Below are 230686 nucleotides of genomic sequence, written 5' to 3'. Positions count from 1 at the left end.
GTGTGAAAGTTGGGATAATTGTGGTTGGCAGGTTGAACCTGGAATTTTACAAGAACCTGCTAGGGTTTTGGTATGTTTAACGCCAACTTTGGCGGTGATGCAAGAAGCGATCGCCACTAATGCTAATCTGATTTTTGCCCATCATCCCCTAATTTTTAGCCCGCCTAAGTCTTTTCGTATTGGAGAAGCGATCGCGGATATGGTGCGATTAGCTTTTCTACATAATATTGGCATTTACAGCGCCCATACGAATTTTGATCAAGTACAAGATGGGACTGCTGATGTTTTGGCTCAAATTCTCGAACTCCAAGATTCAACCCCTGTAGTACCTACGCAAAATGGTTTAGGGTACGGTCGGGTGGGAAATCTTCAGCCTGTCGTGACCTTAGAAAAATTACTGACGGTAATCCACCACCAACTTGCTCCCAAAAGCTTGATTGTTTCCCCAACTGCTGATTTACACCAAGAAATTTCCCGTGTGGCTGTTCTGGGTGGTTCGGGTGCTAGCTATATTTCGGCTGTGGTGAAAACTCATGCCCAAGCTTATCTCACTTCCGATTGTAAATTTCATCAATTTCAAGAAAGTCGCGATCGCGGCCTCATTTTAATTGATGCGGGACATTACGCGACTGAACGCCCAGCTTGCGATCGCTTGACCCAGAAATTACGGTCTTTGAATCTCGATTGGGTAGAGTTAAGCCAACAAGATGAGGATTTCCGCGAATTTTTCCCTGAATAATATGTATATTATTATTCCTTAATATAATTAAGCTTGTTAGCTGTCATGTGGCAAATACTGAAAAATCATGTATATTTAACTATCATAAGTTTTTGTCCGGTTGCTAGTTGAGTAAAACAGAAGTATGTATTCTAATCCGTACTTTTATTCATAAAATCGACTGTTCCAGAATCGGACAAGATGCAGATTCTCGATGACGGAGATCACATATTTATGTAATTATAATCACAATACCTGCTGTCAGACATCAATTATTAAAATCAGCAAATATTCCATACTGGAGGTAACAAATTGCATAATATGACCTAATTATTATGATTCGCACACTTGTTGAATCTGCTTTCCAAACTGGATACCTTAGTGTTGAATCTGAAGGTCTACTCCATCAAGTGCTAGCGACAAAGTCTTATCAGTCAGATGATTTGGTAGCCCTTGCCGCTTTATATGATGCAGTTCGTGGGGGTAGAGTTAAACGAGAAGCATCCTCAAAATTACTCATAGAAATTCCCTTAGGGAATGAATCTTGCTGATACTCTTGCAACAGTTGACTTTGGCGTTGCATAGTTGCTCCAAAGCGGGACACGTCACCTCAGTCAAAAAGCCCTAAACTCAAAAACTCTTGGGCTGTTGTTGTCTAAAACCGTTCAGGTCAGCAAGAGAATGAGTTAAGATCAAATACATAGGGGTAAAAGTACAGCCGAGTTCCCGGACTTCCCAGCAATGCCAATGACTACAAGTAGGCAACTCAAACAACCGCAATCGATGTTTGTTTCGGAGTATCTATTATTACATAATGGTAGAAAGAACTCATCAGCAAGGATTAACCTAGTGAGGATAAATCCCGAATTGTATGACTTCTATGAAGAATACATTTGCTAAATCCCCCTGATAGAGTTTTAGTTTCACCAGCGCAGTCACTACTAGTTGATTACCCAAAATTTCCTTTGCTTGGGGTTAACACAGGTAGAAAAGCGAAACCGTCAAACTAGCTCTTTCGGGTATTATGCACTGGGGGCACACCCAGATTTTGAAAGGTTTAACTACGTTGTTTAAAAAGGCAGAAGCAGTACATGCTACACCGCAAGATTTATCAGTTGTGTTGCGATGGGCGGGAGGTATGTGTATTCTTGCGGGATCAGCAACGCTGGATCGAGCGTGCCCGCATCATTGATATAGAGGGTGATTTAGTGACCCTACGCTATGAAACAGATGAAGAGGATGAAGTTTGTTCTTGGGAAGAGATGGTTCGACTCGAAAGTATTGGTGCTGTCACCCAAAAGTTAGCCTCAGTACCACGCGGCAATGTAGAACCTTTGCTAACCGAAGACTGTCCTGAAGCTGAACGTATTCGTAACCACTACCCAGATTCAAATGCTGAATAAATCAAAATAGTCGAGAGTTAAAAGTCCAGAGCCAATGTTTCCGCTCTGGACTTTTGGCTTATTTGGGCATTGGGTAATGGGTAATGGGTAATGGGTAATGGGTAATGGGTAATGGGTAATGGGTAATGGGTAATGGGTAATGGGTAATGGGTAATTGTTCTTCTTCCCTTATCTCCCTTATCTCCCTCATCCCCAATCCCCAATCCCCAATCCCCAATCCCCAATCCCTATTCATCCTCATTCAACGCTTCATAGGCGGGACAGTAACCTTCTAGGGTTACCTTGAAGTTATACAAGGGGGAATTGGGATTCCAGCAGCGTTGTCCCCTTTGATACCGACAGGTTCCGCAGCATTCTATGTCTGTCCAGGTAAAGCGATCGCTATTTTGATTGAGTAGTTCTCTTTGAGGTAAACCTCTCAATACGATTTCTTCCCCTTGCCAACGGGCTTCAATTAAGCCTGTGTCGGCAAATTGTCGCCAACGGGGGTCTGTGGTAATCGTTTCTGGTAGGGTGATGGTGATACCAGTCCCTAATTCTGTCAGTTCACCTTCATAATTAGTTTCTGGGGCGGCTGGTTGTAAAAAGGTGTCGCCTATGGGCAGTTCTACTAAAACACCTGCTGCTGGAGAATGTAGGTGGTAGCGGTTCTGTAACTCTTCTAAGCCTGTTAAATCTGCTAGGTATGCGGGGGAACCGTGAACAAAAATTACATGTTGCGGTCTTAAATTATGAATTAGCTGGGTAGTACCTGGCCCATCACTATGCTGGGCGAGGAGATAGCTTTCAATAGTGGTAGGCGCAGGATATTGTTTTTTAGTTTTGATATCTATTTTTTCTGGCAGCAAAATTAACCAGGGGCCTGTGTCGGCTTGGCAATATTGGCTGAAATCTGCTGTGGAATCTGTGAGGACAATACAGGGAGATTTGCCAATATTAGGGCGATGTTCTGCTTGCAAACGCCGCACGCGGGGGCGTACTCTTTCATCCCAAAATAGGGGTTGATGGCGGGCGAAGTTTTGGACTGAGGCGGGGAGGTGGGGTAAAAGTTCGAGATAAGCATCGCAGCCTGTGGCGACAGCACCGTCAACCCAAATATCTAAATCTCTACCTGTAAAGTGGTGATGGCTGCGTAATAACATTAATAGTTCTTGTCCCAAACCTAATGCGGGTGTGGGAAGCAGCACAGAACAACGTTCTGCGATCGCGCGATGAATGCGTTCTGCTAGCTGATTTTCTTGGTTGCGGCGGTGGGGATGGCGGGAGGTGCCATAGGTAGCTTCAATAATCAGAGCATCTAAGTCTAATCCTCGCAATTCTTCTAACCGCAATCCTTCCACCAACCGCGAGTTAGACAAGAAAAAGTCGCCTGTATAAAGCAGTCTGTAGGTGCGTCGTTGGCTGGTATAGGTAAGTAGAATTGCTACCGCCCCAGGTAAATGTCCGGCGGGAAATAATTCTGCGACGAGGCCCTCTTTAAATTCCACAGGCGATCGCAATGGTAACGCCTGACAAAACTGGGGAATTGACTTCAAATCTTGGTTTAACCAGTTTAATGATAGTAACTTGCTGGTTACTTCGCTGGCGTATATAGGTAAATTTGGAAAAGCCTGATGCAGTTGCAGTAAGCCTCTAGCATGATCGGGGTGAGCATGACTGATTAAAACTAAGTCTGCTGGTAGGGGTAAATGCCGTTGGCGCGCTGAATTTTTCAACCCCTTCACCAGCAATGAAATATCTCCCAACCCACAATCCAGCAAGATGCGGTACGGCCCCATTCGTACCACTAAACACACGCCCTCATCATTATGCTGGACGCTATAAGGCAAACATTCTAATTCGGTAGTTTCCTCCCCAGCATCAATCCGAGAGGACGAAAGATTATCCCTCATAATTCTCCTCCCCTCTAGCCTCATTGTTATGGACATATCCCAAAAGCCAAAAATTACGGGGTTTGCTTGTTTTTTGACTTCGGGGTAAGTCTCATTTTGCACCCCTTCACCCTGAAATTGCGGATTTTTGATGGGGGAGGACACCTCCGCCGAACCCGCACTGGTTCGGAAAAGTTGGGTACTGAGAAGCCCTCAAATTATGGGCTAGGGGAGTTTTCCTCTTGTCTATGTTCCTTTCCGATGCTCTAAAGCTCTTTCAATGTGCAGAGCCATTGCCATGATAATTGTCGGAATCATAAAAGCCATTTTTTGTGCCGAAAAACAAGCACAAAACTGTAAATATGACTGTTAATCCCACCAAAATCAGCTTTACGTCCATTGGTTTGCTACTCTTTACTAAAGACTTCCATCATATTAATAGGGTGCTTCTGCATCAATGCGGAAACACTAGAAAATCTTTACTATGCTTAGGTTGATTAGCTAATAGGTAAATCTACCGCAATAAGTCAGATTGTAGACTCTTTCGTCTCACCTGTCTATCTATCTGTATACCATTCTTAGCATTACTGTGTACATCAACCTGGGTTAATAAAAGTTTGCTATTTAACCATTTGAGTACATCTTAAAAGTAGGTCTTCGTAAATATTTATCATCAAGATAAGGCGGGAGGCAGGAAAAAAGAGAGTTTTAGCTTAATTAACTTTTCTTAATATATTTTTGTCTTTTTACTAACTTAGTAATGTATTACTAATGTTTTATTTGCAATATCTATTTGTATTCATTCTTTTATTTAATTTACCTATATAGGCACTCTGATAAAAAAACAGGGAAGAAGACATCAAGTCTACGGACTTTCTTCAACCATCAAATAAAAGTCCTATAGCTGTTGAACCAAATATCTCGCTCATTCAGCGTGAAGCATAATGCTTCTTTCTGGCAATTTGTTGTACTTAAAAATATTTATACATTTTACTCTATATCTTACTTAATATATTTTGTATTTAAAATATAAGTAACCTTATATTTAGTATATCGACTTTATTTATATAAAACATACAAACACTTAAATGTTTAAACATTTAAATTGCATCTAAACATCTAGATGCAAAATGTCCAGATGTTTGAATATGCAGTAGAATTCTGAGAACTATTTGCTGATTAAACCAAAATGATTATTACGGTAGCGGCGTTTAAGGGAGGTGTAGGCAAATCAACCACAGCACTACACCTAGCTACATATCTTCAGAACCTAGCTGATACACTGCTTGTAGATGGCGACCTCAACCGCAGTGCTTTGGATTGGTCTAACCGAGGTTGTTTACCATTCAAAGTTGCTGATGAACAGCGGGGGATACACTTGGCTAAACTCTATGAACATATTGTGATTGATACTCCAGCCAGACCAGACCCAGATGAGTTGAAAACTATTGCTCAGGGATGCGATTTGCTAGTTATTCCTACTACTCCTGATGCGATCGCTTTAGCTGCAACAATGCAAATGGTGGAGTCTATCAAGCAATACAAAACTAATTATCGCATTTTGTTGACGCTGATTCCTCCAAATCCCAATAAGGCGGGAGAAGAAGCACGAACAGCGTTGTTAAACGCTGGGTTACCTGTATTCAAATCTGGTATTCGTCGCCTAGCTGTATTCCAACGTGCAGCTTTAGAAGGAGTACCAGTGAATGCCGTGAAAGATTCCTATGCTCAAATTGCTTGGCGGTGTTACGCTGAGGCTGGAAAAGAAATATTGGAAAATTTAATAACAGTCAAGGGTCAAGGGTCAAAATAATTTGTAGTTATACTATTTTTTCACAATCATCTAATTCTCACTCTGCTGTCAAGATTTTCCTTCATAGCTTTAAAGAAAGTTGGATTCATCAGATTAAAACTTTTGACTTTTGAGTACAGACGCGATTAATCATGTCTCTGTGGCTTTTAACTTTTTGACTATTAACTAAATAAGGAGAAATTAATTTTGAATAAGAAGAAAAATAGCCGTTTTGATGAACTAATTGATGCTGCGCGCAGCCGTCAACAACGAGACAACCCACAGCTAATAGAAGATAAGCCAACTTCTTTAAGCAAAAGTACCGACCCTGAATATATTCGCACAACTATCTATCTGCCTAAGCAGCTGCATCGAAAATTGAAAGCAGCAGCCGCTTTTCAGGAACGACAGATGAGCGACATTATGACAGAGTTGGTTGAGCAATGGCTTTTATCTAATGGGGGATTGGGGACTGGGGATTAGGGATTGGGTAATGGGTAATTGGTAATTGGTAATTGGTAATTCGTACAAACACCAAACACCAAAACTAAAGCACAATTTCCTCGCCTCGTTCGGTGAAGCGTACTTCTTTAATCTTCCATTGAGGATTGCTGGTGAGGGTTTTACGAAGGCTACCAAACATGGCAAACTGTTCACAACTAGAAAGAGAGGCTATTTGCCGTTTAGAGTTGGGCGCTACTCGCAAATCAACGGTAGCAACGCCATTTTTGAGGTTAACGCGGTAACTAGATAAGTTAAAGTCTCCTGTATCTCTTTGCTCTAAAATCTTACTCACCGCACCTTCTACAGGCTCATCTGCTGGTACTGCTACTTTTTGGGGAATTAGTTGTTGGCATTGCGTGTCACTTGTGTATAGGGTGACATTGGTAGTTTTACCTGTAGCAGCTTGCTCTGTAGGAGAGGCTTTTGCGGATGGTGTCTCAGTCGTAGTTGTAGCAGGTGTGCTTTCGGTGGTTGCTTTGGGCGAAGGTACGCCAATATTGTCAGATTTAGCCCTCAGTTGAGCCATGCTGGGTGTTTGACTGGGGGAGGGTACTGATTCAATGTTTGATGTTACAGTGGGCGCTGGCGACTCGCTAGCGGTATCCTGAGTAGAGCTAGGATTAGAACTACAACTGCTGATGCTGGTTGCGATCGCCACAGCAAATAATGGTAAAACATATCTTTTAGTTATGCTCATCATGTTATACACCCTTTAAAGTTGTTGCTTTGAAGTTGTGAGGTTGTTGTTATTAACTTCAGTGTTATTGTTTTCAGTTCCGTATAAATTAGCGAGATTTGAATTAGATTTATCCAAGCTTAATTTTGCTAGTAAAATTGCTGATATTTAAAACCATTCCCCCAATTCTGCCTTAAATTGTCAGTACTTTCCTCGATGCCAGAAAAGCTTATGTCTAACAATGAAGCCAGTACATACGATATCCGTAATGCTGAGTACGATGGGATTGCAATTGATACTTGGGAACCAGCCAAGTGGAAGCAATGGAAAGCCAAACATTCACCATCTGACGAAAATGTGAAGATGGAGCGTGAATATCTCAGGATAAAACACGCGGTTGGGCAAGCTAACTTGGCATTAAGTTTGGATAAGGTGAAGGTTAAACTTAAGCTTACTAGTGCTAAAACTATCGGTTTACAAGGGACTTTTCCCTGTAGGCCTGGGGATGTAGGAAAAAATGGTAGTCCAAGTAAGCAGTATACCATTTCGTTTGGTTTTGCTGCTAATGATATTGGTGTAAAAACGGCAGTAGTTAAAGCCCGAGAATTAGATTTATCACTAATTACCAAACAATTCCAGTGGACACCAGAATTACTTGGGAAGCAAGCACAAAAAATTGCGTTACCAGCACCAGAAGATTCTGCCAAACTCATCAGTGAATTGATTCAAGAGTATGAGCGGGAGTTTTGGAAAACCCATGAGAAAAATCGCCAAGGAATCCGCACTTGGGAAACTCATTATATTAGACATCTAAAAAAGCTACCCCCAGATGAGCCAATGTCTTCATCAGCTTTAGAAAAAGCATTGGAAAAAACCAAACCTAATACATCTGGGCGGTTTTTCTTAGCATGGCAATTGAAGAAATTTTGCGAATTTTGCGGTATTAATGGCTTAAAAACAATTGATGCTTATGCTACACCTAAGCCTTATCCTAGTATTCGCAAAGTACCTACAGATGAGGAAATTATTCAAGGATTTAATAAAATTGGGATGCCATTATCGGCATTCGCTACTAAGGAGAATATTACAAAACCGGAACAATGGCAATGGGCTTACGGAATGTTAGCAACTTACGGTTTAAGACCCCATGAATTATATGCCATTGATATAGAAGCGTTTACTCATCCTCACAATACTTTTCATTTAGTAACATTAAATCCGCGATTGACAGAAGGTACTAAAACTGGTGAGCGTAGTTGTGGAATTCCGCCTTTATATCCCCATTGGATAGAATTATTTGATTTAAAAAATGTCAAGTTTCCTTACAATGAAGGTAAGCTCAGTAATAAAACAGCAAAGCTTTACATCAGATTTAGAGCGACAAATATTGGGTTTAGACCATACGAATTACGTCACGCTTATGCTATCCGTGGACATCGGTTGCAAGTCCCCATTAAAACGATGTCTGATTACATGGGGCATACAGTACAAGAGCATACTAAAACATATCAAAGATGGATGAATGAGGATGCTAATTTAGAGATTTATCGTGAAGTTGTCATTCATCGCCAAGGTACAAGTAAGGAAGCTTTAAAGGCTAGAATTGCAGAATTGGAAGCAGAAAATCAGGCGATTAAGGCTGAGAATGCGACGCTGAAAGCGTTGCTTATTCAACATCAGTTGGGTGAGGTAATGGGTAATTAGTCATTAGTCATTAGTCATTAGTCATTAGTCATTAGTCATTAGTCATTAGTCATTAGTCATTAGTCATTAGTCATTAGTCATTAGTCATTAGTCATTAGTCATTAGTCATTAGTCATTAGTCATTAGTCATTAGTCATTAGTCATTAGTCATTAGTCATTAGTCATTAGTCATTAGTCATTAGTCATTAGTCATTAGTCATTGGGTGTTTGTTATTTCTCCCTCATCTCCCATTATCTATGCCCAATGCCCTATGCCCAATGCCCTATGCCCATTTCCCAGTCATAATGTTGTTTACTGCGTGGAATTGGGAAGACTAAGTACTAATGTTAACTTCATCTTCCTAGCTAGCAAGTGACAAATCTATGACTTGCAATCTGATTACTGTAGATAAAAATACTTATGAATCTCTACAACAGGAACTGACAGAACTGCGTCAGAGAGTGGGGTCTAATCACTGCTTCAGTTCGCTAAAATCTCGCCAGCAGATGCAGTTATTTATAGAATACACTCCAGCTGCGATCGCTGTTTTTGACCTTGAGATGCGCTACTTGTTAGTTAGTCGGCGTTGGCGAGAGGATTATAGCTTAGGCGATGAAGAGATTATTGGGCGTTCTCATTATGAAGTTTTTCCAGAAATTTCCCAGAATTGGCGAGAAATTCACCAACGCTGTTTAGCAGGTGCTATTGAGAAATCTGAAGAAGATATCTTCATTCGTGCCAATGGTACTACTGAATGGGTGAAGTGGGAGATACATCCTTGGCATGAAGAATCTGGTGCAGTGGGTGGCATTATTATGTTTACCGAAGTGATTACCACTCGCAAACAGACAGAAGCAGAACTGAAACGACTTAATGAAGAATTAGAAGCCAGAGTTGAGGAACGCACAGCAGAGTTGCGTCATAGTGAAGCTAGGTTGCAACGACTGGCAGATAATGTACCAGGGATGCTTTATGAATTTTGCCTTCAACCCGATGGTACAGGGTATTTTCCCTACGCATCTTCACGATGTCGAGATATTCTCGAACTAGAACCAGAAGAAATTAAAGAAGACGCATCCTTCGCATTTAGCCTAATTTATCCTGATGATGTTGTAAAAGTACAACAAGCAATTGCTGAATCTGCCCAAACTCTGCAAGACTTTGACTGCGAGTGGCGGATGATGACCCTTACTGGTAAAAAGAAATGGATTAAGGCTTTCTCTCATCCAGAACTTCAAAGAGATGGTGAGGTGATTTGGTATGGTTGCTTATTTGATATTAGCGATAACCAAAAAACCCAGCAAAAACTGCAATCACAGGCACAATTTTTGCAAAGCATCTGGGAAGGTGTAGATTATGGCATCTTTGTCTTAGATGTTTTAGATGATGGTGCAGAGTTTCGTTATGTAAAATTCAATCCTGCTATCCTCCAACTCAGCCCCATGCCGTTAGAATCTTTTGTAGGGCGAACAATGGCAGCTGCATTACCTGCTGATATGGCATATTACTATCGCCAGCGTTATCAAGAGTGCATTAAGTTACGCAAGAGTATATTTTTTGAGGAATCTTTCTGGCATAATAACCAAGAAAATTGGTGGTTATTAAATATCACGCCCCTGTTTGATAACAACTCACAAATTACTCAACTAGTTGTCACGACAACAGAGATCACAGAACACAAACAAGCTGAACAAGAACGGCAAATTTTTGTTTCGTTGATTGAAAATAGTAGCGACTTTATTGGTTTTGCATCTTTGGAAGGTAAAGCATTATTTTTGAATGAAGCCGGACGAAATATTGTAGGCATTGAAAGTTTGGAGTTTGTCAAAAATTCTAACATTATTGACTATATATTTCCCGATGATAGACAATACTTACTCCAGGAGGTTTTACCGATAGTTATAAAACAAGGAATGTGGCAAGGTGAATTGCATTTTCGACATTTCCAAACAGAAAAAGCTATTTCTGTTGATTACAATATGTTTGTGATTAAAAATCCTGAAACTGCAGAGCCTATGTGCTTTGCTACCATTACGCGTGATGCTAGCAAACGCAAAGAGGCAGAAACTAAATTACAAGAGCAAGAGCAGTTTTTACGGAGTATTTATGATGGTGTTCCTCAAGTTATATTTGTAGTTAATGTTTTAGAAAATGGTGAATTTCGTTTTGCTGGTTGTAATTCATCAGCAGAAAAAAGCATAGGAATAAATCATGCCAAAATTATTGGCAAAACTCCCGAAGAATTGCTGGGAACGATTGAAGGCACATTAGTGCGTCAGCGTTATCAAAGCTGTATAGATGCTGGTAAAGAAACTACTTATGAAGAGTGCTTAACTTTCGATGAACAAGAGAAATGGTGGTTTACCACACTCAATCCTCTGATAAATAACGAAGGAAGAATTTATCAAATTGTCGGTACAACTTGGGATATTACTGAGCGTAAACAAGCCGAAGAAGCGCTGCAAGCTAGTCAACACTTCATTCAACGTATAGCAGATTCTTCGCCTAATATTCTCTACATTTTCGATTTAGAAGAACAGCGCAATATTTACGCCAATCAAGAACTTGAAACGCTTCTGGGTTACTCTAATACAGAAATTCAACAACTGGGAGATAATCTGCTTCCGGTGATTATGCATCCAGATGATCGAGAAAGAGTCAGCCTTCACCATCAGCAATTTCTTACCAGCAAAGATGGTGATATTGTGGAGATTGAATTTCGTGTTAGACGTGTAAATGGTGAATGGTGCTGGCTTTACTGTCGAGAAACACCATTTAACCGCAATGAACAGGGAGATATCAAGCAAATTTTGGGTGTATCAACTGATATTACTGAACGCAAACAAACCGAAATTCAATTACAAGCACAAGCACAAAACTTAGAAAACACTCTGCGCGAACTCCAACGCACCCAAGCGCAACTCATTCACAGCGAGAAAATGTCATCTGTGGGGAATATGGTTGCTGGTGTCGCCCATGAGATTAATAATCCGGTAAATTTCATTCATGGTAATCTCATTCCTGCTAGTGAATATGTTGAAGATTTATTACATTTGCTGGAATTATATGAACAATATTACCCTGAGCCAGCCGCAGAAATTCAAGCAGAAATTGATGATATGGAGCTTGATTTCCTCAAGGAAGATTTAATTAAGTTGCTCCAATCTATGCGGATAGGAACCCAACGTATCCGGGAGATTGTACTATCTTTACGGAATTTTTCACGCTTAGATGAAGCAGAATTTAAGCTGGTGAATGTCCATGAAGGTTTGGATAGTACTCTGATGATTCTGCACCATCGCTTGAAAGCGAAAGCAGATAATTCTGAAATTGCAGTAATTAAAGAATATGGCAAATTACCCTTAGTCGATTGCTATCCTGGACAACTCAATCAGGTATTTATGAATATTATGAGTAATGCAATTGACGCTTTAGAAGATTCCCTGTCCAGTAATGGCGAAGAAAAAACAAGTCCCCACATTCGCATTCGGACAGAAGCTGTTAATAGTAATCTTGTAGCTATTCACATTGCAGATAATGGTAAGGGAATTCCCCCAGGAATAGTTTCTAAATTATTTGACCCTTTCTTTACTACTAAAGATGTGGGTAAGGGAACCGGATTAGGATTATCTATTAGTTACCAAATTGTAGTAGATAGACATGGTGGTAAATTATATTGTAATTCCGTACCAGGAAAGGGCGCAGAATTTGTGATTGAAATTCCGATTACGCAACCAGAAATGCCAACGTAATTAAGTATCCTCACAAAGTTACAGGTGCGTTAGCCTCCGGCAGGTTGAAAATGAAATATGATGAAGTTGGTACTAGTTAGGTGAAATCTAGAAACGAGGGTAGTTATGTTACTTCAACTCAACCAGCTAGTTGTACCTGTCGGTCATCAGTTGTTGATTAAAAATATATCTTGGTCAGTATACAAAAATATTTTGGCGGAATTGGGTGAGAACCGCAATTCTCGTATATCATACAGTCAAGGAATGTTAGAAATCATGGCTCCATTACCAGAGCATGAGGTAGCGAAAGTTATTATTGGGGACTTAGTAAAGGCTCTACTAGAAGAACTTGATATAGAATTTTGGAGTTTGGGTTCTACCACTTTTGATCAAGAAAAAATGGATACTGGAGTAGAACCTGATGATTGTTTCTACATTCAAAATGAAGCGGCTGTACGCGGTAAAGATAGAATTGATTTAACAGTTGATCCACTACCAGATTTAGCAATTGAAATTGATATTACTTCTCGCACTCGGTTTAATAATTATGAGGTATTGGGTGTGCCGGAATTATGGCGCTGGAATGGTAATCGCCTAGAAATTAATGTGATGATTAATGGTAAATATGTAGCTTCTACTACTAGTAATGTTTTTCCCAATTTAGCGATTGCTCAAATTATTCCTGAGTACTTAATGCGGAGTAAAGTTGAAGGGAGAAACGCTACTATGAAGGCTTTTCGAGCTTGGGTAAGAGAGCAAAACTCCCTAATGTACGCCCGATAAATTCCCACTTATCAGCTCTGACTTAGGCGAGTACTCACGCTACAGCCACCGCAACCACGCGAAAACCAACATCGGTGAAACTATCCACCCGTACGTTGGTGCTGCGAAAAGCAGACCTACAAAACCTAACTAGTTCGTGCCAAGAACCGCCACGCAGCAACCTATACCTATAATCATTATCGTTACTACTCAGCCATGCACTCCCGTCTTTGGGCGCTTCGTAATAGTTATTATGATATGTATCTATACACCATTCCCATGTATTGCCATGCATATCGTATAAACCGAAAGAGTTTGGCGGAAATCTTCCAACAGTTGTTGTTTCGTTACGATATTCACCTTTGGATGCAGAGGAGTAAGGGTAATTGCCGTTGTAGTTAACTAAATCAGTAGTAATAGTTTCACCAAAATAAAACGGTGTTTTGGTTCCTGCACGACAAGCATATTCCCATTCAGCTTCGCTGGGTAATCGATAGGTGCGTCCTGTATTTTGGCTCAACTTTTGGCAAAATTCCACAGCATCATTCCAACTAACTTGTTCTACTGGTCGTGTTTCGCCTTGGAAATAAGAAGGATTTTTCCCGGTAATTGTTTGATATTGCGCCTGTGTAACTTCATATTTACCCATGAAGAAGCCAGGAATTGTTACCTGATGCTGTGGACCTTCATCATCTCTTCTTTCTGCTTCCTCTACTGGCGAACCCATTGTAAAGGTTCCCCCTGGTATCTTTACCATTTCCAAGGTGACACCATTACCCAAATTTTCGACAAAGTATTTCGCTTCACCCTTGCTGGTTTGAGCGGGTTTTCCCTTTGCATCTACTGTCACCACATCAAATTTAAAAGTTTGTAAGCGATTTTGTGAGACGGGAGACTGGGTAACAGAACTAGTTGGTGTTGTTGGAGATTTCGTTGTTTTACCTGTACTCTGTGTTGGTAGAGAATTGTCTTTTGAACCAGATAACAACCGTTCTTTGATAATCGCCAAACCAAACCCAGCACCCATCAATCCGACAGTTTGAATTACTCTCCGCCGTGATGGGGTTGAGGGAGGTGGTGGTGTGAGTGCTTGTAATACTTCTGCGGCTGTGGGATAGCGATCGCGAAAATGATAACTCACCATTTTGTTTAAAATATCAGCTAGGCGATCACTAACTTTTGTCTGATTTCGCCAAATCACTTCGCCATCAGTGGGATTTTTTGAGATTTGGTGTGGCTGTATCCCTGTTAAAGCATAAATTCCCAACATTCCTACAGCATGAACATCGCTGCATAATTTTGGTTGTCCATCTGCTTGTTCACTTGGCATATAGCCAGGTGTCCCAATAGCAACTGTAGCACTGGTTTGTCCTTGGGCATTTACTGTCATACTTTCTTTAACTGCACCAAAGTCAATCAGTACAATCTTGCCATCTTGACGACGACGCATGATATTTTGCGGTTTGATGTCGCGGTGAATGATATTCTGCTGATGAACTACCGCCAAAATTTCTAAAATTTCTTATAATAGCTTAGTTACCTCACCCTCACTAAGCTGCTTACCTGGCGCAATTTCTTTACTCAAGTCTTCACCATCAACAAATTCTTGCACTAGATAAAATTCGCCATTTTCTTCAAAGTGAGCAAAGAGTTTGGGGATTTGGTTGTGTAGGTTGCCTAATCTGTATAATGCTTCTGCTTCACTATTAAATAACCGTTTAGCTATTGGCAAATCGGCTGGATTCAGGTTTTTTGGTTTTAGGTGTTTGACAACGCAAAAAGGACGGTTGGGTAAATCCAAATCTTGTGCTAGATATGTGTCTCCAAATCCACCACTTCCTATTAGTCGGAGGATTTTGTAGCGCTTGCGGAGAACTGCACCGATTAACATCAGGTTTACCCGATAGGATTTGAATTAGGTAAATTTTCCCAGATATATAGTGAATATAGCAAGCTGATACTCTAAAAAGTGCAATTTCTAGGCGTGACAGCTTAAACTATTTATCCCGCTAGGCATATTTTAACGGTTGTAGTCAATCATACTGGTGAATGCGATCGCCCAATTTTTTGCCATCTCACTTTGATTCTGGGCGTTTGAATGTCAGTTTGATTGCGCCTTTACCGCTAGCTTTTGCACCGCTACCAATTAACTTGACTTCTCCCTCACCGCTAATTTCTACCGAAAGTTCAATTTCTTCTAGCCGCATCCCAGAGTTACCTTGAGCTTGTTGTTCTGCACGGCTGAATAAGCGTCCTACCACCTGCAGAAAGTGAGACATTTCTTGCTCTAATTTCTGTGCGCTAACTTTAACTGCATCTCCAGGTGCTTTGGTACCTGTGGTTTCTCTGGTTTCGTCTCCCCAGTCACCACCTCTAAAAGTCACGCCTTTAGTACCATCAGGAATCGATATTTGCGGGGTGTCGTCGGTGACAATCCAAATGCTGTCTGAAGGTGTTTCTGGCATAGCTTTTCAGTGTTTATCTAAGATTTTATCAAAATACTATACAACGATATTAATGGTGATTTCAGAAATATGTCACTCGTTTTGTTGCTGGAGTAAATTTTTCTCACGCAGAGGCGCAGAGGCGCAAAGAAAAATTTTTGAGGTTTAGTTTGTTTGATTGAGATTTTAAAATGCTCTATTTGCTTCTGCATTTAGAAATATAATTAGCTTTCACCTAAATTTTCATTTATCGACATCTTCAGAGAAAATGATTAAAGTCAGATTTTCTGAAATTTTATATTGCTGCTTTTACCTACCATGCTTGAGTTCGTTTACAACCTGTATGTGTTGATTTCCTCTGTCGGTGAGATGAAATGCGATTTCTCATCGCTATATCATATTTTATATTTTAAGTCAATTGCTTTTGGGGTAAAATGGGTCAAAAATGGGTAGTAAAAAGTAAGAAAAAAGTAAGAAATGGATTTTTGTAGAAACGCTAGAAACTAGATATAGAGAGGAAAAGAGATGGTGCGACCGCGCAAGGTCTTTGCTCAACATTGGCTCAAAAGTGAGAAGGCTCTGGACGCAATCGTGCAGGCGGCGGAGTGTCAGGAGGGCGATCGCGTTCTGGAGATTGGCCCTGGTACAGGTATCCTGACGCGGCGTTTGTTACCTTTGGTGCAATCTTTGGTGGCTGTAGAAATCGATAGAGATTTGTGCGATTTATTAGCAAAGCAACTGGGTAAAAGAGAAAATTTTCTGCTGCTGCAAGGTGATTTTTTGACTTTGGATGTACAAGGAAATTTAGCAGCATTTCCTAAGTTTCAAAATCAAAATAAAGTAGTTGCGAATATACCTTATAACATCACAGGCCCAATAATCGAAAAACTGCTAGGAACGATTGCGAATCCTAACCCTAAACCCTTTGATTCAATAGTATTATTAGTGCAGAAAGAAGTAGCAGAAAGGTTATATGCAAAAGCAGGTTCAAAAAGCTTTGGAGCATTAAGTGTCAGGGTACAATATTTGGCAGAATGTGAGTTAATTTGTACAGTTCCAGCTAGTGCATTTCATCCACCACCAAAAGTAGATTCCGCAGTCGTAAGGTTACGTCCAAGACCAATAGAAACCCCAGCCATTGACCCGCGTAAATTCGAGAATTTGATTAAACTGGGGTTTGGCGCGAAGCGAAAAATGTTACGAAATAATTTACAACCAGTAGTAGAACGCGATCGCTTGACCCACTTACTGGAACAATTAGAGATAAATCCCCAGGTACGCGCTGAAGACCTCAGTGTATCCCAGTGGGTAACTCTAGCTAATCAGTTACTTTTAACCAATGATTGAGAAGGTTTTGGCGAACAATCCAAAATCTCAAATCCCAAATCTAAAATTGTTATGCGTTCCTACACCCTCATTGCCCCTGCTAAAATCAACTTGTATTTGGAAATCATCGGCGATCGCCCGGATGGATTTCATGAGTTAGCGATGATCCTGCAAAGTATCGACTTAGCTGACCAAATTAGCGTGCGTTCTCTCAGCACCGATACGATTCGCGTTCACAGTCACCACCCACAAGTACCCACAGATAAAACTAATCTGGCCTATCGGGCGGCGGAATTAATGGTAAAAGAATTTCCCGATAGCTTTGCGAGATTTGGCGGCGTGGAAATTACTATTGATAAACATATTCCTGTAGCGGCTGGGTTAGCTGGTGGTTCCACAAACGCCGCTGCTGTGTTGGTGGGAATAGATTTACTTTGGAATTTGGGACTAACTCAATCAGAATTAGAAGAACTAGGCGCGGTTCTGGGTTCAGATGTCCCCTTCTGTATCGCGGGGGGGACAGTGATTGCGACAGGAAGAGGCGAACAACTTTCCCCGTTACCAAACTTAGACAACATATATATAGTATTAGGCAAATATCGCAGCCTAGAAGTTTCTACAGCTTGGGCGTACAAAACCTATCGCCAGCAGTTTGGTAGCACCTATATTAAAGATACCGCCAGCTTAATTGCCCGTGCCAGTGCAGTACATTCCGGGCCGATAGTCAGAGCGATCGCCAATAAAGATACAGCAGACATCGCCAAAAAAATGCATAATGACTTAGAGCGTGTCGTGTTACCTGAGTATCCCCAAGTTTTGCAACTGCGAGAATTATTTGCATCTCAACCAGGGGTTTTAGGAACAATGATGTCTGGTTCTGGCCCGTCAGTTTTTGCTTTGGTCGAATCGCAACAACAAGCCGAAGTCATCAAGCAGCAAATTCGCGCCACAATTCCCAATGAAGATTTAGAATTGTTCGTGACGCGGATGACTACACATGGAATCAAAATCGCCTCTTCAGTTTAAGGATTATTAATCCCAAATCCCAAATCCCAAATCCAAAATTGTATGACTGACCCCAACTCCCTTCCCCAACCAGAAACTTCCACCCCAGAAACAATGAATCCGTTACGCTGTGTAACCGGAGCGATCATTTCTGGTGGATTAGGATATGCAATCTATTCGCTGATGATTTCAATCGCCACAAATTTTGCAAGTAAACCTATCCATTCCGATAACCAATTAGTAGTCAGAATTACTTCCGCAGTTCGGACATTGGTAGTCGGTGTATTCGCCTTGGGTGCGGGAGTATTTGGTATAGTTGCTCTGGGTTTATTAGCTTTAGCTGTGCAAATGGTAGTGCAAAAACTGACAAAGGCGAAGGAAGGTTAATGCGTAATTCGTAATTACAAATAAATAGGACTTACGCAACGCCGATAATTTCATTGCGACCGAAACGAAGTGTAGAGAAGCAATCCCAGCATCAGGAGAGATTACTTTCCTATCGCTCGTCATGATAGAGTTACTTGATTTTTGCGTAAGTCAAAAAATACTGATGGTAGAAGCTTGAATAAAAAATGGTATTTGGTTAGCTAGTTCCCAGAAGCTCAACTTTGTGACCTTACCAAGCCACCTGTAGATGAGGGGGAATGAAGAACAAAAATTACGTAGCTTGCTAGTTGCACCCTTGGTGAAGATTACGAATTACGAATTTTGAATTGTGCTCGGTCTAAACAAGCTTGGAATTTTTGCGCGAGTACCTGTACATGAGGTTCCAGAATCAGGGAAGCGTGGGAGCCGGGGACATCATAAAGTTCCACACCACCAGCCGCTAACCGACCCCAGCCTAATTCTCGGTCAACATCTAAGCCAACATTTTGCTGACTGGCGCGGAAGAGAGTTACTTGACCCGAGTAGATTGAGGGAATATAACTCTTACCAGCTTGATTATTGGCTAACGCTACTTCCAACAACCGCAGGTCTGGGAGCGATCGCTTGAGATAACGCAGGTAAAATTTATAAAACATACTCATCTTCCCAATCTGAAAATGCCAAGCTAATCTTTCCCACACATAAGTTAGCTGGTCTTGAATCTTCAAATTCAACAGTTTGCGGAGATGGAAAAAGTTTGCCTCATGGGAATTGGGAATTGGTTTCGCATAACCAGGCGATGAAACATCAAATATAGCAACGAGGGCAATTTCTTCACCTTGCGCTTTCAGTTGTTGGGCGATTTCAAAGCCGATAATCCCACCAAAGGAATAACCACCAAGATAATAGGGGCCATGCGGTTGCATCTGGCGTATTTCTTGGATGTAGTTAGCAGCCATTTGCCTCAAATCAGTGATGGGTGCTTGTTGACCATCAAGTCCCTTGGCTTGCAAAGCATAAATCGGTTGTTCGGGGTGCAAATAACGTGCAAAATCTCGATACAACAGGACATTACCCCAAACAGCATGAATCAAAAATAGGGGTGGCCTGGAACCTTGAGGATGAATTGCTACCAGAGATGAGCTAGATGCTGAAGATTTCGCTTGACTAAGAACAGCAGCAAATTGCTCAATAGTGGGTGCTGGAACCAGGGTAGATAAAGGCAGACTGTAGCCTAATTTCTGCTCAATTTTGTTGAACAGGGTAACCGCCAGCAAAGAGTCGCCACCTAAAGCAAAGAAATTATCGTAAATTCCCACCTGTTGCAGATTGAGAACCTCAGCCCAAATTTGAGCTAATGCTTTTTCTAGTTCAGTTCTGGGTGCAACGAAATTAGTCTTCAATTCTTTTTGCAGCTTTTTGGCTAAACCAATTCGCTGCAGTTTACCTGTGGAACCCTTGGGAATATCTTCCACAAATAATATTTGATTGGGCACCTTAAACCCAGCCAGCTTGCTAGCGACAAATTCACGCAGTTCTTTGTCGGTCACAGTAGCATTCTCATGTACGACAATAGCGGCTGCTAAATCCTCTCCGAGAGTGGGATGAGGAACAGCAAAAGCTACAGCTTGAGCGACTGCTGGATGCTCTAAGAGAATGTCATCAATTTCCCGAGGCGCGATTTTTTCGCCACCGCGATTAATTTGTTCCTTCAGTCTACCTGTTAAAAACAGGTAACCTTCATCATCAAGATAGCCTTGGTCACCGCTTCTAAACCAGCCATTGAGAAAGGAGTTTTGATTAGCTACAGGATTATTTTCATAACCATGCATCACATGGCCGCCCTGAACTACAATCTCTCCAATTTCATGAGGTGGCAATAAATTACCAGTTGCATCCATAATGCCTAGTTTCATCCCAGTGGCAATACCGACAGAACCAGGTTTACGCTGACGCGGTGGTAATGGATTGAGGGTAATAATACAGCCAGTCTCGGTCATACCGTAACCTTCGAGTATGGGAGCTTGGAATAATTCCTCTATCGCTCTCATCACTGGTCTTGGTAAAGCCGCACCACCAGAACGAATAAATCGCAACTTGGGAATGTTCTTGATATTGTTCTGAGTCGCCGCATTTAAAACTGCTTGATGAATAGTAGGAACCGATGAATACCAAGTAACTTGTAAATTTTGCAGCCAGTCAAAAAACTGCAAACTATCAAATCCCGCCGCGCAAGCAACACTCCCACCAGCAGCAATGGAAGAGAGAATTGATATAAATAACCCCTGTACGTGGAACAGGGGCATAACATTCAAACAACAATCATTGGGTTCTAACTCCAGCGCCTTTTTAATAATGTCTGCGGCGATATATAAATTAGCCTGGGTTAGGGGCACTATTTTCGGTCTGACTGTGGTTCCTGATGTATGCAATACTAGGGCGGTATCTTCATTTTTACTGTGAGTGGGTTTGATTGGCGGTAAATGAGTTTCACCGCTGAGTTCAAAAATTCCGGCTTCAGCTTCTAGCTTTGGTGTCAGTTCAATAATGGGAATCTGGCGAGCTGCTGCAACTTCTCTGACGATGGAATCTATGCCAGATTGCACAATCAAAGCTTTAGCATTCAAATCATCCAGATAAAATTCAAATTGCTCGGCACTATAAGCAGGATTAAGCGGCGCGCTAGTGGCACAGGCGGCTACAGTTAAGAAAGCAGCAGCCATTTCCGGGCCATTGGGCAGTACAATAGCAACGCGATCGCCTACTCCCAAACCCAAGGTATTTAAGGTTGTCCGAATATCTTGGAGGTGTTCATAAAGACGAGCGTATGTCAAAGGTAGACGGCCAGGAGCTGCTATGGCTCTGGCTCCTGGGTTTTGCCTCACACCATCTATAATTAACTGCTCAATTGTCAAATTTGTGGAAGTACCAAAGATTGACGTGGCTCTGTCTTGTAAGTCTTGTATTGCCATTGGTCTTTCGTGTACTTAGGTATATATAGCTAATTGCAATTTTTTTGCAAAAGCTACTATATAGATATACAGCCAATAAGCGTATAATTTTTTATCTTTATCAACGCTTTAAAACGTAAGTACTGTAATTACGTAATTTATAAAGTTAGTATAAAGAGAATTCACCTTGATGATGTTGCTAACAGAGCGATCGCACAATGGATAATTTTAATTTGATTAACTATACGTTCTAGTTCTGCAAAAACCGGAGTTTGTTCGCGGACAGCTTGTAATGTTGGTGTCACAATGTGGGGATCGATGGTAATTTCTGAGATTCGCGCCATATACAACTGCTCGGTTTGCTCGTGAATAGTTTCCAGATGATTATTAAGTATTGGTAAGGGTTGGGGCGTTTGTCTGTATTGCAGAGCATCGGCTAAATTCTCCAAAATTTGGATGATACTATCAGTAAATTCTGGGATTGCTGCAAATTGATACTGACCGCTAAATTCTCGCTGATGTTCCGCTAAAGTTGTTATTGAGTTATAAAAATTGCGAATATATATCATTAATGTCATCACAGGTTCGATTTCTCCCTGAACATGACGGGGTTCGCTAAACAATCTTTGAGCGGCGGCGTTGGCGTTGGCGTTCTCTAGTGCAGCTTGATGACGTAGGCTGTTGAGAGCAGCCACAGAAGTATTTTGGGAATTGAGATAGTTCGCAATTACCTGTTGAAAGTATGCAAGATTAGCGCGAATTGTTTTTGCGAGTTGGGCGGGAAGTTTTTGTCTTTCCCAACTGGGAAACAGTAAATAGCCACCAATCAGCGCTAACCCACCACCAACGCAACTATCAACAATCCGCAATAATCCTACCTCCCAGCCACCGGCATTAATCATATTTAGGAGTAAGATAATGGCGGGAGTCAACAGCGTGATAAACAGGGTATAACTAAGCGATCGCACTGACATGGCCGTAAACACCAGCAACAATAGAAAAAATGCGATCGCCCATTGATTGTGAATCAACAAAATTGCAGTAATGCCGATGATACTACCAAAAATTGTACTGAGTGCACGTTGCACTGTTGTCTGCGTTGTACCGCCAAAGTTAGGCTTGAGCGCCACAAGTGCTGTTAAAGTAATCCAGTAACCTCTCGGGATTTGCAATAATGAGGAAATTAATTCCGCCAAAGCAACAACCACTGCTAAACGCAACGCATGGCGGAACATCACCGAATCAAAAGTTAAGTTACACCGCAGCGTCTCCATCATCTCAGCAGTTGTCGGCGGTTTGGGTAGGGTAATATCTTGGTTGATGGGGTTACGCTGTTTTCCTTGTTGTAAATCTGTAACTATCTCAGCATCAGTATGAATTTGTTGTACCAACTGACTGAAACTGGTGGTTAACTTCCGCAAATTAACTAAATCCCAATACTCATCTCTGGGTAAATTACTGTTTTGACTGACAACTTGATTGCGTAAAATTTGCCACTCATATTCTAGTGCTTCCACAGAGCGATCTAAATCTCCCAAATGCACAGAATTTCTGCCTTTAGCGATCGCAGTTGCTAACATCTGCATAGCAATTGCCAACTGTGTCATCACCTCAGCAATTTCTCTCTGCAAACGGGAACATAACGGACTCTCAGATGCGATCGCCAACAGTTCCACCTGCGCCACCACCGAAGTAATAATTTGATTAGCATCCTCAATTAACACAAGTAACTGATTTCCCCGCAGACTAGCGCCTTTTTGAGTTGTCCAGACACTAGCCCAAGTATTGCGAGCTGCTGTTAAGTCCTGTGTGACGGTATCCTGTGCTTGGACAAATTGCTCCCCCCAATCCTCAATATCCTGGGGATGGACAACTCTCTTGCCAGCTACTTCAATAAATTTACTGAGTGAGTTGTAACATTTAGCTACAGATGCCGTGACAGGCTTCTCGGGGCGGACTACCAATAACCCTAGAGATAGCAGCGTTGTCCATGTTCCCCCAGCGAGACAAAGTAGAGAATGCAGCAGTAGCGTAGACAAATTTCCCGGTGCAGAGAATCGCGCCAAGGAAACAACAAACATAATCCCAGTGATTAAGCTGACAGAAGCTGGTACACTACCAAAAATACCCGCCAACCCAACAATAAAAATCACCAAAAACGTCATAGGAATTGCTAACCACAGAGTGCTGCTAACTAAATTGGCGATCGCAAACACCAAAGTCACGCTGATAGTAGCAGCAATCAGTGCAATTAGCTTTTGACGATATACCCCATCAACATTTACCATCCCCACAAACCAAGCTGCCATAGTCGCGATCGCACTTTCCGCCCCATGTCCTGTAAATATGCCAACGCCAATCGGCACACCAAGAATCAACAAACTACGCAATCCATTGGTAATAGCAGGCTTACCCGGCTGGAGTTGAAACTGCTGTAACAGCCAAACCACAGGACTTTGATTGGACATGATGGCAAGTATGAAGTGTTCAGTCTGAAGTAGTATGAAGTATGCAGAGAATTCCTGCTTCTACTCTAAGTACAGAATTTCCACAAACCTCTTTCCCCCCGCCCCCTACTAGTGGTTTATCGCATTAATTTTACGGCGCTGCGAGATCCCCGACTTCTTCAAGAAGTCGGGGATCTGACCCCTCACATATTCTCATAACTTTTGCGATCGCCCACTAGTCTGCCAAAGTCTTTTTGAAAGGTGGGGTAAAGTCTTTAAACCCTTCCCCCTTGACCTTTTCCCTTTACCCAATCAACACCTGTCAATATTTGTGTGTTGAACTACGACCTCCTCACTTTAAATACTTCTGCAACAAACCAATAAACACCTCTGGCATTTCCAAATGGGGTAAAATGCCAGTGTTGGCGATCGCCACAAATGCACGAATGAAATCGGGATTTAAATTTGCTAATCTTCTACCGAGTTTAATATTGGTAAATTGTGCCTTTTCGCCCCAGAAAAACACCGTGGGAATTTTGAGTTGCTGAATATATAAACTCAAATCAAAATAAAGGTCGCCTCGCAGAAATGCCAAGCCTGCAAACTTAGCATTTGGCTGTTGTGCAGAAGTTAAATAAGCTTGCACCATCTCCGAGGAGACACGTTCGGGTTTGGCAAACAAAAAACTTTGCAGAAAGTTGCGAACTGCAAATTCATTTTCCGCACCCACAGCATAAATTAAATTATCAATCAACGGCGTATTAATCAGTGGTAGCGGTAGTCTGCGTGCCACACCTTGACCAAAATCATCAAACCCAGCCGGACAAACTAAATATAAATCTTGGAATAACTCAGGCTGGGTAATTGCCAAACGAATAGCCAAAGCCGCAGTTAAAGACGAAGCCACAACTGTTACAGGCTGACGACAAGTTTGGTTAATAAATTGGGCGATCGCATTTAAATAATCTCGAATTTGATAATCCCATATTGGATGCGCCGACTCTCCCCAACCAATTAAATCTGGGGCTAATATATGGTACCTATCAGCAAAAGCTGGATAAACTTTTGACCACTCATAAGCAGAAGCACCGCCACCAAAGTTATGTAAAAATAATAGCGGTGGCAAATTTTCAGCATCAGCAATCGACCAAGGTGCAGTTGTTTGGGTATAGTAAACCATCGCCCCCAATGAGGTATGAATTACTTTGTGCCCAAAGCCAGGAGGTTGGAATTGAAGCATAAAATTAAGTATAAAGGATAAAAATTTAACTATTCAATCTTTATAGAATCGAGGAAAATCAACATTTTCATAAGTGTACCTACTTATGAATAAATAAAATTCAAAATTTGAATTTTGAATTTCTATCTCACATCCTTGGGAGTCACTTGAATAAGTTGACGCAGATTATCACCACTAATGTTATAAGCTGACCCAAAGCCTACTACAAAACGACCTTGGTTAGGAGTTAACTGAAAAATGCGAAAGTCAGCCAAACCGAGAAAAACTTCGATAATTTCACCAAATCGATTTTGAAAGCGCTCAACAATTTTCTGCCACTGCTCAGTATCTCTTTCTATTAAAGTTGCCGTACAATCAAAAGTTAAACGACGACGAGCAAAAATTTGATTTGCCTGATTTTCATCCTCAATAAATAAAACACTCACATGAGGATTGACAAGAATATTTTTAGTATGGGCAACTAATCCACTAACATAAATATAAATATTATAAGAATCATCCATTACAAAAGGAGCATAACTCGCATTAGGCATTCCCTCAGCATTAACAGTGCTAATAATGAGACTTTGAAATTGCTCAGTGAATTTTTCGTACTCAGCTTGAACTTGTTCTAGTTGGCTCATAATCCAATTACCCATTGATGAATGACAATTTGTTGAGTATTCTAACCTTGTTCGCCCCTCAGATGAAATGATGCCAGATGTGGCTTTATTGTACCTAATTTCCACACATCAGGACTTAGGCAAATAAGGGATTTCCAAGAAATAAATTCCATCTTGTGGGGCGGGCATCTTGCCCGCCATGCCACATAAACTGGGCGGACAAGATGTCCACCCCACAATACATACTGGGATATTTTTTTATTTGGAAGTCTCTAACAGATATTAATTGAAAAAATCTGCGTAGGATGCGTTAGCCATTGGCGTAACGCATCACTTAAGCAAATAACACAGATTAATTTTAGAAATACATCTAGGATGTGTTAGCCTTTGACGTAACGCCTCACCTAAATCTTGTGGCTATAAATCTGATGTAGTCAGCATCTTACCCGACCAAATTATACAAGTTCATCTAGAAAATCCGACAACACCCGGATAGATCCGCAATCTCAATCAATACGGTTCAGTTAAGAAGATTTTCTGTTGAAGCAGGTAAAGGAAGCAGAGGGAAAGAAAAAAGGCTTATTTGAACTGTATTGCCATATAAATCAATACAGTTCAGTTAAAAAAATAAATTGATAAACAACAATAATTTTGGAGGGGGTTTGGGGGACGCAACCGTCACCCAATCGGGGGTTTGGGGGAGAATCCCCCAATTGATCTAGCTATTTCCCCAACTGATAAATCAATACAGTTCAGTTAAAAAAATAAATTGATAAACAACAATAATTTTGGAGGGGGTTTGGGGGACGCAACCGTCACCCAATCGGGGGTTTGGGGGAGAATCCCCCAATTGATCTAGCTGTTTCCCCAACTGATAAATCAATACAGTTCAGTTAAAAAAATAAATTGATAACAAAACAATAATTTTGGAGGGGGTTTGGGGGACGCAACCGTCACCCAATCGGGGGTTTGGGGGAGAATCCCCCAATTGATCTAGCTGTTTCCCCAACTGACAAATCAATCACAAATGTATTGCCATCTCAATTCTAAATCCAAAATTGTCTGACTCTGGACTACCTCCACGAAAAAATCTGACAATTCAGACACCACTATCTTTTGTATTTATTTGTAACAAATATATAAGAAGCTAAACTAAAGAAAGTTATGAGGACGCAAATATGACCGACAAAAATCGTTCTCAATGGGATTTATGCAGGTTTATCAAAACCTTAACCTACTTTGAGGTTATTCCTTTGCTGAACTGGGTACAAAAATTGATTCCCGGTAATTCTCAAGAGAATGAAGATAGACCTAATGGAGGAAGAAATTTGGGTGTAATACTAGTAGCAGGTGCAACAGGTGGTGTTGGTAAACTTGTGGTTAAGCAATTACTAGAACGTGGCGAGCGGGTGCGCTGTCTTGTCCGTGATCTTGAAAAAGCCAGGACAATTCTGGGTAATGATGTTGACTTAGTAGTTGCGGATATTACCAAACCAGAAACCTTAACTCCTATAGTCATGGCGAATCTGCAAGCTGTGGTATGTTGTACCGCCGTGCGCGTCCAACCAGTAGAAGGAGATACAGCAGATAGAGCCAAATATTATCAAGGCATCAAATTTTACCAACCAGAAATCGTTGGCGATACACCCGAAAATGTCGAATATCAAGGTGTCAAAAACTTAGTAGCAGCAGCGAAAAAATATTTGCCAACACCCAATACCAAGCTGATATTTGATTTCACCAAACCATCAGCAGAATTAAAAGATATCTGGGGTGCTTTAGATGATGTAGTCATGGGTGGTGTGAGTGCCAGTAATATGCAATTTGTCGATGATACAGCATTATTTGCTGGCTATGTCTCCACCGCCAACTCCGGGGGCTTTGCTTCTGTAAGAACCAAAAATTTTGAACCACCATTTAATTTATCTGGTTATGAAGGTGTAGAATTACGCATCAGAGGCGACGGTCAACGCTATAAATTCTTTCTCCGGCCAGACACAAAATGGGATGGATTAGGATACAGTTATTCCTTCGATACTGTAGCTAATACCTGGATAGATATTCGCATTCCATTTGCCGATTTAACACCTGTATTTCGTGCCAAAACTGTTAAAGATGCACCACCAATTGACGCGAGTACCATTAGCTCATTGCAATTAATGTTAAGTAAATTTGAATATGATGGCGCATTAAATCCCAAATTTACCCCTGGTGGCTTTAGTTTGCAAGTAGAATCAATCAAAGCTTATGGTGGAACAAATTTACCGCAGTTTGTCTTAGTTAGTTCCGCAGGTGTCACCCGTCCCGGAAGACCAGGAATTAATTTAGAAGAAGAACCCCCAGCCGTGAGATTAAATGACCAATTGGGCGGAATTTTAACTTGGAAATTAAAAGGAGAAGATAGTTTAAGAACAAGCGGTATTTCTTACACAATTATTAGGCCATGTGCTTTAACACAAGAAGCAGGAGGTAAGGAATTAATCTTGGAGCAAGGTGATAATATTCGGGGAAAAATCAGCCGTGAGGATGTTGCTGAACTTTGCATCCAAGCGCTGAAACAACAAAACGCTTGTAACCGCACCTTTGAGGTCAAAGCAGGAGAAAACAGCAATAATTCTATCAATTGGCAGAGTCTATTTTCTAACTTACAGCCTGATCAATAAATCTTAGAAAGGCGAGAATAGGAAAGAAAGGGAAAAGGTAGCATAATACTTGCCGGTTAAGGGGAAAAAAAGGGAATGGGAAAAGGGAAAGAAACAACCTTTAACCCTTACCCTTTAACCTTTTCCCCAAAACCAATTTTGAGTTCAAAACGCTATCCCTTGTAGTATTGAAAGATAGCACCTTTTCCATTTTCCCCAAGCACAAAAGTAAATGAAATGTTTAACAAGCTATTATTCGCCGGGTTGTTGATAATTACGCTGTTAATGGGGATATTATCAAAACCAGCTTTATCTCAGCAGATAGAATCACGAATTAATAACTTAGAAGCAGACTTAAACCGCGTTGAATCACAGTTAAGTCAAATACAATCTCAACTCGGTCAAAGTCGCTTGTCTCCATCCCCAAGAACAACGCTTACCCCTCGTCAATCAGGCGGTTCTGGAAGGAATTTATCAACAGCAGAACGAGATAGAATGTTTGATAGGCTTGCAACTTTGGTTGTAGAACTCAAGCAACAAGTCAACAAATTAGAAACACGTGTCTCCAAGCTAGAATCGCGTTAATAAATTGTTCTACCCATTCACGATAATTGGGTACCCGGAAACGATAATTGAGTACCCGAAAATCATAACTAGGTACCCGGAAACGATAACTGGATACCTGGAAACGATAATTGAGTACCCGGAAACTGTAACTAGGTACCCGGAAACGATAACTGGATACCTGGAAACGATAATTGAGTACCCAAAAACGGTAACTGGGTACCCAAAAACGATAACTGGCTACCTGGAAACTGTAACTGGGTACTTGAAAACGGTAACTGGGTACCCGGAAACAATAATTGGGTACTCAAAAACCATAACTATCTTGTCAGTGGTGTCAACTTAACGTGAAACCCGCTCTTGTGCAAGGTTTCGCCCTCACCCCCAGCCCCTCTCCCACGGGGCTACGGTGTACACAGAAGTCTTGAAATCCTACCTGGAAGGGAGTTTTAAACTCAGATAAAAATCGCTCAAAACCTGTCATTGCGAGCGAAGCGTTCGCGTAGCGTCTCGCAGAGAAGCAATCGCTTGGTGCTGGGATTGCTTCGTCGTTCCTCCTCGCAATGACAATTTAAGGGGGTTGAAATCCCTGAAACGTATGTGGAGAGTACTTGTGTGTACACCGTAGCCCACGGGGAGAAGGGAGCCAGAGATTTAGTTCCCCTTCTCCTGCGGGAGAAGGGGTTAGGGGATGAGGGCGGGAGGTATTTGTACAATGCCCACCCTATATCGCTTTTAGCTAAAGTTGACAGCATAAAGTTTTAACTATGAAATAAAATAATATGTCAGTTTTGTAAGTCCTGATATACCAGGAAAAATTCTGTTTTCTTCAATCTTTAATCCTTAGTTGTTGTTCAAAATAAGATAAGTTCTCAGAGTAGAAATTTTTATCTTTCACACTGTAACAACCAAAAGTTGGATTTTAGCATATTTCTATTACTTTGATTTTGTGCCTTTTCGATTCTGCAATACTCCCCAGGGATAGATAACAACTAAACCTCTTGACTGATGCAATTTTCTATCTCATCAGAGAAACTGTAACAGTAATTAAACAAATATACAGCAGATTCGATGTTTATAAGGTACAGCAACTAATTGAAAAAAGTAATGATTAATAAGTAAAATTCCTACTCATTACTCATTACTCATTACTCATTACTCATTATTGCTGTAAATACATTGGAATTGCACCCTTTGATCCATAATTCATCCAAGTAACATGAATGCAGAGATATCCGCAGTTTGGCAGCAAATTCAAGGCATGATTGATGGATTTATTGTGCTGCTTCCTAACCTAGTTTTGGCATTAATTGTCTTTGTCATTTTCTTTCTAATTGCTAGAGCAATTAAGAGAATGGTCAAACGAGTAACACGAAACCGTCGTCAAGCTCGTAATTTAGGATTAGTACTTGGGCGTTTAGCACAGGGGACAACAATTCTAGTAGGACTATTCATCGCTTTATCAATTGTCATCCCCACATTTAGAGCAGGCGATTTAGTACAACTTTTAGGAATCAGTGGGGTAGCAATTGGTTTTGCATTCCGTGATATTTTGCAGAACTTTTTAGCAGGAATTTTAATTTTACTCACTGAACCTTTTCAAATTAATGACCAAATAGTCTTTAAAAATTTTGAAGGAACTGTAGAAAGTATTGAGACACGCGCCACCACAATTAGAACCTATGATGGTCGGCGAATTGTGATTCCTAACTCTGAATTGTTCACCAATTCTGTGACTGTAAATACTGCCTTTGAAAGTCGCCGCTTACAGTATGATGTCGGCATTGGTTATGGTGATGATATCGACCAAGCCAAGCAATTAATTCTCGAAGCAATGCATAGCTTAGATGAAGTGCTGTCAGATCCGGCTCCTGATGTATTGGTGATGGAATTAGCTGAAAGTACCGTAAATATCCGCGCCCGTTGGTGGATCAAACCACCCAGGAGAGCCGACGATCTCGCTTCACGCGATCGCGTCCTGACTGCAATCAAGAAAACCCTCACCGCTAATGGTATAGATCTACCTTTCCCCACCCAACAAATTTTATTCCACGACCAAACCGAAGAAACAGATGGCGATCGCTCCCGTCAGCGTGAAGGTTGGCCTGCTGGTAATCGGGAAGTACCAAAGCCTCGCCGCATCAGCAATTCTCTAAGGTTACTGGCGCAAAAACATTCCTCCCATGACGGGAATGGTAAGATAGATTCTCAATTCAATGAACAATAAAATTCCAATTTTAAATGGCAAATATGAACGTTAATCAGGCTGAGTGTCCGAGTTGATCCCGAAAGGCTGAAAAAATTAAGAAGTTCACGTAGTGGACTGACACAGCTAATTTGGTGCAATAGCAAAAATTCATTTCATCCGCGTTTATCTGCACGGCAGTTGCTTCTCCCAAGGGGAGACGCTACGCGTAGCTTGCTTCCCCGTAGGGGTACAAGTCGGGGAACCGCAAGGGCGCACTGCCTTGTTTATCTGCGGTTAATTTAATCAAATCTAATGCCTCATTTTAGGCGTGTCAGTCCATTAGGATGCGTTAGCGATAGCTTAACGCATCCGTGCAAAAGCTTTTAGTACGTTACGCGTTACAGAAAGGTAGCTGTGATTTATTGTTGGGCTAGCAACTTATAAAAGAAATTACCAATAAAAAATATTTTTAGTAATAACCACCTACCAAGCTATAAATCAAACTAGTAAGAACTAACAATGTAATGATGACAAAGCTCCATATCCGCCGTGAGAGGAAAGCAAAAAGGGAAATTATCACGCGGATGATAGGAGTAGCAATCATGAGTAATATTCCTAGTTGAATAATGGCTCTATCACTACCAGCCAACAGCGCTTTGATTACACCTAATGGCGAGCAAAAATTAGATGGTTCACCTCGAAACAATTGATATCTAGCTGGTTCAGTTCCATGATGAACTAAGTAAATTATTCCCCCAAATAACACTACAGCACTAGCAATTAAAACGCCAAATTTGAGTAAGTTACTCAGTAACTTCTCAAATTTCTGTTCATCTTCACTTTTAATAATATTTTTAGCAGAATTCAGCGTAATATCAGTATTTTTAGTTAGCTGTTTTAAAGCAGCAATATCGCTATCTATTTCTTCTGGCTCTAAAGGTTCTACAACAACTTCGTTTTTAGGTATGAAAGCAAACGAACGCCGAAATAAATCAAAATAGACCATTGATTATACTCCAATCAGACTGTTGTAGACCATCTTCAGCGCCATTGCTATTAATACAAAACTGAAGATAATTCTTAAAACTTGGGTTTTAGCACCTATGAGAATTCTGGCACCCAAAAAAGCACCAGGTAACACACCCAACATCACAGGCATTGATAATCCAGGGTCAATATAACCACGGGCTAAATAAACTCCTGCTGAAGCTGCGGCTGTCACACCAATCATAAAATTACTGGTGGTTGTAGATACTTTAAATGGAATACGCATCACGTTATCCATTGCCAAAACCTTAAATGCACCCGAACCAATACCAAGTAATCCAGAAATAATTCCAGATACAAACATCACAGCAAACCCACCTGGAACCGCATGAACTTGATAAGGAATAAAGCCATCGGGTGTTGGGTAAGCACCATTCAGTTCTAAATAATTTGCAAAGCCATCTTCTGTTTCATTTTCTGGTTCTTGGCGTTTGGGTTGTTGTGAGAGATATGCTGAATAAAGTAAGATAATTGCTAGGAAAATTGTTAAAGCTTTCACAGAAACTTTAGTGGCAATTATAGCGCCTATAATAGCTCCAAAGGTTGTTGCTACTTCTAAAAACATTCCTAATCTTAAATTAGTGTAACCTTGCTTAATGTATGTAGATGCTGCACCTAAAGAAGTAGCAATTACAGATACTAAAGAAGCGCCAACAGCATAGCGAATATCAACACCAAATACTGAAGTTAATAAGGGTACAATCACTACTCCGCCTCCTAAACCGGTTAATGCACCTATCAACCCAGCAGTAAAGGAACCTACCCAAACTAATAAAGAAAATTCCAGAATATTCACATCTGCTAGCCTTTTGTTATCTAAGTAACTTTTTTCTTTGTAGAGACGTGTTTAGCGTCTCTACATTTTTATTGCTTAATTTTAATCAGCTTCTTCCTCGCCGCCTAGAGGTACATCCGGAAGTCTAGAAGCAATATTTTTTTCTCCAACATTAGGAATATACCAGTTGATATCGCCAGCTTGAAAAAGTTTACTGGGAGTAACATTAAACTCTAAGGCGCTGGTTTCTGGATTGCTCTTAGCTATCAATTGTGTACCTTTAAATATTTTGATAGCGGCTGCACCGTCTAATGATTGATTCGGGTCTATGTTTAAACCAGCAACTTTAGCATCATTTGCTAAATAAATCCCCTGACAATCCCATCCTGCTGGGGTTTCTTGCCCAGCACCTAAAAAGTAAAGTGTATTATCGTAGGATGTTTTCGGTTTTTTAGGTTTGGGGCCGTACACAGCAATTGTTTTGTCTGTTTCATTGCGACATTGACCCCAGTTAATCCCTTTTTCGAGAGCATATTTTTGAAACGACAATTCATCAATTTTTTTCTGGATATCTTCCACTGTGAATGTCTCGGATATCGTTTCTCCCGTTTTAGCGGCTGCCAGTTGCGCTTCTAGAATATCTAGGGATTTGGTTACTTCTACGTAATCAGCACTTTTGGTAATTTTTTGTGGGTCTGCTAAGGAAGGTCTAGCAAATATAAAATTTAACCCAATAATTAACACTAGTAACAGAGATTTAAATAACTTCATGGTTCTCCTGATGATAACAAAGATGGATTATGAAGACGCAAAATTTTCGGGATAATTTTACGTCTTCAGCATTATTTAGTCTTCTATTGGTGCATTAGGTGCTTGAGCGCTAACATCAGCTGCCGATAAATTGGGAATTGTCCAGGTAGTGTCACTTGTTTTGAAGATTTTTGCAGGCGGAACATTTAATTCAATAGCGCCTGTTTGGGGATTTGTTTGAGCAATTAGCTGAGTACCAGGGACAAATTTTAATGCTAGGGGTTCTGTTAATTCCTGTGCTTGGGTATCACCAGGAATTAAGCCAGCAATTTTTACTCCTGCTGGTAGGTAAACACCATCACAGTTCCATTCATCGTCTGTAATTTTGCCGTTACCTAAATAATAAATACTCGGCTGTTGATTTTTCTTAGCTTTATGGGCGAAAACTGCTAAATTTTGTCCAGTTTGATTACGACATTGTCCCCATTCTAGAGATGTCTCCAGAATATATTTTTGGAGATTTAATTCGCCTGTTTTCTGTTCAATTTGTTCTGCTGTATATCCTGATTCTGCTGGTGCTGTTTTTGCTTGTGTTAGTTCGTTGATGGCTTGTGTAACTTCAGCATATTCAGGTGTTTGCGTCAGTAGTGGCGGATCAGCCCAAGATGGTTGGACAATTAAAAAATTCACTAATAGTGTGAAGACTAATAAAAAAGTTTTAAAGAGCTTCATGGGGTTCTCCTGATGAGGCTTAAAGGGTAAATTTTTACCCGTTGTTGATATCTATCGCTAGCAATCAAAATTGCAATTTCTCAACTAATCAATCCCAAGACACAAAATTTTGACTGCGATAAGTTGTCTAACTTTCACCAATTTCCTTATTTTTAGCCTATTTTAGTTCTCTTCGACTTCTGCCCTAGGTTTATATTTTTTGACTATCACCATGAGACAGATACAACTAGCTACTAAAGCCAGTGGACTCAATGCGCCACTTTCTAAAATGATATATACTCCTAATCCCACCAAGACAAAGGGAACCAAATTACTACCATAACGATTGAGAATAGTTGCAATATTGTTTTGGTTAATTAGTTTGTAGCTGCCATAGCACCAAACTCCTACAAGCAAAAAGAAGATGATGAGAATTATGCTCAGTCTGATGAGATTGCTGTTAGCAAACAATGGCATATAAATACTGATATTATCACTACCATTGGCAATGGTAATTGCTGCAACACTATAAGTTTGTGGAGAAAGAAAGCTAGCAAATGGAGAAGTTTGTGATTGTTTCAATTCCTCATCTTCTGCATCATCATCATCACTTTCTTGATTGAGCCAACTACTCATACCAATTGCGATAGGAGCTAGTCCCAGTAGACCAATCCAGTGTTTTGGTAATATCATACCGCCCAAAAAGCCCGTCAGACTAGCAATTACTAAAATACTAAATCCGAGGAACTGACCGATAACAATATGCCGCGAACGGAAATTATTATTGATTTGTGAAAACCAGAGCGACAAAATAACTAAATCGTCAAGATTAGTTGCGGTAAAAGCTGTTATGCCTGTAGGGATAGCGGTAATTAATTCTTCCATTACACAGTTTTGGATATTGAATACTGGATTATTGATGATTGCACAAAGGGCAAATAGCTAATATCATGTCCGTTTGCAGACTTATCATATCTGTGAAGGTTGGGAATGGGTAATAGGTAATGGGTAATGGGAAATAAAAAGACAGTTTAACAATTACCAATGACCAACAAGACCAACCATATCGTCAGTAATTAGCCTGACTTGATATAACTTGGCTATTTTTTGCCCCGTTTCGCGTTACCGTAAGCATCGCTGTCAAATCTAATGTGAATTGCGTCGATAGCTTTGACCATTTTGTTAACCATTTTGGGCGAGCGTAATCTCTGGCACATGAACCATCCGCAAGCAATGGCAATATAGATTAAAAAGAGATAAGGAAAGAGATTATAAGGAGCTTCAGGAACTGGAAACATTTGATTTCCGGGAATTCCGATGCTACCTACCAAGGGAATGCACATAAACCCTATGGCTATGAGGGAAAATATGATATCTCTAAGACGCAGACTATTGATTTTGTAGAGGTAAATTGGTGCAGCAATAGAGATTAAGATGTAAACGGTGACAAATCCAAAGCTGGCGATCGCACCTAAATATCCCATACTCTCAAAGAGTTTGATTTGAAATAGAGCCATCACCGCCGGAATTAAGAATGTCAAGAAAGAACACATCGTGACAGCAATGTGAGGCGTTTTATTCGATGTGTGTGTATTGCCAAGCTTGGCATGGAACAATCCATGACGCGCCATTAAGAAGAAGATTCTGGCGGCGGGATTAATACTTCCCAGAACGCAAGCAAAGAAGCTAGCTAAAGCACCTAACCCAACTAATTCACCTAGCCAACCTAAACCTATTTGTTGGGAGAGATAACCTAGAGGTTCCTCGGTGTGGGTAATATCTACTCCTGAGTGGCGAAACGCTAAGACTTCTATATATGTAGTGCAGACATAGAATAAACCAGCGAGGACGACACTACCTAAAACTGAGCGCGGAATGGTTTTTAATGGGCTTTTTGCTTCATCACCCAAGGTAGTTGCACTTTCAAATCCAGAGAAGGCAAACATTACCAGTACCAGTCCGGTTGCGAGACTACCTGGCTGCACACCACTCAAAGTTAGTTGGGGTATATCTAATGCAAAACCGTGGTGTGCCCAAATCATCACACATAAAATGCCAATCAATGCTATGGATAGACCCTCCATCCATAGCATAGCGACGGCTGAGAGTTGAATATCTCTATAACCTGCATACCAGGCGATGCCTGCACCTAAAGCTAGTAAGGTAATACTAGAAGGGTGGATTCCTAAATGACCAATCAATACACTGCTGAAGTTGGCAAACCCACACAACACCGACATGGCAGTAAATAGATAAGCCAAAACCAAACTCCAACCGCAGATGACACCAGCTGTCGGGCCAAGACCTTTGACGATATATGAATAGAGAGAACCAGGCGAAGCAGAACGGCTAGCAAATTGATTGATATTGATACTGACAAATACCAATCCCACTAAACCTAGAACCATACTTAGCCAAGTCCCATTACCTGCAAGAGCAACAATTAAACCCACGTTAGACGCAGGGATAGTTGTTGGTGCAATGACTGCAAAAGATTGTGCTAAAACTTCCCCAAAAGAAAGGCAATGTGATTTTAAGCCATGAAAACTTTGTTGTAAGACTTGTTGTTGGTTTGCATTGATCTTGAATTCACTGGACATCAAAACATACCCCTGGTATATCGAGTATCAGCCATTAACCGAAGTTTTATTTGTAGTTTCTTTTAACCAGCGATCGCTATCAGTACTTATGTTTTAAGTTATCTCCCTTACGTGAGAAAAGCAAACATTTTTTCTTTTTAATTTAATAAATAAAAATAATTGATTTCACAAATACTCTGGAAAGCTAGTTCTGCTAATTATTTCAGCTACATTTAGGCTCAAAAAGCTGATTAATTGTAAAAATTTTATGAGGCTGCACTACATATATCACTTCGATTTTAAAAGTCGTAACAAAACGTACAGTTTATATATTGTGCCTGTGTACTTACTTATAGATTTTTGATTTTGTCATTAATAAACTACTATAAATCTATCAGCTTTATGTTTTATTATCATAATTCTAGATTATCTAAGTAGCGAATTAAACCTATTACTAATACAGCAAATAAATTGTTAGATTGCCAAAGCAAGGTAGCACAAGGCTGACAAGAATTATAAAAATAATAATAGGTGGTTATTCTGGTATATTTTATTAACAATTTCTGGTGTCTTGCTGAAATGATCTAGAGTTGGTAATACCCAATTTAATTCCCGGTAATCCACAAGGAAATTGTATGTATTGACTGCATTTACGCGTGATGAATACATAACAATTAGGAAATGCGATCGCATCTCATCAAAAAGTTGTGCTATACCATTTTTGCGATTATCTGATGATAAAAATTCCAGATTTTTTTATTCTTTAGCCGCCAGGAAATTTATTAAGCAAAAAAATGATTTTTGATCAAGCAGAATTTAATTTAAGATGTGAATGGGGAGTACAAGGAGTTGTTCAACTTGCACCCATTAGTGATGTCATTATTATTGTCGATGTACTCTCGTTCTCGACCGCAACCGAAATTGCCACCAACAATGGTGCAATGATTTATCCATATCAATGGAGAGATGATTCAGCCATTGATTATGCCAAGTCTGTAAAAGCAGAATTATCACAAGGTCGTTGGGCCAAAGCAGGTTATTCACTTTCCCCAGCATCCTTAACTAAAATACCTACGGGAACTAGGTTAGTGATACCTTCTTCCAATGGTTCAACATTGACATTGCTCACTGATAATACTCCCACAATAGCTGGATGCTTGCGAAATTGTGCAGCAGTAGCAAAATTTGCTCAACAATACGGGTCACAAATCTCAGTCATTCCCGCAGGCGAAAAATGGCAAGATGGTACAATGCGCCCAGCTTTTGAAGATTTAATTGGCGCAGGGGCAATTCTGAGTTTTTTGCATGGTAGCCTATCTCCGGAAGCAGAAACTGCTGTTACCACATTTGCTGCATTTCAACATGATTTACTAGGATACTTAAAGAAATGCAGCTCGGGGAAAGAATTAATTGCCAAAGGTTACGAGTTAGATGTGGAATTAGCAGCAGCTTATAATGTGAGTGAGTGCGTCCCTTTATTGATTGACAAGGCTTATAGCAATTGTTCAAAGTAAAGCCACCGATGGATAGTAGGTGGCAGGTTATATCAATTCAAATTATGTTTGCGACAGATAAATTCTTTGTAGGGGCACGGCACTACTCATTGGTGTCAACTTAAGCTAAAAGCGATATAGGGCGGGCGTTGTACAAATACCTCGCGCCCTCATCCCCTAACCCCTTCTCCCGCAGGAGAAGGGGAACTAAATCTCTTGCTCCCCTCTCCGTGTGGGAGAGGGGCTGGGGGTGAGGGCGAAACCTTGCACAAGAGCGGGTTTCACGTTAAGTTGACACCAATGGGCACTACTAAGATATTTGATATACCAAAAGATTGTGGATGCCGTGCCCCTACCCAGCTATAGTTGATTTTGAATTGAGATTACTATCCAGTTTGTAGCTTAGATAAACTGCGATCGCTAGCTTCCTTATCTCATGGGATTGGGGATTAGAATGTTTACTCAGTACTCTGCACTTAGCACTTGTAGTTCGCCATCAGTATGGGTAACTTGCCATTTGGTTTGTTCTCCTTCGCGCCAAAAACGTAATGACACTTTCGCGTCTCCCACACTCAAATTGATCAATTCCAAATCTGGCAAGCATTCTGGTAAACTTGGCTGTACCTTTAACTTGCGGTGTGGTGCATCGGCTTCGAGTCCTAGTATGCTGCGAATCAGTAGGAAAATTGAACCTGCTGCCCAAGCTTGAGGTATATTTGCATCTGGATAAGGGACTGGAAAGTTATCATCTCGGCGTTCAATTCCGCCAAATAATTCTGGCATTCTTCCAGCTTGAAAATAACTAGCAGCCGCAAAAATTCCTTCAGCGATATGGTTAACTTCTTTGTGGTAGCCGTATCGCTTTAACCCATCTGCAATAATTGAGTTGTCATGTGGCCAGACACTACCGCGTTGATAACTAATGGGGTTATACCCTTGATTTTGAGATGAAAGAGTCCTTATACCCCAACCACACCACATATCTGCTTGAAAAAGTCGCGCTGCAACTTGCTTGGCTCTTTCTTGGGGTACAATACCAGACCAGAGCAAGTGACCAGGATTAGAGGCAATAGATTTGATTTGTTGCTTGTGGTGATCTAAACCAAGACAGTAAAAGCCTTCATCTTCCATCCAAAAGCGATCGTTAAAGCGTTGGTAGAGTTCTTGTGCTTTTTGACGTAGCTTTTTAGCTTGTTCCTGTTCTCCCCACAGATCATAAATTAAAGCGGCTTTTAACCAAGCATCATAAACGTAACCTTGCACCTCACACAAAGCAATTGGTGGTTGCACTAATTGGCCATTGGGGTAAACTATTGAGTCACCAGAATCTTTCCAACCTTGATTGCGTAATCCGTGGCTAGAAAACGTGATATATTCAACGAACCCATCATCATCAAAATCGCCGTACGTATCAATCCACTTTAATGCTTTTGCTAATGGCGATCGACACTCATCAAGCATACTGAGGTCAGCATTCCAGCTATAAGTCTCAGCTAAGGTAACAATCCACAGAATCGTAGTATCTATCGTTCCATAATAGGGATTGTATGGAAGTTGATTGAGTTTGGTTAATTCATCACGCCTCAGCTCGTGCAACATCTTGCCAGGTTGAGCGTCGTGCCAATTATCTAACTGTGTTGCTTGTAACTGGGCTAACCGAACAAGGGTACCACGGGCAAATTCATGATAAACTGCCATTGTTTGCAAGCTAGTAATTACAGAGTCACGACCAAAAACAGCCATAAACCAAGGAATCCCAGCCGCAGGCATCCAAAATTGATGCCCATTATCTTCTACCTCAATCCGCAATGCTCCCATATCAACGATCGCCTGCTGATAAAATCCCTTAATATCGGCATTAGACGATCGCAACTTTGTCGCCTTAGTCAAAAATTCATCGGTGACTTTTCCTGCTGCTGTAGTGTGAGACATGGCACAAGTTTGTTGAGGTTTGAGGACATCCCCATTAGCTAAGGCTGTAAAGTTGATACAACTGTGCCATGTTTTACCAGGAGTAATTACTACATTAAACATCAAACGACCGTTGGCATAACTGGCTTGTGAACCAGAACAGACTGGTTCAGTCACGATGCCACGGACAAAAGAACTGTTACTATACTTAGTAGTCAGTACACCGTCTTGCCATACTGTTTCAGTATTACCCCGCATGATGATGTTCTTGGCTTTGACCTCAAAAATATCTGCAAAGTCAGAACGAATCGCCAACATGAGTTGAAACTCAACTGCTTCTGAGTGATAGTTGGTGATGTCGATATCCTCATGCATTCCTCCTACAATGTCGCGTCGAATAGTTAAGAGCAAACTACCAGGGGGTAAGTTGCCTTTAACTGTAGGAATTTGGGGATTGGTAAATTGATAAAGAGCAGTGTGATGATTGAGATTGCTAGAAGCTAGCAGTACAAGTCGGTAGCGATTGAGAGAAATTTCGTAATAAGAAATTAGGCGTGTGTCACGTACAAAAAAACCTTGCGCTTGATTATCGTCGATAGAAGCATCACTAGCAGTTACCAGAAATGAGGAACCATCATTAATCGTAACCACACCAGGATTGATAGTAACTTGTGTAGGCATAAGTATTGGATATAGGGCATTGGGCATTGGGCATTGGGCATGGGGCATAGGGCATCAATTCTGTCTTCCTCATCCCCCTCATCCCCCTCATCTTCCTCATCTTCCTCATCCCCAATCCCCAATCCCTTTTCTAGCCATTCTCGGTAAAACCTGGATATAAAGTCATACCACCATCTACAAACAAAGTTGTACCGTTGACATAATCAGAATCATCAGAAGCTAACCAAACTGCGGCTTTGGCTATATCATCTACATCACCAACTCGTTTGGCTGGAATCAGTTTTAATAACTTTGCTTCGGCTTGAGGGGTATCCCAAGCTGATGTATTAATAGGGGTTTTGATGGCACCAGGCGCAATGCTATTCACACGAATTCTATGAGGAGCTAGTTCTTGGGCAATACTTTGCATCATCATATTAATACCGCCTTTACTAGCAGCATAATTGACGTGTTCCGCCCAAGGAATTACCTGATGCACAGAACTCATGCAGATAATCTTACCTGCGGCAGATGAAATCTGCGGTTGCACTCCTCTACGTAAGAATTCCTTGGCTGCTTCCCTAGCACACAAAAATTGCCCTGTAAGATTGACTCCAATCACTGTATTCCAATGGTCGAGAGTCATATCTACAAAAGGTGAATCTTTTTGCAGACCTGCATTGTTTACTAAGATGTGAATAGTTCCAAATTCTTGGATTATCTGCTGAAACATTGCTTTTACTTGGTCTTCTTTGCTGACATCAGCTTGAATAGCAAAAGCTTCACCATTATTGGCTTGAATATCATCAACAAGTTTTTGGGCTTCTTCGGCTTCAGAATGGTAGTTAATCGCTACTGCTGCACCGGATAAAGCTAAATAACGAGCTATGGCTTCACCGATGCCAGAACTAGCACCTGTTACAAGTGCTTTTTGACCTTTGAGCAGGTAAGGAGAATAGCTCATAGTGTTTCCTGATAATATAAAGCGTTCTTGTTGCTAATGCTGAAAAATGCGCTCATAATTGGTTTTTTTGTTGATAAATATGATGTATATGATTCAAGATTTAACAGCTAGATTTACAATTCACTGTAACTAGTAACTTTCCTAACTAAATGATTGGTGAAATGTAATAAAAATCACATTAACATGTATTAAATTTTTGATTGTTATTGTTAATTCTGGCATCAATTTAAAGGTTTACCGTGGTGATTACCTCCAACTGATGGCAGAATTAATACTTCTATCCTAAGGTCTATAAAAATTTCATTTAATTTTCATTATTTGATGAAATTGTTAAAAAATGAAGTCAACAGAAGTTGTTTTTTAATAATCGAGAAAAATTGAGGTATAGAAAAACAGATTTAATAGTGATATGAATGCAGAAATCGGGTAATTTAATTTTCGGAGATTCTCAATCAGCTAAACCACATCTAGTTTGCATAATCTGAAATTCTATATTTATTGTGGGGTGGGCATCTTGCCCGCCCAATATAGCGTAAGTCCTGCTCAAGAAAAAATGGAATTTATGAAAATTTGATTTATTATTTTTTATGATTAAATATCAATTTTTAAGTACTTTACATAACAAATAGAAACAAATGATTTGTATTTATAATAAATCATCCCGAAGATAGTTTTTTTTAACTATCTGTCAGGCAATAGTTACTAAGAATGGTTTTTGTGAAAGCAATTCTTAGATTAAAAAATATCCAGAAAATTCCAGAATCAATTTGAATTTGAGGCAGATTGCAAATTAACTTATATTACAAAGTCTTAAATAAATAAAATATTATGGGGAGATTTTTAGAATATTTACTAATAGCTGTTTATATTGCAGTGCTACTCGCAATCAGCCATTGGATTGGTCAGTGGTCATATTCTTGGATGCCTCCTGAAGCTACAGCAGAAGCGCAAAAAGTTGATAGTTTGTTTAGCTTTTTAACCTCAATAGGTGCATTCATTATTTTTGGGATTGTAAGCATGATGCTGTACTCAGTAATTTTCTTTCGCGCACCCAAAAATGATTATAGTGAAGGACATCCATCTCGAGGTGACCTCAAACTAGAATTTTTATGGACAGCAGCGCCTACTTTGTTAGTACTGTGGCTGGCTTTCCAAAGTTTCAATATTTATCAGCAATTAGATATTCTTGGTTTGCAGCAAGTCGTACATTTGCACACACCTTTAGAACCAGAACCAGTCTATGCCGCAGCTAGCGCAGACAAACCTAAACCAGCATCTGAAACTATTGAGGTTTTTGTCAAGCAGTGGGATTGGACTTTTCGCTATCCCAATAATATTACTAGCAATGAATTGCATCTACCTGTAAATCTTCGGACTCGCTTAAATCTGCACGCTCAGGACGTACTCCACAGTTTTTATGTGCCTGAGTTTCGCTTACAGCAGTATGTTGTTCCTGGTCGTTCCATAGACATTGTAGTTACACCCACACGCATAGGCCAATACAAGCTCAAAGATGCATTATTCAGTGGGACTTACTTTGCTTTGATGGATGCCAATGTGCAAATTGAATCTCTTGACCAATATAACCAGTGGTTAAGTCACGCCCAACAAGAACCAACAACCAACGAAAATCAGGCTGTTGCTGAGTATACCCAACCGCCAAAAACCTGGTTTAAGAGCAACTGGTACACTGTCGCACCAGCGCCAAGAGCAATTGCAAATGAAAGGAAAGTAATGAATGACACATGATTCTGATGAAAATATCATCTTGAATAGAGATTCTGAAAACGCTGAAAATGAGTCTCTGCATAACTGGCGACGATATTTCAGCTTTAGTACTGACCACAAGGTGATCGGCGTTCAGTACATGGTAACGACGTTCATTTTCTTTCTCATTGGCGGACTGTTGGCGATGCTGATCCGTGCCGAACTAATTACGCCAGCATCAAATGTGCTTGATCGCCCCCTGTACAACGGCTTGTTCACTTTGCATGGGACAATCATGATTTTTTTATGGATTATCCCATTCAATGCTGGTCTCTCTAACTACCTAGTACCGCTAATGATTGGCGCGCGGGATATGGCGTTTCCGCTACTCAATGCCATATCTTTCTGGATTATTCCCCCCAGTGGGATTTTATTAATATCTAGCTTCTTTTTACCTAATGGTACAGCCCAGTCTGGTTGGTGGTCTTATCCCCCAATTAGTCTGCAAGTGCCTCCTGGTCAGCCGATTAACGGTGAATTTATTTGGATTGTAAGTATTGTCTTGATTGGCATCTCTTCCATTATGGGGGCTGTCAACTTTGTGACTACCATCTTTTGGATGCGGGCACCAGGAATGACCTTTTTCCGAATGCCTGTGTTTGTGTGGTCAGTTTTCAGCGCCCAGTTGTTGCAGTTAGTGAATTTGCCTTCTTTAACCGGTGCATTGGTACTACTGTTATTTGACCTCAGTTTTGGGACAAATTTTTTCAAACCCTTAGAAAATGGCGACCCGATCATTTACCAGCATCTCTTCTGGTTCTACTCCCACCCTGCAGTGTATATCATGGCACTACCAGCATTCGGTATTTTTGCAGAGGTGCTGCCAGCCTTTTCCCGTAACCCTTTATTTGGCTATCGCTCATTAGCTGTTGCTTCTTTAGGTATTGCGATCGTCAGCATCTTTGTGTGGGTGCATCATATGTTCACCAGTGCTACCCCTGGCTGGATGCGGATGTTATTTATGGTGACATCGATGTTGGTTGCTGTACCCACTGGAGTGAAAGCATTTGGTTGGACTGCCACAATTTGGAAAAGTAAACTGCATCTAGAAACACCCATGCTGTTCGCGATGGGAGGTGCAGCCATGTTTCTGCTTGGTGGTGTTACTGGTGTGATGCTGGCAGCCGTACCATTTGATATTCATGTGCATAATACCTACTTTATAGTCGGGCATTTCCACTACATTGTCTTTAACACCATCACAATGGCAATCTTTGCTGCCATTTATTATTGGTTTCCCAAGATAACTGGACGGATGTATGCTGAAGGCTGGGGAAAGGTGCATTTTTGGTTAACCTTTATCGGTGCTAACCTCACCTTCTTCCCGATGCTCCCACTAGGTTTACAAGGAATGGTACGCCGCATTTCCTCCTACGACCCGCGTTATCAAGGATGGAATGTCGTTGCTAGTCTAGGGGGATTTTTATTAGGAGTGTCGATACTACCTTTTATTGCCAATATGGTGGGTTCCTGGCTCTACGGACAAAGAGCAAGTAACAATCCCTGGCTGGCCACTGGACTAGAATGGACAACCACTTCACCACCACCACAAAATAACTTTGAAGAAATTCCCGTAGTAAAAAGACCCCCCTACGACTATGGCGATCCCAAATACTCAGTCATCGAACCCCCCGATTATCATCACCAAGAACTCTGAGAATTAGGGAGATGAGGGAGATGAGGGAGATGAGGGAGATGAGGGAGATGAGGGGGACAAAGAGAAATTTTTATTGCCAATTACTAATTACCAATTACCCAATGACAAATCACAAAAATTATGAACCGTGGCGTAATTCATGTAGATGAAAGTCCTGTCCCTTTAGAACGATGGCGACGATACCTACCAAATTGGCTCCAACGTTTTTTGCCAGTTCGGGGTGGACGATCTGAAGACCATCATGGTAAAGGAATGTTTGGTTTTACCGTGTTCCTGTTGTCAGAAAGTATAGTTTTTTTGAGCTTTATTTTTACCTACGTTGGCCTGCGATTAACACACTCAGAAAATTGGCTACCACCTGGTGTTTCGGGGCCAGAATTGTCTACTTTTGTAATTATTAACACGGTGGTGTTACTTTCCAGCAGCTTTGTAATTCAACCAGCAGAAAATGCTCTCAAACGTGGCAGGTTAGTAAGGTTTCGTTGGCTGTGGTTGATGACAATTTGTATGGGAACCTATTTCTTAATCGCTCAAGGGATTGAGTGGAGCAACCTTAATTTTGGGTTAAGTACAGGTTTAGTTGGTGCCACATTTTATGTATTAACAGGTTTTCACGGTCTACATGTTCTCACTGGTGTAATTTTGCAAATAACTATGCTTGTCCGCTCCTTTATTCGAGGTAACTATGATCAGGGTCACTTTGGCGTGAGTGCTAGTACTTTGTTTTGGCACTTTGTTGATATAGTTTGGGTTTTTCTTTTCTCACTTCTCTATCTTTGGCAAGCATAAAAACATCGCATTGGAGATTGGTGTGATGAAACCAGACAATGACGACCAAAATCAACACCAATTACATTATTGATTGAATTTATCAACGCATCTCACCCAAACATTGAAAACCTGCTAATTTCGTGAAAATGCGTTGCTAAATGAGCCTAACTTTTAGGTTTTAGTTTCGGCTTTTCTATGACTGCTGCTGGAGTTGTTTCTACTGGATCAAGTTTTTTGAGAACAACTTTCGGCTTAATAGTTCCCTTTATCTGTTCGTTAGAAGTTCTTTGGCGCTTAAAAGCTAACTTACTCTTCAGGACTTCAGCCTTATCTTTTTTACCTGCCTTCAAATACTTTGGTGGTTCATCCTGTGGCATACCTAAAAGAGAATCAAAACCGAACATATCTTTACCAGGGATAAACCTGGCTTTGATACTGACAAACATTGCTTTACCCTGCTGCTCTTTTTCCAACTTTGGGTTAAACCTAAAAGGCTTGACAGGTGCATCTTTCCACATCAAGGGAATATGAGCAGCTTTCATAAAGTTGACCTTACTGCTTAACTGAGCTTGTTTGATGTACTCTAAGCGTTCATTACTAAAATTCCTCATCACCGTGATGCATGGTGTTTTACAAACTGGGATGAATTGCCATAAACCCGAAAGCTTAAATTCCAGGTCATTTAATTCCTGTGAGATTGAGTTTTCTACATTATCGTTCTCGAATGCAACCAATTGGAATGCTATCTTATGTTGCTGCTCTCTGCTTGGGTAATGTGTAATTTTGGGGTAAACAATCAATTTTTGTTTGCTAATACCTGTAGATTCTATCTGCTTCCGTAGTCCATTAAAAGATGCTAATTTGCTCCATGATGATCCCTGAGGAAATAGGTTGTACTGATATTGTCCTATGGTGATGTTTGCAACATATTTATTTCTCTCCTCATCTTTAATAAAAACCACATCCCCTGTAATTACGCCAATTGCTTGAAACATTCCTGATGGCGTTTGTTCTGTCTCTGTTTGTTCGCTGGTCATTTTGCTAAAATCCTGACTTTTATTCTTTAAAAAGCTATACAATCAACAATACCTTCGCCAAAATAAGAGGGTAAAAAATTTGGGCAAAAATGGCAAAATAACCGATACATAAGCCTTGAGCTTAAAAGCTAGATTATAGGCTAAAACCCTTGATTATACGAAAGCACGCCAAAAAAAGCTTTGCGATAAATCAACAAGGAATTTTTAGGATTTATTGTTTTTGCCCAACCCTAGAGGAAAGGACGTTAATACATGAACTTACCCTCGTAAATTGGCAAAGGTATTGGTCAAATAATACCAATTCTCTCAAATCTGGCAGCAGATAAAGCACTATTTTCGTACTGTTTGCTTACTTGATCTCCCGTATTAAAGCAGATTTTGCTGATACACTGTTGTCAGCCGTGCGCTTTCCGTTTGGCGGCTATCATGAAAAAGCTAATTCCTCAAGAGATTCGTCATGGAAACTCTTCATTCAGACGCACTAGTATTTTTCGGGGCAACAGGTGACCTAGCATACAAGAAAATCTTTCCCAGTCTTCAGGCAATGGTGAGGCGGGGTAATCTCAATGTGCCGGTGATTGGTGTTGCCGGACGACCTTGGACGACCGATCAACTGAGGGAAAGGGCACGTGATAGCCTGGAACATTATGGTGGTGTAAATCAAGCAGCATTTGATCAACTTTCCTCATTGCTGCAGTATGTCTCTGGTGACTACAACAAACCAGAAACTTACGAAAAATTACGTCAAGCTCTGGGTAATGCCACTCGTCCTCTCTACTATCTGGCAATTCCGCCTAGCTTGTTTGCCCAAGTAGTAGAAGGATTGGGCAAATCAGGTTGTGCTCAAAATGCCCGCGTAGTGATCGAAAAACCATTTGGCCGGGATTTGCAATCAGCACGTGAGTTAAACCAAATTCTGGCATCGGTGTTTCCCGAATCTTCTATATATCGCATTGACCATTACCTGGGCAAAGAACCACTGCTGAATTTACTCTATTTTCGGTTTGCCAACTCTTTTCTCGAACCAATCTGGAATCGTAACTATGTTGAAAGCATCCAGATTGTCATGGCAGAAAACTTTGGCATTCAAGGACGGGGGCACTTCTATGAGGAGACTGGTGCAATTCGGGATGTGGTGGAAAACCATATGCTGCAAGTATTAGCTTCAGTTTGCATGGACGCACCCGCCAGTAACGCTCCTGATGCCATCAGGGATGAAAAAGAGCGTATTCTCAAAGCTATACCGTCACTGCAAGCCCATGACGTTATTCGCGGTCAATTTCTCGGTTACCGTGATGAAGAAGGTGTTTCTCCCCAATCCCAAGTAGAAACTTTTGTTGCAGTGCGGCTATTTATTAATACCTGGCGGTGGTCAGGAGTTCCCATCTACATCCGCGCTGGGAAGAAATTGCCTGTGAAGACAACTGAAGTGATGGTCAAGCTCAAGTGTCCACCTTTAGATGTGTTCAAAGAAGGGGGAAAAGAAAACACTCATTATGTTCGTTTTCTACTAGATCCAGAGGTAATAGTCGGACTGGGTGCGCGCACTAAAATCCCAGGCGAAGACATGATCGGCTCTGCGGTTGAACTTTTGGCCTTTTACGGAGGCGGGGACGAGATGGAGCCCTATGAACGTCTATTAGGCGATGCTATGCGGGGCGATCCCACCTTGTTTGTTCGCGAAGATACAGTAGAAGAGGAATGGCGGATTGTCCAGTCAATTCTCGATAGCGTCACACCTGTTTACGAATATGAGCCAAATACATGGGGCCCACCTGAATCAGATAAATTGCTCTTGTCGAGCGATCGCTGGTACAACCCCTTAACTAGGGATTAGCAGGTATTACTCAAAAATGCCTGCAGATGAGCAAAGGGGTGAGTCTCCGGCTTAATTTAACGTAATGCGAAATGTCCAAAGAACAATAAATTGATCAAACCCAAACTCCAGATTATTGCTGCCGTAAAGCTGTAATTGCTACAAGAATTGTTGACAGCGATTAACTAATCGCTGTCTCATAGCACAACACAGGCAGCATCAAAAATAGAGTTATTCCGTTCTGCAATGAAAACTCCACCCCCTTGTGGGTGGAGTTTTTGGGCATGGGGCATGGCAAGAGTTACACCCATTCGCAATTAAGAAATTGAGGCTAGTACAACAAGGCAAAAGTAAAAAGTAAAAAGAAAGAATAGTCATACCACAAGCCTTTTAGCAATTACAGATGGTCTGTTTCTCTTACAAAGTTTGGCGGGACGGAAACCGACACCGCCAACTTTGCGCTATTTACGCCGACTTGTACTAGTCTTCTAAGTGAACGAATCAAGATTTGTTTAATTTAGCAAATTAGTCTAAAAATCTCAGCGTTTTTGTGGTTTAAAAATATTTGGACACAAAGACTTATTATTATAAATATCTTCTCATGTAAAAATATTTAACTTCGATTAATTTGAATTATATAGATTGTGTTGTAATCAAAGTTGATTCCGGATTTATAAACTTTTATTTAATATTTTTGTAGTAAAATCTTTATAATAAAAACTATTTATTAATTGAGACCAGATATATATTTAGCACTATGAAACAAATTAAAATAACTAATAAGGCTGGTAAAATAACTGCAATTTTATGTTTAATAACAATAATATTAACACCTTTTGTGATAATAAATCCCGGAGAACGGGGTGTATTAATGCAATTTGGGAGAGTGGAAAAAACTGTTCTACAAGAAGGTATACATTTAATCATCCCTATTGTTAATACCGTCAAAAAAATTAACGTCAGAATTCAAAAACAAGAAATATGTGCGGAAGCCTCTTCTAAAGACTTACAAGATATTTTCACTGACGTAGCTTTAAACTGGCACATTATCCCAGAAGAAACCTATATAATTTTTCAAGAGATTGGTGATGAAAAAAATGTAGTTGAAACAATTATTAATCCATCTATAGAAGAAGTTTTGAAGGCAGTTGTAGCAAAGTATACGGCAGAAGAAATAGTTACTAAAAGGGGAGACGTAAAATCTGGAGTCGATGATGCATTAACCACAAGATTGAATGGATACCATATTGCAGTTGATGATATCTCGCTCGTGCATGTTAATTTTTCTGATAAATTCAGTGAAGCGGTGGAGGCTAAACAAATTGCAGAACAAGATGCTAAAAGAGCGGAGTTTTTAGCACTAAAAGCAGCTAAAGAGGCAGAAGCTAAAGTAAATCTGGCAAAAGGAGAAGCAGAAATCAATAGATTGTTACATGATACTTTAACTAATGAGATATTAGAGAGGCAAGCAATCCAAAAATGGGATGGTAAATTACCTTTAATTATCACTAAAGATACACCCAATTTTTTAAATCCCAGCGAAATTCTCAAATTAAAGTAATCTATAGTTTAGCTATAATCATGAAAAACCCAGTATTATAACCTGGGTTTTTCTGTTAACTACCAGAGAAGAAATTAGGAGTATCGAGAACTTTAAATTGGATTAGTAGCACAATCAAGAATGTATAAGCCGTTGACGAAACTAAACCTGTCAAGAGTTCCTTTTTTAAATTGCGTTCTTGGTTTTGTTTTTGCAACATATCTAATGCACCGGCTTGCATTAGCAGAATACCAATAATATTTGATAGCCAGTAACCAATAATAACTCCTGGCATCATTAATTTAGGGGAAAAAAGACTACAAACATAGCCAAAAACATAAGCAATTGGTAAATTGAATACCAAATCGTTCCACCAACATAATGGTGATAATAAATATCCAATTACTAATAAAAATCCACCTCTAACCTTTTGCAATAGTGTTTTAGGTACATTTTCTAGATTCTGTGATGACAACTCTTGCTCACTATTTTGGATTTCAGTCATTGTTGTACAGTAATTCCATCAACTAACCGTACTTTAGAAGAAAAAACCCAAAAAGTCCAGAGCCGAATGGTAGAGTTATGAACCTCTGTCAGCCATTGAGCCTAGCTTGAAGTGCTGAGTTCTGAGTAAAATCCCATTGAGACTTTCTGTTTGACGGTGAAATGGTTCATTGAGGCGACTTCCTCTGCTCGCTCAGAAGTCTTCTTGTTCTGTTAGACTAAGTCCTGTATTCTGCTAGGATTAATGTAGTATTATGAAATACTGCTATTGTTGAGAATACTGCGTTGTAAACATTTATTTAAATTAGCTTGTCTGAAAAACTAGCTTTAAATACTCGTATGAAATAATACAAAGTTTTGGTATTACTTCACAAAAATATAGACTTCTACTATATTTTAGCTTTAAAATACGGTAAACACGTCGGCAATTAGCTATTTGTGATTATGTACCAGGTGTTGCTTAAAATCTACAGTTGCCCAAAAAGCTTTGCACAAGAGCGTTACAACCAATCTTTTAGTTTCAGCTAAAGAAAACCGGATTGACAAAACCCCACTCAAGGACAGGAATATGGATTTTTTCTTATTGCCTTTATTCAGCTTTCTAGTTGGTATTGTTGTAGGACTGACAGGAATTGGCGGTGCTTCTCTCATCACGCCGATGTTAATTTTTGTTTTTCAAGTCCCCCCTGCTGTAGCAGTCAGTTCTGATGTTGTAGCGGCGACGTTAATGAAAGTCGTAGGCGGAATCAAACATTGGCAGCAACAAACTCTAGATGTTGAAGTGGTAAAATGGCTAGCTTTGGGAAGTGTTCCTGGTTCTTTGTTTGGGGTGGGGATATTGCACCTGATTAAAATGCGGGCCGAGAATAACCTGAATGAATTCATGCTGCACTTGCTGGGTGCCACAATTTTGTTAGTCACATTTTTGGCGTTAGTGCAAATGCTGCTGTTGACTTTCTTTCCACTCTTAAAATTACCTGAACTGCCAAAATTTGACTTAAGCACTCAATTAGGACGTTTGCAGACTGTCAGCATAGGAGCACTTTTAGGCTGTATTGTCAGTCTCACAAGTGTCGCTTCTGGTTCAATGTTTGCTTTAGTGCTAATTGCATTTTTCCGTTTAGATGCTAGGAAGTTAGTTGGTACAGATATTTCGCAAGCAGCGATTCTCTTGCTATTTACTGCACTTGGCCATCTCTCTTTGGGAACTGTTGATTGGAATTTAGTATTACCTATATGGCTTGGTTCTGTACCAGGAGTATTAATTGGGGCTAAAGTTTGTCAAATTGCGCCGCAAAAACCATTGCGATTTATTATTTACTCTCTATTAATGATGGTGAGCTTAAAGTTAGTCTATTAAAGAAGCTAAATATTAAAGCGATCGCAGCTAAAAAATATATGAAATATTTAGAACAATAGAGTTCAGATAAAATCATTAGTGATTGATTTGTCACTTGGGGAAACAGCTAACTCAATTGGGGGATTCTCCCCCAAACCCCCGATTGGGGGACGGTTGCGTCCCCCAAACTCCCTCCAAAATTATTGTTTTGTTGTCAATTTATTTTTTTAACTGAAATATATTGCAATTTAGACAGAATATTCAATGGTTGCAACCGCAAATTCATAACGTATTTATGCGTTTCACAACAACTTTTTCTAAGCAATTACGCAATTTTTCCGCAACTACTCGTACATGAGGCTCATGCATGACAGAAGTGTGAACACCAGGAAGGTAATGAATTTCCACACCACCAGCAACTACCTTACCCCAGCCCCATTCGGGGTCAGTATCTGACTCTAAACTTTGCTCGGTAGTTCGTAAAAGAGTCAATTTGTCAGGATAGATTGATGGGACATAATTCTTACGAGCCTGATCGTTAGCCAAAGCTACATCTAAAAGTCGCAGTTCTGCGAGTGAGCGTTTAATATAACGCAGGTAAAACCTATTTAACCCGCTCGCTTTTCCTAGTTCTAAATGCCAAGCTACCCTGGCCCACACATAATTTATTTGTTCTTGAATATTCATACTCAACAAATTACGGGCATGGTGCAATAGAGAGTTACTTGATTTGGCAGTTGGTCTAGCATAACCTGGCGCTGACATATCAAATATAGCCAGCAAAGCAATTTTTTCGCCCTGTGCTCGCAGTTGTTGGGCAATTTCAAAAGTTATGAGACCGCCTAAAGAAAAGCCACCGAGATAATAGGGACCTTGTGGTTGAATATGACGAATTTCTCGAATGTAGTTAGCAGCCATTTTCTGTAGGGAAGTTACCGGGGTTTGTTGTGGATTAATTCCCTGTGCTTGTAGACCATAAACTGGTTGTTCTGCATCTAAATAACAGGCTAAATCTCGATAGAAGAGGACATTACCCCAAATTGCATGAGTTAAGAATAGAGGTGGTTTAGAACCACTGGGTTTAATTGCTATGAGGGATGAGTGAGTAGCCGATGATTTTTCCTGTTGGTGATTTTCTTCTGGGCTAATTATTTGAGTTAAACCTTCAATGGTTGCTGATTGGAAAAGACTCGCTAAAGGTAAATGTTTACCCAATGTCTGCTCAATTTGCCAAAACAGTTTGACTGCTAATAGTGAGTGTCCTCCTAGCTCAAAGAAATTATCTCTAACGCCAATAGACTCAGCACCTAAAACTTGTTGCCAAATCTGCACAAGCTGACTTTCTAGTTGATTGCGAGGTGCAATAAAGGTGGCTTCTGGTTCCTGTCTAGATAATTCCGGTGCTTTGAGGGCACGGCGGTCTACTTTACCGTTTGGGGTCAGAGGTAAGGTGTCTAGTAACTCCCAGTTCGCCCATTTTTTTGGAAGTTAGAAGAAAGACTACTCAGGAGTAAAAGATTGACCATCAAGTTGAGTGTAAATACTGATGGAAAAGCCCAGTAAAGCAAGAATACGCTTCTGCAAAGGTGAAAGAGCGGTCAAGTGAGCATAAATTTCGTTTTTCACCTCAATCAACAGCAGTGTAATCTCTTTAAATGCAGCCAGAATTATTTCTGCGCTAGGTCTTGTAGTTTCGCGCTTCGGATTGCCAACATAAAGACCCGCAAGTTTTTCTTTCTCTTTTTTCTAGATTGTGGCGAACCTGGAATTCTAAAAGGTTTAAAACTCGCAAACCAATAGACAGTAGTCTTATTAAACCAGTAATATGGTCTTCACGTTGTAAATATATCGGAGTCAATGAAAGAGGAAAGTTTTTCAGCCTCGCAAATCCTCGTTCCATTAAGTACTCATCTCTATAGGCACGAACTGCTTGTTTTAAACCAAATTCATTTGGATTTTTATTTGTAACGTAAACCCGCCAGCCTAACATTTGAATTTGGTGTTGAACTGCGGAATCGTCAATCTTAAAACTCATGTCAAACCATAGTTCTTCTACTATTCTAGCTTTGCGGTCTCGGTATCTTTTTTTGAACTTTTTTTAACTCTTTTTGTTTGAATGTCAACTTGAAATAATCCACTTGTTTGATATCTGTTGAAAATAGCTTCACATGTTTCTAACCATTCAAAGTGTGAAGTGAGCTTTTTCTTGCCACGTCGAGGCACTTTAAGTTTTTCTAGAGCATCTACTGTTTTCTGTATTCGTTCACGTAGATGTTTTTCTGCTGTTTTTTGAATCGCAAATGAGCGCACAATTAATTGTCTTTCCGACCAAGAGATTTCTTGCCCATCAATCTCTATTTCATGGATAATCTCTATTTCAAAGCCATCCGCTATATTTTTGGTTTTGGCATCTGCATATTCGTAATCTATAATTGTTAGTTCTTGTTGACCATCCCAAACTGGTTGGAGATATTTGCTTAGTTCTTCGTTAGATACTTGCTTGGCTGTTAAAGGACATAAGTAAAAATCTCCGCCCAATACTATATGAGTTCTTGTCTTTATTGATGACATTTTACAGTCACCAATATATAACAATTCTGACTTTTTTATTGTTGAACGTACTTTATCTATTGCTGGAATATATAATGGGTCATCTGCTTTTTCTCCTGACAATATTTCCGTCGCTATTGGCATTCCTAATGGGTCTAATGTCGATAGCATTATTTTCACTTGCGCCAAATCCGGACGATTGTCTTTGCTATGACCCCATTGAAATAAGCCTTCTGGGTTAACTCCACAATGACTTGAAGCCGTTGTACTATCTAAACGTACCTGTTCTGGGATAATATCGTACACCCGTAGCAAACTACTTCCTAGTTCCGACTCAAATGAAAACCAGTTTGCATCTATAGATAGGTAACGTAATACTGCTTGCAAACGGTCATCTGCCAAATCGAGCGAGCGTAAAGATTCTTCCGTAAAGCTTTTTAACGTTTCTAACCGCTTACTCACCCAACCTTGAACGTGGTTCAAACGGTGATCTGCTTGCGATAATATGTGTGTTAACCATATTACCACCACACTACCTAGATTTAATCCTTGCCAGTTTCCGTGACATGGAAAATGTTTATCGATTAGTTGTTCTACTCCCATCTGCTCCAGTTGTGTTAGCAGTAGGGGTATATCATCAACTCGTTCGTTTGTAATTCTGGGTTCAAATTCCATAAACCCGAACTTATACCTACTTAGTTCTTTTTGGAATATATCTAGAGGTATACTTTTTTGGCTAACTCAGAAAAAAATGAGCGAACCGGGAGTGACAAATCAAGACTTTCTAGAATATGTTTACAATTAGAGCATGTCTTGCTACTTGGATACCACTGGTCGATAAAGACAACCAGTTTATTCTTCTTCTTGGCAACCCATTCTAGGATTTGCAGAAACTCACCAAACGCTAAGTCTGATATTTGCCTGCCCCAAAGACGTTGCATTCCTTTGAGATTTAAAGTCTCAAAACAGAGAATATCGAACCTATCTGTTAGCTCATGAGCTAATTTCCAGAACCAATCACGCCGACGGTTGGAAATATCTTCATGCTTGCGTACTAAATTCTTTCTGGCTCGTTCTCTGTTAGATGAGCCTTTTAGCTTTTTGGAATGCCGCGAACTTGCTTTTTTTAATGGCGCTTAGGGATTGCTTGAAAAATTGGGGCGATTCAATTTTAGTGCCGTCTGAGCAAGTGAGGAATGTCTTTAACCCAAAATCAAAGCCAGCGATTTTACCCGTCTTAACTTCAACTTCTGAGCTACCCTCATCAACAACCAAAACCATAAATAACTCACCTAACGGGGTGCGTTTAATAGTTAGGGTTTTGACTGTTCCCTCAATTTCTCTGGACTTCCAAAACTGGTAAACTCGACTACCAATTTTTACCCTATTTCCACCCAAAAACTTATAACCTGCCTGCTTAAGGGTGAACGATTTGTATTTCTTGACCTTCTTAAATCCTGGTGGTCTTACTCCTTTGTTATTGTGTTTGAAAAACAATTGGTAAGCTTTCTCAATGCGTTGACAAATATCTTGTGCTGCTTGAGAACCTACTGATTGCCAAAAAGAATTACGCTTTCTTAATTTGGCGATATGAGCCTGAAGTTTTGCACAGTTTAAATGCTTGCCAAACATCCGGTAATACCTTTTATGTAGAGCAATGCAATGGTTATAAATCACTCCAGCAGCGTTGATTGTGCGCTTGAGGTGTCTATTCCTTTTGTGTTCGTACAATTTAAACTTCAGTGTTTTCATGCTAGTATTATACCATAAAACGACGGCAATATGACGGCATGAAGAAATTAACAGTTCGATGCTCTAATGAAGAGTATGAAACGCTTTTGAAATACTGCGAAGAAACAGATCGCACTCAAAATGACGTACTTAGAGAGATGATCCGGAAGTTGAAGAAAAGCCGTGCTAGAAGCACGGGGCTTTAGACCCAATTTTTTGGTAAGCTCTGCTTGAGGAAGCTCCGCCATTCGCTTGTGGTTGGTGCAGGCTGGGACTTAGTAACGATATATGCGACAAGGCGCTTGTCACCAGGAATATCTTCGCGCACAGTGACTACTGCTTGTTGAACCAGGGAATGTTGAGTTATTGCAGCTTCTATTTCTCCCAATTCAATCCGGAAGCCACGAATTTTTACCTGATGGTCAATCCTTCCTAAAAATTCTATGTTTCCATCTGGTAAGTACCGTGCTAAATCTCCAGTTTTATACAGACGACTGACCGCTTCGCTACTAAATGGATTAGGTATAAATTTCTCTAGAGTTAGTTCTGGACGGTTGAGATAACCTCGCGCTAAACCAATACCACCAATATGTACCTCTCCTGCTACACCAATCGGTACAGGTTGCAGATGAGAATCGAGAATATAAACACAGCTATTGGCAATGGGACGACCAATAGTCAGCTTTTGGCTAGCATCAGTATATTCGGCCATTGTGGCGCAGACAGTGGATTCTGTTGGGCCGTAAGCATTGAAAAAGCGTACTTTCCTAGACCATTGGGCTGCTAACTCAGTTGCACAGGCTTCTCCAGCGACAATTATGGCTTGCAAGCTAGGAAGCGACTGATTTGACATGGCAGCTAATGCGGAAGGAGGTAGAGCTACGTGAGTAATTTGATACTCATTGATGGTTTGCATCAAATCACTACCTGGGAGTAATGCCTCTTTTTTGGCCAGACATAGCTTTGCACCAGAACACAATGCCATCAAGATGTCTGCAATCGAAGCATCAAAGCTAAAGGAAGCAAATTGCAGAATTCTGCTGGTTGGCTGAACATCAAATTTTTTAATTTGTGCCAAAGCTAAACTACATAGTCCCTTATGGGTCACTAGTACACCTTTGGGTTTACCTGTAGAACCAGAGGTATAAATAATATAGGCTAAGTTACTTACCTGCACGTTACTTACAGGCTCGGACTGTGGATATTGAGATATTTCTTTCCAGTCTGTATCCAAACAAATTACAGTTGCTTGATGCTCAGGCAAAAGAGTTAATAGCTGTTCTTGAGTCAGCACAATCTGCAATTGGGCATCGGACATCATGAATGCCAACCGTTCTTGAGGGTAAGCAGGATCTAATGGCACATAAGCACCACCAGCTTTGAGAACAGCCAACATTCCCACAATCATTTCTATAGAACGCTCAACACAGATACCTACAAGGACTTCGGGGACTACACCCAAGCTTTGTAAATGGTGTGCGAGTTGATTTGCCCGTTGATTCAATTGCCGATAGGTCAATTGTTGATGATGGAATACTATTGCTACTGCATCGGGTGTGCGTTCTACCTGTTGCTCAAAAAGTCGATGAATACATTGTTGGGGATAGTCAACTTGAGTATCATTCCATTGCCACAAAAGTTGATGCTGTTCGCTAGCTGTTAGTAGTGGTAATGTAGCGATATTTTGATCTGGGTGAGTCACAATCCCTACCAACAAGGTTTGAAAATGCTCAATCATCCGCGTGATGGTGGCAGCGTCAAACAAATCAGTATTGTATTGGATCTTGCCTTTGATACCTGTGGATGTTTCTAACATCTCCAAGGTGAGATCCAATGCTGCCTTGTTTAATCCTGGTAACTGCAAATCTTGGTAAGAAGTATCTTGCAGGATAAACATCACCTGGAATAAGGGATGATAGCTTAATGAACGCTCTATTTGCAGTTGTTCAACCAGTGTCTTAAAGGGTAAATCTTGATGTGCATCAGCACTAAATACTACCTGTCGCACTCTCTGGAGCAATTCCCGAAAACTAGGATTACCAGACATATCGGTACGCATGACTAGGATATTGACAAAAAAGCCAATTAACCCATCCATTTCTTGATGGTTGCGTTTGGCGATCGCAGAACCAACTAAGATATCTTCTTGTCGGCTATAGCGATACAAAAGAGTCTGGAATGCTGCCAACAAAGTTATAAATAATGTCACACCTTCTTGCTGTGAAAGCGTTTGCAATGCTTGGCTTAAATCCTGAGAGAGGGTAAAAGATTGCTCTGCACCTCTATCTCTCTGCACTGGTGGACGAGGACAGTCTGTTGGTAATTCCAGTACTGGCGGCGCAAGAGCAAGCTGCTGTTGCCAATAGTTGAGTTGCTCTTGCCCAACAGTATAATCATCATCTTGAATAGATAATGGGTGAGGTTTGCCTTCTAGAAAATCTTGATACATCCGTACTAACTCTTGCCAAAAAATATCCATTTGCCAAGAGTGCTGGGGATGGGTAACCAACAATAAGATTTGCTCTGGTGGCGCTAGCTGCAATAAACAAGCTCGCAACATCAAGCCTGATGCTAAATCGAAGGAACGTTGGCTTTCTTGTTGCAGCAGCCGTTGTACTTCTGCTTCAGATTCAGTTGTTGACACTATCAGTTCTACTAACTGTGCATCTTGAGAACTGAAATGCGATCGCAGTTGTTGATGACGAGATGCGATCGCATTCAAAGCCTGTTGCAGAATCTCTATTTTGAGGTTACCTCTGAAGCGGACTGCCCAGTGAATGTTATCGAAAGCATTACTTAGCTCTAGTATTATATTAGTATTGCTTAGAGAATTTAATATCATAATATTAATTTACTACTATCAATTATTGTTTCTATTTACATATAGGGTTTCCTAGTCTGTTGCGGTACATATTTATTTACATCCATCCTCTTCTATCAGAGGTTAATTCTTTTTTGCTGTACCTCACCAGTGTGGGAATAACTATACTTTTATTTCACCAAAGCAAACTAATAAGTTTAGAAATCTCCAAACTTATTCTTTGAAATATTTAACCTTTAAGTTTTGAAATCAGCAGTTATCTTGAGTCTGTAAAAGTTTTAGCTCTTAAAACCATAGCAGACAGAAAATTATCTTATGATATCCCTTGATTTTATGATTCTAACTAAAGGAATATTCTTTTTGGCGTAAGAGACTTCCAGAAAATAAATTATCCCATATACTCCGAGAATATTTTCTTTATCCCCCCTGCACTCCGCACTCTGAAGCCTGCCAAGAAAGCGATGGAATATTTTTTTAGTTGTAAGTCCCTAAGAGGGTGGAATTTTTTCTAATGTTCCCCAATCAGTGAGGTTTGATGCCAAACTATTGAAGCGCTCACAATTCTCAAAAAATAAATCACCAATGTGATTGGGTGTAAAATGAGAATAAAGATGGTATGCAATCACGAAAGCATTGAAAAATCAAGTTCTAAATATAGCAGCCAATCCTCATAAATCCTATGACAAATAGTTACAACCTGACTGAGTTAATAGGAATTTTGATGACAAATTCGGTTCCTTGTTCTTCTACAGAATGACAGTACAGTTTGCCCCTGTGATTGCCCACCACAATTTGATAACTAATGGATAAGCCTAAGCCTGTGCCTTTTCCTACTGGTTTGGTAGTAAAGAAGGGGTCAAATAACTTTGCTTTTACTTTTTCATCCATCCCTGAGCCGTTATCACTAATGTGAATTGAGATAGTTTTATCTGCCAATACTTGTGTAAAAATACAAATTTGAGGATGAGTTTTTTGTTGTAATTTTTGATCAGTGCAAGGTTGTTGATTGAATGTCAACTCTTCTAAAGCATCGATCGCATTGGATAAAATATTCATGAAAACCTGATTTAGTTGACCTGGGTAACATTCAACCAAGGGTAACTGACCGTAATCTTTAATTACTTCAATTTTGCCAGAGTCTGTTTGTACCTTGAGGCGGTTTTGCAGAATCAGCAACGTACTTTCAATGCCCTCATGCACATTTACTGCTTTAAACTCAGCTTCATCCAGACGCGAGAAGTTACGTAGAGATTGCACAATTCCCTGAATGCGTTCTGTTCCTACTTTCATAGAACTGAGTAGTTTGGGAAAGTCTTGTTTAAGAAATTCTAGGTCTATAACTTCCATTGCTGTCTGGATTGTTTCTGTAGAATCAGGATATTGTTGTTGGTAAAGGTCGATTAATTGTAATAAATCCTGAATGTAGCTGTGAACATAGGTGAGATTGCCGTGAATAAAGCAAACTGGATTGTTAATTTCATGAGCCACACCCGCAACCAAATTGCCTAAAGCAGACATTTTTTCACTTTGAATGATTTGCATTTGAGCCTGCTGCAATTCTTGGATGGCTTTCTCCAAATCTTGGGCTTTTTGCCGTAGCTGTGCTTCTGACTCCAGTAAAGCGGCTTGGACTTGCTTTCGCTGCGCCACTTCTTGTTCAAGTTGCTGATAAGCTTCTACTCTTGTAGCCGCTTGTTGAATTGTCTGAGCAAGAAATTGGATTTCGTTATTTGGCAATCCACTGGGCATAACAAAATGGTCAATGCTGTGACTATCAGTAACAGCTTTATTCAAACGTTGGAGTGGATGTAACACAAATCGCTGAATGATGATTGTCATCAGCACGAGAATTGCTGACATGCCAATGAGTAGGATAATGGTAGAGCGAGAGAGAGTTTGCCAAGCTTGCTGTTGTAGTTCTTTGACATCTAGAATAGCGATCGCTAACCCGCGTTGATTTACCTGACCAAATAATGTGCTGCTAAAGGGCAAAATTTCAACTAATGCTGGCTTACCATCTATCGTGATTCTGAAACTTCCTTCTAAACCTGTTTGAGAAGACTGTTTGAGCACATCAGCCAATTCTGGGTGAATTGAAGCATAAGGTGGGTTTTGTAGTTCTGCTCCACTCTTTGCTATGGTTTGTCCATTTGGACTGACGATCGCAACTTCTATCACTGTTGGCAGTGTGGCATAGTTTTGTACCACTCGCTTGATAATGCTCGTATTTCCCAGTTCGATTAATCCTTCTGTGGAAAACCCAACTCCCTGGGTAATCGATTGAGCACGTTGTTGTAGTTCCTGCTCGAGCTTTGATTGAATCAACAAGTAGTTTAATCCCAATGTAGTTAAGCCAACTGTGGCTAAAGAAAGTCCAAAACCCATCAGTAGTTGGTGGGATAAGTGATTTTTAGATAGCTGGCTCATAACTTCCATCCTGTCATGGCTTCATTGACAAGTGCAGCATTAATGTCTACATCTTGCCGAATCACTCGACCATGACGCGGATCTGCTTGCAACAATCGCACAATTTCTACCTTTGCCTGATTGAGCCGACCGTCTGCGGCAAACATCCGTCGATTTAAACTAATATCCCCTTTTTTTAACCCAGCATAATCACTGGCAAAAGACTTACCACTTTGCCCTAGTTTTTCTGCTACAGTTTCAAATACTTTTGTGGGCTGCGTTTCTACGGCGTGCATCACGTCAAACCACGCTAGCATAAATTCCTTGAGTTCTGCTTTTTTCTTTTTCATTCCACTGTTACTGGACATCAAAATATCAATCACCAGACTGTCTACTTGCTTTGTAGTGTGAATCACATTCCCCTTAATGCTCTTGGCAGTTTCTCCTAGCATTGGTTCCCACAGCACAGCCGCATCAATTTCACCTTTTCTGATTTTCTCGGCGGCTACATCATTGGAAAAATCTCGAATCTCAACTTCAGCAGGCTTGATTTGATTGGCTTTCAAGGCTTCCAGCAAAATTAAATGGTTGACAGTTCCTAGCTTTGCGCCGACTTTTTTACCGCGCAAATCTGCGACGGATTTAATTTCTGGATGGGCAACAATTCCGTCTGCTCCTGCAGAGATATTTGTTGTCATTAATACCACAGGCTGATCGTTACCGGGGTCAACTTGCATCACATCCCAGAAAGAAACAAATGCTGCATCTAGTCCACCTCGGAGTACAGCCCGACTGGAATCTTGCTGGTTATCAAATTGCACTAACTCAACTTCTAGCCCTCGCTGTTTGAAGATTCCAGATGGTTGAGCATAGCGTACAATATCAAACCCTGCCCAGCTTGTAATTCCAATCCGCAGCGGTTTAAAAGATTGGTTTTGTCCAAGACTACAGCCACTGCTCACAAAGGTAAGGCAAAAGGTGATTATAAACAAACACAACAAGGTAGGCTTGATACCTAACCTCAGCTTTTGCTTCCACCAGATACCCAATTTGCCAATAATTTGAGCAACTTTCATGACCTACAAATCCTTATCTGGGAAAACTTTACTTAAAAACAATGATTCCCAAAAATTTAGTAGACATAACGTTTGCGTTCATGCGCGGATAGGCTTGGGAACCGACGTGATCGGATAGATGCATCACTAAGTACCTAAACAAAAATATTTACAGTCATTGCGAGCGAAGCGTTCGCGTAGCGTCTCGAAGAGAAGCAATCTCAGCCCTTGCGATTGCTTCATTTCGCTTCCCTTCTCCTGACGGAGACGCTACGCGAACGGGACGCTACGCGAACGCTACATTCGCAATGACATTGTGTAATTAATTTTGTGTAACTACTTACTTCATGCCAATCACCACAAACTTAGAAGCACCGTAAGCCAGCATATTTGGCGGCCCAACAACCCCTGCATAACTTGCCATAGTGAAAAAAATAAAACCCTAATGAAAACATCTTATTTGACATACTCACCGACCTGAAGGTGCGGTGATTCTTGACGGCTCACAGCAACTAGCTACCGAAGTAGTCTGACAGTCGCTCCCCGTCCGTTTTAGGTCGTGCCGATGCCCCATGCCGACCATTTTTATATTTTGGGATGCGTTCTCATCTCTGTCGTGTTCAGTATTGCAGTTCAAGCACAGCACTGAACGAACAGACAAATCAATCTTGCCCCAGCGATACCCACAACAAGAGCAGGTTTGGCTAGTAGGTTCCCATCTGCTAATTACTCTAAAGTCCCGATTAAGCTTTTCGGATTTAGCCTCACAAAATACCCGAAATTCTCGCCAACCTTGCAAGCTAATCACTCTTGCTAACTTGCGGTTTTTAACCATCCCTGACACATTCAAATCTTCCAAAATAATAGCTTGGTTTTCACTAACTACTTTGGTTGATAGTTTGTGCAAGAAGTCTTTACGGGTATCTGCAATTTGGTTGTGTTGCTTTGCAATCTTCAACCTAGTGACTTCACGACGCTTGGAACCTTTTTGCTGCCTTGCCAGCTTGCGTTGTAGTTTACGAATTTTGCGGTCTTTCTTTGAGTAGTCGGGGCTTATTGCTTTCTCCCCATTACTCATAACGGCAAAAGTTTTGATTCCTAAATCAATACCAATGCTTTGGTTTTTGGCATCGGATTGAACAGGTTCTATCTCTACAACAAAGCTGAGAAAATAGCGGTTAGCGCAATCTTTAATAACAGTCACGCTACTTGGTGCAGATGGTAATTGTCTTGACTTTAGAGGTTTGACATTGCCAATTTTGGCTAAATATACTTCTTCTCCTTTGACTGAAAACCCACCAATTCTAAATCGCGCTGATTGCCTCTGAGTCTTCTTTTTGAATTTAGGACTACCTACCTTTTTACCCTTGCGCTTACCTTTAAGGGAATCAAAAAAATTCTTGTAGGCAACTCCTAAATCAGCAACAGATTGTTGTAATGGGATATTAGAAACATCAGACAACCATGAACGCTCATCAGTCTTTTTAGCTTGTGTAATCACTAACTTTTGCAAGTCGTTGTTACTGGGCAGTTTTTCTGACTGCTTGCAAATAGCTAGAGCATCATTCCAGACTACGCGAACACAACCAAACAACTGAGCTAAAAGCTGTTGCTGTTGGTCTGTTGGGTAGAAACGGAATTGATATCTGGCTTTCATGAATGATGTACAATTGGTCTGTGAAAATATTATACATTGGTGAGCAGCGCGTTGGGCGGGTTCCCCGACTTGTAGCGACTGCTCACCCGTTCGCGTTAGCGTCCCGTAGGGAAGGGTCTACAAGAAGTGACAAGCCAGTTTCGCAGAGAAAGACATAGCGTTACAGATTTAAAAATTCATTTGGTCTGCGTTACCAAATACCGCAGGTCTGTATTTATAAAGGACAGCCTTGAATTAATTGATAAAACATTTAGAGAAGTAGCCGAAAAGATGGATTTTCAAGTAATTGAATTCAACGGTGAAGATAACCATGTTCACGCGCTTATTGAATATCCACCTAAATTGTCTATTTCTCAAATAGTTAACGCTTTGAAAGGTGTTTCTAGTCGCAGATATGGACAAGCCGGATATAACAAACCCCACAAAGAAGCCTTGTGGAGTCCCAGTTATTTTGCTGTGTCCGTAGGAGGTGCGCCATTAGAGATCCTAAAGGAGTACATCATAAATCAAGAAAAGCCGTCGTTCTACGACGGGGCTTGTATCCCATTCTTTTGGTCAACAGTTGCTTTAAGAGATATCCATAAAACCTACGCAGACACAGAGATTATCAAAGGCATAGATCTCGACATTGGCGATCGCAACCAGGATCACGCGGTGTGTTATTTCTGCCGCACCTGTCTGGAGAACAAAGTTACAAATTTACTAAGTTGGGAACAATGATATAACGAACAAAAAATCGGAAATAGGTGAATGAAATTAACATTTGTCGGGTTTGCTGTGCTGAGTACAATTTGCTTATCTGCTGTTTGCAACAATAGTGTTTACGCCCAAGTCACATCCGATGGCACTCTCGGCACTGTTGTGAATGGTAACAATAATTACAGCATCACTGAGGGGACTCGAGTCGGCAACAATCTATTTCATAGCTTTAGTCAATTCTCTATCCTTACAGGTAGTTCGGCATCATTTGACAATCCTACTGATATTCAAAATATTTTCAGTCGGGTGAGTGGTGGTAGTATTTCTAACATAGATGGTTTAATTAGTGCCAAGGGTAGTGCTAATTTATTCTTACTCAACCCATCAGGGATTATTTTTGGGCCAAATGCCAGCTTAAATATTGGTGGTTCCTTCATCGCTACAACTGCCAATAGTATTAAATTTGCTGATGGTACAGAATTTAGTGCTGTAGATTCTGCCGCTAAACCATTATTAACAATGACTGTACCCATTGGGTTGCAAATGGGTAATCATCCCGCACCGATACAAGTCCAAGGTACAGGACATAGCCTAGATACAACCGATAGTTTTTCGCCTGTAATTCCCTATCCTAGCGCCACAAAATTACAAGTACAGTCAGGAAAAACTCTAGCATTGGTGGGTGGTAATATCAGTTTGGATGGTGCGACTCTGAGTGCCCAAACGGGTCAGATAGAATTAGGGAGTCTGGGAGGTGCAGGGTTAGTTAGTTTAGCACCGATTACTCAGGGTTATCAATTGCAATATGAGCAGGGACAAAGTTTTGCTGATATTCAACTGGCGCAAAAGTCACTATTAGATGTGAGTGGGTTTAACTCTGGTGCGGTTCAACTCCAGGGAAGAAATATCAAATTTACCGATGGTTCGGTGACTTTATCGCAGAATTACGGCAATCTTAAGAGTGGAGATATTAACGTGCAAGCATCAGATGCGATCGCACTTATTGGTACCACACCCGATGCTAAAATTTACACTTGGATTCGTGCGGATGCCTTGGGAACAGGAGACAATGCCAATATCAGTATTGTTACTCCCCGGTTGATCATGCAAGAAAGTTCAGGAATAAGTAATTTAACTTATGGAACTGCTAACGGTGGTAACATCCAGATTCAAGCCGCAGATATAGAGTTATCCGGTTTTTCACCCCTCAATCCCACTGGAGTCACAGCCATTAACACTGTCACTTTTGGAAAAGGAGCGGCTGGAGATATCTTGGTGAATGGGAATAATTTACTCATGTTTGGCGGAGCATCCTTAGTATCACTGGCATTTGGTAGTGGCTCCACTGGTCAGGTCATGATTCGCAACCAAAATACCACCGTTATGGGTGAAAATCCTTTTGGAGTGTATAGCAATATGAGTATAACTACCTTTGCTGATGGCAATGCCAAAGATTTGAGATTAGATACTGGAAACTTGCAAGTATTAAATGGTGGAGTAATTGGTTCATCTGCATTATTTATAGGTAATGGCGGTAATGTCCAAATCAATGCTAGTGAGGCGATTGCCATTAGTGGTCGTGGTAGTGCTAATAACAGTAATATCAATTCTTCTGCTGTGCGTTTAAGTCCACAATTAAGTCAATTATTGGGTGTGTCAGATATCCTCACAGCGAATGCTGGTAGTCTCAGTATTACGACACCAAAACTCACAATCACAGATGGTGGAACAGTCACAGTTACTGGTCAAGGTACTGGGAATGCGGGAAATCTGAAAATTACTGCTGATCAGATCCAGTTGCAAAATCAAGCTTTAATTGAGGCGCAAACAGAATCAGGTAATGGTGGTGATATTAGTTTGCAAGTAGGCGATGTCATCCTGATGCGTGATCGCAGTAAGATTACTGCCACAGCTGATGGTGCTGGCGATGGTGGTAATATCAACATCAATGCACCTATAATTGTTGGTTTAGAAAACAGCGATATTACTGCTAATGCTGTTCGAGGTAAAGGCGGTAATATTAACATCACTACTCAAGGAATTATTGGTTTAGAATACAGTTCGCAATTGACAGCAGAAAATAATATTACCGCCAGTTCCGAGTTCGGGGTGAATGGTACAGTTGAAGTGAACAACATTGGTGTTGACCCCAATTCGGGTTTAGTAGAATTACCCGCCAATGTTACCGATTCATCTCAACAAATTGCCAGTGGTTGTTCTAGAGACAGTGGTAGTAGTTTTGTCGCCTCTGGTAGGGGTGGTGTACCGCAAAATCCCACGCAGGAATTGAGGAGCGATCGCCCTTGGTCTGATACCCGCGATATCTCTGCGTTCCACACCACAAAACCAGCACAAGCTCAAATACCTACAACACCACAAATTCTTGTGCAAGCAACTGGCTGGCGACGTAACGCCAACGGCAAAATTGAATTAGTTGCCAATCAATCACCCACTCAGGTACAAACAGCTTTAACCTGTGCGGCGACACCTCAAATTTAACTAATCTTAACATAGTGAATGTTATAAACATTACTCAAAGGGGAAGAATATATACGGAATAAAATATAAGATATATAATATATAGTCTGATGAAATTAACTTTTGTGAGGTTTGCCGCTCTGGGTGCAATCTGCATCTGTGCTGTTGACAATCATAGTGTCCACGCCCAAGTTATTCCCGATAACAGTCTCAACACAGTTGTAACCAGTGGTAGTAATAGTTACTCCATCACCAATGGCACTCGTGTAGGCGGCAATTTATTTCATAGCTTTAGTCAGTTCTCTATCCCTACAGGTAGTTCGGCATTATTTGACAATGCCGCAGACATCCAAAATATATTTAGCCGTGTCACGGGCGGTAACATTTCCCATATTGATGGTTTAATTCAAGCTAATGGGAATGCCAACTTATTCTTACTCAACCCATCCGGGATGATTTTTGGGCCCAATGCCAGCTTAAATATTGGCGGTTCCTTTGTTGGCACAACAGCAAATAGTATCAAGTTTGCCGATGGAGTAGAATTTAGTGCCAGCAATCCCAGTGTGAAGCCATTGTTAACCATGAGTGTACCAATTGGGTTACAGATGGGGCAGAATTCCGCACCCATTCGAGTCGAAACTCACCTCACTACCGGACAAGATTTAACACTAGAAGCGGGTAGCCTAGACTTACAAGGAGAACTAATAGCAGGGAGAGATTTAACCCTCAAAGCCCAAGACACCGTAAAAATTAGGGATAATGCCACAACTCCATTTCTCGCCCAAGCCGGGAGAAACTTAACAATTCAGGGGAATCAAAGCATTGATATCTTGGCATTGAGTCATCCGGTAGCCGCACTTCAGAGTGGGGGTAATCTGAGTTTGATCAGCAACGGGAATATTTCTGGGGATGCACATTTCCTCAGTGGTGGTAATCTCTCATTTCAGACTTTAGCAGGGACTCCAGGGAAGTTTGTGAGTCTGTATGACCCGATAATTTATGCTAATGGGGATGTGGTGTTTGGTGATTACACAGGGGTGGCATTGAAGGTGGAAGCAACCGGAAGTATTGAAGGGGGTAATATTGAGATTACAGGCCCTGATGTGAGCGTTCCCAGCACTGACCCGGATTATCTGATACTCACAACTGAGCCGGCGGCGATTTTGCGGGCAGGGGTGGCATCAGTACCGACATCGAATTTGCCACAATTAGGCTTCACGACGGGGACAGTGGCAGGTTTGCCACCAGGAAGTATTAGGGTAAGCAGTATCAAGACATCAAATACAACAGGGGGAAATGGTGGTGCAATTACCCTGAATGCTGCTGGGGATATTGTCACAGGAAACTTAGATTCCTCGGCTTTGTTGTATTTTGGGAATAGTGGCAATGGTGGCGATATCAAGCTGTTCGCTAATGGCAATATCTCGATTAATGGCAATGTGAACTCATCTTCTCTTTCATTCCTTACAAGTGGGAGTGGCGGCGATATTACCCTCACTACCACTAACGGCAATCTTTCTGTCAATGGCGGTCTAGATTCATCAGTATTTGGACTCAATCAAGGAGGGAATGGCGGCGATATTACCCTCACTACCACTAACGGCAATCTTTCTGTCAATGGCGCATCTTCATCCCTGTTGACCTTTTATGGTACAAGTGGCAATGGCGGCAAGATAATTCTTTCCACGACCAATGGCAACCTCTCCAGCCAGCGCAGTTTATTGTCTTTTTCCAGCTCAATATTCGGGAAGAGTGGTAATGGCGGCGATATCGCCCTCACTGCAACCAATGGCAACCTCTCCAGCCAGGGCCGAATGGAATCAACGGCGAGGAATGGTAGCAAAGGCGGCGATATCACTCTAACTGCAATCAATGGCAAACTCTCTAACCAAGCCGAGTTGTCATCCCTGTCCCACTCCTTAACGGGTAATAGTGGTAATGGCGGCGATATCATCCTGACTGCAATCAATGGCAACCTCTCTAACCAGAGCAATTTAAACTCATTCTCCTACTCAGCAGTAGGGAATAGCGGTCAGGGTGGTGATATCGCCCTGACTGCACAAAACGGGGATATTTTGGGCAACGGCAGTAACTTGTATAGTTTTAGCGTTGCGCCCCAAGGAACTGCAAACAATGGTGGTTCTGTAAGATTAGATGCTCTAAACCAGATATCTGGATTGACAGTAGTAACAACATCTTCTGCTGCTGAGGCAGGGATGGTGTCGATTTTGGGACAGGGCGATTTGGCGATCGCTGATCTGGCAATCCAAACAAGTAAACCAATCACCATCAGAACCGCATTAACAGGCACAATCAACATTCCGGCTGATGGCAAAGGGCGATCAGGTGATGTCAACATTAGTAGTGCGGGGAACCTTACTCTAACTAACACCCTAATTGAAAGCGATACCAAAGGTAGGGACTCCGCCGGTAATGTCACCCTTACCAGTCCTGGTTTAACGACATTGAATAATAGTCAAATTTTCACCACTACAAAAAGTACTGGACAAGCTGGAGATGTCAATGTCACCACAAATCGCCTCTCCTTCCTCAATGGTAGTTCTGTTAACTCCTCAACATCTGCCAGTGGCAATGCGGGAGATATTATATTTAATGTGCCTAACACTGTAGAACTTGACAATAGTAAAATCTCAGCTAGTACCAGTGGTAGTGGCAAGGGTGGAGAAATTGCCCTGAATACAGGTACTTTACAACTCAACAATCAAAGTATCATCTCCAGCAACACCACAGGTATTGGTAATGCCGGTGCAATTGATGTCAAAGCTAACGCGATCGCACTTAATCAAAGCAACATTACTAGTCAATCCTTATCTGAAAGTGGCGATGCGGGAAATATCAAGCTTCAGGCAGCTAACACCGTAGAACTTAACAATGGTACAATCTCAGCCAGTACAAGTAGTAGTGGCAAGGGTGGAGAAATTGCACTCAATACAGGCAATTTACGACTAAATAATCAAAGTATTATATCCAGCAACACCACAGGTATTGGTAATGCCGGTGCAATTGATGTCAAAGCTAACGCGATCGCACTTAATCAAAGCAACATTACTAGTCAATCCTTATCTGAAAGTGGCGATGCGGGAAATATCAAGCTTCAGGCAGCTAACACCGTAGAACTTAACAATGGTACAATCTCAGCCAGTACCAGTGGTAGTGGTAAGGGTGGTGAAATTACACTGGATACAGGCACTTTACAACTCAGCAATCAAAGTATCATCTCCAGTAACACCGCAGGTATTGGTAATGCAGGCGCAATTGATGTTAAAGCTTCGGCGATCGCACTTAATCAAAGCACTATTAGTAGTCAATCTTCAGGTGTTGGTGACAGTGGTACAGTGAAATTTAACACTGGGACTTTAGATTTGATTGACAATGCGATTGTTTCCACCGCCTCATCCCAATCAGGAAAAGCGGGTAACTTAAATATTACCGCAGGCGATCGCATTAACTTACAAACTGGTTCACAAATTACCAGTCGCAGCACGGGAACAGGTAATGGTGGAACTGTGGAGATGAGTGGGCGGACGCTGATTCTCAAGCAAGATGCTCAAATTAGCACCTCTACTGTTGCTAGTGATGGCGGTAACTTAGTGTTAAATCTGTCTGATTTTTTGCTGATGCGCGATCGCAGTCTCCTGAATGCCGAAGCTGGCACTACAGGCGATGGTGGTAACATTAGCATCAATACTCCCTTTATCATTGGCTCTGGCAATAGTGATATTATTGCTAACGCTGTACGCGGTCGTGGGGGCAACATTAACATCACCACTAATAGCATCCTCGGTTTAGATTACCGCAACCAACTAACTTCCAACAGCGATATTACTGCCAGTTCCGAATTCGGTGTGAATGGCACTGTGCAGATCACCACACCTAACATCAATCCCAATTCTGGCTTAAGTCAACTACCCGCAAATGTGACTGATCCATCTCAACAAATTGTCAGTGGTTGTGCAGATACCAGTGGTAGTAGTTTTGTCGCCACAGGTAGGGGTGGAATACCGCAAAATCCAATGCAGCAGATTTGGGGCGATCGCCCTTGGTCTGATACCCGCGATATCTCTGCGTTCCACACCACAAAACCAGCACAAGCTCAAATACCTACAACACCACAAATTCTTGTGCAAGCAACTGGCTGGCGACGTAACGCCAACGGCAAAATTGAGTTAGTTGCTAATCAATCACCGACCCAGATACAACCAGCCTTAACCTGTGCTGCTATAACTCAAAATTAATTACCGTTACCAAACTTAGCAGACTGGGAACAATAGATACGTCATAAAAACAAGAACTGGACTATGAAATTTACTTTTGTCGGGTTTGGGATTCTCAGTGCAATCTCTGTTTCTGCTGTTTGCAACAATAGTGTTTACGCCCAAATCACACCCGATGGCACTCTCGGCACTGTTGTAAATGGTAGTAGTAATTACAACATTACTGAGGGGACTCGTGTCGGCAAAAATTTATTTCATAGCTTTAGTCAGTTCTCCATCCCTACAGGTAGTTCGGCATCATTTGACAATCCTACTGATATTCAAAATATTTTCAGTCGGGTGAGTGGTGGTAATATTTCCAACATAGATGGTTTAATTAGTGCCCAGGGTAACGCTAATTTATTCTTACTCAACCCATCAGGGATTATTTTTGGGCCAAATGCCAGCTTAAATATTGGTGGTTCTTTTATTGCTACAACAGCCAATAGTATTAAATTTGCTGATGGGGCAGAATTTAGTGCTGTTCCAAGTGCGGGTAAACCTTTGCTGACAATGAGTGTACCTGTGGGTTTACAAATGGGTCAAAATTCGGGGGGGATTACTGTCGAGGACTTAGGGCATCGGATAACAGGTGGGGTTCTTACAGCTTTAGATCGCACTCAGAATCTTACAGGGTTACAAGTTAATGCAGGCAATACCTTAGCATTAATCGGTAATGAGGTAAATTTCTCAGGTGGGATTGTGGCAACCAACGGAGGTGGACATCTAGAAGTAGGAAGCGTGCAACAGGGTGAAGTCAGGCTTAATCCCAGTATGACAGGATGGAAAGGAGATTATTCCCAAGTCGAGAAATACAATAATATCGATCTAGGGCAACAATCTCTCGTAGATGCCAGTGGTAGCAATAGCTCAATTCAAATCCAAGGAAAAAACATCAACTTGAGCGCAGGCTCGGCTGTCGTGCTGCAAAACCTGGGGGAACAATCACAAGGAATTACTATTCGCGCTACAGGGTCTTTGAATTTAACAGGTAACACCTCAGACCAAAAACTAGGCAGTATGATCCTAATTGATAATTTGGGAACAGGTTTACCAGGAGATATTTTGATTGAGGCGAATCAACTTTCTCTACAAGATGGCGGAGGGATTTGGAATAGGCCATTTAACACAGCCGATAGTGGGAATATTACTGTCAATGTTAAAGGATTGATTGACTTGAATGGCTTTGTCCGTGCCAATCCGTCTATCCCCACATCGATTAGAACAAACACCTCTAGATCCAGTAATGCAGGTGATGTTTTTGTTTCTACCAGTAACCTCAGAATTAGGAATGGGAGTGTTATTTCTTCTTCGACTCTAGGGTCGGGACAGGCTGGAAGCGTAAGGGTTATTGCCACAGAGCAGATCGAAATCCTTGGTAATAACCCTATTTCACAAGTACCCAGTTCAATTGCTTCGTCAACACGTTCGACGGGTAATGCAAATAGCAATCTGGTGAATACATCCAGATTAATTATTCGAGACGGAGGATTTGTGGGATCTAACACTCTCGGTCAGGGTTCAGCAGGAAGTGTGACGATTAATGCTTCAGATTTTATTGAGGTGAGTGGTCGCGCATTAGGATCGATTACATCGAGTCGTATTCTTTCCAGCGCGGAAATTATCGACGCTGCTAATCGAGCCATTTTTGGACAACAAGACATTAGCACTGGTGATGCAGGTGCTTTGACGATTAACACGCCATCATTACGGGTTACTGATGGTGCATTGATCACGGTGAAAAGTGATGGAACTGGCAAAGCGGGAGATTTACAGATTAATGCTCAGGCAATTTTTCTGAACAACCAAGGTAGTATCTCTGCCTCAACAGCCTCTGGTAATGGGGGAAATATTCACTTGAATCTACAAAATTACCTGCTGATGCGTCATGGTAGCTTCGTTTCTGCCACTTCTAAGGGTGCAGGTAATGGTGGTAATGTGTCGATTAACTCACCTGCGATCGCGGGATTAGAAAATAGCGATATCATTGCCAATGCTGTTCAAGGTCGTGGTGGCAATATTAACATCAATACTCAAGCTATTTTCGGATTGCAAGGGAGCAACCAATTGACAAGCGCAAGTGATATTACTGCTAGTTCTCAATTTGGGGTAAATGGTACAGTTAATATTAATAATTTTGGTGTTGACCCCAATTCTGGTTTAGTAGAATTGCCAGTAAATTTTACCGATCCATCTCAACAAATTGCCAGTGGTTGTTCTAATAATACTGGTAGTAGTTTTATTGCTACCGGTCGCGGTGGAACACCACAAAGTCCAAATCAAGATGTGAGGAGCGATCGCACTTGGTCTGATGTGCGCGATATCTCTGCATTCCACACCACAAAACCAGCACAAGCACAAATACCAAAATCACCAGCAACACTTGTCCAAGCTACCTCTTGGCGACGTAATGCCCAAGGCAAAATTGAATTAATTTCCGATAAATCTTCTGTGAATTTGCAACCATCATTAACTTGTGCGGCTGTTCATAAAAGCTGAAAAAACTCACCATAACATTACACAGCCACCCCAATAGCAAACTTCACCTTGGGAAAACTAGACGCAAGGTAAATAATTAAAAGTTTGATTGATGAAAGTAACTTTTGCTAACTTAGGTTTAATTGGTGCAGTCTACATCTTGGTGATTGGCAACAGCCATGTTCAGGCGCAAGTCACGCCTGATGGTACTCTCAGTACTCTTGTGTCTGGAAGTAATAGTTACAACATCACTGGCGGGACTGTTGTTGGCAATAATTTATTTCATAGCTTTCAGCAATTCTCTATCCCTACAGATGGTTCTGCATTCTTCAACAACGCTTCAGATATTCAAAATATTTTTAGTCGAGTTACTGGTGGTAATATCTCAAATATCGATGGTTTAATTAAAGCTAACGGTAGTGCAAACTTATTTTTAATCAACCCCGCCGGGATTATTTTTGGGCAAAATGTCACCTTAAATATTGGCGGTTCATTTGTAGCGACAACAGCTAATAGCATTAAATTTGCTGATGGGGTTGAATTTAGTGCGGTAGATCCTGCCGCTAAACCGTTATTAACAATGAGTGTACCCATTGGCTTACAATTCGGGCAAGGTTCAGCCACCATCACCAACCGTGCTGATCTTTCGACGAATCAGGGTTTAACCTTAGCTGCTAATGCAGTCCTGAGTAGCGGTGCGATCGCGGCTCCCAATGGCGCAGTGCAGATTCAAGCCACCACTGGCGATGCCCAGTTACAAGCGATCGCTGCTCGTAGTGTAGACATCACCGCGAGTGGCAATGTCACCGTTGGTGCGGTGAGTACGAATAGCTCAACTGATAACGGTGGACTGGTTACTATTCAAGCTGGTCGGGGAATAACCGTAAATGGTACTATTAATACAGGTTCTACTGCGGCGATCGGCAACGCTGGTAATGTCTCCCTAGCTTCTGGTGGCGACCTCACCCTTCAATCCATCAATGCTTCTGTGGGAGCGCGTTCTGGTAGCACCAAAACCGACGGCAACGGTGGAACTATCAATTTGCAAAGTGGCAATCATCTTCTCATCCAAGACGGCGCGACAATTGAGACTCGAAATAGCCGGAATCAGGGCGTTGGCAATAGTGGCGCTGTGAACATTGTGACGCGATCGCTGAGTCAATACGGTACGGTCTTCACCGATACCAGGGGCAGAGGTGATGCGGGAAAAATTACGGTGCAAGCTGACGATCTGATTTTTATCCAAGGCAAAGAAGGAGGGACTCGTTCGGGATTTTCGGCGGTGGTAGATCGGGGCGCGCGCGGTAATGCCAACAACATTGCAATCAAGGCTAGAGCCTTGACGATGCGAGATGTCACCCTGTTATCAACTAACACCTTTGGGATGGGTAATGCCGGTCATATTGATATTCAGATAGACGAGTTAATTTCCTTGTATGGACGGGTCAATATCTTCTCCAATGTGGAAAGCGGCGCGATCGGCAATAGTGCTGGAGTTAGTGTGCAAGCAGGCTCTCTTACCGCAGAATTTATTGACTTCACTAAAGTCCCCAATATTTTCTCATCCGTACTGGGCGAAGGCAAAGGTGGCAACATCAACCTTCAGGTACGCGACTCGATTTCTCTGAGTGGTGCTAGAATTCGCGCCCTTGTAGATGGAAATGGCAAAGGAGTAGGCGGCGATATTGATATTCGGGTGGGCGGTGCGCTCTATGCCAACAATAATACTCTGATCAACACCCGCGCCAGCACTTTTGGTAAAGCCGGAAATATCAATATTCAAGCCGACTCGATCACCTTAGACGGGGTACTCCCCGCCGAGGGATTTCCCACAACCATCAACACCTCAACCCGCAGTCCCAATGCTGGCGGTCAGATCACGCTGACGAGTCGAACATTTTCCCTCTTGAATGGTGCGCGTCTGGACACCAACACTTTAAATTCTGGAGATGCTGGTGATGTAACGATTCAAGCTAGCGAATTTGTATTGTTAGATGGCGCGGAGAAGACTGATCCCGCCTTATTTATCTCTGGAAAACGCAATATTTCCGAGGGTCGTCTACCCAGTGTGATTCAGAGCGAAGTTCAGGGGGCTAACACCACTGGCAATGGTGGTGATATCAAAATTCAAACGCCTGTGTTAATTGTTAGCAATGGGGCTTACATTAGTTCTAGTTCCAAAGGTCAAGGCAATGCAGGCAATATTGAGATTATTTCCGATGCAGTGACTTTTGCGGGAGTTGCTCCCTCACCCCTGCTCAACGGCGATCCAAACCCAAATTTTCCCAGTGGTGCGTTTAGCCTAGCGACAGTAAACGGCAACGGCGGCAATATCACCATTAAGTCCACTGAGTCAGTGTCGATTAACAACAATGCTCAATTGTCCGTGAGTAGTAGTGGGAAAGGGAGTGCGGGAAACTTAGATATTCAGACCAACCAGTTGCAACTCAATCAAGGCAGCCTCCAAGCAGAAGCAGTTGCGGGCAGCCAAGGCAATATTTTCATCGCCTCCGACGTGCTGTTGATGCGTCAAGGTAGCCAAATCACAGCCAACGCCAAGGAAAATGCCAACGGAGGCAACATCACAATTGATGCACCTATCATCTTGGGCTTAGAAGACAGTGATATTATCGCCAATGCTGTACAAGGTCGAGGAGGCAATATTGAAATCTCTACCCAGGGAATTATCGGCTTAGAATATCGTTCGCAACTAACACCAGAAAATGATATTACCGCCAGTTCACAGTTTGGGGTGAATGGTACAGTAGAGATTAATAACGTTGGTGTTGACCCCAATTCTGGTTTAGTGACATTGCCAGAGAATTTAACCGATCCATCTCAAAAAATAGCTACAGGCTGTGCAGATATCAATAATAGCAGTTTTATCGCCACAGGTAGGGGTGGAGTATCACAAAATCCTATGCAGGAAGTGAGGAGCGATCGCACTTGGTCTGATGTGCGCGATATCTCTGCATTCCACACCACAAAACCAGCACAAGCTCAAATATCTACAACACCACAAAATCTTGTGCAAGCAACTGGCTGGAGACGTAACGCAATGGGCAAAATTGAGTTAGTTGCTAATCAATCACCTAGTCAGGTACAAACAGCCTTAACCTGTGCGGCGACACCTCAAATTTAACTAATCTTAACATAGAAAATGTGATAAATATTACTCAAACGGGAAGGATATATACGTAATAAAATATAAGATATTAAGATATAGTCTGATGAAATTAACTTTTGTGAGGTTTGCCGTTCTGGGTGCAATCTGCATCTGTGCTGTTGACAATCATAATGTTCACGCCCAAGTAACTCCCGATAACAGTCTCAACACAGATGTAACCAGTAGTAGTAATAGTTACTCCATCACCAACGGCACTCGTGTAGGCAACAATTTATTTCATAGCTTTAGTCAGTTCTCTATCCCTACAGGTAGTTCGGCATTATTTGACAATGCCGCAGACATCCAAAATATATTTAGCCGTGTCACGGGTGGTAACATTTCCCATATTGATGGTTTAATTCAAGCTAATGGTAACGCCAACTTATTTTTACTCAACCCATCCGGAATTATTTTTGGGCAAAATGCCAGCTTAAATATTGGCGGTTCATTTGTAGCGACGACAGCAAATAGTATTAAATTTGCCGATGGAGTAGAATTTAGTGCCACGAATCCCAGTGTTACGCCTTTGTTAACAATGAGTGTGCCGATTGGCTTGCAAATGGGTAGTAATACACAACCAATTCAAGTCAGTGGAAAAGGTAATGATGGGATTGTCCCGATCAATAATTTAGGAATAATCGGCAGTCCGACAAAGACCATTGCCTTAGTTGGTGGAGATATTAACTTGACAAGGGGTGTAATTACTGCACCAGCCGGTCGAATTGAAATCGGTGCTGTCGGAAGTGGGACAGTTAATTTAATCTCCACACCCACAGGATTACAGCTAGATTATGCACAAGTGCAAGATTTCCGCGATATTAACTTTACACAACGTTCCTCCTTGTGGAATCCTCATCCTGTAGGTAATCCATTTGGTGGGATTCAAGTAGTAGGGAGAGATATTCGCCTCGACCAATCACAAATTGCTGGTGCAATTGTTGGTAGTGGGCAGGGTAGTAATATTACCGTGAATGCAGAGCGATCGCTGTTTTTGGGTGGAATTAATGCCAATGCTTTTGCTCCCAGTGCTTGGATTGTGAATCAGGTGGCGCAGACAGCAACGGGAAATGGGGGAGCAGTCAAGATTCAAGCCGGACAGTTGACTTTAAAAGATGGTGCAGCGATTGAAACCTTGAGCCTGGGTAGGGGAGCAGCAGGTAAGGTAGAGGTAAAAGCAGATACAATTGCTATGAGTGGGACTGTTGCTGTCAAATCTCCTTTATTACCAACAGGAACTAGCAGTAGCCGTATTGCTAGTCAAACTTACGCATCAGGAAATGGAGGAGATGTGAATGTAGTAGCGCGTCAATTGCATCTGCAAGAAAGTGGCGTAATTACAACGGTTGTCTTTCCTAGTGCAACTGGGCGTGGGGGTGATATTTCCGTCAAGGTAGCAGAAGAGATGAAGGCGATATCAGCTCATCCGATCAGTTTTACTCCTAGTGGAATTAATGCTTATACATCAGGGACTGGTAATAGTGGCAATATCCACGTCTCTATAGGGAAATTACAGCTTTCAGATGGAGGGGATATTTTTACGTCTGCTATCCGGTTGGCGAGAATACCTGGGACGGGTAGTGGTAATGCGGGTGATGTCACAGTAGTAGCACAGCAATCCATAGACATGGTAGGTGTACACCCACTCTTACCAACAGTGGCTAGTGGTATCGGTAGCTTTACCACAGGTTCTGGGCATGGGGGTAATGTGTCTGTGACTACTCCAAATTTGACAATGCAGGCTGGAACTGTGTTGTCGGCGAGCAGCTTACCAGTGTTTGGCATATTTGGCGATGCTAAACAGTCCAATAATTTAGGAAATAGTGGTAATGTCAGTGTGAATGTGGCAGAACGCCTGATCATCACTGGCATCAATCAGTTTACTCAAGCTCCAACTTTGATCGGCAGTCTGACATTAGGCAATGGGGAAGCAGGTAATGTGACGATTCAAACCAATCAATTAGTTATCCACAATGGTGCATCAATCAACACCAGCACCCAAGCCACAGGCAATGCAGGGGCATTAATTATCCAGGCAAATGATATTTTAATAGAGGGGCAAAATGTCTTCAGTTCTTCCATTGCTGCCAGTGCGCCCATTGTCAATGAGACTGCCAGACAATTTTATGGTTTACCAGATGCTCCTACGGGTAATGCAGGTAGATTGAGCATTACAACCAACAGCCTCAAAGTCCGTGATGGTGCTTACATCAACCTAACCAACTCTGGAACAGGTAATGCGGGACAGTTAAGCATCCAAGCAGAGCAAATTTCTGTGGAAAATAGTCGTATTCGAGCAGCTACTGCCTCTGGGCAAGGTGGCGATATCAATTTAGATGTTGCAGACTTTCTCTTGCTTCGTAATGGCAGTACAATCACGACAGAAGCGGGCGGTAATGGCAACGGTGGCAATATTACCATTAATGCTCCTCTCATCGTCGGATTAGAAAATAGTGATATTGTTGCTAATGCCTTTCAAGGCAATGGCGGCAATATTGACATTACCACTCAGGGAATTATTGGTTTAGAATATCGTTCACAACTGACCAGTGAAAATGATATTACTGCTAGTTCAAAGTTTGGGGTGAATGGCACAGTAGAGATTAATAATGTTGGTGTTGATCCCAATTCGGGTTTAGTTGAACTACCCGCGAATATTACCAATACATCCCAACAAATTGCTACTGGATGCGCTGATACAAGTAGTAGTAGTTTTGTCGCCACCGGCAGGGGGGGAATACCACAAAATCCGACGCAAGATGTGAGGAGCGATCGCACTTGGTCTGATACTCGTGATATCTCTGCATTCCACACCACACAACCAGTACAAGCCCAAATACCTACACCTCCACAGGTGCTTGTGCAAGCGACTTCTTGGCATCGTAACGCCCAAGGTAAAATCGAGCTTGTTGCTGCAAAATCTCCCACATCTATGCAACCATCATTAACCTGTGCAGCTATTCCCAAAAATTAATTAAGGATTGCTGAAAGTTACTAATTTTACCAATAGGGCAAAACTAGATACACACTAAAAATTATTAATGAGTAATGAAAGTAATATTTGCTGGCTTAGGCTTAATTGGTGCAATCTTCGTATCTAATATTTATAACAGTAATGTTTACGCTCAAGTAATTCCTGATAGCACTCTCAATACATCTGTCACCGAGACTAATAACTATAACATCACCAACGGCAGCCGTGTCGGCAATAATTTATTTCATAGTTTTAGCCAATTCTCCGTTCCTAGCAACGGTTCAGCCGTTTTCAATAATGCCACAGATATCCAAAATATTTTTAGTCGCGTAACTGGTGGTAACGTTTCCAACATTAATGGTTCCATCCGCGCCCAAGGTAATGCCAATTTATTTTTAATCAACCCTGCCGGAATTATTTTTGGGCAAAATGCCAGCTTGAATATTGGTGGTTCATTTATAGGAACGACAGCCAATAGTATTAAATTTGCTGATGGAATTGAATTTAGTGCAGTGAATACTTCTGGTACATCCTTGTTGACAATGAGTGTACCAATTGGCTTGCAGATGGGACAAGTACCCGCAAATATTACTGTTCAAGGTACAGGATCTGCCTTAATTATCGGTAACAGTCAGGCTCCTGTAATTCGCGTTCCTAGCCCAACCAAATTACAAGTACAGCCTGGAAAAACTCTAGCACTGGTGGGTGGTAATCTGAGTTTAAATGGAGCTACCCTCAGTGCTGAACAAGGGCAAATAGAATTGGGTAGTTTAGGCGGTACCGGATTAGTTAGTTTAGTCCCCACTACTCTAGGCTATACATTGGAGTATGAGAATGATCAAAGTTTTGCTGACATTCAACTCATGCAGAAATCTCTTTTAGATGTCAGTGGTTTCAATTCCGGTTCTGTTCAAGTTCGGGGTAAAGAGATTCAATTTAGCGATCGCTCACTGATTTTGGCACAAAATTTCGGTAATCTCCCTGGTGGCAACTTGCATCTTCAGTCATCCGCCGGAATTGATCTGACTGGTGCATTCAGCGGGATTCGGAGTGAAAACGTTGGCGTGGGTACTGGCGGGAATATCAGCGTCATTACTCCTCGATTAAGCATCCAGGAGGGAGGGCTATTAAGTAGCAATACTTATGGAGCATCTGCCAGTGGCAATATTCAGATCGATGCCACAAAACTAGACATATCTGGCTTCTCGCCCCTCAATTCAAATGGTAGTGTTATTAATACCAGTACATTAGGTTCTGGTAATGCTGGTAATATCTCCGTCAGTGGCGATAGTTTACTTATATCCGATGGTGGCGGACTCTCTTCAATATCGCGCGGTATTGGTTCCAGTGGTGAGGTGATGATTCGCAACCAGGATACTATTGTGCAGAGTAGCAGTAATTCCATCCTCAACACCAGAATTAGCTCAACCACCTTCAGCACTGGCAATGCTAAAACCTTGACGCTGGATACTGCTAGATTACGATTGATTAATGGGGGAACAATTGGTACAAGTTCATTTTTTGTCGGTCATGGAGGAGATATTCGGATTAATGCCACAGAATCTATTCAAGTTAGTGGTCGCAATCAGATAAATCCGAGCGCCATTGCCTCCTCTAGCACGCGTCTAAACCCAGCATTACAAAAATTATTCGGCATTCCTAATAATAATCTGACTGCTGATGCAGGTACAGTAAGTATCACAACGCCCTACCTATTACTAAAGGATGGCGGAACTGTGAGTGTGACCAATCAAGGTAGTGGCAATGGTGGGAGCATCAATATCACCGCAAATACTATCCAATTAAAAAATCAAGCTGTGTTCGAGGCACAGACAGCATCTGGTAATGGTGGTAACATTGGGTTACAAGTTGGCAAATTGTTACTATTGCGCGAGAGTAGCCAAATCACTGCAACAGCCCAAGGTAATGGGAATGGGGGTAATATTAGTATTGATGCACCCATCCTGGTGGGATTAGAAAACAGTGACATCATTGCCAACGCCGTGCAAGGAAAGGGTGGCAACATTGCCATTACAACTCAAGGAATTATTGGTTTAGAGTTCCGTAATACCCTGACTCCCAGAGTTGACCTGACCAATGACATTACTGCTAGTTCTGAATTTAACGTCAATGGCACAGTAGAAATTAATAACCTTGGTGTTGACCCCAATTCTGGTTTAGTGACATTACCAGCAAATGTCAGCGATTCATCGCAGCAAATCGCTAGTGGTTGTTCTAATAATACTGGTAGTAGTTTTGTCGCTACAGGGCGGGGTGGAATCCCACAAAATCCCACGCAAGATGTGAGGAGCGATCGCACTTGGTCTGATGTACGCGATATCTCTGCATTCTACAAAACTGGTAATGTGACTGCCCAAATACCGACAACACCACAAGTTCTTATACAGGCTACTTCCTGGCATCGCAACGCAATGGGCAAAATTGAATTGGTTGCAGATAACTCTCCCAATCAGATGCAACCAGCATTAACCTGTGCTGTTGTTCCTAAAATTTAATCATGTTATTGTTCATACCTTTATGGGAACTTTAACTCTAACGAGTTCAATTAAGGTATTCGTGATGAGAATTAACTACAAAGAATCAAATCTCTGGTTTCAATTGTTGTTAACAGCCTTGACCACTGGCTTGTTCACTTGGGACATATCATCAGCCTTGGCTCAGGTAACATCGGATGGCACAACTAACACTACTGTCAACGCCAATGGAAATGATTTTTTTATTCTCAATGGTATTGAGAAAGGAAATAATTTATTTCACAGCTTCAGTAATTTCTCAGTACCGACAGGTGGCAGTGCCACCTTTGATTTAACCAATACGCCAAATATTATAACGATATTTAGCCGAGTCACAGGTGGTAATGTTTCTAATATAGACGGGTTAATTCGGACGCTCAGTAGCAATAATAACCCAGTCAGTTTATTTTTGATGAATCCTTCGGGGATTATATTCGGGCCAAATGCCAGCCTAAATATCGGTGGTTCCTTCGTCGGAACAACAGCAAGTAGTATTAAATTTAGCGATGGAACAGAATTTAGTGCAGTCAATTCCACTGAAGCACCGTTGTTAACCATGAGTGTACCCGTGGGGTTGCAAATGGGGCAGAATCCAGGAAAAATTACTGTAGAAGGGAATGGACATCGCCTGACTAGCGGAATTTTTACCCCGGCAGATCGCAGCAATAATCCTATTGAGTTACAAGTAGAGATAGGCAATACACTGATGCTCATCGGTGGTGCAGTTAATTTTTCCGGTGGGATTGTTAGCACTAATGGAGGTGGACATCTAGAAGTAGGGAGTGTGAGCGAGAGTCAAGTCAAACTCAAACCTACTATTACAGGATGGCAGGGAGATTATTCAGCAGTACAAAAATTCAACAATATCCACCTTGCAAACCAATCGCTGCTTGATGCCAGTGGTAGCAATGGCTCGATTCAACTGCAAGGGCGAAATATCAACTTGAGCGATGGTTCTGCGATTTTGCTGCAAAACTTAGACGCACAAACTTCTGGCGGAATTACACTCAAGGCAACTGAGTCCCTGAATCTCACGGGGAATATCACCGATGGCAGTATTGGAAGTATTATCCAAAGTGATAATTTAGGAACGGGTCAAATAGGTGATATAACCATCTCTGCCAAACAGCTATCCATCCAAAATGGTGGACAAATCGCTACCAAGATATTTAATCAAGGCTCTGGTGGCAATATTAAAGCCAATATTGCAGACTTAATCGTTTTAGATGGTTTTGCCCCCAGCAATGGTAACAAGTCTAGTTTGGCAACATACACATTGAGTTCTACCCATGCAGGCAATCTTACAGTCTCATCTGGCAACGTCAAGCTTTTGGATGGAGCTATTTTCTCTGTCACCGCAGGTGCAGGAAAAAGTGGGATAGTGCAAATTAATGCAAAAGATCTAATCGAAATAGCGGGAAACAACCCTATCACACTTTCACCAACTACCATAGGTTCATCAACGGTAAGTTCTGGCAATGCCGATGATACATTAATCAACACATCCAGATTAGTGGTTCGAGATGGGGGATTTCTAGGGTCTACTACCCTGACTACTGGTTCGGCTGGTAGTGTCATAATTAACGCTTCTGAGTACGTGCGTATTCAGGGTACAGCCGCAGGTTCAGTATTACCGAGCCGCATTGTTTCCAATGCCGAGATAGCCGATCCCATCACTCAAGCTGTCTTTGGATTCCCTCCCTTTCCCAAAGGTGACGCAGGTTCTCTCACTATTAACACACCTTCATTGCAGGTCAAAGATGGGGCATATGCATCTGTGCGAAACGAGGGACTCGGTAACGCGGGGGATTTGCGAATTAACGCTAACTCGATTTTTCTAGATAACCAAAGTAGTATCACTGCATCAACCGCCTCTGGAAATGGCGGAAATGTCGGATTAAGTTTGCAAGATTATCTGTTAATGCGGCATGGTAGCTTTATTTCTGCTACTGCTGCGAGTACAGGGAATGGTGGGAACTTGTCAATTAATGCACCTGTGATTATTGGGTTAGAAAACAGCGATATCATCGCCAATGCTGTTCAAGGTCGTGGTGGCAATATTGACATCTCCACACAAGGTGTTATTGGTCTAGAGTTTCGCAATACCCTGACTCCTCGCACAGACCAAACAAATGATATCACTGCTAGTTCCCAGTTTAATGTCAACGGCACAGTAGACATTAATAATATTGGTGTTGACCCTAATTCTGGCTTAGTTGAATTACCTGCAAATGTAACTGATTCATCTAAGCTTATTGCTACAGGTTGTTCTAATAACAATGGGAGTAGTTTTGTCGCCACAGGTCGGGGTGGGATACCAGAAAATCCCACTCAAGAAGTGAGGAGCGATCGCACTTGGTCTGATACCCGTGATATATCTGCGTTCCACAAAACACAATCAGTACCAGAGCAAATACCTACGAAACCACAAGTTCTTGTGCAAGCAACTGGCTGGCGACGTAACGCCAACGGCAAAATTGAGTTAGTTGCTAATCAATCACCTAGTCAGGTACAAGCAGCATTAACCTGTGCTGCAGTTGCTAAATAATATAATTAGGTATTCAATTACAGAGTCTTTAAACTCAAGGATATTGCTATGTCCTCCAGTGAATTTAGTTTAGCGAAAGCCAAACAAGTTTTTGGTTTAACTACATTTATTTAGTATCAACATTAATAAATGGAAGAATTAATGCAACTCAGTCATCAATTAGCAATTGCAGCCGCCAATAATATCGATACGACACCAGAATTATTAACAGAATTAGCAACTCATCAAGATATAAAAATTCGTCAAGCTATAGCCGGAAATCCTAATACACCTATAGATGTATTATTTCAACTAGCAGAAGAATTTCCTATAGAGTTTATTAAAAATCCGATTCTACCTTTATTACAGTTAGAAAATACTAATTTTTATACAACAATTCCCTATAGAGTTGTTCTAAATATTTTAGCTTCTGAAGATGCTCCTGAAGAATGGTTAATCGCCTTTGCCACTACTGGATATTATGATTATTTATTGGTAATTGTGCAAAATCCTCAAACCAGCAAGCAAGTACTGCAATTAGTGGCAGAAAATCAATATTGCAGTGATTATATTCGACGATTAATAGAAATGCATGTAAATATTGCCCAAGAAATGCCGTCAGGTTGGCAAGAATATGCAGATCATAAATTACAAGATATTCTTGATAGTATTGCATCTAGATTTTACAATACTGGAGAACTGGGATGTAATTCTTATAACAATGTTAAAGGAGAATATTATCAATTTACCTTTTGGCTATTGGGAATTGGGCCTAAGTTGCAACTTGCTAAAGCTTCAGAATATGTTCGGGAAGCTATCGCTAAATTTAGCGATACTCCCCCAGAATATTTACGAGAATTATTAAGTTTAAAAATTAAAATTACCACAATTATTGAAGTAGCCAAAAATAAAAACACACCTGTTGAATGTTTAATTGAACTTGTCAATCATAATTCTAGGGTAGTACGGGAAGCGGCGATGAGAAATCCTAGTTTACCAAGGTCAATAGTTAATAATTTTTTCCAAGAACGATGTTTAGTAACAAATCCGCATACAGTAGTAGAAAAATTACGAGAACTATGTACGAGTAGATGGTCATTTATTCGCGCCAGAGTTGCAAAGCATCCAAATTTAGAGTTAAGCGATTTAGAAAAATTAGCGCGATCGCCTGAATGGAGAATCAGGGTAGCTGTTGCTAGTCATCCTCGTGCTGATATGCATATACTCAAACATCTTACTCAAGATAAAAGCATTCTAGTACGTCGAGCAGTGGCGTTAAATAGCCAAACACCTCAAGCCTCTCTGGAAAAATTATCGCGCGATCGCCATGTCTATGTACGTGCTAATGTGGCTAAAAATCCTCATACCCCATCAGAGATTTTACTACTTCTTTACCAAGAGCAAGATAGGCGTATACTGCAAAATCTTGCTTTGAATCCAGCTACTCCACAAGAATTAAGAGCGCAATTACAATTACAGCATATTCAAAGCAAATCTAATTATATTTATCTCTGGCTGAGACTGTTTAGCGCCCCTTACAATTATCCAGGAATTGAAATAAAAGAACTACCTAGTCAAGAACAATATGACATAGCCGCAAGTGCAATTACACCAATCCCTCAATTATTGGAATTGATTAAGATTGTACCCGATGATATTTATTGGGAGGCGGTACATAATATTTGGCAACAAGTAGTTTGCAATCCCGATGTGTCTGCAGAATTATTACTACAAATTTTAGATATTCGTAGTGTAGATATATATGCAGCCGTAGCTTCTCATCCCCATATATCCGATGAAATTTGCTACAAAATAGCCAACACAAAATTCAGAGACTTAAGTGGCTATAGACTGCGGTTACTAATGCTGCAAAATCCCAATATATCATTAGACTTTATAGAAAAGTCATTGTTTGATATAACTTCAGAAGTTCGCCAAACTGCATTAATCAAATACCAGGAAAAATTCGCCCATAACCATCATCAAAGCTTTTTTTTAGCATATAACGCAGCTATCAGCGAGCAGACTCCCATCGAAACATTAATTGAACTAGCCAAACATAAATCTGTACTGATTCGCGAAGCTGTTGCTCAAAACTCTCGCTTAGTAGCAGCATATAGTGATTTTGTCAAAGCTAGAAATTGTCTAAAAAGGCTAGCACAAGATAAAAATCAATCGGTGAGGCTAGCAGTTGCTAACAACATTAATACTCCAATTCCTATACTAGAAATTCTGGCTAAAAATTATCAATATACGCCCGGTATATATACTCGTTATCAACGTCACCATAACCGTAAAGAACATAAAATTTTTGTAGTCGCAGTCAAAAAACTCATACAAATTGCTCCGGAAATCGCCAGTAAATATCTAGTTCAATATATAGAACCAAATTGTCGCACTATCGATTCAATACCATTTCGGTTAGCTATTCTTCAAAATTTCCCAGTACCTAGCGAATATTTTTTACAAAGATTAAAAACATTATATTTATTTACTTGGTATGAACGTTATCTCATCGCCCAAAATCCGCAAACATCAACAGAAATTGTGCAAATTTTGGTGAAAGATAGCAATAGAGTTGTACGCGCCGCAGCAAAAGCAAGATTAAATGAAAAATCATAAAATTATCACTATTAATGTAATATTCATTTGAAAGATGAGTAGCGGGGGCACGGCACCAGTAAGATAAATTAGGAATGAGATTTTGCAGTTCTTTATCCACTGGGGTATCGTCAGAATCGGGAAATTCTGCCGATGATGGCAGACAGTCAAGGGGGTTGTACTGTACCATGACAGTCTGGAATTAGTAATGGTAACCATATTTTAGGGTTAAAATAATCAAGCTCCTGAGAGTATCTACCTTTCAACGGTCACATTACGCCTGTTACAGATAACATTTATATATGAACGCTACACAAGAAAAACTCAAACAACAATTTGCACAGGCCTTGGTGGCTGCGTTTGGCGCTGAGTATGCTGGCGTAGATCCGATTTTGGTGACTGCTAGCAATCCTAAGTTTGGTGATTATCAGGCGAATGTGGCTTTATCCCTGAGTAAAAGGCTAGGAAAACAACCCAGACAAATTGCAACTGCGATCGCAGATAATTTAGATGTGTCAGAAATCTGCGAAGCACCAGAAATTGCTGGCCCGGGATTTATCAATCTCAAGCTGAAAACGTCATACCTGGAAGCACAAATCAACGCTATTCACGCTGATTCGCGATTAGGTGTACCCACCGCCAAAACACCACAGCGCGAAATTGTCGATTTTTCCAGCCCCAATATTGCTAAGGAAATGCACGTTGGGCATTTGCGCTCAACTATTATTGGTGATAGTATTGCCCGGATTTTGGAATTTCAGGGACATGATGTTTTGCGGTTAAACCATGTGGGTGATTGGGGTACTCAATTTGGGATGTTAATCACCTACCTGCGGGAAGTTTACCCAGAAGCCTTGACTACTGCTAATGCTTTAGATATCGGCGATTTAGTCAGTTTTTACCGCAAAGCCAAGCAACGCTTTGATGCAGATGAAACATTCCAAGAGACAGCGAGACAGGAAGTTGTCAGATTACAAGCAGGTGCGGAAGATACAATCCATGCTTGGAAATTGCTGTGCGAACAATCAAGACAGGAATTTCAGGTAATTTATGATTTGCTAGATGTTCAGGTAACAGAACGGGGCGAGTCTTTCTACAACCCCTTACTACCAGGAATTGTGGAAGATTTAGAAAAATCTGGATTACTGGTAGAAAACCAAGGGGCGAAGTGTGTATTCTTGGAAGGGTTTACTAACAGAGAAGGTGAACCTTTGCCTTTGATTGTGCAAAAATCTGATGGTGGTTATAACTATGCAACAACAGATTTAGCCGCCCTGCGCTACCGAATTCAAAAAGATGAAGCGAAGCGCATAATTTATATAACAGATGCTGGACAATCAAATCACTTTGCCCAATTCTTTCAAGTAGCACGCAAAGCCGGATGGATTCCCGATGATGTGGAATTGATTCATGTACCTTTTGGTTTGGTGCTTGGGAAAGATGGTAAGAAGTACAAAACTCGTTCAGGAGATACAGAACGGTTACGGGATTTGTTAGATGAAGCAGTTTCTCGTGCGCGTGCAGATTTAGAAGTGAGATTAAAAGAAGAAGGGCGCGAAGAAACTGAAGAATTCATTAATAAAGTTGCTGAGGTAGTTGGTATTAGTGCAGTTAAATATGCTGACTTAAGCCAAAACCGCACCAGTAACTATATTTTCAGCTATGATAAAATGCTGGATCTTAAAGGCAATACAGCACCTTATATGCTATATGCTTATGCACGGATTCAGGGAATTAGTCGCAAGGGTGATATTAACTTTGAGGAGTTAGGTGAAAATGTCAAAGTTCTGTTGCAACATGAAACAGAATTAGCACTGGCAAAATATTTACTGCAACTCGATGAAGTTATTAATACTGTAGAGCAAGACTTAATGCCCAATCGGTTATGTGAGTATTTGTACGAACTGAGTAAGAAGTTTAATCAGTTTTATGACAAAGATCACGGTGTTCCGATACTAATTGCGGAGGAACCTTTGCGGACATCTCGTTTAGTTCTGTGTGATTTAACGGCTAGAACCCTCAAGTTAGGTTTATCACTGTTAGGAATTGAGGTGTTAGAAAGAATGTAGAGTGTGACACGACTAAAATAGTGCATAAAAAAACTCTTGTGGGATGGGTGTCTCACCCGTCCAGGGCGGACAAGATGTCCACCCCACAAGAAAAATTATTGCAACATTTTAGCTGTGTCAATCCACTACAAACTTTGGCAAGATTTTGATACGTGAGGCCGATCGCATCGCCATATCAATTATCTACGGGATTTTGATGTAGAGGAATTTCGATTGTAAATTCTGTGCCTTCACCAATCGTAGAATGACACTGTAATTTACCACGATGTTTTTCACTAATAATTTTATAACTAATAGATAAACCTAAGCCTGTACCTTTACCTATCGGCTTGGTAGTAAAGAAAGGTTCAAATAATCGCTGGCGGATATGTTCGGGAATTCCCGCACCATTATCGCTAATTTTAATTACAGCCTGTTGACTTGGGGATAATAGAGTTGTGATAGAAATCTGTAAATTTTGCGGTTTTTGATGAGCGATAAATGTTTCTTCTAAAGCATCAATAGCATTAGCCAAAATATTCATAAATACTTGATTAAGCTGCCCAGGATAGCATTCTACTAAAGGCAGATTACCGGATTGTTTAATAATTACTATTTCTGGACGTTTATCATTGGCTTTGAGACGATGTCCCAAAATCATTAAAGTACTGTCAATACCTGCATGAATATCTACTGCTTTCATTTCTGCTTCATCTAAGCGAGAAAAATTCCGCAGGGATAAAACAATTTCTGTGATTCTTGCAGTGCCGATTTTCATAGAACTGAGTAATTGTGGTAAATCGGCAAGCATAAAATCAATATCAATGGCATTAGCAAAGGCTTGAATTTCTGGCGTGGGATTGGGATAATGCTGTTGATAAAGTTGCAGTAATTTATATAAGTCTTGAATATATTCAATAGCAGGAGTCAGATTACCAGAAATAAAATTAACTGGGTTGTTAATTTCATGGGCGACTCCGGCTACTAACTGTCCTAAGCCAGACATCTTCTCACTTTGGATTAATTGGCTGGCTAATTGTTGGGCTTCTGCTTTCAATTCTGCTTCTGAATGTCGCAATATTTCTTCTGCTTGTTTGCGTTTTGTAATATCGTGGAGAATCACAACATATTCTTGAAAATATTGATGGGGACGATCAGAAATCGCAACTTCTAAAATTGTGTTGCTACCGTTGGCGGTAAAAGTTTGTTCACTGCGTTTTGTCCATTGTTGTGGATTTGTAACTAATGTTGGTAGCCATTTATTAAGGTGTTTTCCTAACAAATCTGCTGGATTTACATGAAATAACAATTCTGTGGCGGGGTTGGCTTGGAGAATAATCCCTTTTTCATCGGTGACGAGAATAGCATCTTGGGCGATTGTAAATAGATGTTCGGCTGCTTCTCGTGCTTCTGCGATCGCCACTACTTGCGGTAAACTTGTCCAACAGGCGATCGCTACTCCTACAAATGTGATCGTCATCAGTAAGACAATAAATAAATTCTCACCCCCCATATTTGCGGCTTGATTCAGCTGGAAACCAAATAACCAACCAACTGCAACAGCGCTACATAACAGAAAAATCAGGATGCTTACCTGAAGCATAACTGAATCTTGGGCAATGATTGTCGGGCGAGAGCGATCGCGTTTGATCCACCAAAGGGGATGAAAAGGCGGAACATTAACGCGGCTAATTGTGGCATCAATGCCAATAATCCCAATCGGAAGCAATAAACCCATGAGAAATTCTCGCCATCCCCAAGCTAAACCCCCTACGAACAGAACTACAACTTCTACTAATAAAATACCTAGTGTGATTCGTGGGAATAACACTTCTGGTTTGTGCCGTTGTAGCCAGATTCCTAGCTGTACCGCCATAATCGAGATAAACCAGCCAACATTACCCACAACCACAATTGCAGCGACATTTCCCCAAATTAAGCACCCAAGGCTAAGTACGAGTGTTAATCCCAAAGCCGGGCCAAATACACCCCAACGAGAAACTACGGCAAACACAGGTGAGAGATATTGATCGCGTGCTAGTTGATACAGAATACGGGGACAGTTAGAAACCACAGTTGCACAAGCCAAAAGACAAGCAGCCGTGAGTAAAAAGGTGATCATCAAGCCAGCTATATCTCCCCAGAAGGGTTTGGCAGCAGCTAGCAAGTTTAAAAAAGCGCTATCCTTCAGGTTGGCAGCTGTAGCTAACCGCATTACTACCCAGGATGCACCAAGATAAATTGGTAACATTAACCAAGCTGCAACCTTGAGGCTAAACAGTGTCTTGGTAGGATGTTGACTATCAGCGACAAAGGAAGCAGCGGTTTCGCAAGCATAAGTTGCATAGGTGACATAAAGAAACCACTTGGCCCAATCGCCAAAGCCAATCAATGACAAATGATTTGGAAAAAAGCCAGGACTCTCGGATGAGAAGGCTAACCAGCCAAGTCCTTGAAAAGCAAAGATGAGCAGCAGACCAAAGGCTGGCAGTACGAAAAATAAGTGTAAAATACTCAGGGCACGAGTGCCGCTAAATGCCAAGACAAAAGGCAGCAGTGTCAAGGCAATTTCTAGTGCTAACTTTGGGAAGGTAAGATTTAACGTCGCTAAATTTACTTCTATTAAGTCCGTGAGGACAATGGCGTTAACTGGTAATACTGATACCCAACTAAAATAATATCCCAATGCACTATAGCGAGCTAACCCTGGGTAGCGCTTCAGCAACTTACTAGCATAGTTAGGAGTTCCTCCAGCAACATTCTGGAAATGAAATCCCAAATGCTGCATTTGATAGTTAAGTAGCATTCCACAGAGGACGGCGGGAATCCAGACAAAGATAGCTTGAGAACCTAATGCTGCATGAATGGCGGGAATCACGGCTATCCACAAGATATGACCTGTTAGACCAAAACCCCAAGTTTCTAACGAACTTAAGCTTCTAGTTAAGTTTCCATTGAGAGATGGGTTAACAGGGGCAAAATCAGACATGATGACAGACCTGGGAATGTTCTAGTTCGGACTATTGATATAGAGTTCCCATTGACTAGTTAAAACAGCCATTTTTTGCAGCTAAATTTATTAGAAATTCGCAAAACAGTTAATATCTATCAGTTAAGGAGTAAGAAGGAGATAAACGAGAAAAAAAGAAATCAAAAACCTTGAACCCTTTCCCCAAATACCATTTAAGTTTAAAATCCTTAACCTAGGTACACGAACACGCATGAAAATATCTCTTTCCAGTCAACAGTCATCCGTCAACACTATTTACAAGTCAGTATATTAACAGCATGGTTGGCAAATTAATCGTATTTGAAGGGGTAGAAGGCTGCGGTAAAACTAGCCAAATGCAGCTTTGTCAAGCATGGTTGCAAAGCTTGGGTGTTTCTGTAGTCCTGACAAGGGAACCCGGGGGAACAGAATTAGGTTTGGATTTGCGCCGCTTGTTGCTAGAAAAGGCGGATAATAAACCGATCGCAGAAGTGACAGAATTATTGTTATATGCAGCTGACAGAGCGCAACACGTAGAACAAGAGCTGAAACCCCATTTAGCACAAGGGAAATATATTTTATGCGATCGCTATATTGAATCTACCATTGCCTATCAAGGTTATGGTCGGCGTTTAAATATGAGTTTAATTGAGCAATTGAATTATATTGCTACTGGTGGTTTACTCAGCGACCTGACTATTTGGTTAGATGTTGATGTCGAAATTGGACTGGCCCGAAAAAGGGGAGATGAGCAAGCATTTGACCGCATCGAACAAGAAACCATCGCCTTTCATCAGCGAGTACAGCAAGGCTACGCAGCATTAGCCGCAGCTTATCCCAAAAGAATTATTCGCATCGATGGCACTTTGAGTAAGGAAATTGTACACCAAACAATTCAACAAGTTTTGCGCGTAGACGCGGAGCAGCTTGTCGCCAGACATCGCCTATCGTGGGAGTAGGGATTGGGGACTGGGGAACTCGGGGCCCCCTCTGGGGATAAGGGGTAATGGGGATTGGGGGAGATGAGGGAGATGAGGGAGATGAGGGAGATGAGGGGGATGAGGGAGAAATACCAAACACCAAACACCCAATTACCAATTACCCATTACCAATTACCTATTACCAAATGACAAATGACAAATGACCAATGACAAATGATCCATTTGCACCACTTATAGGTCAACAGCAAGCGATAGAGTTACTGACTCAGGCTGTGAAACAAAATCGTGTTGCACCAGCTTATCTATTTGTGGGGACGGATGGGGTGGGACGGAGTTTAGCCGCAAGGTGCTTTATTGAGTTGCTATTTGCTAGTGATGTAGAGACAAAATTAAGTGGATTTTTACATAATCGCTTGCTGCAAGGTAACCACCCGGATGTATTGTGGGTAGAGCCAACTTACCAATATCAAGGTCAAAGGCTAACAGCAAAGGAAGCAGCAGATAAAGGTGTGAAGCGTAAAGCACCACCTGTTATTAGGTTAGAGCAAATTCGAGAAATTACTGAGTTTCTCGGCCGTCCGCCGTTAGAAGCGTCAAGAAATATAGTGGTGCTGGAACAAGCAGAAACAATGGCGGAAGCAGCAGCCAATGCTTTGCTGAAAACCTTGGAAGAACCAGGAAAGGCGACATTAATTTTAATTGCACCCACACCTGACGCTGTATTACCAACATTAGTGTCACGCTGTCAACGCATTCCGTTTTATCGCTTAGATGGAGCCTCTTTAGCTGAAGTACTCACTCAATCTGGACGTGGAGAAGTTTTGCAAAATCCAGCATTGCTGAGTATAGCAGCAGGTAGCCCAGGAAGTGCGATCGCATCTTACGAGCAATTACAAAATATTCCCCCTGAACTACTCGAAGCGGTGAAAAAAGCACCTGCATCATACCGTCAGGCTTTGGAGTTAGCTAAAGCGATTGATAAAGATTTAGATACAGAAGCGCAACTCTGGTTAGTTGATTATCTTCAGCAATTTTACTGGCATAAATGGTATCGCGTAGGCATTATTCAACAGCTAGAAAAAGCGCGTAAATCTCTACTTTGCTACGCCCAACCGCGTTTGGTTTGGGAATGTACTTTATTAGCATTGTATCAACAATGCCAGTAGTGAAGGGATGGGGAATGGGGAATGGGGAATGGGGAATGGGTAATTGGTAATTTGGTGTTTGGTATTTCTCCCTCATCTCCCTCATCTCCCTCAATACTTGTCGGTTAAGGGCAAAAGGGGAAGGGGAAAAGGGGCAAGAAAAAACCTTTAACCCTTACCCTTTCTCCTGCGGAGACGCTACGCGAACACCTTTTCCCCAAACCAAATTTCAACTTGAAAATCCTTAACCGAGCAGTATTGTCATCTCCCTCATCTCCCCCAATCCCCATTACCCCTTATCCCCAGAGGGGGCCCCGAGTTCCCCAGTCCCCAATCCCCAGTCTGCTGACGACAAGCCACTGCGTGTCTACGCTTCAGCAAATTACCTCATCTTTCGATATCCAACTTTAGTTGGAGATAGTTTGATTGAGATCCATCTTTTGGTAATCCAAACTTTCTGCCGATGCTTCCCTTTGGCAGATTTCCTACTATAAACACATGAAGCGAAACGAAAAGCGCAGCGAAAACAAACCAAAGTAAAACAAATTATAACCTGGTTTCTACAAGCTGCAAAATCTCAAAAATCACACAATTAACAAGGAACAAAAATCATGTCTCACGAAATCAAAAACATCGTTGCTGTTGAACTTTCTGAAGATGAATTAGATAACGTTGCTGGTGGATTTGGAATAATTCTTGGTGACGGACAAAGCCTTACTTTAGGTACTGGTGCCACCTTCCAACAAAAAAATCTAGCAGTTGCTCAACAAACATTTGCAGGCCCTAACGGTGCTGGTACAACAACTTTGATTAACGCTCAAGAAATCTTCAGCGATGCTGGTCAAGTCCTAACTGTTGGTAACTAATTATCCCTCTAAAAACCTGGTTAGCTCACAACTCAATAGTTTATCAACACCAGGTTATCTCTTCTATCTCTCATTTGAAATTACACATTAACTGATTAAATTGCAAGGAACAAAATCATGTCTAACGAAATTAAAAACATTGCTGCTATTGAACTTTCTGAAGATGAATTAGATAACGTTGCTGGTGGATTTGGAATAGTTCTTGGTGATGGACAAAACCTCTCCTTAGGTACTGGTGCCACCTTCCAACAAAAAAATCTGGCAGTAGGTCAACAAACAGTTGCAGGGCCTGGCGGTGCTGGTACTACCACTTTGGTTAATGCTCAAGAAATCTTCAGCAATGCCGGACAAGTACTAACAGTTGGTAACTAATTCTTAAAGTTACAAACCTGGTTTGGTCAAAATTAAATATTTAATCATGCCAGGTTCTCTCTTCTATCTCTCATTTGAAATTACACATCAACTCATTAAATTGCAAGGAGCAAAATCATGTCTAACGAAATCAAAAACATCGCTGCTGTTGAATTATCTGAAGATGAATTAGATAACGTTGCTGGTGGATTTGATGGAATTGTTCTGGGTGGCGGACAAAATCTTGGTCTATTTACCAATAGCAGCTTCCAACAAAAAAATCTGGCAGTAGGTCAACAAACAGTTGCAGGGCCTGGTGGTGCTGGTACAACAACTTTGGTTAACGCTCAAGATATCATCAGCAGTGCTGGTCAAGGGCTGTTCGTAGGTCAATAATTCTCATCATTAACAACCTGGTTAATATCTCATGAATACCAGGTTCTCCCTTCTATCTCTCATTTGAAATTACACATTAACTGATTAAATTGCAAGGAACAAAATCATGTCTAACGAAATTAAAAACATTGCTGCTATTGAACTTTCTGAAGATGAATTAGATAACGTTGCTGGTGGATTTGGAATAGTTCTTGGTGATGGACAAAACCTCTCCTTAGGTACTGGTGCCACCTTCCAACAAAAAAATCTGGCAGTAGGTCAACAAACAGTTGCAGGGCCTGGCGGTGCTGGTACTACCACTTTGGTTAATGCTCAAGAAATCTTCAGCAATGCCGGACAAGTACTAACTGTTGGTAACTAATTCTTAAAGTTACAAACCTGGTTTGGTCAAAATTAAATATTTCATCATACCAGGTTCTCTCTTCTATCTTTCATTTGAAATTACACATCAACTCATTAAATTGCAAGGAGCAAAATCATGTCTAACGAAATCAAAAACATCGCTGCTGTTGAATTATCTGAAGATGAATTAGATAACGTTGCTGGTGGATTTGATGGAATTGTTCTGGGTGGCGGACAAAATCTTGGTCTATTTACCAATAGCAGCTTCCAACAAAAAAATCTGGCAGTAGGTCAACAAACAGTTGCAGGCCCTGGTGGTGCTGGTACTACAACTTTAGTTAATGCTCAAGATATCATCAGCAGTGCTGGTCAAGGTTTGTTTGTTGGTCAATAATTCTCATCATAAATAACCTGGTTAATATCTCATGAATACCAGGTTATCTCTTCTATCTCTCATTTGAAATCACACATTAATTGATTAAATTGCAAGGAGCAAAATCATGTCTAACGAAATTAAAAACATCGCTGCTGTTGAATTATCTGAAGATGAATTAGATAACGTTGCTGGTGGATTTGGAATTGTTTTAGGTGGCGGTCAAAGTCTTGGTTTAGTCACTGGTAGCAGCTTTGAACAAAAAAATCTGGCAGTAGGTCAGCAAACAGTTGCAGGCCCTGGTGGTGCTGGTACTACAACTTTAGTTAATGCTCAAGATATCATCAGCAGTGCTGGTCAAGGTTTGTTTGTTGGTCAATAATTCTCATCATAAATAACCTGGTTAATATCTCATGAATACCAGGTTCTCCCTTCTATCTTTCATTTGAAATTACACATTAACTGATTAAATTGCCAGGAGTAAAATCATGTCTAACGAAATTAAGAACATTGCTGCTGTTGAATTATCTGAAGATGAATTAGATAACGTTGCTGGTGGATTTGGAATTGTTTTAGGTGGCGGTCAAAGTCTTGGTTTAGTCACTGGTAGCAGCTTCCAACAAAAAAATCTGGCAGTAGGTCAACAAACAGTTGCAGGCCCTGGTGGTGCTGGTACAACAACTTTGGTTAACGCTCAAGATATCATCAGCAGTGCTGGTCAAGGGCTGTTCGTAGGTCAATAATTCTCATCATTAACAACCTGGTTAATATCTCATGAATACCAGGTTTTCCCTTCTATCTCTCATTTGAAATTACACATTAATTCATTAAATCGCAAGGAGTAAAATCATGTCTAACGAAATTAAGAACATTGCTGCTGTTGAATTATCTGAAGATGAATTAGATAACGTTGCTGGTGGTTTTGGAATTGTTTTAGGTGGTGGTCAAAGTCTTGGTTTAGTCACTGGTAGCAGCTTTGAACAAAAAAATCTGGCAGTAGGTCAACAAACAGTTGCAGGGCCTGGTGGTGCTGGTACTACCACTTTGGTTAATGCTCAAGATATCATCAGCAGTGCTGGTCAAGGTTTGTTTGTTGGTAACTAATTCTTAGAGTTACAAACCTGATTTGGTAAAATTTAGGTATTTTATCAAATCAGGTTATCTCTTCCAAATCACATTTAAATTCTCAGATAAATTTATACAAAATCAAATAATATTTGTGACACATCAATAATATTCTAGAGGGCAAGGCAGTGCCCATTGTACAAATACCTCGCGCCCTCATCCCCTAACCCCTTCTCCCGCAGGAGAAGGGGAACTAAATCTCTGGCTCCCTTCTCCCCGTGGAAGAGGGGCTGGGGGTGAGGGCGAAACCTTGCACAAGAGCGGGTTTCACATTAAGTTGACACCACTGGGCAGTGCCTTGCCCCTAAAATCTGGCGCATTTTTTTAAATTGGTATTATTAATCTGAATGTGATTTTAATAAGCTTCTGCACAACCCCTTTCAAATAATGAGAGGGGTTTTGATATTTTTGTGTATATGTTGAATGAAAAATTACGAATTATTTGAGGTTTCAGTGTTTTCTAACCAACTGCGGTAGGAATTAGCAACGATCGCAGCTTGGGTGCGATCGCGCAGGTTCATTCTCGTTAAAATATGTGTGATGTGATTTCTCACGGTTCCTTCAGATAAATGCAGGTTTTGGGCAATTTCGCGGTTATTTGCGCCTGCTGCTAGCAATAACAATACTTCTCGTTCTCTGTCTGTTAATTGTGTTAAGCCTGGTGGTAATGGCTTGGATGAGTTTGCCTTTGTCAAAGAGTTTTCTGCAATCACTTTTTCGACAATTCCCGGCCCAAATTGGGTATAGCCTTGGTGAACTGATTGAATTGCTTTGGCAAGTTCATCGGCGGGAGTATCTTTTAACAAATATCCCTTAGCACCAAAACGCAGCGCTTCGGCAACATAATCTGTATCGTTAAATGTAGTCAGAACCAAAACTTTAATATCTGGAAATTGCTGACAAATTATCTTTGTAGCCTGTACACCATTCATCTCAGGCATTCGGATATCCATCAGCACTACATCAGGAAATTGGTTAATTTGCTGTAATGTTTTCAGTTGTGCGATCGCACTTTTGCCATTATTTGCCTCACCCACCACTTGCAAACCCGGCTTTGACTCCAAAAGCGTCTTCAAACCCTGCCGCACAATTTCTTGATCTTCAACAAGTAAGACTTTAATCAAGTTGGGCATGGGGGATGGGGCATGGGGCATTGGGCATTGAGTGTTTGGTGTTAGATGTTTAGTATTAGGCATTTATTATTTCTCCCTCTGCTTCCTTATCTTCCCAATATGGTTGGGTTAGGAATTTTTCGTCATGATTTTGGGGTTGTGGAGACGCGATGAATCGCGTCTCTACAAGATTTAAACGTCAATTGATTTGTTTTAGCAAACCTTATTGCTCCCTCATCCCCCTCATCTCCCTCATCTCCCCAATCCCCATTACCCCTTATCCCCAGAGGGGGCCCCGAGTTCCCCAATCCCCAGTCCCCAATCCCCAGTCCCCAGTCCCTACTCCTCCCCCCTGGGAAAGTGTGCCATAATTCGGCACCCAGCACTGGGTTTACTGAAGATATCTAGCTGTCCGCCCATTGCGGCGGTGCGTTCGCGCATTCCTTGCAGTCCGAAGCCTGTCACGGCTTGATCGGAATCGAAGCCTTGGCCGTTATCTTGCAGTAACAGTAATAATCCATCATTTCTGGTTTGGATTTTGATTTGTACTTTTGTGGCGTTGGCATATTTATAAATATTAGTTAATCCTTCCTGAATAATGCGAAATACTACATGATTCACGGTATTAGATAAGGGTTGTGATAAATCAATTTCGCAGTCTGGTTGGATATCGGTGAGGTGAGAAAATTCCTCGGCAAGGTTGGCGATCGCAGTTTCGAGTAATTGTCCTTGGAGTGGATCGGAACGAATGGCGGAAACTGATTCTCTCACTTCTCTCAGGGCTGCGGAACCAAGTTTTTTGGCTTCGACTAAAAACTGCCATGCCCGTTCAGAATCGCTGTGCCAAAGTGTTAACACTGTTTCCATTTGCACATTTAGCGCTACTAAAGAATGTCCCAAAGAATCATGGATATCGCGGGCGATGCGATTGCGTTCTTCTAGGGCTACCATTTCCTCAATCCGTTGATTTAGCGCCCGTTCTTGTTCAAGCGATCGCCTGAGTTCTGCTTCTTGTTCTTGTAAGCGCTGATTTTGTTCTTGGAGTTGCAATTGTAAGCGGCAAAGTTTTAGCTGTACTTCGATGCGGGCGAGAACTTCTTCAATTTGAAAAGGTTTAGTAATAAAATCTACACCACCCACAGCAAAGGCTTTGACTTTATCGAATACCTCATTTAAAGCACTAATAAAAATTACAGGAATTTCTTGTGTTTGGGGGTCAGATTTAAGATGCTCACACACTTCATACCCACTCATTCCTGGCATACTAATATCGAGCAAAATTAAATCTGGTGGTTGAGCTTTGATGCCAATTAATGCCATCGCACCATTAGTAACACTCCGCACTTCATAACCTTGTTCTGTCAGCATTGCTGATAGTAAACGCAGGTTATCTAGGGTGTCATCAATGATGAGAATATCTCCTTTGCTGGACTGGGTAATTTGCATACTTCTCAACTGGCTCAGAGAATCATTAATTATCGCTCTCAGATATTTTACAATTTAAATTTATTAAAATGTTTTACTTTATTGTTTTTCATTACAAAGGAAATTGCTAATTGGTCATGGGTCAGAATTTTAATAAATTTTATTAATCAAATGAGATTGCTATACTGAAATTAATTTTATTAGCAGGATTCACAAACTTTTCGTGAATACATTCTACAATTTACATTTATTAATATTTTTGACGGTTATGTGTAAGGTTTTTAGCTGGAATCAAAAAAGTTGAGACTGGCTGCATAATTTTTTTGAGACTAGCTGATAAATAAGTTCGCTTTCAGAGGCTGATAAGGAACTGGTAAATAAAAAGCAGAGGAGGCAGAAACAATTATGGTCTTCTATCCGAAAATTGGATAATTTAATTTCTGGAAATCCCCAAGTAAAAAATGTAGCAATCTTAAATGATTTGCGAAATTTTACATGAAGGGTTGTTAGCGGTTAACAGTCAACAGTCAACAGTCAACAACCTGTTTCATTGCAGGAGTTAAAAGATGCGTCCTTTCAAGCATAAATTTGCGAAAGCTGTTAAAAGTTTACACTTGCGTCATGTGCTAGTGGTGCCTTTTATCTTGCAAATTTCTTTGGCTGTTGGGTTGACTGGATGGTTATCAATTTACAATGGGCAACGCGCAGTTAATGACGTAGCAATTCGACTCCGCAGTGAAATTACATCTCGCATTCAGCAGTATCTCCAAACTTATGTAGAAACGCCTCATAAAATTAACCAACTAAATGCGAATGCTATCCGCTTGGGTGAAATAAATTTACAAGATTTAGCAGCATTAGAAAGACACCTTTGGTATCAAATTGAAACATTTAATACAGTGACGGCGGTTTATATTGGTTCTAACTATGGCGAACATGTTGCTGTAGAAAAGGGTGATCATGGAGGCTTTCAAGTAAAAATTTCTGGGGAATCTACTAATCACGAAATCCGCATTTATGCCGCAGATAGGCCGGGAAATCATACAAAACTTTTAAGATTTAGACCTAATTACGATCCGCGAACTCGTCCTTGGTATACCTCAGCAGTTAAGTCCAAAACAGCGAACTGGGGGGGAATTTATCGACTATTTGCAACACCTAAATTTGTCTTAAATGCTAGCTTGCCTATATACGATAATCGTAATAATCTGCTGGGTGTGGCGGCTGTAGATTTTTCTTTGATAGAGATTAGCCAATTTCTCAGAGAGTTAAAAATTGGACGTTCTGGTGTGACTTTTATTGTTGAGCCGCAAACAGGATTACTGGTTGGGAGTTCTACCACTCAACAACCCTACGAAATTGAAAATCCCCAAGCGCCGATTACCAAGCAAAATCCTCGGCGCATCCAGGCGGTGGATAGCAAAGATCCATTGACGCGCAACACTGCTGCATATTTGCAGCAACACTTTGGCAAGTTCACCAAAATTGCTCAACCACAACAATTAGATTTTGACATTAAAGGTCAAAGGCAATTTTTACAACTTCTGCCAATGAAAACTCAGCAGGGTTTGGATTGGCTGATTGTGGTGGTGGTTCCAGAAGCTGATTTCATGGATCAAATCAATGCCAATACTCGGACAACGATTATACTTTGCCTAGCCGCATTTATACTGGCAACGGGATTGGGGATGTTAACGGCGCGTTGGATTACTCAGCCGATTTTAAAACTGGGAAGTGCAGCCAAAGCGATCGCATCTGGTAATTTGAATCAAAGAGTGGCTGTGCAAAGCACCACCGAGTTAAACGATTTGGCAAAGTCTTTTAACCAAATGGCGTTACAATTGCGCGCCTCCTTTGACGCTTTAGCCCAAACCAACGAAGAATTAGAAAGCCGTGTAACTGAAAGAACTACAGAACTAGGCGAGAAAAATGCTCAACTTCAGCAAGAAATTCGCGATCGCCAAAAAGCAGAGGCGGCGTTATCTAAATCCGAAGCGGAACTGCGGTTAATGTTCGCTGCGATGACGGATATGGTTGTGGTGTTTGATAGCGAGGGACGTTACCTCAAATATGTGCAAACCCAATCCTATACATATAAACCAGATGTAGACCGGGCTGGGAAAACAGTTCACGAAGTTTTACCCAAAGATGTTGCCAATCTGATCTATGATGCGATTCAACAAGCACTGCTGTTGCGAGAACAGCCTGATAAACCTGATAAATCGCGCAAGAGTGTTTACTTGGAATATCACTTAGCTGTGAAGAATCGCGAAACTTGGTTTTTAGCCAGTGTTTCCCCATTGTCTGAGAATACAGTATTGTGGGTAGCCCGTGATATTAGCAAGCTGAAAAAGACAGAAATTGCCCTCAAGCAAGCTAAAGAGGCGGCGGATGCGGCTAACTTAGCTAAGAGTCAGTTTCTCTCAAACATGAGCCATGAACTGAGAACTCCCCTCAATATTATTCTGGGCTTTACCCAACTGCTGCTGCGAAATCACTCACTTAATCCTCAGCAGCAAGACTATATAGATACAATTAACCGCAGTGGCGAAGACTTGCTGACATTAATTAATGATGTCTTAGAAATGTCCAAAATTGAAGCCGGTCGCGTCACCCTCAACGAAACCAATTTTGACTTGTGGAACTTGGTAGAACGCTTGCAACAAATGTTTGCACTCAAAGCCCAATCTAAAGGCTTACAGTTAATTGCCCTGCGATCGCCCACAGTTCCCCAATATATCCACGCCGATGAAAGTAAAATTCGTCAGGTGCTAGTGAATCTCATCGGCAACGCGATTAAATTTACACAATCTGGCACAGTAACATTACGCGTAAATGCTGGGGAACAAATCATCATTCCCAACCAAGAAGTTACCCTGCGCTTCAGCGTTGAAGATACAGGCTGCGGCATTGCTTCAAAGGATTTTGAGAAGTTATTTGAGCCATTTGTGCAAACTGAAACAGGTTATAAATCTCAGGAAGGCACAGGCTTAGGATTACCCATCAGTCAGCGATTTGTGCGGCTCATGGGGGGAGATTTAAGGGTGAATAGCGAACTGTGCAAAGGCTCAACTTTTACCTTTGATATCCCCACCCGTGCAGTAATTTTAGATACTTTACCTACTCCCCAAGAAACTCGCCAAGTCATCGGCTTAGAACCAGGGCAATCTAGTTATCGGATTTTGATTGTGGAAGATAAACTAGAAAATCGGCGGTTATTGGTAGAATTATTAACCCCCATCGGCTTTGAAGTTAAAGAAGCAGTCAACGGCGAAGCTGCGATCGCACTTTGGGAAAGTTGGGCACCCCATTTCATCTGGATGGATATTAGAATGCCTGTAATGAACGGCTTTGAAACCACTCAACATATTAAAGCCGCAGGTAATCAGCCCCCAGTCATTGTAGCTTTAACTGGTAGCGCCTTTGAAGAAGACAGGTTAACAGCCTTATCCTTAGGCTTTGATGACTTTGTGCGTAAACCCTTGCGGGCAAATATCATTTTTGACAAGATGGCGGAACACTTAGGTGTGCGCTACGTTTACGCCCAAGAAGCGAACCAACAGCAAAATATAGAAATTGGTTCTACTAATAGTGCATCCACCCCAACCAACTCATTAACAGTTGCAGACTTAGAACTGATGCCGAGAGAATGGATAGAACAACTGCATCAAGCCGCGCTAAGAGTTAATAGCAAAGAAGTATTGAGATTAATTGAGCAAATTCCACAAAAGAGCGATCGCCTTGCCAAAGCCTTAACTGATTTAGTTGATCGCTTTGGTTTTGAAGAGATGATCGAATTAACCAAGCAGCAGCAGCAGGCGGTTAAAAAACCCGTTTAATGTGCAAAAAACTGATCGCTGGGATATCAACATTTTTCTATCACATTTAGTAGTTGGGTAGGGTGTGTTATCGCGCCAGCGTAACGCACCGTCAAATATTTGCTGAGTTTTTCATGGCTGTTTTAGTCCCCGTTAGGGGTAATGATTTGAAAACAGGAGACGTTTTTAGTTTCGTCACGCAGAATCGTGGTGCTTAAGTTTCCATCCCCGTTAGGGGTAATGATTTGAAAACTGGGAAAATATAGGTTAAGTCTGCTTGAATCATTGCCTTGTTTCCATCCCCGTTAGGGGTAATGATTTGAAAACCCTACCTTTCTAGAAGCTTTACCCAGAAAGGGTTACAGATACCCATTTTCGCGGGGGGTCTAATTTGCTTGTCAACAAGCATAAATTATTGACAATTAGACATAGTTGGAGGTAGTTCAAACTTATACCCAGCAAGGCTTTCGCGGGGGTCAACGAAAGAATAAGAGTGTTCCAAAAAATAAACGATCCAAAACCTGTCATTGCGAGCGAAACGGAGTGTAGCGTTCGCGTAGCGTCTCGCAGAGAAGCAATCGCAAAATCTTGCAACTACGAGCGAGTCTATGCGATTGCTACCCTGCGGGAACGCTACGCGAACATTCCGCTTTGCTCCATTCGCAATGACAATTGAGCATTTTTTTACTTGGAGTACTCTAAGGGTTTCAGAGATTAGCCTACCCCCGCGAAAAATTTAAGTGTCAATAGTTAAAATAAACACTATTGTTTTCAACGGGAAACTTGATATTCAGTTTTCAAGGTGCTGTGTGGATTAGGGCATAGTATAACAAATTACTTGTAACTTGAAAAGCCTAGAAATTTAGTTACATAGTAATAATGAGATTTTTGAGGAAATTACGCAAAGGAGAAAGCAAAAGCAGCTTGTGAGAAAGAAATATCTGCTTTTGCTTGCTAAATATACCGAATTGAATAAGTAAACGCAGCTTGTGAGAAAGCAATATCTACTTTTGCTTGCTGAATATACCGAATTGAATAAGTAAACGCAGCTTGTGAGAAAGCAATATCTACTTTTGCTTGCTGAATATACCGAATTGAATAAGCAAAAGCAGCTTGTGAGAAAGTAAAGGCTGCTGGTGAGAAAGCAAAAGCTGCTTTTGAGAAAGCAATCACAGTTTTTTAGATAACTAGCTTACAGGTGTAGATACACAACAATAATTTGCAGTAGGCAAGAAAACTTATATTAAGGGACTTCCAAATAAAAAAATATCCCATTATTTATTGTGGGGTGGACATCTTGTCCGCCCAGTTTATGTGGCAGGCAAGATGCCCGCCCCACAAGATGGAATAATTTATTTCTTGGAAATCCCTAAGTTGCTTATTGACGCTAGGAAAAATCAGAGTAATTTGTTATACTATCCGCAACCAAAAACAGCACCTTGAAAACTTAATCTTACGTTTCCTATTGAATTGCAAAGTACCTATTTTAGCTTGGTGTACGCAAATTTTTCGCGGGGGTAGGCTAATCTCTGAAACCCTGATTCTTTCGTTGACACCCGCGAAAAGCTTACCCAGTAAGGTTTTGAATAGCCTCTACTAGTGGTTTATTCTCAATAATTTCAGCTTATTGACAGGTTAATTAGACCCCCCGCTAAAATGGCTATCTCTAACCCTCTCTGTATCAGGCTTTGAAAATGCTAGGGTTTTAATTCCTTCACCCCTCACGGGGATGGAAACTTTGAAAAACAAAGATTGCTTTCTTTTCGCAATCTTCGGTTTTAATTCCTTCACCCCTCACGGGGATGGAAACCTAAATTTTTTGGGGTGGTACTTTGCTGCGTGAGAGCGATAGTTTTAATTCCTTCACCCCTCACGGGGATAAAAACTTGAAAATTAGCAGTAGGGTTGAATTTCACGTACTTTAGCGAGATTTAGATACCCGACTTTTTCAAAAAGTCGGGTATCTGAGCTGCAACTTTTGCTTAAGTAATGCCAATTTGAAAAAAGAATGCGACAGATTGTAGGGGCGAGGCACTGCCCACAGGTGTCAACTTCAGCTAAAAGCGATATAGGGTGGGCGTTGTACAAATACCTCGCGCCCTCATCCCCTAACCCCTTCTCCTGGGGGAGAAGGGGAACTAAATCAAATCTCTTGCTCCCTTCTCCCTGTGGGAGAGGGGCTGGGGGTGAGGGCGAAACCTTGCACAAGAGCGGGTTTCACGTTCAGTTGACACCAATGAACTTCAGCTAAAAGCGATATAGGGCGGGCGTTGTACAAATACCTCGCGCCCTCATCCCCTAACCCCCTTCTCCCGCAGGAGAAGGGGAACTAAATCTCTTGCTCCCTTCTCCCTGTGGGAGAGGGGCTGGGGGTGAGGGCGAAATCTTGCAACCAAGAGGGTTTCACGTTCAGTTGACACCAATGAACTTCAGCTAAAAGCGATAGAGGGCGCGTGTTGTACAAATACCTCGCGCCCTCATCCCCTAACCCCTTCTCCCGCAGGAGAAGGGGAACTAAATCTCTTGCTCCCTTCTCCCTGTGGGAGAGGGGCTGGGGGTGAGGGCGAAACCTTGCAACCAAGCGACACCTCTGGGCACTGCCTTACCCCCTAGAGTATATTGATGTGTCGCAAACATTATTTGAGTTGGTATAAATACCATTCCACCCTCAATAGGGTTCGGATAAGTATTTTGCATCTCCCTCGTGATTTGAGAAAAGGGTAAGGATGAATTCAATCCCTTTCCCCCTTAACCGAACTGTATTGATTCCACCCTAGGTATATTTCAGCAATCAAAGCAGAATCTATCGCAGTTAAATGTGAAATTTAATACTAGTGGAACTACTATTAATGATTAAGTAATAATTAGGTTAAAATTTTTATTTAGTATTACTTTTAGCCAAAATAAACTCAGTGATTTTCTTAAATTAACTAATAGACTGAGGATTTTGAATTGTCTCATGTATCAAATAAAAATGATTTTAACCGCATAAAATTTTATGTGGTTAAAAACCTTACATTACTATCTCAAATTGTAGTATTAAAGTTTTCTTAACTCAAAATTAATCTTTTGTTAACATATAAATAAGAAGCTATGGGGTGATGTTAAGTTAAAAAGTAATTAAGCAAAATTACTCTAGTAAATAAGTAAAAAATAGTTGAATTTTTCTTGATTTTCCTGAAGGTAAAACAGATGCTGATTGCAAAGCAATTAACGAGATAAGTTGAAGAAAAATAATCTGACTATTCCCTGAATACCTTACCAAGGAAGGATGTTAATCATATATTTGCTTTGTATCTAATATAGATTAATACTAAATTAGCTGCCTTAAAGTAATCTTAATAAAACTCATGTAAATTATTTAATCTAATGGAAGTTTAATCAATTGACTAAGATAAAATGTCCAGTAAAGCAACAGACTAGGTAGCCATTTTATCTTATTAATTTAAATAGAGTATCGGTATTTGTGTTCCATTGAATTTCCTTTAAATAAATGAAAAATGGATATGACCCAAGCCAAACCGATAAACAAAGTGATTAAAATAAGTGATGCACAGTATTACTTTAATCGTGAACTTAGTTGGTTGGAATTCAATCGGCGGGTTTTGCATGAGGCATTGGATCGGCGGACACCATTATTAGAAAAACTGAAGTTTACCTCTATCTTCAGTTCCAATTTAGATGAATATTTCATGGTGCGCGTGGCAATTCTCAAAGAACAAGTCCAAGCGCAGGTAAGTAAACGCACTCCCGATGGACGGACTCCTCAAGAACAATTAGATGCGATCGCACAAGTTCTCCGCCCGATGGTAATCCAGCAACACGAGTACTTTGAGAAGGTGTTGCGAAAAGAAATGGCAGAAGAAGGTATTCATCTGCTCAATTACACAGATATCACCTTAGAACAGCGCACTTACCTACAAGATTTGTTTCAACGGCAAATTTTTCCAGTGCTGACACCCTTAGCCGTAGATCCCAGCCATCCCTTCCCCTTGATTGCAAATCTCAGCCTGAATTTGGCAGTGGTGGTAACAGATCCAGTTTCCAAAAAAGAAAAATTTGCCAGAGTCAAAGTCCCCGATATTCTGCCACGATTTATTGAATTACCTCATGATTTACAAGCGCAGAATGACAAACCAAATCATTGGATAGGTGTGCCCATTGAACAGGTAGTAGCGCACAATTTAGAAGCCTTATTTCCAGACATGATTGTCAACGAATATCATCAGTTTCGCCTGACTCGTAAAGCAGATTTAGCAGTAGCAGAAGAGGAAGCTGATGATTTACTCTTAGCCATTCAGCAAGAATTACGTGGGCGACAGTTTCGCGGTTGTGGAGTCAGGCTAGAAATTCAAAAATCCATGCCTCAGTTTATGCGCCAAATGTTATTCCCAGAATTGGAATTAACAGAAGCTGACATTTATGAAATCGATGGGCTATTGAATTTGAAAGATTTAATGTCCTTCATGGCTTTGCCATTACCCGAACTCAAAGATCCACCTTGGACACCTGTAATTCCTACAAAATTACGTGCCTTCAATCAATCCACTGCTATAGAAAAATCACAGAAAAGTGAAGGTAGAGAAAATATTTTCTCAATCATTCAGCAAAATGATTTATTAGTACATCATCCCTACGAATCCTTTAGCGCCTCCGTAGAGCAGTTTATCGCCCAAGCTGCCCGCGATGCCCATGTACTAGCCATTAAAATGACACTTTATCGTTCTTCTGGCGATTCGCAAATTTTCCACTCCTTAATGGCGGCGGCGGAAAGTGGTAAACAAGTCGTCGTGTTAGTAGAATTAAAAGCCCGTTTTGATGAAGAAAATAATATAACTTGGGCACAGAGATTAGAAAAATCTGGGGTTCATGTTGTCTATGGCTTAGTGGGATTAAAAACTCACACCAAAATTGCCTTAGTAGTGCGCCGGGAAGGTGACAAGATTTCTCGCTATGTGCATATCGGCACTGGTAACTATAACCCCAAAACAGCGAAGTTATACACCGATTTAGGACTATTCAGTTGTCGCAAAGACTTAGGTGCAGATTTAACTGACTTATTTAATTATTTAACAGGCTATGCCCATCAGCATTCTTACCGCAAGCTGCTAGTATCACCAATTAGTATGCGCGATCGCATGATTGAATTGATTCGCCGGGAAATTGAACATTGTCAAAACGGCAACCCAGGGCGAATCATTGCCAAAATGAATGCACTAGTTGATCCGCAAATCATTACTACCCTCTACGCCGCCTCAGCCGCCGGAGTCCAAATTGACTTAATTGTGCGCGGTACTTGCTGCCTACGTCCAGGTTTACCAGAAATTAGCGAGAATATCCGGGTGATTAGCATTATCGGGCGCTTTCTAGAACATTCGCGCATCTTCCATTTCAACAACAATGGACAAGATGAAGTATACATCGGCAGCGCCGATTGGATGCCCCGCAATTTAGATCGCCGTGTAGAAGCCGTCACCCCAATTGAAGATGCCAAAATATCCCAAACCTTACAAGACATTTTAGAAATCATGCTGGCAGATAATCGCCAAGCTTGGGAACTGCAATCAAACGGTTCTTACATCCAACGCCACCCCCGCAAGAATGAACCAGAACGCAGTAGCCAAAATATCCTCATGGAAATACTGCACTCATTCCACGCTAACGTCAAAGTCCCCAGTTTGAAGTCTAGGTATTTCAATTGAAAACCTCTAGCAGGGAGATGAGGGGGATGAGGGAGATGAGGGAGATGAGGGGGATGAGGGGGATGAGGGAGATGAGGGGGGGATGAGGGAGATGAGGGGGATGAGGGGGATGAGGGGGATGAGGGAGAAATTACCAACACCAATTACCAATTACCAATTACCAATTACTCATTACTCATTACTCATTACTCATTACCCCATGCCCCATGCCCAATGCCCCATGCCCCAATTTATGTCAAAATGCTCTGAGATTGGAACCAAGAAGCCTATCTCTGACGGCTAGAATATGTTGCATATTACAGGAAAAACTCAACTTTTAGGGGTAATTGGACATCCGGTGGAACACTCGCTGTCGCCGGTGATGCATAATGCTGCGATCGCGAAATTGGGATTAGATTATGTTTATCTACCCTTTCCTATCGCACCAGAAAATTTAGCAGATGCGATCGCAGGTTTTGCGGCTGTTGGGGTTGTGGGTTTTAGTGTAACAATTCCTCACAAACAGGCAATAATGCCCCTCTTGGCAGAAATTACTCCTATTGCCCAAGCTATTGGCGCAGTTAATACTGTGAGTCGTCAAAATAACCAATGGGTAGGTACCAACACAGATATTGAAGGCTTTATCTCCCCGTTGCAAACCACATATCAGCAAGATTGGAGTCAAAAGACGGCGGTAATTTTAGGTAACGGTGGTGCAGCGCGGGCGGTGGTTGCAGGTTGTCAGCAGCTAGGTTTTGCGGAAATTCATGTTGTAGGGCGCAATCAGCAGCGATTAGCCGAATTTTACGAGAGTTGGGCTGATTCCTCCGTAGCTGCAAATTTGCAAGTGCATACATGGGATAAATTAACAAAACTAATTCCCCAAGCTAATTTGTTAGTTAATACCACACCCATCGGTATGTATCCCAAAGTAGATGAATCGCCTGTAAGTGCGGCAGAAATAGCTGATTTACCAGCAAGTGCGATCGCCTACGATTTGATATATATACCTAAACCCACGCAATTTCTCCAACTCGCCCAACAACAAGGTGCGATCGCCATTGATGGCTTGGAAATGCTTGTACAACAAGGTGCAGCAGCCTTAAAACTCTGGTTGCAGCAAGAAACTGTACCTGTAGATGTGATGCGTCAAGTACTACAAAATTACCTAGGTTTGGAGTGAAATTTGTTGACAGTTGACCGAATTTTAGATTTTAGATTTTAAATTTTGGATTCAATCTCATACTATTTTGAATTTTAGATTGTGGATTGAGAATTAGTCTCTATGTAATACCAATTCAAATGATAAATTCTTTGTAGGGGCACGGCATCCACAATCTTTTGGCATATCAAATATCTTATTGGTGCCCATTGGTGTCAACTTAAGCTAAAAGCGATATAGGGCAGGCGTTGTACAAATACCTCGCGCCCTCATCCCCTAACCCCTTCTCCCCCTGGAGAAGGAGAACTAAATCTCTTGCTCCCTTCTCCCTGTGGGAGAGGGGCACAGGGTGAGGGCGAAACCTTGCAACCAAGAGGGTTTCACGTTAAGTTGACACGTATGATTGGTGCCGTGCCCCTACCTACCCATTTCAAATTGGTATCAAATCAGCAATCTAAAATTGATTGAAAGCGGCGGGAAACTCCATCCCCTTGTGGGTGGAGAGGGACAGCCGCCCCGCCGCTTGGGGCATTGGGGAGGCAGTGCGTTGGACGGGTTTCCCGGCTTAAAGCAACTGCCGTCATTGGGCATTGGTAATTTCTTCGCCATGCCCCATGCCCGATTCCCCATGCCCAAAAACTCCATCCCCTTGTGGGTGGAGTTTTTCATTTCGCTGTATTCATGCATGGGGTAATAGGAATCTGAATGATAAACTCAGTTCCTTCACCTGGAGTAGAGACATACTCTAATTTGCCGCAATGTTTCTCTGCGATGATTTGGTAACTGATAGATAATCCCATGCCAGTACCTTTATTGACTGGTTTAGTAGTAAAAAAAGGGTTAAATAAATTGTGACGTGCTGTTTCTGGTATACCGATACCGTTGTCTGCGATCGCAATTTGTACCCACTGTGAATCGATGAGGGATGTACGAATAGTAATGCGGCTGGGATTGTCTTTTATTTGTTGATTCCTACGCTTGATATTGGCTTCTTCTACAGCATCAATTGCATTTGCCAAAAGATTCATGAATACTTGGTTGAGTTGTCCTGCATAACATTCAATTAAAGGTAAATTACCGTATTCTCGCATTACCTCAATCTCTGGTAAATTGCCTTTAGCTTGCAGACGATGGTGCAAGATTAACAAAGTGCTGTCTATTCCCTCGTGGATATCCACAGCTTTATATTCAGCTTCATCCATCCGGGAAAAATTGCGAAGCGATCGCACAATCTCGGTAATCCGTGAGGTTCCCATATTCATGGAAGTAATAATTTTTGACAAGTCTCGTTGCAAAAATTCCAGTTCAATTTTCTCAGCTTTAGCTTGAATTTCTACAACTGGATTGGGGTAATGCTTTTGGTATAGTTTCACAAAATCGATCAAGTTTTCGGCATATTCTTCTATATGCATCAAATTGCCTTGAATAAAGTTGACTGGGTTATTAATTTCGTGAGCAATACCTGCTACTAATTGTCCTAGACTCGATATTTTTTCTGTTTGAATTAATTGAGCTTGGGTTTTTTGTAAATTTTGTAGAGTCTGCTGAAGTTCTATCTCTGCTTGCTGGCGTTCAGTAATCTCATTGTGCAATTGTTCGTTAGCATCAAGCAACTCAGAGCGAGACTTTTGCAAATCGTTAGCCATTTTGTTGAACGAAGTAGCTAACTCGCCAATTTCATCTTGGGAATGAATCGTGACTCTCGTATCTAGTTTGCCTTCAGCTAGATTTAAAACAGCTTGCTGGAGTTGTTTAATTGGGTTGGAGATGTTTTTAGAGATTAGTAAACCTGCTGCTAATGCCAGTACACCACATATCAAACTGATAATTGATGTCGCCACAATACTATTTTGTGCTGTTGCCATTGCAGCTTGATATAGTGGTGTATATTCCAAAATTACAGCACCAACAGTTTCACCACGACTGTTTTTAAAGGGCACAGTAATTAGATGGATACCTTGTGGATGCTCAGGATTAGTTTCTATATAAGTTCTCGTTATACCATCTTGAATAGTTTGACCGACTTCATTGTGAGGATCTCCTGCCAATTTTGTGCCGATGTCTTCAGTAACTACATCTGCCAAAATAATTTTATTCCGGTCTACAATTTCTAAATCGCGTTGGCGGTGCTTGTGTAGTTCTAGAACATGGTTTTGCAAATGAGATAAAACTTCGGCGCGCGATCGCGCTTGTGCGTCTTCCAACTCATGATTTGTAAAATACCCCAGTAGCATGGCTACTTCTTCAGCTTCTTGTCGCGCAAGATACTTAGCTGTTTGTGATTGCTGATGAACTGCGATCGCACCAATTCCTCCTGTAAGAGATGCAATCCCCAGAAACCCCAAAATTAATTTGTGACTAATTTTCATCTCTTGCTACATACCCAATAGTGCTGAGAAGCCAATCCCGTGTTGGAAGCAGCCTCATATAGTAAAATTCCCGCTTTTCAGCTTCTAACTGGTAAACTTAGCAACATTCAATATAAGCTTTAAAATATTTGTATTTTCTTAATCTTTTTATATAAGTTTTATCTATGCTTCGTAAATATAATTTTCAAATGTATTATTAGTTACAAAATATCCAGTTAATATATAAATAAAATTGCTACTTTAGTCGGTCAGTTTTTCTACATACCCTCTAGGTAAATTGAAAATTTTGCTATTGATTGCCTCCTAAAAACTATTCCTACAAATTTAAACTGTTGCCAGAACTTTTTGGTGACTGGGAATCTGAATGATAAACTCAGTCCCTTCACCTGGAGTCGAGACATACTCTAGTTTGCCACCATGTGATTCTGTAATGATTTGGTAACTGATAGACAATCCCATCCCTGTAGAGATGCAATCCCCACAAAACCCAAAATTAATTTGTGACTAATTTTCATAGTTTCCTACATAAAATGCTGAGTGGTTATTTAGTCTTTGTTGATAGCTTCTCATCTTAAAATTCCCATTTCTCAGCTTAAAATCTCACAAGAAGAGAGTGAGTGAGGAAATCACTTACAGTAGATTCCCATAACCAGAATGTACAGCAATACTGCTCGGTTAAGGATTTTTAAGTTGGAATTTGGTTTGGGGAAAAGGTAAAATGGTAAAGGTTAAAGGTTTTTTCTTCCCCCTTTTCCCCTTCCCCTTTTGCCCTTAACCGACAAGTATTGGAATGTACAGATACAGCATTTTTAAATTACAGGAGTTACAAATTAATTATTTTCGAGGCAGAATGCAGCAGAAAAAAGAATATTTTTGATACCATTTTGAAAAAAGAACGCGACAGATGGGTAGGGGCACGGCACCTGTAAGATATTTGATAAGTAGTTAAACAAAATTAATTACACAATGTCATTGCGAATGGAGCGGAGCGTAATGAAGCAATCGCAAGGGTTGAGATTGCTTTGCTGCGCTCGCAATGACTGTAATTAATTTTGCGTGGTTACTTATGCCGATAGATTTTGGATGTTCCCTAACTATCTGTCGGGTTATTATTTCAAAATGTATAATTTACACCTTTGTAATATGATAAATTGCCCCAAAACTATAGTTTTGAGGCAATTTATCAACCCTTAGACGTTGCTATTTCACATCAGGTATAACTTATTTTCAATTAATACTAGAAGTTGTAACCAACGCCTAAAGTTAAACCAACACTTGTGTCATCAAAAAAGGCTGCATTCACAGAACCTGTGGCTGTAAATCGAGAACCTAAAGGAACATCTATACCACCAGTGACCAGAGGAGCAATATCAGTGTCACCTGAGGTATCGATAGCTACACCAGCACCTATAAAAGGAGCGATGGGGAACCGTTGCTGTCCTGTAACTGGTTCTGCTTGTGGTCTGAAATCTAAGGTTATGGGAACCAACACTAAGGTATTATCCCCAAATATAGCTGATGGTCTAACTGAGATATTACGTGTTAGGCCGAGTTTGCTAATTACTGAGAAATTACCAACGCTCAGAGCATTAGTACCTGTCAAACCAATGTTACCAGCAACACCTATATAGCTAGGGCCACCAAGGGTGCTTCTACCAGGTGTTACACCGCCAGTAGTGCCGCCGCCAGTGGTGCCGCCATTAGTGCCACCTGGCTGCTGACCAGTCAGATTAGGTGGAATGAGAACTTGGTTAATCGCATGGATCACACCATTGCTAGCTTGCACATTTGCCTGAATGACTCTTGCACCATTCACAGCAATTTGATTGTTAGCAGCATCAACTTGAACATTTACAGGGTCATCTTCAATAGTCTTAACTTGACCAGTTGACAGCTGGCTAGAGGTTAATTGACCGGGAAGCACGTGGTATCTTAACAGCTTAATCAATGTTTCTCTATTTTCTGGTTGCTGTAATTGCTGTAAAGTCCCAGGTGGTAAAGCTGCAAATGCTTGATCGGTAGGAGCAAAAACTGTATAGGGGCCTGCTTGTTGTAAAGTCTCAGCTAAACCTGCTGTCTTTAACAAAGAAGTTAGTGTGGTAAAAGAACTGCTAGATGCAGCCAAAGAAACGATATCAGTGCCACCAGGTTGGGGAGTGCTAGTGGTACTACCTGCAACAATATAACTAGCTGCAGGAAGGTTACTAGCTATAGGTTGCGCTTGTCCTTGTCTGACTAAAGCTTGATACAAAATTGCTGCTGCTTCAGCACGAGTGAGAGATTGTTGTGGATTGAGTTGTTTAACTTCTGGATAATTAACTACAATATTGGCTTGTGTTGCAGCTGCCACATTGTTGACGGCATAACTGGGAATTGCTGCGGCATCTGAATAGTAAGTGTTCAATACATTAGATGCATTATCGTTACTAGTTAAACCTAAACCACTTGTGATTGCAACGATCGCCTGTACCCGAGGAATTTGTTGATTGGGTAAAAATACATTCCCTGGATAACCTGACATAAAGCCTGTTTCGTAGGCTACCCGAATTGCATCTGCTGCCCAAAAGTTAGCCGGAACATCGGAAAATCCACCAGCAGGTAATTGCCGTACTGCATTTTGATTGAAGGCTTTTTGAATCATGGCTGCAAATTGAGCCCGAGTCACAGCCTGATTGGGCTTAAAAGTACCATCAGGAAACCCTGCAATTACGTTTCTTTGCGCTAGGGCTTGAATAAATGGACTCGCCCAGTAATCTGAACCCACATCAGACAAGCTTGTTGTTGCTTGTGCTGTAGTAGTTGGTGCTGTAATACCTGATGTCGTAGTACCTGATGTTGTCTTACCTGTTGATGGAGCTGTATTTTGAGCCGAAGCAGGTATAGAAATAACAATAGGAGTTAATGTAGCAGCGATGATTCCCAAAGCTAGGAAACTGCTCTTTACTGATGCACGGAACCAATTAAACATGAAAATATCCTCCAAAAACAAGTAGAGTCGTTTCTCAATTTCCTGATTGAATCTTGGAAAGTGCTGGACGCGAAATGAAGTAGAAACACATCTTGAGATGATGCTGGGGTTTGCCTATGAGCTAAAACTACGAGTGCGAAATGTTAAATAGTAAATTTTCTATAACCACCTACCGTTACATTTCATTAATGTATTTTTAAATGCTTGCCTGATAGAGGCAAATTTAAGTCTGTAATGAGAGTTGAGCTTTTCCAGAACTACAGATCAAACTCAGCAATAGTAAGACTGCTAAGAGTATCTGGCGATGTTTCCCAAATAAAGAGAATTAGTACAAATTCTTAAATTTATTTAGGTTAAGTAACGGAGTCTGGAAACTACAAAGTAGGTATTGAGGTTGTCTGACTAACTTGAAAAAGCTTAATTACATCATTTTTCAGCAGCATGAGTTTAGTATTTATTGACGAAAAAGCGCATTATTTTGATATTTACCATTTTTTAGCGATCGCTTGAATTTAACAACTAGCTAAAGGCTAGACTTATCAGCCATTTTTTCCATCTTTAGGTAGTTGACAAAAAAGCTAAAAGTTTAAGATTAGAGGCGAATGGGTAAGCTTAGGGCTAAATTAGCGATCGCACTTCCACTGTTTATGCATAATGTATGCCTCCTCAGGCTCCGCAAAATTCGCTCATGCACAATTTTGCAGTCACAATAACGATTACTGAGATTTCGAGCTTTGCTTAGATAGTATCTTGATTTCTAGGTTTAGCGTAATTATCAGTTTATATTTCTTTATCAAAGAATTTTTATTAATTGATGCTTGATTGTTAATTATCTTAGAGATTTATTTTACATGAGAACTTAATCTTATTAATTTGCCATGATAACACGCTGATATTTTAGTCCAAATTGCTAGATTTTATGAAATCCAACTCAATTAATATCTAAATATCTAACCAAAGGTAGTGTTTAAATTGATCCAATTATGATTAACCATATCTTATCTCCTAAGAGATGGTGAGGGATAAGTATTATCATTGTTTAATTTAATTTACTGAGAAGTTATTTGAAAACTAATGACAATCCTATATTTATCTACATACGGAAATATTTATTGTTAGATATCTAACTTTAATTTATTTTTAAGCTATGCCACTAATCCTAATTGGTAAAAATATTTTATAAAGCTATTATAAACTTTCTGTGAATTCAGAGATAAATACTTGGACAAACCAAGAAAAAGGTACATACAATACATAACCAAATCATCATCTTGCTTACATATTAAGCTCGCTAAAAATATATGAGTACCATGTTTAAAAAGGTACAAAATAAATTTCTCAGAAATATCTATAATCTGCCATTTTTGCAGCATCAGGCAGAGATTGAGTATCAAAACTTAGTAAAAATGCATATTGCAAATTTACCACTAATCTCTGCGACTGATCAAAATATCGTTGACACTCTCAATACTGAAGGAGTCGTAATTACTTCATTAGCAGATTTGGGAATATCATCGAGTTCTAACATGTTTCAAGCAGCAGAAAACCTGATGCATAAAATCCCACAAAGTATTCCAGTTAATCGGAATGAATTCTCTATTCATGCAACTTCCCAACAAATCATGGCACATCCAGAGATTTTTCTTTGGGGAGTAGAACAACGTTTAATTAATATAGTCGAGAATTATCTGAGCTTACCAGTAGCCTATCATGGAGCATATTTTCGTAGAGATATTGCCAACCAAGTAGAGCAACAATCTAGGCTATGGCATATAGATAAAGAAGATAAAAAAGTACTGAAAATAATTGTTTATCTACATAATATGGATGAAGATAACGGGCCTTTTCAATATCTCCCCATATCTGTAACAGAATCAGTAAGTCACTTACTTAAATATCATCATGGCTATATTCAAGATAAAACTATGCAACAGATCATATCACCTGCTAACTATAAATCTTGTCTAGGCCCAGCTGGTACAGTAGTCTTTGCTGCCACTGGTAGCATCTTCCATCGAGGTAAGTTACCTGTAAAGTCTGATAGATTTGCCATCTTTTTTGACTACACTTCCCGAAAGCACAAACTCTCATTTTATAGCACATCTTCACTACCCCAGGAAGATGTGGCTTTACTGGCGAAAAATCTTTCCCAAAAACAAAGAGATTGTCTAAGCTAATGCGCGTCTAAATTGCATAACTAGTAATCAGGGCTGTTGATTGTTGACTGTTGACAGAATTAGATTAACTTTTTGATATCACCAAATGCACGGTAGAAGCCACCACTAGCTGACTCGCGGATTTCTTCTACAAGATAACGTTGTCCTTCTTGGCGAATATCTTTGGGGAATTGTACTTTCCAGTTGGGATTGTACCCTGGCGAGATAACGCGGACTCTCAATTTATTTCCCTCTTTAAAGCACTCAACAATTACCCCTTGGCTGCTATCTGTTGTAGTTTCGACAACAGCAGAAGGTGCTGCGCCTTCTCCTTTTGGTGCTTTAATAATGGCTGCTTGGGGAATTGTACCTGCTTGAGCCGCTTGGATAGCAGCTTCACTAGCATCTATACAAGCTAGAGAACCATCGGTAGTAACTATATAGATGTGATTCTCAAAAAACTGCATCGATAATGCTGAAGCACAGCCAGTAGAAAGCTTCCACAAGCGTTCCCCCGATTCATTGAAACAGTAAATGGATGAACTGTTATCACCAGCAAACACATACTTACCATCTGCGGCTGTAGCACAAGAATAAACAGATGCGTCGCACTTGTAAACTGGGCCAGCTTTACCTTGCTTGCTAAAACAGTAAATTTTTTGGTCACTTGCACCTGCGTAAACGGCTGATGTTTCTTGCCAACCGAATAATACAGCACCACCTGTTTGTTGATGCCAAAGCATCCGACCTTCTTGATTATCATACATAGTCACGCCTTGAGAGTGACCGTGATAGACACCAGCTTCATCACAACGTACCATCCAGCCAGATTGACCTTGACTTAAACGCGTCCATTGTGATTCATCTTCATGATCGATTGTCGTGACACCACCGTTAGCATCGGAAACAGCTAACAAGCCATTGTTAATATCTAGCCAAAAGATATCGACATTTTCATCAATATTATATGCAACGCGAGGTAACTTCCCTGTCAAGTCGTAGACGTTGCCATCATCGCAGCCAGCATAAATCCAGATATCATCAGCAACTAGACATTTCACACCATCAGGCAGCTTAAACTGGTTAATAACTTGACCTTGATGATTCAGCGCAAAAACTTGACCTGCTTGATTACCCACCCAGCAACGATTACCGTCAATAAAAATGCCAAAGGCTGCGGAATTAGAGTTAAATTTCCAGAGAATTGGCGCTTGTTGTGCTGTCGAGGTGGTACTGGTAACTGCGCGTCTAGTCACCGAACGCTTTTGACGCACACCCATAACGGCTGGTTCGTAACCTTTCGCCAATTTTTCTTTAATCTTCTTGTTGGCTTCGGCTTTAGCTTTGTCTGGGGTGGGGTAAGTTTTCCTCTGAGTTTGCCCTGAGTCGCCAATACGACCATAACGTATTGTTACTTCAGTATCTTTGATGATGACTTCATAAAATTTATGAGAACCTCCATTTGCTTCAGAAAGCTCTAGGTAGGTCTTTTCTTCAGCCATGACATTTTATCCTAAACATAAAATTGGGAAAATGGATATTTTGGCTTAGTTGTAAATGCTACCTTTTGGATTGTCAATTAACCATCATGCTGTTGCAGGTGGCTGACAGAAAGTTTCACCAAACTTTGAACCCTTACTAGAACATTCAAATAGATGTAAGCCTAGTTGCTGGGAAAGTTCTTCGCATACCTTAACCCCGCGCACGCTGTTACCTCGCACATCTAACGGTGGAGAAAAGACCGCAATTCCCATTTGGTTGGGAACAACAGCCAAGATTCCGCCACAAACACCGCTTTTCGCAGGAATACCGATTTTATAAGCCCACTCACCAGCAAAATTATACATCCCACAGGTGTACATAACGCTCAAAATGTCTTTTATGTAACAACTTTTTACTGCCTGTTCCTGAGTAATGGGGTTAATGCCTCTGTTGGCTAAAGTTGCTGCCATCACTGCCAAATCACGGCAATTGACCATCACCGCACACTGCTGAAAGTATAAATCTAAGGACTCTTCAATATTTTGGTCAATCATGCCAAAGTTGAGCATGAGATGAGCCATAGCGCGGTTGCGATGTCCGGTGCTGCGTTCAGAAGTAAATACAGAAATATCAACGAATACATCATGACCGATGTATCTTCTAAACATATCCAGCATCCGGTTAAGGCGTTCGGTAGCACCAGCACCTTTGATTAAACTAGTAGTGGCGATCGCACCTGCATTTACCATTGGATTTAATGGTCGATTGGATTGCTCATCAAGGATAATGGCGTTGAATGCATCTCCTGTCGGTTCTACACCAACCCTAGTCAAGACATAATCTCGTCCATGATCCTCAAGGGCCAATCCGTAAGCAAAGACCTTAGAAATTGACTGAATGGTAAATAGTTGCTCGTAATCGCCAACTTCGTAAACCTGACCATCTACCGTCACAATGCAAATGCTAAACAAGTCAGGATTTACCTTTGCTAGTTCTGGAATGTAGTTGGCTACTAGACCGTCTCGCAGCGACTTGTACTTGGAATGCAATTCCTGAAGAACATCGGGAAATGGCGATGCGACTATTTCTAAACTTCCTTGGTGTGCCATGAGGCTTACAGCTTGCTTTAAAAAATCATACTCAATCAACTACTGTAGGCAAAAATGTGGTTTTATTTTCATGTGTTGGGGATTGGGGATAAGGGGAGAAAGGGGAAGGGGGAAACGGAGAAGGGGAGAAAGGGGAAATTATTATTACTCATTACTCATTACTCATTACCCATTACCCATTCCCCAGTCCCCATTCCCCATTCCCCAGTCCCCAGTCCCCAGTCCCCAGTCCCCAAACACAAATAGATACCATCTTCTGTGACCTATGCTTTAAGCCTGTTTATCGCTGCTGATATATGTATTTGATGACGGCTACTGATGGCTTGAGTCTCTTTTGAAATTACTTAATTATAAGTATGTCACATATTATACAACAAACTTTTTAGAGTATTTATGCTGAGTCGGTCTAAAAGCTAAAGTTAATTATATAACTTCTGTTTAACTGACAATGAATTTATCCTTATCAGGAGATATGTAACAAAAATAACTTTTTAATTTATTATGAAGTTAATGTGAGGTTTATATTTTTTATTCTGTAATTCTTGTTACAAAACAAATCTGAAGATTTATAAAAATTAAATTAACTTAAGTCTTATAAGTATATATTCGCAAATTTTAAAATAATTAGTTATAGATTTTCAGCTAATGTTTTGCGTCAATCTCGAAGGAGCGAAAAGCTACATATATAAGCAATATTGGGTGAAAAATTTGGCAGTTCTAGCTCAATTTCTACTCACGAAAATGTTAATTTTTCATAAGAAAAGTTTTACTTATCAAAAAAAACGTTACATAGCCGAAATCCGCATTTGAGAAAGCTTTGAGCCTTGAAAATAAGATCTAATTTTGCTAAAGTTACCAAGACTTACGCTAAAACCCTGATCCCCAAGCTCAAAGGTTCGTGTTAGTCTGTTGCAGTTACAAAACAGAAAAGTGAAAGCGGAACGAGTTCGAGTTGAAGGGAACAACACTTTTACTGGTGCATAATCCCACGAACCGTGAAACCTCTGTTCTACAGTCGCTTTAAAATCGGACGCATGAATCAAAGACATTTTTGGACTATTGTCGCCGTGTTTCTAACTGTTTTAGGGATGCCCTCAGTTGGACGCACTCAAACCACTAAGGGAGATGCTCTTGCTTCTCAACCATCGCCAGCAGGTGAGGTTGTCAAAGTAGGAGAGTACCAATCCTCAGCAGAGAAACCAACCTCTGATGCTGTGATTACAGAAATTCATCCTCACAGCATTGCAGGTCGTAAGGCGGCAACCCTTTTTATCCGAAATATTCCTGTTATTACCTTTCTGAGTTCTTTATCAGCCGAGAGTAGTGAGAGCAAGGTTGGAGTAATTGACAACCCTGGGGGCGTACAAGGTTACGCCCCTCTTGCTAGCAATACAATCAAAGTGGCAAGTAATGGGAATTTGACGGATGTAGGTAACCAAATTACCGCTACTCACGATGACCCAGTGGAAAGAGCTGGTGTAATAGCAACAAAAATTAACCAGTTGCTGCGGGACGGAGTAGATGCCAGTCAGATTAGTGTCAGCTGGAAAGGAGGCGGCGAAGGGAAAGTCGCCAGTCAAAGCCAGAACAAAGGTGCCTCCGATCTGCAAAAAGCAGGCGATCGCTATACGATCAAAATCAAAGGTGAAGAATTGGTGGAAATCAATGAAAATACCCGCCTAGCAAATTCCACCAACGATTTAGCACAAGATGCATTGCAAGCCACTAACCGGATGCGGAGACTCATGGGCAATGCATCTCCCATCAGCGAAATTGCAAATTTACCAACTCGTTCGCCATTATCATTACCCAAGTTGCCACAGCAAGTTGCCATTGGCCCAGTGCGAATTACCCTAAGTGGCATTGCTTCGTGGTATGGTTACGATGGCTCTGGCAGCCGCACTGCTAGTGGTAAGAGGTTTCATCCCGAAGGCATGACTGCTGCCCATCGTAGCTTGCCGTTTGGTACAAGAGTACGTGTAACTAACACCCGCAATGGTCGTTCTGTAGTGGTGTCTATTACTGACCGTGGCCCATATATTCGGGGTCGAATTATTGACCTGTCTGCTGGTGCGGCGCGGATTTTAGGAATGATGGGTAGTGGTGTTGCACCCGTGAGAATTGAAGTATTAGGCAGATAAGAAAAGCTGAAGGGATTAAGGCTGAAGTATGAAGAGTTCCCTTGTTCTCTTTGTCTTGATCCCTAATTCTAGAAACTTAATACTTTTTTATAAAATTCCTACCCACTTTCAACTCTTTACTCTTTACGTTTCGATTCGCTATCACTTAAATTCCCCTAGTTGAACAAATCTTCCCCCAGTTTCAGAGATAAACTAACGGGGGAGGGATCGATAAAAACTAGGGGTTTTTTGTGCGCCTGCTGACAACAGTTGCAGCTTTAAGCTGCTTTTTAACTCAACGCCGCTTGGAAAGTAAATGTTTGGTTCCAGATGATCTGGTTCTAGATGAAATGTCTAGCTGGGATCGGACAGCTATCGGTTTGGTACCAACAATGGGAGGGTTACATCAAGGTCATTTAAGCTTGATGCAACGAGCGCGGCAAGAAAATTCTACGGTGATTGTCAGTATTTTTGTCAATCCACTGCAATTTTCTCCCAATGAAGACTATAACAAGTACCCCCGGACTTTAGAGCTTGACATGCAACTGTGCGAACAAGCTGGGGTGGACTTAATTTTTGCTCCGACTCCGGAAGAAATGGGAGTTTCGCAGAAGAGTATACAAGAATCGAAGGTTACACAAGTAATCCCTCCTTCTGCTATGATAACAGGCTTGTGCGGTGGTTCTCGGCTAGGTCATTTCCAAGGTGTGGCCACGATTGTGACCAAGCTTTTTAACTTGGTACAACCTGACCGAGCCTACTTTGGCCAAAAGGATGGTCAGCAACTAGCAATTATTCGACAGTTAGTAGCTGATTTGAATTTTCCGGTAGAAATTGTTGCTTGTCCCACGCTGCGCGAAGCGTCGGGTCTAGCCTTCAGTTCTCGCAATCAGTATTTGAGTGCATCGGAAAAACAGCAGGCGGCGGTTTTATATCGTGGCTTGCAGCAGGCTGAAGCTGCTTTTAAAGCGGGGGTTCGCAACAGCGACGAGCTGATCGCGGCAGTTCGCCAAGAAGTAGCAATGGTCACTAATGTGTTAGTGGAATATATTGAATTGGTTGAGCCGAATACATTGATGTCGTTAGTTAAAGTTAAGGAGGAAGGAATGCTCGCGATCGCAGCTCGTCTTGGTTCTACAAGGTTGATTGACAATATTTTATTAAGCGATCGCCTACCCATCATCGCTATTGACGGCCCAGCCGGCGCAGGTAAGTCTACTGTGGCGCGACAGGTGGCGGCAAAACTCGGTCTGGTGTATCTTGATACTGGATCTATGTATCGTGCTGTTACTTGGTTGGTGTTGCAACAAGGTATTACCATAGATGATGAATGTGCGATCGCGGAATTAGCTAGTTCTTGTGAAATTCAACTGACTCCTAGCCAAGATTTACAATCTCCTGTGCAGGTTTGGATTAACGGGACTAATGTTACCCCAGTGATTCGCACTGTAGAGGTAACATCTAAAGTCTCAGCTATCGCTGCACAAACTGCGGTACGTAAAGCTTTAGTCAAACAACAGCAAAGCTGGGGAAAAAGAGGTGGTTTAGTTGCAGAAGGAAGAGACATTGGAACTCATGTCTTCCCCGATGCAGAAGTCAAAATCTTTTTAACCGCCTCTGTAACTGAACGTGCGCGTCGCCGCCAGGAAGACTTTAAAAAACAAAATCTGCCGGAAGTTAATCTAGAACAGTTAGAACGGGACATTGCCGAACGTGACTGGAAAGATAGTACGCGCAAAGTTTCACCTTTGCAAAAAGCAGCAGATGCAATCGAAATCCAAACTGATGGACTTAGCGCATCTGAAGTTACTGCCAAAATCGTTGACTATTGCCAACAACGCATATCACAGTTGTCATCTCTTTGATTCACCTGGGATTGGGGGCTGGGGATTGGGAACTGAGGAATGGTATTTGGGGATTGAAATTGAGATTTAGGTTTTCAACCCCAACCAATTTGCGAAAGACGCTATTCTTCAGTACCTAGTCGCCAGTCTCCAAGCGCTAATTTTTAACTAAACCGTACAAACCTGGGAAAAATAATCCTAGCTGCGACTTGCTCATATAGAGCCAACCATTGATGAAGACATGCATGTCTGCGAAAATTTTGCGATCGCAAATTAATATGTCGCTAGCAGTCAAATTTAGTGATGTTTGAATATAAATTGATTTCTAGATGAATTCATCTAGCTAAAGATAGATTTTAAATTATTGAACTAATGTTACCAGGGCTAGAAGTTTTTAGCCATAGAAGTGGCGCTAAATAGAATGGTTGAACATGGCTATTTAAAACTGAGGTGAAAACCCAACTAATATTCCTTTGCCAGCAATAACCACCATCTGAAGGGCTAGACCGAAATTCAGCGCAGCATAGTACAAATATCTAACCAGATGAAAATACCTTAAACACCTATCAATCTAGTCTTTTTAACTTTTAACTTTTGACTTTTGACTTTTGACTTTCGCCCAGCAGCATCAGGCCCCATCTCCCACTATTAGCGTGTCAATTCTAGATGTGCCCTTAATAGTGAGTTAGTGAATTTTGCATTTTTACCCATTGGATTGCTGATTTTACCTATTGTAAAAAATCTATAGTTTTAATTTTCAGTTTGGTAGTAAAATTACCATGTTAAGTTTTATGTTCCAACATTTAGGACATCAAACTTACGAAGATAAAAGCTGTAATTTCCTAAACATCTGAATAGCTTTAAACTGGAAAACGGTAAAGAGAGGATTTCACACAATGGCATTTACACAGCCCCCCCTACCCTACGACTTTAATGCACTAGAGGCGTATGGCATGAAAGGTGAGACTTTTGAGTATCACTATGGTAAGCACCACAAAGCTTATGTAGATAACCTCAATAAGTTAGTTGATGGTACAGAACTTGCTGATAAATCCTTAGAAGAAGTAATCACAACTTCCTTTAAAGATGCTTCTAAGGCAGGAATCTTTAACAACGCGGCTCAAGTGTGGAACCACACCTTTTTCTGGAACTCACTCAAACCAGCAGGTGGCGGACAACCTTCTGGCGCACTAGCCGACAAGATTGATAAAGATTTTGGTAGCTACGATAAGTTCAAAGAAGAGTTCTCTAACGCTGCTGCAACTCAGTTTGGCAGTGGATGGGCTTGGTTGGTTGATGATGGTGGTACTTTAAAAGTTATCAAAACACCAAATGCCGAGAACCCTCTCGCCTATGGTAAAAAGGCAATTTTAACCCTAGATGTTTGGGAACACGCCTACTACATCGACTTCAGAAATGCCCGTCCTGCATTTATCAAAAATTACCTAGATCAATTAATTAACTGGGACTTTGCGGCTGATAACTTCGCCGCCTAAATATGTAAGGTTAAAGGGGAAAGGGGAAAGGTTAAAGGGGAAAGGTGATTTCTCTTTCTGCTTTTCCCCTTTCTCCTTTTTATAGTTGTCAATTGGGGACTGGGGACTGGGGACTGGGGACTGGGGACTGGGGAGATGAGGGAGATGAGGGAGATGAGGGAGATGAGGGAGATGAGGGAGATGAGGGAAATGAGGGAGATGAGGGAGATGAGGGAGATGAGGGAGACAAGAAGAAATTACCCATTACCAATTACCCATTACCCCTTCCCCATGTCCCATGCCCAATGCCCCATGCTCAATGCCCATTCCCCAAGATGTATACTTAAAAACAGCCCTTCCCAACCCTGGCAATGACTGTTAAACCGCAGAAAATTCTGATATTAGCTGCAAATCCTAGCAATACATCACGATTGCGTCTCGATCAAGAATTGCGTGATATTAAGGAAGGCTTGCAAAGGTCGCTCAATCGAGAGAACTTTGACTTACGGTATGATTTAGCAGTACGTCCGAGGGATATTCGCCGCGCTATTTTGGATTATCGACCAAATATTATCCATTTTTCTGGGCATGGCGCAGGGATACAAGGACTAGCTTTTGAGGATGAAACAGGAAAATCACAGCTAGTTACGGGTGAAGCATTAGCTGGGTTGTTTGGACAGTTTTCTAAGCAAGTAGAATGTGTGCTGTTGAATGCTTGTTACTCGGAAGTTCAAGCTGAAGCTATTTCACAACAGATTAATTATGTGATTGGGATGAACGATCGCATCGGGGATAAAGCTGCGGTTGAGTTTGTGGTGGGTTTTTACGATGGGCTTTTGGCTTACAATCCCGAATATGATGAAGGTGCGCCTGTAGAGTTTGCTTTTAATATTGCCAAGAATGCAATACAGTTAGCTGGCGTATCTGGCGAGTTGATTCCTGAACTTAAAAAAAAACCAATTTAACCCCCCTTCACCAACCTTTAGGCAATCTTACCAACGTTCCAGAATACCCTCCGCACTTTTTACCCCGTCCTGAAGAACTTACACCCTTAAAACAGAAAGTATTATCACCAACAAAGCAACCTGTGGGGATTACAGGGAAAAGTCGGCGTGTAGGTGTACAAGGGATGGGCGGAATTGGTAAAACAGTCTTAGCTACAGCCTTAGCGCGGGATGAAGAAGTGAGAAAGGCGTTTCCTGATGGGGTGTTGTGGGTAACATTGGGACAAACGCCGCAGATTTTAACTTGGCAATCCTATCTAGCTTCGGCGTTGGGTGAGAAGCAAGCGGCTTTTACCGAGGTGGGATTGGCGAAAGCGCAGTTACGGGAGTTATTTGCACAGAAAGCTTGCTTGCTGATTTTGGATGATATCTGGCGTTTGGATGATGCAACAGCGTTTGATGTGTTGGGGGAACGCTGTCAGATGTTAATTACTACTCGTGATGGGGCGATAGTCACGGGGTTGGGAGGGGAAGAGTATCAGCTGGCAATTTTAGGTAAACAACAGGCGTTAGAACTTTTGGCAGATTGGGCAAATCAACCAGAAATTTTGCAAACTACCCCGCATAACGATGTTACTTTGCAGGTAGCGAGAGAATGTGGATATTTGCCCTTAGCATTGGCGATGGTTGGCGCGATGATGCGGGGTAAACCGCCAAATCGCTGGCAGAATATTTTAGAAAAATTGCAAAGTGCTGATTTAGAGAAAATCAAACAACAGTTTCCCGATTATCCTTATCCCGATTTACTCAAGGCTATTGCCGTTAGTGTGGCGGCTTTGGATGAGAATTGCCAACAGAGGTATTTAGATTTTGCAGTATTTCCAGAAGATACACCCATACCCGAAGCAGTTTTGCAGACTTTTTGGCAACCCTTGGGCTTAGATGAGTTTGATAGCCAAGATGTCATTGATGAATTGGTGAGTAAATCTCTGGCTTTGCGGGATGAAGCGGGAAGTTTGCGGTTGCATGACTTGCAGTTTGATTATGTTAGGAAGCAGTACACCACCTTAGCAAAGGAAAGTGAGGGGATAGGGTTTTTACACAATCGGCTGTTAAATGCTTACAGCGAAAAATACCCCGAAGACTGGCATAGTTTAGAAGATGACGGCTATATCTGGCAAAATTTAGCCTATCATTTGGTGGCTGGGGGAAGGGAAGGAGAATTACAACAACTGCTGGGTGATTTTCGCTGGTTGCAGGCGAAGTTGGAGACCATCAATATTAATGCTTTGCTAACAGATTATGATTTTTTGCTGGAGGATGAGAATTTACAGTTAATTCAAGGTGCATTGCGACTGTCGGCACATGTTTTAAATGAGGATAAACAGCAATTGGCGGGGCAATTATTAGGGCGGTTGCTGGGTTTTGCAAGAGAAGAAATTCAAAGATTGTTAAACCAGGCACAGCAAAGTAAAACTCCTTGCTTGCTTCCGCAAACAGCAAGCTTAACTCCTCCTGGCGGCTTCTTAGTACGTACCTTGGTGGGTCATAGTGATTCGGTAAATGCAGTTGTCTTCACCCCAGATGGCAAATACGCGATTTCAGGTTCCCATGACACCACCCTCAAAGTCTGGAATTGGAAAACTGGCGAACTACTGCGGACTCTCGCAGGTCATAGTAACTTGGTAAATGCGATCGCCCTCAACCCAGATGGCAAATACGCGATTTCAGGTTCCCATGACACCACCCTCAAAGTCTGGAATTGGCAAACAGGGGAAGAACTGCGTACCTTAGCGGGTCATAGTGGCTGGGTAAAAGCAGTTGCCCTGACTCCAGATGGCAAATACGTGATTTCTGGTTCTTCTGACAAAACCCTTAAAGTCTGGAATTGGCAAACAGGACAAGAACTGCGTACCTTAGCGGGTCATAGTTCTTATGTATATGCAGTTGCCCTCACCCCAGATGGCAAATACGCGATTTCTGGTTCCGATGACAACACCCTCAAAGTCTGGAATTGGCAAACAGGGGAAGAACTGCGTACCTTAGCGGGTCATAGTGGCTGGGTAAAAGCAGTTGCCCTGACTCCAGATGGCAAATACGCGATTTCTGGTTCCAATGACACCACCCTCAAAGTCTGGAATTGGCAAACAGGACAAGAACTGCGTACCTTAGCGGGTCATAGTTTCTGGGTAAATGCAATTGCCCTGAGTGCTGATGGCAAATACGTGATTTCCGGTTGCGATGACTACACCCTCAAAGTCTGGAATTGGCAAACAGGACAAGAACTGCGTACCTTAGCGGGTCATAGTTTCTGGGTAAATGCAGTTGCCCTGAGTGCTGATGGCAAATACACGATTTCTGGTTCCGGTGACTACACCCTCAAAGTCTGGGATTGGCAAACTGGGCAACAACTACGTACCCTAAAAGGTCATAGTCACTGGGTAAGAGCAGTTGCCCTGAGTGCTGATGGCAAATACACGATTTCTGGTTCTTGGGACAAAACCCTCAAAGTCTGGGATTGGCAAACAGGACAAGAACTCCGTACCTTAGTGGGTCATAGTGACTCGGTAAATGCAGTTGCCCTGAGTGCTGATGGCAAATACACGATTTCTGGTTCTTGGGACAAAACCCTCAAAGTCTGGAATTGGCAAACCGGACAAGAACTCCGTACCTTAGTGGGTCATAGTGACTCGGTAAATGCAGTTGCCCTGAGTGCTGATGGCTTATACGCGATTTCTGGTTCCGATGACAAAACCCTCAAAGTCTGGAATTGGCAAACAGGACAAGAACTCCGTACCTTAGCGGGTCATAGTTCTGGAGTAAAAGCAGTTGCCCTGAGTGCTGATGGCTTATACGCGATTTCTGGTTCCGATGACAAAACCCTCAAAGTCTGGAATTGGCAAACAGGACAAGAACTCCGTACCTTAGCGGGTCATAGTTCTGGAGTAAATGCAGTTACCCTGAGTGCTGATGGCTTATACGCGATTTCTGGTTCCAATGACAACACCCTCAAAGTCTGGAATTGGCAAACAGGACAAGAACTGAGTACCTTAGCGAGTCATAGTTCCTATGTATATGCAGTTGCCCTGAGTGCTGATGGCAAGTACGTGATTTCTGGTTCTTGGGACAACACCCTCAAAATCTGGAATTGGCAAACTGAGGAAGTAATTGTCAGTTTCATCGGAGATGGGGGAATATATTGCTGTGCTGTTGCACCCGATGGTGTGAGAGTTGTTGCTGGGGATGCATCAGGAGGGGTGCATTTTTTGCGCTTGCAAGGCACAAAAGAGTAATTCGTAATTAAGAAATTGGGATTTTGCTTGAGTCAGTTGTGGCGAATGGGGATAATATAGAGTCCGTTTAGACAATTTTCATGGCAAGCGTTGCAAAACAAGCCGCGAATTGTGCGATCGCCTGTTTTAATTTCCTTCCCATCACCATCACTGTTGCTAATTCACTCATCAGTTGCCATCAAAGTGCGGTCGCTCTTGCTCATTTTCTCAGCTTTCAAGCAAAAAGCCGCAACGTTGAAGATAAAAGCTGCAATTTTCCGCATCAAAGCCGCAATGTTGAGGATAAAAACCGCAACGTTGAGGCTAAAAGGCGCAACTTCCAAGATAAAAGCCGCAATGTTCGAGATAAAAGCTGCAAGCTTCAGGCTTTGAACTCCAACCTTCAGGCTTTGAGGTGCAAATTCCGCCTTCTGAAGGTGAACAGTTGGTTATTTTTCTCGGTGAATTATGCTATTTCAGTCATATAACCATACCAATAGGCGGGTGAGGGTTTAGCAGTGCTAAACCCCTACGAAAAATTTATCTAAAGGGCGATGTTTGGGAAATGCGATCGCATAATTAATCTCTACATGAATCTTCGGACAAAATCATCCCATTTCTACGGGCGTTAAACCGTCTACCATATTCATTAGGAAACCTCAATCTTTGGTGTCGTTACCTTTATCTTGCGGTTTCCTCTTCTTTTTTACTACCCCAACTCACATAAGCCGTAAAGAGATAAATTAAACCTTATGACTCAAACCCAACCACTAAAAAAACTATATTCCTTCGATGAATTTATCGATTGGTATCCAGAAAATTCACCCCTACGCTATGAGCTACACAATGGAGTCATAATCGAGATGCCACCACCAACAGGCGACCATGAAGATGTTTTAGGTTTTTTAAGCAAAAAAATTACAGTCGAATTTGAACGGTGCGAATTACCTTACACCATCCCAAAAACAGGATTAGTCAAAACATCCAGTGGCGAATCAGCCTACATACCTGATGTATTGGTATTAAATCGTGACAATTTAACGGTTGAACCATTGTGGAAAAAAGAATGCACCGTTATTTACCCCGAAAGTGTACCGTTAGTAATCGAAGTCGTTTCCACGAATTGGCAGGATGATTACTATAACAAATTTGGCAACTATGAAAAAATGGGTATTCCCGAATACTGGATTACAGATTATAAAGGGTTGGGCGGGCGCAAGTTTATCGGCAATCCAAAAGTCCCTACTATTTTCGTATGTGAATTAATCGATGGTGAATATCAAATGACACCATTTAGAGGTACTCAGCGCATCATATCGCCTAGTTTCCCACAGTTAAATCTAACCGCTCAACAAATATTTGACTCTGTTATTTAATAAAGTTGCACAAATGCAAAACTTGCGCTCATCCCCCAACCCCTTCTCCCAATATTGGGAGAAGGGGGGTAAATTTCAAAGTCCCATGCATGGGAGAGGGATTTAGGGTGAGGGCTTTTGATTTATGCAACGCCTCTAATCTCAATCTATCCGTTCGCAGTCAAATCTGCCTTTAATATGCTGATTGTAAAAACTACCAACAGAATCAGCCGAGTAAAAATCTTCCCAAGTCTCTTCATCTACCCCAGAGTACTCATACACAGCACCACTCTTAAACTCAACTTGCAAAGTTTGCTCGTGACTATCGTAAGCAATGGTAGCCGCCATTGAAGAACTCACCCTTACGGGTTCGTCACTTCCTTCAACGGGGGGAACCCCCGCAACGGAGTGACTCACAGGTAACAGCGCAATCGGTTCTTCATAAACAGGAAACGCCGCAGGTTCCGCCACAATTTCATTCAGTTCTACCAAACCCTCGTAAGCTTGAACTGGTGCGGGAATTTCTAAAAGTTCTATCTCGTCGCCCCGGTCAAGCAATAATTGTAAATGTCCGTCAGAATGAGCGATCGCAATCAAGCTACTCAAGTCCATTTTCGATAGTCTCATGAAATTTGCTCTCCTGTGGGCTGCAAAATCCTATTTATCTGTTGAGAGTTTTAAATTCTTATCCAAAATTGCACCATTTAATAGTACATTTGTATCATTAAAGCGATTAATCGTCAAGATTTTGCAGAGAAAAATACATTATTAGTGCTGATTTATAACTCACTTCAGTTCACTCAGAACTCAGCACTCATCACTCAGCACTTATTTGGTAATACGATGGAAACAAGGCTTGCATAGTTGGCAATGAACGATTTATTTGGAGCAGAGTTTTTACAAGCATCGCCGCTAATTCTGGCGGGGCCTATCTTACAACACACAGATTCCGACACCGTTACAGTCTGGGTAGCGTTGCAACGTCCTTGTGAGGTGGTACTCCAGGTTTATGACACGGCTAATCACGGTCAGTTAATCACAAATCTGCTTTTAGAGGGAAGACGTAGCACTTATGCTCTGGGAAAATCGCTGCATATTGTGGTCGTCACGGCGGAATCTGCGGGTAGATATTTATTAAGTAGCGATCGCATCTATGCATACGATATGCAATTTATTGAATCATCTACCCAGCAGCAGACTTTACAGCAAGCCTTATGTTCTAGCCGCTTTCCTGCTGTGAACATCAGCTATTTTGAGCATCAAAAACCCACATTTGCCCTCCCACCCACAGATTTACAAGATTTACGCATCGTGCATGGTTCCTGTCGCAAACCTCACGGTGATGGCTTTGACGCGTTACCAATTCTCGATTGCTTAATTGAGTCAGCCGCCAACCAACCCCGCCAACGACCCCATCAGCTTTTCCTCACAGGCGACCAGATTTATGGTGATGATGTCGCTGATCCTCTGTTGTGGGTTTCTTCTCAGTTAGGCGATGCGCTGTTAGGTTGGGAGGAAAGGTTACCTTTGACTCAGCAAACAGCCGCAGACCCCAGTTATGTCACACCCAAGCAATTACTTCCCGGACATCGTGCAGAAATTGCCACTCACCAAGCAGGTTTCACCGCCGGGTTACATAATAAAACCGCCAAAGTTAGCAGCCACCTGCTGAGTTTGGGTGAATATTACGCATCTTATATATTGTCATGGTCTCCCGCTTGCTGGCCCAGTAGCTTACCCAAAGGGCGGGAGGTAATGCGCGGTCATCGAGTCAGCCGTCGCTGGGATAAAGAGGTGCAGGATATGCGCCAATTTATCCATACCCTGTGGAAAGTGCGGCGGGCGATGGCGAACATTCCCGTTTATACTATCTTCGACGACCATGATGTCAGCGATGACTGGAACCTCAACCAAGCTTGGTGTTTGCGCGTTTTAGGCAAACCCTTAGGACGCAGAACCGTCCAAAATGCCTTGTTAGCCTATGCAGTTTTTCAAGCCTGGGGGAACACACCCCAGCAATTTACCCCAGGTCAAGCAGGGGAGAAATTATTACAAGCGGCGGCGGAATGGTCTGCATCTGGGGGAATGAATATTGTAGCGTGGGATGCGATCGCCCGTTACTTAGGAATGCCACCGACAAACCCCCGTACAGGCTTACCAGAATTTGTACAATATGATTCTGTCTTAGTGCTAGACCGAGACCCAGAAGCCTTGACTTGGCATTATACAGTCCGCAGTTTTTGCCATGAAGTCATAGTCTTAGATACACGAACTTGGCGCGGTTATCCTGCAGATCAAAAACCAATTGCGCCGCCAATGCTGCTATCACCGCCAGCATTTACGCAGCAACTTTCTCAGCCTCTACAACAAGCCACTCATAAACCCAAAGGACTTTCACAAATGCAAGCCACATTTGTGATTGCGCCGACCAATTTATTTGGTTTACAAGTAATAGATTGGATTCACCATTGGCATTTAAAAAGAGAAAAAGTTTATGGTGTAGATGTCGGTGATGCTTGGAATATTAATTACGAAGCCTTAGCAAAATTCCTCACCACATTATTTGAGCAACGCCAACAAGTAATAGTCTTATCTGGAGATATTCATTACAGTTCTGTAGTCCGTTTATCTTACACCAGAAAATCTCTAGGTTCCGAGAAAAAGTCTGTATTAGTGCAATTAACAGCTAGTGCGTTTAAGAATGAAGAAATTATTACCGAAATTATTCATACAAGACTCAAACAATGGCTGTTACCAGAAAAAAGTCGCCAATGGTTAGGATGGACAAATCCTCCTTATATGGTAGAAATTTCTAGCAGAAAATCTTACCAAGATGCTACATCACACCGTCCCCCAGAATGGCATGGGTTAATGGAATGGATTACTCGAACTAGCACCCAAACTGCTGATTTTGGCACCAATATTTCCTGGTTAATGACTGCCAAACAACAAGCGAAAAGTCGCAAATGGGAGTGGTTACAGTATTTAGCTTTTTGGAAATTATCTTGGTTTCAAGATGGCAGAGAAGTAATCGGATTAAATAACTTAGCTTTAGTCCATTTTGAAACAGATAATAATAACTGTACAAGAGTTATTCAAGATTTATACTGGTTTTCGACTTGGTATCCAATCAAAATTGTTTACAGCCGCTTTGAAAGTGAACTCATTCATTCCAAGCTAACAAGATAATGGAAAAATTATCTACAGTAGGATGCGTTACGCTCCGCTAACGCATCATTAATTCTAAAATCTGTCAGATTCTATTTTCAAATTAATATTATTTATAGCCTAATACAGTTCATTTAAGCTCATTAGCGATTGATTTTTCACTGATTAAAGAAGCCAGAAGAATTGGGGGATTCTCCCCCAAACCCCCGATTGGGTGACGGTTGCGTCCCCCAAACCCCCTCCAAAATGATTGTCCTGTTTTTTTGTTGAGTAACTAGTTTTTTGGTTTTGTTATCAATTAATTTTCTTAACTGAACTGTATTTATTTATAGCCGCTTTAAAAGTAAACTCAGGCATTCCCGAATATCAATATAATTAAAAACATCATCTATCGTAGGTTGTGTTAGCAAAGCATAATAAACTATTCATCATTTCCAATCCTTAAGGTATTACAGGCATATATAAATACACCCATTACTAATGGGACTACTAATAATAGCTCTTGAGTTAACAGCAATTACTTTCTGTAATTCAATATTACAGCCAAAATAAGAGAAAATATATCTTAAGCAATCTCTACTTTTAGGTAATTTATTGAAGTATAAAACGCTGAAATTAGCCATGAAAAAATTAGGCTTGTTTTATTGAGAACTCAGCCTTAAAATAATATTAAGATAAATGCTAAAACTATCAAAAATACTTCAAAAGTGCTATCAGCACGCAGATTGCTAATCTTATGACACAAGATTGGCGATGATTTTGGCATTGTTAGAAAAATATTTCTTTTGGGGATGAGGGCGTTATTGATGCAATTAGAGTTAAACAATAGCGAATCAAATAAGACTGAAAAAGTAGAAGAGAAGAAAAAGCCGGGAAGATTAAATCCATCGCGCATCCGGGATCACCTAGCTAACGAACGCACCTACCTAGCTTGGATGCGAACTGCGATCGCACTTTTAGGTTTTGGTGTCGTTATCGTCCGGTTACGCGCCTTTCAAGTTCCTTTGCTACCTCATCCGGGAACTGGCTGGAAGTTAGGTTTAGTATTCTCCTTGGTGGGTTTAATTACGGTGTGGCTTTCCACAGGACATTATTTTGCAGTTCGTCGCGATATTGAAGAAGATACTTACGAACCGACAGATCGCTGGGTCATCCTTTTCAGTCTTGCTATTATGATCCTCGGTTCTGGAGTCATCTATTATGTCTTTACTGCACCCTTGAGTCCTATTAGTCCAGTGATACCTGAGTAGGGGGGATTGGGGACTGGGGATTGGGGATTGGGGAACTCGGGGCCCCCTCTGGGGATAAGGGGTAATGGGGATTGGGGAACTCGGGGCCCCCTCTGGGGATAAGGGGTAATGGGGACTGGGGATGAGGGAGAGAAGGGGAGAAAAAGCAATTACCAATTCAATACTGCTCGGTTAAGGATTTTCAACTTTTAATTTGGTTGGGGGAAAAGGTGAAAGGGTAAGGGTTAAAGGTTTTTTATTGCCCCTTTTCCCCTTCCCCTTTTCCCCTTAACCGACAAGTATTGATTACCAATTACCAATTACCAAATGACAATTTAATTGATTACTTTATCAATGGAAGCCAAGCGGTTGCGCTGTTTTAACCACAACTCGCAAACTTCTTTGGTGAGTTGAATCTCTTCTTGTGTTAAGACTTCGTCTGGTTTCTTCTCGGCTAATATCTGGGCGGCTTTAGCAGCTTTATCATAGTCTATGCCGTATTTAACTAATTCTGTATGTAGCAATTGCCGCTCTTTTTGTAAAAATTTATGTCTGTCTTTTAAATAATTCATTTTTTTATGTTATGAGGATTTATTTAGCTTTACTTTAATGTGCAAAATTTATGCAATTCCTACTTCTTACTTTAGGTAGATAAAATAAATGTCTTAAGGAATCTTTTATATTTGTGAACAAAATGATTCACTACTTCAATAAACTTGACTTTCAAAGCAAAAATGGCTCTGTGAACCAATCACAGAGCCATTTATCTGAGTGTATTCCAGACTGTGGAGACACTCAACATGAGCAATTTAGACGGTTATACAATAAATCGCGCGATGGGGGGATGACAATTTCTCTTCACTAGCCCCTGACGATTAGCCCAAATCGAACAGTAAGACTTCGCCACTGGAATTAGTGCTGATTTCGAGTGTTTCTTCGCCGCTAATTTGTACGCCATCACCAGCTTTGAGTTCCTTACCATTGAGGGTGGCGGTACCTTGAGCTACGTGTAACCAGGCATAGCGATCGCTTTTCACATGATAATTAACAACATCACCGCTTTCTAGCACAGATGCGTATATATCCACATCCTGGTGAACTGTTACAGCGCCATCTCGCCCATCTTTCGCAGCAATCAAGCGTAGTTGTCCCCGCTTTTCTTCCACAGAAAACGCTTTTTGATCATACCTAGGAGATAGCCCTTGCTTGTTAGGTAAAATCCAAATTTGCAGAAAGTGGACTGGTTCAGTTTTGGAATGATTATATTCGCTGTGGGTGATTCCGGTACCAGCGCTCATAATTTGTGCGTCACCAGGAAGAATGACTGAACCTGTACCTAAGCTATCTTTATGCTCTAGCGCACCAGACAAAACATAGGTGAGAATTTCCATATCTCGATGGCCGTGGGTACCAAACCCAGCGCCACCAATTACGGTATCATCATTGATCACCCGCAGAGAGCGAAATCCCATTTGCTCGGGATTGTAAAAACTACCAAAGGAAAATGTATGGTAGCTATCAAGCCAATTAATTCTAGTATGACCGCGTGAGTTGCTATCATGAACTACGAGAGTCTTAGTATTTTGAGACATACATTTACCTCAGGTTTAGTTGATTCTTAAACTTGAATAGTCAGCTTATGTTGGATTTTGAATTTGTATGAATGGGAGAGCTAGATGCTTATCACACAAGGGTTCCAATTTTGAGGCATCGCAAACTTAAATATCCAACGGTTGCTTATTATTGTTTTTGTAATTCTTGAACTTTGTTCGTTAGATATTGCCTGTTATATCAAATTCGACTCATTGCTGATAAATAGATATTGGTTTTTCCAATTACCAATTACCAATTACCAATTACCAGCCCATGCAACAATATAATTCTTCAAGCGCACATAATCTAAAACCCGGTTTTCAACTATTTAAATCATAAAGTATGTACCTATAAAATAAAAGTACGCACTTAAAAGTGGCGTACTTACCAAAAAGTTACTACTCCATTAACAGAGTTATTCAATTGAAAATTAGCCGCAGGGAATCTTTTTTTTCGGTGCGTTAGCGATAGCGTAACGCACCCTACATTTAAGGTTTACTTTATCAATCATCTTTTAGACCAATTTGATGGCTCATAGGTCTAATTTTACTTTTTACTCAAGATGATTTCGGCTATTATCTCACACCTGCTGGCTGTTGAGTTCCTTTGAAAGTAGATGCGCCATTTTCGCCTTTGATTTCTGCTACTTGCAGATGCGCTTCTAAGAACCACAGACGCTTATCAATGGTGCGAGAGACTTCAGTATACAGGTCAGCGGTATCTAGGTCACCTAAATCATCGGTTTGGTTAATAGCTTCCCGCAGGTGTTTAGCATAAGGTGCAAAGCGGTCTGCTAAAGCGGTCACGTGGTCTTTGCCATCTAAAATATCAAAAGGATATTCTGGCAAAATTGAATTGCTAGCGGCGGCGCGGGCGGTACCAAGGGCGTAGCCACCTAAAGCGGTGACACGTTCCGCAAACATATCAATGTATTCTTCTAATTCACCTGCAATTTCATCAAACAATTCATGCAACTGATAAAAATCAGTTCCTTTAACGTTCCAGTGCGCTTGTTTTGTTTGGGTTTTAAGATCCAAAGATGCTGCTAAAGTTTGATTGAGAAGTACCACGATTTTTTCTCTGGCTTCAGCAGGAATATCAATGCGAGTGGGATAAAGACGAGAAGCAATTTTATTGTCGCTCATGGGTGTTATCTGCTTGGTTCAACACAATCAGTCTACAAATAGGACTTCAGAATGCGAAACTTCCTTAAGACAGATGGAAATGACCTGATAATCAATTATTTTGTTTATTTATAGACAAAAATTTGCAATTAGCTGGCTCAGAGGCGATGGTTGTCTATGGTATTGAATGTACCACCAAAAAGGCGATCGCGGACTGTATCATTATGTAAGAAATCGTGAGGGTAACCTAGTTCAAATTCAGTAGACCTAAAAGTTTTGCGATCGCTAAAAAATGGTAGTTTAAGATACAGTTTTGGGGGGAAATATACAAAAGCTGATTGCTTGGCTAAATGATAAGATTAATTTATGAATAAACCCCAAAATCAATCAAAATCAGCCAGATGGCAAGTAAACTTCACAGGCGACTCCATAATTGCGGTCTACTGCTTGACGTAAAAACTCAAGCATTTGTTTAAGGGTAAATAGATGGGAGAAAACTTGTCTTGAACTTTTTTTTAAACGGCTGAGATAATGCCAGACTAGATAAATCCAAACATTAATAATTAAAAAAGCTAAAGCTACAAATAGAAATCTAATTGTTGGATTTTTGATAGTTGTTTTAATCCGACATTGATTTTTCATCCGATAGCTACTTTCAATTCCAAAACGGAGACGATAGTCGTCATGTATTGAATGTAATGACAACTTAACTTTATAAACAGCATAAATAAAAAATTCTCGCCCGTGCGCTCGTCTTTTACCGTTTTTATATGTACAAACTATCCAAACTGGGAAAGTACATGAGCCATATTTATCACTGTTTAAAGTGTAAGTTGTTTTATAACTGCGCCGACCTCTAATTAATTGTCTAGTACCTCCATTTTTACCTCGAATAATTACTGGCATTTCAAAGGGAATATCCAAAGCTTGCAACCATCTGATGACTGGCACACAGAAAAATTCCCGGTCTAAATACAATCTTTCGATTTGAAGATTCAAAGGCTCAATCAGTGCTAAAAGATAAGTGATAATTGCTGCCTTCGTATTTTGTTGTTGAACAGCTTTGATAGCTAAAGTTACTCGTTTATTCTTCTTAATTACATAGACAGTAGCGTAGGCATAAAAAGAACAAGTTCCACTTTTAGCTTGACTTCTATAAATATATGGTGCTTCGGTTGGTGAGGGTTCACCATAATATGGAATTAAGTTAAAATCGATAGCAATTTTTTGTTTACCTTGTCGGATTCCATCTGGTAAGCGGCTTTGAATTGCTGCATTTAAGTCTGATTCTAAATATTTAATGTCTGAATATTTATCTAAATGGTAACGAATATCGTTGCTGGTAGGAACATTCTTTAAGACTTTGGTTGTATTTTCGATACTATCCCTTTGGGTGGCTGCTCGAATTAAAATCTCAAAGATATTTTTTTGTTCACACTTTCCTTGAGTTTGAATTGGAATATGTTCTGTTAAACAGTTAACTACTTCGTTTAAGGTTTTACTATCAGTTAGAACTGGCTCCCTTGCATTCATAGCCAAACTAAATAATCCTCAATTTTGCTTGTTTACCTCCATACTTTACAAAAATTGCATACTACAGATCCAGAACTATCTTTTGGTGGGCGCGTTACTCTTAACTTTTTCGGTGATTAATTAGTTTTACTTATTTATAGTTGTTGAAGGAGTTTTCTAAAAAATGTATTTCAGAATACGGTTTTTTTGACAATAGTCGGTTTTATAGGTATCGCTCTATGCGCGATCGCAAAACTTTTAGGTCTACTGAATTTGGCTGACTTCATTGAGGCGTTGCAGATGTGCAGGTGAGAGGGTGACATCTAAAGCAGCTAAGTTATCTTGAAACTGACTCAGCTTGCGTGCGCCAATAATGGGGATAATGACACCAGTTTGGGCGTGTAACCAAGCTAGTGCAACTTGGGAGGGTGTCTGTCCAATTTCTTGGGCTACTTGACTGACAACATCTGCGATCGCTAAATTACGTTCAGAAATACTTCCTAATGCGGCATTGGTTAATCGCCCTTGTTCATCCCCTGGTTGCGCGGGCTTGTTATACTTGCCTGTAAGGACACCACCACCCAAAGGTGACCAAGGTGTTACCGCCAAATCCAAAGCTTTTGCCATTGGAATTAAATCTCGTTCTGGCGTGCGCTGAATTAAGCTATATTCCACTTGCAAGGCGACAAACTGCGTCCATCCTTGGTATTGGGCGATAGTATTGGCTTGGGAGATAATCCAAGCTGGGGCGTTAGAAATGCCGATATAAAGTACTTTACCTTGACGGACGACATCATCAAGCGATCGCAAAACTTCTTCTATCGGTGTGGTAAAATCCCAAGCGTGCAACCACAATAAATCAATGTAGTCAGTATTGAGCCGCTTCAAACTCCCTTCTAAAGACTGAATTAAATTCTTGCGATGATTACCGCTACCGTTTGGATTTTTCTGATTCTCGTTCATCCGCAACGGAAACGAGTATTTAGTTGCAACTACAAAACGTTCTCTATCTTTAGCGATTAACTCACCAACAATTTTCTCACTACTACCATCCGTGTAACCGTTGGCGGTGTCGATGAAATTTCCTCCGGCTTCTACAAAGGTATCAAAAATCTGACGACTTTCATCTTTAGAAGCACCCCAACCCCAATCTTCACCAAAAGTCATGGTACCTAAGCAAAGTTCCGAGACTCTCAACCCACTTTTACCTAAAAGTTTGTATCTCATTGCCATCTCCATGAATTTTACTTGTGGTTTTGCTGTTTTGGTGTAGCTCAAATAATTTTTCAATCACCAAGCATTGATACAAAAGCAACTTCAATATAGAGTAGAAATTTTCTACTCTATTTGATTTGTAAATCCTAAACTTTCACCTTTTCTCGATAAACTTTAGGTGTTGTTCCTAGGGATTTACGGAAAACGTATGTAAAATGACTTTGACTTTGAAAACCTACTTGCTGGCAAATTTGGTCAATGGTTTGTTCAGTACGAGTTAATAACTTTTTAGCTCTTTCAATCCGACAATTTAAAACATATTGATGCGGAGCAAAACCTGTTGATTGTTTAAATAACCGCGAAAAATGGTACATACTCATACCTGTAACTTCAGCGATTTCAGCTAAAGTCAAATCTTGCTCTAAATGCTCTTGAATATATGTCACAGCTTGTCGTAGCTTTAGCCGTGGCAGTCCCCTTTCTTTGGTATATTCAGAAACTATATTATTAGATGCAGAATAATGTTTAAGTAGATGAATACAGAGAGTAGTTGCCAAAGATTCAATATAAACACGACTACCCAGCCCACCTGATACTAATTCTGACTGCAGTGACAGTCCTATCTGTTTAATCATTGGGTTAGGTGCCGCAAAGTGGGGTACAATCTCGTAGCCCTGTAAATCTACAGCATCGAAAGCCGCACGAGTGAATAAAACAGGTTCGAGACTAATAACTAAAAATTCCCCTTCTGTTTTCCACCTTGATAAGTGATTGGTATTTGCTGGAATTACTACCACATCACCATAGTTGATGCGTTCAAGCTGCAACTTACCATCAAATATCCGCTCAACTTTGATGCTACCGAGGTCTAAGCCGATAATAATCAGATGCTGTTCAAAATAATGTTCTGGAGTTTCATAACCAGGCTGTCGATGATGTTCCAAGTGAATCCCATTCCACTGGGCATCGTAGCTAGAAAGCAGTGGCGATCGCGGTAGAATTGCTGAACAGGCATCTTTTTGAGCAAAATCAATCGTTAAAACCTTCTCTGGTGGCATTATTCTCACCCCAACAAGTACTCAGTTTCCAGTGTAAAGCTATACTTAATCATTTAAATACTGTAGATACTCTTGGAATGAGTAGCTAAGTTAAATTTACATATAGCAATATAATCTCATCATTTTAAAGCTAACCGCTCGTTTAAGGGTATAAACAAGGATAATGAATTATTACGTAATCTACGATGGCAATTGCAATCTCTGCGTTACCTTAGTGCAGTTATTAGAGAGCTTAGATCAAGGTAAGCTGTTTCGTTACAGCCCCATGCAAGACGAACAGACACTTCCCCAATTTGGCATTACACCCCAAGATTGCGAACAGGGGATGATGTTGATTGATGCTAATGCACCAGCAAAACGTTGGCAAGGCAGTAACGCCGCAGAAGAAATAGGCAAGTTATTGCCGCTAGGAAGTGTATTTGTCGATGCTTATCGCGCATTACCAGGTGTGAAGTGGGCAGGCGATCGCTTTTACGAACAAATCCGCGATCATCGTTATACTATCTTTGGTAAACGTGACAGTACCTATCAATCTTCATTTTGTATAGATGGTAGCTGTCAAACTAATTCGTAATTCGTAATTCGTAATTATGAATTTTTAAACTATGGGCGACAAATTGTAGGGGCAAGGCATTGCCTTGCCCTCTAGAATATATTGATGTGTCGCAAACACTATAGGAATCCGATTTGATTATTGAAAAATCTAAGTATGTGTAGGGTGCGTTATCACGAAGTGTAACGCACCGTATTCTCAGCTTTGGTGCGTTGCGCTACGCGACAACACACCCTACGTCTAGTTCAGAAATCAAATATGAATCCTATATTTGACTTTGTATTATACGCAGAAACCTACAGTTTTACACCCTTATATATATGTTGTAATCTGTTTCCAAATCTGCCTAAATGTCTTAATGACCCATTACCAATTACCCATTACCATGACTAGACAACCTTGTCATTTCAAATAATTGCTGGGCATTCTTGCCTAAAAAAGCATCAAAAATTTTATGTTTTCCTGGTTCTATTTCAACATGGTAACGTTGAGCAATTTCATAATAAGCATAAGTCCAGGGAATTTGAATTTCTGTATTATTGCTATCATCCAAAACAGTTACCATTTCTGTTACAGCTTGCGTGGCTGTTTGACGCAAACCACAAGCAATATTACCCTCTATCTCGGCTTTCATAGGCACGCCCAAGTTAACTAAACCTGCAACTGTCGTGTCAATATCTGGGTATTTTGCAGTATTTTGGCGATTGACAAAGCCTGTAAAATGGTTGACTGCATAACCATGCAACAGCACCCAAGCGCCATATTGAGTTACCTGATTCACCTCTTCCACAACAGAAAGTTGGGGAGTTTTCCAAGGACGGGTAAATATTTTATGAAATTTTTGAGCAATATTTTTTTCGTCCTCATCTTCTTTGATTGAAGTAGCTAGAGAATAGATAAATTTTTCATCAATTGATGATACTGTTTGATAAATGAGTTGAGCAATTCTCTCAGGTAATTCATCTACTATTAGCTCGCTAATAAATAGCTTAGGCAAGTCAAATTCTGCTTGTTGGGGATGACTATAATGACGAGCATATAAATGAGTTTCGGGGAAAATATATTCCCCTGCTGCTACATATCCTAAAGCTGTAGCTAATTGTTCCAAATAATTAATCCCCAAATTAACTTTACCGCTTGGCGTATCAAGAGATAGACGCAAAGAACGTAAAGCAATGTGGTCATTTGCAACAGTTCCACCCACCGCAGTAATCATTTCTTGATAGGTGCGGGCGTAACTTACTCTGGTGCTGTATTCCTCCCACAGCGATGAAAACAGATGAAGGGCTATTTGGGGTTTCATAAGCTAAACAATTTTAAATTTTAGATTTGAATACATTAGCTGGATTTAGATCCCCGACTTCTTGGAGAAGTCGGGGATCTGAGCAGCAAGTTTGACTAAATTAATGCAAGTTATAATGTGCAATTAGGAACTTAAGATATCTGAGAGAATATCTAAAGCAATATGAATTTGATTGCTATCGATAACTAAAGGTGGGCAAAAACGAATTGCGGCTTTACCACAACCAAGCAATAATAAACCTCGTTTGAAAGCTTCTTGAATTATGCGATCGCGCAGATTACGATCAAGATTACCTTCTTCATTGTATAAATCCACCGCTACCATTAAACCTTTACCCCGTGGTAACGATAGGCGGGGAAATTTTTCATGTAATTGAGTTAAACCTGTTTGCAATAACTCTCCCATTTGCAAGGCGTTAGCAATTAAACCACCTTCTAATAGTTTGAGTGTTGCAATCCCAGCCGCGCAAGCTACGGGATTTCCACCAAATGTTGTAGCATGGGCCCCTGGAGGCCAAGTCATTAATTCTGGACGAGAGAGAATTGCACCTAAAGGTAAACCGCTAGCGATACCTTTGGCTGTGGTAATAATATCAGGCATCACACACCAATGCTCAATGGCAAATAAGCATCCGGTGCGCCCCATCCCCGATTGCACTTCATCAACTACCATCAGGATGCCATAGCGATCGCATATTTCCCGAATTCTTTGTAAAAAACCATCTTCGGGTACGATGTAACCACCTTCTCCTTGTATCGCTTCCACAACAATTGCTGCTACCTCCTGGGGTGGTAACATCGTCGGGAATAAATGTTTTTCTAAATAATCTAAGCTGGCGTGAGTACCGTAGGGAATATGAGTGACACCGGGTACAAAGGGGCCAAAATTCTGTCTTTGCACTACTTTAGAAGCAGTCAGAGACATTGCACCATAAGTCCGTCCGTGGAATGCGCCTAAAAATGCCACGATTTGCGATCGCTTGGTGTAATATCGAGCTAGTTTAATTGCTCCTTCATTCGATTCCGCCCCGGAATTGGTAAAAAATACCTTAGCACCTGCGGGAAAAGGGGCGCGACTAGCTAATTTTTCGGCTAATTCCACCATCGGTTCATAATAAAAATCAGTCCCCGACATATGTAGAAGATTTGCTGACTGTGCTTGAATAGCTGCAATCACTTCCGGGTGTGCGTGTCCGGTATTAGTCACCGCAATCCCTGCAGTCATATCTAAGAAAACATTACCGTCAACATCCTCCACCATACAACCCTCACCCCTAGCCACAACCAAGGGATAATCTCTTGTATAAGAAGGAGAAGTTACAGCGCGATCGCGTTCTATAATTGCTTGAGCATGAGGCCCCGGTAAAGAAGTAACTAAACTTGGTACACGGGGTAAACCAAGATTCACAGGGATACTCAACATATTTTTTTAGATTTTTTTAAGATAATGTTTGATTAAAAACTGAGGTTTTAACTATTGCAGTAGCATTTGATTCTCTTTGCTAAAGATTTATGCTTAATGGGGATTGGGGATTGGGGAACTCGGGGCCCCCTCTGGGGATAAGGGGTAATGGGGATTGGGGATTGGGGACTAGGGACTGGGGACTGGGTAATGGGTAATGGGTAATGGGTAATGGTAATTGGTAATGGGTGTTTTTTATTTCTTCCTCATCTTCCTCATCTTCCTCATCTTCCTCATCTCCCTCATCTCCCTCATCTCCCCAATCCCCTCATCATCTAGATTTGGCAATTTGGCAGATATTTTTATTACTAAATTGGTATCTTAAAACTCGCGAATGTCTTTGTGCGACAATACCGACTTGCAGAATCCCCTGGCTAATCACCGGGGGTCTTTTTTTATTGTTAACTGTTGACTGTTAACTATCAACAGTCAACAGTCAACCAACCTGATTAGTAAGTATGTAATTTCAATATGTAATAGGTTAGTTATTTTGCTCTGGGCGTTTGCGAAATAAGCCTGTCATACTTAAACCAGTAATTAACAAGCCTACTAATCCCAAACCATTCAAAATTGGATAGATTTTACCTAAACGTAATATCTCAAAAGTATGAATACTCAGCAAAAATTCGCCTAACTCACCTTGGTGGAACCATTCATCTACGATGGTATAGCCCATACCAGTAAGCACAGTCAAAAATAAGGGTATACATAAAGCGATCGCAATTTGGCGATGATATTTGCGAAACATCCGGTTCATAAAGCTTCTCTAGTACAGTAACTTTCAGGTTAGCAAATACAGTTGTCAAATCAGGCCTATTTTTGTGTATGCTTTATGACTGGATGTCATGGGGCATAGGGCATAGGGCATGGTAATAGGTAATCGGTAATTTTTTCTCCCCTGCTCCCCTGCTCCCTCTGCTCTCATCCCCCTCATCTCCCCAACCCCCAATCTATCCCCAACTCAGCCTTCTTACGCTTTTTAGGGACTTTCTCGCCGTAGCCTAATTTCCAGTTGGTGGGTTGCTGCAATTCACCTACCTTACCTTGGGCAATTAGCCATAGAGCAATTCGTGTATTTAAATACCCTTTAACTAAGTAATGCCCAGGAGGAGCCTGAATGCCTTCACTGTGTGGGCTAGGAATATTATGTATAGTTCCACAGTCTGTATCATTATCAGGTAGTGTAACTTGCATTACATAGTCAGTTTTATATTGATTGGGGACTGCAAATACAGCATAGACGTGATGTTGACCGCGCCAAGGCTGAATTACTATTTTTTCAGGATAGGCATAGTATTTTTGACCTTTAGTAGCAATAAATTTTGATGGCTGACAAACAGGAATTCGCGATCGCTTGCGGCTGAAGTAGGAAAAACCTAAGATACCAACTAAACTCAGCGCCACAAAAATGTAAATGAATTGATGTTTTCGCACTTGCTCGATCAAGGACTACGGTTTTTTGGTTATATTCTAGCGAGCCAAAAAAAATACGTAGGTATCACCCTACGTAGACATCGCTTTCCATTCATTCAAAGGCGATCGCATTCCAGCAGTACAATTTTGGTTTGCTATCTCCTGAAAGTGTTTCAGCCTCAATATTGCTCGGTTAAGGATTTTCAAGTTGGAATTTGGTTTGGGGAAAAGGTTAAAGGGTAAGGGTTAAAGGTTGTTTCTTACCCCTTTTCCCCTTAACCGACAAATATTGGTTTCAGCCTAATTAAACAGGTACAGTTAATTTATCTTGTTCGCGGGCTGCGACTACCAGAACTAAACAAAGAAGTGCGATCGCTTTTTGCCATTCCTGACGGACTTTAACGCTTTCTACTCCATCAAATAAGGCTATCAAGCGGGGAATGGAAGCCTCTAAAGCTTTACGTGGTACGGGACGGTGTAAATCCACTAAGTTAGTTAAACTTTCGCGATGATGAACAAAACCAATTACCCAGGCTGTTGTGTGATCGGGACTTTCAGGAACGCGCTTCACACCTAACTCATTTTTTAGCCAGTTATAAAAAGGTGGTAATTCTTTGGCTAAAACTGCTCCGGCTGTTGGTAATGTTTCCTTGAGCAAAGAACTATCTAAACTATCTAGCTTTTGCTTTAATTCCGGTGAATTCAAAAATTCATTGAGTGGGTGAGATAGTATTACTTCTAATTGAGGTTGAGCAATATCTGAGTATTGGGCGAAAGTAGAAATTAGTGATTGCATAGTTCTTGATCCAAAAATTAATTGTTATCTGGTGCTTTTGCGGAAAGTATGAGCAAAAAGCTGAGATTTTCTGCAGTTTGTAAAGCGTGAGGTGCATTAGCAGGCATAAAAACTAAAACCCCAGGTTCTAGGACAATATTCTCCCCGCATAAAGTTAGTAAACCTTTACCTTCAATGACGCTGATTGTGGCATTGCGAGTTGAGGTATGTTCTGAAATTTCTGTATTAGCTGCTAGACAAAATAAGGTATATTGACAAACTTGGTCTTTCAACAGTACTTTACTGAGAACTCCACTATGGGGATATTCAATTTGTGTTTGCAATTGAGTAACAAAAGATTGATTACTTGTGATGGTGGAAGTCATATTTTCAAGGAATAATAAACCGACGAAGGAAGCAGATTAATAATGTTATTGAGCAACAGCAGATATGAGAATGTAGCCTAATTCCTGATGATATTTATGGAAAACATGGCGCATTTCTAAAACACGCTGGCGGATTAAGGGTTGCGTTAAGATATTCCACAAAATCTTGATTGTGTTAACAATACCTTCTTCCTGCAGCATTCTTTGCCAATTCAATAAATTCATGGAACCAGTATGATGCTGTTGTACTTGTAATCCTGCTGTTGCGAAAGCTTGAATCCAGCTAGTTTCGGAAAGTGGTGTAGAATTAACACGAATTACCTGAGCTAATTCTTTACGAATTTCTGCTTCTTTATTAGATGCTAATAGTTCATGAGAGAGGAATTTTCCTCCTGGTTTCAGGTGATGATGAATTGCCGCCAAAAGTTTAGCTTTCCCCTGTGGAGATTGCATTGTAAGAATGGCTTCCGCCAAAACATAATCGAACTTAATTGGTATTTGCTCGAGATGAAAAATATCCCCTTCAATAATTTCGATTTGGTTGTCTAACCCAGCAGCGTGAATATTAGCACGGGCATGAATTACACTTTCGTGATTCTTTTCTATTCCGATTACTTTTACATGGTAGCGTTGAGCAAGAGCGATCGCACTATAACCAAAGCTAGAAGCTAGCTCTAAAACTGTTTCGCCTGGTTGTAAATTTGCCCACATAAGTAATTTATCTGTAGCTATTCTGCCACCAGGACGCAGATATTTTTTGCCTGCGGCTGCTAAAACTTGGTGTCCGGAAGCTGTTTGTAAATTGAGGGGAATTTTGGTCATCTGTGAGACCCTATGAACTCATCTACCCTCACTTTGCCAGGAATTTATTATGCTGTCTTTGAGGTAGCTCAAAGAAGAAAAAAGATATGGCTGTTTTGCAAAAATGTCGATTAGACTATTGATCTACTATTGCTGGGTATCAAACAATGCGTAAGACAGCTACGACATGGTTGCTTTTGTTGTTCTTGATATTTGTAGGTTTTGGAGACAGCTTTCTACCCAAACCCCTAAGTTCTGCCAGCTTACAGACTCGCACAGCCATCAATAAATTTGTTGTTGGGTTGTTTCCAAATTGGAATCTGAGAAGCGATCCGAATGCACGTACGGAAAAGGCTTTAGATGATATTGAAAAGGGCAGAGCAAAATAGCTAATTTAAGGGAACAGAGATTAGGGAAAATCAAAGATTTAGCAATAAAACTTTAATTTTGAAACATTAGGGTATGTGACTGCTGAGGGTAAGGTACCCAATACGGTTTGGTTAAGAATTTAAAAATGTATAGCTTGGTTAAATAAATCTTATTCAGCTGATGAAAAATCTCAAGCAGCGATAATTGTCACTACCTTCTCATGCTAAATTACTAAAGCTTGGGGTTGGGAAACGCCGGTGAAAGTCCGGGACTGTGCCGCAGCTGTAAAGCCGTTTTAGATTTTAGATTGTCATTTTGATGGTCGGGAGTATGTTAGCAACCGAGGACTCACAAAAATCAGGAGTCAGAGAATTAGCCAAAATTCAGCATCTAAAATCCAAAATTGTGTAAGTCAGAATGCCAACCTTCAAGCTGTCCCCAAGAGACATAGATCATCTACATCCCTGCGTCGCACAGGGAAGGAGTTATAGTTTTGCTGTCTGGATTTACTAAATGTCCTGGCTTATTCTACGCCACCCCTGCTCAAGATGGTATCTTATCCCGCATTAGAATACCTGGTGGGATTTTAAATAGTCAACAGTGTCAGGCGATCGCAGATATCGCTGATCAATATGGCCGTGGCTATGTCGATGTGACTAATCGCGCTAACTTGCAAGTGCGCGAAATCCATCAGGGGATCAATGCTCTTGTGTTGCAGCATCTCCAAGCTTTAGGTTTAGGTTGTAGTAACACAACTGTAGATCAAATCCGCAATATCATGACCAGTCCAACGGCTGGGATTGATCCCCAGGAATTGATCGATACCCGTCCCTTTGTGACAGCTTGGGATAATTACATCACAGCCAATTCTCAACTATCAGGACTATCTGCCAAATTTAGCGTCTGCTTTGATGGTGGTGGAAAAGTTTCGGTAAGCGATCGCGTTAATGATATCGTTTTCGCTGCTGTTTTAGTAAATGGAGAAGTTTACTTCCGCCTGTGTTTGAGTGTCGGCGCAAAGGGTAACCCAGCCCAGGATACAGGAATTTTATTGCCACCAGAGCAATGTTTACCCGTTTTAGCAGCTTTAGCCGATGTTTACCTAGCTCATCTTGATTCTACAAGTAAACACAAACTGCGTTTGAGAGAAGTATTGAACAATATAGGTTGCGAAAATTATCTGCAACAAGTCCAGCAGCTTCTAGCTTTTGTGCTTTCTTCCCCCCACACCCAGAAATGGGAACCGAAATCAGAACCCCAATTTCAACATATTGGCATTCATCCCCAGCGTCAGCCAGGTTTATTTTATATAGGAATTGTTTTACCCTTAGGTCGCTTAGAAACCAGACAATTATTAGGATTAGCGGATTTAGCAGAAAAATACGGTAGTGGTACTCTCAGGCTTACCCCTTGGCAGAACATACTATTAAGCGATATTCCCCAACAATCCATAGCTGATGTACAAAGAGAAATAGCAGCTTTGGAATTAGATTATTCCCTCGGCAATATCAACAGTACATTAGTTGCCTGTTCTGGTAGCAAGGGATGCGCCTCCTCAGCTACCGACACCAGAGGCGACGCATTAACATTGGCAGAATATCTTAAAACTCGGGTTTCCCTAGATAGCCCTGTAAATATATACTTTAGCGGTTGTCCTAAATCCTGCGCCCAGCACAGCAAAAGTGATATTACCCTACTCGGTGTCAGCATTGAGGCAGACAATCAAAAACTAGAAGGCTATCAAGTTTATGTAGGCGTTGACGACAACGAACAAAAATTTGGTCGCGAATATCAATTTGTAACTGTGGCGAAAATGCCCGCATTCATAGAAAAGATGCTGCTAGTATATAAAACCCAACGCCTCAACCTAGATGAGACTTTCAGGGAATTTGCCAATAGATATCTAAAGGCTGAAGTCTAAAGTCAACAGTCCCCAATCCCCATTACCCCTTATCCCCAGAGGGGGCCCCGAGTTCCCCAATCCCCAATCCCCAGTCCCCAATCCCCAATGCCTGACTACATCCAAGATGCCAAGGAAATCTATCGTAATTCTTTCGCGATTATCCGGTCGGAAGCGAATTTGGAAATATTGCCGCCAGATGTAGCAAAAGTTGCAGTACGTTTAATTCATGCCTGTGGAATGACGGATATTGTCACTGATTTGGGATATTCACCCACAGCAGCGCAATCTGGACGGGCAGCTTTGGCTGATGGCGCGCCAATACTCTGTGATTGCCGGATGGTAGCTGAAGGGATTACGAGGCGGCGATTACCTGCAAATAACCAAGTTATTTGTACGCTTTACGATGCAGAAGTTCCAGAATTAGCTGAGAAAATGGGTACTACGCGATCAGCGGCGGCTTTGGAATTATGGCACAAGCATCTCGAAGGTGCAGTGGTAGCAATTGGCAATGCGCCCACTGCCTTATTCCGGTTATTGGAAATGCTGGATGAGGGTTGCCCCAAACCTGCTGTCATCTTGGGTTTTCCCGTGGGGTTTGTGGGTGCAGCCGAGTCAAAAGCCGCACTAGCAGAAGATAGCCGTAATGTACCATTTTTAACATTACATGGTCGGCGTGGCGGGAGTGCGATCGCCGCCGCCGCAGTTAACGCCTTAGCAACAGAGGAAGAATAATATATGTCAACTAAAGGTCGTCTCTATGGAATTGGCATAGGGCCAGGCGATCCAGAACTTTTAACCCTAAAAGCGTTACGGCTGCTGCAAGCTTCACCTGTAGTTGCTTATCAATCGGCAGCAGATAAAGAAAGTATTGCCAGAAAAATTATTGCGCCATACCTTCCAGGAAATCAAATTGAGGTACTCTATCATCTCCCTCGTGCTTTAGAGCCAGAAAAAGCCAAGTCAATTTATGACAAAGAAATTGAACCCATTGCAGAACATCTAGAAGCTGGGCGGGATGTAGTAGTAGTATGCGAAGGCGATCCGTTTTTCTACGGTTCGTTTATGTATGTATTCACCCGGTTATCTGAGAAGTACGAAACCGAAGTTGTCCCTGGAGTTTCCTCACTGATGGCTTGTCCGGTAGCTTTGGGTGTACCTTTTACCTACTACAACGATGTTCTCACAGTTTTACCTGCACCCCTACCAGAGGAAGAACTGATCTCACAACTTTTAAAAACAGATGCGGCTGCAATTATGAAATTGGGTCGTCACTTTACCAAAGTACGCGATATTTTACATCAATTAGGATTAGCATCGCGGGCGTTATATATTGAACGGGCCACAATGGCACAGCAAAGAATTGTACCCTTAGATGAAGTCGATCCGGCGGAAGTGCCTTATTTTGCGATGATTATAATTCCAAGTAAGAGTCGGTTATAGGTAGTAGTTCAACACACAAATATTAACAGGTGTAGCTTGGGTAAAGGGAAAAGGGCAAAGGAGAAGGGTTTTAAACCTTTACCCTTTCCCCCGCCTGTCAAAGCGATAAAATATTTCTTTGGTTGGAAGTCCCTTATGGACAACACTACCGTAGGCAAGTAGTTCTACTTGTGTTCATATCATGACTAACTCACCAAGCATCTACAGGATGCAAAAAATTAACTTATATGTCATCCTAGAAAACGAGAATTAATTCGGTGAGTATTTTTGTTTTTAGTATTGACAGGCTTTTCCCTTTTGGTATTTACAGATTTTTCTCCGAAATTTAAGTCTCAATGAATGTGATAATTTTGGAGATCATCTAATGTCAATTTATATAGGCAACCTCTCTTACGAAGTTACCCAAGATGCTTTGACTGCTGTTTTTGCAGAATATGGCACTGTGAAGCGCGTTCAACTACCTACTGACCGTGAAACAGGACGGCCACGTGGCTTTGGATTTGTAGAAATGGGAAGTGATGCTGAAGAAACGGCTGCAATTGAAGCCCTTGATGGTGCTGAATGGATGGGTCGTGACCTGAAAGTTAACAAAGCTAAACCCAGAGAAGACAGAGGTGGTTCTTCTGGCGGTAGAGGCGGATATGGTGGCTCTCGTAACCGCTACTAAGCTTTGAAGCATTAAAACTTTACCAGCAAATTTTCAAGTTTGACAAAAAGTGCAACAAAATTGCACTTTAGTCAACTGAATGCTCGATCAGTTTAAGCAGTTAGTTAGTTTAGTAGGAGAGATAATGACCCAAGTAGTAGTGGGTGAAAATGAACACATTGAATCAGCCCTACGCCGATTTAAGCGAGAAGTTTCTAAGGCGGGAATTTTTCCCGATATGAAGAAGCATCGTCACTTTGAAACGCCTCTGGAAAAACGCAAGCGCAAAGAAGTTGCCAAGCACAGGCAGGGTAAAAGACGTTTTAGTCGCTAATTCGTAATACTCGCCTCCGGCGAGAAGCAAGCTACGTAATTCGTAATTTAAAATTCATAATTACGAATTACGTTGATTATGTTTCCTACAAGGAATATTAAATCCATTGAGTATCAAATGCATCTTGCCCATGACCGTAAATCAAGTCACCGTATTCTTGCCATTGGGCTAGTTCTTGATTTGAAAGTTGGGGTGAGTGTAATACAGAAAGATTTTCTGCTAATTCTGGCTTAGTTTTTGGGGCAGTTAGTGCTAGACGTACTGCTGAGTTATTTAGCGCATAACGATAACAGTCTGCTGCGGTGGGTAGTTTTCCTTGCCAGTGAGGATGTCCTTGAAGTAATGTTCCCCAGCGAGTACAAGTGAAGGCTACTACGGGAATATTAGCTTTTTGCGCTTCTGGTAATACCTTTTCTTCCGCCTTACGATGTGCCATATTGTAACGGTGCATCAACACATCACACTGATGGCGTTGGATGATTTCTAAAGCAATAGTTCGGTTGTGTGTGGTAACTCCCACATAGCGCACAACTCCAGAATCTTGCCACAAACGAAGTTCATCTAGTACTACTTGAACCTGCTTCACGTCGTCAGATGGGGAGACATATTCTAGAAAAAATATATCTAGCTGATCGATATTTAAATCATGGCGCACAGAGTCCAAGTAATGGCGTAAAGATTTTAGATCACGGCTTTCGCTTCCGGTCGTTACCAGTACTTGCTCACGCTTTGTTGCTAACAGAGATTTTAAGCCATCCAAAAAGGTTTGGGATTCTAGATTGTAAAAGAAAAAGTAATTGATTCCGGCAGTAAATGCCAACAAAACAGCATTAGGATCATCTATTGATTGTCCTGCTAATCCCAGAATTCTGGCAGGTTGTCCCTGTATTGTTAGTAACTCCACGATTCACAATCTCAAGTCTTTATTTCACTGTACTGCACCACATGTTTTGTGGAATGCGTTGATAACGCATCCTACTAAGCTTTTTTAATCAGCAAAAGCAAATATTGCTTTCTCAAAAGCTGCTTTTGCTTTCTCATTTTGATAGATGTAGCAAGCAAAAGTAGATATTGCTTTCTTACAAGCTGCTTTTGCTTTCTCATTTTGATAGATGTAGCAAGCAAAAGTAGATATTGCTTTCTCAAAAGCTGCTTTTGCTTATTCAATTCGGTATATTCAGCAAGCAAAAGTAGATATTGCTTTCTCAAAAGCTGCTTTTGCTTATTCAATTCGGTATATTCAGCAAGCAAAAGCAAATAAGCTAATGCGCGCCTAAATTGCATAACTACTCAAGAAGGCTGTTAACTGTTAACGGTTGACTGTCAACGGTCAACGGTCAACAGCCCTCATGAGGGATTGTGCAACTTAAAAGCAGAATAGCTTATTGCTTTCTCATCTAGAGGGCAAGGCAATGCCCAGTGGTGTCAACTTAACGTGAAACCCGCTTTGTTGCAAGGTTTCGCCCTCACCCACCAGGAGAGGGGAGCAAGAGATTTAGTTCCCCTTCTCCCGGGGGAGAAGGGGTTAGGGGATGAGGGCACGAGGTATTTGTAGAACACGCGCCGTACATAGCTTTTAGCTTAAGTTGACACGTATGGGCAGCGCCTTGCCCCTACAATCTGTCGCATTCTTTTTTAAAATTGGTATTATTTCCCTTTTCCCATTCCCCTTTTTCCCCTTAACCGACAAGTATTGCGTACAATCTGTCTTCCAAGAAAGGCGATCGCACTTAATTAAAGCTTCTGTCGCGCCATGAGTTGAGCAAAGAGTCCTGGTTGCTTGGCGAGTTGATGAAAACTACCTTCTTGAACTACACGACCATTTTGGAATACATAGATACGATCAGCGTTGCGAATGGTACTGAGACGGTGGGCGATCGCAATTCTGGTGACTTTTAACCGTTCTAAGCTTTGGCTGACAATTGCTTGGGTGCGGTTATCTAAAGCGCTGGTGGCTTCGTCAAATAGCAGGATTTTGGGTTTTAAAACGAGCGATCGCGCAATTAATAAGCGCTGGCGTTGTCCACCGGAAAGGTTGCTACCACCTTCACTAATTACAGTGTGCATTCCCATTGGCATGGATTCAATATCTTCAGCAAAGCCAGCCATCCGCGCTGCTTCCCAGGCTTCATCCATTGTGATTGTCGCACCACTGGCGATATTTTCAAAGATGGATGCAGATGTTAAGCGGCTATTTTGCATCACTACGCCTAATTGTCGGCGGACTGCATGGACATCTAACCCCGCTAAATCTTGACCATCAAAGTAAATTGTCCCTGATTCCGGTGCATCAAACCCTAGTAATAAGCGGAATAGTGTGGATTTACCACTCCCAGAAGCACCCACAAAGGCGATAAATTCTCCCGGTTCCGCGTGGATACTAACATCATCTAAGGTTAAAGGCCCGTCATCACGATAGCGGAAAATCACATGATCGACTACTACCCGCCCAGAAAGTCGCCCAGGATCAGCTTTTTCTGTGTCTACTTCCGGTTTAGCTGCCAAAATCGGCTGTGCGCGTTCCCATAATGGCACGATTTGCAGGACATCTACAACTGTACTGCTAAGGCTAGTAGCACCACCGATAAATGTTCCAAATGCGGCATTAAAAGCTAAGAATACACCTGTAGATAAACTACCTGATTGGGATTCCTGAATTAAACTAGTGGCAAACCAAAATAAACAAGCTGTGGTTAATGCTGGCAGGATTTTATTAATTACCGCCACAATATCCTCAATATTTTGAGTACTCAGCATCCATTTAATTTGCTGACTATATTGTTTACCCCAAAAAGCAAAGGCGCGGGCTTCAGCCCCAGCAACTCGCAGTTTAGTTACACCGTTAATTAACTGCACCATCACCCCTAAGAGTTGTCCTTGTAATTCGAGTAAGGGGCGAACTTTCCGCAGGGTGGAAATACCAGAAAATAAAGTTACACCAATATTCACCAACGCTACCACTAAAGCAATTAACGCTAGGGAACCGTTGTAATAAAACAGCAATCCTAAATTTAATAATGCAAATAAGCTGGTAAATATACTTCTTAAAACTGTACTACTCAGCCTTTGGCGGATTTGACTTACCGCACTCACCCGGGAATTTAAATCCCCAATGGAGAACTTACGGAAAAACGAGGCTTTGAGATTCAACAGGCGATCCCAAACTGCCGCTTGAGTGGTAGCATCAGCAAAGGTTTCTACCCGCATAATGGCGAAACCTTGGGCTAGTTGAAACAAAGTGCTACCAAAAGCTGTAGCCAACAATCCTAAAGCAATTTGCCCTAATAAACTGCGATCGGCATCGGGAATAGCACTATCAATTAAGATGGCGGTAGCTTGGGGGGTAATCATTCCTAATAAAGTCGTCGCCACACCCGCAATCACGACAACCATCAATTCCTGGTAATGTCCTTCCAGGGCAAACTTTAACAAGTCCAGGGTACTGAGGACTTTATCTGGTAAAGGACGGTAAAAAGTGTAACCAGTCTGCGCTAATCTCGCCGCAGTTCTCGCATTAATTAATGTACGCGATCGCCTGATGGGATCGAACATTTCATAGCGGGTATCTGATACAGGTAACAACGCCACTGGATAATTATCTTCCAGGGTGTAAGCCAGCATCGCGCCGCTATCTTTCTTCCACCACTTACCTTGTAACGAAATCGTTCGCATCCGCAAACGAGAAGCCCGGGCGATCGCTTGTAGCGGATCTTGAATGCGTTTCATATCTTCCGACTTCGCCGGCGGACGAATTGTTACACCCAAAGTCCGCGCCACCGCACCAGCCGCAATCAACAAAGCTTGCTGGGGATCGTTAGCAATTCCTACCTCAAAACTACCACTATTAGCAGGCTTGAGTAAAAAAGCTAACTCACTCAGCGTTTCCTCCATCACCTGAGAATTGAGGTGTTGGCGTTCTTGAAAGCGCTGGGTTTCTGCCTCAGTTTCCTCCTGTTCTAAAAGATACAAACTCCCCAAAACATATATATGCAGGTGCGCCATCCCCGCCAGCAGAGTATCAGGATCGTGAATATCAGCAGTACTGAGAGATTCCAGCTCAACCATATCCTCAGCTTGGAACCACATATCTGCACTCAACGGCAAAAATTGCGTTCTCCCTTGGAGTTGTCGAAGACATCGCCCTGTAATCAACAATTCCTCAAACCCCATCCAAGTTGCATAACCAGTTTGGATTTGTACCCAAGATACCAACTCGCGCTGTGGTTGAAAAATTTGCCCATTATTCAGGGAAAAATATCTTACCCCTTCCTCTTGAAACGGTAATCCAGGGGGAGTAATTACAGATAAAGCCAATCCTAGCTGCTCAATCCAACCCTCAATTAAAGTTAAAGCTTCACCATGACCACCAGCAAGAAATTCCCGAAAATCCTTTACCGAAACCTTCAAAAGTTCAGTTTCCTCAATCGACACCGCCACCAACTGATAAGGTAAGGGTTGCGAATCACTAGGAATACCAAACATCGCCTGTCTGGTGCGAGTAGTAAACAAATAACGGCGAGTACCTTCCGCCACCCCTTCCTTCAGTGGAATCGCAAACACCGCCAATGAACCAGATTTTACAACCCAAATAGTCTCCGGATCATCCAGAATAATCGGCTCATTACCCTTAATCTGATAATATTCTCCCGGCAAGCTAACAATGCGAACTTGATCCAACATGATTATTCCTGCTTCCTAAAACTAATACGGCGTTGCTAAATAAAGGGATAAGAGTCGCACGCAAAGGCGCAAAGACGCAAAGAATCGTTTTTTGGCATTTTCAAGAATATAAATTATCCAAATGAACGAACCACAGAGGACACAGAGAGATGAAGTTTTTGCATTCTTACTTTGCGCCTTTGCGTCTTTGCGTGAGATAAAAAAGATGTAGTTCATCCCCAAAACAATCTGTAATCTTACTTCTCCTCAATCGCTTCCCCCTCACTGCGAATCAACTCCAAATACTTCCCTTCCACTTGCTGCAATTGCTCATGAGTCCCACGTTGCACCACCTTGCCCCGATCAAAGACAATAATCTCATCGCAATCCCGAATTGTACTTAAACGGTGGGCAACAATAATACAAGTACAACCCCTCTCCCGCAACTTGCGATCGATTAACTTCTCCGCTTCAGAATCCAGCGCACTTGTAGCTTCATCCATCACCAAAATTGCTGGATTATTCACCAAAGCACGGGCAATTTCTAATCTTTGACGCTGTCCCCCACTTAAATTAGTTGCCCCTTCTGCCAAGTCAGCATTGTAACCACCAGGCATAGAAAGCACTACATCCTGAATCTCTGCATCCTTACAAGCGCGAACTAAATTACTAAAAGGTACCGTAGAATCCCAAAGCGTGAGATTATCGCGCACACTACCAGCAAACATCGAGATATCTTGTTCTACCAGCGCCAGTGAATGATTAATAATGGAACGGGGAATATCTTTTCGCGATTTCCCATCAAATAGAATCTCCCCACCCCAAGGTTCGTATAATCCACATACCAGCTTGGCAACGGTTGATTTACCAGAACCGCTACCACCAACTAAGGCGACGCGTTGACCGGGTTTGAGTGAAAGATTAAGATTTTCAATTAAGGGAGCTGCGGAGCGATTATAACCAAATGTGAGGTTACGAAGTTCTACATAACCTTGCAGCCGCACATTTGCCTTCGGTACATCATAAGCTGTGGGTAGAGGTGTTTCTTCACTCACCGCCGGATCGATCGCATTATGTAAAACATCATCAAGGCGATTGAGATTACCTTCCATTTCTTGAAGTTCACCAGCCAGACTCACCAAACTATTCACAGGTTCGAGGAATCTTTGCATTAAGGCTTGAAAGGCAATCAACATCCCAATACTGAGTACGCCATCCATTACCCGCAGCCCTCCCACCACCAGCAACAGCATTGAGGTAATTGAGGTGAGAAATGATGGTAAAACACCGACAGTTTGATTAGTAGTATCCATTTCCTGACGGGCGTTTATCGACTTAGCATAATAGCCAGCCCACCGGGAAAAGAATTCTGATTCTAGCCCTGAAGCCTTCAGGGTTTCCATACTTTGCAAGCCGGAAATGGCTACGCCACTAACTTTACCTTGTTCTTGCATTAATCGCATATTGGCATCGACGCGTTGCCGAGAAACCCAGCGCCACACGGTAATATTAATAATTACGAAAGCAATACCAATTAAAGTCAGAACAGCATCATATTGCAGCATCACCGCGCCATAAAAGGCGACAGTGAAAATAGAAATCACTGTGGTAGCTAATCTACCGGAAAGCAAATTCGCCAAATTATCATTGAGGTGAACGCGGTTACTAATTTCCCCCGCAAACCGTTGATCGTAAAAACTCACTGGTAGGCGGAGAATATGCCACAAAAAGCGACTAGACATCCCCACAGCCAGCTTAATTTTTAAACGACGCAAAAATTGCAACTGAAGTAAAGTTAAAAAACCATTTAAGATAGCAGTTAAAATAATGCCGAGAATTAAGGGACGCAACCAATCATTTCTGCCTTCAATTAAGACATGATCGACAAATGTTTGCGAAAAGGCGGGAATAGCTAACCCTGGAATTACTAATAACAATCCGGCGATCACACAGTAAACCAAAGCACCCAAAGAACTCTGCAATCTGTCCCATAAAGCTAGTGTCAGGCTGGGTTTACGTCCACCTGTTCGGAATTCTGTACTTGGTTCCAGAACTAAGACGACACCAGTAAAAGACTGATCAAATTCTTGGGGGGAAACTGTACGGGGGCCAGTAGCCGGATCGTTGAGATAAACCTTATCTCTACTAAATCCTTCAACAACTAGAAAATGGTTAAAATTCCAGAAGATAATATAAGGACATTCGAGTTTACGTAACCCATCCAAATCAACCTTAAAGCCTTTCGCTTGCATCCCATAGATCCGGGCTGCACTGAGAATATTTGACGCTTTACTCCCATCCCGCGACACACCGCAAGCTAGACGGAGTTCTGCCAAGGGAACAACCCGATTGTAATAACCAAGAATAATTCCTAATGCGGCAGCACCACATTCCACCGCTTCCATTTGTAACAGAGTAGGAGTGGGACGACGGCGATCGGGAGGGCTAATCAGCCGCCGAATTTTTTTTAATCTACGCCCAAGTTGGGATTGAAGAGTTCGCCACATAGTTCGTGTTCAGTAAGGATTTGTCGGGGAGGGGGATGAAGGAGATGAAGGAGATGAGGGAGATGAGGGGGATGAGGGGGATGAGGGAGATGAGGAAGATGAGGGGGATGAGGGAGATGAGGGAGATGAGGAAGATGAGGGGGATGAGGGAGATGAGGAAGATGAGGGAGATGAGGGGGATGAGGGAGAAATTACTATTACCCATTACCCATTACTCATTACTCATTACTCATTACTCATTACCCCATGCCCCATGCCCCATGCCCCATGCCCCATGCCCAATTAATACATTCCACTCCAAGAACGGAGTATGGGAAAAACAAAAGAAATTGGTGATTGTTCGTCAACTTTGACGCGGACTGAGGAGGTAGTTCCTGAGGTGACTTTGGCTTCTGGCCCCTTTGAAGATGACCAGCGAAAACCGCTTTTAGTTGAGGGATCTGCATCGAGTTCAGCGAAGACTTGAATTTGCGGCCCTTGGGAGGTTAAGCCTTGCAAAATTTCTGCACCACCAACAACGCTGGATGCGCTTTCTTTGGTGACAGGGAACGACGAAACACTGGTTACCTTGGCGATGATTCCGCCAAAGCGTTCGCGCTTCACAGTAGAGGGAGTGATTTGCAACTCCATACCTTTTTGAATCTTTTTACCTTCGCTGACTGGGAAGAATGCAACTCCCACTAACTTATCAGTGGAATCTTGAGCTTGAATTGTGCCAATACGCGCCCCTTCTTCCAAGCTTTGTCCGGGAACAACCGTCAGTTCTAAGATTTGACCGTTGAAGCTGCTAATAACCTTATTTCTATCTTTTAATTGCGATTTTAATTGCGCGATCGCTCTTTCGGTTTCTTGAATTTCTTTTTTCCGATTGGTGGCGATCGCTAAATCTTGTTCGGCTTGGGAAGCTAATTTAGTATCTAATGTTGCTAACTGGGCTTGTAGTTCTTTAGTAGCGTTTAAGTTAGCTAAATATTGCCTTTGGGCATCGGCTTCTTTGACATCCAGTTGTTTCAGTTGCGATTGAATTTCATTAATCCGGCTTTTACTATTAAGAAATTCCTGCTCCGCTTGCAGCACAGTATCAGTAGATACAGCACCTTCCCGGCGTAATTGTTGCCGCAATTCAAACCTTTCTTGAAAAGTTGGGACTAGCTTGCGTGTGGTTTCCAACTGTTGCTCTAAAGTCCGCCTTTCTTGGCGAATTGACTCTAAACCCTTCTCCCGCAGAATTGGGGTTACAGATTTAGTAGTATCTAAACTTTGTAACAGTGCTTGACGCTGTTGTTGCGTTGCACCCTGATCCAGAACTGTGCGTTGCGCTTGCAAAGAATTAGCGCTGCGGTCTTGTTCTTGCAGTTGCAACAGCTTCGCCCGTGCCATATCCAACTTTTCTTGCAGTTCCGTTTGGTCGATAGTTGCAATCACCTGTCCCTTCTTAACGCGATCGCCTGGACGCACAAACAAATTCAAAATTTGCCCAGAACTCGGAGACTGAAAAGGCACAACCTTACTAGGGAAAACCACTACCCCTTGTCCATTCACAGTAATGGGAATCCGACCGTAAACACTCCAAGCCACTCCCACCGCCACCAAAGAACCCAACGCCGCCAACGGAATCCACTTCTTCGGCTGCACCACCTGCATCAATTGATCCAGGCGTTCCGGGGAAGATAAACGATCCAGCGCTTCTTTACGAAATATATTGTTTTTTTGAGCCGTAACCATAGTGACTCCAAATATAAATAGGGCATTGGGCATGGGGCATGGGGGAAAGGGTAATGGGTAATAGTAATTTCTCCCTCATCTACCTCATCCCCCTCATCCCCCTCATCTACCTCATCCCCCTCATCTCTCCCTGCTCCCTGCCCCCTGCCCCCTGCTCAATTCGCCTTCAACTGCTTCAACATCCAATCAAACCGCGTTCCTGCTAGGGTTACTTGGGCTAAAAATCCGGAACTTAGTTCATCTTCATAAGTAAGGCTACTGTCTAAAGATTTACCGGAACTATATGTAATTCTGCCGTAACCCAGGCGATTGATAATTCCTTGCTGCTTGTCTGCTAGCAATATTGCTAACACGCGATAGAATCGGGCAGCAAAACCCACATCATGTAACAATTTTGCAGCCAATCGCCAACGGGGAATAGCCAGAACGATCGCATCTTCAATGGCGCGAATTGTCATCGGTGGTGGACTGGCTTCTACAAAGGGGGTTTCGCCTACCATGTCGCCGCGCGATAATCTAGCAAATTCTGTTTCGATGGTTTCTGTGTTTTCTAAATTAGAAAAGGCGCGGGTGAGGGGGTTGCTAGCATCTTCGGCAGTGGAAGCTACCATTTTGCCATCTAATAAAATATAAAAAGCATCAACGGGTCGTCCGGCTTGAAATAAAACTTCTCCCGCCAAAATTCTCTTAGCTTCGCCGGCTGCAATCATCCAGCCGATATCGCTATCGCTTAATTCCGCAAATGTAAATAAAATCTCGCGGATTTGCGGTTGGAAGAGTACAATTGTGCTTTGACCAATTTGGCTGACAATTTGTTCTAAACGGTGAGCCAATAAAACTGCGATCGCGCGATAAAAATGAGCCGCAAAGGTAATATCTTCTTGGAGTTTTTTCACCAATTCCTGCTGCGGAACCATCAGCACTAGAGACTTTTTCGCAGCTTTAATCGTCGTTGCAGACTGGTAGGATGTTAAGAAAGGCATTTCTCCCACCACTTCCCCATTTGTCAGTCTTGTAATCTCCCGTCCTGACAATTCGCCACCTTCTAAGGCTGCAAACGCCCGACCAATCGGGTTATCGTCAGCTTGAGCAACAGAAACGGACAATGCACCATCGAGTAAAATATAAAGCGCATCAACCGGTGCCCCTTGGCGGATGAGAATCGTGCCGGCAGTAATTTCTTCTCTCCGACCCGTTGCTAATATCCAGTCAATATCACTATTTGTGAGTTCCTTCAGTAGAACTTCTGTCATAATTTAAATTCCTTCTGTTCTGCTAACGGGAGAGAAATGGGGAGTGCAGAAATAACTACCGATCAATCTCCCCATCGCGCAAACTCAAAAGGATGAAGTGTCAAGGATAAAGGATGAAAATAGGTAGATATTTCACCCTTTATCCTTCATCCTTCATCCTTCATCCTTCAGATGATTCACTAGTGTAAGTGTGAGAATTGCCGTACTTATCTTTCCAATAAGGAAGCTTTGTATTTTTGAGATGTTTTGTAATTTCTTGAGATACATCATTATAAATATCGCTTGTGGGATACTGACCTGGATAAGGTTCACCCACAGCCACACCACCTGCAATAGTTATCAGTTCTTCAGCTGATAATTCTTGTACTTCGATTTTCTTTTCATTTTCCATTGAAATTGTTTCTCCTTGTAATAAATTTAAAATCGAACGAACATTGATTGACACCAGAAACATTACAGAAACTCAATTTTGGAACTTCCAGAAAATAAATTATCCAATTAACAAGAGTAAATATTCTCTTACTCTCCCTACCAAGAAAGCTATAGGATATTGTTTTAATTGGAAGTTTCTTATGCAGAACCGTCGAGTGCAGATGAACCGCCAAATAACTCGTTAAGCACTTTTAAATCATCGGTTGTTGCATCAACAATGGTGACTTGGAGAAATGACGATTCTATGGTTTCTGCCTTAAATGCTGAATTTGCTAATCTTTTATGAGATCCAGATACAGTTTGGTCGTTAGATATCACTGTCGATGCAAATCTTGCAGCTTGAAACTTCAGACTGAAACCACCAGCTACTTCGTCTAACTCCTCATCCGACAATTCGGTCACGTCATCATTAGGAGTAATTTCGTCACCTAACATAATCGGTTGTTTTGTGATTGAATTGAATTCAATAAAGAGGGCGATCATCAAACTAGCTAGCTAGTCAATTAAGCCCTTATCTAGTTACAGTAGAGTTATTTGCCTGTTGTTTGTTCTTCAAAAAGAGCAGCTTTAAAATCATCTGTGGATTGGAAAACTTTACTACGAACTCCGTTACGATCTGCTTCAAGTGTAGTGATTTGAAAATCTGTCAACTCTGCGGTGAAAGCTTCTGCTCTACGACTTGCACCACCAGCAACGTTATCTAGTTCTTCAGAAGATAGTTCTTGGGGTTGAATGTGGTCAGACATGATGTTTTCTCCTTGAGGTATGATGGGTTAAAAATTAGTCATAAAGTTGAGATAGGGGAAGAATCCCCTTTACTCAACACCAAGTGAAGAACGAACTACTTACCTGTTTGAGTGAATTCAACAAGCGCAGCCTTGAAGTCAACGGTTTCTTGAAGGTTGTTGCTTTGAATACCATTGCGACCAGCATTGAAGCTGCTGATTTGTGCATCATCTAGTTCACTAGTTGCAGCAGCTGCAAAACGACTTGCACCACCAGCAACGTTATCTAGTTCTTCAGCGGATAGTTCTTGGGGTTGAATGTGGTCAGACATGATGTTTTCTCCTTGAGGTATGATGGGTTAAAAATTAGTCATAAAGTTGAGATAGGGGAAAAATCTTGGGGAAGTATCCCCTTTACTCAACGCCGAGTGAATAAAGAACTACTCGCCTGTTTGAGTGAATTCAAACAGCGCAGCCTTGAAGTCAACGGTTTCTTGAAGGTTGTTGCTTTGAATACCATTGCGACCAGCATTGAAGCTGCTGATTTGTGCATCATCTAGTTCACTAGTTGCAGCAGCTGCAAAACGACTTGCACCACCAGCAACGTTATCTAGTTCTTCAGCGGATAGTTCTTGGGGTTGAATGTGGTCAGACATGATGTTTTCTCCTTGAGGTATGATGGGTTAAAAATTAGTCATAAAGTTGAGACAGGGGAAAAATCTTGGGGAAGTATCCCCTTTACTCAACGCCGAGTGAATAAAGAACTACTCGCCTGTTTGAGTGAATTCAAACAGCGCAGCCTTGAAGTCAACGGTTTCTTGAAGGTTGTTGCTTTGAATACCATTGCGACCAACATTTAAGCTGCTAATTTGTCTATCTTCTCTTTCACTAGTTGCAGCAGTTGCAAAACGACTTGCACCACCAGCAACGTTATCTAGTTCTTCAGAAGATAATTCTTGGGGTTGAATGTGGTCAGACATGATGTTTTCTCCTTGAGGTATGATGGGTTAAAAATTAGTCATAAAGTTGAGATAGGGGAAGAATCCCCTGTACTCAACGCCAAGTGAATCAAGAACTACTTACCTGTTTGAGTGAATTCAACAAGCGCAGCCTTGAAGTCAACGGTTTCTTGAAGGTTGTTGCTTTGAATACCATTGCGACCAGCATTGAAGCTGCTGATTTGTGCATCATCTAGTTCACTAGTTGCAGCAGCTGCAAAACGACTTGCACCACCAGCAACGTTATCTAGTTCTTCAGAAGATAATTCTTGGGGTTGAATGTTGTCAGACATGATGTTTTCTCCTTGAGGTATGATGGGTTAAAAATTAGTCATAAAGTTGAGATAGGGGATGAATCTTGGGGAAGTATCCCCTTTACTCAACGCCAAGTGAATCAAGAACTACTTACCTGTTTGAGTGAATTCAACAAGCGCAGCCTTGAAGTCAACGGTTTCTTGAAGGTTGTTGCTTTGAATACCATTGCGACCAGCATTGAAGCTGCTGATTTGTGCATCATCTAGTTCACTAGTTGCAGCAGCTGCAAAACGACTTGCACCACCAGCAACGTTATCTAGTTCTTCAGAAGATAATTCTTGGGGTTGAATGTTGTCAGACATGATGTTTTCTCCTTGAGGTATGATGGGTTAAAAATTAGTCATAAAGTTGAGATAGGGGAAGAATCTTGGGGAAGTATCCCCTTTACTCAACGCCGAGTGAATAAAGAACTACTCGCCTGTTTGAGTGAATTCAAACAGCGCAGCCTTGAAGTCAACGGTTTCTTGAAGGTTGTTGCTTTGAATACCATTGCGACCAACATTTAAGCTGCTGATTTGTCTATCTTCTCTTTCACTAGTTGCAGCAGTTGCAAAACGACTTGCACCACCAGCAACGTTATCTAATTCTTCAGAGGATAGTTCTACGGGTTGAATGTTGTCAGACATGATGTTTTTTCCTTAATGTTTCAGATTGTGTGGAATCCAGCGCCGAGAGCGATTTGTTTGTTGTTTGCTTTCGCTTTCCTTGCTTGATGTCCCTATAGTACGAATTCAACTCCCCTATACACATCTGAAAAACGTCTAGGATTCTGTCTAAGCGAAGTAAAGAGAAGCTGTCTGACTTTCGCTTATGGGGTTTAGCTAGGACTAAGACTTTAGTCATAGGCTAAGGGGACTAGTTCCCACAAAAGTAGTGAGTTTGCCTTAAAACCTGGAAATTCCACGTTTCTAGCAGTATGAATAGACATAGATCGTCAATTCGTAATTCGTAATACCCTGCGGGAAGCGCAAAGCGCTACGTAGTTCGTAATTATGAATTGTGATTTGTTGCCTGTTATCCAGATCCCCGACTTCTTCAAGAAGTCGGGGATCTAACAACCGCTAAATTTGCTTAATTAATTTATGGCACTAAATATTATTAGCAAAGGTTAGTGGGTGGATAATTTAAAAACAAATAAAAAATCAAAATATCCTATTAATTTAATGTGCATGAATTGGTAAACATTTTGTAAGCAAAGAGGAAACAGCAATGTTGAACAGATTTAAATTAGCAACTAAATTTACCTTTCTTCTATCGCTGGTTTTCCTCTGTGCGATCGCAGTCAGTGGTTTTACTTTATCTCATGCACTAGAACATAAGGCGGAAGCCGAAATTGGTTACCGTAGCCAAATTCTGGCAGAGACGATGGACTCTATCAGAAACTTCACCAACACAAAAGTCAGTCCTCTGCTGTTACCGATGGTGGAAACTCAATCGACCTTTGTCCCGGAGACGATTCCCAGTTATGCAGTTAGAGAAGTGTTTGAAAATCTGCGGAAAAATCCAGAATATAAAGATTACTTTTATAAAGATGCCAATCTCAATCCCACCAATATGAGGGATAAGGCTGATACATTTGAGATGCAGGTTATTGAACGATTTCGCAACGAACCAGAACTGAAAAACATTTCAGGTTTCCGCGATTCTTTTGAAGAAAAACTGTTCTATAGCGCTCGTCCTTTTGTTGTTAAAAACCCTACTTGTTTACGCTGCCATAGTACACCGGAAGCTGCGCCAAGAAGTCATGTTTTAAGTTACGGTTCCGAAAATGGCTATGGATGGGAACTCAATAAAGTGCTAGGTACTCAAATCATTTACCTTCCTGCTAAAAAGGTATTTGATGATGCTAACCGTGCTTTTATATTATTCATTAGCTTATTTATTGTTATCTTCGCTGTAGTAATTTTATTAATTAATTATTTACTGAAACGCAATGTGCTACAACCCCTCAAACCAATGGCACAATTAGCGCAGAAAATGACTATGGCTCAAATTAGTTCTGAAGAAGCGGAAGAATTTGACCGCCAAAAGCTCACACCCATCGTTAAACGCAATGATGAATTAGGACAGATGGGGAGAGTTTTTCAACGCATGATGCATGAAATTTATGCTCGTGAACAACAAATGACGCAGCAATTACAAAAACTCAGAATCGAAATTGATGAAACAAGACGCGCGCGTCAAGTTGCAGAAATTGAGGGATCAGAATCATTCCAACAATTGCAAGAAGAAGCAAGGATTATGAGAAGTAAACGCAACAACGGGAATCAGTGAAGATGAGGGGGATGAGGGAGATGAAGAAGACAAATACTAATTACCCATTCCCCATTCCCCATTCCCCAATTACGAATTACGAATTACGAACTACTAATTACCATTGAGGTTTTATCGTGTCTGAAATAATTTCTGTGCATTCATTCCGTGGCGGAACTGGTAAATCAAACGTTACAAGTAATCTGGCTACTTTAATTGCTCGTTCTGGAAAGCGAGTAGGAGTTGTTGATACTGATATTCAATCTCCTGGTATTCATGTTTTGTTTGGGTTAGAAGAAGCACGCATTCGCTATACCCTGAATGATTATTTATGGGGACGTTGTGCGATTGAAGATGCAGTTTATGATGTGAGTTCTGTGCTTAAACAAAAACCATCTTTATTTAGCCGTCAGGGAAATATTTATCTCTTGCCTTCTAGTATTAAGATGAGTGATATTTCTCGGATTTTACGCGAAGGTTATGACGCGCGCTTGCTGAATGATGGTTTACGCCATTTAGTAAAGCGTTTAAAACTAGATTATCTATTAATTGATACTCACCCTGGTATTAACGAAGAAACTTTGCTTTCAATTATTCTTTCTGATACCTTGGTGTTGATTCTACGTCCAGATAAACAAGATTACCAAGGGACAGCCGTAGCAGTTGATGTGGCGAAGAAATTAGAAGTACCAAAAATGCTTTTAGTGGTTAACAAAGCACTACCATCTTTAAATTTTAATGAGTTACGGCAAAAAATCCAAAGTACCTACGCCACCCCTGTAGCTGGAATTTTACCTGTGAGTGAAGAGATGTTCAATTTAGGCAGTAGTGGCATTTTCAGCTTACAGTATCCCAATCATCCTTGGACAGAAACAATCAGTGCGATCGCAAAACAAGTTATGGGTACTAAAACAAAATCTATGGTGTAATTTATATCACTATTAACTTGAATAATATCATGCAAATTTTCCATCCCCGTAAGGGGTTCAAGCATGTTACCATCTTTCTCGATGCGTTACGCTATCGCTAACGCATCCTACAATTTAAGGTTTACTTTATATGGTAAGTCTTTAACTGAACAAGATACAGCAGATTCGATGTTTATAAGGTACAGCAACTAATTGAAAAAAGTAAAGAGTAATAAGTAAATTTCCTACTCATTACTCATTACTCATTACTCATTACTCATTACTCATTACTCATTACTCATTACTCATTACTCATTACTCATTACTCATTACTCATGATGTACCTCACTTACTTCAAAAGTGCTGTATTACTCATCTTCATCCCAATCATCATCTTCGCTCCAATATTGTCGCGGTGCGTCGCCGTGAATTTCTAAAATTTTGGCTTTTTTAATTTTGTTATCTAGTGGTTGAATGTCTTCTAATTGCACATTAAATTGCCAATTATCGCCAAAATCATAAAGATAAGTCATGCTTGTCCCCAGTTCTAATGGTAAATCACCAATACGGACTTGATCGGCAAATGGGGGTGATTCTGTATAGGGATGACCTATTGTACAAGTACGACCAAAACGGTCTTTATAACTAAATTCATATAGGTGATCGTAGTCGAAATCAAAAGCATCAAGAATTGTGCTAGCTAACCAGCTTAATTCTCTTTTGGCTGGGATAGCAATTCGTCGCCAAGATTTAGCAACCGATACTTTAAAAATATAAATACCATCAGTAAATCCTTGTTTGGGTAGGATTAAATTATTTTGCCATTCAGGAAAGAACGGCTGAAAATGAGGCTGTAATTGCCCAAAATTTATATTTATTTCTTCTTCAAATTTGCCTGTAATTCCTACTGGAAAGAGTAACCTAAACATCGCATCACCAAGGGGTAAACGTTCTACACTGGTAATGCGCCATCCCTTACCTTCTTGAGCTTTTGCTTGTTGAATGGTTAGTAATCCAAATAATTCTAATAAAGCAATATTATGCAGACCAGGATAATAGCCAAGAACTTGTTGGTCGTCATATTTAGCTAACTTTAAGCCTTGATCGGGAATCCGCGCCCAAAATTGAATACATTTAAATAAATTATTCCATGTATCTTGGCGCTCACCTAAAATTTCGTTATTTCCCCAAATTAACCAAGCTTCTAATAAGGTAAAATAACGTTCTGTAAAATTGAGCTTAGACCAAGATTCTAAAACAGCTTCATCTAATACTAAAAACTGTTTTCTACCTTGAGATTTAATTTGCACGATTCCTGAACTACGTAATAACAGATAAAGCCCATTGATGTAAGGATATGATTTTTGTACAGGACGTTTCAGTTTAGTATCAATTGGGTGGCTTAACTGTAAATTTAGTTCCGATAAGACTTTTAGTGGTAAAAGATGATTAACGCTACTGACTTCTACACCTTTTGGTTGGATAAAATCGATTAAAGATTGGAAGTCACGCAGAATTGTCCCTGGTTGATTTTCATCGATACTGAGTTCTGTGAACAGTGCTTGCTGTGACTCTGTAATATAAGGTAGTTCCTGATTTAGAGTCAGGTTGATGCTGGCAAATAAGTCTTCCATAATTCAAAAATTTAAATTGAATTAAAAAATTAAATTTAGTTTTTGGACTAGCACACAATTATTCGATATTTATACTACGAATGAATAATTAAACAAACTTCGGCAAAGATGAATGGTAATATTTTCGCTTGCTAGCTAAAAATTATCTGAACTTTGATATGAACAGTAACACTCGCTTACAGATGATTCTCGCTGATTCACCTGTAGGGATGATTTTAAGAGCGATCGCACCACTTCACCTACCTGACTGGTGGTTAGCAGGCGGTGCGGTGCGAAATACTGTTTGGCGGGCAATTTTTGGTAATGATTGCGCTTTAGTAATCAAAGACTTTGATATTGCATTTTTCGATATCCAAGGAAACCGTTCCCAAGAACAAGCAGCAAAAGCTATTCTCCAAGAACAGTTTCCTAACCAAGAGTTTGATGTCAAAAATCAAGCCAGTTTTGCCCGGTGGCGTGATGGCGAAAGAACCTACAATAGTACAGAAGACGGCATCGCCCAATGGTTACATACTGCAACGGCTGTAGGAGTGCGGTTAAATGCTCAAGGAGAATGGCAATTTTTTACCCCCTACGGTTTGGATGATTTATTTAATGGCATCATCCGCCCTACACCCGTAAATATTGATAATCATCATGCTCGTCAAAAAGCATCTAGTTTCTTACAAAAATGTCCTTATTTGCAACTAGCCTAGAGTAATTTTATTTGTTTTTATTGATAAAACGTAGGGTGTGTTGTCGCGCAGCGCAACGCACCATTCCCCCTTCCCCCTTCCCCCTTCCCCAATCCCCAGCCCCCAACCCCCCGAAAACGCACCGCGATCGCTACATTAGAAGAATATAAACAAAAATCATAATTAACCAAGAGCGATCGCATCTCACACACAATCATGACTCAAAGTGCTACTCTTTCTCAGAATCCCCTACTCAAGGGTGCTGGCTTACCTCCCTTTGCGGAAATCAAAGCGGAACAAGTAATCCCAGCCTTCAAGGAACTGTTAACAGAACTGGATTCCGAACTTACTGCTTTAGAAAAGAATGTACAGCCTACTTGGAGCGGTTTAGTAGAACCTTTAGACAAAATCTCAGACAAGCTGTCTTGGAGTTGGGGTATAGTCAACCATTTAATGGGTGTCAAGAATAGCCCAGAACTACGGGAAGCTCATGAAGCAGTGCAACCAGATGTGGTGCAATTTATCACCAAACTGGGTCAAAGCCAACCTCTTTACAATGCTTTTAAGGCTCTCCATGCTAGTGATGCTTGGAAGGGCTTAGAATCAGCACAGCAAAGAATTGTAGAAGCTGCGATTCGGGATGCGGAACTTTCTGGTGTGGGCTTAGAAGGAGAAGCAAAGGAACGTTTCAACGCTATTCAGATGGAGTTAGCAGAACTTTCGAGTAAGTTCTCTAACCATGTCCTCGATGCTACCAAAGCCTTTAGCATCACCCTCACCACCAAAGAAGAAATCGACGGCTTACCCCAAAGTTTACTGAGTTTAGCAGCCCAAGCCGCTCGTGCTGCTGGGGAAGAAAATGCGACACCAGAAAATGGCCCCTGGCGCATCACTTTAGATTTCCCTAGTTATGGCCCCTTTATGCAGCACAGCACCCGCCGGGATTTGCGCGAACAGCTGTACAAAGCTTTTATTAGTCGTGCTGCATCCGGCGAGTTAGATAATAATCCCCTCATTGACCGTATATTAGAATTACGCCAAGAACTATCTGGGTTACTAGGTTTTAACAACTTTGCGGAATTAAGCCTAGCTAGTAAAATGGCTCCCAATGTCGAAGCTGTGGAAGCACTGTTAGAAGAACTGCGTCGCGTTAGTTATGATGCAGCCGTTAAAGATTTAGCAGAACTCAAAGCCTTTGCCGCCTCCAAAGGTGCAAAAGAAGCTGAAGATTTAAAACATTGGGATATTAGCTTCTGGGCGGAACGTCAGCGAGAAGAAAAATTCTCCTTTACTGCGGAAGAATTACGCCCTTACTTCCCCCTTCCCCAAGTCCTCGATGGCTTATTTGGCTTAGTTAATCGCTTATTTGGCGTTACAGTCACCCCCGCCGATGGTCAAGCCCCAGTATGGCATGAGGATGTGCGTTATTTCCAAATAGCTGATGAAACAGGCGCTGCGATCGCCTACTTTTATTTAGATCCCTACAGCCGCCCCGCCGAAAAACGTGGTGGTGCGTGGATGGATGTCTGCATTAATCGTGGCAAAACTGCGGAAAATGGTAGCAGCAGCGTTCGTTTGCCTGTAGCATATTTAGTCTGTAACCAAACTCCCCCCATTGATGACAAGCCCAGCTTAATGACTTTCAATGAAGTGGAAACCCTCTTCCACGAGTTTGGGCATGGTTTACAGCATATGCTTACCAAAGTTGATTATACTGGTGCTGCTGGTATAAATAACGTCGAATGGGATGCAGTCGAACTACCCAGTCAGTTTATGGAAAACTGGTGCTACGAACGCCCCACTTTGTTTGGCATGGCGAAGCACTATGAAACAGGTGAACCGCTACCAGAGCATTATTACCAAAAGCTGATCGCAGCCCGCAACTATATGAGTGGTAGTGCGATGTTACGGCAACTCCACTTTAGCAGTGTCGATTTAGAACTCCACTCTCGCTATCGTCCTGGTGGCGCTGAAACCCCTGCTGATGTCCGCCATCGCATAGCCAAAACTACCACCGTTATACCCCCATTACCAGAAGATGCTTTCTTATGTGCATTTGGGCACATCTTTGGCGGTGGTTATGCGGCAGGTTACTACAGCTACAAATGGGCGGAAGTTTTGAGTGCTGACGCTTTTGCTGCTTTTGAAGAAGTTGGACTGGAAGACGAAGCTGCGATTAAAGCTACAGGTAGACGCTACCGTGATACAGTGCTGGCGCTGGGTGGTAGCAAGCACCCAATGGAAGTATTTAAAACCTTCCGGGGACGTGAACCGAGTACCGCGCCTTTGCTGCGACACAATGGTTTAGCGGCGACAGCTTAAGGAGTTAAATCAAGAGGGTGCGTTAGCCTTGGCGTAACGCACCCTACTGGACTGACACGCCTAAAATGAGGCATTATACCAATTTGAAAAAAGAATACGACAGATTGTAGGGGCACGGCACGCCGTGCCCTCTGGAATATATTGATGCGTCGCGAACATTTTTTGATTTTGTATCACTATGAAAGAAGCCAGAAGAATTGGGGGATTCTCCCCCAAACCCCCGATTGGGTGACGGTTGCGTCCCCCAAACCCCCTCCAAAATTATTGTTCGGTTTTTTGTTGAGTAATACCAATTGGAAAAAAGAAGGCGACAGATTGTAGGGGCACGGCGTGCCGTGCCATCTAGAATATATTGATGTGTTGCAAACATTATTTGAATTGGTCTTAGATTTGATGAAATGAATTTTTGCTATTGCACCAAAATTAGCTGTGTCAGTCCACTACTTTTATTAGGAACTGCTGATTTAAGCCCTAGCGATACCCGTTTTTATGTCTCAGGATAGTCAGTTTATTTAATTAAGAGATATTAAATTGAAAAATTAATTCAAATAGTAAAGTCATGGCAACCGAGCAAGAGCTTCAATCTCTTTTTAATACCTTAGATATCGATCAAGATGGCAAAATCTCCATTAATGAGCTTTTTTTAAGCCCTGGTTTAAGTGCAATCATCTCAGCTGAAACAGGTGTTAGTAGCCCCCAGGAATTGCTAGCTATGCATGGAGATAAAGACGGTAGTATCTCCTTTGAAGAGTTAAAGGAAGTAGTTAAGAAAGCAAGTAATTTAACCTAGTAGACTGCCAACCCAAAAATGCTGGGTGAAGCCTGGGGAATGGGGAAAGGTAAAAGGGTAAGGGATAAAAAACCTTTCCCCCTTACCCCTTAACCTTTATCCTGCTCAGTTACCTTGGCGAACCACTAGTAGTCCAAAACCTAATACCCAAAATCCCTCTCTAGCCGACGCTTTGAGGGATTTGTAATTGTGGAAAGGGAGTAGGAGCGATCGCTCTTACTCGCCCCTGCCAAAAAAGCGATAGTATATTTTTGAGTTGGAAGTCCCTTAAACGATGCGATTGACAATTGTCCATACTTCCCCATCTGAGCGGACATGGGGAACTGAGATTGTCTTGAAGCCAGTAATAAATGGTTTGTAATAAACCTGCCAATAGATAGGGCTGAGTTGATCGGCGCAAGATTTTAATAGGCGGATTTCTTGGGCTAGTTCTCCAGCAAGTTGATTAATCCGTTGAGCATGAACTTGCGCCACGTTTCTAGCTTCTTCTAGCTGCTGTTGTAGGGTAAGTTCTTTGGAGTCGATTTGCCAACGTGCTAACTCAGCTTGTTTTTGTTCTAGCTGCAATTCTAAGGCTGCGATCGCATCATCTATTCCTTTGAGTTCCACAGCTAAATGGGAATTTTCCCTAGCAAAGCGACGGTAAGCTTCAGCTATGGCGATGGGTGAATCATTCTCGCTCAACACTACATTATTAATAGTGAGGGCAGCACGTTCCTGGTGGAGAGCCTGAATTTGTTGGCTAAGTGCTGCTATTTCTGAGATAATCTGCTGCATAATTCCTATTTATCCTTCATTAAGGCTGCTTGCACCTTGGTTATCCAAAGAAAGCGATCGCACATCAGCTGTAATTCCTACTGTTTGCCAAGCAGTTTGCATTGCTGCTGCTACAGCCTGGGAATTTTGTGCATCTGCTAAAGCCAACAACGTCGGCCCTGCACCACTAATCACCATGCCATAAGCACCAGCAGCTACAGCAGCTTGATTCACCGCATCGTAACCAGGAATCAAAGCTTTACGATAAGGTTGATGTAACTTATCTTGCAAAGCCGTCTTTAACCATTCTCCCTTACCAGTTGCCAAGCCCCGCAACAATAAACCCAAATGAGCTGTATTGAAAATTGCATCTGCACGGCTGAACTCTGTGGGGAGAACCCGCCGCGCTTCTTGAGTTGAAAGTTCAAAATCAGGAATTGCTACCACTGGCACAACATTTTCATCCCAAGGAACATCACAAATTTCCCAACCTTCAGCACTGGTAGCAGCTAGACGACATCCCCCCAATAAAGCGGGAACAACATTATCAGGATGTCCTTCCATTGCGATCGCTAATTCCATCACCTGCAACTGCGAAAGTGGTTCCCCAGCCAGTTGATTAGCCGCAACTAAACCACCAACAATTGCTGTCGCGGAACTACCTAAACCCCGCGCCAAAGGTACACCTAAATCAATCTCAATTTTCACACTCGGCGGTATCTGCTCTATATGTTGATATAACTTGACAAAGGCTTGATAGAGCAGATTACTTTCATCAGTGTTTACCCCTTCTGCTTCTTTACCTGTAACGTGAATAATTAACCCGCCTGCATCCAGACGCGTAAACTTAACTTTGTTATACAGCGTTAAAGCTGCACCAATGCAGTCAAAACCAGGCCCTAAGTTAGCAGTGGTGGCGGGAACAGTAACAGTGACACTAGAAACAACAGACATCTGCAAATCTCACTAATCGCTCAATAAGCATCCCATGTCATTTGTCATTTGTCATTGGTTATTGGTTATTGGTCATTTGTCATTTGGGGTTTGGTAATTGACCTCAACTCATTTGCGACTAAACGCCCTAAATCATAGACTGCTTGCAGAAGTCGGAGAAAGGTTTTGTATTTTCCCTTTCCCCTTTCACCTTTTCCCCTTCCCCTTTCACCTTTCCCCTTTCCCCACCCCTATGCGATCGCGCATTTGACCGCTTAATTGTACTCAATAAAATCTTTACGGAAAATAATTTCTTATCTGTGTAGTTACTAGTATCAATTCCCAAAGCATTGACTTTTGGGCAAAAAAAACTTACGTCTGCATCATGCAGCGTACGAAAAACAACTTAGAATATACCGAAATTTACGGTTATTTCTACTTTAACTCTCAGGGTGCATAAAAGTTTATCAGTCAATCTATAGGGAATCAACAGCCAAATACCGTGATGTCAAACGATTTTGAGCAGCCTGAAGTTAATCTCCCAAATATGGGAACAGGTAAGTATTTAACACCATTTCAGCGTAAACAGCTGCAAAAAAATTTACAAGATGATTTGTCTGAGTCTTATCATCAGCGAATCGAAATTATGTTGTTGGCGGATGAGGGCAAAACTCAAACCGAAATTTGCCAGATATTAAAATGTTCTCCGGCGACAGCACGACATTGGATGCATATTGCCCGTACTGGGATGGCGCATCAATGGCAAGATTGCCCTCTAGGTCGTCCAAAAGCAATTAATCAGGAATATTTGGAACGCTTACAACAGTTACTTTCTCTAAATCCTAGGGATTGTGGCTATGGGTTTAGACGCTGGACAGTCAATTGGTTGCGAAAGCATTTAGCGAAAGAATTGGGAATAGATGTGAGCGATCGCCATCTTAAACGCGTCCTCAAACAAATGGGGTTATCAACAGTCCCCAAACCTACTTTATCTCAGAGTGAACATACAGAGAAAACAGCAGGACAAAAAATCTTGATTTCTGACCTTAAATCCGAAAAATCACGTACTTTTACGGGATTTTTTCTTTGGGAATCAGAAAAATAAATACGCAAAAAAAGTAAGTACTAGTTCAGAATTTCATGGCGCAATATATCTCAGAGTCGCTGTCTGTGCAGCAACTATGCAGTGTCTTGGGTGATTCCCTCTCCTCAGAAGACTTACAGCACTGCCTTCAACAAGTTAAATATCTTACTCCCAAGGTAGGAAAATTTTGGCAAGGAACAGATGTTGAACCAGGTATCTACATTGTACTTGCAGGTAAAGTCAGATTACTCGATGATGCGGGTGAATTGATTGCAACCTTGGAAGTAGGACAATCATTTGGGGAATTTACCTTGTTTCGAGAGGCTGGTTTTCAAGCTTATGCCGCCAGAGCCAGTGTTAATTTACACCTGGCTTTTCTTGGCGATGCAGCCCTGTCACCATTGATAGACAAGTTTCCGCAAATTTACGCACATTTACTTACCCAAGCACAAGCAAAAAATTCCCTCTTTGTTAGGTCTGACAGTGAAACCCCATCTCCCCAGCTTGTTGAACAGCCAAGCGTCACAAGTTCTTCCCCACCACCAGCCAGTAATTCCCAGAAAAAGATTAGCAAAGCCTACTTTCCCAACCCTACACAAAGAGTCGGGCATTTATGGCAACGCGTCACCAAAAGCTATCCATATTTTGCCCAACAGAGTGCCTCAGATTGTGGTGCAGCTTGTTTGGTGATGGTGTCTCGTTATTGGGGAAAGCGCTTTAGTGTCAATTTTGTGCGAGATATTGCCAATGTTGACCGCAACGGTGCATCTCTGCGCGGATTGTCAATTGCAGCCGAAAGTATCGGATTTAACACCAGACCCGTAAAAGCTAGTCTCGACCAATTAGCCAAGCAAATATTACCTGCGATCGCTCACTGGGAGGGCAAACATTATATAGTTGTCTATGAAATCACCAAAAAATATGTCATAGTTGCAGACCCAGCCATTGGTCAGCGTACCCTCACTCACCGGGAATTTAAAGCAGATTGGACTGGATATGCGCTACTACTGCAACCCACAGCCCTGTTAAAAGATAGGGAAGAGAGTACAACACCCTTTTGGCAATTTTTTGAGTTAATTAAACCTCACGGCTTGGTGTTGCTAGAAGTATTTTTAGCTTCCTTATTTATCCAAATTTTTGGACTAATTACCCCCTTATTTACCCAGTTTATTCTCGATAGAGTGGTAGTGCAGCGTTCTGAGTTAACTTTAACGGCTGTGGGTTTAGGATTGCTAATTTTTAGTTTATTTCGAGTAGCACTAACAGGTTTACGTCAATATTTACTAGACCACACAGCCAACAAGCTAGATGTCGCTTTAATTGTCGGATTTATCCGTCATACCCTACAACTTCCTTTAAGTTTCTTTGAAACTCGTTATGTTGGAGATATAATTTCCCGTGTCCAAGAAAACCGCAAAATTCAAAGCTTTCTTTCTGGTGAGGCATTATCAATCCTCTTAGATTTACTCACTGTATTTATCTATGTAGGATTAATGTTTTGGTACAGTTGGAAAATGGCATTAGTTTCCTTGGTAATTGTACCACCATTCTTTTTGCTGGCGTTGATTTCCACACCATTTTTAAAGAAGATTTCTCGGGAAATATTTAGTGCTTATAGCCAAGAAAGCAGTTATCTCATTGAAGCTATTTCTGGGGTGCGGACAATTAAATCTACAGCCGTAGAACAAACAGTACGTTGGCATTGGGAAGAGTTATTGCACAAGGCAATTAAAACGGGTTTTTCTGGACAAGTTATTAGCAATCGCTTGCAAATTTTTAGTAATGCAATTCAAGCAATTGCCACTACAGTTTTACTATGGTTTGGGGCACATTTAGTAATTCAGAATCAGTTAACGATTGGACAGCTTGTGGCATTTAATATGCTGTTAGGGACTATTATTGCTCCTTTTCAACGTTTAGCAGTATTGTGGAACCAATTACAAGAAGTTTTCATTGCAATGGAACGCATTAATGATGTATTAGATACAGAGCCAGAGGAAAATTCGCAACATCAAATCAAACAAAGCTTACCTTTAATTCAAGGTAATATCCGGTTTGAAAATGTCACCTTTCGCTATAACTTAGAAAGTGATACTAATGTGATTGAAAATTTGAGTTTTCACATTAAATCAGGGCAAATGGTAGCATTAGTAGGTCGCAGTGGTTCGGGTAAAACTACGATTTCTAAGTTAGTTTTAGGCTTATATCCCCCTAGTGATGGGAAAATATTAATTGATGGATGTGATATTACCAGTATTTCCTTACGTTCCTTACGTCAACAGGTTGGAGTGGTTGACCAAGATACCTTTTTATTTGGTAGTACGATTCGGGAAAATATTAGCTTAGGACATCCAAGCACAAAATTAGAAGACATCATCGAAGCAGCTACTTTAGCTGGTGCTGATGAGTTCATTAAAAAGTTACCAATGGGTTATGAAACTCAAATCGGGGAAGGTGGAGGGATGTTGTCAGGAGGACAAAGGCAAAGAATTGCCATAGCTAGAGCCTTATTAGGTAAGCCCCAATTGTTAATTTTTGATGAGGCAACTTCTCATTTAGATACAGAATCAGAAAGAATTATCCAGAAGAATTTTAATACAATTCTTAAGGGAAGAACTACCTTAGTAATTGCCCATCGTCTTTCAACAGTCAGAAATGCGGATTTGATTTTGGTCTTAGATAAAGGTGTGTTAATTGAAAGTGGAACTCACCACGAGTTGATGAGAAACCGTGGGCATTATTTCTATCTCAATCAACAACAATTAGATACATCAGCCTAAATTGAGCATCTCTAAAAATCAAGCATGATATTTTCAAATATTTGATTTTTGAGAAAAACTTAGTATATCTTTATTCCCAGTTTAATTTCTAATACTAATTACAAAAATATTGATGCAAATATATTTTTCGTAGAGGTTTAGCATTGCTAAAACCTCTACCAATATCTTTGTCTCATTATTAAATTGAAATAGTCTCAGCAAGCATTTTCTCCAAATCAAACCGGATGGCTATAGGACAATACAGTTCAGTTAAGAAAACTAATTGACAACAAAACCAAAAAACTAGTTACTCAACAAAAAAACAGAACAATAATTTTGGAGGGGGTTTGGGGGAGAATCCCCCAATTGAGCTAGCTTTTTCCACAAGTGGCAAATCAATTACTATGTTTTTAGCATAACTGTATTGGGCTATAGAATTGCCATAAATTGCAAATTTAAAACAAAAAAGACCTTATGTCCGAGATATTCAACAGCGAAGTAGCAAACACCATCAATGACTACGAAAAGCAAGACAAATCAACTGCAAACATAAATAAGTTGCCTGATGATTGGTCTGAATATACTAAAGATTTGCTTGATGAATTACCCCAACTTTGGACAAGGGGAATGCTGTATTTTTTGCTCAGTTTTATATCTATTTCTCTGCCTTGGGCAATGCTATCTAAGGTAGATGAAACTGGTACAGCTAGGGGAAGACTTGAACCAAAAGGTAAAACATTTAAGTTAGATAGTGCAGTACCAGGAACGGTAACTTCTATCCCCGTTAAAGAAGGAGATTTAGTCAAACCTGGAGAACCTGTAATGATATTAGATGCAGAATTAGTTAAGTCTGATTTGCGCCAAAGTAAGGAGAAATTAGAAGGACAATTAAACAGGCGATCGCAATTAAATCTGCTGAAAAATCAAATCATCGTCTCTTTAGCCACTCAACGCCAACAAAACCAGGCTCAAGAGTTAGAAAAACAAGCCCAAATTGAGCAAGCACAGCAAAATTTAACGGCTTTAAAAAACTCCTACGAAATTCAACAAACCGAAAAAATTACCCAAGTTAATCAAGCAAGACAAACTATTGAACAAACTCAAACGGCAAATAAATTATTAGAAAATAGTCTAGCCAGCGCCCAAAGAGAAGTAGAACGCTACAACCAACTTCAACAAGCCGGTGCTATTCCCGAAATTAATGTTGTTGATAAGCAAGATATCGCCAAAGACAGGCAGAGATTATACGAACAAAGCAAATCAGATATCAAACAAGCTAATCTCCGCCTAGCCGAACAACAAAGTAGTTATCAGCGCACAATTCGCCAAGCCAAGGCAGAAATTGAACAAGCATATTTACGCTTAAAAGAACAAAAACGCAGTTATCAAGCATTAACTCATTCTGGAAAACTAGCAGTACTTAAAAGTGAGGAACAATTAAAGAACTTAGACACAGAAATGACAACGTTACAAGCAGAAATTGCTCAAGCTAATAGTCAAATAAACAGCTTGCAATTGCAATTACAGCAACGAGTCTTAAAATCTCCCATTGCTGGGAGAGTATTTCAACTCCCAATTCAGCGTCCAGGTGCAGTTGTTCAGCCTGGAACAATGGTTGCGGAAATTGCTCCCGAAAATTCACCGTTAATTCTTCGCGCACAAATGCCCACATCTGAAAGTGGTTCTTTACGCAAAGGATTGCCTGTGAAACTTAAATTTGATGCCTATCCTTTCCAGGATTATGGAATTATTGAAGGCGAGTTATTAGATATTTCCCCAACCACATCAGAAATCGATACACCTAATGGAAAAATCGCTGCATATAATTTAGAAATTGCCCTGAAAAGTAATTGTATACCTAGTAAAAATAAATGTACACCTTTACGTCCTGGCGATACAGCAACCGCAGAAGTAATTGTGCGTCAGCGTCGGATTATTGACTTTTTACTAGACCCATTCAAACAGTTACAACAAGGAAGCTAAAACTTAGTAGCTCATCCGATATTTGTGTAACCGTCAGTTATTTGTGGAGCAAAATTATGTCACAAACCATCACAATCAGCAACCAAGATATTCTACATATTGTCAAACAATACCGCCAAATTCCTGATTTAATTGAAAAGATTATTACCCATAAGATAATTGAAACCACCGTATCAGAGATAGGGATTCAAGTAGAGACTGAAGAACTGCAAGAAGCAGCAGATAATTTCCGTTTAATGAATGCCCTAGAAACATCTGAAGATACTTGGAAATGGTTGGACAAACACGCTTTATCGTTAGATGATTTTGAAGAGTTAGTTTACCATAATTTACTAGCTAATAAATTAGCTCAACATCTGTTTGCAGATAAAGTTGAACCCTATTTTTTTGAAAATCAACTAGAATATGCTGGTGCAGTTATATATGAAGTTATCTTGGATGACGAAGATTTAGCAATGGAGTTATTTTATGCGATTAAAGAAGGCGAAACTAGTTTTTATGATGTAGCTCACCAATATACCCAAGATTCAGAACTACGTCGCAAATGTGGATATCGAGGAAAAGTTAATCGTCAGGATTTAAAGCCAGAAATTTCTGCTGCTGTGTTTGCTGCTAATTCTCCCCAACTTCTTAAGCCGATTATTACTTCAAAGGGAGTACATTTAATTATGCTTGAAGAGATTATTCAACCGGAATTAAGTGAGAAGTTACGTTATCAAATTATGTCAGACTTTTTTGTTGAGTGGATAAAGCAGCAAATGAATAAGTTTGAAATTATTAAATTTTTAGAATAAAATTTAAAATTAAAAATTCGGATTTATCTTGTAAATCCGAATTTTGTTGGAAGATTAAGGCTACTAGTTCTTGTCCGTTAGATTATTTCTTTTTCTGATTAACAATAACTAGCTTAAACTGCATAAACTATGGTTTGATCTGATACAGGACAGATTATTGTAGACTTTCTACAAGTACCAGTGACACATATGACTGGTATAGCACCACCAAATATTTGTTCATCCTCTCCACTTAGCTCTTTCATAAAGCTTTCTGAATCGCTAAATAAATCAGCACCAGTAAGGTTTAGATTCATCAGGTCATGTACTTTGATATTAGCCATTAGATTTTACCTTCAACGATGTTTTAAGTTTACTGATAAATCAAATCATTTCTGCTTGATTTATATTCCTATGATATCTGTCAAAATTACTAAAAACAATAAAAACAAGATGGTTTTCAAGACATAAAAATTACACTTTTGCTACTATTAAAGCCAGTAGTAGTCTCGTTATTTAGAAAAAATGCCAGTATTACAAGTTTGGAAATAAATCACTTTTGTCACTATTATTGTGCAAGTTTAAAAAAATATGAAAATACTGCTTATTATTTGTAACTGTTAGAGAGACGTTATGTTTAATTCTCTACATTCATCTAGGGAGAAGTCTATTAGCTAAAAATATCAAAAATCAGCACAAGATTTTCTTGTGCTGATAGATGAAAATTTCTGTTTTAATTACAAGTTGCAGAGAAGAATGATGTTGTTCACTCTAAAATCAGAATAGAAGGTAAAGATTCGGGATAGGCTAAACGTAATAACTGGTAACCTAAGCCTGCACTTCCTTGGAAAAAGTTAGGTCTTAAAATAGAACTTGATAAATGAGATGACAAAGCATATTGGCCACTTTGTTTTGCTTTTTTTACTACCGATGTAGACTGTTGTCTAGTAATTTTTAGCCATTCTTGTTTGTTGAGTTTTTGGGATGCTAAGACAAACAGTTCTGCTCTACCCATATATCCACAGCAGAGATTGTCTATATCTGTACTGGGTACTCCATAATTGTAGGTAGTTTCTAAAGCTAGATTAATCTCAGATAAAGTTTCTTCTGTCTGTATAATCGATAAACCACCTAAACGAGCTAATCCAATTCCAGCGCTTCCATGACACCAACTATGCAAGAATTCGATAGCAGTTTTCTGTTCTGAGAAATGGAAATTATGTGAGTTTTGAGATGATTTTTCAAAGATGCTACGTTCATATTCAATAGCCTCTTTTGCAGCTACTAAAAAAGCTATTTCTCCTGTAGCAGCGTATAATCGTAATAGAGAAAGAGAAATGCCTGCTACTCCGTGAGAAAAACCAGTTAAATATTTTTTACTATCTATTGTTAACCATGCTTTAGAGGTAGCAGCACTTTGCTGAGATAATAAATGATGACCACAAGCAACTGCTATATCTAATATCGTTTGCTCGCCAGTTTGATAATAAAGAGTTAATAAACCTGGAATTGCTCCTGCTATTCCCCACATAATATCCAGCTTTTTGTCAGTAGCAATTACCTCTTTTGTCAGTAGTTTTGCGGCTACATAAGCGTCTTCTATCAGGCTTGATTCTTGTAAAATATCACTAATTTTACATAAACAATAGATAATACCACCGATACCCAAGATACCAAATTCTGACTGCTGTATTTCCTGACAAGGTTCTGCTTTTTTTAGCGATTTATGGAAATTTGATAAAGCAGCTAATGCTACTTCTTTAAATTCTTTTTTACCTGTATTTTTGGCTAAGGCAGCTAGAAACAAACTCACTCCAGCACGCCCTTGGTATAAAGAATTATCTAACGGCTTGATTTGGTAGCGATTAGGCTTAAACATATAATCGAAATTAATCCAGTTACACCCGTTAGAGTTGCAAATCGCATTGGAGACAAGACTATTGCCAATTTCTACAGCTTCTTGTAGGAATTCTTCAGGAGTAAGTGATTCAAATTGAGGAAAATTCCCTTGTAAAGCAGTATTGTTATTTGACAAATGAGCAAACTTGGCATCAAAACTCAACCGAATTAACTTAATTTGTAGTGCTAAGTCCTGTTCATTAAGATTTTTTAGTTTAGTAATTAACCTTTGGTAACTCGATGTTTGAAAAAAGTGCTTGATTGGATAGTCTAGTTCAAATTTTAAGTCATCACTATTACAGCATACAGAGAAATAGGGAATATCTTGCTGTAGTAAATGCTTCGTTTCTGCTTGCCAAATTGCCCAAGTTTCTGGATTTGCTTCAACTTTTAGCAAAGAACGGCTAAAAGTATCAATTAAGCTATTAATTACAATGCTATATTCTAGTCCATTACGTAAAGATTGAGGATTGAGACTGTTTTTAGCGACGATAGCATATAGTATGGATGGATGAGGGATAAATCGAGATTTTAATGATTTGATAGTTGATAGAGGGCTATATTGACCCAACAAAGTTTCTTTATTTTTGATGAATAAGCGGTATATCTCCTCAAAACCAGTGACAATTTCCTCTACATAGTTCCTGGGCGAAACAGGTTTACCTTCTAAAATTACTGCATTAGTACCAGAAGGAATAATTGCTGTTTTAGAAGTTAGATGCATTCCATCTGTATTAATAAATTTCCACTCTCTAGAAGCATTAACTTGTTGGGGATAAATATTGCCTAATACACTAGAATCTTGAGCATTGGCTGAGAATGTATTACCTTCCCAAGCAGGTAAAAATCCCGCTTTTAGAATAGAATATTGAAACCAGTCTTCTGATTCATCATTGCTTTTAACTATAGGATGCATTAAGATGTCAGCATCAATCAGAATTGGATATTCAGAATTGGCGATCGCATTTTCGGAACCACAGTCTTTAGCACCTAATACAAACAGCAGTGATAATAACATTCCTGCTCTTTTATAAAAGTTTTTGACTGCGGCTTGATTCTCACAAGGTTGGTGAGCAATAAATTCAACCCAGCCATATTCTTGTCGTTGAATAATTTTGGTGGTTTTAAATGGTAAAGATATTCCTTGTTGATTACACCAATCTAGTAAATTATTAAAAGCTACATCTAAGCTCAAATCTTTAGGTTTATAGACAATTTTGACCCCTGAATCAAAGGTAATGGCTAAAAGGCTGCGTCCACCACGATGACGGTTTGAGAGAGATGTTTCTATTTCTTGGACTTTTCCCAGGGTTGTATCTTCAGAGAAAGTCTGCTCAATTTCTGAGATATCAGCTTGTAACCATTGGATAAATTCAGTGGTATTAGTTACCCAAAAATTAATATTGATGGCAATTAGTCTTGCTAAAACGGGGTAACGTTCAAAAAACTTTAATCCTCCATCTTCAAGAATATTTTGAATGAATTGAACATACAGAATTCGACTGTCATTTTCTTCTATATGATTATCTTGATTTGAGCGCAATTTATCAAACTCAAATAATAATGTTTCGGTACCTAAACTTACTAGTTGTTGCAGTAAGCTATATTCTAAGGTTAAATATGCTTTTTTACTTAATAATTCTAAATCATGATTTGCAGATAATGCTGCCGATAATTTACGGCGTGCTACCAAGATAAATGGAAAATAAAAATCTTCAAAAGGTAAAGGTTTTTGGGAATCAAGGGGTAATTTTTCTGCTGCTTCTAGATTTAGTAAAGATATACCACTTTCAATTAATTCTTTTAGGGTTTCTGCCCAAACTGGTAATTTATCATCTTTACCAAAATCTGCTGTTACTAACAAGGGACGCACGGTATTTAAATCTAATCCATCCCAATGAAGACGTTGTTTTAGCTTTTCTTCTCCGCCAATTGCTTTACACCAATTTTGCAGACGTTTTTCAATTAGGTTTTGATCAAGTTGCTGAGAATTTATATTTTGATAACCTTTAGTATTGAGGTTTTCAGACAAGAAAGTAGCGTTAATAACTATTTGGGATATTTTTGAGTCAGATATTTTCATTTTATTATTCTCGATAAAATTCAGTGAAATAATTGTTAGTTACATTCGCTAAGATACTGCTAAGACTTGGTAAATATCTTCAGAGTTAGCATTGAGATGAACACGTTCTAAATCAATTCCTAGCTGCAAAAATTGCTCTTGAATTGCTTGTATCCGTCTTTGAGGGGAATTATCTCCTTGATACCAAGCGGTGATTAAACCATTGGCAATTATCTGACAGCGATTCATCCCAAAACTTTCTTGTTCGGCAAACTTTTGATTTGGTTCTTCTGCTAAACCTAAACCTGGTGCTAGTTCCTTGGTGAATAGAGGAATTTCTGATTTAAAGTGTTCACGATTTTCCAGATAAATCCTATTTAATGATTTGCTCAAGACTTCATAATCACTTTTGTCGAAATACAAGACTCCAGAATCGTAGCGATTATAATCTTTGGGATGGTACAAAACTTTAAATTGAAAAGGTATATTTATCTGATTTAAATGCTGTGTTATGTTACCCATGACAGCAATAGCACCTGCTGGGGTGAGATTGAAATATATCCGCACAATCTGTAGATTTCCTGCACTATGGCGAGATAATCCAGCATTACCAACTGCCATGTAAAAGCCGTTTTGGACAATATTTTTTGGCATTTTAATCGGAACTAAATCACCAACAACAGCAGATGTATGAGATGGAGGTAAATGTTTATCCCGTTGAATGTACAGCTTCAAACTACCCTTGCTAACTATTAATCTAACATCACTCTGTTCTTTTAATATTGACCATCCTGACTGAAAATATCCCTCTCCAGAATTACTTTCGTGCAACTGTTTATAAAAAACTACATCTACCCCTAAAACTGTATTATTTTCTAAATCTAAGGGTAAATTATTGTTTTTTTTATCTGCTGCTAGTTCACTTCGCATTGAACCGTTGTAATAAATACCATAAAGAAAACTTCGCAATTGTAAACTGAGATATTTTTGCTGCATTTCTACAGAAAATTTTTGAAAGCGTTCAACAGCTTCAGCAGGTACTTCTAAGGGTTGATAATCTGGATGGCGAATGGAAAAATCAGAGCGAATTTCAATATTTTTAACAATATCTTCCAGAACATTGACTAAGCGCTGATTGATATTAGGATGAAGCTGAGTTTGAGGAGAATTAAGTAATTGCATAATGATTGAATGATAAAAAGTCTATTAAGCAGTTAAAGCAGTTTGCTGAATTAATTCGCTTGTACCAATCGCACCAAAAATTGTTGGTATAGACTGTTCTGGACGACATAATAAACTTTTAGCAACCTGAAGCATGGCAATACCTGTATTGCCAAAAGATTTTTGATACTGAATCATTGCTTGAATTCCTTGAATCAAAGCAAAACCCGTAAATTGCATCACACGCAGCAAAAAATCAGGACGGTGTTTTAAAATTTCTGGGAATGTCTGCAAATAAACTTGGGTTAATGTCGCAATTGAAGGCTGAAGTTTTTCTAGGGGAGTCATCGCTAAACTTAGAGATTCTTCCAGACTCAAAGATTTACTGATAACTAAGCTACCCAGCCATAATTGGACGTAGCTGCTAATTAGTGTTCCTAAATCAAATGCGGGATCTCCCCAAGCAGAACGTTCCCAATCAATTATGCGGATAATATTGTTAGTTGATTGCTGCCAATTTTGATGAGCTAATATATTATTTAACTTGAGATCATTGTGAGTTAAACAACAAGGAATTACAGCATTACTCAAATCCTTCAAAGCTGTTCCTAAGCTATCAAAACGTTGATATAAGGCAAAAAACTTTAAACCATCAGCAGGTACTAAACCAAAAATTTCTGGTTCTATTATTTCTAAATACTGAACCATTCTTCTTACTTGTTCTGTGTAAGAATCATCTGAACCAACCGAGAAGAAAGCCTGATATTCTTGATGGTTGAAAGTATGACGATGAATATTAGCTAAGAAATTACCTATTGCTGCAGCGATTTTACTATCAAAAATTTTCTCTTTGGTGTAAAATTCTATTAAATCTTGATAATCGTCTAAATATCTTGCTACCAGAATGGAATTTTCTGCATCATAATGCAGTATTTCTGGTAGAGAAGGGCGAAGATGATTTAATTCGGGAAATTTTTGTACAAATTCTTGAATGCGCCACTCACTTAAAAATTCTCCCGATGCTTTCCCTTCGTGATTATGCCGTTCTTGCTTGACTAACAGCTTTTGATGATTTGGCAGTGTTAGTAATAAATTAAAATTTTTAGCAGATTTTAACTCTATGTCAATCTGGTTTGTTTCGCTTGGAGAACAAAGGTTATGTCTAGCTAAATAATCGCAGACATTCTGAGAATTTAATAAAAAGGTCATGGGTAACTGAAAAATATCAGATTTTGCATTTAGCAGATTACTGCTGTTAATTACTATCTTCTGCAAGGATTTGATATTTTTCTAGAATTGTGAAATTCTAAAAGTGACAAAAAAAATCTAGTTTGAACATATTATTTTGGGTAATTTACCTAGAAAATATCTTCATGAGTAGAGATATTGATTATCTAGAATGATTACTATAATATTTATGTCCTATTTTGATGCGATCGCACTTCATACCACCTCAGATATAGGGTTTAGCATTGCTAAACCCCTACACAAAATCTAGAATTTTGGTGAATTAGTATTAATTCTTCATCTTAGTCATTTACGCTAGGTTTTGGCATAAACCTTGCCATGAAAATCTGTCTTTCCCATGCCCTATGCCCATTTTCAAGCTAGCTTTTTTGCTGTTGATAAATTTGTTTAAACTGTTGTTGCTGAATCTTATGATCCACAATGGGGTCAGGATAACCCACCGCACGGCGTTCTAGTGGTGTGATTTTACCAGTTACTAAATATTCAGTATCTATAGACCGCAATTCTGGCAACCATTGGCGGATATATTCGGCATCTGGATCGAATTTTTGGGCTTGGCTAGCTGGGTTGAAAATGCGTATAGGTTTAGGGTCCATGCCACTAGAAGCACTCCATTGCCAACCACCATTATTGGCAGATAAGTCCCCATCAATCAATCTCTGCATAAAATATTTTTCTCCCAATTGCGGACTGATTAATAAATCTTTAGTCAGGAAACTAGCAACAATCATCCGACAACGATTATGCATCCAGCCGCTTTCGTTTAATTGGCGCATGGCTGCATCGACAATGGGGTAGCCTGTTCTGCCTTCACACCAAGCTTGATAATGTTCTTCGTTGTTTTCCCAAGGAAAGCTTTTGAAGGCTTCGCGGTAAGCACCCTCAGCTAATTCCGGGAAGTGATACATAGCATGTTGATAAAATTCCCGCCATGCTAGTTCTTGTTGCCATGTGCGGATGCTGGTTGTGGTTTCGTCGCTACGGCTATTTTCTAGCGTTTCTAGGGTAGTTTGCCAAACAGTGCGAATGCCGATCGCGCCAAATTTGAAAGCTGCACTCAGCTGTGATGTACCATCGATAGCCGCCGGAAAATTCCGCTGTTCCTGGTATTCATTAATCGCACTAGCGCTAAATTCCTCTAACCTTTCTTGCGCTGCGGCTTCTCCTGGGGGAAGAACTAATCCGCCATCCCAAATAAATCCTAAATCTTTGGCGGTTGGTAGTGGTATTGCTCCAGTTTGCTGGGCAATTTCTTGTTCAATAGCTGTTAACCCTTCGGCATTTTGCAGAGTTTCTACTGGTTTAGCTTTGGGTTTGCTAATCCAATTTTTCCAGAAGGGGGTATAAACAGTGTAAGGGGCATTACCACCTGTACGAATTTCTGCTGGTGAGTGCAGTATCTGATCCCAGTTTTCTGCTAAAAATGCAATGCCTTTTTCTTGGAGCGCATCAATTATAGTGCGATCGCGTTCTTGAGAATAGGGTTCTACATCCCAGTTCCAAAATACCGCTTTGGCATTTAACGCCGTAGCTAAGGCGGGAATTGCTTGCATGGGATTACCATGAACTATTAACAACTGGCTACCAGCTTCCGCATAGCGCTTTTGTAATGCTTGTAAGCAGCCAATCATATAAGTTACCCGCACCGAGGAAATATCATCCCGTTGGAGAATATTCGGGTCGAGGCAAAATACTCCTACTACCTTAGGACTTTGTTTGCGGGCTGCGGCTAGTCCTGTATTATCAGAAATCCTTAAATCGCGGCGATGCCAAAATAGAATTAAGTCAGACATTCCATTATTTTAATAGTTCGCTTGTACTAGCTTATAGTCTCGTGTACATATCAGCATCATTCTGCCGATAAATTTCTTGATTGGGGAATGGGAATGGGGACTGGGGATTGGGGAACTCGGGGCCCCCTCTGGGGATAAGGGGTAATGGGGATTGGGGACTGGGTAATTGGTAATGGAGTTATTGTTTTTGGTATGTGCTGGGTGATTTACAGATTTTTTTCATATTAATTTTAGGCTATATGTTTGCGGACGAATTCAATTACTTCTGTTAGTCCTTGTTGAGTTTTTAAGTTAGTAAAAATAAAGGGTTTATCGCCACGCATTTTTTTAGCATCTCTATCCATAACATTTAAATCTGCACCGACATAGGGCGCAAGGTCGATTTTATTAATTACCAATAAATCAGATTTTGTAATACCTGGCCCGCCTTTGCGAGGGATTTTATCACCAGCCGCGACATCAATGACATAAATGGTTAAATCTACTAATTCCGGGCTGAATGTAGCTGCTAAATTATCGCCACCACTTTCTAAAAATACTAAATCTAAATTAGTAAATCTCTGCTCTAATTGTTCAATTGCAGCCAAATTCATCGAAGCATCTTCGCGAATTGCGGTATGGGGACAACCCCCCGTTTCTACACCCAAAATGCGATCGCTTGCTAGCGCCTGAGAACGCACCAAAAACTGTGCATCCTCCTGAGTATAAATATCATTGGTCACTACAGCAATTTGATACTGTTCGCGCAACGCCTTACATAAAGCATCTACTAACGCAGTTTTCCCCGAACCAACTGGGCCTGCAACTCCGACTCGAAATGTGGTATTTGTCATTTGTCATTTGTTATTTGTCATTTGTTATTTGTCATTTGTCATTTGTCATTGGGTAATTGGTAATTGGTATTCTCCCCTTGTCCCCTTGTCTCCCTCATCTCCCACTCCCTAACTCCTAAACAACCTTGTATACTGCGTTTCATGCTGCATACTAGCAAGGGATAAGCCCCAAGTACAACAGGCGAGTTCATCATCTTCTAAAGCTAAAATTTCTACTGCGGCAATATTTAATAATGGCTGTAAGTCTAGCAATAATTGCTGTCCGGTAGTTTGTCCCAGAGGTATCAGCTTGACACCAGCTGTAATTAAATTACTAGCCCAACTATGCAGATATCCTAGTACAGCAGCTTGAATGTTGATTTGCCAATGAGCTGCTGCAATGCCAAAGGCGATCGCATAATTGCTAGGATTACCCACAGCATTCACCATCGGTAAAATTTCTGGTTGTAGTTTACCAAGTAATTGCATGAGCGATCGCCCCATCTGCCAGCTAGCAGCGCGTAACTCTGTGGTTTCTCTAGCAGCAGATAACCAATGGTTCCAAGAGGCTAATGCAGCTAAATCTCCGATTTTCGCTGATTTATAAGCTCTGAGCATCACAGCCGCTTCTATGCGAATTGCGCCATAACGTAGCTGGGATGCTAACCAGTCTTGCAGGTTTTGCTGATTGGTAATAGTATTTTGTTCAACTAAGGTTTCTAATCCTTCCGAATAACTATATGCTCCCACTGGTAAAGCTGGGCTAGTTAATTGCAAAATAGCTAAAAAAGAGGTATCAGTGAGCGTGATGTCCATAAGCTCCCTGTTCTGGCTGAAATGGTAAAATTTCTGCTTTAATTTCTAGCCCTAATTGTTCTAACATTGTTTGTAAAACTGAGTCGTGAGATAAGCGTAAATAATTAATTGTAATTTCTACAGGAACATGGCGATTTCCTAAATGGTATGCGGCTCTTAATAATAACTGCGGTGTGTTAGCAAAAACTGTCAAAACTGGTTCTGGTTTTGCTTTAATTCTCATTAAAATATCTTGCGTTTCTTCTAGGAGAATATCACCATCTTGCAGTACTGTACCTCTAGGTAAACGCAAAAATACCACCTGACCATCTTCTGTTTCAAAACGATGACGGCTACGGGCACGTTCTTCGGCTGTGAGAGGTAAAGTTAAGCTAACTACAGCATCGGAATTAGGTGGTTTAAGTTGGGTAAAGGTCAACATAAATAAATTAAATATACAGCACTTTTGAAGTAAGTGAGGTACATCATGAGTAATGAGTAATGAGTAATGAGCAGGAAATTTACTTATTACTCATTACTTTTTCAATTAGTCGCTGTACCTCATAAACATCGAATCTGTTGTATTGTTATTGAGATGATTGCAGCAATTGCCGGATGCTGATTTCCAAATATTGTAGTTTAACAGGCTTTGCTAAATAGTTGTTAGCTCCAGCAGCTAGACAACGTTCGCGATCGCCAGGCATAGCTAGAGCCGTGAGTGCAATGATGGGGATATGGACAAGTTGGCTATCTTGACGGATGCGTGCGATCGCCTCTAAACCATCTACCCCCGGCATTTGAATGTCCATTAAAATTAAGTCGGGATGTTGAGTTTTGGCAATGGCGATCGCTTCTTCGCCATTACCCGCTACAAGCAGACGGAAACCTTTAGCCGCCAGGTAATAGGAAATGCTGAGGACATTGGCTTCGTTATCTTCGGCTAACAAAATCAAAGGGTTATCTCCCCCTGGTTCTGAGATATCTGTTGCGCTTACCGCTAGAAGATCTGATTGAGAGGGCGGATTTGGCAAGGAAATATCTGTGGAAAGACAGCTTGAAGGTAAACGAACTGTAAAACAACTGCCCTTTCCTACCTCACTAGATAAACTGACTGAACCCCCATGCAACTCGGCAATTTGTTTCACCAAGGTTAATCCTAAGCCAGTTCCTTGATAGCGGCGATTGAGTTTGCTGTCAACTTGAACGAAAGGTTGAAAAAGCTTATTTTGAAAGGATTCGGGAATCCCAATTCCTGTATCACTGACGGAAAAACAAAGAAATTCTTCTGCAGTGGGAGATTGTGATTCCTTTGTTACTTCTTGTTCCAGATGAACATCTAGGGTGACTCGCCCGCCAACAGGGGTAAACTTGATGGCGTTCGTCAGCAAATTAATCAGCAACTGACGTATCCGCAGTTCGTCCACGGCGATATATTCACAGTCACTCGCAAGGATCGTTTGTAGTCGAATTTCTTTTTGCTGCGCTTGTTGCCTGACAAACGCCACGCTAGAATCACAAAGATATAAAATCGCTACAGTAGAGATATTCAACTCTAGATGACCAGCTTCAATTTTGGAAACATCTAAAATATCGTTAATCACAGCTAAAAGGTGTGTTCCACTGTTGTGGATGCTGAAAAGCGACTTTTGTTGACGTTCGTTGAGTGTCCCAAAAATTTTTTCTAGCAATGCTTCGGAATGTCCGAGAATAGCATTCAGGGGAGTGCGAAGTTCATGACTCATGTTAGCCAGAAATTCGCTTTTGGCTTGGTTGGCAAATTCTGCTTGACTTTTGGCTACAGCCAGTTCTACAGTTCTTTCATTCACGCGCTGTTCTAGATTTTCTCGATCTAACTTCAATTGCTTGGCCATAGTATTAAATGTCTGGGCGAGAATGCCAACTTCATTTTGAGTAATCACTGGTATATGTTGATTTAAGTCTCCTTGCGCTAAACGTTCCGCAGCTTTGCTAATGTCTAAAATCGGCTGGGTAATCTGCCGAGACAGCAAATAAATTGCCAACATTAAGAAAGCAGATGCCACACAGCCGAACAATACAATGCTTAAGGCTAAACGATCTGCGGGGGCAAAGGCTTCCTCTTGACTCATTTCGGCAATGAATCCCAAACTATACTTGGGCAACCAACGATACACGCCAATCACCAATACATCGTACTGGTTGACGTACAATCCCATACCATCTTGCTGGGCGATCGCGCGATCAATGGCTTCGCTTTTTAGTGGGATAGTGGAAGATAAATTTGCTGCTTTGGGTAACTTAAAAGCCGCTGTGTTTAAGAAAGCAACAGCGTTTAAGTTAGATTCTCCTACCAAATAAATAGCTTGAGTTTTAGTTTTGAGGGTGCTTGCTAACAATAAATTTCGGAGTTCTACTAAATTGAGATCCATTACCATAGCTCCCATTTGAATCCCTAAACTATCCTTTAAGGGAGTCGCTATGGTGATGGTTGGTTTTTGTTCGGAATTTAAATAAAAATTAGGCGCGATGGAAACCAGATTTTTCTCTGTTAGATAAGTTACAGGATAACCTGAGGGTAAATATTTATATCTCTTTTGTAAGGAGTCTGAGCAAAAAACCACAAAACCGCTATTTTCTGTAATACAAATATTGCGAAGATTAGATTTAATGGCTGCAGTTCGATTTAAGTACTGTTTGAGACGCTCGTCAGCCGCTTTTCGCTCTGGGGAATTTTGCGGTTCTAGGAGTTTTGGCACAGCTTCTCGAATCTCAGTTTGTTGTGCAAGTTGCAGCACATCGCGCAATTGATAGTTTATCCAGTAATCCAGTTCTTGAGATTGAAAATCTAAGGAATTATTTAAACTGTTGACAACTTCTCTCTGCAAATCATGGCGAGAATACCATGAGGCACTAGCAGCACTCACCCCAATAGCAATCCAGGAAATGACAGTAAACCGATAGACCAGTTGATATAATAAGCTGTTGCGATTCCAAATACTCATAGTTTGTTCTCAAAGCTTTGCCAAATATTTTGGATCTGCTCAATTCCCCAGTTAGCTGCTTCGGTAGGTGAGGCATTTTTGCAAATCACGCGGTGAATGATTTGTGCCCAAAGTTGCTGCATATAAATCTTGCTGAAGATGGGGTGCAGTTTGTCATACTCAGGTAGCCGAGGCCGATTGCAGATTGCCAGCGCTGCTGCAGAATGATGATCGGATGGATCTTGCCACAGGGGATCATTTAACAGTTGTGGCATCGTCGGCAAAATTCGGCCGTTGAATCCGTGAATTAGTTGCCGGAGATTATCTGGTTTCAGCAAATATTGCACAAAGTCTAAGGTATCTTGGGAGTTTTGGCTGTGTTTGAGAACCAGAATTTGGTTAAGTACTCTAGGTGCTTGCAAAGTTGTGCCGTCTAGTTTTTTGGGGTAGGTTGCCAAGGTACCAATATCTCGATATCGCTTGGCGGCATTCTGGTTATACTGATTATTCTCTAATTTTTGGGATCTAGGAATCGATAAGGTCATGTTAAGAGTCATCAGGATTCTATGGTTGAGAAATGCAATATTATTACCTGAACCCGACCATGCTAGAGTATCTTGTGGCACGTAGCCTTGTCGGTAAAAATTAGCAAAATCCTCAATGATATGAATGAAATTCTGTCTGTTATTTGTATCATTGAGAATGAGTCCGTTCTGATGAGTAGCGATTTTGACATTATGGGCATCTAAAAAAAGTTGAAAAGCGGCTATGGTGTCAAAGCCGTTTGCAGACATACACAAACCCAAACCATATAAATCAGGGTGTTGATGCGATCGCAATTGGGTTTGTGCAGTTTTCCAGAACTGCCAAAATTGATGCCATTCTTGGGGAATGTCGGTTTCGGTATATCCTATTTCCGCTAGGGAGTCTTTCCAATAATGAATATAAGCATCCGATTGACCAATAGGCAAGGCATAGTAACTGCGATCGCCCCGAACTTGATTGTGATAAAGGACTTGGGGTAATACGTCTGGATCAAAACTGGATGCGATCGGCTCAATCAAATCTGATAGATCGAGTAGATGATCTTCCCATGCTAATAGAGGTGCAATAATTTGATTAAAAGTAATTGAAAATATAATGTTAGGAGCCTTAACATTATTGGGATTTTTCCAAGTTTCTAATAATGATTGTTCAATAAAATCATCGGAAACCAACTTTAAATTAACTTTCTTCCCTGTGAGCTGCTTCCATGCGGCCACTAACTGAAGAATGCCTTGGTTTTCTCCAGGTAAGTATCCACGCTCCCAGAGGATAAAAGTTTCTGGATTGGCGACAGGAGAATTAAGTTTTAATTCAGTTCTATCTAAATTAACACAACCTTTGATACCAGATAAAAATAAGCTGGAAAAAGATAATTTTTGGAATTGTCTTCTGGTGATCATTATGGTTTTTAATCATGGTAGTAATTTTGTGATTTTTAAATAAAGGTTTTCCCAGTTGATAACTAGACTTTTAGATAAATATTCACATGAAGCTGTATTAGTGGAAATAAAATTAGCTTTGATAAATACACTAGTATTGCTACTAATTCAGTCAAAATTCAAAAGTCAAAATACCAATATTCTCAGCTTTTGCTCTATGAGGAATAGAGATAATCTACAACCCTAATGTTTGTAAAAATGCCACTTGAACACGAAATACAGCGTATTTCAGGTAAATTGAGGTATGCGGGTAGGGGCAAGGCATTGCCCATACGTGTCAACTTAAGCTTAAAGCTATATAGGGCTGGCGTTGTACAAAAACTTTCGCCCTCATCCCCTAACCCCTTCTCCCCCAGGAGAAGGGGAATTAAATCTCTTGCTCCCCTCTCCCGGCGGGAGAGGGGTTGGGGGTGAGGGCGAAAACCTAGCTACAAAGCGGGTTTCACGTTAAGTTGACACCAATGGGCAGTGCCTTGCCCTTACAATTATCTGTACCTCACCAACTTGCAATCGGCTGTATTACTAATATTTCAGCTTCGCTCATAAAATTTAACCTTAGAAGCATTGAACTATCAACAAAATCTCCTGACACTTAATGAATCACGCATACTTTTAATATTGCTAGCTTCTTTCTACCACAAAACTGCAGCACATCCTAACTAGGAGTGCAAAGTTAAATATACATTTGTTATTGTGAACTCGCGCAATCACATCAATAATTTTGCGTAAGTACTTATCTGCGATCGCCACACTACAAAAAACTCTAAAAACTCAGATTTATGATTATCTTAAGTGTGTTTTTTCTGTTGCAAATTTTAAAAAAAATAGGTGCAATTTAACTTAAATACGTAAAGTTTTGTATGTGTTTAATTTTGTTAGAAGAGATTGAAAAGACATATCTGTCTGCTGTGTGAATATATCATTAATTTTTCTCATGGTAAACAAAATCAAATAGATGATGTGCCATTTGTAATTTAGAACAAGGTGGAACTTCTCTATGTCTCCCTTGTTTATCTAAAAATACTGCCTGATTATTATCACTGCCAAAACCACTATCAGTTTTATCAATGGGATTGGCAACAATGGCATCTAATTTTTTATGCTGTAACTTTTCTACAGCAGGAGTAATAATATCTCCAGTTTGGGCGGCAAATCCAATTATTTGTTGATGTGGTTGCTTGAGTTTGGCTAATTCACCCACAATATCTGGTACAGATTCCAAGGGTAAAGATTGGGGAAGCGATCGCTTGGGTAATTTCTCGGTACTATAATCTCTGGGCTTGACATCTGCGACGGCGGCGGACATAACTATCACATCTGCATTAGTGAAATATTCCCCCATGACTTGCTGCATTTGTTCCGCATTAATTACAGGAATTGCTTGCACTCCCAAGGGGACATTCCAACTAGCAGGGCCATGTACTAGGGTAACGTTTGCCCCACGATGCAAGGCAGCTTGAGCTAAAGCCAAGCCCATTTTACCTGTGGAAGGGTTACCAATAAACCTGACTGGGTCAAGATATTCTCGGGTTCCGCCAGCACTAATTAATACCCGCTTCCCTGCTAAATCTTGTTTACCGCCTGTATGCAATAACGATTGAATGTAAGTCAAAATTTCTGGGGGTTCTGCCATCCTTCCAGCACCAACGCGATCGCAGGCTAATAATCCCGATGCTGTGCCCATTCCATGATATCGGCTATCTGTCAACAATTGCCGCCAATTGCGCTGTACTGCTAGCTGTTCCCACATATCTGTATTCATTGCGGGTGCTAGTAAGACTGGACAGGTAGAAGCCAGCACTGTATTTGTGAGCAAATTGTCAGCCATGCCATAGGTTAACTTGGCGAGTGTATTGGCTGTTAATGGCGCAATCACCAACAAATCTGCCCATTCACCCAATTCTATATGTAATGGCCGCGAATGAGTGGGCTGCCAAAACATATCATCCGTATAAGCCTGATGACGGGAAAGAGTAGCTAAAGTGAGGGGGGTAATAAATGCTTGCGCTGAATTGGTGAGAATGACACGCACTTCTACACCAGTTTTAAATAGCGAGGAAACTAATTCACAAACTTTATAAGCGGCGATACCCCCGCCTACACCAATTAAAACCTTAGATGTGGAATTAGGCATGGGTAAAAAGGATGAAGGGTAAAGGATAAAGGCTGAAATGAAGAGTATTTAGTAAATATGTTGTTGCTTTCATCCTCATGCTTCATCCCGATGCCTAAACTATTGTTGACGAATAGACACTACAGTCATGGAAAAGGATGGAAGATGTTAGCCAGGTAATTTCATCTTTCATCCTTCTACCTTCATTCAAGCTTCGTCATAGGGTTCTAAGTCCAGGAGGTGGATATAGGATTCCACTAACTCCGGCCGCTGAAATGCGATCGCTCGCAGTAGATGCCAATCGTTTAAACCCTCAAAAGCATTGCTATAATTATCTAGCTCTAGACGTGCAGCTAGCTCCTCAACTTCTGCTGCAGTCATGGCAGCAATTTCTTTTCTGGAAATGCCTAGAGTTTTCATAATGCTTGCCCCTCCCTTATGCAGCATTCGTACCCAGCATGGGTTGGGTTATGCTTTTCACGGCCACCCAATATATCTTACTCATTAGATGGCGTGGATTTTGTAAAAATTTTCCGAATTTATACGTTAATTTGTAAAAAAATTACAATTGAGATTAGGCAATTGCATTCACCACAAAATTCCGTAGCAGGTCTAACATTTGCTGACCAATTTCATGCCCCATGTTAAATTCTTGGTATTGTACCTCAACTCCTATAGATTCTAGGGTGTCTCTGGCTTTTACTGCTGCTAAAAGGGGCACAACCTGATCTTGTGTACCATGTGTAATTAAAGTCGGCGGAAAACTATTTTTAGCTACCTTACCAGCATCAGGATGCAAATAACCACTCATTGCGACTAAACCAGCTAAAGGCAAATTTAATCCCACATCTAATGTCATTGCTGCCCCTTGTGAAAATCCACTGAGAACTGTCCGCGATAAAGGCACACCAGTAACATTTTCTAAAGATAGCAACCAATCTGTCAGTATTTGCCGACTTTCTGGCAAACCCTCATACATATTTTCTGATCTCAAATCATACCAAGCCCTACCAATAGGGGCATAGGGATAGGGATAAGGCGCATTAGGAAACACAAAGTGATAATCTGGCAAATCAAAAAACGGTAATAGCGATGCCACATCATCGGCATTAGCACCCCAACCATGTAAAGTTACGATTAAGCCCAAAGGTGCTTGTTCGGTTTCTGGAGGAACTGAGATAAATTCTAAAGTTTGAGTCATCAGTAAATAACAAATCGCTGTTAAAAAATAATCCTAATGCAAAGTGAGGGGTTGGGGCATTGGGCATTGGGCATTGGGCATGGGGCATGAGGGAGATGAGGGGAGAATAGCAATCACCAATTACCAATTACCCATTCCCCATTACCCCTTCCCCATTCCCCTTCCCCAATCCCCAGTCCCCCATGCCCCATGTAAAATAATCTTCTGTCTTTCAATGTTTGTACCAAAGGAAACTGGGGAATTATGGCGCGTCTGGCTTTGCTGAGTGTATCTAATAAAACTGGTTTAATTGACCTTGCCCGCAGCTTGGTGGAAGAATTTAACTTTGATTTAATTAGCAGTGGCGGAACCGCTAAAGCAATTAAAGAGGCGGGGATTCCTGTTACCAAGGTTTCTGATTATACGGGTTCACCGGAAATTTTAGGTGGTAGAGTCAAAACCTTACATCCCAGAATTCATGGGGGGATTTTGGCAAGGAAGGATTTTCCGCAAGATATTACAGATTTAGAAAATAACCAAATTCGTCCGATTGATTTGGTTGTAGTTAATCTTTATCCTTTTGAAGAAACTATTGCGAAACCAGGTGTAACATTACCAGAAGCCATCGAACAAATTGATATTGGCGGCCCAGCGATGTTAAGGGCTTCATCAAAAAACTTTGCTCATCTGACGGTGTTGTGTGACCCTGCCCAATATGATGAATATTTACAAGAATTACGTCAACACAATGGTGAAGCTTCTTTAGAGTTTCGCCAAAAGTGCGCGTTAAAGGGGTTTTTACATACTGCTAGCTATGACCAAGCGATCGCATCCTACCTCATGCAAGCCCAGGATGGTGAATCGTTACCCCAACAATACAGCATCTCTGGCAAACTCCTGCAATCTCTGCGTTATGGCGAAAATCCCCATCAAGCGGCTGCTTGGTATGAAACAGGTAGTACTCCCACGGGTTGGGCGGCTGCAAGTAAACTGCAAGGTAAGGAACTTAGTTACAACAACTTGGTGGATTTAGAAGCTGCACGCCGGATTATCTCCGAATTTAGAGATACTCCCGCCGCAGCTATTCTCAAACACACTAATCCCTGTGGTGTGGCTTTGGGTGATTCTCTCAAAGAAGCTTATGAAAAAGCGTTTAATGCTGATGCTGTTTCTGCCTTTGGTGGTATTGTTGCCTTAAATCGTCCGATTGATGAAGCGACTGCAACGGAATTAACCAAAACATTTTTAGAATGTGTGGTGGCTCCTGGCTGTGAAGGCGATGCTCAAGCAATTCTCACAGCTAAATCTAAGGTGCGCGTCCTGATTTTACCAGATTTGACCACTGGCCCCAAAGAAACAGTAAAAGCGATCGCAGGTGGTTTGTTGGTACAAGCTGCTGATGATGCGATTTCTGATACTAGCAAATGGCAAGTCGTCACCGAACGCCAACCTACAGAAAGCGAATTAGCCGAATTACTGTTTGCTTGGAAAGTTTGTAAACACGTCAAATCGAATGCTATTGTTGTCAGCCGCGATCGCACTACACTAGGAGTCGGTGCCGGACAAATGAACCGTGTTGGTTCTACAAAAATTGCCCTAGAACAAGCAGGAGACAGAGCAAAAGGCGGCTTCCTCGCCAGTGATGGCTTTTTCCCCTTTGATGATTCCGTACGCGCCGCATCAGAGGCGGGAATTACAGCCATTGTTCAACCTGGAGGTAGCCTGCGCGATAAAGACTCCATCAAAGCTGCCAATGAATTAGGCTTAGTTATGGTACTAACTGGTGTAAGACACTTTTTACACTAGTTTGCTTTACGTGGTTGTGACAGTTAATCAACTGTCACTTAGTCTACTTGTGGTTTGTTGACAATAATGATATTTTTTAGTTGTGTGTGAGGAGCAAGTTGAAAAGAAAAAACGCCTGGGGTGGAAACACGGCAACACTCCCGGGCGTTTTTTCATTGGCACACATCTCTCAAGAGGATTTCCGAGGAACTTCCAACTATCAAAAATATCTACTCAAAGAGAGAGCAGAAAGCAGGGGAGAAGAACTGTCATACTGAGTCTATAAACTGAGCGTTCGAGTTTTCCCTTTGTCCTTGTTAATCTATAGTTGCAATCTCAGTAGTGGACTGACATAGCTAATTTGATGCAATAGCAAAAATTCATTTCATCCGCGTTTATCTGCACGGCAGTTGCTTCTCCCAAGGGGAGACGCTACGCGAACAAGTCGGGGAACCGCAAGGGCGCACTGCCTTGTTTATCTGCGGTTAATTTCATCAAATCTATTGCCTCATTTTAGGCGTATCAGTCCAGTAGGATGCGTTAGCGATAGCGTAACGCATCCTGTTCGGGCTGAGATTTTTTCACAAATCAAATTGGATTCCTATAGAAAATGATTATCTTGGATGAATGTGCCGTCTAGGCCCCCATCCGGGATTGACAATACCTGCTAAATCTTCCTCAGATAATTTGTCTAGTTCGGTTTCTAGTTCATCGACTGTGAAGTCGTAACCACGTTCTTTCGCAATTTGAACGAAAGCTTCTGGATTCGCTGTTGCTCTGAGCTTTTGCTTTAATGCTTGATCCTGTTTTACAGCTTTTAAAAGTTGGGCAGCATTTTGTCGTGGCATGACAGTCCATCTCCTATTTTAAAAATTAGATTTGAACCTATAATTTGACTGTTGTCGTCTTGCCCAGTCTCAAACTTTAGTAGAGAAGATTCTCACTTAAGCTTATAAATTTAGATTTTAAGACTTCAAGATAAAATAAATTGATTTTGACAAGAAAATATAAGTTTGTTCTCAGAGATAGCGGGAATTAACACTTAATTTATATCCCTAGGAGGAAGACAAAATCAAATAAGAGGAAAAAGTGAAAGTTTTAAATTCACAAGTGAAATGTTTCTCAATACTATTTTTAAAGTTTTAAGTTTTATAAGCTGTTCCACATTTAACTTGCATATATTGGGCAGGCAAGATGCCCACCCCCACAAGAAATATACAATTTCAGATTATGTAAACCAGATGTGGTTTAGCTTACCAATTTAAATAAATCATGCGAGGAATAGATATGGGTACAGCAATGCTGTACCCTGATAAATGTATTGATATGTCATCAGAATTCATTGGAATTACTGTTAAATCCGAAATCCAAAATTTCGACGAGTTTAATTAGTAATTCAAAATTGTTATTGCTCAATAAATTTTGCTTCTCTTAAGTTTGACAAATTTAATTGAATTTTCGTATCAACTAATTGATTACCAACTGCTACTCGTTTACCAGTAATCCAAACCTCTTGGGGTTGACATTGATAAAACCTGCGGGGTGAATCATTTAAATAGTCTAATGCTGTGCGATTATGCTTTTTAGTCGCTCGCTGTAAAAGCAACTGCAATACCATTTCGGCTGCGTTTGGGTTTAATTCCGATCCAGTTCCAGTCAGATATAAACCTTCTACTGCACCTTCAGAAATGCTGGAATCAAAAATCGCGATCGCAACTCTGCCATGATTATTGTATATGTGCTGCGAATGCTGAGATGCGATCGCGGAACTCCAATAAATATTCCAGTCCTCATCATAGGCAAACAATAAAGGCGAAACCCAAGGATAGCCATCAGCCGAACAAGTAGACAAAGTGCAATAAATATTCTTGGCGATAATCCGACAGGCTTGAGCAATAACTTCAGGATTTTGAGAATCGATTGTATTTACCCATCTGTTAGTTGGGCTTGCTGGTTCGAGCATGGGGAATGGGTAATTATGTATGTCCTACAAAACTTTACATCCTTCGGTTTAATCGTGCCTAGTTACTTCCTGGGAAGTTTCCTGGACTGGCCAACGAAACAATCTTGGCAACTGCGACAAATTTACAATATAGCTTGTAGTCCATATCACAATTTCTAATAGTAATAAATTTCTTACCCACATCAGTTCGGGTTGCGAAGCCACAAGTATTGAACCCTCATAAAGCTGCCAAATACGGTAAGGTACGTATAAATAAGGCACCATTACCCAAGTGAGTGATTGAAACTTTTTGAGCGTTACAATTTCTGTGATGATTTGTAATCCCAACATCACGAAGTAGCACAGCAATATAGTCAATACACTGTCGTAGCCCCAGGCTATACCCCACAACAGCATTACCACTAGTGGCACTACAATTCCAAACACCTGTATGGTACCAAACCAGATTTTATACCATCTTGGCAGGGGTTCAGGTAGACTGATCGGCTTTGCATTTCTCCAAAACCAGCCCACAATTACAGTAAAGAATGTAACAAGTAAGAAAAAGAGTAAGTTTTCTATAAATAGGTAGAGCATGATAGTCTGAGCATCTTTAAGAGAGCAAAGAAAGCAGAGCAGAAATTCCCAATCCCCATTACCGATTACCAATTACCAATTACCAATTTTTCAAATTACTAATACAGCCGACCCTGTAATTTTGCCACTCCGCAGGGCATCTAAAGCCTCATTTGCTTGAGTTAGCGGAAAGGTATTAATTTCTGTGCGGATGGGGATTTTGGGTGCTAAAGCGAGAAACTCCTCGCCATCTTGACGAGTCAGGTTAGCAACAGACCGTAATACTCGTTCTTCCCAGAGAATTTCGTAGGGAAAGGCGGGAATATCACTCATGTGAATGCCTGCACAAACTACCGTACCGCCTTTAGCGACTGCCCGTAAAGCAGCGGGAACTAGTTTACCTATAGGCGCAAAAATAATTGCCGCATCTAAAGGTTCTGGGGGTAATTCCTCTGAGCCTCCAGCCCAAACTGCACCTAATTGACGGGCGAATTCTTGCCCTTCGATATCACCACCACGAGTAAAGGCAAATACTTGACGCTGTTGATAGCGGGCTAGTTGAATCAATATATGGGCGGCTGAACCAAAGCCATAAAAGCCAATTTTTTCTGCATCGCCAGTCATGCGATAAGCACGATAACCAATTAAGCCGCCACATAACAAAGGTGCAGCTTGCAAGTCAGGGAAACTGGGGTCTAGAGGAAAGCAGAAGCGATGGTCAGCAACAGTGTAATCTGCATAACCACCGTCAATATTGTAACCTGTGAATTCAGCATAATCGCAGAGATTTTCACGATGGGAAAGGCAATATCGACAGCGATCGCAAGTGTGACCTAACCAAGGAACACCAACCCGCTGACCAATAGTAAATTGCTCAACGCGATCGCCTTTTGCCTCTATAGTACCGACTATTTGATGCCCAGGTATTAACGGTAATTTGGGGTGAGTCAATTCTCCATCAACTATGTGCAAGTCTGTGCGACAAACAGCACAAGCGTGGATGCGAATTAATACTTGCTCGGGATTGGGTTTCGGCATTGGTAAGTCTGCTAATCGCAGGGGTTGGCGTGGTGCCTCTAGTATCATTGCACGCATAATTAATGAAGAAAAGTTTTCTACTTTTATTTTCTGTCTAGAGGAGTCCTGAGTCCTGAGCCAAAAGTTGTAGAGACGCGATTAATCGCGTCTCTACTCAAAAGTTAAAAGTTCTTCCCCTTGTCCCCAGCAGTCTCAATGTGCAAATTAAATGCTTAAAAGCTGAGTATTTCCTAACACCCAATCTCGTAAAAGAGAGTTAACTTGGTCTGGTATTTCATCATGAGGACAATGACCCGCAGATAGAAAATGTTCTTGTAGTTGTGGGTAATATTGGCGAAACTTTTGAGAACGTTCTCTAGCATTCATCCAAGGATCGGCTTCTCCCCACAACAACAATAAAGGACAAGTTAATTGTTTTAGCAATACATCAACTTTTTCTCCTTGGGGAGTACTAAAAACTGACACAAACACATCCAATGCACCAGTATCGTAAGCTGGTCGATAAATTTCTTCTATTAACTGGTCTGTGATTGCAGTTTTATCTAAATAAACTTTCTCTAGGGTTTGGCGAATTACCCAACGTTGGCGCACATATTGAAATAATAAAAACTGGGCTAAAGGTTGCTGAAACATCCACTTCACACCATCCCCTAGCAACTTTTGCAATCCTGATTCTTGTTTGGGAGGCTGAATTTGTGATTGCAAAGCTTCCGGTTCAGATGTTGGTTTTTCGATGCTAAAGGGGCCTGCACTGTTGAGTAAAACTACACCAGCTGCACTATCGGGGTATTGTGCTGCAACGCACAAAGAAGCATAACCACCTAGGGAGTTTCCTACTAAAACTGCTTTTTGACCAATGATTTCATTAATAAAATCGTGCAGTTGGTCGCGCCACAAGTCGCCACTATAATCTAGCTTCGGCTTGGCTGAACGTCCGAATCCTAATAAATCGATCGCAAAAACTTGAAAATCTTGGCACAGTCCTGTGATATTTTTGCGCCAGTGGTCTGTAGAAGCACCAAACCCATGTACTAATAATAAGGGTGGACGTTGCGCTTGTTGCTCTCCGGCTCGTACATAGTAAACTTTATGCCCGCGCCATTGCCAGTATTGGCCAGGTATAGGAGTGGTAGAAGGCGCTGTTGTTACCTGCATGATTTAAAGAAATGTGAAGTAGCTGTTAATAATTGTAATGCAGTATTTTCCGGTGCTGAGTTTTGAGTGCTGACTAAAAAATACAAGTCTCTTAGGACTTATATTTGATATGTAGTGTGTGTAGTAACGCAACGCACCGATGCACTATCAACAATTCAAAGTCCTGTACCCTCAGCGATAACATATATTACTGAGCTAACTCAATACTTGTCGGTTAAGGGCAAAAGGGGAAGGAGAAAAGGGGCAAGAAAAAACCTTTAACCCTTACCCTTTCACCTTTTCCCCAAACCAAATTAAGAGTTGAAAATCCTTAACCGAGCAGTATTGTGAGCTAACTACTTCCCCTGTTTCCAAAGCGATAGGGTATTTTTTCATTGGAAGTCACTAAAGACGACCAACATAGGTGTATCCCCATTGATCGTTGTCATCTCCGCGATTAAAAATTGCTGCGACTTTAGCTGACAATTCTCCCAAACTAAAAGGCTTGTTTAAGTAGCCATCAGCATTTCCCAGTGGCTCCAAATTCCTAGTCAACATGAGTACAAATACATCGCTATTGCGGTGCATTTCGTCACAGAGTTCATAACTATCCAAATCTGGTAAAGTTATGTCTAAAATCACCAGATATGGCTTAAAGCTCTCGAATAGAACTTGTGCTGTCTTACCATCTGCTGCTGCTTCCACTTCATAGTTCAGCTTAGTTAAAAAGCGTTGAACTAAATTCCGAACTGCTAGGTCATCATCAACTACAAGTATTTTGCCAGAAGTCATATTTAAGGGTTCAGAAAATTAGTAATGCAAAAACTGTATCAATTGAGTAGGGTGTGAAAAATACAAGTACGGTTATGAATTATACAAATTAAAACAATGTTTATACCAATTCAAAATTAAGAATCCAGACAGGACAAGATTTTGGGTTTGTATATCTGCCACATTCTTTTTTTTAATTGGTATTAAAATCTAAACTACATCCGTTAGCTTAGTAGCTGCTCTTTCTCACGATACAAGACAAGCAAGGCAAAATCGGGCAATTTATAAAGTAGTGCAAATATCTTAAATTATGGACGCAGCTAAACGCCTTGCTACTCTTAACCGCATCCGCAAACTCAGTCGCCTCATGGACACATCTATACGCATTCCGGGAATTGGATTTCGTATTGGTATAGACCCAATTATTGGACTAGTTCCCGGTGCTGGTGATTTAATTAGTACAGCGTTTTCTGCGTACATTATCTTTTTAGCTACAAGATTTGGTATACCACGCCAAGACTTAGCGAAAATGATTTTCAATGTGGGTTTGGAAGCAGTTGTTGGTACTGTGCCTTTAGTAGGTGATTTATTTGACGCTTTTTACAAATCTAATATTCGCAATTTGGACATTTTAGAGCAACACCTGAGCGTGGTTGAACCAGAAATTACAGAAGCGCCTGTTTATGCAGCAGCTAGGGATGAGGCACTAGAAGCGAGAGGCTAGAGATGAGGATGTGTTTTCAAACCCCATAAATGAAAAATCTGGTAGCGCGCATCTCATAGGTTATTAGTGGACAAAAGTTTCGTATTAAGAATTACAAATTACGCATTATATTGTTGCTTTTGGACACATTTAAAACTGGCTGAAGCGAACTCCTGATGTGAAAACAATCACAGTAGTATGAAATACAAGGTTTGGAACAACATCTAGTCCTAACTCCAGCCTCTACTTAAAAAGCTGAATCCAAATATTCAAAACAACCTCACACATTTATGGGGTTGTTCTTTATTATTTATGAGGTTGTTATTCTTTTAAAAAAGGGAAAAGGGGAAAAAGACACATCAATGATATTCTAGAGGGCACGGCATCCAAAATTTTTTGGCAGATCCAATATCTTACTGGTGCCGTGCCCCTACAAAGAATTTATCTGTCGCAAATGTTATTTGAATTGGTATCAGAACTCGGAACTCAGCACTTTCAAGCAGTGACTAATCTGGTATTTTGCAGTGGCATTTTGACATCGGTATCTTGGTAAATTTCTGCATTTAGGGGTCTATAGATTAATTCATACCAAGCATGACCGACTTGTGCATCAAATCCTTGTGGTTGACCGCGCATAAATAGATGTAGGCATTTTACAGATTTACCTGGTAGCAACTGCCAAGAAAAACGGCTTGTATTTTCTTCGTATGGGTGTGCGATCGCTTCTATATGTAAATTAGTTGCTAAACCGTAAGCTGCATAAGGGTCTGTTGTGGAACCAACAGCAAACCAATCGGGTACAGGGAAGACTTGCTCTATGTCTTGTGTTTGACCAAGATTCATGTGTGCAAAATATTCTACACCAAAGTCAAGATTGACTGTTTCTGAACCTTTTACCCTGTCTTCTTGGGCTTTGGGTTTTCCTTTAATAAATAATTCTTCAATCAAATAATCTGCACCAGCATATAAACTAATTACCCGATAAAGTTCACAGACTAAATGGCGATTTTGACCTGTTACTGGATCTGGCCCCATATAGTCGAAGGGTTCGGAAGCAATGGTAATAGTTGCACGTACAGGGCCGCTAGATTGAGATACCAGTCGATAGGAATGATTGAACAAAGAGACTTGATAATTAGGAGATTTGGGAGAAGCAATTCCTGGTAAATGGAGTTTACTTACCTGCATACAGCGCTTTTCTGGATCTTGTCCCAACCATTCACCCATTGCGGCGCGAAATGGATCGAGAATTTCTTGATGATCTAACTGGACGCTGCTGGCTGAACCAGAAAACCAGTTGCGTTCGTTGTCTTCAGGTGCGGGGATGAAATTAAACCAAATAATCAGACGGTTATTCACAAATCTGACTCCCCGTTCTCGCCCATCACCACCGTAAACTACTTCTAAGTATGGTTCACCTAGTCCAGGTGGTATGGGTTTACCTCTATCTAAACGAATGAAGGTTGAAGCTAAGACATGATCTTCCGTTCCTGGGGGAATGGGTTGAGATAGATGAAAAACTAAGGTGTCACGGGAAGGATCTTCTGGATCAATGCGGTCGATTTGGGCTTTGAGAGGTTGATGTGTTAAGTCGCGGAGGTCGGTTAATACGAGTTCTGTGGGCGAAATTTGAAATTTTTGGGCGATCGCTTGCCAGGGTATAGTAAAGTTACCGCTACGCCAATAATTTGAGGGATTAAAAACAGTTAATAAATTCAGGGATGGCATGAGTTTGCCCTCCTAGGAGTTTTATATATTTTTGACCCTAGGAGAAAAAGTTGAGGAACTCGTGAGGAATGGCCAGAATAGACAATTTTTGTGATTAAGTAAGAGGAAAGTAACTTACAGTACTAACAAAACAACCTATGAGGTTGTCGCTGTTCTATGACTCAAACTGATTCTCAACAGCCCATTAAGACTGCGGCTAAGATTCTAGAACTTTACGCAGCGGGAAAACGGAACTTTACTAAGGCGGAACTGGGTAAGGCTAATTTACAGGGGGTTGACATCAAAGGTGTTGACCTCAGCTATGCCGATTTAAATCATGCTAATCTCAGCGGTGCAAATCTTCGAGGTAGCGACTTGAGTTTTGCAGATTTGAGTCGCGCTAATCTCCAAGATACCGACCTGCGGGGTGCTTTGTTATTTTCAGCTAATCTCCGCCAAGCTAATTTAACAGGTGCAAAGTTAGATAAAGCCGATTGCGATCGCAATACTCATTTCCCCAAAGATTTTGACCCAGTTCAAGCAGGTGTGCAAATTAAGGAGGGATAAGAAATACTCGCTTCGAGGAGTAAGTAAGTTAACTGTTGACTGTTAACTGTTAACCGTCAGCAGTCAACAGTCAACACTATTTAAACTTTAAGGACATTCAGTATTTGTACATTGGCGTTGGCAAAGTAGCAAGCCAAACCATGCTTGCGGATCAGTCCATACTTGTAACGCTTGAAATGCATGGTTTTCTAAAACCGAAATTAATGTGGGGATGTGGAATTTTCGGGAGATTTCGGTGCGGATTGTTTCTCCTGCTTGTAAGGAAATTTCTAAATCTAAAGCTTCTAGGAAAACGGTTTGATTAACCAAACTCCGCAGATGCATTTCAATTTGATTGCTTTCTTGATTATAAAAAGCCCAGTGAGCAAAATTGTTGAGTGAGAAATTACCCTGAAATCTTTGATTGATGTGGTTGAGGATATTCAGATTAAAAGCAGCAGTTACTCCTTGAGAATCGTTGTAAGCTGCTTCGATAATTTCTACCGACTTTTGTAAATCTACACCCAATAAAAAGAATTCACCGGGTTTTAATGCTTGTTGCACTTGGGTGAAAAATTTGTGAGTTTGTTTGTCATTTAAATTGCCTAAAGTACTTCCTAAGAAAATCAACATCCGATTTTCTAATTCTGCTGAGGGAAGTTCGGCTAAGGCTTGTTCGTAAGTTCCAGCTAAACCGCAAAGTTTTAATTTGGGGTATTGTTCAAGCAAATCTAAAGCAGTTGTTTTGAGGATACCGCTACTAACATCTATGGGGTAATATTGTAGTTCTTGAACTACCTCACTATATGCTTCGAGTAACAGGCGAGTTTTGCGAGAACTACCACTACCTAATTCTATTAAATGACAAGAGCCTGTCATCTTAGCAATTTCAGCAGCGTATGTTTCTAAAATTGCTTGCTCGGTGCGAGTGGGATAGTATTCTCTTAGGTCACAAATCTGCTCAAATAGTTCCGAACCCCGATCATCATAGAAGTAACGACAAGGCAAAGTTTTGGGATTTTGAGTCAATCCCGCCATAATATCTGCACCTTCATCGACTGATGCGATCGCTGAATTTAAATTAATCCAACGCAGGCGTGAATGCTCTTTATTTTCCGTCTTCAATTTTCTGCTCTCCTGGGGTTTAAGTGAAGGATAAAGTCTGAATGTTCAAGAATTAAATAAGTAATTTTATATTTATCCTTGATACTTCAGACTTCAGCTTTTTATACTAAAGCTATTTCTTGACCTTTTTTATCTATCTCAGGTTGCTGATTTTGGGCTTCATATTCACCAAATTGCTGTATGAGTTTGGCTACTAAACCTGTCCATCCTGTTTGATGACTTGCACCGATTCCTGCGCCGTTATCACCATGAAAATACTCGTAAAACAAAATTAAATCGCGCCAATGTGGATCGGTTTGGAATTTTTGTGTATTACCATAAACAGGTCGTTGTGCAGCAGAATTTTGCAAGAAAATTCGGATTAATCTTTGAGAGAGTTCCGAGGCAACTTCCCAAAGCGTCATCATTTTACCAGAACCTGTAGGGCATTCCAATTGGAAATCGTTCCCCAAATAATGATGAAATTTTTGCAGTGATTCTATGAGCAGAAAATTCACTGGGAACCAAACAGGGCCACGCCAGTTGGAATTACCACCAAATAAGCCACTGCTGGATTCTGCGGGTTCATAATCTACGCGAAATTGGCTGCTATCAACATCAAAAATGTAGGGATGTTGGCTATGAAATTTAGAAAGGGCGCGAATACCGTGGGGGCTAAAAAACTCGTTTTCATCGAGCATTTTTTGCAGTATACTTTTGAGTTTGTCCCGCGAGACAATTGCGAGTAATCTTCTTGCACCTATGCCTTTAGTTTCCATACAGGCGACATTTTGCCGTAAGTCTGGGCGATTTTTAATGAACCATTCCAAGCGACTTTTAAAGCCGGGGAGCAGATTAATAGTTTCTGGTTCCAGAGTTTCAATAGCAAACAGGGGAATTAGCCCTACCATTGAGCGAACTTTTAAGGTAATTTGTTTTTCTGCTAAATGTAGTACATCGTAGTAAAAGCCATCTTGCTCATTCCACAAACTAGCTTCCAGTTCGCCAATTTTATTCATCGCATCGGCGATGTAGAGGAAATGTTCAAAGAATTTAGTGGCGATGTCTTCATATACAGGATTAGTTGTTGCTAACTCTAGGGCGATCGCCAACATATTTAAGCAATACATCCCCATCCAACTAGTACCATCAGATTGGTCAATATGTCCGCCTGTAGGTAAAGTAGCGCTACGGTCAAATACTCCTATATTATCTAACCCTAAAAATCCCCCTTGAAAGACATTATTACCTTCAGCATCTTTGCGATTTACCCACCATGTAAAATTCAGCATCAATTTCTGAAATACTCTTTCTAGAAATTGGCGATCGCCCTTACCATATATTTTTTGTTCTATCTTATAAATTCGCCAAGTTGCCCAAGCATGAACAGGCGGATTAACATCACTAAATTTCCATTCATAAGCCGGAATTTGCCCATTAGGATGCATATACCATTCCCGCGTTAACACATCTAATTGATATTTGGCAAAATCAGGGTCAATTATTGCCAAAGGAATAGTATGAAAGGCTAAATCCCAAGCTGCAAACCAAGGATATTCCCACTTATCAGGCATAGAAAGTATATCTTCATTGTAGAGGTGAAACCATTCATGATTTCTGCCTTCTTGCCTTTCTGGTGGTGGGGGTGGTGTATTGCGATCGCCTTTGAGCCAATCTTCTAAAATGTAGTGATAAAATTGCTTACTCCACAGCATCCCCGCAAATGCTTGTCTTTGCACATTTCGCATATCTGCACTGAGGGGAAATGGCGTAATGCGCTGATAAAATGCATCGGCTTCTTGTTTTCTAGCCAAGAAAATAGCATCAAATTCGGAGTTAAATGGCTCAAATAAATTTGGTATATCACTTAAGCGTAATTTGACAGTTTGGGTTTCCCCTGCACCCACTGTTAGCAGATAATGAGGTGCAGCTTTTGTCCCAAATTGCTCGGGATTTACTGCCTGTTTGTTACCTGAGACAATATATTCATTAATGCCATCTTTCACATAGGCAGAGGTATTAGGAGAGCCAAATAATCGCTGATTATTGGTTTCATTTTCTGTAAACAAAATTTCGGTTGCTGTTTGACAATACAACCATCTATTATCTAAAGTAGCATGGGAAGCTTCGATAATTTGCCAACTATTAGCGGAGTTTACTTGCTTCAAGTGAGGTTTATTAGTATCTCCATTCCAAGACCAAGTATTACGAAACCACAGTGTAGGTAAGAGGTGCAATGTTTTAGTTTCGGGGCCTCTGTTAGCTACATGAATTTGAATCAGAATATCTTCAGTAGAATTCTTGGCATATTCTACAAAAACATCAAAATAGCGGTTTTCATCAAATATACCTGTATCTAATAGTTCAAATTCTGGTTGAAGACGATTGCGGTGTTGATTTTCTGTAACTAATTGTGCATAGGGAAAAGCGTTTTGGGGATATTTGTACAACGCCTTCATGTAGGAATGAGTGGGTGTACTGTCCAAATAAAAGTAATAATCCTTGACATCTTCGCCATGATTACCTTCATTTCCCGTCAAGCCAAAAATTCTTTCCTTGAGAATCGAGTCTTCACCATTCCAAAGTGCGATCGCAAAACATAGGCGTTGATGATTATCCGAAATCCCAGCAATTCCATCTTCACCCCAACGGTAAGCCCGAGAACGCGCCTGATCGTGGGTGAAGTAGTCCCAAGCCGCACCATTATGGCTATAATCTTCTCGTACCGTTCCCCATTGGCGATCGCTTAAATATGGCCCCCACCTGCGCCAATGCGCTTCATGATTCCGGGCTGCTGCTAATCTGATTTCTTCCTGGGTTGAAGTTGTCATCAGTATCACCCTGTGCCTACCTGCACAATAATTGAGTTCCTTGATTTGCTGTCTGGAGTATCTTGTACTCACCAAATATCAGGCTGAGTTGCGACTTAAAATATTCTAGAAATTAGCCCAACATAAATACAGCATATACTCAGGAAAAACTCAGAATTATTGGTAATTGGTAATGGGTAATTGGTAATTAGTAATTTTAAAAACACCCAAATTATGATCAGGGCACGGCAATGCCTGTGCCCCTATGTACTTCATTGTATGTTATTGTGTTGGCTTAAATTGCTAGACAGGCTTTCAAGGAATAACCGAATATTCTAGAAACCTGGCGACGACATATCGGACATTTGTTGATATCCGGTTGATCTGGTGTAGCACCGATTGGTTGCCAATAAATTTTACTAGTTCCATTGGCGGTGATTTCGACTTCCATGCGGTAACGAATCTTCTTCTTGCAAACCAAGCAGGGCTTTTCACTGTATTGCAGCATACTTAAATCCTGTCGTAACAAAACTGAAACTTGATAGCCGTGTCAATACTTCTAATTGAAGTCTTTATTTGTCAGCACTTAACAGGAGTAATATGCAGATTTTTAATTATTTTAAAAATTCGATATTCATGTTAATAAATAGTCATTGACAGTGATAAAATCTTAACTTTTTATCTTTGCTTTGGTGGCTAAAGTTTGCAAAATGACCTATTTGCTATCTTGTCTATAAGCATTTTTCAGCAAGCCCTACGAGAAATATCGGAATCCGATTTCATTTCTGAAAAATTTCAGCCACAGATGCGTTACGCGATCGCTAACGCATCCTACGTAATCCTAATTTTAAAAAAGAATACAACAGATTTTAGGGGCAGTGGTGTCAACTTAACGTGAAACCCGCTTGTTTGCAAGGTTTCGCCCTCACCCCCAGCCCACACTGAGAGGGGAGCAAGAGATTTAGTTCCCCTTCTCCTGCGGGAGAAGGGGTTAGGGGATGAGGGCGCGAGGTATTTGTACAACGCCCGCCCTATATCGCTTTTAGCTTAAGTTGACACCAATGGGCACCAATACTTGTCGGTTAAGGGGAAAAGGGGAAGGGGAAAAGGGGCAAGAAATGAAAAACTCCACCCACAAGGGGATGGAGTTTTTGGGCATGGGGAATCGGGCATGGGGCATGGCGAAGAAATTACCAATGCCCAATGCCCCAAGCGGCGGGGCGGCTGTCCCTCTCCACCCACAAGGGGATGGAGTTTCCCGCCGCTTTCAATAAACCTTTAACCCTTACCCTTTCACCTTTTCCCCAAACCAAATTAAGAGTTTAAAATCCTTAACCGAGCAGTATTGCAATGGGCACTGCCTTGCTCTCTAAAATATATTGATGTGTCGCAAACATTATTTGATTGGGAATAAGTTTTAAAAATCAAATATGAGTTCTATAGCAAATGCGATCGCATTTGTGATTTCAGCGATCGCATTTGCTGCTTTGCGCTAAATTACGCAAAACTAAGATATTTATCGGTGTTAAAAGTAACCACACAGGCGGTGCGGTATCAACTATGAATAGAAGAAACACTAGTACAAGTCGATTCTTTCTTTTTACTTTTTACTCCTGCGGAGTTCGCCAGTTGCTTTATGCCGGGGAACCCGTCCACCGCACTGGCTCACTTTTTACTTTTGCCTTTTTGTACTAGTCCCTAGTTCCTTAAAACCAACCTTCTTGTTCTAAGGTTTCGATTAACTGTAAACCACGGGGATCGCCTACACCTAATAGTGAGGCTTTAGCGTCTTCTCTCACACCTAAGTCTTTGTCTTCAGCAAAAGCTTGAATCAAAGCGTCGATAGCTGTGGCGTAAACGATATTAGATGGAAGTTCGCGGCATAATTGCCCAATTGTCCAAGCGCAGTTACTCCGAACTGCGGCTACGGGGTCTTTGACTAAGGCTTCAATTAATGGTGGAATTGCGCCTAAAACTGCCTCATAACCGACTTCTGCCATCTGTGCTAAGGCACTAGCAGCCCACAAGCGCACTGCGGAAATATCAGTTATTAAAGCATCAGTTAGGGGGGCTAAGGAACGGCGATCGCGGCAGTTTCCTAAAGCCCAAACTACACCTTTGCGGACATAGCCGTTCCAATCTCGGTTGAGTTGGTGAATTAACGGCTCTACTGCATCTTTACTGGGATTGCGCCCGATCGCATAGGCTGCACTCACCCGCACTAACGGACAGGTATCAGTTAACAGCCGGATGAGATGGGGAATTGCACGTGCATCTTCAATGTCACAAAAAGCACGTGCCGCTAGCATTCTTTGCTGCGGTTGGTCATTTTCTAAGAGAACTAGCATCACATCGGGATCTGGTTTTACCACTTCTGACTCAGCAGTTAGCGGCTCCATTCGATCCAAGGGACTTTCTAGCTCGTCTTCTATATCAAGTAGGCTTAGGTCGTCTTCGTCATACATAATAGTGCAAGAAGGCAAACCCCAAGAGGGGAATTCAAAATTCAAAATTCAAAATTCAAAAAAATAGGAATTTTCTACCAGTTTATTAGAGCTTAAGCAATTGTCATATTTTTTCTTAAAGTGTGTTAAAGGTCAATAATCCAAAATTTTTGGACTTTTGACTTTTGTATGCGATTAATCGCGTCTTTGTGACTCTTGTCCAGCCTATTTTTCCATACTGAGTGATTTTACCATCCACAGGGATTGAGTTTGATAACCAAGTTGATGATAAAGATTCAATGCTGGTTGGTTAGATTGAAATACTTGTAACCCAAGTTGGCGATCGCCTCTTTGAATCGCCCAATTTTCCACGTACTTCATCAACGCTGTACCAATACCCCGCCGCCGATGTTCTGGCAAAACATAAAGCAGAAAAATATGAGCATGACGACTTCCCGTGACTTGATCGATAGCATTTCCCACCCATAAGCAAGCGACGGGGGATAGGGGGGATGAGGGGGAAAATATTTTCTTTTCTCCCCCTGCTGCCTCTGCTCCCTCTGCTTCTTCTACCCACCACAAGGGGGTTTTACTAGAGAAGTACTGCTCGACTGTTTGGGCGAGATGGGAAAAATCCGCCTGGGGAAAGATATCCTGGTAACTGCGTTGCATAAACTTTACCAGTAGCGCTCGATCTAAGCTGGAACCGGGGCGGATGTTGTACCCTGGTAGCAGTTGGTTAGGCACTGTGAATACTTGACAAAATTACCCCTACCTCTTCAATTGGTGCAGGTGCAGCCATATCGGAAGGTAAAAATATTCTGGCGCTGACTGCTACAAGGGCGAAGATAAATACTAGCACTACAAGCAAAGGGGCGATGTATTGACGAAAAATAGCCATATCTGTATGTGAGGGAGCAAGGTACTATCTACGAACTTAGTTGTAGATTTGTAAAGTTTTCTTGGTTTATTTTAGCGATGTTCAGGAGATAACTCACAAAAAGTTATTAGGTAGAAGTTACCGGCGATCGCGATCCAAATCTTCAATTACTTTCTCAACATACCAATTCTCCGTCATTCCCGGATAATTCTCTCTGGCTTGTTCAATTAAGCGTTCAGCAGTGTCTATATCACCATCTAGCCGCGCCACGAGATCATTTCTCAAATCGTTATGAGCAAGGAATTCTTGGGCTGTTTGTTGTGTGATTTCACTATTGAAGCTATTAAATGACTGTACTTGCTGGCGGCGCAATTGCCAAAATAGAACATAGTACAGTGTGCCAAAAATTAAAATTAGGCTGAGTGTTCCCAGAAAGGTGAGCAGGTTAAAGGGCAAAAATTGCAAAACCAACTGTGAGAGAACGTAGCCTAATAGTAGGCCAGTAACCAAAAGGATAAACGTGCCGACAATAATTACTACTTGGTTCCCCATACATCCTCTTCTTCTTCCTCAAGTCCTGGTCTTGTAATTGCCACTGGTTGAGGGTTCCAGGGGGCAAAAATTGGTAATAGCAATAATCCTGGCACAGCAGCAACGATAGTAATGATGAAAAATAGCGGCCAACCCGTGTTTTGTGCGATCGCCCCACCGGGAGATGCGAGAATATCGCGGCTGACAGCCATCAAGCTAGAAAGTAAGGCATACTGAGTTGCCGAAAACTTCTGGTTACACAAACTCATTAAAAATGCCACGAAAGCTGCTGTTCCTAAACCACCACAGAACTGTTCGATGTTGATGGCTAAGACCATAGCTTGATAGTTTTTCCCAGTGTAAGCAAGAGACAAGTAAGCAAAATTACTCACAGCTTGTAAAACGCCAAATACCCAAAGCGAACGGTTGATGCCAATTCTACTCAAAATTGCACCGCCTGCCAGTGCCCCCACAATGGTAGCGATTAATCCCATCCCTACCTGAATTGCCCCAATATCGGTTTTGGTAAAACCAACTTGCAGCAAAAACGGGGTAGTCATATTGCTCAGTAAAGCATCACCCAGCTTGTAAAGGGTAATGAACAATAAAACCAAAAAGCCTTGAATTACTCCTCGGCGTTGAAAAAATTCACCGAAGGGTAAAATGACAGCATCTGTTAATGAGGCGGGAGGGCTAATTGCTTCTGGTTCTGGTGCAAATAAAGTCGCAAAAATCCCCAATACCATCGTACCTGCCATCAACAAATAAACCGATGACCAAGGGATTCTATCAGCCAGGATTAATGCTAAAGCACCAGCCACTAACAAAGCGATGCGATATCCCAAAATGAAAACCGCCGCCCCAGCCCCCATTTCCAGCTTTTCTAAAACATCGGTACGGTAAGCATCAGCAGCAATATCTTGTGTTGCGCTCAAAAAAGCAATAACTATAGCGTTAATGGCTAGCAGCTGTAATGCTTGTTTAGGTTGCTGGAATGCCATAATTGCGATCGCTACTGTTAAAGCCAGCTGCGTCACCACTAACCAACCCCGCCGTCGTCCCAAAAATGGCATGGTAAAGCGATCGAGAAACGGCGACCACAAAAATTTTAACGAGTAAGGCAAACTAGCGAGGCTAAACCACCCAATAGCAGCCAAATCCACCTGTTCCACAGTCATCCAAGCTTTCAAGGTATTACCGATTAATAGCAACGGTAACCCTGATGAAAACCCCAGAAACAATAAAGCCGCCATCTTGCGGCTACCAAAAACATCCAATAGCGATCGCAGTGGATTCATAATTTCGTTTTGGTCTCTCCTCACCTGTTGCGAATTGCAGTTATCTTGCCATTACTAGAGGATTTCACGCAAATCGGGAAAGTGTTGGGTGTTGACTGTTGACTGTTGACTGTTGACTGTTGACTGTTGACTGTTGATTGTTGACTGTTGATTGTTGATTGTTGACTGTTGACTGTTGATTGTTGACTGGAGATGAGAGGAAATAACAAACACCCAATTACCCATTACCCATTACCCATTACCCATTACCAATGCCCAATGCCCCAATTACACTTGATAAACTTCATGCCCCCTAATTTCTACACCATGTGCAGCGAGACATTTTTCCCAGCCTTCACGGGTGCCAATTTCGCTTTTTTGCTGGAGTAGCCCTAGTTGCTGTTCTTGTTGGGTGAGTTTCGCAAATTCTTCGTAGAGTGGATAGTTTGGCGTGACAAAAGTTTCTTTACGGTGCAAAATTGGCGGATTGGTTCGGGTCTCGTAGTCGCGGTGAGTGATTCTGAGGGTTAGGAAGTCAATAATGATACTGGCTTTTAAGGCAGGGTGGGGGTCTGTGTCGAATTCTGGGTAAAAGAGATAGCAAATTTGCGGTTTATCAGTGCAAAATTTGATTAAAGTGGCACCATCTACACGCCCGATGGTACGGCTGGCGCAGCCTTCATAGATTCGCAGTAAAGCATCGAGTTCTGCAAGAGCAGAAACATGGACATATAATGCCCCACGGGTATGTTTACCTATTTTGCTTTTTTCGCAAGCTGTTTGCACTACCCTGGGTTGTCCTAAGCTAAACAGTTTTTGGTCGGCGACTCCACAAGCTTCTTCGTAACTGCCAAAAAAGGCTTTGATGTCATGACGAATTTCTAGGGCGAGTTTCTGCCATGAGGGGCGTTGTTCAAAGTGGGTGAGGGCGAGATAAACTTGGATATCCAGAGAACGACGATAGGCGATCGCATCCCATTCTGCTTCATCGGTAGCTTGTAATACTACACCAAAGGCACGACGGAAGTTACCAAATTCACTCAGTAGTTCCTGTTCGTTGCTCAATTCTCCTTTGACTGGTAATCTCCCGCGTTGGGTGAAAAAAGCCATCAATGGTGCCAGTAGTTCTTGGTAATCTTCAAAGCGCTTGCTGGGAATGCGAACTCTGGGCGTAGAAGTGCGAGAAAAGAAGCGGATGGCTTTGAAACTTTGTTTTTCGGCTTCATCGCGAAAGACAAAATAAACACCTAAAGCTACGGGTACAGCATCTACATTCAGTACCTCATCAATGTAACTTTTCAGTTCTTCTTGCTCGTAATATTTCTGAAAAGTATTGCGCCGGGTAACAATTCCATCACTGTAAGCTAATTGGGTTTTACTTGGGGCGTTAACTAAAACTTGTGCAGCGACAATTAAGACTTTGCGGGTGAGTTCCCAAGCTTTAATTAAGCTTTCCCGGCGTTCTTGAGTATCTTCAATAACATTGAGGACATAACCCAAATTCACAACATCGGCGGCGGTGATTTCATCCTCAGGATAATAATAAGGATCCCAGCCGCCACTGGTATAACCTAAATTTGCCACGCGCTGGACATCACCACCGTAGCCGCAACCGTAGTCAAAGAAAGTCGTTTCCTGATTGAGGATTGACCATTCTATAGCTAATCGTACCGGACGAGAGATATCAGTACGTGCGATCGCAGCTCTGTGACGCTCAATTTCTAACGCTTCAGGCATAATACAGTCAACAGTTAACAGTCAACAGTTAACTAATATCCTGTCAATCTTTTAGCGCTAGTTCCATTAAATCTTCAATTTTCTTGATATTTGGATCACCGGCTAAGTAACCAATTCCCCGATGTAAATGCAAGCGAAATTGAGTAGCGAGGGTTTCTTTATCGGTGGCGTAACCGTCATTGTGACACCTTTGCTTGAGCGCGAGGAGAAGGATCTCGGACATATCGCCACCAAAAACGCGCCAGGTTAATTCCACATTGCTATCTTGGGGGATGGGTACAGGGGAAGGTGGTGTGGGTTCTGCAAGAGAACGACAAAAAGCCCAACGACATAATATATTCCATTGGTCAATTTTTGTACTGCGGCGCAGTTTAAGTAATTGGTCTTTAGCTGTTTGAGAAAGTTTAAATCTTTCGATAGGTGATTCCATAAATTAAAACTAAAACTAAGACTCTATGATTATGCTTTCACATAATTAATGCTACTGACAACATATTAGAGTTTTTGTATAGTATTGGACTAAGTATATAAAATATTGTTAATCTAACAAGAGCAAAACATATTAAAAATAACTTCTTAGCCAAAAAGCAAAAATGCTCTGTAAATATTTTGAACCTTAGTTAAGCAAAGCTTAGTTCTGACTACGTTAACGAGCAATAACAGTCAGTGATAATACACCTCAGTTGATGATTCAGCTTGGTTAATCTCTTAGAGAGAGAAGAAAATTTTTTTGTATCTCTTTTGTTACCATATAGAATAAAGTTAAAGCCCAGATAAAAATCGTTCATTATAGCCAAAAAGTATACAAATAAACTCTTTTGTAAATATGTCACAATTTGTTTACATAGTTAGAAGTGGAGAAACTAACAGATATAAAATTGGGATGACTAAGAATATCTATCAAAGATTTAAAAAATTACAAGGAACAGATGCACCTTATTATATAAACTCAATCCATCATATAAAAGTAATTAATAGTAGAGTTATAGAAAAGTATTTACATAATAAGTATAAAAGCTATCAGGTAAAAGGTGAATGGTTTGAACTGAATGAAAATCTAGTAAAAAGTGTTGTAAAAGACATGGATTTTCAAGGAATTCTTCAACTAGCAGCAGAATTAAGCATTGAAGAGCTTCTTGAATTGCAAATGGAACTTATTAAATTATGCCACTCTAAAATAGCCCAAACGAGCGAAATACACTGTTAAAAGTAGTGATTAGCATAAAAAAACAAAAATTAGTCCTAATTAATCAACAATACTATCAGTAACAATTGAAAAAATTAGACGATTTATTTTTACATGATGCCACAGAGGCAATTTCTCTCTGTATATCTAAATCATTAGCCATTGCAGCTAGTTGTTGATTCATGGATTGCACATTAGCCAGTTGATGAGATAATTGTTTCTTTTCTTGCACTTTGCTTTCGATACGTTCTAGGAGCCATTCTAGTTCTTCTAATGACAGATTACTTAAGTCACGCTCTATTTCTTTTAGATATGGTGAGATCATAACTGCATATACCTTTGCCAAATGTTGTTAGATATATTGTAAATATCTGAGAGGAAATCAATTGCGATTACTTCTTCTGGTAATCAGCTCATCACTCGATTATTTAGAAGAAAAATATTACCAGAAATATTTATTGTTGATCACTGTGGTTTGACGAGTAGCAGAGTTGTAATCTAGGAGATATTCGTGAGCGATCGCTTCATTTTCTCTCAGTGTCTCAACTTCTTTTTTACCAATTTCTGTATCCGTAGAAAGCAAAATTACCTGGTGGCTGGCGGAGGGAAAGTACCGTTCTACAAGGTTACTGCGGTGGGATGAGTCGAGTCTGCCAAGGGGGGTGTCAATTGCTACTGGTAAGCGGCGACCGGAGACTCTAGCTAAACCCCAAAGAAATGCGATCGCTAGTAGTTGTTTTTCGCCAGCAGAAAGGCGATGTTTGGGGACGGGTTTACCGTTTAAGTCGTACAGCGACAGGCTGAAAGTGTTGGTGTCAATCGCGACGCGATGAACTAAATCAGATTTATGTAACAGATAGCGGAAACATTCTGTGACTTCAACTTCTAATTTGTTGAGTTTTCTCAGAGTTAATTTCTTGCGGAAAAGTTTGAGGGTTTCTTGGACTCTCACCGCAGATTCAATAATATGTCCTTTGTTTTGAAGTTTAAGACTTGTATCTGTGTAGTTTTCTAAGTCTTTTTTAGTATTTTCAATCTCCGTTGCTAATTCATCTAAGCGACGTTTGGTAATTTCCCAAGCAGCTTTAGCTTCTGCAACTTGCTGTTGTGCTTGTTGTAATTCATCAACTAATCTTTGATATTCTTCCGGTGAGGCTGCGGTTTGAATTTGTCTTTCTAAGGTGATAATCTCTTCTTCTTGAGAATTCAGCAGCGTAATTTTATCTTTCGCTTTGGTTTTGGCATATTCCAAGTGATGATGGATGACATTATCTAATTGATGTAGGGTTTCTGTGTCAGCTAATAGCCAAGGTTCAGCAATGGCGGCGTTATCTAAATCTTGATTTTCTTGGGAGATAAATTCTTTAATTTGAGTCACTGCTGCTTGTTCAATAGCTAATTGATTAATCAAATTGAGTAGCTTTTTATCTCTTTCAATTAATAAATCATGTGCCACTTTCGCTTGTTGAATGCGGAATTCCTCTTCACCTTGGTTATAAGCCTGATTTAATAGCGGTGTAATCAATCCTAGAGGTAAAAATTCGGCAGATAAATCACACAACGATTGGCGGATTTTTTCTGTTTCGGTGATTCTTTCTTGCTTTTTTTTCTCTAATTGGCTGCGTTCTCCGGCAATTTTGCCACCCTCAGAAATAAATTTATGTACAGCTTCCTGCTGTCTAGCTTCGGCGGCGGTTAAATTCTCTTGGAGAGATGTAATTGATTGGGATTCTTGATGATACGCCTCTTGTAATTCTTGCAACTTCTCTTCAATTTCTTCAATATTCGCTAAATCTTTAGTATCAGCCAGTTCCTTGCGTTTGCGATTGACTAAAATATCTAAATCTACCGCTAATCTATCGGCTAACTCTAAACCTAAAAGTCCGCTAATCGCATCTACTACAATTGGCGGTGGTATTTCTTGTTCTGCGAGTTCTTTAACTTGTTCGCCATCAAATAAAAATAAGTTAGATATTCCTACAGGTAGGAGATTTTCAATATATTCATCCCAAATATTTACTAAAGCTGTATCTAGCCATTCATGGGCATCTAAAATACCTAAATGGTCTTTACCATCTTTAGGATTTTTTTCCCAAGTACGGACAACGCGGTATTTTACTGGCTTGTCATTTTCGATATGTTCAAAAAGTAATTCAATGCGTGTCTTTTCTACTGGATCGGTTTTGCTATTAACGCATTGAGTGAGGAAATCGCTATAACTTAAATTACCACGAGTGGAACATTGAGCGCGATGCCCATAAAGTGCCAGGCGAATTGCGTCCATGAGGGTGGTTTTTCCGCCACCATTCATTCCACCTAACAGAATAATTGGGCGAGAATTTTCATGATTTCTGGGGTCAAGATTGATTACTTGTTTACCAGCGTAGGGGCCAAAGTTTTGTAATACGAGTTCGAGAAATATCATTTATAAGAATTAATGTAGGATTTAGGAAAATTACTCAGATAGAAAGATACAAGAGAAAAAGAACGGTAATTTTAGATAATTGTAGGTTGGGTTAAACGCAGTGAAACCCAACATTTTTACGTCTTTGTTGGGTTTTGTTCCTCAAACCAACCTACAGAGGTTAAGTTTTTTGATGTTAACTGAACGGTATTGAATTATAAAACAACGGGATGGACATTTATCATCAAAAATGTTGGGTACTCAATTCCAAAATGCGAGAAAATCTCCGTTACCAGAGTAAATATTAATTGATTTGGATGATTTATTACCAAAACAGTTGAGCTAGATTACAATCTCCATCAGCATAATCTCGTATTTATTGCCGAAAATATGGAGCCTGTGACACTCACTGCTGCGGGAATCGCCACCCTAGTGTTTACCAAAGCTTTTGAAACCACTATAGAGAAAGCAACAGAAAGTGTTCTGAAAAAATTGGAACAGCTTCGCCAGAAGATTTTGCAGAAATTCAAGGGTACGCCCAGGGTAGAAGCAGCTTTGGTAAAAGTACAGCAAGGCTCACAGGAAGATTTAAATGTGGTGGCTGCTTATTTGCAAGAGGCGATGAACAACGATCCCCAATTTGCGGAAGAGGTGAAAACCCTTGCCACAGAAATTCACCAAGAAATTAATATTGGGAAGGTGGAAGGCAAGAATGTGCAGAATGTTTACGGTGGCGAGGCTTTTCAGTCTAATGATGCTAAGGCTCCCACAATTCAAGGGGGTAGTGGTCACACTATTAATATTACCTATAATAATTCCCCTGATTGACTAAAGTCGCCTGAACGGGAACAGGTAAAGTCTCATCCCCAGGGTGAAATACCGCAAAATTTGCCCCTGAGTGGGGTAGTGGAATTTGTGGGACGTGGGGAAGAATTGCAAACACTCCAGCAGATGTTGCAGCAAAATCAACAAGTAGCCATTGCGGCTATTGCGGGGATGGGTGGAGTTGGCAAAACAGAACTGGCGTTGCAATATGCCATTGAGTACCGCGACAATTATCAAGGTGGAATTTGCTGGTTGTTGCCCAAATCTGGGGATATTGGGGTGCAAATTGTCCAGTTTGCGAGAACGCAGCTAGATTTAAACCCGCCAACAGATGTAGATTTACCCGCGCAAGTGCAATTTTGCTGGCGGCGTTGGCGTGAGGGTGATGTGCTGCTGGTGTTGGATGATGTTGCTGATTATCAGGAAGTTAAACCTTACTTTGTGTCGCTATCTTCTCGGTTCAAAATCCTGATTACTACTCGCCAGCAGTTGGGGCGCATAGAAACATTATCTTTAGATGTGCTGCAACCAGAGGCGGCGCTGGAATTATTAAAGTCAATTATTGGGGCAGAAAGGTTTGAGCGGGAAAATCAACGCCACCCCCAGGTAGCATTACAGTTATGTGAGTGGCTGGGATATTTGCCTTTGGGTTTGGAGTTGGTAGGGCGGTATCTGGCGCGGAAACCAGATTTATCTTTGGTAGAAATGCTGGAACGCTTGAAGAAACAGCGACTAGAACAACGCGCCCTTAAGAAAGCAGAAGCCGATATGACAGCACAACGGGGTGTGTTAGCAGCTTTTGAGTTGAGTTGGCAGGAATTAGAGGAAGATGATCAACAACTGGGCTGTTTATTGAGTGTATTTGCAGCCGCACCTATACCTTGGGTGTTGGTAGAACAGTGTTTACCAGAGGAAGATGGGGAAGATTTAGAAGAAATTAGGGATGATAAGTTGTTGAATTTGTATTTACTCCAGCGTAAAGGTGAGGGAATCTATCAACTACATCCCCTGTTGCGGGAGTTTTTTCAATATAAGCTGACAGGGTTAGATAAAGCAGAGGGATTTAAGCGAAGTTTTTGTGGAGTAATGGTAGCAGTTGCTAAAGATATTCCTGACACTCCCACACTTCAGCAAATTAAAGATGTCGCCCCCGCCATACCTCACTTGATAGAAGTAGCAGACAATCTCATTCAGTATGTCAGCAATGATAATATAGTCAACATTTTCACAAAGTTGGGTGAATTTTATGAGGATCAGGGATTATATGAGCAAGCAAAACCTTGGTACAAGCAGTGCCTAATCATTAGTCAAAAGCTCTTTGGTTCTAAGCATCTATACGTTGCTCAAAGCTTCAACAATCTAGCGGAACTCTACAAATTACAAGGACGCTACACAGATGCTGAACTCTTATTGTTACAGGCCGTGGAACTTACACAAGTCCTTTTTGGAGAGGAAGATTTATTCGTTGCCACTAGTCTCAACAATCTGGCTGAACTCTACAAATTACAAGGGCGTTACAAAGAAGCTGAACCCATATTTTTACAAGCTTTAAAACTAAGACAGCATCTGTTGGGAGAGGAAGATTCATTAGTCGCTACTAGTCTCAATAATCTAGCTGAACTCTACAAGTTGCAAGAACGCTATACAGAAGCTGAACCCCTACTTCTAAAAGCTGTGGCAGATTTTCAAAATCTACTGGGATATGAGCATCGATTAGTTGCTACTAGTCTCAACAATCTGGCAACGCTCTACTTTTTACAAAGACGTTATATCGAAGCTGAACCTTTGTTTTTGCAAGTTTTAAAATTAAGACAAATCCTGCTAGGAAAGGAACATCCTGAAGTTGCTCAAAGTCTCAACAATATAGCCGAACTTTACAAACTACAAGGGCGTGATACAGAAGCTGAAGTGTTATTTTTGCAGGCTTTGGAACTAGAACAACGCTTGCGAGGAAATGAACATCCTAATGTTGCTATTAGCTTTAGTAATCTAGCCTTTCTCTATATGTCACAGCATCGTTACACAGAAGCTGAACATCTATTAAAGCAAGCCTTATATATTTGTGAATGCAGTTTGGGGATAGGTCATCCCAAAACAATAATAGTTCGGAGCAATTACGCAATTTTTCTAAGGCAGGCATATCGTTAGTACTTATCTCGCTTTAGAGTAGTAATAAATTTATGGGTGCATACGAGAATGGAGAGATTAGCAGAGAGACTTAAGAGTTTTTTCTAAGACTAGTTGTGATGTGATCATGATATGCGCTATCTCAAATACCAACTTTCGTGTTCTGAACTCGAAGTTTCCTGTTTCAAGTGAGAATGTTCCTGTTTCAAACGAGAACGTTCTGGTTCCAAGTGAGAATGTTCCTGTTTCAAACGAGAACGTTCTGGTTCCAAATGAGAATGTTCCTGTTTCAAACGAGAATTTTTCTGTTCTGAGGTGGAATGATGGAGTTATGAAGGCGATCGCTCTGTTAAAATTCTCTGTTGTCTGGTGTGCGATCGCAATTCCGCAGATGACAGCAGTCTGATTTTACTGAATCAGTGCGATCGCTCTGTAAAAATTCTCCGTTGTCTGGTGTGCGATCGCAATTCCGCAGATGACAGCAGTCTGATTTTACTGAATCAGTGCGATCACTCTCTTAAAATTCTCCATTGTCTGGTGTGCGATCGCAAATCCGCAGATGACACTAACCTGATTTTATGGAATCAGTGCGATCGCTCTTGTAAAATTCTCCGTTGTCTGGTGTGCGATCGCAATTCCTCAGCCTATCTTGTAGAGACGCGATTCATCGCGTCTCCCACAGTTATTAATTATTTGCTGGAACTAGTTGCACATCTTCACAGGAACCACCTGTCAGGCTATAGTCATCCACTTGAACCCAGCTATCCTGACCTAAAGCCCAAAATCCTGTGAAAATATTGTACACAGTTTCATTGCCAGTTCTAAACGATAGT

Annotated in this window: 182 protein-coding genes and 6 pseudogenes (2 of these 188 cut by a window edge); 81 read left to right on the top strand and 107 right to left on the bottom strand. The window is 41.1% G+C overall.

Translation table 11 applies throughout. The annotated features are described in order from the left end of the window. The 3 genes from HG267_RS36010 to HG267_RS36000 form a co-directional block, all read left to right on the top strand. Positions 1–739 carry the 3' portion of a Nif3-like dinuclear metal center hexameric protein gene (locus tag HG267_RS36010; protein ID WP_045873917.1) on the top strand. Its footprint begins 53 nt before the window's first position, so only the last 739 of its 792 coding nucleotides appear in the window; its start codon lies beyond the left edge, outside the window; it ends in the stop codon at positions 737–739. A gap of 314 nt (positions 740–1053) precedes the next feature. Continuing rightward, positions 1054–1269 (top strand): hypothetical protein, encoded by a 216-nt coding sequence (locus tag HG267_RS36005; protein WP_045873918.1) that lies wholly within the window; start codon positions 1054–1056, stop codon positions 1267–1269. Positions 1270–1809: 540 nt separating this feature from the next. Next, entirely contained in the window at positions 1810–2121 is a 312-nt protein-coding gene (locus HG267_RS36000) for a DUF6679 family protein (RefSeq protein ID WP_045873919.1), read from the top strand. A 17-nt stretch (positions 2122–2138) separates the two neighbouring features. Here the strand turns inward: HG267_RS36000 and HG267_RS35995 are convergent, their stop codons facing one another. After that, entirely contained in the window at positions 2139–2345 is a 207-nt protein-coding gene (locus HG267_RS35995) for a hypothetical protein (RefSeq protein ID WP_155539598.1), read from the bottom strand. A 3-nt stretch (positions 2346–2348) separates the two neighbouring features. After that, positions 2349–4013, bottom strand: coding sequence for an MBL fold metallo-hydrolase (locus HG267_RS35990; protein WP_045873920.1), 1665 nt, complete (start codon positions 4011–4013; stop codon positions 2349–2351). A 1168-nt stretch (positions 4014–5181) separates the two neighbouring features. Between HG267_RS35990 and HG267_RS35985 the strand changes: the two genes are divergently transcribed. Further along, positions 5182–5805: a ParA family protein gene (locus HG267_RS35985; protein ID WP_045873922.1), complete on the top strand. Its 624-nt coding sequence runs from the start codon at positions 5182–5184 to the stop codon at positions 5803–5805. Positions 5806–5988: 183 nt separating this feature from the next. Beyond that, positions 5989–6267, top strand: coding sequence for a CopG family transcriptional regulator (locus tag HG267_RS35980; protein ID WP_045873923.1), 279 nt, complete (start codon positions 5989–5991; stop codon positions 6265–6267). Positions 6268–6331: 64 nt separating this feature from the next. Here HG267_RS35980 and HG267_RS35975 read toward each other — a convergent pair whose 3' ends face one another. Continuing rightward, a complete protein-coding gene (locus HG267_RS35975) occupies positions 6332–6985 on the bottom strand; it encodes a GerMN domain-containing protein (protein WP_194007743.1) in 654 nt (217 codons plus the stop codon). Between the two features lie 210 nt (positions 6986–7195). Here HG267_RS35975 and HG267_RS35970 point away from each other — a divergent pair, with 210 nt between their 5' ends. From HG267_RS35970 to HG267_RS35960, 3 genes are all read left to right on the top strand, one after another. Beyond that, positions 7196–8668, top strand: a complete 1473-nt coding sequence (locus tag HG267_RS35970; protein ID WP_045873925.1) for an integrase — start codon at positions 7196–7198, stop codon at positions 8666–8668. Positions 8669–9031: 363 nt separating this feature from the next. After that, positions 9032–12400 carry a PAS domain S-box protein gene (locus HG267_RS35965; RefSeq protein WP_045873926.1) on the top strand — a complete coding sequence of 1123 codons (3369 nt, stop codon included), beginning with the start codon at positions 9032–9034 and terminating at the stop codon, positions 12398–12400. A 105-nt stretch (positions 12401–12505) separates the two neighbouring features. Further along, positions 12506–13162: a Uma2 family endonuclease gene (locus tag HG267_RS35960; protein WP_045873927.1), complete on the top strand. Its 657-nt coding sequence runs from the start codon at positions 12506–12508 to the stop codon at positions 13160–13162. Positions 13163–13196: 34 nt separating this feature from the next. On the opposite strand, the pseudogene HG267_RS35955 reads toward HG267_RS35960, so the two are convergent. Continuing rightward, positions 13197–15032 (bottom strand): annotated as a pseudogene (locus HG267_RS35955) (SUMF1/EgtB/PvdO family nonheme iron enzyme). 184 nt (positions 15033–15216) lie between these two features. Then, on the bottom strand, positions 15217–15606 hold the full coding sequence (locus HG267_RS35950) for a hypothetical protein (protein WP_045873928.1): 390 nt from the start codon (positions 15604–15606) through the stop codon (positions 15217–15219). Between the two features lie 504 nt (positions 15607–16110). Between HG267_RS35950 and rsmA the strand changes: the two genes are divergently transcribed. From rsmA to HG267_RS35935, 3 genes are read left to right on the top strand one after another with little or no spacing between them, the layout of a single operon-like run. Further along, positions 16111–16932 carry a 16S rRNA (adenine(1518)-N(6)/adenine(1519)-N(6))-dimethyltransferase RsmA gene (rsmA, locus tag HG267_RS35945; RefSeq protein WP_045873929.1) on the top strand — a complete coding sequence of 274 codons (822 nt, stop codon included), beginning with the start codon at positions 16111–16113 and terminating at the stop codon, positions 16930–16932. A gap of 51 nt (positions 16933–16983) precedes the next feature. Further along, a complete protein-coding gene (gene ispE, locus HG267_RS35940) occupies positions 16984–17937 on the top strand; it encodes a 4-(cytidine 5'-diphospho)-2-C-methyl-D-erythritol kinase (RefSeq protein WP_045873930.1) in 954 nt (317 codons plus the stop codon). Between the two features lie 42 nt (positions 17938–17979). Then, positions 17980–18303: a DUF3082 domain-containing protein gene (locus HG267_RS35935; RefSeq protein ID WP_045873931.1), complete on the top strand. Its 324-nt coding sequence runs from the start codon at positions 17980–17982 to the stop codon at positions 18301–18303. Positions 18304–18608: 305 nt separating this feature from the next. On the opposite strand, the gene HG267_RS35930 is transcribed toward HG267_RS35935, so the two are convergent. The 4 genes from HG267_RS35930 to HG267_RS35915 form a co-directional block, all read right to left on the bottom strand. After that, positions 18609–21254, bottom strand: coding sequence for an AMP-binding protein (locus HG267_RS35930; RefSeq protein WP_052335405.1), 2646 nt, complete (start codon positions 21252–21254; stop codon positions 18609–18611). 161 nt (positions 21255–21415) lie between these two features. Next, on the bottom strand, positions 21416–23701 hold the full coding sequence (locus HG267_RS35925) for an FUSC family protein (RefSeq protein ID WP_045873932.1): 2286 nt from the start codon (positions 23699–23701) through the stop codon (positions 21416–21418). A gap of 331 nt (positions 23702–24032) precedes the next feature. Further along, on the bottom strand, positions 24033–24920 hold the full coding sequence (locus HG267_RS35920; protein ID WP_045873933.1) for an alpha/beta fold hydrolase: 888 nt from the start codon (positions 24918–24920) through the stop codon (positions 24033–24035). A gap of 122 nt (positions 24921–25042) precedes the next feature. Then, positions 25043–25543, bottom strand: coding sequence for a HugZ family protein (locus HG267_RS35915; RefSeq protein WP_045873991.1), 501 nt, complete (start codon positions 25541–25543; stop codon positions 25043–25045). Positions 25544–26700: 1157 nt separating this feature from the next. Between HG267_RS35915 and HG267_RS35910 the strand changes: the two genes are divergently transcribed. The 3 genes from HG267_RS35910 (at position 26701) to HG267_RS35900 (ending at position 30955) form a co-directional block, all read left to right on the top strand. Beyond that, on the top strand, positions 26701–28185 hold the full coding sequence (locus HG267_RS35910) for a CIA30 family protein (protein WP_045873934.1): 1485 nt from the start codon (positions 26701–26703) through the stop codon (positions 28183–28185). 216 nt (positions 28186–28401) lie between these two features. Continuing rightward, positions 28402–28749 carry a hypothetical protein gene (locus HG267_RS35905; protein WP_045873935.1) on the top strand — a complete coding sequence of 116 codons (348 nt, stop codon included), beginning with the start codon at positions 28402–28404 and terminating at the stop codon, positions 28747–28749. A 1198-nt stretch (positions 28750–29947) separates the two neighbouring features. After that, the gene (locus HG267_RS35900) at positions 29948–30955 is read left to right on the top strand and encodes a mechanosensitive ion channel family protein (protein WP_045873936.1); all 1008 of its coding nucleotides are present in this window, start codon (positions 29948–29950) and stop codon (positions 30953–30955) included. A gap of 430 nt (positions 30956–31385) precedes the next feature. On the opposite strand, the gene HG267_RS35895 is transcribed toward HG267_RS35900, so the two are convergent. The 6 genes from HG267_RS35895 to HG267_RS35870 all read right to left on the bottom strand — a co-directional run bounded on the left by HG267_RS35895 (position 31386) and on the right by HG267_RS35870 (position 36799). Further along, complete coding sequence (locus tag HG267_RS35895; protein ID WP_045873937.1) at positions 31386–31922, bottom strand: DUF1634 domain-containing protein; 537 nt, start codon at positions 31920–31922, stop codon at positions 31386–31388. A 3-nt stretch (positions 31923–31925) separates the two neighbouring features. Beyond that, positions 31926–32759, bottom strand: coding sequence for a sulfite exporter TauE/SafE family protein (locus HG267_RS35890; protein ID WP_045873938.1), 834 nt, complete (start codon positions 32757–32759; stop codon positions 31926–31928). 81 nt (positions 32760–32840) lie between these two features. Further along, positions 32841–33509 carry a hypothetical protein gene (locus tag HG267_RS35885; RefSeq protein ID WP_045873939.1) on the bottom strand — a complete coding sequence of 223 codons (669 nt, stop codon included), beginning with the start codon at positions 33507–33509 and terminating at the stop codon, positions 32841–32843. 75 nt (positions 33510–33584) lie between these two features. After that, positions 33585–34220 (bottom strand): hypothetical protein, encoded by a 636-nt coding sequence (locus HG267_RS35880; RefSeq protein ID WP_045873940.1) that lies wholly within the window; start codon positions 34218–34220, stop codon positions 33585–33587. 162 nt (positions 34221–34382) lie between these two features. Further along, positions 34383–35084 carry a cadmium resistance transporter gene (locus HG267_RS35875; protein WP_045873941.1) on the bottom strand — a complete coding sequence of 234 codons (702 nt, stop codon included), beginning with the start codon at positions 35082–35084 and terminating at the stop codon, positions 34383–34385. A gap of 215 nt (positions 35085–35299) precedes the next feature. Then, entirely contained in the window at positions 35300–36799 is a 1500-nt protein-coding gene (locus HG267_RS35870; RefSeq protein ID WP_045873942.1) for an APC family permease, read from the bottom strand. Positions 36800–37572: 773 nt separating this feature from the next. On the opposite strand from HG267_RS35870, the gene HG267_RS35865 reads away from it, so the two are divergent. Further along, on the top strand, positions 37573–38292 hold the full coding sequence (locus HG267_RS35865) for a 2-phosphosulfolactate phosphatase (protein WP_045873943.1): 720 nt from the start codon (positions 37573–37575) through the stop codon (positions 38290–38292). A gap of 441 nt (positions 38293–38733) precedes the next feature. Here HG267_RS35865 and HG267_RS35860 read toward each other — a convergent pair whose 3' ends face one another. Genes HG267_RS35860 through HG267_RS35850 form a run of 3 tightly spaced genes read right to left on the bottom strand, consistent with a single transcriptional unit; the run spans position 38734 to position 41806 of the window. After that, positions 38734–40863, bottom strand: coding sequence for a glycogen debranching N-terminal domain-containing protein (locus tag HG267_RS35860; protein ID WP_045873944.1), 2130 nt, complete (start codon positions 40861–40863; stop codon positions 38734–38736). Further along, entirely contained in the window at positions 40797–40985 is a 189-nt protein-coding gene (locus HG267_RS35855) for a hypothetical protein (RefSeq protein ID WP_210403135.1), read from the bottom strand. The genes HG267_RS35860 and HG267_RS35855 overlap by 67 nt, the downstream gene beginning before the upstream one ends. Positions 40986–40993: 8 nt before the next feature. After that, positions 40994–41806, bottom strand: coding sequence for an SDR family oxidoreductase (locus HG267_RS35850; RefSeq protein ID WP_045873945.1), 813 nt, complete (start codon positions 41804–41806; stop codon positions 40994–40996). A gap of 828 nt (positions 41807–42634) precedes the next feature. Between HG267_RS35850 and HG267_RS35845 the strand changes: the two genes are divergently transcribed. From HG267_RS35845 to HG267_RS35835, 3 genes are all read left to right on the top strand, one after another. Further along, a complete protein-coding gene (locus tag HG267_RS35845; RefSeq protein ID WP_045873946.1) occupies positions 42635–43555 on the top strand; it encodes a cytochrome c oxidase subunit II in 921 nt (306 codons plus the stop codon). After that, positions 43545–45230, top strand: coding sequence for a cytochrome c oxidase subunit I (gene ctaD, locus HG267_RS35840; protein WP_045873947.1), 1686 nt, complete (start codon positions 43545–43547; stop codon positions 45228–45230). The genes HG267_RS35845 and ctaD overlap by 11 nt, the downstream gene beginning before the upstream one ends. Before the next feature lie 120 nt (positions 45231–45350). Next, positions 45351–46019: a cytochrome c oxidase subunit 3 gene (locus tag HG267_RS35835; protein WP_045873948.1), complete on the top strand. Its 669-nt coding sequence runs from the start codon at positions 45351–45353 to the stop codon at positions 46017–46019. Positions 46020–46165: 146 nt separating this feature from the next. Here HG267_RS35835 and HG267_RS35830 read toward each other — a convergent pair whose 3' ends face one another. After that, positions 46166–47038 carry a hypothetical protein gene (locus HG267_RS35830; protein ID WP_052335406.1) on the bottom strand — a complete coding sequence of 291 codons (873 nt, stop codon included), beginning with the start codon at positions 47036–47038 and terminating at the stop codon, positions 46166–46168. Between the two features lie 457 nt (positions 47039–47495). Here HG267_RS35830 and zwf point away from each other — a divergent pair, with 457 nt between their 5' ends. Beyond that, positions 47496–48875 carry a glucose-6-phosphate dehydrogenase gene (gene zwf, locus HG267_RS35825; RefSeq protein WP_045873950.1) on the top strand — a complete coding sequence of 460 codons (1380 nt, stop codon included), beginning with the start codon at positions 47496–47498 and terminating at the stop codon, positions 48873–48875. A gap of 736 nt (positions 48876–49611) precedes the next feature. Next, positions 49612–50415: a prohibitin family protein gene (locus HG267_RS35820; protein ID WP_045873951.1), complete on the top strand. Its 804-nt coding sequence runs from the start codon at positions 49612–49614 to the stop codon at positions 50413–50415. A 55-nt stretch (positions 50416–50470) separates the two neighbouring features. On the opposite strand, the gene HG267_RS35815 is transcribed toward HG267_RS35820, so the two are convergent. Continuing rightward, positions 50471–50899: a hypothetical protein gene (locus HG267_RS35815; protein WP_045873952.1), complete on the bottom strand. Its 429-nt coding sequence runs from the start codon at positions 50897–50899 to the stop codon at positions 50471–50473. 567 nt (positions 50900–51466) lie between these two features. Here HG267_RS35815 and HG267_RS35810 point away from each other — a divergent pair. Then, the gene (locus HG267_RS35810; protein ID WP_045873953.1) at positions 51467–52258 is read left to right on the top strand and encodes a sulfite exporter TauE/SafE family protein; all 792 of its coding nucleotides are present in this window, start codon (positions 51467–51469) and stop codon (positions 52256–52258) included. Between the two features lie 261 nt (positions 52259–52519). Here HG267_RS35810 and HG267_RS35805 read toward each other — a convergent pair whose 3' ends face one another. The 4 genes and pseudogenes from HG267_RS35805 to HG267_RS35790 all read right to left on the bottom strand — a co-directional run. Continuing rightward, a complete protein-coding gene (locus HG267_RS35805; protein ID WP_063749850.1) occupies positions 52520–53569 on the bottom strand; it encodes a thioesterase domain-containing protein in 1050 nt (349 codons plus the stop codon). 346 nt (positions 53570–53915) lie between these two features. Next, entirely contained in the window at positions 53916–54272 is a 357-nt protein-coding gene (locus HG267_RS35800; protein WP_263420010.1) for a hypothetical protein, read from the bottom strand. 20 nt (positions 54273–54292) lie between these two features. After that, positions 54293–55462, bottom strand: coding sequence for a hypothetical protein (locus tag HG267_RS35795; RefSeq protein WP_263420009.1), 1170 nt, complete (start codon positions 55460–55462; stop codon positions 54293–54295). An 89-nt stretch (positions 55463–55551) separates the two neighbouring features. Next, positions 55552–56539, bottom strand: a pseudogene (locus HG267_RS35790) (RNA-guided endonuclease InsQ/TnpB family protein); the annotation flags it as partial. Positions 56540–56577: 38 nt separating this feature from the next. Here HG267_RS35790 and HG267_RS35785 point away from each other — a divergent pair. Next, positions 56578–56724: a ribbon-helix-helix protein, CopG family gene (locus HG267_RS35785; protein WP_045868487.1), complete on the top strand. Its 147-nt coding sequence runs from the start codon at positions 56578–56580 to the stop codon at positions 56722–56724. Here HG267_RS35785 and HG267_RS35780 read toward each other — a convergent pair. From HG267_RS35780 to HG267_RS35765, 4 genes are all read right to left on the bottom strand, one after another. Then, positions 56721–59360: a non-ribosomal peptide synthetase gene (locus HG267_RS35780; RefSeq protein WP_052335408.1), complete on the bottom strand. Its 2640-nt coding sequence runs from the start codon at positions 59358–59360 to the stop codon at positions 56721–56723. The two genes, HG267_RS35785 and HG267_RS35780, sit on opposite strands and share 4 nt — an antisense overlap. Positions 59361–60029: 669 nt before the next feature. Beyond that, the gene (locus HG267_RS35775; protein WP_045873955.1) at positions 60030–61766 is read right to left on the bottom strand and encodes a sensor histidine kinase; all 1737 of its coding nucleotides are present in this window, start codon (positions 61764–61766) and stop codon (positions 60030–60032) included. After that, positions 61763–62821, bottom strand: a complete 1059-nt coding sequence (locus tag HG267_RS35770) for an ABC transporter substrate-binding protein (protein ID WP_052335409.1) — start codon at positions 62819–62821, stop codon at positions 61763–61765. The genes HG267_RS35775 and HG267_RS35770 overlap by 4 nt, the downstream gene beginning before the upstream one ends. A 448-nt stretch (positions 62822–63269) precedes the next feature. After that, positions 63270–64457 (bottom strand): RNA-guided endonuclease InsQ/TnpB family protein, encoded by a 1188-nt coding sequence (locus HG267_RS35765; protein WP_045873956.1) that lies wholly within the window; start codon positions 64455–64457, stop codon positions 63270–63272. Between the two features lie 126 nt (positions 64458–64583). On the opposite strand from HG267_RS35765, the pseudogene tnpA reads away from it, so the two are divergent. The 9 genes and pseudogenes from tnpA to HG267_RS35720 form a co-directional block, all read left to right on the top strand. Continuing rightward, a pseudogene (tnpA, locus tag HG267_RS35760) lies at positions 64584–64979 on the top strand (IS200/IS605 family transposase); the annotation flags it as partial. A gap of 228 nt (positions 64980–65207) precedes the next feature. Beyond that, positions 65208–67655, top strand: a complete 2448-nt coding sequence (locus tag HG267_RS35755) for a filamentous hemagglutinin N-terminal domain-containing protein (RefSeq protein WP_045873957.1) — start codon at positions 65208–65210, stop codon at positions 67653–67655. An 89-nt stretch (positions 67656–67744) separates the two neighbouring features. Then, on the top strand, positions 67745–71890 hold the full coding sequence (locus HG267_RS35750) for a filamentous hemagglutinin N-terminal domain-containing protein (protein ID WP_045873958.1): 4146 nt from the start codon (positions 67745–67747) through the stop codon (positions 71888–71890). A 63-nt stretch (positions 71891–71953) separates the two neighbouring features. Then, entirely contained in the window at positions 71954–74407 is a 2454-nt protein-coding gene (locus HG267_RS35745) for a filamentous hemagglutinin N-terminal domain-containing protein (RefSeq protein ID WP_045873959.1), read from the top strand. Positions 74408–74498: 91 nt separating this feature from the next. Continuing rightward, positions 74499–77528 (top strand): filamentous hemagglutinin N-terminal domain-containing protein, encoded by a 3030-nt coding sequence (locus tag HG267_RS35740; protein WP_045873960.1) that lies wholly within the window; start codon positions 74499–74501, stop codon positions 77526–77528. Between the two features lie 88 nt (positions 77529–77616). Then, positions 77617–80523: a filamentous hemagglutinin N-terminal domain-containing protein gene (locus HG267_RS35735; protein WP_045873961.1), complete on the top strand. Its 2907-nt coding sequence runs from the start codon at positions 77617–77619 to the stop codon at positions 80521–80523. 74 nt (positions 80524–80597) lie between these two features. Further along, the gene (locus HG267_RS35730) at positions 80598–83039 is read left to right on the top strand and encodes a filamentous hemagglutinin N-terminal domain-containing protein (RefSeq protein ID WP_045873962.1); all 2442 of its coding nucleotides are present in this window, start codon (positions 80598–80600) and stop codon (positions 83037–83039) included. A gap of 64 nt (positions 83040–83103) precedes the next feature. Further along, positions 83104–85605, top strand: a complete 2502-nt coding sequence (locus HG267_RS35725) for a filamentous hemagglutinin N-terminal domain-containing protein (protein WP_045873963.1) — start codon at positions 83104–83106, stop codon at positions 85603–85605. A 129-nt stretch (positions 85606–85734) separates the two neighbouring features. Then, entirely contained in the window at positions 85735–88206 is a 2472-nt protein-coding gene (locus HG267_RS35720) for a hypothetical protein (protein WP_045873964.1), read from the top strand. A 64-nt stretch (positions 88207–88270) separates the two neighbouring features. Here the strand turns inward: HG267_RS35720 and HG267_RS35715 are convergent. Further along, positions 88271–88375 (bottom strand): annotated as a pseudogene (locus tag HG267_RS35715) (Uma2 family endonuclease); the annotation flags it as partial. Between the two features lie 112 nt (positions 88376–88487). Between HG267_RS35715 and argS the strand changes: the two are divergent. Further along, positions 88488–90254, top strand: a complete 1767-nt coding sequence (gene argS / locus HG267_RS35710) for an arginine--tRNA ligase (RefSeq protein ID WP_045873965.1) — start codon at positions 88488–88490, stop codon at positions 90252–90254. A 175-nt stretch (positions 90255–90429) separates the two neighbouring features. Here the strand turns inward: argS and HG267_RS35705 are convergent, their stop codons facing one another. Beyond that, on the bottom strand, positions 90430–93222 hold the full coding sequence (locus HG267_RS35705) for an ATP-binding protein (RefSeq protein WP_045873966.1): 2793 nt from the start codon (positions 93220–93222) through the stop codon (positions 90430–90432). A gap of 299 nt (positions 93223–93521) precedes the next feature. On the opposite strand from HG267_RS35705, the gene tmk reads away from it, so the two are divergent. The 11 genes from tmk to HG267_RS35650 all read left to right on the top strand — a co-directional run bounded on the left by tmk (position 93522) and on the right by HG267_RS35650 (position 98740). Next, complete coding sequence (gene tmk / locus HG267_RS35700) at positions 93522–94181, top strand: dTMP kinase (RefSeq protein ID WP_045873967.1); 660 nt, start codon at positions 93522–93524, stop codon at positions 94179–94181. A 47-nt stretch (positions 94182–94228) separates the two neighbouring features. Continuing rightward, on the top strand, positions 94229–94366 hold the full coding sequence (locus HG267_RS35695; protein WP_155539600.1) for a hypothetical protein: 138 nt from the start codon (positions 94229–94231) through the stop codon (positions 94364–94366). Between the two features lie 3 nt (positions 94367–94369). Further along, positions 94370–95329: a DNA polymerase III subunit delta' gene (locus HG267_RS35690; RefSeq protein WP_045873968.1), complete on the top strand. Its 960-nt coding sequence runs from the start codon at positions 94370–94372 to the stop codon at positions 95327–95329. A 590-nt stretch (positions 95330–95919) separates the two neighbouring features. Next, positions 95920–96174 carry a CTB family bacteriocin gene (locus HG267_RS35685; protein ID WP_045873969.1) on the top strand — a complete coding sequence of 85 codons (255 nt, stop codon included), beginning with the start codon at positions 95920–95922 and terminating at the stop codon, positions 96172–96174. Between the two features lie 117 nt (positions 96175–96291). Next, on the top strand, positions 96292–96546 hold the full coding sequence (locus HG267_RS35680) for a CTB family bacteriocin (protein WP_045873970.1): 255 nt from the start codon (positions 96292–96294) through the stop codon (positions 96544–96546). A gap of 117 nt (positions 96547–96663) precedes the next feature. Continuing rightward, positions 96664–96921, top strand: a complete 258-nt coding sequence (locus HG267_RS35675) for a CTB family bacteriocin (protein WP_045873971.1) — start codon at positions 96664–96666, stop codon at positions 96919–96921. A 106-nt stretch (positions 96922–97027) separates the two neighbouring features. Further along, a complete protein-coding gene (locus tag HG267_RS35670; protein ID WP_045873970.1) occupies positions 97028–97282 on the top strand; it encodes a CTB family bacteriocin in 255 nt (84 codons plus the stop codon). Positions 97283–97399: 117 nt separating this feature from the next. Further along, positions 97400–97657, top strand: a complete 258-nt coding sequence (locus HG267_RS35665) for a CTB family bacteriocin (protein ID WP_045873971.1) — start codon at positions 97400–97402, stop codon at positions 97655–97657. Positions 97658–97763: 106 nt separating this feature from the next. Continuing rightward, complete coding sequence (locus HG267_RS35660) at positions 97764–98018, top strand: CTB family bacteriocin (protein WP_045873973.1); 255 nt, start codon at positions 97764–97766, stop codon at positions 98016–98018. A gap of 106 nt (positions 98019–98124) precedes the next feature. Next, positions 98125–98379: a CTB family bacteriocin gene (locus HG267_RS35655; RefSeq protein ID WP_045873974.1), complete on the top strand. Its 255-nt coding sequence runs from the start codon at positions 98125–98127 to the stop codon at positions 98377–98379. A 106-nt stretch (positions 98380–98485) separates the two neighbouring features. Continuing rightward, the gene (locus HG267_RS35650) at positions 98486–98740 is read left to right on the top strand and encodes a CTB family bacteriocin (protein WP_045873975.1); all 255 of its coding nucleotides are present in this window, start codon (positions 98486–98488) and stop codon (positions 98738–98740) included. A gap of 452 nt (positions 98741–99192) precedes the next feature. On the opposite strand, the gene HG267_RS35645 is transcribed toward HG267_RS35650, so the two are convergent. Beyond that, positions 99193–99885, bottom strand: a complete 693-nt coding sequence (locus HG267_RS35645) for a response regulator transcription factor (protein WP_045873997.1) — start codon at positions 99883–99885, stop codon at positions 99193–99195. 327 nt (positions 99886–100212) lie between these two features. Next, positions 100213–101319 (bottom strand): response regulator, encoded by a 1107-nt coding sequence (locus HG267_RS35640; protein ID WP_045873976.1) that lies wholly within the window; start codon positions 101317–101319, stop codon positions 100213–100215. 545 nt (positions 101320–101864) lie between these two features. Between HG267_RS35640 and HG267_RS35635 the strand changes: the two genes are divergently transcribed. Next, the gene (locus HG267_RS35635; protein WP_045873977.1) at positions 101865–105137 is read left to right on the top strand and encodes an ATP-binding protein; all 3273 of its coding nucleotides are present in this window, start codon (positions 101865–101867) and stop codon (positions 105135–105137) included. A 933-nt stretch (positions 105138–106070) separates the two neighbouring features. Here HG267_RS35635 and HG267_RS35630 read toward each other — a convergent pair. Then, entirely contained in the window at positions 106071–106289 is a 219-nt protein-coding gene (locus HG267_RS35630) for a hypothetical protein (RefSeq protein ID WP_045873978.1), read from the bottom strand. 2333 nt (positions 106290–108622) lie between these two features. Between HG267_RS35630 and ppk1 the strand changes: the two genes are divergently transcribed. The 3 genes from ppk1 (at position 108623) to HG267_RS35615 (ending at position 111980) form a co-directional block, all read left to right on the top strand. Continuing rightward, on the top strand, positions 108623–110818 hold the full coding sequence (gene ppk1 / locus HG267_RS35625; protein WP_045870770.1) for a polyphosphate kinase 1: 2196 nt from the start codon (positions 108623–108625) through the stop codon (positions 110816–110818). A gap of 118 nt (positions 110819–110936) precedes the next feature. After that, entirely contained in the window at positions 110937–111101 is a 165-nt protein-coding gene (locus tag HG267_RS35620) for a hypothetical protein (RefSeq protein WP_168160976.1), read from the top strand. Positions 111102–111104: 3 nt separating this feature from the next. After that, a complete protein-coding gene (locus HG267_RS35615) occupies positions 111105–111980 on the top strand; it encodes a shikimate dehydrogenase (RefSeq protein WP_045870768.1) in 876 nt (291 codons plus the stop codon). Positions 111981–112400: 420 nt separating this feature from the next. On the opposite strand, the gene HG267_RS35610 is transcribed toward HG267_RS35615, so the two are convergent. The 4 genes and pseudogenes from HG267_RS35610 to HG267_RS35595 all read right to left on the bottom strand — a co-directional run bounded on the left by HG267_RS35610 (position 112401) and on the right by HG267_RS35595 (position 117296). After that, positions 112401–112628 carry a hypothetical protein gene (locus HG267_RS35610; protein ID WP_155539277.1) on the bottom strand — a complete coding sequence of 76 codons (228 nt, stop codon included), beginning with the start codon at positions 112626–112628 and terminating at the stop codon, positions 112401–112403. Continuing rightward, positions 112625–114328, bottom strand: a complete 1704-nt coding sequence (locus HG267_RS35605) for a sensor histidine kinase (protein ID WP_045870767.1) — start codon at positions 114326–114328, stop codon at positions 112625–112627. Before HG267_RS35605 ends, HG267_RS35610 begins: the two co-directional genes overlap by 4 nt. Positions 114329–114652: 324 nt before the next feature. Further along, positions 114653–114793, bottom strand: a pseudogene (locus HG267_RS35600) (ATP-binding protein); the annotation flags it as partial. Positions 114794–115565: 772 nt separating this feature from the next. Beyond that, entirely contained in the window at positions 115566–117296 is a 1731-nt protein-coding gene (locus tag HG267_RS35595; RefSeq protein ID WP_045870766.1) for a fasciclin domain-containing protein, read from the bottom strand. A 1301-nt stretch (positions 117297–118597) separates the two neighbouring features. On the opposite strand from HG267_RS35595, the gene HG267_RS35590 reads away from it, so the two are divergent. Further along, positions 118598–119473 (top strand): hypothetical protein, encoded by an 876-nt coding sequence (locus HG267_RS35590; RefSeq protein WP_045870765.1) that lies wholly within the window; start codon positions 118598–118600, stop codon positions 119471–119473. 59 nt (positions 119474–119532) lie between these two features. Here the strand turns inward: HG267_RS35590 and HG267_RS35585 are convergent, their stop codons facing one another. Together HG267_RS35585 and glsA are read right to left on the bottom strand one after the other, a co-directional pair. After that, entirely contained in the window at positions 119533–120954 is a 1422-nt protein-coding gene (locus tag HG267_RS35585) for a WGR domain-containing protein (RefSeq protein ID WP_045870764.1), read from the bottom strand. Between the two features lie 84 nt (positions 120955–121038). Continuing rightward, positions 121039–122043: a glutaminase A gene (gene glsA, locus HG267_RS35580; RefSeq protein ID WP_045870763.1), complete on the bottom strand. Its 1005-nt coding sequence runs from the start codon at positions 122041–122043 to the stop codon at positions 121039–121041. A gap of 1034 nt (positions 122044–123077) precedes the next feature. On the opposite strand from glsA, the gene HG267_RS35575 reads away from it, so the two are divergent. From HG267_RS35575 to HG267_RS35540, 8 genes are all read left to right on the top strand, one after another. Continuing rightward, the gene (locus HG267_RS35575; protein ID WP_045870762.1) at positions 123078–124184 is read left to right on the top strand and encodes a septal ring lytic transglycosylase RlpA family protein; all 1107 of its coding nucleotides are present in this window, start codon (positions 123078–123080) and stop codon (positions 124182–124184) included. Positions 124185–124414: 230 nt separating this feature from the next. After that, a complete protein-coding gene (locus tag HG267_RS35570) occupies positions 124415–126028 on the top strand; it encodes a bifunctional pantoate--beta-alanine ligase/(d)CMP kinase (protein ID WP_045870761.1) in 1614 nt (537 codons plus the stop codon). Between the two features lie 875 nt (positions 126029–126903). Continuing rightward, positions 126904–127503 carry a superoxide dismutase gene (locus tag HG267_RS35565; RefSeq protein WP_045870760.1) on the top strand — a complete coding sequence of 200 codons (600 nt, stop codon included), beginning with the start codon at positions 126904–126906 and terminating at the stop codon, positions 127501–127503. A 92-nt stretch (positions 127504–127595) separates the two neighbouring features. Then, a complete protein-coding gene (locus tag HG267_RS35560) occupies positions 127596–127829 on the top strand; it encodes a hypothetical protein (protein ID WP_210403097.1) in 234 nt (77 codons plus the stop codon). Positions 127830–127853: 24 nt separating this feature from the next. Continuing rightward, on the top strand, positions 127854–128447 hold the full coding sequence (locus HG267_RS35555) for a CHAT domain-containing protein (RefSeq protein ID WP_045870759.1): 594 nt from the start codon (positions 127854–127856) through the stop codon (positions 128445–128447). A gap of 122 nt (positions 128448–128569) precedes the next feature. Beyond that, the gene (locus HG267_RS35550; RefSeq protein ID WP_155539275.1) at positions 128570–131719 is read left to right on the top strand and encodes an NB-ARC domain-containing protein; all 3150 of its coding nucleotides are present in this window, start codon (positions 128570–128572) and stop codon (positions 131717–131719) included. Positions 131720–131799: 80 nt separating this feature from the next. Beyond that, positions 131800–132186: a hypothetical protein gene (locus tag HG267_RS35545; protein ID WP_155539273.1), complete on the top strand. Its 387-nt coding sequence runs from the start codon at positions 131800–131802 to the stop codon at positions 132184–132186. A 264-nt stretch (positions 132187–132450) separates the two neighbouring features. After that, positions 132451–133074, top strand: a complete 624-nt coding sequence (locus HG267_RS35540; RefSeq protein ID WP_045870758.1) for a Uma2 family endonuclease — start codon at positions 132451–132453, stop codon at positions 133072–133074. Between the two features lie 141 nt (positions 133075–133215). Here the strand turns inward: HG267_RS35540 and HG267_RS35535 are convergent, their stop codons facing one another. After that, positions 133216–133680 carry a KTSC domain-containing protein gene (locus tag HG267_RS35535; RefSeq protein ID WP_045870757.1) on the bottom strand — a complete coding sequence of 155 codons (465 nt, stop codon included), beginning with the start codon at positions 133678–133680 and terminating at the stop codon, positions 133216–133218. 243 nt (positions 133681–133923) lie between these two features. Here HG267_RS35535 and HG267_RS35530 point away from each other — a divergent pair, with 243 nt between their 5' ends. Together HG267_RS35530 and HG267_RS35525 are read left to right on the top strand one after the other, a co-directional pair. Continuing rightward, positions 133924–136242, top strand: coding sequence for a PhoD-like phosphatase (locus tag HG267_RS35530; RefSeq protein WP_045870756.1), 2319 nt, complete (start codon positions 133924–133926; stop codon positions 136240–136242). 785 nt (positions 136243–137027) lie between these two features. Beyond that, entirely contained in the window at positions 137028–137471 is a 444-nt protein-coding gene (locus tag HG267_RS35525) for a YidH family protein (protein ID WP_045870755.1), read from the top strand. A gap of 314 nt (positions 137472–137785) precedes the next feature. Here HG267_RS35525 and HG267_RS35520 read toward each other — a convergent pair whose 3' ends face one another. The 6 genes from HG267_RS35520 to HG267_RS35495 all read right to left on the bottom strand — a co-directional run bounded on the left by HG267_RS35520 (position 137786) and on the right by HG267_RS35495 (position 143952). Continuing rightward, a complete protein-coding gene (locus HG267_RS35520) occupies positions 137786–138022 on the bottom strand; it encodes a hypothetical protein (protein WP_045870754.1) in 237 nt (78 codons plus the stop codon). Between the two features lie 303 nt (positions 138023–138325). After that, positions 138326–139042 (bottom strand): pirin family protein, encoded by a 717-nt coding sequence (locus HG267_RS35515; RefSeq protein ID WP_045870753.1) that lies wholly within the window; start codon positions 139040–139042, stop codon positions 138326–138328. A 576-nt stretch (positions 139043–139618) separates the two neighbouring features. Beyond that, on the bottom strand, positions 139619–140188 hold the full coding sequence (gene dps / locus HG267_RS35510; protein ID WP_045870752.1) for a DNA starvation/stationary phase protection protein Dps: 570 nt from the start codon (positions 140186–140188) through the stop codon (positions 139619–139621). A 372-nt stretch (positions 140189–140560) separates the two neighbouring features. Beyond that, positions 140561–141700 carry an ISH3 family transposase gene (locus tag HG267_RS35505; protein ID WP_228045835.1) on the bottom strand — a complete coding sequence of 380 codons (1140 nt, stop codon included), beginning with the start codon at positions 141698–141700 and terminating at the stop codon, positions 140561–140563. Between the two features lie 243 nt (positions 141701–141943). Next, positions 141944–142906, bottom strand: coding sequence for an aldo/keto reductase (locus HG267_RS35500; protein ID WP_045870966.1), 963 nt, complete (start codon positions 142904–142906; stop codon positions 141944–141946). A gap of 134 nt (positions 142907–143040) precedes the next feature. After that, positions 143041–143952 carry a helix-turn-helix domain-containing protein gene (locus HG267_RS35495; protein ID WP_045870751.1) on the bottom strand — a complete coding sequence of 304 codons (912 nt, stop codon included), beginning with the start codon at positions 143950–143952 and terminating at the stop codon, positions 143041–143043. Positions 143953–144115: 163 nt separating this feature from the next. Between HG267_RS35495 and HG267_RS35490 the strand changes: the two genes are divergently transcribed. Beyond that, positions 144116–144526 (top strand): thiol-disulfide oxidoreductase DCC family protein, encoded by a 411-nt coding sequence (locus HG267_RS35490; RefSeq protein ID WP_045870750.1) that lies wholly within the window; start codon positions 144116–144118, stop codon positions 144524–144526. A gap of 352 nt (positions 144527–144878) precedes the next feature. Here the strand turns inward: HG267_RS35490 and HG267_RS35485 are convergent, their stop codons facing one another. The 7 genes from HG267_RS35485 to HG267_RS35455 form a co-directional block, all read right to left on the bottom strand. Beyond that, entirely contained in the window at positions 144879–145808 is a 930-nt protein-coding gene (locus HG267_RS35485) for a DUF1338 domain-containing protein (RefSeq protein ID WP_045870749.1), read from the bottom strand. A gap of 123 nt (positions 145809–145931) precedes the next feature. Then, complete coding sequence (locus HG267_RS35480) at positions 145932–147230, bottom strand: acetyl ornithine aminotransferase family protein (protein WP_045870748.1); 1299 nt, start codon at positions 147228–147230, stop codon at positions 145932–145934. Positions 147231–147750: 520 nt separating this feature from the next. Next, positions 147751–148026 (bottom strand): hypothetical protein, encoded by a 276-nt coding sequence (locus HG267_RS35475; protein ID WP_045870747.1) that lies wholly within the window; start codon positions 148024–148026, stop codon positions 147751–147753. A 173-nt stretch (positions 148027–148199) separates the two neighbouring features. Beyond that, positions 148200–148703, bottom strand: coding sequence for a hypothetical protein (locus HG267_RS35470; RefSeq protein ID WP_045870965.1), 504 nt, complete (start codon positions 148701–148703; stop codon positions 148200–148202). 283 nt (positions 148704–148986) lie between these two features. Then, a complete protein-coding gene (locus HG267_RS35465) occupies positions 148987–149478 on the bottom strand; it encodes a hypothetical protein (RefSeq protein ID WP_045870746.1) in 492 nt (163 codons plus the stop codon). Between the two features lie 17 nt (positions 149479–149495). Continuing rightward, entirely contained in the window at positions 149496–149843 is a 348-nt protein-coding gene (locus tag HG267_RS35460) for a cupin domain-containing protein (protein ID WP_045870745.1), read from the bottom strand. Between the two features lie 45 nt (positions 149844–149888). Further along, positions 149889–150665 (bottom strand): SAM-dependent methyltransferase, encoded by a 777-nt coding sequence (locus HG267_RS35455; protein ID WP_096621688.1) that lies wholly within the window; start codon positions 150663–150665, stop codon positions 149889–149891. A 146-nt stretch (positions 150666–150811) separates the two neighbouring features. On the opposite strand from HG267_RS35455, the gene HG267_RS35450 reads away from it, so the two are divergent. From HG267_RS35450 to rpsU, 6 genes are all read left to right on the top strand, one after another. Further along, complete coding sequence (locus HG267_RS35450) at positions 150812–151033, top strand: hypothetical protein (protein ID WP_045870743.1); 222 nt, start codon at positions 150812–150814, stop codon at positions 151031–151033. Between the two features lie 473 nt (positions 151034–151506). After that, the gene (cobG, locus tag HG267_RS35445; RefSeq protein WP_052335208.1) at positions 151507–152934 is read left to right on the top strand and encodes a precorrin-3B synthase; all 1428 of its coding nucleotides are present in this window, start codon (positions 151507–151509) and stop codon (positions 152932–152934) included. A gap of 87 nt (positions 152935–153021) precedes the next feature. Continuing rightward, positions 153022–153648 carry a precorrin-8X methylmutase gene (locus tag HG267_RS35440; RefSeq protein ID WP_045870741.1) on the top strand — a complete coding sequence of 209 codons (627 nt, stop codon included), beginning with the start codon at positions 153022–153024 and terminating at the stop codon, positions 153646–153648. A 3-nt stretch (positions 153649–153651) separates the two neighbouring features. Then, the gene (locus HG267_RS35435) at positions 153652–154356 is read left to right on the top strand and encodes a precorrin-2 C(20)-methyltransferase (RefSeq protein ID WP_045870740.1); all 705 of its coding nucleotides are present in this window, start codon (positions 153652–153654) and stop codon (positions 154354–154356) included. 364 nt (positions 154357–154720) lie between these two features. Then, positions 154721–155023, top strand: a complete 303-nt coding sequence (locus HG267_RS35430) for an RNA recognition motif domain-containing protein (RefSeq protein ID WP_045870739.1) — start codon at positions 154721–154723, stop codon at positions 155021–155023. A 124-nt stretch (positions 155024–155147) separates the two neighbouring features. Next, positions 155148–155336 (top strand): 30S ribosomal protein S21, encoded by a 189-nt coding sequence (gene rpsU / locus HG267_RS35425; protein WP_045870964.1) that lies wholly within the window; start codon positions 155148–155150, stop codon positions 155334–155336. Between the two features lie 97 nt (positions 155337–155433). Here the strand turns inward: rpsU and HG267_RS35420 are convergent, their stop codons facing one another. The 16 genes from HG267_RS35420 to HG267_RS35345 form a co-directional block, all read right to left on the bottom strand. Continuing rightward, a complete protein-coding gene (locus tag HG267_RS35420) occupies positions 155434–156240 on the bottom strand; it encodes an aldo/keto reductase (RefSeq protein WP_045870738.1) in 807 nt (268 codons plus the stop codon). 74 nt (positions 156241–156314) lie between these two features. Continuing rightward, complete coding sequence (locus HG267_RS35415; RefSeq protein WP_045870737.1) at positions 156315–156620, bottom strand: hypothetical protein; 306 nt, start codon at positions 156618–156620, stop codon at positions 156315–156317. Between the two features lie 450 nt (positions 156621–157070). Then, a complete protein-coding gene (locus tag HG267_RS35410; protein ID WP_045870736.1) occupies positions 157071–160016 on the bottom strand; it encodes an NHLP bacteriocin export ABC transporter permease/ATPase subunit in 2946 nt (981 codons plus the stop codon). A gap of 236 nt (positions 160017–160252) precedes the next feature. Beyond that, positions 160253–162502 (bottom strand): NHLP family bacteriocin export ABC transporter peptidase/permease/ATPase subunit, encoded by a 2250-nt coding sequence (locus tag HG267_RS35405; protein ID WP_045870735.1) that lies wholly within the window; start codon positions 162500–162502, stop codon positions 160253–160255. Beyond that, positions 162468–162707, bottom strand: a complete 240-nt coding sequence (locus HG267_RS35400) for a hypothetical protein (protein ID WP_155539271.1) — start codon at positions 162705–162707, stop codon at positions 162468–162470. The genes HG267_RS35405 and HG267_RS35400 overlap by 35 nt, the downstream gene beginning before the upstream one ends. Before the next feature lie 77 nt (positions 162708–162784). After that, a complete protein-coding gene (locus HG267_RS35395) occupies positions 162785–164227 on the bottom strand; it encodes an NHLP bacteriocin system secretion protein (protein WP_045870734.1) in 1443 nt (480 codons plus the stop codon). A 155-nt stretch (positions 164228–164382) separates the two neighbouring features. Continuing rightward, positions 164383–165480, bottom strand: a complete 1098-nt coding sequence (locus tag HG267_RS35390) for a cyclic nucleotide-binding domain-containing protein (protein ID WP_045870733.1) — start codon at positions 165478–165480, stop codon at positions 164383–164385. A 160-nt stretch (positions 165481–165640) separates the two neighbouring features. Further along, positions 165641–165934, bottom strand: a complete 294-nt coding sequence (locus HG267_RS35385) for a hypothetical protein (protein WP_045870732.1) — start codon at positions 165932–165934, stop codon at positions 165641–165643. Positions 165935–166050: 116 nt separating this feature from the next. Beyond that, positions 166051–166347 carry a CTB family bacteriocin gene (locus HG267_RS35380; RefSeq protein WP_155539267.1) on the bottom strand — a complete coding sequence of 99 codons (297 nt, stop codon included), beginning with the start codon at positions 166345–166347 and terminating at the stop codon, positions 166051–166053. 95 nt (positions 166348–166442) lie between these two features. Beyond that, positions 166443–166658, bottom strand: coding sequence for a CTB family bacteriocin (locus HG267_RS35375; protein ID WP_045870730.1), 216 nt, complete (start codon positions 166656–166658; stop codon positions 166443–166445). Positions 166659–166753: 95 nt separating this feature from the next. After that, positions 166754–166969 carry a CTB family bacteriocin gene (locus tag HG267_RS35370; RefSeq protein WP_045870729.1) on the bottom strand — a complete coding sequence of 72 codons (216 nt, stop codon included), beginning with the start codon at positions 166967–166969 and terminating at the stop codon, positions 166754–166756. 108 nt (positions 166970–167077) lie between these two features. Next, the gene (locus HG267_RS35365) at positions 167078–167293 is read right to left on the bottom strand and encodes a CTB family bacteriocin (protein ID WP_045870728.1); all 216 of its coding nucleotides are present in this window, start codon (positions 167291–167293) and stop codon (positions 167078–167080) included. Positions 167294–167401: 108 nt separating this feature from the next. Next, on the bottom strand, positions 167402–167617 hold the full coding sequence (locus HG267_RS35360) for a CTB family bacteriocin (RefSeq protein WP_045870727.1): 216 nt from the start codon (positions 167615–167617) through the stop codon (positions 167402–167404). 95 nt (positions 167618–167712) lie between these two features. Next, positions 167713–167928 carry a CTB family bacteriocin gene (locus HG267_RS35355; protein ID WP_045870726.1) on the bottom strand — a complete coding sequence of 72 codons (216 nt, stop codon included), beginning with the start codon at positions 167926–167928 and terminating at the stop codon, positions 167713–167715. Positions 167929–168036: 108 nt separating this feature from the next. Further along, positions 168037–168252 carry a CTB family bacteriocin gene (locus HG267_RS35350; RefSeq protein ID WP_045870726.1) on the bottom strand — a complete coding sequence of 72 codons (216 nt, stop codon included), beginning with the start codon at positions 168250–168252 and terminating at the stop codon, positions 168037–168039. A 108-nt stretch (positions 168253–168360) separates the two neighbouring features. Next, positions 168361–168576, bottom strand: coding sequence for a CTB family bacteriocin (locus tag HG267_RS35345; RefSeq protein WP_045870725.1), 216 nt, complete (start codon positions 168574–168576; stop codon positions 168361–168363). Between the two features lie 583 nt (positions 168577–169159). Here HG267_RS35345 and HG267_RS35340 point away from each other — a divergent pair. Both HG267_RS35340 and HG267_RS35335 read left to right on the top strand, forming a co-directional pair. Further along, positions 169160–170224, top strand: a complete 1065-nt coding sequence (locus tag HG267_RS35340) for a DUF3365 domain-containing protein (RefSeq protein WP_045870724.1) — start codon at positions 169160–169162, stop codon at positions 170222–170224. Positions 170225–170340: 116 nt separating this feature from the next. After that, entirely contained in the window at positions 170341–171132 is a 792-nt protein-coding gene (locus HG267_RS35335) for a MinD/ParA family protein (RefSeq protein ID WP_045870723.1), read from the top strand. A 347-nt stretch (positions 171133–171479) separates the two neighbouring features. Here the strand turns inward: HG267_RS35335 and HG267_RS35330 are convergent, their stop codons facing one another. Further along, on the bottom strand, positions 171480–172745 hold the full coding sequence (locus tag HG267_RS35330) for a plasmid pRiA4b ORF-3 family protein (RefSeq protein ID WP_045870722.1): 1266 nt from the start codon (positions 172743–172745) through the stop codon (positions 171480–171482). A gap of 158 nt (positions 172746–172903) precedes the next feature. On the opposite strand from HG267_RS35330, the gene HG267_RS35325 reads away from it, so the two are divergent. The 3 genes from HG267_RS35325 (at position 172904) to HG267_RS35315 (ending at position 176531) form a co-directional block, all read left to right on the top strand. Continuing rightward, positions 172904–173440, top strand: a complete 537-nt coding sequence (locus HG267_RS35325) for a nucleotidyltransferase family protein (RefSeq protein ID WP_045870721.1) — start codon at positions 172904–172906, stop codon at positions 173438–173440. A gap of 195 nt (positions 173441–173635) precedes the next feature. Next, a complete protein-coding gene (locus HG267_RS35320; protein WP_045870720.1) occupies positions 173636–175741 on the top strand; it encodes a M3 family metallopeptidase in 2106 nt (701 codons plus the stop codon). 559 nt (positions 175742–176300) lie between these two features. Beyond that, a complete protein-coding gene (locus HG267_RS35315) occupies positions 176301–176531 on the top strand; it encodes an EF-hand domain-containing protein (RefSeq protein ID WP_045870719.1) in 231 nt (76 codons plus the stop codon). 267 nt (positions 176532–176798) lie between these two features. On the opposite strand, the gene HG267_RS35310 is transcribed toward HG267_RS35315, so the two are convergent. Both HG267_RS35310 and thrB read right to left on the bottom strand, forming a co-directional pair. Then, the gene (locus HG267_RS35310) at positions 176799–177308 is read right to left on the bottom strand and encodes a hypothetical protein (protein WP_045870718.1); all 510 of its coding nucleotides are present in this window, start codon (positions 177306–177308) and stop codon (positions 176799–176801) included. A 9-nt stretch (positions 177309–177317) separates the two neighbouring features. Continuing rightward, positions 177318–178241 carry a homoserine kinase gene (gene thrB / locus HG267_RS35305; protein WP_045870717.1) on the bottom strand — a complete coding sequence of 308 codons (924 nt, stop codon included), beginning with the start codon at positions 178239–178241 and terminating at the stop codon, positions 177318–177320. Between the two features lie 484 nt (positions 178242–178725). Between thrB and HG267_RS35300 the strand changes: the two genes are divergently transcribed. The 4 genes from HG267_RS35300 to HG267_RS35285 all read left to right on the top strand — a co-directional run bounded on the left by HG267_RS35300 (position 178726) and on the right by HG267_RS35285 (position 184840). Further along, positions 178726–179325, top strand: a complete 600-nt coding sequence (locus HG267_RS35300; protein WP_045870716.1) for a helix-turn-helix domain-containing protein — start codon at positions 178726–178728, stop codon at positions 179323–179325. 35 nt (positions 179326–179360) lie between these two features. Then, on the top strand, positions 179361–182084 hold the full coding sequence (locus HG267_RS35295; protein ID WP_045870715.1) for a peptidase domain-containing ABC transporter: 2724 nt from the start codon (positions 179361–179363) through the stop codon (positions 182082–182084). A 453-nt stretch (positions 182085–182537) separates the two neighbouring features. Further along, positions 182538–184046, top strand: coding sequence for an HlyD family efflux transporter periplasmic adaptor subunit (locus HG267_RS35290; protein ID WP_045870714.1), 1509 nt, complete (start codon positions 182538–182540; stop codon positions 184044–184046). A 56-nt stretch (positions 184047–184102) separates the two neighbouring features. After that, positions 184103–184840 carry a peptidylprolyl isomerase gene (locus tag HG267_RS35285; RefSeq protein WP_045870713.1) on the top strand — a complete coding sequence of 246 codons (738 nt, stop codon included), beginning with the start codon at positions 184103–184105 and terminating at the stop codon, positions 184838–184840. A 113-nt stretch (positions 184841–184953) separates the two neighbouring features. Here HG267_RS35285 and HG267_RS35280 read toward each other — a convergent pair whose 3' ends face one another. The 13 genes from HG267_RS35280 to HG267_RS35220 form a co-directional block, all read right to left on the bottom strand. Further along, entirely contained in the window at positions 184954–185163 is a 210-nt protein-coding gene (locus HG267_RS35280) for a hypothetical protein (RefSeq protein ID WP_045870712.1), read from the bottom strand. 422 nt (positions 185164–185585) lie between these two features. After that, entirely contained in the window at positions 185586–188801 is a 3216-nt protein-coding gene (locus HG267_RS35275) for a type 2 lanthipeptide synthetase LanM family protein (RefSeq protein WP_045870711.1), read from the bottom strand. A 48-nt stretch (positions 188802–188849) separates the two neighbouring features. Then, positions 188850–189962 (bottom strand): T3SS effector HopA1 family protein, encoded by a 1113-nt coding sequence (locus tag HG267_RS35270; protein ID WP_045870710.1) that lies wholly within the window; start codon positions 189960–189962, stop codon positions 188850–188852. Between the two features lie 24 nt (positions 189963–189986). Beyond that, the gene (locus tag HG267_RS35265) at positions 189987–191150 is read right to left on the bottom strand and encodes a phosphotransferase family protein (protein ID WP_045870709.1); all 1164 of its coding nucleotides are present in this window, start codon (positions 191148–191150) and stop codon (positions 189987–189989) included. 398 nt (positions 191151–191548) lie between these two features. After that, positions 191549–192982, bottom strand: a complete 1434-nt coding sequence (locus HG267_RS35260) for an FAD-binding domain-containing protein (RefSeq protein ID WP_045870708.1) — start codon at positions 192980–192982, stop codon at positions 191549–191551. Between the two features lie 230 nt (positions 192983–193212). After that, entirely contained in the window at positions 193213–193815 is a 603-nt protein-coding gene (gene ureG / locus HG267_RS35255; RefSeq protein ID WP_045870707.1) for an urease accessory protein UreG, read from the bottom strand. A gap of 108 nt (positions 193816–193923) precedes the next feature. Then, complete coding sequence (locus HG267_RS35250; RefSeq protein WP_045870706.1) at positions 193924–194610, bottom strand: urease accessory protein UreF; 687 nt, start codon at positions 194608–194610, stop codon at positions 193924–193926. Then, positions 194591–195031, bottom strand: coding sequence for an urease accessory protein UreE (gene ureE / locus HG267_RS35245; RefSeq protein WP_045870705.1), 441 nt, complete (start codon positions 195029–195031; stop codon positions 194591–194593). The genes HG267_RS35250 and ureE overlap by 20 nt, the downstream gene beginning before the upstream one ends. Before the next feature lie 145 nt (positions 195032–195176). Next, positions 195177–197570 (bottom strand): hybrid sensor histidine kinase/response regulator, encoded by a 2394-nt coding sequence (locus HG267_RS35240; RefSeq protein WP_052335207.1) that lies wholly within the window; start codon positions 197568–197570, stop codon positions 195177–195179. Further along, positions 197567–198994 (bottom strand): ABC transporter substrate-binding protein, encoded by a 1428-nt coding sequence (locus tag HG267_RS35235; protein ID WP_045870704.1) that lies wholly within the window; start codon positions 198992–198994, stop codon positions 197567–197569. Before HG267_RS35235 ends, HG267_RS35240 begins: the two co-directional genes overlap by 4 nt. Before the next feature lie 961 nt (positions 198995–199955). Beyond that, complete coding sequence (gene coaBC, locus HG267_RS35230; protein WP_045870703.1) at positions 199956–201167, bottom strand: bifunctional phosphopantothenoylcysteine decarboxylase/phosphopantothenate--cysteine ligase CoaBC; 1212 nt, start codon at positions 201165–201167, stop codon at positions 199956–199958. Positions 201168–201353: 186 nt separating this feature from the next. Next, a complete protein-coding gene (locus HG267_RS35225; RefSeq protein ID WP_045870702.1) occupies positions 201354–201566 on the bottom strand; it encodes a DUF2555 domain-containing protein in 213 nt (70 codons plus the stop codon). Between the two features lie 154 nt (positions 201567–201720). Next, a complete protein-coding gene (locus HG267_RS35220; RefSeq protein ID WP_045870701.1) occupies positions 201721–202347 on the bottom strand; it encodes an alpha/beta hydrolase in 627 nt (208 codons plus the stop codon). Between the two features lie 243 nt (positions 202348–202590). On the opposite strand from HG267_RS35220, the gene purH reads away from it, so the two are divergent. Further along, entirely contained in the window at positions 202591–204132 is a 1542-nt protein-coding gene (purH, locus tag HG267_RS35215) for a bifunctional phosphoribosylaminoimidazolecarboxamide formyltransferase/IMP cyclohydrolase (protein ID WP_045870700.1), read from the top strand. Between the two features lie 593 nt (positions 204133–204725). Here purH and HG267_RS35210 read toward each other — a convergent pair. The 6 genes and pseudogenes from HG267_RS35210 to HG267_RS35185 form a co-directional block, all read right to left on the bottom strand. Further along, entirely contained in the window at positions 204726–204959 is a 234-nt protein-coding gene (locus HG267_RS35210) for a Nif11-like leader peptide family natural product precursor (RefSeq protein WP_045870699.1), read from the bottom strand. Positions 204960–205516: 557 nt separating this feature from the next. Then, on the bottom strand, positions 205517–206074 hold the full coding sequence (locus tag HG267_RS35205; protein WP_045870698.1) for a pyridoxamine 5'-phosphate oxidase family protein: 558 nt from the start codon (positions 206072–206074) through the stop codon (positions 205517–205519). A gap of 48 nt (positions 206075–206122) precedes the next feature. Then, on the bottom strand, positions 206123–206485 hold the full coding sequence (locus HG267_RS35200; protein ID WP_309227664.1) for a hypothetical protein: 363 nt from the start codon (positions 206483–206485) through the stop codon (positions 206123–206125). 255 nt (positions 206486–206740) lie between these two features. Continuing rightward, a complete protein-coding gene (locus tag HG267_RS35195; protein ID WP_045870697.1) occupies positions 206741–207724 on the bottom strand; it encodes a zinc-dependent alcohol dehydrogenase family protein in 984 nt (327 codons plus the stop codon). 147 nt (positions 207725–207871) lie between these two features. Further along, entirely contained in the window at positions 207872–208822 is a 951-nt protein-coding gene (locus HG267_RS35190; RefSeq protein ID WP_045870696.1) for an alpha/beta fold hydrolase, read from the bottom strand. Between the two features lie 432 nt (positions 208823–209254). Further along, positions 209255–209593: pseudogene (locus tag HG267_RS35185) on the bottom strand (response regulator transcription factor); the annotation flags it as partial. A gap of 289 nt (positions 209594–209882) precedes the next feature. Here HG267_RS35185 and HG267_RS35180 point away from each other — a divergent pair. After that, positions 209883–210296 carry a DUF4112 domain-containing protein gene (locus HG267_RS35180; RefSeq protein WP_045870695.1) on the top strand — a complete coding sequence of 138 codons (414 nt, stop codon included), beginning with the start codon at positions 209883–209885 and terminating at the stop codon, positions 210294–210296. Positions 210297–210770: 474 nt separating this feature from the next. Here HG267_RS35180 and HG267_RS35175 read toward each other — a convergent pair whose 3' ends face one another. Continuing rightward, entirely contained in the window at positions 210771–212003 is a 1233-nt protein-coding gene (locus HG267_RS35175; protein WP_045870694.1) for a hypothetical protein, read from the bottom strand. 156 nt (positions 212004–212159) lie between these two features. Between HG267_RS35175 and HG267_RS35170 the strand changes: the two genes are divergently transcribed. Next, positions 212160–212549, top strand: a complete 390-nt coding sequence (locus HG267_RS35170; RefSeq protein ID WP_045870693.1) for a pentapeptide repeat-containing protein — start codon at positions 212160–212162, stop codon at positions 212547–212549. Positions 212550–212636: 87 nt separating this feature from the next. On the opposite strand, the gene egtD is transcribed toward HG267_RS35170, so the two are convergent. The 3 genes from egtD to HG267_RS35155 all read right to left on the bottom strand — a co-directional run bounded on the left by egtD (position 212637) and on the right by HG267_RS35155 (position 216950). Further along, positions 212637–213653: an L-histidine N(alpha)-methyltransferase gene (egtD, locus tag HG267_RS35165; RefSeq protein WP_045870692.1), complete on the bottom strand. Its 1017-nt coding sequence runs from the start codon at positions 213651–213653 to the stop codon at positions 212637–212639. 101 nt (positions 213654–213754) lie between these two features. Next, the gene (locus HG267_RS35160; RefSeq protein ID WP_045870691.1) at positions 213755–216463 is read right to left on the bottom strand and encodes an MGH1-like glycoside hydrolase domain-containing protein; all 2709 of its coding nucleotides are present in this window, start codon (positions 216461–216463) and stop codon (positions 213755–213757) included. A gap of 274 nt (positions 216464–216737) precedes the next feature. Beyond that, on the bottom strand, positions 216738–216950 hold the full coding sequence (locus HG267_RS35155; RefSeq protein ID WP_155539265.1) for a hypothetical protein: 213 nt from the start codon (positions 216948–216950) through the stop codon (positions 216738–216740). A 610-nt stretch (positions 216951–217560) separates the two neighbouring features. Between HG267_RS35155 and HG267_RS35150 the strand changes: the two genes are divergently transcribed. Next, positions 217561–217716 carry a hypothetical protein gene (locus HG267_RS35150; RefSeq protein ID WP_155539262.1) on the top strand — a complete coding sequence of 52 codons (156 nt, stop codon included), beginning with the start codon at positions 217561–217563 and terminating at the stop codon, positions 217714–217716. 432 nt (positions 217717–218148) lie between these two features. Here HG267_RS35150 and HG267_RS35145 read toward each other — a convergent pair whose 3' ends face one another. From HG267_RS35145 to dndE, 8 genes are all read right to left on the bottom strand, one after another. Continuing rightward, positions 218149–218907, bottom strand: a complete 759-nt coding sequence (locus HG267_RS35145; protein WP_045870689.1) for a HEAT repeat domain-containing protein — start codon at positions 218905–218907, stop codon at positions 218149–218151. A 204-nt stretch (positions 218908–219111) separates the two neighbouring features. After that, positions 219112–219633, bottom strand: coding sequence for a GNAT family N-acetyltransferase (locus HG267_RS35140; RefSeq protein WP_045870688.1), 522 nt, complete (start codon positions 219631–219633; stop codon positions 219112–219114). Beyond that, positions 219626–219787 (bottom strand): hypothetical protein, encoded by a 162-nt coding sequence (locus HG267_RS35135; RefSeq protein ID WP_168160979.1) that lies wholly within the window; start codon positions 219785–219787, stop codon positions 219626–219628. The genes HG267_RS35140 and HG267_RS35135 overlap by 8 nt, the downstream gene beginning before the upstream one ends. A gap of 117 nt (positions 219788–219904) precedes the next feature. Beyond that, the gene (locus tag HG267_RS35130) at positions 219905–220318 is read right to left on the bottom strand and encodes a hypothetical protein (protein WP_045870687.1); all 414 of its coding nucleotides are present in this window, start codon (positions 220316–220318) and stop codon (positions 219905–219907) included. Further along, entirely contained in the window at positions 220303–221595 is a 1293-nt protein-coding gene (locus HG267_RS35125; RefSeq protein WP_194007812.1) for an AmpG family muropeptide MFS transporter, read from the bottom strand. Before HG267_RS35125 ends, HG267_RS35130 begins: the two co-directional genes overlap by 16 nt. Before the next feature lie 54 nt (positions 221596–221649). Next, on the bottom strand, positions 221650–221820 hold the full coding sequence (locus tag HG267_RS35120; RefSeq protein ID WP_155539260.1) for a hypothetical protein: 171 nt from the start codon (positions 221818–221820) through the stop codon (positions 221650–221652). A 42-nt stretch (positions 221821–221862) separates the two neighbouring features. Further along, positions 221863–223311, bottom strand: coding sequence for a DNA phosphorothioation-associated putative methyltransferase (locus tag HG267_RS35115; RefSeq protein WP_045870685.1), 1449 nt, complete (start codon positions 223309–223311; stop codon positions 221863–221865). Between the two features lie 43 nt (positions 223312–223354). After that, complete coding sequence (gene dndE, locus HG267_RS35110; protein WP_096621693.1) at positions 223355–223741, bottom strand: DNA sulfur modification protein DndE; 387 nt, start codon at positions 223739–223741, stop codon at positions 223355–223357. Between the two features lie 396 nt (positions 223742–224137). On the opposite strand from dndE, the gene HG267_RS35105 reads away from it, so the two are divergent. Beyond that, a complete protein-coding gene (locus tag HG267_RS35105) occupies positions 224138–224518 on the top strand; it encodes a GIY-YIG nuclease family protein (protein ID WP_045870683.1) in 381 nt (126 codons plus the stop codon). Between the two features lie 55 nt (positions 224519–224573). Here HG267_RS35105 and HG267_RS35100 read toward each other — a convergent pair whose 3' ends face one another. Then, positions 224574–224822 (bottom strand): hypothetical protein, encoded by a 249-nt coding sequence (locus HG267_RS35100; RefSeq protein ID WP_045870682.1) that lies wholly within the window; start codon positions 224820–224822, stop codon positions 224574–224576. 117 nt (positions 224823–224939) lie between these two features. Continuing rightward, positions 224940–226922, bottom strand: coding sequence for a DNA sulfur modification protein DndD (gene dndD / locus HG267_RS35095; RefSeq protein WP_045870681.1), 1983 nt, complete (start codon positions 226920–226922; stop codon positions 224940–224942). 369 nt (positions 226923–227291) lie between these two features. Between dndD and HG267_RS35090 the strand changes: the two genes are divergently transcribed. Together HG267_RS35090 and HG267_RS35085 are read left to right on the top strand one after the other, a co-directional pair. After that, positions 227292–227729 carry a hypothetical protein gene (locus HG267_RS35090; protein WP_045870680.1) on the top strand — a complete coding sequence of 146 codons (438 nt, stop codon included), beginning with the start codon at positions 227292–227294 and terminating at the stop codon, positions 227727–227729. Positions 227730–227816: 87 nt separating this feature from the next. Further along, positions 227817–229874, top strand: coding sequence for a tetratricopeptide repeat protein (locus HG267_RS35085; protein WP_255325218.1), 2058 nt, complete (start codon positions 227817–227819; stop codon positions 229872–229874). Positions 229875–229990: 116 nt separating this feature from the next. Here the strand turns inward: HG267_RS35085 and HG267_RS35080 are convergent, their stop codons facing one another. Together HG267_RS35080 and HG267_RS35075 are read right to left on the bottom strand one after the other, a co-directional pair. Further along, positions 229991–230146 (bottom strand): hypothetical protein, encoded by a 156-nt coding sequence (locus tag HG267_RS35080; protein ID WP_155539258.1) that lies wholly within the window; start codon positions 230144–230146, stop codon positions 229991–229993. A 392-nt stretch (positions 230147–230538) separates the two neighbouring features. Then, a protein-coding gene (locus HG267_RS35075; RefSeq protein WP_045870678.1) for a hypothetical protein crosses the window boundary here: on the bottom strand, positions 230539–230686 show its 3' end. The gene runs 419 nt beyond the window's last position; only the last 148 of its 567 coding nucleotides appear in the window; the start codon falls outside the window, past its right edge — the gene reads right to left on this strand; its stop codon occupies positions 230539–230541.

This window comes from Tolypothrix sp. PCC 7601, assembly GCF_025677855.1.
Taxonomy (GTDB): Bacteria; Cyanobacteriota; Cyanobacteriia; order Cyanobacteriales; family Nostocaceae; genus Aulosira; species Aulosira diplosiphon.
Note: the sequence above shows the minus strand (reverse complement) of the source record. Positions and strands in the feature narration are given on the sequence as shown.

Excerpts from the sequence above, each read along its gene's own strand:
- HG267_RS36005 (WP_045873918.1), top strand. The coding sequence starts at position 1,054 with ATGATTCGCACACTTGTTGAATCTGCTTTCCAAACTGGATACCTTAGT.
- HG267_RS36000 (WP_045873919.1), top strand. The coding sequence starts at position 1,810 with ATGCTACACCGCAAGATTTATCAGTTGTGTTGCGATGGGCGGGAGGTA.
- HG267_RS35990 (WP_045873920.1), bottom strand. The coding sequence starts at position 4,013 with ATGAGGGATAATCTTTCGTCCTCTCGGATTGATGCTGGGGAGGAAACT.
- HG267_RS35985 (WP_045873922.1), top strand. The coding sequence starts at position 5,182 with ATGATTATTACGGTAGCGGCGTTTAAGGGAGGTGTAGGCAAATCAACC.
- HG267_RS35975 (WP_194007743.1), bottom strand. The coding sequence starts at position 6,985 with ATGAGCATAACTAAAAGATATGTTTTACCATTATTTGCTGTGGCGATC.
- HG267_RS35970 (WP_045873925.1), top strand. The coding sequence starts at position 7,196 with ATGTCTAACAATGAAGCCAGTACATACGATATCCGTAATGCTGAGTAC.
- HG267_RS35965 (WP_045873926.1), top strand. The coding sequence starts at position 9,032 with ATGACTTGCAATCTGATTACTGTAGATAAAAATACTTATGAATCTCTA.
- HG267_RS35960 (WP_045873927.1), top strand. The coding sequence starts at position 12,506 with ATGTTACTTCAACTCAACCAGCTAGTTGTACCTGTCGGTCATCAGTTG.
- HG267_RS35950 (WP_045873928.1), bottom strand. The coding sequence starts at position 15,606 with ATGCCAGAAACACCTTCAGACAGCATTTGGATTGTCACCGACGACACC.
- rsmA (WP_045873929.1), top strand. The coding sequence starts at position 16,111 with ATGGTGCGACCGCGCAAGGTCTTTGCTCAACATTGGCTCAAAAGTGAG.
- ispE (WP_045873930.1), top strand. The coding sequence starts at position 16,984 with ATGCGTTCCTACACCCTCATTGCCCCTGCTAAAATCAACTTGTATTTG.
- HG267_RS35935 (WP_045873931.1), top strand. The coding sequence starts at position 17,980 with ATGACTGACCCCAACTCCCTTCCCCAACCAGAAACTTCCACCCCAGAA.
- HG267_RS35930 (WP_052335405.1), bottom strand. The coding sequence starts at position 21,254 with ATGGCAATACAAGACTTACAAGACAGAGCCACGTCAATCTTTGGTACT.
- HG267_RS35925 (WP_045873932.1), bottom strand. The coding sequence starts at position 23,701 with ATGTCCAATCAAAGTCCTGTGGTTTGGCTGTTACAGCAGTTTCAACTC.
- HG267_RS35920 (WP_045873933.1), bottom strand. The coding sequence starts at position 24,920 with ATGCTTCAATTCCAACCTCCTGGCTTTGGGCACAAAGTAATTCATACC.
- HG267_RS35915 (WP_045873991.1), bottom strand. The coding sequence starts at position 25,543 with ATGAGCCAACTAGAACAAGTTCAAGCTGAGTACGAAAAATTCACTGAG.
- HG267_RS35910 (WP_045873934.1), top strand. The coding sequence starts at position 26,701 with ATGACCGACAAAAATCGTTCTCAATGGGATTTATGCAGGTTTATCAAA.
- HG267_RS35905 (WP_045873935.1), top strand. The coding sequence starts at position 28,402 with ATGTTTAACAAGCTATTATTCGCCGGGTTGTTGATAATTACGCTGTTA.
- HG267_RS35900 (WP_045873936.1), top strand. The coding sequence starts at position 29,948 with ATGAATGCAGAGATATCCGCAGTTTGGCAGCAAATTCAAGGCATGATT.
- HG267_RS35895 (WP_045873937.1), bottom strand. The coding sequence starts at position 31,922 with ATGGTCTATTTTGATTTATTTCGGCGTTCGTTTGCTTTCATACCTAAA.
- HG267_RS35885 (WP_045873939.1), bottom strand. The coding sequence starts at position 33,509 with ATGAAGTTATTTAAATCTCTGTTACTAGTGTTAATTATTGGGTTAAAT.
- HG267_RS35880 (WP_045873940.1), bottom strand. The coding sequence starts at position 34,220 with ATGAAGCTCTTTAAAACTTTTTTATTAGTCTTCACACTATTAGTGAAT.
- HG267_RS35875 (WP_045873941.1), bottom strand. The coding sequence starts at position 35,084 with ATGGAAGAATTAATTACCGCTATCCCTACAGGCATAACAGCTTTTACC.
- HG267_RS35870 (WP_045873942.1), bottom strand. The coding sequence starts at position 36,799 with ATGTCCAGTGAATTCAAGATCAATGCAAACCAACAACAAGTCTTACAA.
- HG267_RS35865 (WP_045873943.1), top strand. The coding sequence starts at position 37,573 with ATGATTTTTGATCAAGCAGAATTTAATTTAAGATGTGAATGGGGAGTA.
- HG267_RS35860 (WP_045873944.1), bottom strand. The coding sequence starts at position 40,863 with ATGCCTACACAAGTTACTATCAATCCTGGTGTGGTTACGATTAATGAT.
- HG267_RS35850 (WP_045873945.1), bottom strand. The coding sequence starts at position 41,806 with ATGAGCTATTCTCCTTACCTGCTCAAAGGTCAAAAAGCACTTGTAACA.
- HG267_RS35845 (WP_045873946.1), top strand. The coding sequence starts at position 42,635 with ATGGGGAGATTTTTAGAATATTTACTAATAGCTGTTTATATTGCAGTG.
- ctaD (WP_045873947.1), top strand. The coding sequence starts at position 43,545 with ATGACACATGATTCTGATGAAAATATCATCTTGAATAGAGATTCTGAA.
- HG267_RS35835 (WP_045873948.1), top strand. The coding sequence starts at position 45,351 with ATGAACCGTGGCGTAATTCATGTAGATGAAAGTCCTGTCCCTTTAGAA.
- HG267_RS35830 (WP_052335406.1), bottom strand. The coding sequence starts at position 47,038 with ATGACCAGCGAACAAACAGAGACAGAACAAACGCCATCAGGAATGTTT.
- zwf (WP_045873950.1), top strand. The coding sequence starts at position 47,496 with ATGGAAACTCTTCATTCAGACGCACTAGTATTTTTCGGGGCAACAGGT.
- HG267_RS35820 (WP_045873951.1), top strand. The coding sequence starts at position 49,612 with ATGAAACAAATTAAAATAACTAATAAGGCTGGTAAAATAACTGCAATT.
- HG267_RS35815 (WP_045873952.1), bottom strand. The coding sequence starts at position 50,899 with ATGACTGAAATCCAAAATAGTGAGCAAGAGTTGTCATCACAGAATCTA.
- HG267_RS35810 (WP_045873953.1), top strand. The coding sequence starts at position 51,467 with ATGGATTTTTTCTTATTGCCTTTATTCAGCTTTCTAGTTGGTATTGTT.
- HG267_RS35800 (WP_263420010.1), bottom strand. The coding sequence starts at position 54,272 with ATGAGTTTTAAGATTGACGATTCCGCAGTTCAACACCAAATTCAAATG.
- HG267_RS35795 (WP_263420009.1), bottom strand. The coding sequence starts at position 55,462 with ATGGAATTTGAACCCAGAATTACAAACGAACGAGTTGATGATATACCC.
- HG267_RS35785 (WP_045868487.1), top strand. The coding sequence starts at position 56,578 with ATGAAGAAATTAACAGTTCGATGCTCTAATGAAGAGTATGAAACGCTT.
- HG267_RS35780 (WP_052335408.1), bottom strand. The coding sequence starts at position 59,360 with ATGATATTAAATTCTCTAAGCAATACTAATATAATACTAGAGCTAAGT.
- HG267_RS35775 (WP_045873955.1), bottom strand. The coding sequence starts at position 61,766 with ATGAGCCAGCTATCTAAAAATCACTTATCCCACCAACTACTGATGGGT.
- HG267_RS35770 (WP_052335409.1), bottom strand. The coding sequence starts at position 62,821 with ATGAAAGTTGCTCAAATTATTGGCAAATTGGGTATCTGGTGGAAGCAA.
- HG267_RS35765 (WP_045873956.1), bottom strand. The coding sequence starts at position 64,457 with ATGAAAGCCAGATATCAATTCCGTTTCTACCCAACAGACCAACAGCAA.
- HG267_RS35755 (WP_045873957.1), top strand. The coding sequence starts at position 65,208 with ATGAAATTAACATTTGTCGGGTTTGCTGTGCTGAGTACAATTTGCTTA.
- HG267_RS35750 (WP_045873958.1), top strand. The coding sequence starts at position 67,745 with ATGAAATTAACTTTTGTGAGGTTTGCCGCTCTGGGTGCAATCTGCATC.
- HG267_RS35745 (WP_045873959.1), top strand. The coding sequence starts at position 71,954 with ATGAAATTTACTTTTGTCGGGTTTGGGATTCTCAGTGCAATCTCTGTT.
- HG267_RS35740 (WP_045873960.1), top strand. The coding sequence starts at position 74,499 with ATGAAAGTAACTTTTGCTAACTTAGGTTTAATTGGTGCAGTCTACATC.
- HG267_RS35735 (WP_045873961.1), top strand. The coding sequence starts at position 77,617 with ATGAAATTAACTTTTGTGAGGTTTGCCGTTCTGGGTGCAATCTGCATC.
- HG267_RS35730 (WP_045873962.1), top strand. The coding sequence starts at position 80,598 with ATGAAAGTAATATTTGCTGGCTTAGGCTTAATTGGTGCAATCTTCGTA.
- HG267_RS35725 (WP_045873963.1), top strand. The coding sequence starts at position 83,104 with ATGAGAATTAACTACAAAGAATCAAATCTCTGGTTTCAATTGTTGTTA.
- HG267_RS35720 (WP_045873964.1), top strand. The coding sequence starts at position 85,735 with ATGGAAGAATTAATGCAACTCAGTCATCAATTAGCAATTGCAGCCGCC.
- argS (WP_045873965.1), top strand. The coding sequence starts at position 88,488 with ATGAACGCTACACAAGAAAAACTCAAACAACAATTTGCACAGGCCTTG.
- HG267_RS35705 (WP_045873966.1), bottom strand. The coding sequence starts at position 93,222 with ATGTCTGATTTTGCCCCTGTTAACCCATCTCTCAATGGAAACTTAACT.
- tmk (WP_045873967.1), top strand. The coding sequence starts at position 93,522 with ATGGTTGGCAAATTAATCGTATTTGAAGGGGTAGAAGGCTGCGGTAAA.
- HG267_RS35695 (WP_155539600.1), top strand. The coding sequence starts at position 94,229 with ATGGGGATTGGGGGAGATGAGGGAGATGAGGGAGATGAGGGAGATGAG.
- HG267_RS35690 (WP_045873968.1), top strand. The coding sequence starts at position 94,370 with ATGACAAATGATCCATTTGCACCACTTATAGGTCAACAGCAAGCGATA.
- HG267_RS35685 (WP_045873969.1), top strand. The coding sequence starts at position 95,920 with ATGTCTCACGAAATCAAAAACATCGTTGCTGTTGAACTTTCTGAAGAT.
- HG267_RS35680 (WP_045873970.1), top strand. The coding sequence starts at position 96,292 with ATGTCTAACGAAATTAAAAACATTGCTGCTATTGAACTTTCTGAAGAT.
- HG267_RS35675 (WP_045873971.1), top strand. The coding sequence starts at position 96,664 with ATGTCTAACGAAATCAAAAACATCGCTGCTGTTGAATTATCTGAAGAT.
- HG267_RS35670 (WP_045873970.1), top strand. The coding sequence starts at position 97,028 with ATGTCTAACGAAATTAAAAACATTGCTGCTATTGAACTTTCTGAAGAT.
- HG267_RS35665 (WP_045873971.1), top strand. The coding sequence starts at position 97,400 with ATGTCTAACGAAATCAAAAACATCGCTGCTGTTGAATTATCTGAAGAT.
- HG267_RS35660 (WP_045873973.1), top strand. The coding sequence starts at position 97,764 with ATGTCTAACGAAATTAAAAACATCGCTGCTGTTGAATTATCTGAAGAT.
- HG267_RS35655 (WP_045873974.1), top strand. The coding sequence starts at position 98,125 with ATGTCTAACGAAATTAAGAACATTGCTGCTGTTGAATTATCTGAAGAT.
- HG267_RS35650 (WP_045873975.1), top strand. The coding sequence starts at position 98,486 with ATGTCTAACGAAATTAAGAACATTGCTGCTGTTGAATTATCTGAAGAT.
- HG267_RS35640 (WP_045873976.1), bottom strand. The coding sequence starts at position 101,319 with ATGCAAATTACCCAGTCCAGCAAAGGAGATATTCTCATCATTGATGAC.
- HG267_RS35635 (WP_045873977.1), top strand. The coding sequence starts at position 101,865 with ATGCGTCCTTTCAAGCATAAATTTGCGAAAGCTGTTAAAAGTTTACAC.
- ppk1 (WP_045870770.1), top strand. The coding sequence starts at position 108,623 with ATGACCCAAGCCAAACCGATAAACAAAGTGATTAAAATAAGTGATGCA.
- HG267_RS35620 (WP_168160976.1), top strand. The coding sequence starts at position 110,937 with ATGAGGGAGAAATTACCAACACCAATTACCAATTACCAATTACCAATT.
- HG267_RS35615 (WP_045870768.1), top strand. The coding sequence starts at position 111,105 with ATGTTGCATATTACAGGAAAAACTCAACTTTTAGGGGTAATTGGACAT.
- HG267_RS35610 (WP_155539277.1), bottom strand. The coding sequence starts at position 112,628 with ATGAAAAACTCCACCCACAAGGGGATGGAGTTTTTGGGCATGGGGAAT.
- HG267_RS35605 (WP_045870767.1), bottom strand. The coding sequence starts at position 114,328 with ATGAAAATTAGTCACAAATTAATTTTGGGGTTTCTGGGGATTGCATCT.
- HG267_RS35595 (WP_045870766.1), bottom strand. The coding sequence starts at position 117,296 with ATGTTTAATTGGTTCCGTGCATCAGTAAAGAGCAGTTTCCTAGCTTTG.
- HG267_RS35590 (WP_045870765.1), top strand. The coding sequence starts at position 118,598 with ATGAGTACCATGTTTAAAAAGGTACAAAATAAATTTCTCAGAAATATC.
- HG267_RS35585 (WP_045870764.1), bottom strand. The coding sequence starts at position 120,954 with ATGGCTGAAGAAAAGACCTACCTAGAGCTTTCTGAAGCAAATGGAGGT.
- glsA (WP_045870763.1), bottom strand. The coding sequence starts at position 122,043 with ATGGCACACCAAGGAAGTTTAGAAATAGTCGCATCGCCATTTCCCGAT.
- HG267_RS35575 (WP_045870762.1), top strand. The coding sequence starts at position 123,078 with ATGAATCAAAGACATTTTTGGACTATTGTCGCCGTGTTTCTAACTGTT.
- HG267_RS35565 (WP_045870760.1), top strand. The coding sequence starts at position 126,904 with ATGGCATTTACACAGCCCCCCCTACCCTACGACTTTAATGCACTAGAG.
- HG267_RS35555 (WP_045870759.1), top strand. The coding sequence starts at position 127,854 with ATGACTGTTAAACCGCAGAAAATTCTGATATTAGCTGCAAATCCTAGC.
- HG267_RS35545 (WP_155539273.1), top strand. The coding sequence starts at position 131,800 with ATGGCAAGCGTTGCAAAACAAGCCGCGAATTGTGCGATCGCCTGTTTT.
- HG267_RS35540 (WP_045870758.1), top strand. The coding sequence starts at position 132,451 with ATGACTCAAACCCAACCACTAAAAAAACTATATTCCTTCGATGAATTT.
- HG267_RS35535 (WP_045870757.1), bottom strand. The coding sequence starts at position 133,680 with ATGAGACTATCGAAAATGGACTTGAGTAGCTTGATTGCGATCGCTCAT.
- HG267_RS35530 (WP_045870756.1), top strand. The coding sequence starts at position 133,924 with ATGAACGATTTATTTGGAGCAGAGTTTTTACAAGCATCGCCGCTAATT.
- HG267_RS35525 (WP_045870755.1), top strand. The coding sequence starts at position 137,028 with ATGCAATTAGAGTTAAACAATAGCGAATCAAATAAGACTGAAAAAGTA.
- HG267_RS35520 (WP_045870754.1), bottom strand. The coding sequence starts at position 138,022 with ATGAATTATTTAAAAGACAGACATAAATTTTTACAAAAAGAGCGGCAA.
- HG267_RS35515 (WP_045870753.1), bottom strand. The coding sequence starts at position 139,042 with ATGTCTCAAAATACTAAGACTCTCGTAGTTCATGATAGCAACTCACGC.
- dps (WP_045870752.1), bottom strand. The coding sequence starts at position 140,188 with ATGAGCGACAATAAAATTGCTTCTCGTCTTTATCCCACTCGCATTGAT.
- HG267_RS35505 (WP_228045835.1), bottom strand. The coding sequence starts at position 141,700 with ATGAATGCAAGGGAGCCAGTTCTAACTGATAGTAAAACCTTAAACGAA.
- HG267_RS35500 (WP_045870966.1), bottom strand. The coding sequence starts at position 142,906 with ATGAGATACAAACTTTTAGGTAAAAGTGGGTTGAGAGTCTCGGAACTT.
- HG267_RS35495 (WP_045870751.1), bottom strand. The coding sequence starts at position 143,952 with ATGCCACCAGAGAAGGTTTTAACGATTGATTTTGCTCAAAAAGATGCC.
- HG267_RS35490 (WP_045870750.1), top strand. The coding sequence starts at position 144,116 with ATGAATTATTACGTAATCTACGATGGCAATTGCAATCTCTGCGTTACC.
- HG267_RS35485 (WP_045870749.1), bottom strand. The coding sequence starts at position 145,808 with ATGAAACCCCAAATAGCCCTTCATCTGTTTTCATCGCTGTGGGAGGAA.
- HG267_RS35480 (WP_045870748.1), bottom strand. The coding sequence starts at position 147,230 with ATGTTGAGTATCCCTGTGAATCTTGGTTTACCCCGTGTACCAAGTTTA.
- HG267_RS35475 (WP_045870747.1), bottom strand. The coding sequence starts at position 148,026 with ATGAACCGGATGTTTCGCAAATATCATCGCCAAATTGCGATCGCTTTA.
- HG267_RS35465 (WP_045870746.1), bottom strand. The coding sequence starts at position 149,478 with ATGCAATCACTAATTTCTACTTTCGCCCAATACTCAGATATTGCTCAA.
- HG267_RS35460 (WP_045870745.1), bottom strand. The coding sequence starts at position 149,843 with ATGACTTCCACCATCACAAGTAATCAATCTTTTGTTACTCAATTGCAA.
- HG267_RS35455 (WP_096621688.1), bottom strand. The coding sequence starts at position 150,665 with ATGACCAAAATTCCCCTCAATTTACAAACAGCTTCCGGACACCAAGTT.
- HG267_RS35450 (WP_045870743.1), top strand. The coding sequence starts at position 150,812 with ATGCGTAAGACAGCTACGACATGGTTGCTTTTGTTGTTCTTGATATTT.
- HG267_RS35440 (WP_045870741.1), top strand. The coding sequence starts at position 153,022 with ATGCCTGACTACATCCAAGATGCCAAGGAAATCTATCGTAATTCTTTC.
- HG267_RS35435 (WP_045870740.1), top strand. The coding sequence starts at position 153,652 with ATGTCAACTAAAGGTCGTCTCTATGGAATTGGCATAGGGCCAGGCGAT.
- HG267_RS35430 (WP_045870739.1), top strand. The coding sequence starts at position 154,721 with ATGTCAATTTATATAGGCAACCTCTCTTACGAAGTTACCCAAGATGCT.
- rpsU (WP_045870964.1), top strand. The coding sequence starts at position 155,148 with ATGACCCAAGTAGTAGTGGGTGAAAATGAACACATTGAATCAGCCCTA.
- HG267_RS35415 (WP_045870737.1), bottom strand. The coding sequence starts at position 156,620 with ATGCAATTTAGGCGCGCATTAGCTTATTTGCTTTTGCTTGCTGAATAT.
- HG267_RS35410 (WP_045870736.1), bottom strand. The coding sequence starts at position 160,016 with ATGTTGGATCAAGTTCGCATTGTTAGCTTGCCGGGAGAATATTATCAG.
- HG267_RS35405 (WP_045870735.1), bottom strand. The coding sequence starts at position 162,502 with ATGTGGCGAACTCTTCAATCCCAACTTGGGCGTAGATTAAAAAAAATT.
- HG267_RS35400 (WP_155539271.1), bottom strand. The coding sequence starts at position 162,707 with ATGGGTAATAGTAATTTCTCCCTCATCCCCCTCATCTCCCTCATCTTC.
- HG267_RS35395 (WP_045870734.1), bottom strand. The coding sequence starts at position 164,227 with ATGGTTACGGCTCAAAAAAACAATATATTTCGTAAAGAAGCGCTGGAT.
- HG267_RS35390 (WP_045870733.1), bottom strand. The coding sequence starts at position 165,480 with ATGACAGAAGTTCTACTGAAGGAACTCACAAATAGTGATATTGACTGG.
- HG267_RS35385 (WP_045870732.1), bottom strand. The coding sequence starts at position 165,934 with ATGTTTCTGGTGTCAATCAATGTTCGTTCGATTTTAAATTTATTACAA.
- HG267_RS35380 (WP_155539267.1), bottom strand. The coding sequence starts at position 166,347 with ATGTTAGGTGACGAAATTACTCCTAATGATGACGTGACCGAATTGTCG.
- HG267_RS35375 (WP_045870730.1), bottom strand. The coding sequence starts at position 166,658 with ATGTCTGACCACATTCAACCCCAAGAACTATCTTCTGAAGAACTAGAT.
- HG267_RS35370 (WP_045870729.1), bottom strand. The coding sequence starts at position 166,969 with ATGTCTGACCACATTCAACCCCAAGAACTATCCGCTGAAGAACTAGAT.
- HG267_RS35365 (WP_045870728.1), bottom strand. The coding sequence starts at position 167,293 with ATGTCTGACCACATTCAACCCCAAGAACTATCCGCTGAAGAACTAGAT.
- HG267_RS35360 (WP_045870727.1), bottom strand. The coding sequence starts at position 167,617 with ATGTCTGACCACATTCAACCCCAAGAATTATCTTCTGAAGAACTAGAT.
- HG267_RS35355 (WP_045870726.1), bottom strand. The coding sequence starts at position 167,928 with ATGTCTGACAACATTCAACCCCAAGAATTATCTTCTGAAGAACTAGAT.
- HG267_RS35350 (WP_045870726.1), bottom strand. The coding sequence starts at position 168,252 with ATGTCTGACAACATTCAACCCCAAGAATTATCTTCTGAAGAACTAGAT.
- HG267_RS35345 (WP_045870725.1), bottom strand. The coding sequence starts at position 168,576 with ATGTCTGACAACATTCAACCCGTAGAACTATCCTCTGAAGAATTAGAT.
- HG267_RS35340 (WP_045870724.1), top strand. The coding sequence starts at position 169,160 with ATGTTGAACAGATTTAAATTAGCAACTAAATTTACCTTTCTTCTATCG.
- HG267_RS35330 (WP_045870722.1), bottom strand. The coding sequence starts at position 172,745 with ATGGAAGACTTATTTGCCAGCATCAACCTGACTCTAAATCAGGAACTA.
- HG267_RS35325 (WP_045870721.1), top strand. The coding sequence starts at position 172,904 with ATGAACAGTAACACTCGCTTACAGATGATTCTCGCTGATTCACCTGTA.
- HG267_RS35320 (WP_045870720.1), top strand. The coding sequence starts at position 173,636 with ATGACTCAAAGTGCTACTCTTTCTCAGAATCCCCTACTCAAGGGTGCT.
- HG267_RS35315 (WP_045870719.1), top strand. The coding sequence starts at position 176,301 with ATGGCAACCGAGCAAGAGCTTCAATCTCTTTTTAATACCTTAGATATC.
- HG267_RS35310 (WP_045870718.1), bottom strand. The coding sequence starts at position 177,308 with ATGCAGCAGATTATCTCAGAAATAGCAGCACTTAGCCAACAAATTCAG.
- thrB (WP_045870717.1), bottom strand. The coding sequence starts at position 178,241 with ATGTCTGTTGTTTCTAGTGTCACTGTTACTGTTCCCGCCACCACTGCT.
- HG267_RS35300 (WP_045870716.1), top strand. The coding sequence starts at position 178,726 with ATGTCAAACGATTTTGAGCAGCCTGAAGTTAATCTCCCAAATATGGGA.
- HG267_RS35295 (WP_045870715.1), top strand. The coding sequence starts at position 179,361 with ATGGCGCAATATATCTCAGAGTCGCTGTCTGTGCAGCAACTATGCAGT.
- HG267_RS35290 (WP_045870714.1), top strand. The coding sequence starts at position 182,538 with ATGTCCGAGATATTCAACAGCGAAGTAGCAAACACCATCAATGACTAC.
- HG267_RS35285 (WP_045870713.1), top strand. The coding sequence starts at position 184,103 with ATGTCACAAACCATCACAATCAGCAACCAAGATATTCTACATATTGTC.
- HG267_RS35280 (WP_045870712.1), bottom strand. The coding sequence starts at position 185,163 with ATGGCTAATATCAAAGTACATGACCTGATGAATCTAAACCTTACTGGT.
- HG267_RS35275 (WP_045870711.1), bottom strand. The coding sequence starts at position 188,801 with ATGAAAATATCTGACTCAAAAATATCCCAAATAGTTATTAACGCTACT.
- HG267_RS35270 (WP_045870710.1), bottom strand. The coding sequence starts at position 189,962 with ATGCAATTACTTAATTCTCCTCAAACTCAGCTTCATCCTAATATCAAT.
- HG267_RS35265 (WP_045870709.1), bottom strand. The coding sequence starts at position 191,150 with ATGACCTTTTTATTAAATTCTCAGAATGTCTGCGATTATTTAGCTAGA.
- HG267_RS35260 (WP_045870708.1), bottom strand. The coding sequence starts at position 192,982 with ATGTCTGACTTAATTCTATTTTGGCATCGCCGCGATTTAAGGATTTCT.
- ureG (WP_045870707.1), bottom strand. The coding sequence starts at position 193,815 with ATGACAAATACCACATTTCGAGTCGGAGTTGCAGGCCCAGTTGGTTCG.
- HG267_RS35250 (WP_045870706.1), bottom strand. The coding sequence starts at position 194,610 with ATGGACATCACGCTCACTGATACCTCTTTTTTAGCTATTTTGCAATTA.
- ureE (WP_045870705.1), bottom strand. The coding sequence starts at position 195,031 with ATGTTGACCTTTACCCAACTTAAACCACCTAATTCCGATGCTGTAGTT.
- HG267_RS35240 (WP_052335207.1), bottom strand. The coding sequence starts at position 197,570 with ATGAGTATTTGGAATCGCAACAGCTTATTATATCAACTGGTCTATCGG.
- HG267_RS35235 (WP_045870704.1), bottom strand. The coding sequence starts at position 198,994 with ATGATCACCAGAAGACAATTCCAAAAATTATCTTTTTCCAGCTTATTT.
- coaBC (WP_045870703.1), bottom strand. The coding sequence starts at position 201,167 with ATGCCTAATTCCACATCTAAGGTTTTAATTGGTGTAGGCGGGGGTATC.
- HG267_RS35225 (WP_045870702.1), bottom strand. The coding sequence starts at position 201,566 with ATGAAAACTCTAGGCATTTCCAGAAAAGAAATTGCTGCCATGACTGCA.
- HG267_RS35220 (WP_045870701.1), bottom strand. The coding sequence starts at position 202,347 with ATGACTCAAACTTTAGAATTTATCTCAGTTCCTCCAGAAACCGAACAA.
- purH (WP_045870700.1), top strand. The coding sequence starts at position 202,591 with ATGGCGCGTCTGGCTTTGCTGAGTGTATCTAATAAAACTGGTTTAATT.
- HG267_RS35210 (WP_045870699.1), bottom strand. The coding sequence starts at position 204,959 with ATGCCACGACAAAATGCTGCCCAACTTTTAAAAGCTGTAAAACAGGAT.
- HG267_RS35205 (WP_045870698.1), bottom strand. The coding sequence starts at position 206,074 with ATGCTCGAACCAGCAAGCCCAACTAACAGATGGGTAAATACAATCGAT.
- HG267_RS35195 (WP_045870697.1), bottom strand. The coding sequence starts at position 207,724 with ATGCGTGCAATGATACTAGAGGCACCACGCCAACCCCTGCGATTAGCA.
- HG267_RS35190 (WP_045870696.1), bottom strand. The coding sequence starts at position 208,822 with ATGCAGGTAACAACAGCGCCTTCTACCACTCCTATACCTGGCCAATAC.
- HG267_RS35180 (WP_045870695.1), top strand. The coding sequence starts at position 209,883 with ATGGACGCAGCTAAACGCCTTGCTACTCTTAACCGCATCCGCAAACTC.
- HG267_RS35175 (WP_045870694.1), bottom strand. The coding sequence starts at position 212,003 with ATGCCATCCCTGAATTTATTAACTGTTTTTAATCCCTCAAATTATTGG.
- HG267_RS35170 (WP_045870693.1), top strand. The coding sequence starts at position 212,160 with ATGACTCAAACTGATTCTCAACAGCCCATTAAGACTGCGGCTAAGATT.
- HG267_RS35160 (WP_045870691.1), bottom strand. The coding sequence starts at position 216,463 with ATGACAACTTCAACCCAGGAAGAAATCAGATTAGCAGCAGCCCGGAAT.
- HG267_RS35155 (WP_155539265.1), bottom strand. The coding sequence starts at position 216,950 with ATGCTGCAATACAGTGAAAAGCCCTGCTTGGTTTGCAAGAAGAAGATT.
- HG267_RS35150 (WP_155539262.1), top strand. The coding sequence starts at position 217,561 with ATGAAAAACTCCACCCACAAGGGGATGGAGTTTTTGGGCATGGGGAAT.
- HG267_RS35145 (WP_045870689.1), bottom strand. The coding sequence starts at position 218,907 with ATGTATGACGAAGACGACCTAAGCCTACTTGATATAGAAGACGAGCTA.
- HG267_RS35135 (WP_168160979.1), bottom strand. The coding sequence starts at position 219,787 with ATGGCTATTTTTCGTCAATACATCGCCCCTTTGCTTGTAGTGCTAGTA.
- HG267_RS35130 (WP_045870687.1), bottom strand. The coding sequence starts at position 220,318 with ATGGGGAACCAAGTAGTAATTATTGTCGGCACGTTTATCCTTTTGGTT.
- HG267_RS35125 (WP_194007812.1), bottom strand. The coding sequence starts at position 221,595 with ATGAATCCACTGCGATCGCTATTGGATGTTTTTGGTAGCCGCAAGATG.
- HG267_RS35120 (WP_155539260.1), bottom strand. The coding sequence starts at position 221,820 with ATGGGTAATTGGGTGTTTGTTATTTCCTCTCATCTCCAGTCAACAATC.
- HG267_RS35115 (WP_045870685.1), bottom strand. The coding sequence starts at position 223,311 with ATGCCTGAAGCGTTAGAAATTGAGCGTCACAGAGCTGCGATCGCACGT.
- dndE (WP_096621693.1), bottom strand. The coding sequence starts at position 223,741 with ATGGAATCACCTATCGAAAGATTTAAACTTTCTCAAACAGCTAAAGAC.
- HG267_RS35105 (WP_045870683.1), top strand. The coding sequence starts at position 224,138 with ATGTCACAATTTGTTTACATAGTTAGAAGTGGAGAAACTAACAGATAT.
- HG267_RS35100 (WP_045870682.1), bottom strand. The coding sequence starts at position 224,822 with ATGATCTCACCATATCTAAAAGAAATAGAGCGTGACTTAAGTAATCTG.
- dndD (WP_045870681.1), bottom strand. The coding sequence starts at position 226,922 with ATGATATTTCTCGAACTCGTATTACAAAACTTTGGCCCCTACGCTGGT.
- HG267_RS35090 (WP_045870680.1), top strand. The coding sequence starts at position 227,292 with ATGGAGCCTGTGACACTCACTGCTGCGGGAATCGCCACCCTAGTGTTT.